Below are 223,896 nucleotides of genomic sequence, written 5' to 3' on the forward strand. Positions count from 1 at the left end.
CCCACCCCCACAGCCTGCTCTCCCTGATCCGCAGAATCGGACCGATCAGCGCGGGAAACAGCAGGTAGAACAGCAGCTCACTGCACAGCGACCAGGCCGGCTGGTTGACGCTCAGGTGGATCTGCGGGTCCGGGAACCACGAGTGCACCAGCAGTAGGTTCGGCAGCCAGGACGAGACCGGGGTGACCGTCCCCGCGAACAGGACCATGGCCAGCGCCCACGTCACGACGTGATTGGGGAAGATCTTCAACAACCGCCGCCGCCAGAACCCCGTGACCGTGTCACCGGGCTTCGCCGACCACGTCATCACAAAGCCGCTGAGGACGAAGAAGAACGTCACCCCCATCCAGCCGGCCTTGCTGAAGAGCCACCGGAACCCTTCCGCCACATCCTCGTCCGCGAAGGGGCTCAGCGGGATGAAGGTCAGGGAGGCGTGGAAGAAGAAGACGAGCCCGGCGGCGATGAACCGCACACCCGTCAGCGACGGCAACTTGGGTCTGCCACTCGGCGGCGCACCGGCCGCGGCGGAGGTCTGTGAGGACGGCATGACTGGCTCTCTCTGTCAGGGCTGCGCGACGCCGGTCGGACTGGGGCTCGATTGCTGCGGGGCCGGGGCCTCGGCCCCGGTGCCGCGTCGGCTCCGGGCGGCGAAGACGGTCTGGGTGATGAGGAGGGCGCCCAGGCCGGTGAGCACGGCAGCCCCAAGGGTCACCGAACGGGTGCCGAGGCCGAGGTCGATGATCTGGCCGCCGAGCCACGAGCCGAGCGCGGCACCGAGGCCGAAGGCCGACATGTTCGCGGTGAGGGAGAGGGTGGGTGCGTCCGCCGCGGCGGAGAGCACCTTGGTCTGCAGGCCGGGGATGAGGGCGAAGGTGGCCAGCGAGAACAGGAAGAGCGAGACGGCGCCGCCCGCGGCGAAGGGGGCGGCGGCCCAGAACAGGACGCACACCGCGGCCAGGACCCAGGACAGCCACAGCACGGCCGAGTCGATGGACCGGTTGGCGAACCTGCCGCCGATCAGGTTGCCGAGGATGGAGCCGACGCCGTAGGCGACCAGGACGACGGGGACCCAGCTCGCGGGGAAGCCGCCGACGTTCGTGAGCAGCGGCACCATGAAGGTGATGAGGGTGAACATGCCGCCGGAGCACAGCACCGTGGCAAGCACCGTGCCGAGCACGGACCACTTCTTGAACACCCGCAGCTCGTGGGCGGCGGCGGAGCCCGAGCTCTCGCCGTCGTCGGGGATGACGGCGAGGATGAGCAGCGCGGCGAGCACGGCGAGTCCCGCGACGATGCCGAAGGTGACCCGCCAGTTGTAGTGCTGGGCGATGAGGGTGCCCAGCGGTACGCCGAGCACGGTGGCGAGGTTGATGCCCAGCTGCATGCCGGCGACGGCCGACCCGGCCTTCTCCTTGGCGACCATGCCGCCCGCGGTGACCACACACACGGCCAGGAAGGTGCCGTGGATCACCGCGGTCACCATGCGCCCGGCCACCAGCACACCGAAGTTGCCGGCGAAGGTGGAGATGACGTTGCCGGCGACGAAGAGCGCGAGCAGCCCGACGAGCAGGTACTTGCGTCGTACGCGGGTGGTGAGCGCGGTGATCAGCGGCCCGCCGACGACCATGGTCAACGCGTAGACCGTGACGAGGAGACCCGCCGTCGGGATGCTGACGGACAGGTCCTCGGACAGGTCTCCCAGCATGCCGCTGGGCACCAGTTCGGCGGTACCGACACAGAAGATGGCCAGGATGAGTACGGCCAGACGGAACGGCATGAGCGCCCTTTCAGGCAGGTAGGGGTCGGGGCACGGCGTGGCGGGAGCCGGTGCGGTGCCGGCTCAGGAGAACGCGATCAGCACTTTGGGGCGCGGCCTGCCGCGGTCGGCGAGCCGCTCGAAGGCCCGGACGGCCTCGTCGAACGGGACGACCGTGTCGATCAGCGGGGCCAGGCGCACCGCGCCGGAGCCGACGGCCGCGAGCAGGTCCTGCCAGTGGCCGACGCCGGACAGCACGGCGTGCAGGGTCACGTTGCCCAGCACCAGCGAGGAGACGGGCACCTGGTCCACCGGACCGTGCGGGGTGCCCAGTTGGGCCAGCCGCGCGCCGGACGCGCACAGCAGGGGTGCCAGGCGCACCGCGCTCGCGGCCCCGGATGCCTCGATCACGGCGTCGAAGCGGCCGTGCGGGGCGTCGTCGGGACTGCCGACCGAGGTGATGCCCAGCTCCCCGGCCAGTGCGCGCGCCCCGTGGTTCGGGTCGTAGACGCTGACGGCGGCTCCGCGGGCGCGGGCGATCTGGGCCGCGGCGATACCGAGTGTGCCCGCGCCCAGGACGGCGACCTCGTCCCCCCGGGCGACGCGCAGCCGGTCGACGGCGTGCATCGCGGCGGTGCAGGGCTCCAGCAGGGCGGCGTCACGCTCGCTCACCGAGTCCGGCAGCGTGACCACCGTGTCGGCGGGCACCGCCAAGTACTGGGCGGCGGCGCCCTGTTCGGCGCCGATCACGCCCATCTCGCTGCGCCCGGGGCAGTAGAGGATGTGGCCGCGCGCACAGCTCTCGCAGGTGCCGCAGGGCCGGAAGTTGTGCCCGGCCACCCGGTCGCCGACGGCGAATCCGGTGACGGACTCCCCCACCTCGACGACGCGTCCGCTCCATTCGTGGCCGAACACGAACGGATAGCTCTTGTCACCGTCGTGCAGGTAGTTGCTGCTGCCGTCCCAGAACCCCAGGTCGGTGCCGCACAGCCCGACGTACCGGACGGCCACCAGCAGTTGGCCGGCTGCCGCCCTGGGTACCGGGAGTTCGGCGTGTACCAGGCGCCCCGGCCCTTCGAGGACGAGGGCGGTCATGGTGGCCGCGGGCGCCGCGGCCCGGTTCTCCGTCGTGGCGGTCATCGGGCGGCAGCCTCCTCGCGGGGTGCGGACGCCCGGTGCCCGGCCGCCGCGAGCATCGCCCGCAGCCCTGCCGGTACGGACCGCGCCCGCCAGTCGGGTACGCCGGTGACGGCGCCGAAGTCGTCACAGCGCAGGGACGAGTAGCGCGGCCGGGTGGCCCATTCACTGTCCGCCCTCCGGCACGCCGTGACCAGGCCCTCGTCCGCCCCGGCCAGGCGGTAGGCGGCGCGTGCGAAGTCGTGGCGGCTGAGTTCGGCCGGCCCGGACAGGTGGGCCGGGCGCCCCGGCGCGGTGTCGCCGTCCCGCGTGGACTGAGCCGCCAGGACGTCGGCCACGTCGTCGATGTGCACGGGAGTGAACCACTGGTCCTCGGGGACCGAGAGCGGGCGGCCCGCGAGGGCCGCGTCCAGGCAGCGTTCCGCGAAGGTCACCCGCTGCCGGCCCGTGGACCACTGGCCGTAGACCAGACTGACCCGCGTGACGGCTCCGCCGGCCGCGAGCACCGCCCGCTCGGCGGCCAGCTTCACCTCGCCGTACACGTTGGCGGGGTCCGCCGGGTCGTCGGGCGTGCGCAGCCCCGCCGTACCGGAGAAGACGTTGTCGGTGGAGACGAGCAGGACACCGCGGCCGTGCCGGGCGGCGACGGCCTCGGCCACCTCGGTGTGCGCGGCCGCCGCCTCGGCGGGGTGGTCCGCCATCCACGTCACGTCGCTGGGGCCGTGCGTCAGTACGACGCGGTCCGGGTTCCAGCGCCGCAGCGCGGCCAGCAGCCCGGCCCGGCCTTCGGGGGTGCCGAGGTCGCACGGCGCGTGCTCCGGGGTGCTGCTGCCGCTGCGCGCGACGGTGTACACCTCCGCGTCCGCCAGGCGCAGCGTGCGGGCCAGGGCGGTTCCGATGAGTCCGCGGCCCACGACGGCCACGCGACGCGCCGCGGGGCTCACCGCTGCTCCCCGGCCGCGACGATACGGGCGGTACCGGAGCCGGGGCCGCGCTCCACGGTGAGGTCGGCGAGCGTGCCGACGAACAGGGAGAGCGTGGGTTCCGAGCCCGACAGCGTGCCTCCCGCGACCCCGATCACGGCGGCGCCCGCGGCGTGTCCCGCCCGTGCCCCGGGTTCGGCGTCCTCGACGACGACGCAGCCGTCCGCGTCGACGCCCAGCCGCCGTGCCGCGGTGAGGTATCCCTCGGGGTCCGGCTTGCCCTTGCCGAGCGTCTCCGCCGTGACGAAGACCTCCGGCTCCGGCAGCCCCACCGCGGCCAGCCGCGCGGACGCCAGCGGCCGGGTGCCGGAGGTGACGATGGCCCACGGCACCGGGGCGGCTTCGCCGGCACCGTCGAGTGCGGCGATCAGCTCCGCCGCGCCCTTGCCCGCCGCCAGGCCCTCCATGTCCCGCGCCTGCTCGCTTTCGAGCGCGGCGGCCTCCTCCTCGGCGTCGAGGTGCGGCGCCACGAGCGCGATGGTCTCCACGGACCGGCGCCCGTGGCACGTCGCGAGGACCGTCCCGGCGTCCAGGCCGTGGCGGTGCGCCCAGCGGGACCACGACCGTTCCACGGCCGCCCCGGAGTGCACCAGCACGCCGTCCAGATCGAACAGCACGGCGCGGGCTAAGACTTTCGTCATGGACAGCCTTTCTTCGTACCGAGCGCGGATCAGCGCGCGGGAAGCGCGGAACAGGGAATCGACAGCAGAGGAGTCGGGGCCGCATCCCGGGAGGCGTGAATTCCGCTCGGGTGAAATCCCGGCCCGCTCAACCCGCTCGGCCCTTCCGGCTCGAATATAGGAACCGGACGGCACCGCCCACAACATGGCGCCGCTCACTACGGTTGTGTCAGTTTGCAAAAGGCTCCCGGCGTTACGCTCCTGGGCGCTGGAACCAATTCCGGCAGTCCAGCGGCGGATCGTCGCATTCATCTGGAGCTGTCTGCATGCGGTTGCCCGTACTCGCGCTCATGCTGTGCGTCTTCTGCCTGGGCACGGCCGAGATCGCCGTCATCGGGCTCCTCCCGGACGTGGCGTCCGGCCTGGGGGTCTCCGTCCCGTCCGCGGGGCTGCTCGTCACCACGTACGCGGTGGGCGTGGCCGTGGGCGGGCCGGTGGTCACGCTGCTGACCCTGCGGGTGCCGCGCAAGCCGCTGCTGGTGGGGCTGATGGCGGTGTTCGTCGCCGGCAACGCCGGCAGCTTCCTCGCCGGCGACTACCTGCTGCTGGTGGCGGCCAGGCTGTGCGCCTCGCTCGCCCACGGAACCTTCGTGGCCATGGCGGGACTGGTGGCCGCCGGCATGTCCGCACCGGACCGGCGGGCCTCCGCCATCGCCCAGGTGTCCCTGGGGTTCAACCTCGCGAACATCCTCGGCTCACCGCTGGGCACCGCCATCGGCCAGCAGTGGGGCTGGCGCGCCACGTTCGCCGCCATCGCCGTCGCGTCCCTGGTCACCACCGTACTGGTGATGGTCACCGTGCCCGGCCGCCGGACGCCGGGGCCCCCTGGCTCCACCGGTACGGACCCGGGGCCCGGCGGGTCGGTGCGGGACGAGCTGCGCGTGCTGAGCAGGCCCCAGGTGCTGGCCACCACGGTCATCGTGGTGCTGGCGCAAGGAAGCGTCTTCACCGTCTCCACCTACCTGGCGCCCCTGCTGCGCGACGTCTCCGGCTTCCCCGCAGGGGCCATGGGCGCCCTGCTCATGGTGCTCGGAGCCGGCGCGGTGCTGGGCAACATCGCCGGCGGGCGGCTCGCCGACCGCGACCCGACCACCGGTGCCGTACGCAGCCTGGGCGCCCTCGCCCTCGCGACGGCCCTCTTCTGGGCGGCGGCGCCCTGGTGGCCCCTGGCACTCGTCGCCCTGTTCCTCTTCGGCGCCACGGGGTTCTCCATCATCCCGGCACTCCAGGCGCGCGCCCTGGCCCTGGCCGCGACCGCGCCCCTGCTCGCCCTCTCCGCGAACGTCTCGGCCTTCAACCTGGGCAACGGCCTCGGCGCCTGGCTCGGCGGGGAGGTCATGGACCTCGGGTGGGGCACCCGCTCGGTGGCGGCGGCCGGCACCGGGACGGCGGCCGTGGCGCTGCTCCTCATCCTGTACGCGCGGGCGCGGGAACGCCGCCGGCCACCGGCGCGCGTCCGGCCCCATCCCCTCGAAGAACCGGAGGACATCGATGCGCTGCATCGTTGCTGACGTCGGCGGCACCACGCTTCGCACCGCCGTCTGGGACGGGACCACCGGCACGCTGTCCGGCGTCCGCCGCACCCCGGTGCGCGGGACCGGCGGCGCCGACGCCGCGGACGTGCGGCAGGTGCAACGTACCGTCCTCGACCAGCTCGCCCAGGAGATCCAGGCGGTCCGGGCGGCCCCCGAGGGCCAGGGCGCGGAGGCCGTCGGCATCGCGTTCGCCGGCCCCGTCACCGCCGCAGGCGTGGTCACCGGGGCGCCGACGGTCTGGGGCGGCGGCGGGCCCGCGCTCCCCTTGGCGGAGCTGCTCGGGCAGCGGACCGGCCTGCCCGTCACCGTCGTCAACGACACCACGGCGGCCGCCTGGCGCTACGCGTCCCCCGGCGGTCCGTCCTTCTGCCTGTTCACGGTCAGCTCCGGCATCAGCAACAAGGTGTTCCACAACGGCGAGGTGCTCGTCGGTGCCGACGGCCACGGCGGCGAACTGGGGCACCTGCCGTGCGACACCTCGCCCGGCGCGCCCCGGTGCGACTGCGGCGGGCGCGGTCACCTGGGGGCTCTCGCCTCCGGCCGCGGCATCCTGGCCGGGGCCCGCAGAAGGGCGGGGGACCTCCCGTCCGCGTTCGCGGCGAGCCGGCTCGCCGCGCTGTGCGACGGCGACCCGGGCCGCCTCACCAACGAGGCCCTCGTGCAGGCCGTGCGCGCGGGCGACGGTTTCGCGACCGACGTGCTGCGGGCCGGGCTCGCGCACTTGGCGCATGCCCTGACCTCGGTCTTCCTCACGACGGGCATCCGGAGTTACGTGTTCGTCGGCGGCTTCGCGCAGGCGGTGGGCGAGCGGTTCACCGAGCTGCTCGCGGAGCAGCTGCTGCGCGTCGGCTGCTTCGGCCTGACCGAGCGGGAGACGCGGGACATGCTGCGGCTGGGCCTTCCCGACGACGACCACGGGCTGGTCGGCGCCGGCCGCATGCTCTGCCGGGCGCCCCTGGCGCACGCGGTCCCCGCATGACCCGGAATTCCGCGACGCGGAAATGCGTCGCGGAATTTCTGACACAACATTCGGCGGCTCATCACATACCGAAAACGTTGACCCGGTGAATTCACGCATGCTGCACTATCGGTGCGGGATTCACCGTCCACGCTGGACAATTCTCCAGTGAGAAAACGTTTCGTTCCTTCAGGGGGTAGCGTGACTCGCAAGTATCCGACGGACGGACTTTTCACCCACAGCAACCTGGTCGACGCCTGGCGCGTAGAGGCGACAAAGCCGGTCAGCTACGAAGTCCGCATCTGCGACGACGCCTTCGAACCGGCGAACACGGCGCTGCTCGAACCGGCTCCGCCCGCGGGCACCCGGCGGCGGCGCTTCGTCGTCGTCGACGCGGAGGTGGAGCGGCTGCACGGACAGCGGATCAGGCAGTACCTCGACCACCACGAGGTCGACTACCGGCTGTACTGCGTCGAGATCGACGAGACCGTCAAGGAGCTGACCACCGGCGAGGACATCGTCCGGGCCATCGACGAGTTCGGCATCGACCGGCGCCGGGAGCCGGTGATCGCGATCGGCGGCGGAGTCCTGATGGACATCGTCGGCCTCGTCGCGAGCCTGTACCGCCGCGGCACCCCGGTCGTCCGGGTCCCCACCACGCTCATCGGCCTGGTGGACGCGGGCGTCGGCGTGAAGACCGGCGTCAACTTCAACGGGCACAAGAACCGCCTCGGCACGTACGCCCCGGCGTCCCTGACCCTCCTGGACCGCTCGTTCCTGGCCTCGGTGGACCGCCGCCACATCGCCAACGGCATGGCGGAGATCCTCAAGATGGCGCTGATCAAGGACGCCCGGCTCTTCGAGCTGCTGGAGCACCACGGTCCGCGGCTGCTGGACGAGCACTTCCAGGGCGAGCGGTGGGCGGCCGGCCAGGTGGCGTCCGAAGTCGTCCAGCGGGCCATCCACGGAATGCTCCAGGAGCTGCAGCCGAACCTGTGGGAGACGGAGCTGGAGCGCGTCGTCGACTACGGCCACACCTTCAGCCCCACGATCGAGATGCACGCCCTCCCGGCGCTGCTGCACGGCGAGGCGGTGTGCATCGACATGGCGCTGACCACCATGATCGCCACCAGCCGCGGCATGGTCACGACCGGCGACCGGGACCGCGTCCTGGCCGTGATGGACTCCCTCGAACTCCCCAGCTGGAACGACCTGCTGGAACCGCGCCTGCTGGCCCGCGCCCTGGAGGACACCGTCCGCCACCGGGACGGGCTCCAGCGGCTCCCGCTGCCGGTGGGCATCGGCGACGCGGCGTTCGTCAACGACGTCACCTCCGAGGAGCTGGCCGCCGCGGTCGAGGACCTGCGCAGGCTCGGCACCGCGCGCCTGCACGGGGCCGCGCTGGAGGGGGCGGCGTGATCGTCGCGGACACCTCCGACGCGTCCCGGGTCTACGGCGTGCACGGGACCGAGGGACTCACCTACTGGAAATGCCTGGCCCGCAGGACCGGAACCGCCGGTTCCTGGGAGGCCGTCGAGTGCGCGTCCCTGCCCCCGGGCACCGTGAGCGGCGCGCACCGGCACACCCGCACCGAGGAGATCTACTTCGTCTTCTCGGGAGAGGGGGAACTCCACCTCGACGGCGTCGCGCACCCCGTCCGTCCCGGCAGCCTCGGCCTGACCCGTGCGGGCAGCACGCACGCCCTGCACAACACCGGGGACAGCGCGCTGGACTGGCTGGTCATCGAAATGTCCACACCGCACACCCACGCCGTGCTCACCGGAGCGCGGCGGGCCGAGCCGGAGAAGAACATGCCTCGCAGCGCCGTCCACCACCTCGACCACGACAGCACCGTCGACCCCGCCACCTCGTTCGACGGACCGTTGCGCACCATCCGCACGCTCACGCTGGACCCCGGCGAGTCCGAGTCCTTCGCCTCGGACGGGGCGGAGCACGTGCTCTTCGTACTCGACGGCGAGGGCACCGCGGCCGGCAGCGGCACGGACCTCCCCCTCGCCGCCGGCACCGCGATCACTCTCCCGCTCGGCGGCGAGGTCAAGATCAGCTCCGGCGCGGGCCCGCTGCGGCTGTTCCACACCGTCATGGACGTGGCACGCACGGCCGGGGGGACGCAGTGATCGTCTCCCGGGCCGGGGCGCACTCCGTCAACCGGCCCGCCGGCCGGCCCGCCGTGGCCCGGCGCTGCCTGGCCCGGCGCGGCATGCTGCACAGCGAGTGCGAGGCCGTGGACCACATCCGCACGGAACCGCACGGAGAGATCGAGACGAGCGGCCGCGGCGGCACCGACGAGGTGTGGCTGGTGCTGTCGGGCGCGGTCACCGTGGAGGAGACCGACAGCGCCCCCTGGACGCTGCGCCGCGACGAGCTGATGCTCAGTCCCGCCGGCGCCCGCCCCAAGCTGACCGCGCAGCGCGACGGAGCCGAACTGCTGCACCTGGCGGTGCTGCCGCACAGCGTGGTGCGGCAGCTCCCGCCGCGCGTACCGGAGCTGCCCCATGACTGACCGCGCACCCACCGCGCCGCCGGCCGCCCGCGGCATCCCCACCGCGCGCAACGTCGACCACATCGCCTTCACCGTGCCCGACCTGGAGGCCGCGGTGGCCTTCTTCACCGAGGTGCTCGGCGGTGAACTCGTCTACCGCGAAGGCCCCTTGAGCCGGGACGACGACTGGATGGCGGAACGCCTCGACGTGCACCCCCGGGCCACCGCCGTGATCGCCATGATCCGGCTCGGGCCGACCTGCAACGTCGAGCTGTTCCAGTACACCTCGCCCGGCCGGCGCACCGAGGCACCACGCAACGACGACGTGGGCGGGCACCACCTCGCCATCGCCGTCGACGACATCGAAGCGGCCACGGACTACCTCGCCCGGCAGCCCGGCGTCGAGATCCTGGGCGGTCCGGAGACCATCGAGGCGGGCCCGATCGCAGGCAACCGGTGGACCTACTTCCGTACCCCCGTCGGCATCACCATGGAGCTGCTCAGCATCCCGGACGGCACGCTGCCGTACGAGCGCGGGACGGCGGCCCGCCGGTACGCCGGCGAGTCCGGCGGCTGGGCCGCCCGCCGCTGACGCGCCGCGAACCCGCGCCGGCCACCCTGACCGGCGGGGCTCCGCGGGGAAAGACCCACCCCCGCCCGCGGAGCCCCGCCCCGCCCGCCGGCCCGCCCCGGCTCCGCCCGTCAGCCGGCCATGGCCGGCAGCTTCCACTCCGCCTCGGCGCCGCAGAGCTTGACCAGCGCGTACGCGGCCGAGGCCAGCGTCATGTGGCGGTGCCAGCCCTCGTAGGACCTCCCCTTGAAGTCCCGCAGCCCGCAGCGCGCCCCGGTGCCGGCACTGTCGCGCGCCACCTGCGCGGCGTGCATGCGCAGCCGGAAGATCTCGTCCGCCGACGTCTGCGGGTCGGTGACGAGCCAGTACGCATCCGGTTTGTAGTGGCCCTCCCGCCACTCGGCGTACAGCAGCAGGTCCTTGCCGTACCAGGGCAGGGACGACGCGCGCTGCTGCCGCATCAGCCGGACCCGCGCCGTGGCGGCCCGGGTGCCCGGGGCGATCTGCCGGACGGTGAGCCGGGACGCGTACGACGGCGACAGCAGCCGCTCGACGGCGAGCGTCTCACCGGCCCCCGCGCTCCCCGCGGCGTCCGGCAGCCGTACACCGGCCGCCCCGGACAGGCTCACCATCGCGGGCAGCCCCAGCGGTGCGAGGGTGTCGAGGACCGCCGCGGCGTCGTGCGCGCGGCCGTCCCACACGACGGGCGGTAAGCCCGCCGAGCAGGCGCGCGGGACGGGGAAGGCGACGGCGGGGCCCTCGGACGCGCCCTTCAGGTGCAGGTGCCAGTCGACCGGGGCGTTCACGCCGTTGTGCCCCACGTACCAAAGGCCGCTGGCCCGCTGCCCGTTCACCATCTGGCCCAGCTCGGGCACGAACCCGCGGTGCACGCCCACCGACTCCTTCCCCACCTTGGGGATGAGCATCGGCTGCACCACCCATGCCCGCGGGGCCGCGAGGTCCGTCAGGTACCCGGTCAGCGCCTCCCGCACGGGGCGCCAGTTCCAGGGAGCGTCACAGATGAAGTGGTGCAGCCGTTGCGCGGCACCCGGGTCGTCCAGCGAGCGGGCGACGTTGCGGATGGTCTTCCGCCCCCGGGCCGCGAGCAGTCCCCTGAGGTACTGCGCGCCCTTGGTGTGGTGGTCGGCCCGGGTGAAGGAGGCGAAGAGGCGCGCACACAGGTCGGCGAACACGGCGTCTTCGGTGCCGGACGGCACCGTGGCGGGCAGTGAAACGGCGGTGAGTGAGCAGGGCATGACGTGATCTCCGTTTGCAGGTTGCCGGGTGACCGGTTCGTACGCACTCGCCGTCGAGGGCGTACGGGATGCGAAGCCAGCGCGGCCTGCCGTCCGCGGTGTGCGCCAGGTCGCGGCCCGAAGGGCCCGCCGGCGCGGGAGCACATATCGGCAGAAACGACGTATGCGCAGGTCAGGGCTGCGCTAACAGAGCCGGGAGAGAAGGGCCGCCGACGCGTGCCGAGCAGCACCGACCGACACATCACACATGCTCGACGCCCCCCTTCCACGCGCTGTGCCGTCGCTTTCCACTCCATCGCACATGTGATCTCGTGCAAAGCGATGGCGTGGGTCAGCTTGGTCAGTCTGGTCAGTTCCCGATCGGCCACGGTGACCCGCGCGGCGCTCCGGGAGCCATGTCCCGGAGCCGGGAAGGCCGCCGGACGCGTCCGCTCGGCCGCTACACGAAAGGTGGATCCGTGACCTCACCTGGACGCGCCCGCTGGGCCATCGGCGGGCTGCTGGCGGGAGGCATCGTCGTCAACTTTCTTGACCGGACGGCGCTGTCGGTGGCCAGTTCGTCCCTGGCCGGGGAGTTCGGCCTCGGCCTCGGTCAGCTCGGCGTCGTCCTGTCCGCGTTCACCTGGTCGTACTGCCTGGTGCAGCTGCCCGCCGGCGTACTGGTCGACAGGATCGGGGTGGCCTGGCTGACCCGGATCGCCTCTCTCTTATGGGCCGCCGCCAGCCTGCTCACCGCGGTGGCCAGCGGCGTCGGCGGCATCATCGCGGCGCGGCTGCTGCTCGGCGTGTCCGAGGGGCCGTCCATGGTCGGAGCCTCCAAGGCGACCGCGGCGTGGTTTCCGCTCGGCGAACGCGGCAGGGCGACCGCGCTGTTCGACGGGGCCACCAAACTTGCCAACATGGTCGCGTTTCCCGTCCTCGCCTTCGTGATGAGCACCTGGGGCTGGCGGGCCGGATTCCTGTTCACCACGCTGGCCAGCGTGGTGTTCACCGCGGTGTGGTGGTGGGGCTACCGGGACCCGTCCGCCCACCCCCTGCTCAGCGCCTCCGAGAAGGCGTTCATCCTCGACGGCGGGGCGCGCGACACGGACCGGTGGCGGGCCGGTCAGCTCCGCGCGGTGCTGCGTTCCCGTACGAGCTGGCTGATGGCGCTCGGCTTCGCCTGCTACGGCTACACGATCAACGTGGTCCTCACCTGGATGCCCGAGTTCTTCCAGCGGGAGTTCCACCTGCGGCTGCTCAGCTCCGGCGCCTACTCGATGATCCCGTGGGGCGTGGCGACGGCCGCCGAACTCCTCGTCGGCGGCTGGGTGGTCGACAAGCTGGTCCGCATGGGGCGCGACCCGATGTCGGTACGCAGGTCCGTACTCGTCTGCGGCATGGCGCTCGGCGCGACGGTCGGCGCCGCCGGCACGGTGCGCTCACCCGCCCTCGCGGTGTGCTGGATGTCCGTCTCCCTGGCGGGCCTGGCCATCGCCGCGCCGGTCGCCTGGAGCCTGCCCGGTCTGCTCGCGCCGGCCGGAACGGTGGGGGCGGCCAGCGGCCTGATGAACTTCGCCAACACGGCGGTCACGGCGGGCGGCGTGGCGCTGACCGGCTGGCTGGCCGAGGTGAGCGGCACGTTCCATGTGCCGTTCCTCGTCGCGGCGCTGGTCCTGGCCGTGGGCGTACTGCTGTACTGGCGGGTTCTGCGTCCGCGCCAGGACGGCGCCCCGCCGCGCACGCCCGGCACCCCCACCGCCGTCACCCCACTGGCCGCGCCCAGCGCCGTCGGCGCACCCGCACACCGTGTACACCCCACGTGTCAACCATCACAGCATCGACAGGCCGAAAACGGGAATGCCCACTGGCGGAGCCTGCGTTGGCGGGGGCGTCGGCGAGAACGGGGGAGGGACAAGCGTTGACGGACAACACCGGGCGCTCAGGGGGCAGTTCCACTCACTGCCGGGCACATCAGCCAGCTGTCCGCAGCCGGCACCCGAGCCTCCCGGAAGCGTTCCCACCCGCTCAACCGCAGGCACCGACACCGCCTGCCGAAGAGATCGCGACCGACCCTTGCTGAACGAGACGTCGCTACTGACCTCTTGTCTGGCGCGGTTGGAGTGGTCGCCGGAGCGGCTGGCCCGTGAGATCAACAAACACTGCGGCAGCGGAACCATCAGCAGCAAAGCCCCCTACAACTGGCTGAAAGGCGCACGGCCACGGCGCCAGCTCCCCTACCTCGTCGCGCAGATCGTCTCCGAACGGCTCGGCGAGGCCGTCACGGTCGAGGCGCTGTGGCCCCAGCACTTCTCCAGCACCCCGCACCCGGCGCTGGCCGCCGCCACCCCCGCCGAAGCGGAAGCGCCCGGCACCCCGGCGGCCGACCCCGACCCGGTCGCCGCCGCGTTGGACTGGATGCTGGCCGACGAGCAGGAACCGCCCTCCCAGCAGCGCGGCGAAGAGGTCAACCCCGCCGCGGTGGAGATGCTGTTCGCCCGCGTCCGGCAGCTGCGCGAGCTGGACGACAGCTCGGGGACCCCCCTGGCCATGGACTGGGCGAGCCAGGACCTGCGGTGGGTACGCAAACTGGTCACCAAGCACTCCTACGACGCGCCCACCGGCGCCCAACTGCACCGCGTCATCGCCGAACTGTGCCAGTTCATCGGCTGGCTGGCCGCCGACATGGGCATGGTCAGGCCCAGCCGGTCCTGCTTCGTGGAAGGGCTGCGGGCCGCGCGGTTGGCCAACGACCGCTCCCTGGCCGCGTACATCATCTCCTGCATGAGCTACCGGGCCGCCTGGGACGGCCGGGGAATGGAAGCCCTGCGCCTGATCGGCATCGCCCGCAGGGGCGCCGGCCACGAGACCGGCATCGTCGAGGCGCTCCTGGCCACCCGGCAGGCCAGGGCGCACGCCTGCCTGCGCGACGAGGCGGCCTGCCACCGGGCCCTGGACGAGGCGGCCGACCTCAGCGAATCGGACCCGTCGTCGCTCGACAGCCCCTGGGCGTACTGGCTGACCCCCGCCGTCATGGTGGCCGACGCCGGACGGGCGTGGCTGGAGCTGGGCCGCCCCAAGCGCGCCGAGCGGGAACTCGCCCGCGGCATCGACCTGCTCGGCACCTCCCAGCCGCGCAACACGCTGCTGCACTTCACCTCACTGGCCGAGGCCCGCCTCAAGCTCCGCGACCTCGACGGCGCGACCGCCGCGGCCACCCACGCGCTGTCCCTGGCCGAGGAAGTCACCTCGCTACGCGCCCAGGTACGGCTCTCGACGCTGCGCCGGCTGTTCGCACGCTACGACAGCGCGGAGATACGCCAGGTCCTACAGCGCGCCGACGACCTCCTGGGCTGCTGCTCCGTCCCCTGACGCATGCCCGGCGTCAGCCCGGCACCACAACGCGCCCGGCTCTGTTCGAAAGGGAACCAGAAACACACATGCGCGTCACGCACACTGCCCCGCTCGCCCCACTGACGACACTGGGCCTCGGAGGCGCGGCAGCCGCCGTCGCAGAACTGCACGACCTGGAGGACTTCCCCGAATTCGTCGCCTTCGCCGAGGCGTACCCCGGCGCCCCGGTCCCCCTCGGCGCCGGCAGCAACGTACTGGCCGACGACTCCGGCTGCTCCTCCGCCGTACTGCGCATGGCCACCCAGGGCATCAGGATCGCGGGAGAGACCGCCGACGGCCGGATACGCGTGGAGGTCCAAGCCGGGCACTCCCTCGCCGACCTGGTCGACACCACCATCGCCGCCGGCCTGACCGGGATGGAAATGCTGGCGGGCATCCCCGGCACCACCGGCGCCACCCCCGTCCAGAACGTCGGCGCCTACGGCCAGGAAATCTCCGACACCCTCGTCGAAGTCACCGTCTGGGACTGGAAGCTGCGCCGCCGCACCGTCATGGACGCCGCCGCGTGCGGCCTGGGCCACCGCACCAGCGTCTTCAAACGGACCCGGCGCTGGACCGTCCTCACCCTGGTCTTCGCCCTCCACCGGGCCGAACTGAGCGCCCCGGTCACCTACCGTACGGTCGCCGACGAACTCGGCGTCCCCGTCGGCACCAGGGTCCCGGCAGCCGAGGCGGCCCAGGCGGTCCGCGCCGTACGGCACACGAAGGGCATGGTGCTGGACACCAGCGGAATCGACCACCGGTCCGTCGGCAGCGTCTTCCTCAGCCCGGAGATCACCCCCACCCAAGCGGCCGACCTGCGCGCCCACAACGCCCCGGTACACCGCTTCCCCGACGGCTCCACCAGAGTGAGCGCAAGCTGGCTGATAAAACGCTCCGGCTTCGCCCTCCGCTCCCCCGTCACCACCGGCGTACGCATCTCCTCACAGCACTACACCCTGGTCGCCGACGAGGGCACCGACGCCACCGCCACCACCTTCGCCAAGGCGATCGACGTCGTACTCCAACAGGTCCAGACCCACACAGGCGTCACGCTGACCCCCGAAATAGACCGCATAGGCGACCCCACCCCTCACAACGCCCACGCCCACCACTCTTCTCTTTTCTGACGATCACAACCGACCCGAGCCCCCACCACACCCCCACCACCCCACCCCGATCCGCTACCCTGTCTGAGACCGCCGCCAGCGGCGGTCCCCACCTTGCCCGAAACGTGCACGAACCCTCACCGAGAGTGTTCCCCACGTCTCACCCAAGGCCCCGCCTCCGTAGCTCAGGGGATAGAGCACCGCTCTCCTAAAGCGGGTGTCGCAGGTTCGAATCCTGCCGGGGGCACCAGCGCGAAGACCCCGGACCGATCTTGGTCCGGGGTCTCTGGGTTTCGCGCGGCGTGTCCTCTACCGGGTGTCAGGACCGGTGCCGGCGGGGGACGGCCAACCAAGACTTCGGGATGTCGTCGTTCCAGCCGCTGTCCGGGTCGAACGTAGCCGCCCGACAGCCACGGCTGCGATCGGAGCTGTGCACCCAGCGCTCCCTGTCACTGGAGTCGGTCTCGACGGGCTGCCCGCACTTGGCGCAGACGTCTCGATCAGGCTCGCTGTCCGCCCTCGCCTGGGTCGCGCGCCGCTGGCTCTCACTGGCCAGTCCCTCAAGCAGAACGAGGACCTCGCGGCCCGAGATTCCGGGATCGGCCTCAACAGCCTGCCGTACAGCGCGGACCATGGTGTCGGCTTGTAACGACTTCATGGTTTCCATCAGCGCGGAAATGCGCTCGTCCATCGCGGGCCCCCTCAGACGTGCTGGCAGGGCAGCAAAATACAACAGCGACCTGCGACGCGATGAGGAGGGGGAAGTGGCATGCCGTCCGCCGCTATCGCCGTCCCCGCCATACCAGTGCCTGGGCGATGACGATGGTTTTGCCGTTGTGGGTGATGGCGGGGCCTTCGTGGAGTTCGTAGCCGAGTTCGAGCGCTTCGCTCACGCGTTGGCAGAATGCGGCGTCGTCCGGGCCGGTCATGACTCGGTAGACGGGCAAGCCCTCTGGTGGTGTGCTCATGAGGGGCAGGATCTCAGGCCGGTGGTACGGGAGCGGCGGTTCCCCGGGGCCGGGGAACCACCGCAGTCGGCTGTGTGGACGGTCAGGGCTTGCGAAACAGGAGCATCGTCGAGGAGCCGAAGGCCTCGGTGTTGGTGTACGTGCTGTCGACCAGGCGGAAGCCGTGCCGGCTGATCTCTTCGACCAGGGCGTCACCGGACCGCTCCGAGTAGGGGAGCACCTCCAGGCCGATGCTCTTCTCGCCGTCCTCGGCCCGGATCCTCCTGGAGATCACGCGGCCGGGGACGAAGTCGTCGGCGACCTCCGCGTAGTCCGGGACGGAGAAGAAGCCCTTGCCCCACTCGCTCGCGCAGTGGTCCACGACGAAGTGACCGCCGGGGCGGAGGATGTCGAAGACGCGGGAGATGTGGCGGCCTCGCTGGTCCTCGTCGACGAGCATGTGGAGGCAGCCCATGTTCATGGCGAGGTCGAAGCTGCTCTCGTCGAAGCCGCGGAGGTAGATGATGTCCCGCTCCATGAACCCCGAGGCATCCAGGTTCGCGGCGGCGGCGCGCTCGCGGGCGCGGTCCAGGGCCGAGTGCGACACGTCGACCGAGACGACGTCGTGCCCCTGGGACAGCAGGTACAGGGAGTCGCGGCCTTCGCCGCAGCCCAGGTCGATGATCCGGCCGGAGAAGACGTCCGGGTGCTCCCGGGTCATCTGGAGGAGCGAGGCGTTCGGCTCCGCCGACTCCCACAGGTGGGCGCCGTTCTCGTACACGGTCCGGTAGCGGTCCTCGTAGCCGAAGTAGTAGTCGTCGATCGAACCGACGATGCTCCGGACGTCGTCGCTGGTCGGCGAGAACTCCACGGGCGAGACGGTGACGTCCGTGTCCGCGCCCAGAACCATGAGCTCGGTGTCGTCGAGAAGCCCGATCGCCAGAACGTACTGCGACTCGTCGCACTCGGCCACTTCGCCCACCCCGAAGGGCGCGCAACACTCTTTTAGCGCGTCCAGCGTCAGCGCGGCGGCCTTTTCGCATACGAAGATCGCCGCTCGTCCCCGGGTCACCTTTGCGGCGAAGCCGGCCGAACCGTCCAGCTGCCATACGGTGGTGCGGTCCGCGAGTTCGATCGTGGTCAGTCGCAGCCCCTCGGGAGCGGCTTCGTCGAGAATTGCTTGGTAGAGACTCACTTCGGTAACCCCTATGCGTGGATTTCGGATGTGCGCAGAGCCGCCAGACGGTTCTTGTACTCCTGGAGTACGGGGCTCTGATGACGGAAGACTCTGCCGGTCTCGCGAATGCGCTGGACGAGTTCGTAGTTCTGGGCGCGAATGGCGGCCTCGATCCCGGTGAGTTCCACGACGTCGCGCTGCGCGTTGCTGCCGCCCATCGAGAACGAGTGGTGGAAGGACCGGGCCAGCCGGGTCGCGGCATCCGCGTAGTCACCGGTCGTGAAGGACCGGAAGCCGAGGAAGATGTCGACCATTTCCTCGGGTACTTCCTGGCCGCGCGCCAGGACCGCTTTCAGAAGGGCGTCGGCGCGGCCGTACTCCCCGACCTGGCAGTAGGTGATGTACGCGTGGAAGTCGTTGAAGAGGTACCAGTTCTCCTCCAGGTAGGGCTCCCAGTCCTGGAAGAGCGACCGCCAGTAGGCGTCGAGGTCGAGCGACGGCTTGATGAGGGCGAGACGCCAGAGCATCGTGACGGCGTCCAGGTCCTCGGTCGACCGCGGTGACGTCTTCCGGCGAATGCCGATGCGGTAACACGCCAGCACTTCCCGGATGTTGTCCGCGTAGAGCTCGAACAGCGCGTAGTGCCACCAGATGTGGATGCGCATGGGAGTCGAGCCGTCCCTGCTGCGCATGTACTCCCGGATGTAGCGGGCGCCCTCTTCGTGACGGCCTGTCTCGTAGAGGCAGTGCACCATCGCGTGCATCGCGTAGATGTCGTCGGGGTTCAGGTCCAGTGCGGCCCGGCAGCGTTCCATTGCCGCGTCGATCAGGCCGTTCTCTTCGAGCGAGAACGCGTGCAGGCCGTACAGATAGCCGATGACCTGGTCGTCGGCCGCGAAGAACTCGATGGCCCGGGCTATCGACGCCAGCATGTGCGGCCGGTCGCCGATGTAGAAGTCCAACATGTGCACGACGAAGACCGACACGGCATCCCCTGGATACGTGTCGACGATGCCCTGGAAGCCGTTACGGGCGGCGGCCAGGTCCCCGGCCGTCCAGAATTCGATGGCGGAGAGCATCGCCCTGGTCCGCGCCTCGGTCGGCTCGGTCTTCGTGATGGCGGCGCAGATCTCCGCGGCCTCCATGATCGCCGGGCGTTCCATGGAACACAGCAGGTCCAGGGCGAGCATGAGCTTGAGCGCCACGGGCGGAGCGGGCTGAGCGGACGGGCGACATCGTTCGTGGTCCAGTTTCATGGCGACCAATTGGACGATGGCGCTTTCGACGCCCGCCATGTCCGACGGTCGTCCGACCAGATGCGGAACGCCTCGGGAATCTGTGAGTACTGTCATCAGGACACCTCGGTGAGTATGAGTCGACTGCTCTGGGCCTTGCGTATTCTGTGGAACGCGAGAACGAGCAGCAGTGTCAGTACGAACGGGGCCACCCAGATGTGGGCGGAGAAGAACCTCCCGCCGGCCAGGGCCGCGGCCAGCAGTACGAGTGAGAAGGCGTTCGCGTTCGCCACGATCGCGCCGACCTGTCGCGGCGAGAAATCCGTTGCCGCTTCCGCGCGAAGGATCACCCGCAGGGAGCCGAATGCGCATCCGAGGGCGAAGATGGCGACCATCTGCGGCACTCCGAATACCGGAATGAAGAGCCAGATCGCTATCGCCGCGCCGACGGCGGCCGCGGCCCCCGTCAGCACCCAACGCACTTCCAGGCTGCTCGTGAGTCGGTGCAGGAAGATTCCCGCGACAGCCATCCCGATGCCGAGCAGCATGTCCAGGATTCCGACCGTGAGCATGCTTCCGTCGTGGGCGAGGGCCTGCAACGGCAGCATGAAGTTGAACGTCCCCAGGACGGGCCAGACGAGCATGAAGGCGAGGACGTACGGGACGCTGAGGCCGCCCGCGCTCTTCGGGCCGTCCTCCGTCTGTGCCTCCTCCTTGGAAACCGCCGTGCGGTGCGACCCCAGACTCATGACCGCGACGATGGCGAACAACGCGGCGCAGGCGACCAGCACCCACTCGGCCGGGATCACGCGCGTGAACAGTGGTGCGAACAGCGGGCCCACCATGAGCGCGACCTGGTTGACGGTCATGGTCAGCGAACTGTGCCTGCGCAGGGTGACGCTGTCGACCCCGGACGCCTCGTCGTTGAACCACGCTTCCCAGGTCGATTCTAGGAAGAAAAAGAAGAGCCACAGCACGAAGTTCAGGCCGACCACCACCGGCACGTGGTCGTAACCGGCCGCGATCAGCACCAGGGTGAGGGAAACCCCGGCGAGTCCCGCGGCGGTCATCCTGGCCCCGCCGGTGATCGGACTGAAGCGGACCAGCAGGGGCACGAAAATGGCGGGTACGAAGGACAGCGTGGTCGAGATGGCGAGTGCGTCGTAGCCTCCTCCTTGCGCGGAGGCGATATGCCAGTTCAGGAGCAGCAGCACTACTCCGTTGAAGAATCGGTAGAGAGCGGAGTAGAGCGTGTACCGCTTCACTCTTCGACCGTCTCGCCAGTCACGAAGATCTGGTCGGACAGTTCCTTCGCCATGGTCACCGGCAACCAGGTCTTCTCGCTGAACAGCTCGTCCCATTCGAGTTCGATGAGACCCTCCCTGGCGCTCCAGTTCTTGGCGGCCTGGGAGACGTCACCGCGTTTGGCGCTGATGTTGATGCTGCGCACCTCGGGCGGCAGCGGCTTACCGTCGATGACGTCCTGGATGCGTCCGGGCGCGGCCTTGAGGAACGCGATGGCCGAGGTTTTGGCGGGCACCGCGCCGGCGACGACGTCGAGGAGGTCGGACCCGAGGTACGAACCGATGTGCAGCCGGTAGGGGTTGAGCGAGTAGGCCCGCTCGACCTGGTCCATGATTCCGTCGCCGCCCGGCCGGGCCGCCACCTCGATCACCCACGCGGTGCCGTCCGCGGCGAACTTGATCTCCACATGGGCGAGGCCCCGGTCGATGCCCAGCGCGGCACAGGCCCGTACGGCGAGGTCGGCCACCGCCGGGTCGCCGGTGCGGTGGCTCGGCACCAGGTGCGCGACCTCGGCGAACCAGGGGCGCGGGGAGAGGTACTTCTCGGTCACGGCCAGGACTTCGGCGCGGCCGGCGCCGCAGAGGACCTCGACGGAGATCTCGTCCTCGGAGTCGACGAACTGCTCGACAAGGTACTTGTCGCCGAGGATGTTGAACGCTGATTCGTACTGCTCGACGACGGCCTTCGACTCCGCGAGGCCCGCGACGGCCTCCTCGCGCGTGGTGGCCAGGACGACTCCGCCGCTGCCGCCGAAGTCGTACGGCTTGATGATCACGGGCAGTCCGATGGCCTCGACGGCGGCGTGCAACTCCTCCTCGGATTGCACCAGGTGGGACCGGGGAGTCTGTACGCCGGCGGCCAGAAAGGCCTGCTTCATGGCGTGTTTGTTCCGGGCCTTGGTCACCGTCGCGGCGTCCAATCCGCCCAGTCCCAGGACGCGGTTCACGGTGTTCGCCGAATCCACCGTCCAGTCGTTGAGCGGAACGACGATTCTGGGATGCCAGCCCCGGGCGGAATAGGCCCGGATGGCATTCAGCAGGGATTCCGGATCCTTGGGGTCGGCCGACAGCATGTTGTCGAACGTGCGGTTCAGTTTGCGTACGGCATCTTCCGTGGCTGCCCAGACGGGGAGATCGGTAGCCTGTTTCGCTCCCGAGAAGACCCGTTCGCGAAGATACTGGTCAGCCCCGAGCAGGAGTAAGTATTCTTTTGGCTGCATGGACGCACTCCATCTTCCGAGGATCCCCGTCATGAGATACCCGGCCTCGGCGCTGCCGCCGAGAGCCAGGCGAGAATAAGTGAATCAACCAACGGCCGAGAGGGATCACTGCAACCTGGATGCAGCGATTCTCGTTTAACCTCGATCGACACGCTGAAGAAATTCCCCCCGCTTCTGCCGCGGTATCGTAACGGTGCGCCAGAGAGACACGCAAGCACCATTCGGTGACGAGGTGGACACGTTGATCGGCCAACGGTTTTGCGTAATGCCCTCTTCCGGCGAAGGGCACGCCGCCGCAGAAGCCGCAGGTGCGGTGGGGTCCACGGGCCCGGAGGCCGCGGCGAGAGCGACCACCGGGAGCCCGGTGCCGCCCCGGGGGCGGAGGACGCCCGTCGCGATGATCGGGTAGTGGCCGGTCCGGGCGAGGATCTTGCACGGAAGGGGCGGGCCTGGTCAGCACCATGGTCAGCACACACTCGTGACGCTTCACCGTGTTCGCGTCCGCGCTGCCCGGCTGAGCAGCAACGTCCACACGTACCGGCTCATCCGCCACCGCACTTTGGCATCTTCCACACCGCCACGCCGCCCGGCCGGGCTGGCAGGCGGCGCAGGACCGTTGGCACCATCAGTAGCGGATCACCGCTCCGGCAACATCCGTACGGGGGCTCACGTGGATCCCAGACACACCACACGTCGCTATGGTTCGCCACCCCAATGGGCCGTAATGCCCGGTTTGCTCGTACCACTCCGCGCTGGCGACGAGGCGTTCGCCACTGCGAAGCGGCTCATGGCGTGGCAGCGCACCGCCGGAGCACATGGAAACTACGGAGAAGCATTACGTCACGGACCCGAATTACGCGGAGCAGCGGCACGTCCGACGGACCGAATTAGCGACCCTGCCTGGATTCGAGGATCTTTCGCTCACCCTGCGGCCGCTTCGCGTACTTCCATGGCACCGACGCGAGCACGAGAGACGTGTAGCCGATGATCACGAGTACGGCCCTGGCGGCAAGGCCACTACCGGTGGCCTCGCCGACGAATCCGGCAACCATTCCGCAGCACCCTGGAAGCAAGGAACGCCGACCGAAAAGCATTTTCCGAACCGACCGGGCACGCCTGTCGGCGGATTCAACTGCATTCCCTCGCCCGCCATTCTCCGACCGTACCTCCTGAAACCCTACTCACCCCAATAACCCTGCCCCCTCTCCTTTCATGTCAGGCGGGGTTGGGAGTGGTGAGTTGTTCTATGCGTTCGGCGAAGTTGCTCGGCGGAAGGGGGAGATCCAGATCGGCGTCGTCGGTGAATTGGATGGCGTTGGAGACGTAGCCCAGTACGGCGGCTGCGGTGGTGGCCGCGGGAGTGCCGGGTTCCCGGGCCGTCTCCAGGTCGATGGCCCAGGAGGTGAACAGGTCGTAGGCGTCGGCGGAGGGGCGGGCGGGGCGGTCCGGGTCGGCGTGGGAGTGCCACCAGTGGGCCTCGCCGACCTCGGCCAGGGAGAGGTGGTGGAGGTAGAGGCAGTAGGCGGCGGAGGTGTCGCCTGCGCCGGCGGCGTACTGCCACCAGAAGCGCGCCGAATCGTCGCGCCCCACCAGCTGGAGTACGCAGGCCAGGACGCGGGCGCCGACGGGTTCGAGGACGCGGCCGCCGATGAAGACGGACATCTGATGGAGGGCGTCGGGCTCACCGACCACGAGGGCGCACAAGCGCTGGAGGTCTTGGGCGGCGTCGTCCATCTGACGTAGTTCGGTGGGCTCGCCTCGTTCGCTGGTGGTGCGGTCGCGGCCGATGGCGGCTTCCACGCGGGCCTGGATGGCCGCGTCGAAGCTCAGGGCCCCGTGGAGCATTCGGCCGGTGACGCGGGCCGTCAAGCGCTGCTCTGCGGCGTCCAGTTCGCGCTGGGTGTACGGGGGCGTGGCAAGGCGCGCCTTGGCCAGGATCCGGTCGAGGTCAGTCCGTGAGGCGGGCATCGTCTTCCCCTTCCTCCAGGCCGAACGCCTGGCGCAGTCGGCGGCGTGCGTGGCGGGTGGTCGAGCGGACCCCGGCCTCGGTGATGCCCATGAGGCGCGCCGTCTCCTTGGTCTCGTACCCGAGTGCGTAGCGCAGCAGCATGACGTCGCGCTGGCGGTCGGGCAGCTCGCCGAAGGCCTGGTAGAGGGTGAGGGAGTCCTCCAACTCGCCTATGGGGTCGATCGAGTGGCGCAGTGAGTGAGTCTCGAAGGCGGCTACGTCGACGACGACCGGCCGCCGGCCACGGGCCCTGGCGTGGTCGATGGTGCGGTTCTTCACCACGCGCCAGGCGTACGCCTCGGGAACCGGCTGCCGTAGAACGGTCTGCCAGCAGAGCATGAGCTGCTCGAAGGCGAGGTCAACGGCTTCTTCGGCGTCCGCACGCGACTTCAGGTGGAGTTCGGCGTACCGGATGTAGCCGGCGCGGTAGAGCTGGTGGAAGGCGCGGAAGTCGACGGGCAGGCCGAAGGGGGAAGCGGCCGGTGCGGTGACGGGGGTGGCTTGCGTCGGCTTGTGCTCGGGCATCAGCGCTCGCCCTCCTGAGTGTCGAGGTCGCGCTGCGAGCCGTGGGCGGAGCCGTAGTCGCGCGCGGGGTGGGGGCAGGCGCGGGTGCGGGCAGCGGCGCCGTTACGCGTGAGTTCGGAGACGCCGGCCAGCACCTGGGCGGCGGCGAGGCGGCGCAGCAGCATCCGTATGTCGGCGCTGAATACACGGGCCGCGACGGCGGCCACGGCCCAGTCACGTACGAGATCAAGGTTCACGGAACCCTCGGTCCTCCGGTCGGGATGGACGGTGCCTGCTCGTCGTCCGGCACCGGAGAGCCGGTACGGGCTCTCTGACCGCAATAGCGTTCAAGACTGCTCAGTCGTGCAATGAAAGAAGGCAAAAACTTACGGAGTGCTACCAGCCAGTCACACCTGTTCGAGGAGATGGGCGGCCACGGGTCACGAAGAGCGGGTGCGACCTCGGCGAGGACGGTGCGAGCGCGGGGTCGAACAGCGCGGGCACCAGTAGCCGTCGCCCTGGTAGTACGTCCAGCCCATGTCGGCAATGTGTGGAGCAGCCGTGTTGGCGCTGTGGAGGAGGTGACCGAAGAGGTCCTTCCCGATGTCCGGCGGCGGATCGGGGACGACCATGTCGAGGACGGCACGCGCGCCGCAGCCCTGGCGGTCGCACAGCAGGAAGAAGCGCACGGGCCCCGGCGGCTCGCCGGCGGTGGTGAGACTCATGCGCTCACTTTGGTGGATGCCGGCGGCGGGGGCGGGTACTTCGCCGTAACCCGCCCCCGTTCAGAGCCACTTCGGGGCCGGGGGCGGGTGCCGGGCCAAGAGGTCAGGCGGGGGTGGGGCGCCACCATGACGTGGTCGGTGACCACACGCGGAGGCCGGTGGGCGGGGCGCCCAGGGCGGCGGCGTCGAAGCGGTGGCCGTGGTGGGAGGGGTCGGCGGCGACGGTGACGTAGCCGACGGTGCGGGCGGCGGGAGCGGGGCGGCCGGTGACGGTACGCACGGTCGCGTACGCGGTGGCTCCCGGGGCCAGGCGGTAGGGGGCGCTCTCGGTGGGCGGATCGGGCTGCGCGGCGCCGTCCAGGTCGCCGAAGGTCACGGTGGGGACGCGGTCGATGAAGCAGGGGGTGGAGGTGTGGTTGGTGGTGGAGAGGCGGAGTACGTCGGGGCGGGAGGGGGCGAGTACGGACGCCTTGGTCGTCAGAGCGGACTCGGCGCAGCGAGGGGTGGCGGGAGCCGTCGCCGAGGCCGTGGGGACGGCGGTCATGAGGGCGGCGGCGGTGAGGACCAAGCTCGCGGTGATGGGGCGCATGGGTGGGTCTCCGTCCCTTGAAGGGTCTCGGCGGAGCGGTACGTGACGCGATGCGTGACGAGGTTCACGGAGGCGTTTTCCGGTGTTCTCCGCCGCCTGATGAGACCGCTGGGGAGGCGTTTTCGTTGTATGGGGGTAGCAGAGAAGGCCGGCCCGGCGCGGGGTTATCCACAGGCTTGAGCGCGGTGCCGGTGATAGCTCGTACGCTGCTGGTATGAGCGAGGTGGAGATGGGTTCCGGGGCCGGGGAAACAGCGGACGACGCCAGTGGCGCGCTGGGCGTGCTGCGGCGGGTATTCGGGTACGACGCGTTCCGCGGGGAACAGCAGGCGATCATCGACCACGTCATAACGGGCGGCGACGCGGTCGTACTGATGCCGACCGGCGGCGGAAAGTCCCTCTGCTACCAGATCCCGGCCCTGGTGCGGCCCGGGGTCGGCGTGGTGGTCTCGCCGCTGATCGCGTTGATGCAGGATCAGGTCGACGCGCTGCGGGCGCTGGGGGTCCGGGCCGGGTTCCTCAACTCCACCCAGGACATGGAGGAGCGGCGGCTGGTGGAGGCCGAGTTCCTCTCGGGAGAGCTGGACCTGCTCTACCTGGCACCGGAGCGGCTGCGGGTCGACCAGACGCTGAGCCTGCTGGACCGGGGCAAGGTCTCGCTCTTCGCGATCGACGAGGCGCACTGCGTCGCGCAGTGGGGACACGACTTCCGGCCCGACTACCTCGCCCTGTCCATGCTGCGGGAGCGGTGGCCCGAGGTGCCCCGGATGGCCCTGACGGCGACGGCCACGGAAACCACGCACCGCGAGATCACCACGCGGCTGGGCATGGAGGAGGCCCGGCATTTCGTGGCCAGCTTCGACCGGCCCAACATTCAGTACCGGATCGCCGGGAAGAGCGACCCGAAGAAGCAACTGCTGCAATTGCTGCGCGACGAGCACGCCGGTGACGCGGGAATCGTCTACTGCCTTTCGCGGGCGTCGGTGGAGAAGACCGCCGAGTTCCTGGCACAGAACGGAATCACGGCCCTCCCCTACCACGCCGGGCTGGACGCGCGGACGCGCGCGGACCACCAGGCGCGCTTCCTGCGGGAGGACGGGGTGGTGGTCGTCGCCACCATCGCGTTCGGCATGGGCATCGACAAGCCGGACGTACGGTTCGTGGCCCACCTCGACCTGCCGAAGTCGGTGGAGGGGTACTACCAGGAAACCGGCCGCGCCGGGCGGGACGGCCAGCCGTCCACGGCATGGCTGGCCTACGGGCTGCAGGACGTCGTCCAGCAGCGCAAGATGATCGACGGCTCGGAAGGGGACGACGCCCACCGGCGGCGCCTGTCGGCGCACCTCGACGCGATGCTCGCGCTGTGCGAGACGGTGGAGTGCCGGCGGGTGCGGCTGCTCGCCTACTTCGGGCAGCAGAGCGGCCCGTGCGGCAACTGCGACACGTGCCTGGCACCGCCGCAGACGTGGGACGGCACGGTCGCCGCGCAGAAACTGCTCTCCACGGTGGTGCGGTTGCAGCGGGAGCGCGGGCAGAAGTTCGGCGCGGGCCAGATCATCGACATCCTGATGGGCCGCAAGACCGCGAAGGTCATCCAGTTCGACCACGACGGGCTGAGCGTCTTCGGGATCGGCGAGGACCTGCGGGAGGCCGAGTGGCGGGGCGTCGTAAGGCAGTTGCTCGCGCAAGGACTGCTGGCAGTGGAGGGCGACTACGGCACGCTGGTGCTCACCGAGGAGAGCGGCGAGGTGCTGCGGGGGCAGCGCGAGGTCCTGATGCGCCGCGAGCCGGAGAAGACGAAGGCGGCCAAGGCCGCGGGTGCGGGCGGCGCGAAGGGGCGTCGGGCGGCGCCGGTGGACCTGCCGGAGGAGGCCCTGCCGGTCTTCGAGGAACTGCGGGCCTGGCGGGGACGCACGGCCAAGGAACAGGGGGTGCCGGCGTACGTGGTCTTCCACGACGCGACGTTGCGCGAAATCGCGACGGTACGGCCGACGAGCGTGACGGAACTGGGCGCGGTGAGCGGCGTAGGCGAGAACAAGCTGGTCAAGTACGGGGAGCAGATACTGGAGGTATTGGCGGGGGTAGGCAACGCGGAGCCTGCTTCGCAGGCGTAGTTCCGTGCGCGCGGTGCGCGCTGGCGCGCGTTTTGCGCGTTTGGGCCGGTGGGGGGCGGGGCCGGGGCCCCGCAGGGGGCACCCTCCCCCAGCCTCCGGCCGGGGGGACCCCCCTGCGCGGCCCCGACCCGAAACGAAACCAGCGCACCCCCGCGCGACAGCGCGCACCGCACCCAGACCCCCAGGGAGCCCCATGAACATCACGATCACGCTGGACGACGCGGACAGCGACCGCGAGACGCGGTCGCTGGGTGAGTGGCTGGCGGACACCCCCACCGTGAGGGCGGACGTCTCTTTGCGCGCCGCGGCACCCCGCCCCGGCCGCATGGGGCTCGCGTTCGACGCCGTGCAGCTCATCGTCGACAGCGCGTTCCAGCTGAGCAGCCTCGCCATCGCCATCGACGGCTGGCGCAGGGCGTACGCGGCGCGGCCCAAGATGACCGTCGAGCGTGGTGGGGTGCGCGTCACGTTCGCCACGGCGGATACGGACGGTGCCCGGAGCATCCTTCGCGCGTTGGAGGAGTTGGAGCGGGCGGCTGGGCCCGGCGACGCGGAGGGTGACGCCGGACAAGGCGACGGGAGCTGACACGTATGGGTGAAGCCGGGGGTGTGCCGGGGGCCGCGTTCGACCCCGCGGAGTCCGCTTGCGTGATCGTCGGGGTCGATACGTACGCCAGTCTGACGCCGCTGCCCGCGGTGCGGAACAACCTCAAGGCGCTCAAGGCGGCGCTGACCGACCGGACCATCGGCGGGATGCCGAAGCGGAACTGCCGGGTCGTGCTCAATCCTCGCACCATCACGGCGGCGCTGCGCCCCGTCGAGCAGGCGGTGCAGGCCGCGCGGGACACGTTGATCGTGTACTACGCGGGGCACGGGTTTCTCGATTCGCGGCAGGAGGGCCTGTATCTCACGCTGCCCGGCACCGAGGCCGGGAAGGTACACAGCGGCATCCCGTACACCTGGCTGCGCAGTGTGCTGGGCACCCGTACGCCGCCGAGGCGCCGGATCGTGATCCTGGACTGCTGCTACAGCGGCAGCGTGATCAAGGGCATGTCCGCCGGGTCCATGGCCGGCGCCATGTCCACCGCGTCGGCCACCCAGCAGGCGTCCAGCCGGCTGGGCGAGGCCCTGTTCGCGGGCATGGACGGCATGGAGGGCGTCTCGTACCTCCTGACCTCTACACCGTGGAACGTCGAGGCGCTGGCTCCCGAGGGCGAGGAGTACACCGCGTTCACCGGGGAGTTCCTACGGGTGCTTCGGGAGGGGATCCCGGCTCCGCGGCCGGTCCCCGCGGAGGGGGCGGCCGATGCCGGGCCCTCCGCGGGGGCCGCGTCGCCGCCGAGCGGCGACCCGGCCGCGCATCTCAGTCTGGAGGCGATCTACCGAGAGGTGCGCCGGTCGCTGTGGGAGAAGAACCGGCCGCTGCCCCAGCAACAGAGCCAGAACGGCATCGAGAAGCTGCCGTTCGTACGGAACCGGGCGGTGCGGCCCGTGCGGCCCGCTCCCCAAGCGCCCCAAGGGCCCCAGGGCGAGCACGGAGCGGGCGGCGCGCCGCCGGAGGCCGACGACGGAGCCACGGAGGAGCAGACGGCGGCGCGAGCGCAGGCCGTGCGGAAAGGCCGGCGCCGGGCGCTGGTCTCCGCGCTGTGTGTGGCGGCGGTGGCGATCCCGTCCGCATGGTGGTGGCAGTCGCGCGGCGATGAGCCGTCCTCCGGGCCCTGTTCGGACGACGTGGCGCTGATCGGGCACAGTGACGCGCTCAACGGCGTGGAGTACGAAGCGGCCGTACCGGTCGACGGGCTGTCCGGCCTGGCGGTGGCCGGGGCCTCGCGGGCCTGGGCGCTGGCCGACAACCCGCCGGGGCGGATCTTCGACCTCGATCTCGGCACCTCGGGCGCGGCCGCGCCGGCCGCCCGCGCCGTCGACATGCGGACGCTGCACCCCACGGGCGGTGGGCGCTTCGACGGCGAAGGGCTGGTGCTGGAGAAGGGCGGCCGTACCGTACTGGTCGCCTCGGAGGCGGGGCCTTCGATCCGCAGGTTCCGGGTGTCGGACGGTGTGGAGACGGGGCGTGTGGAGCTGCCGCGCAATCTGGTCGAGTGGTCGGGGCCGGAGAATCTGGAGGCGCTGGGCGCGTCGCCGGACGGCCGGTATCTGTACGCGGGCCTGGAGGCGCCGCTCTTCCGCGACGGCAAGGCGCGCGGCCGCGGCCTGCTGCGTATCCAGCGCTTCACGGGGACGCCCGGCGGCGCGTACGTCGCGGACAAGCAGTACGCGTACCAGTCGGCGGCCGGGCTGCGGGTGTCGGAGCTGGTGGCGCTGGGCGGCGACCGGCTGCTCGTGCTGGAGACCAACCACGCGGAGGGCCAGGGCAACGCGGTGCGGGTCTTCGGCGCGGACCTGAGCCGCGCGAAGGACGTCTCGGGGGTCGCGTCGTTGCAGAGCGAGCCGGTGGACGCGTTCGCGAAGAAGTGGGAGCCCGTCGATCTCGTGACGTGTCCGAGGGGTGGTGCGGCCGCCGCGCAGCCGCAGTTGAACCCGTTGCTGGAGAACGCCGAGGGGATGGCGCTGGGGGCGGCGCCGCTGTCCACCGGCCCGTACAAGGGCCGTATGCCGCTGTTCCTCGTCTCGGACAACAACAACAGCCCGCATCAGATCACCCGGGTGTACGCCCTTGCCGTACGGCTGGATCGGGGGGCGGATTGAGGCGCAAGACGGCTCTGGCGCCGCCGTCCGGGGCGTTGGTGAAGGCCAGGTCGGTGCCCAGGACGGCTGCCTGGCCGACGGCGATGGTCAGGCCGAGGCCGTGCCCCTTGCCGCGGCCGGGCGCGTCGGTACGGAAGCGCTGGGGGCCGTGCCGCAGCAACTCGTCCGGGAATCCCGGGCCGTGGTCGCGTACTTCCACGACGGGGACGGGCGCTGCGGCGCGGCTCCCGTTCGGTTCCTCGCGTCTGCCGTCCGGCGCGCCGCCGGGGGCGGGGCGGCCGCCGTCCGGTACGTCGACGGTCACCACGACCGGGGGCCGCCCGTGCCGGTGCGCGTTGAGCACCAGGTTGCACAGGATCCGGTCCAGCCGGCGCCGGTCCGTGCGGACGACCGCGTCCCGGACGACCCGTACCTCGGTGTCGTGTCCCAGGGCCCGCACGGATCGCCGGACCAGCGGGCCCAGTTCGTAGGAGGCCAGGTCGGCGCGTTCGGCGCCCGAGTCGATCCGGGAGATCTCCAGCAGGTCCTCGGTGAGCCGGTGCAGGGCCCGCAGCCGGTCGTTGATCATCTCTTTGGGGCGGCCCTCGGGGAGCAGCTCGGCCGAGGCGAGGATGCCGGTCAGCGGGGTGCGGAGTTCGTGGGCGACGTCGGCGGTGAAACGCTGTTCGGCCTGGAGGCGGCCCTGGAGGGAGCCCGCCACCGAGTCCAGCGCCTCGGCCACCGCCGCCACCTCGTCCTTCGCGCCCGGCCCGGCCCGGCGCTCCCCCTCGGTGCCGACGCGCGCGTCCAGGTCCCCGGCGGTGATGCGGCGGGCGACGGCGGCCGTGGTGCCGAGCCGGCGGCTGATGCGGTGGGCGAGGAACAGTCCGGCGAGGGCGACGGCGGTGGCGGCGAGGACGGCTGAGCCGAAGATGGCCGTGTCCAGGTTCTCCAGGGAGCGGCGGGTGTTCTCGTACGGGGACCAGACCGCCATGACCTGGTCGCCGGCCGGCGCCGCCGTCCACATGACGCGCTGCCCGTGGTACGTGCCGACCATGCTGCCGCGCCGGTCGTGGCGCACCAAGGCGCGGAGCTGCGCCGGGAGTTCGGCGGGGTCGAGGACGGAGTTGAGGCCCTCGCGGGAGGTGCCGTACTCGTACAGGTCCAGTGCTTCGTCGAGGTCGGCGAGGGTCTCCTTCCGTACCTGGCCGACGGTTTGGCGGGCGACGGCGTTGTGCACGAGTACGCCCAGTACGGCGGCGACCGCGCAGCACACCGCCGTGACGGTGAGCGCGATCTTCCAGCGGAGGGAGAGCGCCGGGCGGGTCATGCGGGAGCCCCCGGGGACGGTGGGCTCGACGCCGCCGTGGGCAGCGGGTTCTGCGGTGTCCGGTAGTCGTCCAGGGTGAGGTCCCACAGGCCCATCCGGCTGCCGTCCCACACGTAGTCGGTGACGCTGACGTAGCGCGGGTCCTTGGTGGGCTCGCGTACGGAAAGGTGCCCGGCGGCGAGTTCGACGCCCGCGAGCACCGCGCGCAACCCCAGCACGCGGGTGACGACGTTTCTCCTGACGCTGTAGACGCGCAGTTCGCTGGTGCGCTTGTCGAGGTCGACGGCGCTGATCAGGTCGGGTTTGCCGTCGTCGGTGAGGTCGTGGAACACCGGACTGCGCACGGACCGCGGGTCGGGCGGCCGTCCGTCACCGGCCACGATGTCCGCGCTGACGACGGCCGCCGGATCGGTGTCCTTCATGTCGCCCGAGGGCACCTCGGGGACGCCCGGTACGGCCCGCTGGTCGCCGGGGTCCTCGTCGCGGACGCGGGGCGCGGGCGTACGGTCCGCCCACAGGGCGAGCGGCGCCTGCACGTCCCGCGCCCGGCCGTCGTCGTGCAGGCCCGCGACGCCCGCGCAGCCGGCCAGCAGGGCGAGCGGCGCCACCGTGAGGAGCACCTGGTGCCGCATGGCCCACCACCTTCCCGGCACGGACGCAGGGGTACGTCACACGCGTACGTAACGAGACAAAGTTACCCATAGTGGTGGCGCAAAGACGGTTGGTCGCGCGCATGCCGTGACATCACTGCCCGCAGAGCGGGTCCAGGCTGTTACACAACCTACGGATCGCCGTGAAACGCACCTCGTACATTCTTCTCTGCCAGTACGACGCATCAGCAGACTTACGGCGGTCGGGACCGCCACGACGAGGAGAAGTTCCATGCGGGCAAAGCGCCGCTCCCTGATCCGTACCGCCGCCGTCGCGACCGGCGCCGCCGCTGCTCTCCTCCTCCCGGCGGGCGGCGCCTTCGCCGCCGACGCCCCGGACACCACCACCTCGGGCGCCACCATCTCGCACGCCATGGGCCGCAAGTCCGCCGTCCTGCCGGAGGACGGTCTCGCCGGTGTCGCCGAGAAGATCGGCCACCTTCCCACGGGCGGACTCGCGGGCGCGGCCGCCGTGCTGGGCGCCGGCCTGGGCGTCTCGCTGCACCGGCGCCGCGAGTCGCAGCAGGGCTGAGGCCCGCTACCCCTCCTGACGCGCCGCCAGTCGCTGGATCTCCCCGTAACCGGGCACGGCGGCGCCGTCTTCCGGAGCGCCCTCGCGGATGGCTCCGGCGAGTGTGACGGCGGTGTGCAGCGCCGAACGGAACAGCAGTGAACCCGTACTGACGCGCCGTACGCCCAGCTCCGCCAACCGGGCAAGGCTCAGCCGGCCCGGCGCGTACAGGACGTTCAGCGGCGCCGGGACGGCCCCGACGAGGGTGGCGACGGCTTCTTCGCCGGCGACTCCCGGCACGAAGATGCCGTCCGCCCCGGCCGCCAGATACGTTTCGGCGCGGGCGAGCGTCTCGTCGAGCGGCCGCGCGGCGGGGTCGTCCACGAGCCAGTGGGTGTCGATACGGGCGTTGAGGAAGAGGCCCGGCGCGTACTCCTTCACGGCGCGGATCAGCTCCGCCTGCCGGCCGGCGGGCGCCAGGGGCTCGTCGCCCGTCCGGCCCGGCAGCCCGTCCTCCAGATTGACGCCGGAGGCCCCCGCGTCCGCCAACTCCCGCGCCAAACGGCCCACTTCTTCCGGACCGCCACCGAACCCGCCCTCGATGTCCACCGTGTACGGGCAGGTCAGGCGGCTGCCCAGCCGCCGCGCCAGGGCGACCGTCGCCTCGCGTACGAGGGCTGACCCCTGGCCGTCGGGCTCGCCGAGCGCGGCCGCGATGCCCAGGCTCGTGGTGCCGACCGCGGCGTGGCCGGCCGCGGCGAGCGCGGTGGCGGAGGCCGCGTCCCAGGCGTTGGGGAGCAGCAGCGGCTCGTCGCCGTGATGCAGGGCGTGGAAGGCTCGGTTCCGGTCCGTGCTCATGCGCACATCACCTCCAGCGAGTCCAGGACCCGCAGGTTCGCGGACGGTACGTACACGAGGTCCGGCCGGGTCGGCCGGCAGCCGCGGGCGCGCAGCGCGTCCAGCACCCCGGCCGCGAGGGCCCGTGCGTGCTCGCGCCCCGGGCAGGCGTGTGCCCCGGCTCCGAAGGACAGCGCGCCGTCGGCGGTGACCAGGCTGGTCCGGACGGGAGCGCCACCGCCCGCCGGGGCCCGGAGCGTGCCCCGCACCGGCGGATCGACGCGCAGCGCACGGTCCAGGAGGCCCGCGACCGGGTCGCCCTCAGGGGCCGTGGCAGTGTGCGCCGGCATCAGGCGCGCCGCGTTGCCGATGAGCCCCGCCGTCGCGTCGTACGCCTGCACCAGGAGGCCGATCCGGGCCGCCGTGTCCTCGTCCCAGGCACCGCCGCAGGCCGCGACGAGCCGGGCGAGCGCTGCGTCGGCGGCCGGTACGGTCTCGCCGTGCGCATGGTAGGCGCGGGCCACCTCGCCCACCAGCCCGGCCGTCTCCACCGTCACCGGCAGCAACTCCAGGACCGCTGCCAGCACTTCGACGGGAACGACGCGCGCCACCTGCGCCATCACCTCCACCGGGCCGGGGCCGCGCAGCAGCGCCTCGGTCCGCGTGCGCGCTGCGTCGCGCAGCGCACCGGCCGCCTCCGGCCCGCCGAGCCGGGCGGCCGCCGCGGCCCGGCGCCGCGCATGTGCGTCCCCGCTGCTGAAACGGGCGACGTGCGCCCGCAGCCAGGCCATCGAGCCTGCCGGTACGTCCTGGGGCACCGGCGGCACCACCCAGGCCGGGTCCGTGAGGACGCCCGGACCCACGTCCGCCGATGTGCCGTTGCCCGTGCCGTCTCGCGTCTCGTCTCGCGTGTTGTCTCGCGTGTCGTCCCTGGTCCGCATGGCAGGACCGTACGGCCGGGACACTTCGGGGCAGGCCGAAACGTGGGTGCGCACAATGGACCCATGACCACACGCGCGGCGGAACCGGTACCGGGCCACGGCGAGGGGCTCGCACGGCTGGCGGGGCTGCTCGCGGACCGCACCAGGGCCGCGTTCTGCCTGGCCCTGCTGGACGGGCGGGCCTGGACCGCGGGCGAGCTTGCGGCGTACGCGGGGGTCGCGCCGTCCAGTGCCAGCGAGCACCTCACCCGGCTGACCGAGGGCGGGCTGCTCGTGGAGCGGCGGCAGGGCCGCCACCGGTATGTGCAGCTCGCGAGCCCGCGGGTCGCGGAACTCCTCGAAGGGCTCACCGCGCACCTCGACCCGCCCGCCGAGCGGCCGCGCGGGCTGCGGGCCGTCAACGCGTCGGCGGCACTGGCCCGCGGACGTACCTGCTACGACCATCTGGCCGGGCGCCTCGGGGTGGCCGTCACCGACGCGATGACGGAGCGCGGACTGATCGACCAGGCCGGCGGCTTCGCGCTCACCGCCGCGGGCGCGGGCTGGTTCGCCGAGGCCCTCGGCGTCGACGCCGCCGGGCTCGGCACGGGCCGCCGGCCGACGGCCCGCGGCTGCCTGGACTGGACCGAGCGGCGGCAGCACCTGGCGGGCACGGCCGGCGCCCGGCTGTGCGCGGGGCTGCTGGAGCGCGCGTGGGTACGGCGCGTCGGCAGCGGCCGGGCGGTACGGCTGACGACAGCGGGCGCGGGAGCGCTGCGCGAGCTGCTCGGGCTCGACGCGGAGGAGGCCGGGCTCGTCTGAAGCGGGCGTCAGCAGTGACCGGGACGGGCGTACAGCGTGACCCGCGCGCCCCTGATGTCCAAGGACTTGCAGACCTGGAACGAAGCGCTCAGGGTCGCCCGCTTGGCGATCTCCTGATCGGTCTGGTCGGCCGGCTGCCCCTCCGGGTCGCCGACCGCGACGATGCGGCGCGCCGCCAGCATCCGGGCGTGGATCCGGTCGCCGGACAGCTCCGTGCCGTACAGGGTGTGCGAGGCGACGGGACTCCGGTCCAGCGCCAGGTCGCTCAGGCGGTGGAACTCGTGCGGCACGGCCGCCGCCCACACCCGCCGCCGGGCCGGCTGGAACAGCAGCCCGTCGCCCGGCGACGACAGCTCCTTGACGGCCCCGGTCACCGCGATGGCGTCGTCGGTACGGCTCTGCGGGCTGCGCAGGAAGACGTTGACGGGTACGAGCAGCACGACGGCCAGGGCGAGCGCCGTCGACCTGTACAGCAGCCGGCGCCGGGTCTGGCCGCGGTGCCCGGCCGGCCGCAGCACCCAGTCGAGCGCGGCGCCCGCCAGGAGGGCGAACCCGGTGACGTAATACAGGACGTAGCGGTCCACGTAGATCGGCTTGAGCTGCGAGAGCAGCACCAGCAGTGCCGTGGGCAGGATCAGCAGCGGCAGCGCGACCGGCCGCAGCCGCAGCCGCCGCAGGCCCGCCCGGCCGACCGGGACGCGGGAACACAGCAGGCCGCCCAGCACCAGGACGGTGAAGGTGACCAGCTGGACCGGGTTCGGCCACTGCAACCAGCTGAGCTGCTCGCTCTGCCCCATGCTGAACAGGGCCAGCGGGACCAGCCCCATGATCACCGCGCCGGCCACCAGGCACCAGGCACGCCGGACCGGGCGCGGCAGGCCGGACAGGACGACCGCGGCGCCGTGCGCGGGCAGTACCAGCACGGCGAACTCGTGCATCAGGCAGGCGGCGAGGGACAGCGCCGCATAGCCCGCCCACAGCCGCCTGGACGGCCGGGCGGCGACCCGCACCAACAAGTAGGTGGACCACACCACCAGGGCGCAGACCAGCGCGTAACTACGCCCTTCCTGCGCGTACTGCTGCACCATCGGCAGCAGGACGAAGACGAACCCCGCGAAGAGACCCGCGCGCCGCCCCGCCAGCTCCCTGCCCAGCAGCGCAACGCCGGCGGCGGCCACCGCCATAGCGCACACGGACGGCAGCCGCAGGGCCACCACACCACCATCGAAGACGAGGAACCAGCCGCGCATGAGCACGTAGTAGAGGCCGTGCACCGCGTCGACGGTCTGGAGCGTCGGCCACAGCTCGGACAAGGTGCGGTGCGCCATGTCGTACGTGACCGCCTCGTCCCGCCACATGCTGCCCTGGCGGCGAATGCCCCACAGTCCCAGCAGCAGCATCAAGATGACGGGGTACAACGCGACGGCCCCCCGCAACGCCCAGATTCCTCTGGCGCGCGCGGGGGACGCGTACGCGGTCTGCGCTACGTCGATGACGGTCTCCGCCTCAGCCGACCCGGGTCAGCTTCGCGCCGAACGTCGGCTCGGCGAGGTCCTCCTGAAGGGCCACCGGCACCTTCGCCGCGCTGGAGCCGGTGCCGACGGTCAGCTCGCCGACCACCGTGCCGGCCTTCGCCTCGTGCGGGACGGACGTGCCGGCGGCGGCACCGATCTTGAAGTCGATCTTCTGTCCGGGGACGCCGATCGCCTTCAGGTCCTTCGTCGCCACGACGGGCGTCTGCCCACCCACACCGTCGTCCACATAGCCGACGACCTGGCCCTTCTTCACCGTGGTGGCGGAGGTGAGGGCGTTGCGGATGGCTTCGATCATGGGCTTGGTGCGGTCCTGGACCAGCGCGAGGCTGGCCGTGCCGTTGGTGTCCGGACCCTTGGCGTGCTGTGCCATCGTCGCGCCGAGGATCAGCTGGTCCTTGCCGTCCACACCCTTGTAGGACGCCCACACCAGCGCCCCGCCGGCCGCCGTGCTGGAGCCGGTCTTGATGCCCTTGACGCTCAGCTCGGGGTTCCGCGCGATCAGGCCGTTGGCGTTGAAGATCCGCTCGGGCAGCCCGTCCTTGGCGTCGGGCAGCGCGACGATCGGCCGGAAGGCGTCCAGCTTCATGACCTCCTCGGCCAGCTTGAGCTGGTCGACGGCGGTGCTGACGGTGGTCTTGGTCAGGCCGCTGGGGTCGGTGTACGTGGTGTTCTTCATGCCGAGGTCCTTGGCCGCGGCGTTCATCTTCTTGGCGAACTCCTGCTCCGAACCGGCGTCCCAGCGGGCCAGCGCACGGGCGATGTTGTTGGCCGAGTGGATCATCAGCATCTGGAGCATCTTCGCCTCGCTGTACTGCTGACCCTCCTTGAGCCCCGGGATCGTCGACTCGCCCGGCGCGTTCCCCTCCTGGACCGCCTTCGCGTCGATCGTGATCTTCGGGCCCTCTTCCTTGGCCTTCAGAGGGTGGTTCTTCAGCACGACGTACGCGGTCATGATCTTGGCGACGCTCGCCGTGGGCACCGGCTTCTCATCGCCGTACGTGCCCAGGCTGCCCGCACCCACGACCTTCGCCGCGGCCTGGCCCTCCTTCGGCCACGGCATCTGGAACGAGCCGCCCTCGAACGTGAACGAGGTCTTCCCGCTCAGCGCCAGCGACGGTCCCGGCAGCGGCCGCACCTGCTGCACGACCACGAAGACGACCAGCAGCAGCAGTACCAGCGGGGTCCAGATCTTGAACCGGCGGGCGACCGTACGCATCGGCGTCTCGGGCGGCGGCGGGGTGTTGGTCAGCTGCGCCAGCAGGTCCAGCGGCGGCAGCGGCTGCTGCTTGGTCCGCTCGGAGTCGGGCAGCGCGGTGGCGCCGGTGGACGCCGCGGCGGCGGGCGCCTCGGGCGCGGTGGCCTTCGCCTCGGTCTGGGCGGCGGCCTTCGCGCCCCACTTCGTGCCCGGCGCGACGTCCGGCTCGGCAGCGGGCTGCGCGCCCGCCTTCGTACCCGCCTTGGCGTCGGTCCCGGCGCCGGGCTTGCCCTCGGTCTTCGCAGTGTCCTTGGCCGGGGACTTGCCGGCCTTGCCCGGCTTGTCGCCCGTGACGGGCCGCGGCGGCTTGATCGGCTGCGGGTCGGTGGACTTCAGGGCCACGAACTGGCTGGTCCGCTCGCCGTCCGACTCCGCGGCGCCGGGCGGCCGTACGGCCTTGATCGCCGTGGTCGGCTGGTCGGCCGCAGGCTTGCCCGCCGGCTTGCCGCCGGGCTTTTCGGCCTTGGGTTCGGCCTTGGCACCGGTTTTGGGCTCGGGCTTGGACTCAGGCTTGGGCTCGGCCTTCGCGTCGGCCTTCGCGTCGGGCCCGGCGTCCTCGGCTTCGGACTTTCCGGCCTTGCCGGGCTTGCCGGCGTCCTTGGCGGACTTCGCCGGTCCGTCGACGTCCGAACCCTTCTGCTTTGCGATCGAGAACGCCCGGGTCGCGTCGTCGGCGGGCTCTTCCGCACTCGGCACCTTGAAGATGGCCGTCGGCTGGTCCACCGCCTTCGGCTTGTCCTCGGCCGCCGCACCGGAGGTGCTCTTCGTGGCGGCTTCAGTGGCCTTGGAAGCACCCTTGGACGCGCCCTTGGACGCGCCCTTGGGCTCGGCCTCGGACTCACCCTCGTCCGAGCCCTCAGCAGCCTTCGAGGTGCCCTTGGGGGCGTCCTTGGGGGCGCGCTTGGCAGCCTCCTCGGGGGCGTCCCCGGCCTTCTCCTCGGCGTCGCCCTTCGACGCCTTCGTCACCGGAGCCTCGTCCGCCTCAGCCTTCGCACGCGTTTCCGCTCCGGCCTTGGCGTCGTCCCCGGAAGCGCCGTCTTCGGTGGCGTCCTCGTCGGGCGCGTCCTCGTCGTCCGTGGTCGCCACCCAGGCGGCGACCGCCTCTCGCAGCCGCTCGTCACGGCCCTCGCCGCCGGGCGCCGCCGGCTCCGCGGCGGGCTTCTCCGCCTTGTCGCCCTTGCCGCCCTTGCCGCCCTTATCGCCCTTGACGGGCTCGTCGGCCTTCTTCTTCGTCTTGTCCGTGCCGTCCGCAGCCTCGGCATCGGCGTCGTCCGCCGTGCCGTTCTTCGGTTCCGGCCCGGCCTGCCCGGCCTTCGGTTCACGGAAGACCGCAAGTCGCGGATCGCGTTCGCTCCCCGCCGTCTCCCCCGACGACTGCTTCTGCTCCGGCTTGCCGGGGGACTCGCCCGCCACCTATGTCTCCTTCACACGTCGCGATACGTCGCGCTCTGTCTGGCCCAGTGTTCCCAAGTGTCCTGTGTCCGCGGGGCGCGCCCTCACCGCCACGCGAAACGATGGGCGCCCCGCCCCACAGAAGGCGTCGCCAAGGTGATAGACGAGAACGACATACCTACAGGTTCCCTGCCTAACCCACCACGCACTCTCGACAGATGAATGTGAGAGGGGTCACCCTGTCATTCATCCACGCGGGGAGGCATGGATGGGCAGGAGCCGCAGAACAATTCCGGAGGAGCTTCTGCTGCTCGCTTTGGACCCGGCAACGGGAACCACAGCGCAGCCGCAGTCGCTCGACCTCGGTCTGGCCGGGGCCCAGCTAGTAGAGCTGGCTCTGGCCGGACGGATAGCCCCTGACGGGGATCGTATCGCCGTGGTGCTGCCACGGCCGACCGGAGATCCGACTTTGGACTCCGCGCTTGAGTTGCTGCGACGCCGCGGCAGCCCGGTGCGCGCCGTCCACTGGATCGGCGGGCCCCGGCTGGGGCTGCGCCAGACGTATCTCACGCATCTGGAGCGGTGCGGCATGGTGCATGCCGTGGCGGGTCAGATGTGCGGGGTGCTGCCGACGACTCGCTACCAGGCGACGGACACGGCGATCAGCCGGGAGATCAAGAACCGGCTGGACAACGCGATCCGCACCGGCGTACCGCCGGACCCGCGGACCGCGGCGCTCGCCGCGCTGGCCCACGCGGTCGGACTCGGCAAGCACCTGTATCCCGGCAACGAGGGGCGCTCCTCGCGCTCCCGCCTCCGGGACCTGATCCGGCACGACCCGATGGGCGGGCTGGTCGCACATGCCGTCATGGATGTGCAGAACGGCGTCGCGGCGCAGCCGAGGCGCGCACCGGTGGCGGCGTCCGGGCCGGGCCCGGGAGCGGGCCGGCAGCCCGCGACCCGCGTCGCGGCGGAACCGTCGGGCGTACCGGTCCAGCCACGGCACGGGTCCATGGCCCGCGTCGGTGCCCGCTGACGTCCCGCGTCAGCGAGCGTCGCCGGGCGCCCCGGCACAGCACAGGCAGTGCACTGGCACCAGTAGTGCGCTGGCACCAGCAGATCACGTGGCGCAGATGGATCACGTGGCGCGGATAGATCGCGCGAAGCAGGCACACCACGCACCACCGTCCCCACCGTCCCGTTCCGGGAGCCGCAGCAAGCGCGGGGTGGCGGGCCGGCCGTTCCGGACGGCGGCCGGGCCGCCACCCCGTGCGCACGTCCGCTCGCCTTGTGTGTCCATTCCACTGCGCTGCGCGGACCTGGGATGGCAATCTGCTGAGCAGGAGAAAACAGCAGTACGGAGCCGGAGGTGCACGTCCCGTGGCGTCCAATATCAATCCCACCGTCAGGCGACGCCGGTTGGGCCAGGAGCTGCGCCGGCTCCGCGAGCTCAAAGGCATGACGGCGGAAGAGGTAGCCGAGCGCCTGCTCGTGTCGCAGTCGAAGATCAGCCGCTTGGAGAACGGCCGCCGCAGCATCAGCCAGCGGGACGTCCGTGACCTGTGCGGGGTCTACGAGGTCGAGGACCACCGCGTCGTCGATTCGCTGATGCAGATGGCCAAGGACTCCCGCCAGCAGGGCTGGTGGCACGCGTTCGGCGACATCCCGTACAGCGTCTACATCGGCCTGGAGACCGAGGCGGCCTCGCTGCGGGTGTACGAGTCGCTGCTCGTGCCGGGCCTGCTCCAGACGCCCGGGTACGCCGAGGCCGTCATTCCCGGCACGGTTCCCGAGCTGACCCAGGAGCAGCTCGACAAGCGCATCCAGGTGCGGATGCGGCGCCAGGAGCGGGTCAACCACCCCGACAGCCCGCTGCGGCTGTGGGTCGTACTGGACGAGAGCGCGCTGCGCCGGGTCGTGGGCAGCCACCTGATCATGCGCGAGCAGCTGGACCACCTCGTGGAGGTGAGCAATCTGCCGCATGTGACGGTGCAGGTGCTGCCGTACGACACGGGCGCGCACGCGGGCATGTCGGGGACGTTCTCGATCCTGGAGTTCGACGACGCGGCCGATTCGAGCGTGGTCTACATCGAGGGCGTCACCAGTGACCTGTACCTGGAGAAGACCAACGACGTGCACAAGTACACGATCATGTACGAGCATCTGCGGGCCCAGGCGCTGAGCGCGGACCAGAGCCGGGAGTTCATCGCCTCGGCGGCGAAGAAACACGCGGACAGCATGACCTGATTCCGGCCTGCCATCCGGCTGAATCCGAGATTCCGCCAAGCGGTTCGGCACCGTACACCGGGACCCAGGCGCTTGAAAAGGGATCAAGAAATATGCCATTCGAATGAGTGAACTGCTCCTGCCCTCCGTGATGTTGGCGCGTAGCGTCGGTACTACCGAATCCGCGGCAACGCGGTGCAACTCAGAGCGAGTCGGAGTGAACATGGCCAGCAAGCCCAATTCCGCATTCTCCTGGACGAAGTCCTCGTACTCCGGTGGCAATGGTGCCTGCGTCGAGATCGCCGTACCGGCGCCCGCCGCCATCGCGGTCCGTGACTCCAAGGACCCCGACGGCCCCCGCCTCACGTTCGGCACCTCCGCGTGGAACACCTTCGTGGCGGGTGTGGGCAAAGGCGCGTACGACCTGACCTGATCCGGTCGGCCGCATGGCACGAACCGCTCGTGCCACACCGCATGACGAGCACCACCCAGAGCCCTCTCGACTGGATCGCCGTCCCGGCCGAGGGGGTTCGGCCTCGGTCAGGGGCCGGACGGATCCGCCCGGCCCCTGACCTCCCCGCCCCCTCCTCCCCGCCTCAGCGCAGTTCGTCCACGTACCGGTCGGTCCCCGGCACGGTGGGCAGGAACGGCGCGACCAGCTCCACCCGCCCCAGGCCCGCCGCCGCGACCTCCCCGTCGAGCCCCGTGAACCACGGCGCCCAGCACGCGCGCGGGTCCTCCTGGAGCAACCACAACAGCGTCAGCCGGGTGCCGACGCCCTCCACCTGCCGTACGTACGGCATCCGGTCGCCGGGCAGCGGCACGGGCGTGAAGACCGTCACCATGGCCGCGGGCGAGCCCGCCAGGCGGCGCGGCAGCCGTTCGCCGCGCAGCCACTCCAGGAGCGCGGCCAGGCCCCCGGGGTCCGGCGCGTCGACCACTTCGAGGACCAGCCCGGCGTACGGGTGGTCCAGCGCGTGGAAGTCGCGCGGGCCGCGCGCCCCGTCCCGGTAGACCGTGGTGGCGTGGTCCTGGAAGGCCGTGAAGACGTGCGTACGGTCGTGGTGGACCCGGCCGTCGCGGTTCAGCCGCTGGTTGACGGCGACGGTCCAGCGCATGTGGTCGCCGTGGCGGCCTTCGGTGATCCAGTAGGTGGCGAGATAGCAGCCCGCCGTGACCGGGCGGGCGACGGCGGACCGTGCCGGGTAGCGCAGGCGCCGCAGGTCGCGGGTGGCGACCCAGCGGCGGCCCGCGAAGATCCACGGCATCGCCATCGCGCCGGCGATGTAGTGGTCGTCCTCGTACCAGCGGTTGTAGGCGCGCTCGTGGCCGGGGTGCGGCTCGACCATGGTGATCAGCGCGTGCCCGGGGTGCACGCCGTACGGGCCGACGGCGGCCAGTTCGGCGTGGGTCTCGCTCCGGGTGTCCGTACGCCCGTCCTTGCCGGGGTCATGGGTCATGACCCCCAGGTGTAGCTGACGCCGCATCAGTTGAGGAGGGGAGCGGAGACGGCCTAACCTGATGGGCCGTCACTTTAGGCGGCTGGGACCCGGCCGGGGAGGCGCGCGTGCTGCTGCGGGACAAGACCGTCGTGGTGTCGGGCGTCGGCGCCGGGCTCGGCCGCCAGGTGGCGCTGGCGTGCGCGCGGGACGGCGCTTCGGTGGCGCTCGGCGCCCGTACGGAGTCCCGCCTCACCGAGACGGCGGCGCTGGCCGATCCGTCGGGTGAACGCGTCGCCTGGCGGGTGACGGACATCGCGGACGAGGAGCAGTGCGCGGCGCTGGCCGCGCTCGCGGCCGAGCGCTTCGGCGGCATCGACGCCGTCGTCCACGTGGCCGCGCTGGACTCGCTCTTCGGCGGGCTGGCGGACGCCGACTTCGCGGCCTGGCGCCGGGTCGTGGACGTCAACCTCTTCGGCACCCTGCGCATGACGCGCGCCTGCCTGCCGTCGATGACGGAGCGCGGCGGCGGGTCGGTGGTGTTCGTCGGAACGCAGTCCTCGGTCGCCGCGCCGTCCGAGGTGCGGCAGGCCGCCTACGCGGCCTCCAAGGGCGCGCTGGTCTCGGCGATGTACTCGCTCGCGCGCGAGCTGGGGCCGCGCCGGATCCGGGTGAACACCGTGCAGCCGGGCTGGATGTGGGGCCCGCCGGTCGAGGCGTACGTCCGGTACGCGGCGGACGCCGAGGACGTACCGGAGTCGGAGGTGCTGGGCCGGCTCACCGCGCGGATGGCGCTCCCCGAGATGGCGACGGACGCCGATGTCGCGCAGAGCGCGGTCTTCCTGGCCTCCGACCGGGCGCGGGCGATCACCGGCCAGTCACTGCTGGTGAACGCCGGTGAGGTCATGCGCTAGCAGCCGTTCCAGCCCTGCCGCCGTCATCCGCGTATGTTCGCCGCACTGATAGCAGTTCACATCCTTGACCACACGCGCCCTTGACCGCCCCTCTTCACGAGCGGTTCAATCCCCGAAGTCCCCGCTCACGCAGGGGATACCGCCCCGCGGACCGTACGCCGACGTGTCTCCCCGTTCACAAGGCGGACCCCTGGAGGGGACATGGGCAGTCTCGACTGGGCCGTGCTCGTCGGCTACTTCGGCGTGATGGTCGCGATCGGCGTGTGGTCCCACAAGCGCGTGGACGACGTCTCCGACTTCTTCACCGCGGGCGGCCGGATGCCCTGGTGGCTGTCCGGCATCTCGCACCACATGTCGGGCTACAGCGCCGTGATGTTCACCGGTTACGCGGGCATCGCCTACCAGTACGGCGTCACGTCCTACGTCACGTGGTCCTTCCCCATCGCGGTCGGCATCGCCATCGGCGCCCGGCTCTTCGCCGGACGCCTGAACCGGCTGCGCTCGCGCCTGCACGTCGCCTCGCCGCTGGAGTACCTCAAGAGCCGCTACAACCTGCCCACGCAGCAGGCGCTGGCCTGGTCCGGCGTGCTGCTGAAGATCGTGGACGTGGGCGCGAAGTGGGCGGCGATCGCCACCCTGCTGTCCGTCTTCACCGGCCTCACCCTCAACCAGGGCATCCTGATCACCGGAGTCGTCACCGGCGTCTACTGCACGGTCGGCGGCCTGTGGGCGGACGCGCTCACCGAACTGGGGCAGTTCGTCATCCAGCTGCTGGCGGGCGCCGCGATGCTGGTCACCGTGCTGGCCGAGCTGGGTGGCGTCAGCGCGCTGTGGACGGTGTGGGACCGGCTGCCGGACAGCCACACACAGCCGACGGCCGGCCCGTACACGCTGACGTTCCTGCTCGCGTACCTCTTCATCAAGACGTTCGAGTACAGCGGCGGGATGTGGAACCAGGCGCAGCGCTACATGGCCACCCGCAGCGCCCGCGAGGCGCGGCGCTCGGCGCGGCTGTCCGCTGCCCTGTGGTTCGTGTGGCCGGCGGTGCTCTTCTTCCCCATGTGGGTGGCGCCGCTGCTGGTGAAGGCGCAGAAGCCGGACGCGTCGGACTCGTACGCGCTGCTCACCGAGCGTCTCCTGCCGCACGGCCTGCTGGGCCTGGTGGTCGTCGGCTTCTTCTCGCACACGATGGCCATGTGCTCCTCCGACGCCAACGCGATCTCCGCCGTCTTCACCCGGGACATCGCGCCCGCGCTGCCGAAGCTGGGCGCGAAGGCGGCCGCCTGGTCGCACCGGGCGGGGCTGCTGGCCGCGCGCCTGTCGACCGTCGCCTTCCTCGCCCTGTCGATGGCCGTCGCCACCCAGGTCGACTCGCCCGCGTTCAAGGACATCATCACCGTCGTCATCAAGTGGGTGGCCGGGCTGGTGGGGCCGATCGCGATCCCGTTCCTGCTGGGCATGGTGCCGCGGTTCCGGCGGTCGGGGCCGACCGCGGCGCTGGTGTCCTGGGCGGCGGGTCTGTTCGCCTTCTGGCTCACCACCTACGGCCTGTCCGGTGTCCGCCTCCAGGCCCAGATCGCCGCGCCGGTGGCGACCTCGCTGGTCCTGTACGTCCTCGTCGGCTTCCTCAAGCCGGAGGACACGCCGGAGCGGGACGCGGTGCTGGCCCGCATCAACTCCGGCGGGGACGGCGACGAGGACGGCGCCGCCGGTGGCGCGGGCGCCGCCCGCACGGCGGCCGGGCCGGTCGGCGGGCCCGGCCACCGTGCGGCACGGAAGTGAGTTACTTCGTGTAGCCGATGTGCTCGTAGGTGATGTCCGCCATGCCCTGCGCACCGAGGTTGGCCAGGTTCTTCTTGGCCGCGGTGATCTCGGGGAGCTGGTAGGTGGGCAGCACGCCCGCCAGCCGCCACGCCTCCGCGTCCGCCTCGTTCACGGCCTCCAGGGCCGCGGCCGGATCGGTGCTGCTGCCGGCCTTCTCCAGCAGCCCGTCCAGCTTCGCGCTGCCGACCTTGGAGTTGTTGCTGCCGCCGTCACTGGCGTAGATGTTGCTGGACCCGGTCGCGGAGAACGGCGTGCGGGAGAAGCTGTAGGGCGCCACGTCGTAGTCACCCGGGGTCACGTACTTGTCGAAGAACTCGTTGACGGGCACCGTCCTGACGTCCAGCTGGACACCGACCCGGGCCCACATCTGGGTCAGGATGGTGGCCTCGTTCTTCGACGCGGGCTGACCGGTGGGGATGACGAAGCGCAGCTTCAGCTCCTCGCCGCCCTTCTTGCGGACCTTCCCGTCGAGTTTCCACCCCGCCTCGTCCAGCATCCGGCCCGCGGCCTCGGGGTCGTACGCGGCGAGGTCCCCCGCGTTGTCCTGGTAGCCCTTCTGGTTGGGCACGAGGAAGTGGTTGTCCAGCGGCTTGGCCTCCCAGTTCAGGCCCTTGACACCGGACTTCACGAGCGTGTCGCGGTCGGTGGCCTTGAACAGCGCCTTGCGCACGTGGGGATCGCTGAGCCTGGGGCTCTTGCCGTTGAAGGTCAGGTGCCGGTAGTTGGGGCCGCCGGCCTCGCGGATCTCGCCGGACGTGACCCCCGAGGCCTGCTTGTAGGCGGCGACGCCGGCGTTCAGGTCGAAGTAGTCGATCTCGCCGTTGGCGTAGGCGGCGGGCATCGACTCGGTCGTCATCGCATGAAAGACGATTTTGTCCAGCTTGGGCTTGTCGCCCCACCACGCGGGGTCGGGGACCACGGTGACGGTCTGCGCGGTCTTGTCGATGCCCGCGAGCTTGTACGCGTTGGCGGTGACCGGGACCTGGTTGAGGTAGCCGGTGGTGAAGCCCTTGGCGTCGGCCATGTACTTCGCCGGGTAGAGCGGGGTGTTGTTGGGCGCGGCGAACAGGGCGCGCCAGTCCGCGTACGGCTTGTCGAAGGTCAGGACGGCCTCGTGGTCGTCCTTGCCCTTGCGCACGGACGACACGTCCTCGTACCCGGCCGGGGAGCCGACCTTGAACGCCGCGTCCTTGCTGCTCATGGCCCGTACGTTGGCCTCCAGGTCCCGGTAGGTGATCGGAGTGCCGTCGGACCACTTCGCCTTGGGGTTCAGGTGGTACGTCACGATCTGCTGGCCGCCCTCCGTACGGGCGGCGGCGTCCAGCAGGAACGCCTTGTTGGGCACCTGCTCACCGTTGGGTGCCGAGTGCCACAGCGACGGCATCAGGGCCTCGATGACGACGTTGGTGGCGGCCTGGTTGCCGTCCGCCTCGATCTCGTTGAACTGCACGGGGAACTGGTCGATCGCCCAGTTCAGCGTGCCGCCCTGCGTGAGCCGCGCCGGGTCGGTCTTGTTGATGTCCAGCGCGGTGGTCTGCGGCGCTTTCGTCGGCTTGCCGCCGTCGCCCTTGTCGTCCGGGCTGCCGCAGGCGGTCAGCGCCAATGACGACACCGCGACGGCGGCGACGAGGGCGAGCGGAACTCTGTTGGGCTTCATTGCGGAGACATTCCCTTTCTCGGCTGGACTGACGGGAGCACAGGGACGCGCGGCACAGGAGGGGTTCTTCAGCCTCCTCCCGGCGGCGACGCGTAGTGGCAGGCCGCCTCGTGGCCGGCCGCCACGGGCCGCGGCGGCGGGTCCTGCTCCCGGCAGCGCCGCCGCTCCGGCGCGCCGAGCGCCGCGTACAGCGGGCAGCGGCCCCGGAAGCGGCAGCCGGACGGCACGTCGGCCGGGCTCGGCAGGTCCCCGCCCAGCAGGACGCGGGTACGGGCCCGCTCCTTGCGCGGGTCGGGCAGCGGCACGGCGGACAGCAGTGCCTGCGTGTACGGGTGCGACGGCGCCGCGAAGACCGCCGCGCTGTCCCCCGACTCCACGATGCGGCCCAGGTACATCACCGCGACCCGGTCGGCGGTGTGCCGGACGACGGACAGGTCGTGGGCGACGAGGAGGTAGCTCAAGCCCAGCCGGGCCCGCAGGGTGTCCAGGAGATTGAGGACACCGGCCTGTACGGAGACGTCGAGGGCGGAGACCGGCTCGTCGAGGACGAGCAGCCGGGGCTCCAGGGCGAGGGCACGGGCGATGGCGATGCGCTGGCGCTGGCCGCCGGAGAACTCCCGCGGGTAGCGGTCGGCGTGCCCGGCGTCGAGGCCGACCGTCTCCAGGAGTTCGGGGACGCGGGCGGCGATCCGGTCCTTGGGCCAGCGGTGGGTGCGCAGCGGCTCGGCGAGGATGTCGCCGGCGGGCATCCGGGGGTCGAGGGCGGCCGTCGGGTCCTGGAAGACGATCTGGAGGTCGCGGCGCAGGCGCCTGCGGCCGGCGCGGTCCAGGTCCCGTACGTCCCGGCCGAAGAGCCGGACGGTGCCCGCCTGCCCGGCCGCCAGGTCCATGATCTCCATCAGGGTGGTGGTCTTGCCGCACCCGGACTCGCCGACCAGGGCGAGCGCCTCCCCCTCCCGCACGGCGAAGCTGATGCCGTCGACGGCCCGCACGGTACCGGTGGTCCGCTTGACGAACGTGCCGCGGGTCAGCGGGAAGTGCTTGACGAGCCCGTCGACTTCCAGCACGACGGGGCGCCGGTCGCGTGGTGCCCGTACGGCGTCGGAGGGCGCGGGCGGGGTGGCTGGTTCGGGCGGGGAGGGGGGTGGGGGTGGGGGTGGGGCGGTTGTCCGCGGGTGCGCCTGGGTAATCCCCCGGTGGGGGGACGGGTTCGTTCGATTCGCCCCCGTAGGCGCGCGCCCGGCGAAGATGCCCGACCGCGGCAGCGTCCCCGCGGCGATCTCCTCGCTCCGGTGGCAGGCGACGGTGTGCCCGCCGCCCACGGCGGGCGCCGGTGCGGGCTCGGTCTCCCGGCAGCGGTCCACGGCGACGGGGCAGCGCGGCGCGAAGGGGCAGCCGGGCGGCAGGGCGGACAGCGGCGGCGGCGTGCCGGGGACCGGCACCAGCGGCTCGTCCACGGGGCCGTCCAGGCGCGGCGTGGCGCCCAGCAGTCCGATCGTGTACGGCATGCGGGGCCGGTAGTAGATCTCGTCCACGGTCCCGGACTCCACCGGCCGCCCCGCGTACACGACCTGCACCCGGTCCGCGAACCCGGCGACCACCCCCAGGTCGTGGGTGATCAGGACGATCGCGGCGCCGGTCGCCTCCCGGGCCGTCCTGAGCACGTCCAGGATCTGCGCCTGGACGGTGACGTCCAGGGCCGTGGTCGGCTCGTCCGCGACGATGACCCGCGGTTCGTTGGCGATGGCCATGGCGATGACGGCGCGCTGCCGCATCCCGCCGGAGAACTCGTGCGGGAAGGCGTCGGCGCGGCGGTGCGGGTCGGGGATGCCGACGAGGTCCAGGAGTTCGACGGCGCGCGCACGGGCGGCCTTGCGGCTCAGGTCCTGGTGGACGCGGAGCGCCTCGACCAGCTGGCTGCCGACGCTGTAGACGGGCGTGAGGGCGGACAGCGGGTCCTGGAAGACCATGCCGATGCCGTTGCCGCGGATTTCGGACAGCGCGGCGTCGCCGAGGCCGAGCAGTTCCCGGCCGTCCAGCTCGACGGAGCCCCGTACCCCGGCGCCGTCCGGCAGCAGCCCGAGGACGGCCTGCGCGGTGGCGGACTTGCCCGCGCCGGACTCACCGACGATGCCGAGGACCTCGCCGGGCCGTACGGCGAAGTCCAGGCCGCGTACGGCGTGCACCGGGCCGCTCTCGCCGGGGAAGGTGACGTGCAGGTCGGTGACCCGGAGGGCGGCGCGTGCGGCCGTGGCGGCGGGGCCGGTGTGCTGTTCGGTCACCGGCGGCCTTCCGTGGGCGCGCCACCGGCCGTACGGGGCACGCGCCGCGTACGCCGCTTGGCGCGGGCCTGCGCGCCCGCCGCGTCGGGGTCCAGCGCGTCGCGCAGCCCGTCACCGATGAAGGCGAGGGAGACGCCGATGAGCACCAGGCATCCGGCGGGGAAGAAGAACAGCCACGGGTAGCTCGCGGCCATGTTGGTGTTGTCGGCGATGACCGTGCCCAGGGACACGTCGGGCGGCTGCACACCGAACCCGAAGTACGACAGGCCGCTCTCCCCGATGACCGCGGCCCCGGCCTGGATGACCGCCTCGACGATCAGCAGCGAGGACAGGTTGGGGAGGATGTGCCGGAAGATGACGACCGGCGCGGGTACGCCCATGTACCTGGCGGCCTTGACGTACTCGCGTTCCTTGAGGGTGAGCGTCACGCTGCGCACCACCCGGCCGGTGATCATCCAGCTGAAGGCGGCCAGCAGGACGACGAAGACCGGCCAGCCGGAGCCGCGTACGAGCGGCGACAGGACGGCGACGACCAGGAACGCGGGCATCACGAGCAGCAGGTCGACGGCCCCGGTCAGGACGCGGTCGGTCCAGCCGCCGAAGTAGCCGGCGAAGGCCCCGGCGACGGCCGACAAGAAGGTGGACAGGAGGCCGACGAGAATGCCGATGACCAGGGACTTCTGAAGGCCGCGCAGGGTGAGCGCGTACAGGTCGAGGCCGCTTTGCGTGGTGCCCCACCAGTGTTCGGCGGACGGCCCGGACAGGAAGTTGAGGAAGTCGTGGGTGCGGTGGTCCCAGGGGCTCAGCAGCGGGCCCGCGTACGCGGCGAGGAAGAGCAGGACGAGCAGCGCGAGGCCGCACAGGGCGAGCCGGTTGCGCGCGAAGCGGCGGGCGGTGAGGCGGGCCCGCGACGTGCGGCGGGTGCCGGCGGCGCGGGTCACCGGACGCGTACCCGGGGGTCGAGCGCCGCGTACAGGAGGTCCGAGAACAGCCCCGCGACCAGCACCAGGGCCGCGGTGAACAGGCCGACGGCGGCGACCGAGTTGACGTCCTGCCGCGTGACCGAGTCGACGAGCAGTTCGCCCATGCCGTGCCAGCCGAAGGTCTTCTCGACGAAGGTGGCGCCGGCGAACAGCAGCACGATGTTGTAGACGAGCAGCGGTACGACCGGCAGGACCGCGGTGCGCAGCCCGTGCCGGACCAGGGCCGTGCGGCGGCGCAGGCCCTTGGCGCGCGCGGTGCGCAGGAAGTCGGCGCCGAGCACGTCCAGCATGGTGCTGCGCTGGTAGCGGCTGTAGAGGGCGACCTGCACGACGATCAGGGTGAGTGCGGGCAGGAGCAGGTGCTGGGCGCGGTTGAGGAGGGCTGCGGGGTCCCAGCGGCCGGCGTACTGCGCGTCGTACTCGCCCAGCACTTTGATCGTCTGTGTGCCGTCGTTGAGCGCCGTGGCACCGATCTTGAGCGCCACGCCGATGACGAAGACCGGCATGGCCAGGACGAAGAACGAGGCGAGGGTGGAGAACCGGTCGGAGAAACGGTACTGGCGGATCGCGCCGTACGCGCCGACGGCCACGCCGAGGGCCGAGCCGACGAGGGTGGCCAGGAACAGCAGCCGGGTGCTGACGCCGACCCGGCGGCCGAAGTCGTCGTTGACCGAGTCGCCGTCGAGGGTCCGGCCGAGGTCGCCGTGTACGACGTCGCCCGCCCAGTGCGCGAAGCGGGCCACCACCGGCGTGTCCGGGTTCATGTTGTAGTCGTCGAGGGTCCTGGTGACGGCGGCTTCGGGCAGCGGCGGGTTGCGGCCGTCGAACTTGGCCCGCGGGTTCAGGGCGAGCGCCGCCAGGAAGTACGTCAGGGACGCCGCCACGACCACCAGGACCAGGTACCCGGCCAGCCTGCGCAGCAGGTAGCGGCCCATGGTCTGTCTCCCCCTCGTACGCCTCGGTACGGGCCGCCCCCCGCGGCCCCCACGCTGTTCTCGCATGCGCGGGGCGGGTTTGTCGACCAAGACGCTCCCAAAGCGGGGCATTGGGAGCGGTGTTGGGAACTCGGCGCCTCCCCGTTCGCGGCTGCGCCGCGCGCGTCCTTCACGCGCGGGGGTAGCGCTCCAGCCAGCCCGGTGCCGAGTTCCCCGGGCCGTGCAGGGCCGGGCCCTGCGTCATCTCCATGGCGAAGTCGTCGGCGAGCTGGAGGATCGTCGCCCGGCCCTCCAGTTCGGCCAGCCAGGCCGGCGGCAGCGCCGTCTCGCCGTGCAGCGTGCCCAGCAGGTTGCCGCAGATCGCGCCGGTCGAGTCGCTGTCGCCGCCGTGGTTGACCGCCAGCAGCAGCCCGTGCCGGACGTCCTCGGCGACCAGCGCGCAGTACACGCCGATCGCCAACGCCTCTTCGGCCGTCCAGCCCTCGCCCAGCGACTCCACGCGGGCGGGCGTCGGCATGCCCTGCCGTACGGCGCCCAGCGCCTCCTTGAGCGCCTCGCCGGTCTCCTCGTGGCCCGGCCGGGTCGCCAGGTGGGCGAGCGCCTTCTGCACGGCACCGTCCAGGTCGTCGCCGCGGGCCAGCGAGTGGGTGATCACCGCCATGGCGCCGGCCGCGAGGTAGCCGGTCGGGTGCCCGTGCGTCTGGGCGGCGCACTCGACGGCGAGCTGGAAGACCAGCTGGGGTTCCCAGCCGACCAGCAGCCCGAACGGCGCCGACCGCATCACCGCGCCGCAGCCCTTGGACTGGGGGTTCTTGGGCTGCTCCAGGGTGCCCATCACGTCGTCGCCGAGCCCGGACAGGCAGGCCCGCCCGGGGGCCCGCTGCGCGTACAGCCACTCCTCGCGCGCCAGCCAGCCGTCGTCCTTCCTGCGCTCGTCGGGGCCCCAGTCGCGCTGGGTGGCGGCCCAGCGCAGGTACGCGCGGTGCACGTCGGTGGGCGGGTGCCAGGCGCCGGTGTCGCGCCGCACCTGGGCCCGGATGAGCCCGTCCACGGTGAACAGGGTCATCTGGGTGTCGTCGGTGACGGTGCCGCGCCGCCCGAAGGCCGGTACGTAGTCCGTCACGCCCTCCTGGCCGTGGGCCTCGCGGATCGCGTCCAGCGAGTCGAACTCGATGCCCGCGCCGAGCGCGTCGCCGATCGCCCCGCCCAGCAGGCAGCCCCGCACCCGGCTGCGGAAGTCCTGCTGTTCGGCCCGGCCCCAGATGGCGGCGCCGCCTGCCGCTGTGCTCACTTCGTCCCCTCCCGCGCACCGCAACTTTCCTTACGGGACCCTTACTCTCCCCCGCCGCAGCACTGTAATCGACCAAGAAGGGTCAACTTTGAGCACGGAACGCTATGTGATCAGTCACCCCGGCGGAGGCTTTTGATCACACCGGTGCTGATCAGCACACTCGTGCCCCCTGCGTACCGAGGTCATGCGGCCGGTGCTCCCTGGGCATGCTCCCCCCATGCCCGAGTACGAGTGGGACCGCACCGCCATGGCCGTCGTCGCCTGCGCCCTGGCCGGCGACAGCGAGGGTGCCGTGGAGCTCCTCCGGCCGCTCTCCCAGCGCGACGTGTGCCAGGTCACCGTCCGGTTGGCCGCGATGGCCGCCGACGCGCTCATCTCCGCGGCCGAGGACACCGGCGGCGACCGCGCCGAAGCGCTGGCGCAGTGGCAGCAGTGCATCCTCCAGCACGAGGCGGAGGCGGAGTTCGGGGACGGGTGAAGCGGCGCGGCGCGCTCAGTGCGTGCCGGGGCCCGCCGCCGCCATCCTCTGCACCAGTACGCTGCGGAGCGCCTCCAGGCGTCCGGCGTCCGGCGTGCCCGGTTCCGGCCACAGCGCCATCAGCTCGCGCACTCCGAACTCCGCCATCGCTATGGGCTCCCACGCCGCGTTGCCGCCCAGCAGCCCGGCGAACGAAGCGTGCGCTGCCTCCCAGTCGCCGAGCGCACACCGGCTGACGACCGCGACCATGGCGTTTCCCGTGGAGTCGGTGCCGCGCGGCGGCCGGATCTCGGTGGCCCGCAGCGCCTCCCACGCCGGTGCCGCGTCCCGTAGTCCCCGTACGGCGCCGGTGAGCAGCGCGTCCTCGTACCGGACCGGCAACTCGCCGGGAGCCAGGGACAACGCCGCGTCGACGGCCTCGCGCGCCGCGCCCGGCCGGTGCGTGCGGCGCAGGCACCCGGCCTTCTTGGCGAGGAGTACGGCCCGGAGCGCGTCCGACGCCGCATTGCGATCGTCTACGGCAAGGGCCCGGTCGCAGTCGGCGAGCGCGGCTTCCTCCGCTCCGCGCAGGATGTGGGCCTCGGCGCGCCGGACGAGGGTCCAGGGGGTCGCCGCCCCGTGCCGGACGGCCTGGTCGAGGTCCGCCAGCGCGGCGTCGAGGCGGCCGGTCAGGAGGCAGAGGCTTCCCCGCGCCCCGTAGGCCCACGCGTACGCCGGGTTGACGGCCAGCGCCCGGTCGAACTGGGCCTGTGCCTGCGCGTACCGGCCCATCGCCCAATACGTCATGCCCAGCTCGGCCATGGCCCAGGCGTATTCGGGCCGCAGCTCGACGGCACGCTCCAGGCCCGCCAACGCCTCTTCGCAGCGCTCCAGGCGGCGCAGGCACACGGCGCGGCTGCCGTGGGCCGGTGCGTGCGCCGGGTCCAGCTCCAGTGCCCGGTCGAACACGGCCACCGCCCGCTCGAACCGGCCCATGAGGCGGTTGGCTTCGCCGAGTTGGAAGGCGGCGGATACGGACGTCGGGTCGAGGTCCAAGGCGCGGGTGAAGTCCTCGGCGGCGCGTTCGAAGTCCCGCAGGTAGCGGTGGGTCAGCCCGCGGCCGACCAGCGCCCGCGCACTGCCCGGCTCCAGCTCCAGGCTCCGGCCGAAGTCGGCGAACGCCTGCTCCCAGGCTTCCGCCTTGCGGTGCTCGCGGCCGCGTACGTGGTGGACGAGTGCCTGCTCCCCGGCGTCCAGCCCGGGGTGGGCGAGCAGCGCGGTGAGGGCGCTCACCAGCCCGTCCGGCCCGTCGAGGGCGGCCGTCAGCCGCTCGCCCCAGGCGCGTACCTCCGGCACGGCCCCGTCCTCGCCCGCCTGCCTGAGGGTCTCCGCGACCGGGCGTACGGCGGACGGTTCGTGCTCAGCGGTGGCCGTCACCTCGGACAGTGCCTCGGGCAGAAACCCCAGCGGATCGGCACTCAGTCCGTGATAGACCTCCCGCAACCGCAGCTCCCGCCACCGTTCGTCCCGGCGGCACGCGCCCGCGTCCCGGCCCCCCGCGCACTCCTCCCGTCCTCTTCGCGCCGCCTGCGCCAGCCGCCCGTGCCGCTCGGCCCAGGCGCGCGGTGAGCGGCGGCGCTGGACGCGCAGCATCGCCGTACGGACCACCTCGTGGTACTGCCACCGGCCACCGCGGCCGGTCACGAACGGCAGCCCGCACAGCCAGCCGAAGTCGCCGGCGGCCTCCGCGTCCACCGTTTCCCGGTACACGTCTTCGTCCAGGCTGCGCGGCAGGGCGGCGGCCAGCGCCGCTTCCCTGCGCACCGGGTCGGTCTCCCACTTCAGGAAGCGCTCGACGGCGGTATCGCTCGGGTCGTCCACGCCGTCGGCCGCGCGCGGACGGGTCCCGGCGAGCGTCGAGACCAGCACCGGCAGGCCGCCGGAGAGCCGCAGGATGGCGTCGACGGTGCCGGGGTCGGTGATGTCCTTGGCCGACAGGAACTGCCGCGCCTCCGCCTCCGTGAACGCGTCCAGCGGCGCGTCCGCGACATGTTCGAGATGGTCGGCCCAGCAGTTCCGGTCCAACGGATCCCGCCCGGCCAGGACGACCACGACGTTCTGCGCCAGCGGCCCGTAGCGGTCACTGAAGAGGACATCGCGCAGCCAGGTGTCGAGCAGCGGCCCGGTCACCTCGTACGTGTCGAAGAAGAGCGCCAGTACGGGTACGGCATCGGCGGCGGTGCCCAGTTCCCGTACGAAGACCGGGGTCAGCGCTTCGACCGGGGACAGCACCAGTTGTACGTCGTCGTGGCTGCGCAGCCGGGCGCCGAGCCGGCCGCGCAGCCGTTCGGCACCGCGGGCGACGTGGGTGGTGTCCAGCGCGCCGGCGAAAGGCCCGACGCCCGGGATCAGGCCCAGGCCCGCCACGCCCGCCCTGGCGACGATCATGCTGCCGGGTGAGGGCGGCGCCGTGCCGTCGCCCGGTTCGTCCGGTCCCGCGAGCGCCGCCTCCGCCTCGTGGCGCCGCTCCCGGTAGGTGGCCAGCAGCTTGTCGAAGGCCTTCAGCGGGCTGCCCTGGCGGCCGAGCCGGGCGCTGATCTCGGCCATCGCCTCCGGGACGCTGTGCACCGACTCGTCGACGTACACGGTCAGCGCGCCCCGCTCGCGTGCCATCTGCTCGAAGCGCCGGACCAGGGAGGTCTTTCCGACGCCGCCCTGGCCGTGCAGATGGTGCAGGAACCGGAAATCGGGGGCGGCCGGGTCCCGGGCGAGGTTGGCGCGGAACGCGGCCAGTTCACCGTCGCGGCCGACGAAGCCGTCCTGGTGCCGGGCCCGGATCAGCTCCTGGCGCGAGAGCCGCCTGCGGTCCACCGCTCACCTCCCGGGGCCGCGCTCCCCCGGCGGGCTCCGGGCGCAACCGTAGCGGAGGCGCCCGCGCCCGGGGACCCGCCGCTATTCCACGACCGGCAGCAGCTCCGGCAGGTGCCCGTCCGAGGCGTGCGCCGCCGCCTCGCGCTCGGCGGGGACCGGTCCGTACGTCGTCGTGCGGGCGCGCGACGGGCGGCCCGCGGCGTCGGCGATGGCGACCAGGTCCTGGATGGAGCGGTACGACCCGTAACCGGAGCCCGCCATCCGGGAGATGGTCTCCTCCATCAGCGTGCCGCCGAGGTCGTTGGCGCCGGAGCGGAGCATCTCGGCGGCGCCTTCCGTGCCGAGCTTCACCCAGCTCGTCTGGATGTTGGGGATGTGCGGGTGGAGCAGGACGCGGGCCATGGCCGTCACGGCGCGGTTGTCGCGGGTGGTGGGGCCGGGGCGGGCGATGCCGGCCAGGTAGACGGGCGCGTTGGTGTGGATGAACGGCAGCGTCACGAACTCCGTGAACCCGCCGGTCTCCTGCTGGATCCCGGCGAGCAGCCGCAGGTGGCCGAGCCAGTGCCGGGGCTGGTCGACATGGCCGTACATCATCGTCGAGGACGAGCGGATGCCCAGCTCGTGTGCGGTCTTGACGACCTCGACCCAGGTGGCGGTGGGCAGCTTGCCCTTGGTGAGCACCCAGCGGACCTCGTCGTCGAGGATCTCGGCGGCGGTGCCGGGGATGGTGTCCAGCCCGGCGGCCTTGGCCTCGCTCAGCCACTCGCGGATGGACAGGCCGGTGCGCGTCGCGCCGTTGACGACCTCCATCGGCGAGAAGGCGTGGACGTGCATCCCGGGGACGCGTTCCTTGACGGCGCGCGCGATGTCGAAGTACGCGGTGCCGGGCAGGTCGGGGTGGATGCCGCCCTGCATGCAGACCTCCACCGCGCCGACGTCCCACGCCTGCTGGGCGCGGTCGGCGACCTGGGAGAGGGAGAGGGTGTAGGCGTCGGCGTCCGTACGGCGCTGGGCGAAGGCGCAGAAGCGGCAGCCGGTGTAGCAGACGTTGGTGAAGTTGATGTTGCGGGTGACGATGTACGTGACGTCGTCGCCGACCGTGGCGCGGCGCAGGTCGTCCGCGATGCCGCACAGCGCGTCCAGCGCCGGGCCGTCGGCGTGCAGGAGGGCCAGCGCCTGGTCGTCGGTGAGCCGGGTCGGGTCGTCGGCGGCCTGCGCCAGGGCGGCGCGGACGTCCGTGTCGATGCGCTCGGGCGCCATGCCGGGGGCGGCGGCCTCGCGCAGCGCGTCCCAGTCGCCGTACACCTCGTCGAAGTCGTTGCGCCGGTCGGTGGTGCGGCCGTCCGTGTCGATGGTGCGGTGCAGGTCCGTACGGCCCGTGGAGCTCATCGAGAAGCCCTCGTCGGGCTCCTGCCAGGGGCGGCCCTCGACCACGGCGTCCTCGCGGGCGAGGCCGGTCTCCGGGTCGGCCAGCGCGCGCACGTGCGGCAGCAGGCGCGGGTCCAGCCACGGCTCGCCGCGCTCGACGTACTCCGGGTAGACGGCCAGCCGCTCGCGCAGCACGAAGCCGGCGGCGGCGGACTTCTCGGCCAGCTCCTCGATCTGCGGCCAGGGGCGCTCGGGGTTGACGTGGTCGATCGTCACCGGGGAGACGCCGCCCCAGTCGTCGATGCCCGCGTCGATGAGCAGTGTGTACTCGGAGTCGACGAGGTTGGGGGGCGCCTGGAGGCAGCCGGACGGGCCGAGGATGTGCCGGGCGACGGCGACGGTGGCGGCAAGGTCCGCCAGCTCGGCGTCCGGCATGCCGCCCATGGCCGTGCCCGGCTTGGCGCGGAAGTTCTGCACGATGACTTCCTGGATGCCGTGGTAGGCGCGCTGCACCTTGCGGAGCGCGAACAGCGACTCGGCGCGCTCCTCGTAGGTCTCGCCGATGCCGATGAGCAGCCCGCTGGTGAACGGCACGTTGGAGCGCCCGGCGTCCTCCAGGACGCGCAGCCGCACGGCCGGCTCCTTGTCGGGCGAGCCGTAGTGCGGGCCGCCGGGCTCGCTCCACAGGCGCTCGGCGGTGGTCTCCAGCATCATGCCCATGGACGGGGCGACCGGCTTGAGCGTCTGGAAGTCCGTCCACGACAGCACGCCCGGGTTGAGGTGGGGCAGCAGGCCCGTCTCCTCCAGGATGCGGATGGCGATCGACCGTACGTACGCGATGGTGGAGTCGTACCCCTCGGCCTCCAGCCACTCGCGCGCCTCGGGCCAGCGCTCCTCCGGCTTGTCGCCGAGCGTGATCAGCGCTTCCTTGCAGCCCAGTTCGGCGCCGCGGCGGGCGATGTCCAGCACCTCGTCGGGGGACATGAACATGCCGTGCCCGGCGCGGCGCAGCTTGCCGGGGACGGTCACGAACGTGCAGTAGTGGCACTTGTCGCGACACAGGCGCGTCAACGGGATGAACACGCTTTTGGAGTACGTGATGACACCCGGGCGCCCGGCGGCCTCCAGGCCGGCGTCGCGCACCCGGGCGGCGGACGCGCACAGGTCGCGCAGGTCGTCGCCGCGCGCCTGGAGCAGCACCGCCGCCTCCCCGACGTCGAGCGCGACGCCGTCGCGGGCGCGCTTGAGGGCGCGGCGCATGGCGTTGGCGGTGGGGGCGGTGGCGGAAGAGGGGGTGCCGGTGGGGACCGCCACCCGGTCCGTCCCCTGCCCGGGTACCTGTGCGCTGCTAGTCATCCAACGAGCATACGAGCGACCACCGGCAGTGCCGCAGACCGATTGCCCCGGGGCGGTGTGCCACTGATCACGTCAGACGGAGGTTCCCTCCGGAGGCGGCGCGGGCAGGCGGTGCGGGACGGGTACGCCCCGCCCGGCGCCCCGTCACAGGTACTGCGCGTACTCGTCCAGCGTCCGCAGCACCTCCGCCTCCCCCGCCGACGGCACACCCGCCACCACCTCCGACACCCCCAAGTCCCGCAACCGGGCCAACTTTCCGGCCGAAGGCTGCACCGCGTACGGCACCACGACCGGCTCGCCGTCCCGCCCCGCCGCCGCCCACGCCCGCCGCAGCGCCTCCAGCGACTCGGCCAGCCCCGACCCGCCGATCGGCAGCCAGCCGTCCGCGAACTCCGCGACACTCGCGAAGAGCCGGGCCCCGGCCGCGCCGCCGAGCAGCGTACGCGGCGCGCCCTTGACCGGCTTCGGGTGCGCCAGACTGGCTCGTACGGAGGCGAACCGCCCCTCGTACGCGGTCGGCTCCTCCGCCCACAGCGCGTGCATCACCCGCAGCCGGTCCCGGACCAGCTTGCGCCGCGTGGACCACTCGACCCCGTGGTCCGCGGCCTCCTCCACGTTCCAGCCGTAGCCGATGCCCAGGGTGAAGCGACCGCCGGAGAGGAAGTCCAGCGTGGCCACCTGCTTGGCCAGCGCGATCGGGTCGTGCTGCGCGAGGAGGGCGACGCCGGTGGCGACCGTCAGCCGCTCGGTCACGACGGCGGCCTGGCCCAGCGCCACGAACGGGTCCAGGGTGCGCCCGTACTCCCGCGGCAGCGGCCCGCCCATCGGCGCGGGCGTGTCCCGGCTGACCGGGATATGGGTGTGCTCCGGGAGATACAGCCCGGCGAAGCCGCGCTGCTCCAGTTCCCGCGCCAGCCGGTCCGGCCGGATCGTCTCGTCGGTCAGAAGGATGGTGATCGAGATCCGCATGCTGGGCGTACCTCCGCGTCGGCAGTGCCCCCTTCCTACCCCCGGGGGCGGGCAGCGTCCACGAGGCGCCGGGGGGACGGCCGGAACACTCCACACGAGAGCGTCTCCGCCCCGCCGCCTTCCCTTGTCCGCCCGTTCACGCCTCAATACGAGGGTGCCACCACGCAGGCCCCTCCCCGCCGACCCCGGAAGCGGTGCCCCATGTGCGACGACGACAGCACCAACGGCCCTCTCGGACGCCGCGCGCTCCTGGTGACGGGAGCCGCCGCCGCGCTTACGTTGAACGGTGTGAGCTTCGCGGCGGCCGACGCAGGCGGCGGGACGGGCCGGAACGGCGGCCGGGACGGCGAGGGCCACCGCACGGAGACCCGCAAGGTCACCGGACGGCTGCCCCTCGGCGCGCCCGACTACATCTACCTCCCCGTCGAAGTGCCCCGCGGCGTACGCGAGATCGCCGTCACCTACGCCTACGACCGCCCCGCCACCCCACCCGGCACCCCGGGCAACGCCTGCGACATCGGCATCTTCGACGAACGCGGTACGGACCTCGGCGGGCGCGGCTTCCGCGGCTGGTCGGGCGGCGCGCGCACGGAGTTCTTCCTGCGCGCCGACGACGCCACACCCGGCTACCTGCCCGGTCCGGTCAACCCCGGCACCTGGCACATCGCCCTCGGCCCGTACACCGTCGCCCCCCAGGGCCTCGCCTACGAAGTCGCCATCACTCTCCACTTCGGCCCCGGGGCCGAACCCCACACCCCTGCCTACCCGCCCCACCGCGCCAAGGGCCGCGGCCGAGCCTGGTACCGGGGCGACAACCACCTCCACTCCGTCTACTCCGACGGCAAGCGCACCCCCGCCCGGATCGCCGCCCTCGCCCGCGCCGCCGGCCTGGACTTCATCACCACAACCGAACACAACACCACCGCCTCGCACCGGGCCTGGGAAGGACTCTGGGGCGACGACCTCCTCATCCTCACCGGCGAGGAGGTCACCACCCGCAACGGCCACGTGGTGGCGATGGGCACCGACCCGGGCGTCTTCATCGACTGGCGCTACCGGGCCCGCGACGACGTCTTCACCCGCTTCGCCCGCCGCGTCCGCCGTGCGGGCGGCCTCGTCATCCCCGCCCACCCGCACGCCACCTGCATCGGCTGCAACTGGAAGTTCGGCTACGAGGAGGCGGACGCGGTCGAGGTCTGGAACGGCCCCTTCACCCTCGACGACGAAGTCGCCATCGCCGACTGGGACAACACCCTGGTAGCCCACACCCACGGCCGGAACCCCTTCCTCCCCGCCGTCGGCCACAGCGACGCCCACCGCGACCCGGACGTCATCGGCCTCCCCCAGACCGTCGTCCTGGCCGACGACCTGACCCGCGACGCGATCCTCGACGGCATCCGCGCGGGCCGCGCCTACCTCGCCGAATCCTCCGCCCTCTCCCTCACCTTCACCGCCACCGGCCCCAAGGGCGAACACGCCACCATCGGCGGACGTCTCCCGGTACACGACTCCGCCCAGATCGCCGTCCGCCTCACCGTCACCGGCGCCCCCGCCGACAGCACAGCCCGCATCCTGACCGACCAGGGCCAGCGCTTCACGGCCCCCCTCCCCGCCTCCGGCACGGTCACCTGGCACACCACCCCGGCCAACGCCGCTTACGTACGCGCCGAGATCCGCCACCCGGCCACCACCCCCGGCGTCCCCGGCCCGATGGCCGCCATGACCAACCCGATGTTCCTGGGCCGACCCACATAAGGCCACCGCGTAACGCCGGCCCCCGACGCCCCTGGCCGAGCGCAGCCCGACCCACCTGCGCACCCTCTTCATGGAGCGGGCGGGGCTCTCGTGGAGACGCGTGCCCCTCGGCGGGCTCCCTCGCGCCCGTGTCAGTCACACTCCGCCTCCGGAATCCGGTCCGGGAAGTACCCCAGCAGGTGATCGGCGACATGGGCGACGTAGCCGAGGTACGTGAGGCTGCCCGTATGCGTCCACGACAGGGCCGTCCGTGCACGCGCGACCGTGTCAGAGCCCCGCCCCCACTCCAATGAAGTGCACGGCAACCCCCGAACATACGCGTCGACGAGCGGGATCAGCCCCGACAGGATCGCGCGCGCCTCGCTCATCAGGTGCTCCGTGTCCTCCTTGGCCGAACAGACCCTGACCTGTTCCTTGATCACGCTCACCGTCCGGCGCGCCGCTTCGAAGTCGACACCCGGCGGCGCCGGACTCCCGTGCTCCTGCGCATCCATGCCCTCACCACTGCTCTCTCGTTACCCGAGTACCGCGCCACCTGATCGTGGTGGCCCGTCCGCCCACAGAGGTAACCCTGTGTGGCGACCGCGCGGGTACCGTGAAAGGCGGGCGTGAAGATGAAAGCCATGAACACTGCCGGGAGTTGACCATGGCGACCAGTCGGCGCACACCGAACACGAACCTCGCCCGCCTGCTCCGGCAGGCCGCGTGGACCGAGCAGCAGTTCGCCAACGCGGTGAACCACGCCGGGACGGAGGCGGGTCTCACCCTCCGCTACGGGCAGTCGGCCGTCGCCCACTGGCTCTCCGGCACCCTGCCGAAGCCCCAGGTGCGGCCCGTCGTCCTGGAAACACTGGCGCGGCGCCTGAAGCGCCCGGTCACCCACACCGAAGCCGGATTCCCCGGACTGCCGAGCGGGTCGACGGCCGGCAGCGGCACATCCATCGAGGAACTCCTCGACCTGAGCCGGGACGACATGGACCCGTCCCGCAGGGGTGTCCTCCAAGCGGGCCTCTACTCGGCCGTATTGGCCGTACCGCTCTTCGCCGACCTCGCAGGGCAGGACGACGCGGTGGCGGCCTGCCCGAAGAAGTCCGGCCGCGTGGGCCCGGCCCAGGTCGAAACAGTCCGGGCGGTGACCGACCGGGTCGCCGGCATCCTCGACGAGTTCGGGGGCGGCCACGCGCGGCCGATGGCGGCGGCGTTCCTGGTGAACTCGGTCGGCCCCTGGCTGACGGCGCCCGCGACGGAGCGGGTACGCCAAGACCTGCTCGCGGCAGCCGCGGACCTGACCTACCTCACCGGCTGGATGGCGATGTACGAGCGGGCGCACGGTCTCGGGCAGCGCTACTACGTCAAGGCCCTGCACCTGGCCGGTGAGGCGAAGGACCACCTCACGTACTGCCGCACGCTGCGCGGCATGTCCTTGCAGGCGTCCAGCCTCGGCTACGGCGCGAAAGCCCTGGAACTGGCCGACTCGGCGGCGACCGCCGCCCCCGCGGCCGGGCCGCGCCTGGTGGCGTTCCTCCGCGGCCAGCAGGCACACGCCGCTTCGATGACCGGCGACCGTCACACGGCCATCACTCGGCTGCGGGAGGCGGAGACGGCACTCTCCAAGGCGGACTCCAGGCGCGAGTCGATCGGTGGTTACGACGCGTCGGCGTACCTCTTCCACGTCTCGCACGTGCTGTACGAGTTCAAGGACCTGCCCGGTTCGATCAAGGCCCTGCACAGTTCGCTGAAGGCCCAGCCGCACCAGGAACGCCAGGGCCGGGCCCACTCCCACGCCCTGCTCGCACAGCGCCAGTTCGAACTGGGCCACCTCGACGCGGCGTGCGCGGCGTGGCACCGCTTCCTGGACGACTACACGGAAATCTCCTCCGCCAGGGGCGACGCCCACTTCGCCACCCTGCGCGGCCGTATCCGCCCGCACCACCGCGCCAGGGCGGTACGCGCCCTCAGCGAACGGGCACGGGACGTAGCAGCGATGAAGGCCTGAACGCCGCGCTCCCCCACCGCATCGCCGCCGAGCCTCCCGACGAGATTACGAGCGGCGACCTGGCGCGCGGTGCCAAGTTGCCCGGCGGGGAAGGGCTGCGGGAGGCGGCACGGCGGTGCTGCGCCGGCATGTGCTGCGCCAAGCCACGGCACTGCCTTTGCCGTCTCGGCAATGATGTTTGCCAGTGAGGCCACGCCGGGCGCACTCTCCTCCCCATACCGAGGAGGTAGTGCCCATGACTGTGGAAGAGATCCGGAGCGCCCAGGCCGTCCGCGGGTCGGAGGAGCCGTCCTACGACGTCGTCGTGATCGGCGGTGGGGCCGCGGGGCTGGCCGGGGCGCTGGCGTTGGGGCGGGCGCGGCGGTCCGTGTTGGTGGTTGATGCCGGGCGGCCCCGGAACGCGCCGGCTGCGGCTTCGCACAACTACCTGACCCGGGACGGCGCGTCGCCCGCCGAGTTGCTGGCCGCCGGGCGGGCCGAGGTGGCCCGGTACGGCGGTGAGGTGGTGCGGGGGGAAGCGGTCGCGGCCGTACCGGTGGCGGGAGGGGGGTTTCGGGTCTCGCTGGGTGACGGGGCGGCGGTGCGCGCTCGGCGGCTGCTGGTGACCACCGGGCTCGTGGACGAGTTGCCCGACGTGCCGGGGCTCGCCGAGCGGTGGGGGCGGGATGTGCTGCACTGCCCGTACTGCCACGGGTACGAGGTACGCGATCAGGCGATCGGGGTGCTGTCCACCGGGCCGATGGCCGTGCGGCAGGCGCTGCTGTGGCGGCAGTGGAGCGCGGATGTGCGGCTGTTCCTGCACTCCGGGGCCGAGCCCTCGGACGAGCAGTACGAGCAGCTCGCCGCGCGGGGCATCGCCGTGGTGGACGGTGAGGTGACCGGGTTTTCGGTCGCCGGTGACGACCGGTTGGCCGGGGTGGTGCTGGACGGCGGGAAGGTGGTTCCCTGCGAGGCTCTGGTGGTCGCGCCGCGTTTCGGCGTACGGGCCGAGGTGATCGACAGCTTGGGGCTGGAGGTGGCGGACAGGATCGCGGAGGACGGGTCGGTGCTGGGCGGTCACGTGGTCGCCCGGTCCGGTGGCGCGACCGGCGTGCCCGGTGTGTGGGCCGCGGGCAACGTCGCCGACCCGATGGCCAAGGTCGCCGGCGCCGCTGCCATGGGCGTACAGGCGGGGGTGGAGATCAACTTTGATCTGGTCGAGGAGGAGACCCGGCGCGCGGTCCGGGAGAGGGAAAGGAAGGGGGAGAGGGAGAGGGAGGTTGCTTGAGGGGGAGCCCGGCCGCGCCCCGGGCTCGGCCGTGTCCGGCGCGGCCGGAAGGTCACTCGACGAGGTACGGGAGGACGCGATGGCCACGAATGACGCCCCCCACGGCACCGTCGCCGACGGGTTCGAGTCGGTACGGGACGAGTTCGCCGCGGTCGCGGCCGAGGAAGGCGGCGCAGAACCCGGAGCTGTGGGAGCTGCCGAACTTCCGGACGGTGCGGTCCCGCGGGCCGGCCTCGTTCGGGGGTGTGGCCTCGGCGCGCGGTATGGCCCGGATGTACGCGGCCGCGATCGGCCCGCTGGGCGGCAGGGGGCCGCTGCTGAAGCCGGACACCGCCGCGGACTTCGCGCAGATCCACTCCTTCGGACAGGATCTGGTCGCCCGCGAGCAGGAGGCGTTCGCGGTCGGTTTCCACGCCACTTCCGAGGTGTACCCGGTGCTGGGGCAGGGCGCGTTCGGGCACAGCGGCGCGGGTGGCCAGCAGGCGTTCGCCGATCCTCGTAACGGGCTGGCTTACGGCTACAGCCGCCGGCGGTTTCCGTTCCCCGGTGGCCCTGCCCCGGAGAACGAGCGTCTGATCCGCGCGCTGTATGCCGCGGCCGATCGGCTCCGATAGCACCACCGGGCCCACCATCGCGGTGGGCGGCTGGGCGCTGCTGCCCGGCCGTCCCCGCTACTCCTCCACCACCAGCGCCGGAGTGGACCGCGTGAGGATCTCGCCCCGGAAGAAGGCCGGGCTGCGCCGCTGCATGACGAGCATGATGACGAACCCGGTCAGCAGGAGGCCGACGCCGATGACGAAGACCGAGCCGACGCCGAAGACGGAGCTGCCGGAGCCGTAGGCCGGGTTCCACATGTCGATGAGGGTTTTGGTGAAGACGGCGGTGAGGAGCACACCGCCGAAGACCGGGAAGACGCCCTTGAAGAGCAGGTCGCGGGCCGAGTCGCGCAGCTGGCGGCGGAAGTACCAGGCGCAGGCGAAGGCCGTGATCGCGTAGTAGAAGCAGATCATGAGGCCGAGGGCGTAGATGGTGTCGATGAGGACGTTCTGGGAGAGGAACGTCATTCCGGCGTAGAAGACGCCGGTGGCGACGCCTGCCGCGATGGTGGCGCGGCCCGGGGACCGGAAGCGCGGGTGGACGCGGGCGAAGGACGGCGGCAGCGCCTCGTACGCACTCATCGCCAGGACCGTGCGGGCCACCGGGATGAAGGTGGTCTGGAGGCTGGCGGCGGCGGAGGCGAGCACCGCGACGAAGAGGAGTACGCCGAGGGCCGGGCCCATCACCGGGGTGGCGAGGGCCGCGAAGACGTTGTCGGCGGTGTCCGGGTTGCCCAGCCCGTGCCCCTTCGTGCCGACGCCGGAGAACATCTGGGCGGCGACGGCGGTCAGCAGGTACGAGCCGATGAGGACGACCATGGCGAGGAGCGCGGCCCGGCCGGGGGTCCGGTCGCTGCCGGCGGTCTCCTCGTTGACGGTGAGGCAGGCGTCCCAGCCCCAGAACATGAAGATCGACAGGGACAGGCCCGCGGTGAAGGCGGAGAAGGACTGGACGGCGAAGGGGTTCAGCCAGGTGAGGGAGAAGTGGAGGGAGCCGGGTAGGCCGTCGGAGCCGGCTTGGGTGAGGGCCATGGCCACGAAGGCGGCGAGCACGGCCAGTTGGAGGCCGACCAGGGCGTACTGGACGCCTTTGGTGGCGGTCATGCCGCGGTAGCTGACGGCCGTGGCCAGGGCGATGAAGGCCAGGCACGTCAGGACGTGGGCGGCCTTGTCGCCGTCCAGGTTGGCGATGGCGTCGCTGCCGGTGAGTTCGCCGAGCAGGAGCCAGAAGAAGGACGTGGCGACGCCCGCCAGGTTGGAGAGGACGATGATCGTGGCGATCACCAGCCCCCAGCCGCACATCCAGCCGATACGCGGGCCGAAGGCCTTCACGGACCAGGTGAAGGACGTACCGCAGTCGGGAACGGCCCTGTTCAGCTCGCGGTAGGCGAAGGCGACGAGCAGCATCGGCAGGAAGCCCGCGAGGAAGACGGCGGGCATCTGGAGGCCGACCTCGCCGACGGTGGGGCCGAGCGTCGAGGTGAGGCAGTAGACGGGGGCGACGGTGGAGACACCGATGACGGCGCTGCCGAGCAGGCCGACGGAGTTGCCGCTCAGGCCCTTGTCGCGGGTCTTCCCGGTGCCGCCACCGGCCGTGCCGCCGGCGCTCGTTACCGTGTCTCCGGCCTGGGGCCGGGGGGCTACCTGAACCATGAACAGGACGTTAAGGGCTGCTGTTTCCGCATCGGAGGGCCGAAGATCCACCCCCGGAGGCCGGCGAAGTCTTCACTTCTCGGGGTGATGAGCGGCAATTGGGCGCGGTTTGCAAGGCAGGTTTCGCATTACGGCAGGTAACTTGAAGGCCGCACAGTCGAGTTCCGGACTGCGGGAACCGCAGCCCTGTCCGGTTCGTCCTGATTCAAAATTTTCCCGTACGGACGCGCGGGGCCACCCGCCGGCCTCACCCCGGCCACACCACCGCCTGCGTCTCGCTGTACGCGTGCAGCGCGTACGAGCCGACGTCGCGCCCCACCCCGCTGCCCTTGAACCCGCCGAACGGCGCCTCCATGTTGCGGCCGACCGTGTTGACCCCGACGCCGCCCGCCCGCAGCCTCCCCGCCACCCGGAACGCGCGCGCCACGTCCCCTGACCAGACGTAGTCCAGCAGGCCGTAATCGGTGTCGTTGGCAAGGGCGACGGCCTCCTCCTCGTCGTCGAAGGGGAGGACGACGACCACCGGGCCGAAGATCTCCTCCCGTACGACGCGCATGGAGGGGGCGCAGTCGGTGAAGAGGGCGGGGGCCACGTAGAAACCGCGCGGGAGGGGTGGACGCACGCCGCCCGTGACCAGGTGGGCGCCTTCCTTCCCGCCCAGTTCGATGTACGACTCGACGCGGTCGCGGTGGGCAGCGGAGATCACCGGGCCGACGACGGTGTCCGCCGATGCCGGGTCACCCACCGTCAACCGGTCGGCGTACGCGGCCAGCCGCTCCACCAGCCGGTCGTGGATGCCCCGCTGGGCGAGGACGCGCGTCGGCGCCGTACAGATCTGCCCGCTGTAGAAGGAGAACGTGGTGCCGATGCCGGCGACGGCGGCGTCCAGGTCGGCGTCGTCGAAGACCAGGGCCGCGCCCTTCCCGCCCAGCTCCATGAGCTGGCGTTTCATGCCGCGCCCGCACACTTCGGCGATGCGCCGCCCGACGGCCGTGGAGCCGGTGAAGCTGACCATGTCCACGTCCGGCGCGTCCACCGCGGCCGCCCCGACCGCCGGGTCCGCGCCGGTCACGAGGTTGACGACGCCCGGCGGTGCCCCGGCCTCGCGCAGGGCTTCCTGGAGCGCCTCGGCCAGGCGGTGGACGGAGAGCGGGTCCTGCGGTGCGGGCTTGATCACGACGGTGTTGCCCATGGCCAGGGCGGGGGCGATCTTGCCGGCCGGGTTGGCCCACGGGTTGTTGTACGAGGTGATGCAGGTGACGACGCCGACGGGGCGGCGCACCGCGAGCGCGCCGAGGACGGCGGCCTTCCCGAACGGACCCGCCTCGTTGATCTGGGGCGGGAGGGGGGTTTCCACGGGCTCCAGCGCTCCGCGCGCGTACCGCTTGAGGCGGGCGATGGCGACGCCCACTTGCATCGCGCGGGCCGTGCCGGTCGTCGCTCCCGTCTCCGCCCGCGCGAGCCGGGTGTACGGGCCGAGGTTGCGCGCCAGGATCTCGGCGGCGCGGTCCAGCACCCGCGCGCGGGTCTCGGGCGCGGTACGCGACCAGGGACCGAACGCCTCGCGCGCCGCGCGGGCCGCCGCGTACGCCTGGTCGCGGCTCGCCTCCGCCGCCAGCCCGACGGGCTCCTCGGTAGCCGGGTCGGTCACCTCGTAGTGGCCGCGGTCGGGCGTGGTCCACGCGCCGCCGATCAGCAGTCGCTCGGGCCGGAAGGCGGGGCCGGCGTTCACCGCGTACGCACCGTCTCGGTGTCCCGCCCCGACCGCAGCACCTTCCCCGGCACCGCGCCGGTCACCGTGCCGTCCCGGACCGTCTCGACGCCGTTGACCCGTACGCTCACGATCCCGGCCGCCCGTGAGTCCAGCCGCGGGCTGTTCCCCGGCAGGTCGTGCACCAGCCGCGCCGGGCCGGCGTCGATCCGCTCCGGGTCGAAGAGGACGAGGTCGGCGTGGTGGCCGACGGCGATGCGGCCGCGGTCGCGCAGGCCGAACAGCCGGGCCGGTTCGTCGGTCAGCATCCGTACGGCCTCCTCCAGCCCCACCAGTTTCCGGCCGCGCAGGCAGTCCCCGAGGAAGCGCGTCGTGTACGGGGCGCCGCACATCCGGTCCAGGTGGGCGCCCGCGTCGGAGCCGCCCAGCATGACGTCCTCGTGCTGCCAGGTGCGCTGCCGCAGTTCCCAGCTGGCCGGGTCGTTGTCGGTCGGCATCGGCCACAGGACGGTGCGCAGCCCGTCCTCGGCGCAGATGTCCACCAGGGTGTGGAAGGGGTCCTGGCCGCGTTCGGCGGCGATGTCGCCGACCACCCGGCCGGAGAGTCCCGCGTTGGCGGCGGAGTAGGTGTCGCCGACGACGTACCGGGCGAAGTCGGTCAGCCGCCGGAAGACGCCCGCCTCCTTGCTCGCCGCGCGCCGCAGCATCTCCTCCCGCACGGCCGGGTCGCGCAGCCGGGCGATGCGCTCCGGTACGGGCAGGGCGAGGATGTCGCCCCAGCCGGGGATGAGGTTGAGGGCGCAGAAGGTGCCCAGCGACATGTTCATGGGGGTGAGGATCGGCATGGTGAGGGCGACGATCCGGCCGCCCGCCTTACGGGCCCGCTCGCTCGCCTCCAGTTGGCGGGGCACCCGTTCCGGTACGGCGCTGTCGATGGTCAGCACGTTCCAGTTCAGGGGGCGCCCGGCGGCGGCCGACATCTCGACGAGCAGGTCGATCTCCTCGTCCGCGAACTGGTCGAGGCAGCCGGCGACGATCGCTTCCAGCTGGGTGCCCTCGTGGTCGGCGACGGCGCGGGACAGGGCGAGCAGTTCGGCGGGGCGGGCGTGCCGGGAGGCGACCGGCTCGCCGTCGCCGTCGGCGTGGGTCGAGGACTGGGTGGTGGACAGGCCCCAGGCGCCCGCGTCCATCGCGTCGTGGCACAGCCGCAGCATGGCGTCCAGCTGGGCTTCGGTGGGCTGTCCGCCGATGGCGTCGGGGCCCATGACGTGGCGGCGCAGCGCGCAGTGGCCGACCATGAAGCCCGCGTTGACGGCGGTCCTGCTTTCGAGGGCGTCCAGGTACTCGCCGAAGGTGGACCAGTTCCACGGCGCGCCCCGCTCCAGCGCCGTCAGCGACATGCCTTCGACGCGGCTCATCATGCGGCGGGTGTAGTCGGCGTCGCCTGGGCGGTCCGGGTTGAGCGGGGCCAGGGTGAAGCCGCAGTTGCCGCCCGCGACGGTGGTGACGCCGTGGTGCATGGAAGGGGTGGCGTAGGGGTCCCAGAAGAGCTGGGCGTCGTAGTGGGTGTGCGGGTCCACGAAGCCGGGCGCGAGGACGAGGCCGTGGGCGTCCTCGGTGGTCCTGGCGGGGTCGCCGATGCTGCCGATGGCGGTGATACGGCCGTGCTGGACGGCCAGGTCGGCCTCGTACGCGGGGGCGCCGGTGCCGTCGGCGATCGTGGCGCCCTTGATGAGGTGGTCGAGCATCCCCGGTAGTCCCTTTCGCTCAGGCGTCAGGTCCGGCGGCGGCCTGCCGGAAGCGGGTGGTCCGGTGGACCGGGTCCGTGTCGATCTTCGGGATCACGTGCTCGCCGATGAGGCGGATGGTGGTGAGGGTGTCCTCGGGCGAGACGCCGATCGGCAGGCCGAAGGAGAGCTGGTCGGCGCCGGCCTGTTCCCAGCGCTTGCACTGGCGGAAGACCTCGTCCGGGTCGCCGCAGATCATCAGCTCCTCGGCGATCAGCAGCTCGATGATCTCCTCGGTGTACTCGGGCAGCAGCTCGGGCCACTCGGGAATGCCCTCGGGGCGCGGGAAGGTGTCGTGGTAGCGGAACAGCAGCGACTGGAGGTAGTTCAGGCCGCCGCCCACCGCGATCTCGACGGCCTTGTGGTGCGTCTCGGCGCAGATGGCGGTGGAGGTGACCATGACGTTGTCGTTGACGTAGCCGCCGACCGGCTCGGCCTGCTCGACGGCCGTCTTGTACGACTCGACGACCCACTCCATGTCGGCGACCTTCTGCACGCTGAAGCCCAGCACGCCCAGGCCCTTGCGCCCGGCCATCGCGTACGAGGAGGGCGAGCCGGCCGCGTACCACATCGCCGGGTGCGACGCCCCGTACGGCTTGGGCAGGACCTTGCGCGGCGGCAGCTGCCAGTGCTTGCCCTGGAAGCCCTGGTACTCGTCCTGGAGCCACATCTTGGGGAACTCGGCGATGGTCTCTTCCCACAGCTCCTTGGTGTGGTTCATGTCGGTCACGCCCGGCATGAACCCGAGGATCTCGTGGCTGCCCGCGCCGCGCCCGGTGCCGAACTCGAAGCGGCCCTCGGAGAGGTGGTCGAGCATGGCGGCCTTCTCGGCGACCTTGACCGGGTGGTTGACCGGGGCGAGCGGGTTGAAGATGCCGGACCCGAGGTGGATGCGTTCGGTGGCGTGGGCGAGGTAGCCCAGGTAGACGTCGTTGGCGGACAGGTGCGAGTACTCCTCCAGGAAGTGGTGCTCGGAGGCCCAGGCGTACTTGAACCCCGACCGGTCGGCCTGGATGACGTACTCGGTCTCCTCCATCAGCGCGTGGTGCTCCGCCTCGGGGTCGACCTTCGCCCGCGCGGCGGGCACATATCCCTGTACGAACAGTCCGAACTCCACGGTGGTTCACCGTCCCTCGTCCGCTCCGGCCGCCTGACCTGACGGGCCGTCAGGTCGCGCGCTCGACTGTCGCACCGGGCTCCCGGCCGGGTCAATAGCTGACGCCCCATCAGGAACCGACGGCCAGGTGCGGTGCCACCTCGCCGGCGAAGGCCGCCATCTGGTCGGTCAGCTCCGTACGGCTCCGGCTGCGGAACCGGACCTGAATCTGCCGTACGCCCATCGCCCCGTACTCGCGCAGCGACTCCGCCAGCCGGTCGGGCGGCCCGGTGAGGGTGCGCCCGCCGACCTCCCAGGCAGGCTCGCCGACGTACAGCGGCTCGGTGATGGCGCCGGTCTCGGCGGGTGTCTCGATGCCGGCCTCCGCGCGCAGCCGCCGCAGCCTCGCCAGCCGCGCCGGGAGCTCGTCCCTGCTGCCGCCCTGCGGCAGCCAGCCGTCGCCGCGGACCGCGGCCCTGCGGACGGCCGCGGGCGAGGAGCCGCCCACCCAGACCGGCGGGCGCGGCACCTGCGCGGGGCGCGGCGCCTGGCCCAGCCCGTCGAAGGCGGTCCGCTCCCCCTGGAAGGAAGGGAACTCCTGCGGCCCGAGGGCCGCCTTCAGGGCGTCGATCGCCTCGTCCAGCAGGGCGCCGCGCCGCGTGAAGTCCACGCCGAGGGCGTCGAACTCCTCCCGTACGTGTCCGGCGCCGACCCCGAGGATCAGCCGCCCGCCCGAGAGGTGGTCGAGGGTCGCGTACTGCTTCGCGGTGATCAGCGGGTGCTTGAGGGCGGCCACCGCGACGTGGCTCAGCAGACGTACGCGCACGGTGGCCGCCGCCAGGTAGGAGAGGGTGGCGACCGGGTCGTACCAGACCGTGCCCATCGCCGCGGCCAGCCGGCGCGGGATCGCGACGTGCTCACAGCAGGCGATGTAGGCGAAGCCATGGCGGTCGGCGGTGCTGGCGATCTCGACGAGGTCGGCGGGTCCGGCGCCGGCCTCCCAGGGTTCCGCGTAGAGGGTGCTCTGCGACTGCACCGGGAGTTGCATGCCGTAGGCGGTCCGCCCTTCGGGCAGCACCCGCACCCCGTCACCGGTGGCGCCGTCCCGTGTGCCGCTTCCCGTCCCGCTGTCCATGCGCACGCCCCACCCCGACCTGACGGACCGTCACCGGCATTTGCCGGTCATGGTGTTGGCTGACGGGCCGGCAGGCAAGGGGTGCGGGCGTCAGGGCCTGAGGTGAGCGGGCAGCGAGCAGGCCGCGGTGCCGCCGGGCATACGGTGCCGGTTGTCGGCGACCAGGCGGTAGACGGCGTGGGCGAGCTGCCGGAGCGGCGGCAGGGTCAGCAGCGCCCCGGGCACGGACCAGACCCCGCGCGCGCTCATCAGCAGCTTGGCGACCGCCTGCGCCCCGCCGTACACGGTGCCCGCCGGGGTGATCCACAGCACCTCGTGCTCGGCCCGCTCCTGGGTGACGCCGAGCGCCTCCAGGTCGGTGAACTGCCAGGCCGTGACGGTGCAGCGGGGGCGGATGCGGCGTTCGGCGAACCTCACGGAGGTGGTGCAGAAGCCGCAGTCTCCGTCGTAGACGAGTACGGGTCGTGTCCTCATGCCCCCATCATGCCGGGGCGCCGGCAGGCCCCCTCAGCCGGCCGCGCCGATCCGCTCCCCCTCCCCCGCCGCGGCCCGGAGCAGCAGGTCGGTCAGGTCGCCGGGGCGGGACAGCATGGGCCAGTGCCCGGTGTCCAGGTCGAAGAAGCCGAACCGGGGGTCGGCGAGCGGGGCGAAGCGCGGATCGCCCGTCGCCACCAGGGCGCGGACCGCCGCGGTACTGGTGACGTTCCTGGTGCAGAAGACGGCGGTCGCGGGCAGCCCGGCCGCCGCGCCGGACAGCCGGACCGGCTGGGTGAGGGTGGCCAGCGGCTGGGGCGCGGCCAGGCGGGCCAGCCGGTCCAGGCCCTCCTTGGAGATGCCGTCCAGGCTGCCCCAGATGTCGGTCTCCTCGAACGCGGGCGGCGGCAGCCGCCAGCCGTCGCCGTGCTCCTGGGCGCGCCGCAGCAGCCGCTCGCGCGACGCCGGGTCGGGCAGCGAGTCCAGTACGGCGGCCCCGTCGCTCGGCAGGCCCGAGTCCACGAAGACGAGGCGGGCGATGCGCCCGGGGTCGCGGTCGGCGGCGGCCATGGCCGGGTAGCTGCCGTAGCAGTGCGCGACGAGCACCGTCTCCTCGGCCTCGCCCGGTTCGCCCGCGCCCTCGTGGTCCAGTACCTGCACCACGTCCTCGATGTGGGTGTTCAGGTCGGTGCCGGGGCCTGACAGGTGGCGGCGGTCCCCCATCCCGGTCAGTGTCACCGGATGCGCCCGGTGTCCCGCCGCGCGCAGGTGGTCCGCCACCTCCTGCCAGATCCATCCTCCGGTGTACCCGCCCGACACCAGCACGAACGTCGTCATGTGCGCCACCTCCAGGCCCCCGCGGGGCACGGCCCGTGCGGGCGGCCGGCCGCCGCCCGTCCCATCGTGACCGCACCACCGCTCCGGCGGGGAGATCCCGGGCGTACGAATCCGGCGTGCCGCCGGGGCGCCCGGGGCCGCTGCCCCGCGCGGGCGTACGGGTGTCTAGGCGCCCGCCCACAGCCCGTCCGGGGTCAGCCCCAGGAGGTCGATGGCGTTGCCCCGTACGATGCGCTCGACCACGTCGGGCGCCAGGTGCCCCATCTGGGTCTCGCCGACCTCCTTCGACCGGGGCCAGGTGGAGTCCGAGTGCGGGTAGTCGGTCTCGTACAGGACGTTGCCGACGCCGATCGCGTCCAGGTTGCGCAGTCCGAAGGCGTCGTCGAAGAAGCAGCCGTACACATGCCCGGCGAACAGCTCGGAGGGCGGCCGCAGGACCTTGTCGGCGACGCCGCCCCAGGCGCGGTTTTCCTCCCAGACCACGTCCGCGCGTTCCAGGATGTACGGGATCCAGCCGATCTGTCCCTCCGCGTACATGATCCGCAGGCCGGGGAAGCGGTCGAAGGCGCCGCTCATCAGCCAGTCGACCATCGAGAAGCAGCAGTTGGCGAAGGTGATGGTGGAGCCGACGGCGGGCGGCGCGTCGGCGGAGGTGGACGGCATCCTGCTGGAGGAGCCGATGTGCATGGCGATGACGGTGCCGGTCTCGTCACAGGCCCGCAGGAAGGGGTCCCAGTCGCCGGTGTGGATGCTGGGGAGTCCCAGATGTGGCGGGATTTCGCTGAAGCAGACCGCCCGTACGCCCCGTTCCGCGTTCCGGCGCACCTCGCGCGCGGCCAGTTCCGCGTCCCACAACGGGACGAGGGTGAGCGGTATGAGGCGTCCGCCCGCGGCCGGCCCGCACCACTCCTCCACCATCCAGTCGTTGTAGGCGCGCACGCCCAGCAGCCCCAGTTCGCGGTCCTTGGCCTCGGTGAAGGTCTGGCCGCAGAAGCGCGGGAACGTGGGGAAGCACAGCGCGGACTGGACGTGGTTGACGTCCATGTCGGCCAGCCGCTCCGGCACGCTGTAGGAGCCGGGGCGCATCTGCTCGTAGGTGATCCCTTCCAGTTTGATGTCGTCGCGCGCGTAGCCGACGGCCGTGTCCAACCGGGTGAGCGGGCGGTGCAGGTCCTCGTAGACCCACCAGTCGGCGACCGGACCGGCGTCTCCCGGGCGGCCCATCTTCGGCGCGAACCTGCCGCCGACGAAGGTCATTTCCTTCAGTGGGGCCCGCACGATTCGCGGGCCGATGTCGCGATATTTCGCGGGGAGCCGGTCCTGCCAGACGGTGGGGGGCTCCACTGTGTGATCGTCCACCGAGATTATCTTCGGAAAACTCTCCATCTTTTTACGGTAGCGCTGAGCTGACGACCCGTCAGCAAAAACGTGACGCGGCAGAGTACATGCAGGTGACACGGGTTTGCGCCGGAACCGGCCGGGACACGGATGCTCAGGCGGCTGAGCAGCGACGCTCGGCGCCGCGCCACCGCGCGGACCGCGCACGGGCAGGTGCACGCGCATCCGCACGGGAATCCGCACCGGCACCCACCCCGGAGCCACAGCCGCCGCCAAGCCGAACACCAGCCCGAACGCCGGGCGTGGAGAGACGGTGCCGACACCCGACCCCTACTGACGTAAGGGGCTGCGACAAGGCAGACTGGCCGATGCGAACGAAGTGCACAGGGCAGGGGGACACCATGGACGACGGTCCGGGGCAGAGCCAGGAGCGGCTCCGCTTCACCGTGCTCGGTCCCGTACGGGCCTGGCGCGGCGAGACGCCACTGGCGGCCGGCTCCCCACAGCAGCGCGCACTGCTGGCCGCCCTTCTGCTGCGGGGCGGACGCACCGCCACCGCGTCCGAACTCGTCGACGCGCTGTGGGGCGACGAACCGCCGCACGCCGCCCTCGCGGCGCTGCGCACATACGCCTCCCGCATCCGCAAAGCCCTCGGCGCGGACGCGGACACCCTGGTCAGCGAGTCCGGCGGCTACGCGATCCGGGCGGTGGACAGCCACCCGCTGGACCTGGACCTGGACCACGCCGAGCAGTACGCGGCCGAGGCCGAGAAGGCCAAGGCGTCCGGCGACCGCTGCCGCGCCCGCGACCTCCTGGACGCCGCGCTGGCCCTGTGGGACGGCGAACCGCTGGCCAACCTCGCCGGCCCGTACGCGGAGAACCAGCGCACCCGCCTGGAGGAGTGGCGGCTCTCCCTCCTGGAGACCCGCCTGGAGCTCGAACTCGAACTGGGCTGCCACGCCGAGGCCGTCTCGGAGCTGACCGCGCTGACCGCCACCCACCCCATGCGCGAGCGCCTGCGAGAACTCCTCATGCTGGCGCTGTACCGCAGCGGCCGCCAGGCCGAGGCACTCGCCGTATACGCCGATACGCGCCGTCTGCTCGCGGACGAACTGGGAGTCGACCCCTGCGCGTCCCTCTCCGACCTCCAGCAGCGCATCCTGCGCGCGGACACGGAGCTGGACGCGCCCACGCCACCGCCCGAGGCCCAGGACCCGGCCGAGCCGGTCTTCCGCCGGCCACAGCAACTTCCGGCCACCGTAGCCGACTTCACCGGCCGGGCCGCCTTCGTCACCGAGCTGAGCGAACAGCTCGCCACCGCCGAGGGCCGGGTGATGGCCGTCTCGGCGGTCACCGGCATCGGCGGCGTCGGCAAGACCACCCTCGCCGTGCACGTCGCGCACGCCGCCCACACCCACTTCCCGGACGGCCAGCTCTACGTCGACCTCCAGGGCGCCGGGCACTCCCCTTCCGACCCGGAAGCGGTGCTGGGCGCCTTCCTGCGCGCGCTGGGGACCCCCGACGCCTCCATCCCGAACGGCGTCGAGGAACGGGCCGCCCTCTACCGCTCGGCCCTCGCGGGCCGCCGGGTGCTCGCCCTCCTGGACAACGCCCGCGACGCCGCCCAGGTCCGCCCGCTGCTGCCCGGTACGGAAGGCTGCGCGGCCCTGATCACCAGCCGGGTCCGGCTGATAGACCTGGCCGGCGCGCACCTGGTCGACCTCGACGTGATGAGCCCCGACGAGGCCTTCACCCTCTTCACCCTCATCGTCGGCGAGGAGCGCGTCAACGCAGAGCGCGAGGCCTCCATGGACGTGGTCGGCGCCTGCGGGTTCCTGCCGCTGGCCATCCGTATCGCCGCCTCCCGGCTGGCGGCCCGCCGTACCTGGACCGTCTCCGTCCTCGCGCGCAAACTGGCCGACGAGCGCCGCAGGCTCGACGAGCTGCGCGCCGGCGACCTCGCCGTGAACTCCACCTTCGAGCTCGGCTACAAGCAGCTGGAGCCCCGGCAGGCACGGGCGTTCCGGCTGCTGGGGCTGGCCGACGGGCCCGACATCTCGCTCGCCGCCGCGGCCGCGCTGCTCGACATGGACGCCGACTCCGCCGAGGTGCTCCTCGAATCGCTCGTCGACACCTCGCTGCTGGAGTCCGCGGCACCCGGCCGCTACCGCTTCCACGACCTCGTACGCCTCTACGCCCGCTCCTGCGCCGAGCGCGACGAACAGCCGCCGGCGGAACGCGAGGCGGCGCTGTCCCGGCTGCTGGACTTCTACCTGGCAACCGCCGCCCACATGTACTCACTGGAGCGCCCCGGCGACCGCCTGGCCGACCACACGGAGACCCCGCACTACCCCGGCCTGGTCTTCACCGACCGCGCCGAGGCGCTGAGCTGGCTGTTCAGCGAGACCCGGTGCCTGATCGCCTGCGCGCTCCAGCACACCGGCGAGGGGGCCCTGCGGCGCGCCGTGGACCTGCTGCTGCTCTCCCGGGACATGGCCGAGTCCGGTGCCAACAACCACCAGTACGAGCAGGCGAACCTCACGCTGCTGGCCGCCGCGCGCCGGGCCGGCGACCAGCACGCGGAGGGGCGCGCCCATTGGGCGCTGTCCCCCATCTACACCCAGTCCGGCCGCCTCAACGAGGCCGACGAGCACGCGAAGCTGGCCACCTTGCTGGGGCTGGCGGCCGGCGACTCCTACGTAGCCGCCAACGGCCCGAACGACCGCGGCATCATCGCCAGCATCCAGCACAACCACGAAGCGGCCGAAGGGTACCTGAACCAGGCCCTGTTCGCCTTCCGTGAGAACAACAACAAGCAGTCCGAGGCGAGCGCGCTGTGCAACCTCTCACGCCTGCATCTCGACACCGGACGCGTCGAAAGTGCCATCCGGCTCGCCGAACAAGGCACCGCCTGCTACCGGGAGGCGGGCGCCACACGCCGGCTCGGCAATGGCATGTACGCGCTCGGCATGGCCCTGACGCTCGCCAACAGACTCGACGAGGCCACCCAGCAGCTGACCGACGCGCTCGCCATCTTCCGCGACAGCCGGCAGCGGTTCTGGGAGGGCATGACGTACCTCAGGCTCGCCGAGGTCGACCTCGCGGCGCACCGCCCGGCCAGCGCGGCCAACTACGCCGAGCAGGCACTCTCCGCGCTACGGGGGATCGGCGGCGGACGCTGGCGGGCCCACGCCCTGACGACACTGGGGCATGCCCTCAACCAGATAGGGCACACTGGCCGCGCGAAGGTCTGCTGGCAGGAAGTGATGTCCATCCACGAGCAGATGGGCCTGCCCGTCGACAGTGAGGTACACAATCTCATCGCCCCTGTCGCAGTGGCGTAAAGGCCGCTCCGACCACGGGCTTCGGGCGTTTATCGATCGTTCATCGCGAGGGGCCACTCTCTAATTACCGACCCGCCGCCTCGGGGGGCAAGCGGCTCGGTGACCAAGGCCCCACCGCAAGGTGTCCGGCCGTGGTCCACCCGTCCGGCGACCCACGGGGGAGTTGCCGGCCGGGTGGACCGATTGCGCCCAACCAACGGAGTTGATCACCTTGAGCTCTCAGAAGCAGGCTCGCAAAGGCGACGACAAGGACATCGTCAAACCTCTGGACAGCAATCGCCCCATTCAGCCGATGGACAGCAACCGGCCAATCCAGCCGATGGACAGCAACCGGCCAATCCAGCCGATGGACAGCAATCGTCCGATCCAGCCCGCGGACAGCAACCGGCCTATCCAGCCCATGGACAGCAACCGGCCCATCCAGCCGCTGGACAGCAATCGCCCCATCACCGAGGGCCCGGCTGTCGCCGACGACAGCACCAGGCCCGTACCAGGTGAAGGCGGCGTGGTCGTGATGGACAGCACCAGGCCCATCGCCGACCCGAAGTAACGAGCCACCGCGCACAGACCCGGTCGGGCGGGCCACGGGGGAATCGACGGCCCGCCCGACCGGGGGGAAAAACAAAGACCCACTGCGGGTCCGGCAATCCGGGGGATCGGGGGATCCGGGGGGATTGCCGAATCCGGGGATCGGGGGATCCGGGGGGATCCGGGGGATCGCAGGGGCCGGTTTCGATGGCATCGAGGGGGGAGCCATCGAAGCCGGTCCCCGCGGCATACCCATAGACACGCGCGAACTCCCCTTTTTTACGGCGTTTTCCAGCCGGGGGGATCGAACACACGCCTCACCAGAAGCTAGCGTCACAGAACACGGGATTCCCCCACAGAGGAGTTGGACATGAGCCGTATCAAGCGCACCCTCGTCACGCTCGCCTTCACCGCAGCCGTCGCGGGCGCCGCGGCGGTGCCGGCGGCAGCGGGCGACGGCCACACCCCCAGCGGCCCCGCCGGCATCGGCGCGCTGGACACCAACCGCCCGATATCCGCCGCGGTGACCCCGGACACCAACCGCCCGGTCCCCGGTGACAGCGCCGTGGTCCTGGACACCAACCGTCCGGACAGCGGAGGCGTAGCCGTGCCTCTGGACACCAACCGCCCATAGCCCGCCGGCCCCGTCCGGGCCGCACCACGTACGCCGGGGGGCCGGGACAGGTGAGGCCGGCCCCCTTCCGCGCAGGGCGGACTACCCGACCACCCCCATGTCCGCCGACAACCACCGCTTCGGCCGGAGCCGGATCGTCACCGACGGCCCCAGCGTCGGATGGATGTCCTTCATGTACGCGGCCGCCGCCTCCGGGGCGAGATAGCGCTCGGCCATGTCCTTCAGCTCCGTGTCCGTCGACGGCTCGACCGATACGACCTCGCCCTCGACCGACACGTAGCGGACCGTCGGCGCGACCCGGTCCACCATGACCGAGAACCGGCCGGCCGCCGCGATCAGCTGCGCCTTGCGCGAATCACGCTCGGTCGTGATCCACAACTCTCCGCCCGGCTCGTACCCGTACCAGATCGGCACGGTGACCGGCGCCCGGTCCTCCTCGCCCGACGCCACGGACAACGCGCCGATGTGCGGCTCGGCCAGGAAGCTCTCGCGCTCTTCGATACTCAAGGGCATGACGACTCCAAGCGTGTGGGTGCGATGCGTCGTACCCAACGTCCCATGCGCGCCGGGTGTTCCGCGCCGCCGACGTACTGACGGCCCGTCAGCTACTTGCTACGCTCACCGGCACTGCGCCCTCTCCCCTCCCCTCCAGGAGGTGCGACGTGTTCGAGTCCCACCGTGTGCGCTCGCTCTGGGAACTGGTCGAGTACCGGGCGGACGCCTCACGGGACGCGCCGATGTTCTTCGACGAGACGACCGTGGCCGCGGGCGCGGTCGCGGTCGCGGGCGGGAACGGGCACGGCGACGCCGGGCAGTCCCTCACCCTCACCTTCGGCGAGGTACGGAACCGCGCCCTCCGTCTCGCCGCCGGACTCCACGGCCTGGGTATCCGCCCCGGCACCCGCGTCCTGTGGCAGCTGCCCACCTGGCCCGCGACGGTCGTCACCTCACTCGCGCTCGCCCGGCTCGGAGCCGTACAGATCCCGGTACTGCACCTCCACCGGGAGCGCGAGGTCGGCTTCGCGCTACGGCAGTCGGCGGCGGAGTACGCCATCGTGCCGGGCGAGTGGCGCGGTCACGACTACGCGGCCACGGCCCGGAAGGCGGCCCCCGCCACCACGCGCGTACTCTCCCTGGCCGACGGCCTCCCCCAAGCCCGTACGGACGTACTACCGCCCTTCACGCCGCCGGGCCCCACCCCCACCTGGATCTACTACACCTCCGGCACGACCGCCGACCCCAAGGGCGTCGAACACACCGACCGCGCACTCCTCGCCGGCGGCGTCGGACTGGCCACCGCACTGGGCATGACCAGCGCGGACGTCGGTTCCATCGCCTTCCCGTACGCGCACATCGCGGGCCCCGACTACGTCATCGCGATGCTGCTCAGCGGCTTTCCCGCGGTCGTACTCGACGTGTTCGACCCCGCGTCCGCGGTTGCGGCGTACCGCCGCCACGGGGTCACGATGGCCGGCGGCAGCACGGCCTTCTACCAGGCGTTCCTGGACGAGTCGCGACACCGGGAGGCACCGGCGGGGCCCTTGGTCCCCACTCTGCGCCTGCTGTCGGGAGGCGGCGCCCCGCTGCCACCGGACCTGTACCACGCGGCGGGCCGCGAACTGGAATGCGCGGTGGTGCACGGGTACGGGATGACCGAATGCCCGATGATCGCGATGGGCACGCCGTACGACAGCGACGAACAACTCGCCCACACCGTCGGCAAGCCGGTGACCGGCGCCCGCATCCGCATCACCCGCCCCGACGGCACCGAGGCGGGGCCAGGCGAGCCGGGTGAGGTCACGGTGTCCGGCCCCATGGTCTGCCACGGCTACACGGACCCGGCACTGACGGCCGGGGCATTCGACGCCGACGGCTACTTCCGCACCGGCGACCTGGGCCTGCTGCGGGACGACGGCCACCTGGTCCTGACCGGGCGGCTCAAGGACATCATCATCCGCAAGGGCGAAAACGTCTCCGCCCAGGAGATCGAAGATCTGCTGCGCGCGCATCCGGCGGTGGGGGACGTGGCCGTGATCGGCCTGCCGGACCGCCTGCGCGGCGAGCGTGTGTGCGCGGTGGTCACCCCGGCGGAGGGCGGCCTCGGCCCCCCGACGCTCGCCGTGTTGACCGCGTACCTGCGCGGGGCGGGCCTGATGCCACAGAAACTGCCGGAGCAGGTGGAGATTGTGGGGGCGCTGCCGCGGGGTGGGCCGCTGAACAAGGTTCGTAAGTCCGTGTTGCGGGGGTGGTTCGCGTAGCGGCGTCGCCGCGCAGGGGGTGACTCCCCACCCGCCGGACCAAACGCGCGCCGGCGCGCGCCGCGTCACCGGCGCAGTTTCCCCTTCACCACCTTCCCGCTCGCATTACGTGGCAAGGTTCGTACGAACTCGATCTCGCGTGGCACCTTGTAGTTGGCCATTTCGCGGCGCGCCCAGGTGATCAGTTCGGCCGGTGTGAGGGTGGAGTGCGGGCGGCGGACCGCGTACGCCTTGCCTACTTCGCCGAGCCGGGGGTCGGGGATCCCGATGACGGCGGCCTCGGTCACGTCGGGGTGGCGGGTCAGGAGTTGTTCGATTTCGGCGGGGTAGGCGTTGAAGCCGCCGACGATGAACATGTCTTTCAGGCGGTCGGTGATGCGCAGGTTGCCGTTCTCGTCCAGGGTGCCGACGTCGCCGGTGTGCAGCCACCCGTCGGGCGTCAGTACGGCCGCGGTCGCCTGGGGGTCTTCGTAGTAGCCGGGCATGACGTGGTAGCCGCGGACCAGTACTTCGCCCGGTGTGCCGGCGGGCACGTCGTGGCCGGTGGCGTCCGTGACGCGGATCTCCGTGCCGGGTATCGCGCGACCGGACGTGGCGGCGACGGTTTCGGGCGGGTCGTCGCGCCGGCACATCGTGACGATGCCGGAGCTTTCCGAGAGGCCGTAGGCGGTGAGGACGGTGGCGACGCCCAGGTCGGCGCGGAGTCGTTCGACCAGGCGCAGGGGGACGACGGCGGCACCGGTGACGACCAGGCGCAGGGTGCCGAGGTCGTAGCGGGTTCTTTCGGGGTGGTCCAGGAGTTGCTGGTGGAGGGTGGGCGGGCCGGGGAGCACGGTGACGCGTTCGGCGGTGATGTTGGCCAGTGTCGTGGGGACGCTGAAGACCGGCTGCGGGATCATCGTCGCGCCGCGCAGCAGGCAGGCGATGATCCCGGCTTTGTAGCCGAAGGTGTGGAAGAACGGGTTGACGATCAGGTAGCGGTCGTCTGCCGTCAGCCCGGCGAGTTCGCTCCAGACGGCGTAGGCGCGGAGCGTCTGGGCGTGGGTGATCACGGCGCCCTTGGGGAGCCCGGTGGTGCCGGAGGTGAAAACGATGTCGGATGGGGCATCGGGGCGGACCGCGTCCGCCCGCGCGCGGACCGTTGCCGTGGGCACCGTTTCGCCTGCCGACAGGAAGTTCTTCCAGGTGAGGAACGCCTCGGGGGCGTCGTCGGAGAGGACGACGGCCTGTTCCAGGTGGGGCAGGCCGGGGAGCGGGCCGCGGCCGGTGCCTTCGCCGGCCGCGCGGCGCAGGGAGGCCACGTAGGACGTGCCGAGGAAGGTGCCGGTGACGAAGAGCAGGCGGGCACGGGTGCGGCGCAGTACGTGGGCGGTTTCGGCGCCTTTGAAGCGGGTGTTGACGGGGACCAGGACGGCGCCCGCCGTCACCGCGCCGAGCGCGGCGGTGATCCAGGTGGTGGTGTTGGGGGCCCAGATGGCTACTCGGTCGCCGGGCCGGGTTCCGGCGGCGATGCACGCGGCGGCGGCCTTTTCGACCCGCTCGCCCAACTGGGTGTAGGTGAGGCGGGTGCTTCCTTCGGCGACCGCCTCGGCCGGGCCGTACCGGGCGGCCGCGGCGCGCACCAGGCGCGGGATGCTGCCGTGTGCCAGGTCGGCGCGTGGGTCGGTGTCGTCGGGGGCGTTCGGGTCACCGCGCATCGCACAACCTCCCGCGCAAGAGCTGACTGGGCGTCAGGTTAGCGGTAGCCTCCTCGGCTGTCAGTACGGATGCCCGTAGGGACGGCCGACCACGGAGGTGGCGATGGGGGCGACCCTCAAGGACGCCGCGGCGATAGCGGGGATAGGCCAGACCGCTTTCGCCAAGCGGCTCGCCGAGTCGGAACGCACGCTGGCCTGCCGGGCGATCGTCGCGGCGCTGGACGATGCGGGGGTCGCTCCGTCCGAGGTGGACGCGTTCGCCTCGTACACGATGGAGGAGACCGACGAGGTGGAGGTGGCGAAGGCGATCGGGGCCGGTGACGTCACGTTCTTCGCCAAGGTGGGGTACGGCGGGGGTGGTTCGTGTGCGACCGTCGCCCACCTGGCCGCCGCCATCGCCACCGGGCAGGCGAGCGTCGGTGTCGCCTGGCGGTCGCGCAAGCGCGGTTCCGGGCCCCGCCCGTGGCGCAACACCACCGCCCAACTGCCCACTCCCGCCCAGTGGACCCGCCCCTTCGGTCTGCTGCGGCCCGCCGACGAGATCGGCATGCTCGCCCGGCGCTACATGCACGAGTACGGTGCCACCCGCGACCACTTCTTCAACGTCGCCCTGGCCTGCCGCAACCGGGCCAACCAGAACCCGGCCGCGGTCATGTACGAGCGCCCCCTGACCCGCGAGATGTACATGACCGCGCGCTGGATCAGCGAGCCGCTCTGTCTCTTCGACAACTGCCTGGAGACCGACGGCGCGCTCGCCTGTGTGGTCGTCGCCGCCGAACGCGCCCGCGACCTCCGCCACCGACCGGTGTACGTCCACTCCGTCGCGCAGGGCCTGCCCGCCCAGCACCACGGCATGGTCAACTACTGGACCGACGACCCGCTCACCGGACCGGCCTGGACCGCCGCCCGGCAGTTGTGGAAGCAGGCTGATTTTGGTCCTGGTGACGTTGATGTCGCGCAGATCTACGACGCGTTCACCCCGCTGATCCCGCTCTCCTTGGAAGGTTACGGCTTCTGCGGGCGCGGCGAGGGCGCGGCCTTCACCGAGGGCGGCGCCCTGGAGATCGGCGGCCGGCTTCCGCTCAACACCGCGGGCGGCGGGCTGAGCGAGGCGTACGTCCACGGCTTCAACCTCATCACCGAAGGGGTGCGGCAGCTGCGCGGCGCCGGCACCGCGCAGGTGCCGGACGCCGCCACCTGCCTGGTCACGGCCGGTGAAGGCGTCCCCACATCGGCCCTGTTGCTGAGGAGTTGAGTGCTCATGCCCACCAGCATGACGGGGACCACTGACAACGGGCCCGACGAAGGGTTCCTGCTTCCGGTCGTCGACGAGGACGGGGCTCCCTTCTGGGAGTACGCGGCTCGTGGGGAACTGCGCGTCCAGGGCTGTGCCGCGTGCGGCGCGCTGCGCTTCCCGCCCCGGCCTTGCTGTCCGCGCTGCCAGTCTTTCGAGCACCGGTGGCGCAGGATGACCGGCCGGGGACGCATCTGGTCGTACGTCCTGCCGCACCCGCCGCTGCTGCCCGCCTACGCGGCCCAGGCCCCGTACAACGCCATCGTGGTGGAGCTGGCCGACGCCCCGGACATCCGCCTGGTCGGCAACCTGGTGGCCGCCCCGGACGCCCCGCTGGACTCCGTCGGTCCGGCCCGGCTGCGGATCGGCGCCCCGGTGAAGGTGGCGTTTCACGAGCAGGCGCCGGGCGTCGTCGTACCCCGCTGGCTGCTGGAGCGGCCGTGACGCCGCGGCCGGTGCGCGTCGAGACGGCGGCGGACGGCGTCGCCCTGGTGACGCTCGACCGGCCCGAGCGGCACAACGCCGTCGACCTGGAGACCGCCGGGCGGCTCACCGCGGTGTGGCGCCGGTTCCGGTTCGACGACGACGTACGCGCCATCGTGCTGACAGGAGCGGGGAGCGCGGCGTTCTGCACCGGCATCGACCGCTCCGCGGACGTCCCGCAGCCGTCGTCGCCCTACTCGGCCGACGACCCGCTGCTGCGCATCGGGCCGAAGGCGAACGACCTGTGGAAGCCGGTCGTCGCGGCGGTCGAGGGCATGGCCTGCGGCGGGGCGTTCTATCTGCTCGGCGAGTGCGAGTTCCTGGTCGCCTCCGAGGAGGCGACGTTCTTCGATCCGCACACGGCCTACGGGATGGTCAGCGCGTACGAGTCGGTGTTCATGGCGCAGCGGATGCCGTACGGCGAGGCCGCGCGGCTGGCCCTGATGGGCACGGCGGAGCGGCTCGGTGCCCGCCGCGCCCACGAGACCGGTCTCGTGTCGGAGCTGGCGCCTCCGGGCGGTGCCGTGGCCGCGGCCCTGCGTGCCGCCGCCGTGCTCGCCGCCCAGCCCACCGAGGCGGTGCAGGGCACCGTACGGGCCCTGTGGGCGTCGAAGGAGGCCGTACGGGCGCAGGCGCTGGCCCACGCGCCGCAGCTGATCGCGCTCGGCAACCTGCCACCGGAGCGGCAGGCCGGCCTCTTCGCCTCCCGGGCGCGGGATTTCAGGGTCCGCTGACCGGGGAGGCGAAGGGCGCGGCGCCTCAGAGCTTCGTCTTGCGTGCCCTGCGGATCTCACACGTGAACCACAGCTGACGCCCCGTGGTGTTGGTGAGGCTGTAGGAGGCCGTGTACGTCTCGGTCTGCCCCGGCCGCACGATGATGCTGCGCTGGTGCAGTCCGTACGCGGTGCCGTCGGCGGGCCGCGCCTTCATCCAGTTGACCGCCATCTCGTACGAGGCGGTGCTGGTCAGTGAAGGGTTGGTCACCGAGACCGTGTACTCCAGGCGCCCGGTGGACGTGTTGTAGCGGCAGCTGTTGCCGTGCGCGTCGGAGCGCCCGTCCGGGTCGAAGGTCTCCTCCGGCGTCGGCGAGGGCGAGTACGTGGGCTCGTACGACGGCGTTCCCAGCGGGCCGGGAGACGGCGGGTAGCTGTAGCCGCTGGGCGGTGGCGGAGTCATCCGGCGGGCGTGGGCGCCCGGGAACATGCTCGCGCAGCCGGCCGCCCCGAGACCCGTGGCGGCCACCAGCCCCGCCGCCACGGCGGCCCGGCCGAGCCGCCGTCCCCTGGCGGCCATCAGGACAGCGGGGTGCGCTGGACGCCGGTGACCGAGCAGCGGTAGGTGCCACTGATGGCGTCCGCCGACGGCACGTACTGGGTCACGTCGAGGGACTCGGTACGGCCCGGCTGCACGTAGGGGATGCTCGGGTGGCGGGTGCCGAGGTCCTTGCCGCCGGGCGCGGTGAACTTCATCGTCAGCAGGTAGGTGTACTTGGTGCCCGACGAGCTGTTGGTGGCCGTGACCGTGGTCTTCAGGCTCCCGGCGCCGTTGTACTTGCACCCGTTGATCTTGATGTCGTTCATGGCGCTGCGGCTGCTGCCACTGCCGCCGGTGGTGAAGCCGGACGTGCTGCTGCCGCTGGTGGAGCTGCCGCTGCTGCTCGTACCACCGTCGTAGCCGCCGCTGGTGGAGCTGCCGCTGGTGCTGTAGCCGCTGCTGCCCGTGCTGGCCTCGTAGCCGCCGCTGGTGCTGCCGCCGCTGCTGCTGGAACCGCCGTCGCTGCCGTGGCTGCTGCTACTGCTGCCGCAGCCGCCGCCGTGCGAGTGACGGGCACCGGTCAGCGCGACCAGCACCACCCCGGCCGCGGCGACCGTGCGGACATGACGGAACTTCATGATGTTGTGCCCCCGTTGACCCCGTTGAAGTACCGCGCCGCACACGCGGCGCCCACTCGTCCTTATGTGTTCTTGACGAGTGCACGGCAGACTAGCAACCTCCACGCATTACCCAAAATCTCTTCCTGACCAGGTAAAACGCGCAGCTCTGGCGCGCGCGTGCAGTCGGGCGTAGCGTCGTTTACAGAGGGAAACGGGACGAATCAGCGACCGGAAAGGCGACGCCTGTGGTGCGCAACGTACTCGGATCCGTACTGGCCCTCATCGGAGCGGCGGCCGCCGTCTGGAGCCCCTTCCGTGCCTGGTACGACGGCCGTCACGGACGTGAGATCCGTATCGAGGACCTGTTCAACGGCATCACCGCGACCAGGGCCGAACTGCTGGGTTCGGTCTTTCTGCCGATGGCGTTCGCGGCGCTGGTGACCCTGGTCGGCATCGTGCTGCGGTCCCGCCTGCTCGTCGCCGTGGCGGGGCTGGTGGTGCTCGGCTTCACGGTTTTGTGGATGGTGCGTCAGGGACAGGCGGCGGGCAGCCTGACGGTGGGCGACAACCCGGACCGGAACCTGGGCATCGGGGTGGCGAGCGCGCTCGGCGGCGGCGCCGTGCTGTGGCTGGCGGCGCTGGTGATGAGCGGGCGCCGCGGGGTGCGCTCCCGGCGCCGCGGCGCGCGCTTCGACGACGAGGGCCGCGACGGCCGGCACGACGGACCGGACACGTTCGTGAACACGGGCCCCGAGTGGGAGCCCGGCCCGATCCGGGGTGGTGACACACCGCCGCAGGGCGTGCCCGCGTACGGTGCGGCGCCGCGCCCCACGCCCCACCATCAGCCGCCGGTGCGGTGGCCGGGCACCGGGCACCCGCCGCCGGGGTCCGCGCAGCAGCCGCCCCCGGACGACCAGCCGACCCGGCCGGTCCGGACTCCGCCCGCTCCCGAGGACCCGGATCAGCCACCGCCCGGGCCCGACGACGCGACGCGGCCGATCAGGACGACACCACCGCCCGAGCAGGGGCAGGGGCAGGAGCAGCCGCCGGGCCGCCCACGCTGGGACAAGGAGCGGTAGCCGCCGGCCGCGCTCAGTTGCGCCGCGCCAGCCCGGTCCCCTTGGCCGCGTCCAGCGCGTACACGCAGCGGTCCTTGCTGCACGCGTAGACGACGCCGCCGACGGCCACCGGGGTGCCGGTGATCTCGCCGCCCGTGGCCAGCTTCCAGCGCAGCTGGCCGCCCGTCGCGTCCAGCGTGTACAGGCAGTGGTCGGCGGAGCCGAAGTGCACGCGGCCGTCCGCGACGACGGGTGCGCCTATCACCTCGCCGCCCGCCTGGAAACGCCAGCGCGGCGTGCCCGTGACGGCGTCCAGCGTGTAGAGCGCCTTGCCGCTGCCCAGGTGCACCGCGCCGTCCGCGACGAGCACCGGCTCGGTGGACTGCCGGGCCTCGGTCGCGATGCGCCAGCGGTCCCGGCCGTCGGCCGCGTCCAGGGCGTAGACCGTGCCCAGGTAGTCGGCGAGGTAGAGGCCGCCGCCGGTGACCGCGGGCCCCGGCGCGTACGCGGCGCGGCTGAGGAAGGCCGCGGGCGCTTCGAAGTGCCAGCGCACCTCGCCGCGCGCGATGTCGATCGCCAGTACCCGCGTCCCGGCGGTGACGTACACCGCGCCGTCGGGCGCCGGCAGCAGCCGCATCGGTACGCCGCCGCAGGACGCCGTGTCGCCGACCGGATAGGACCAGCGCTCGGCGCCCGTACGCGCCTCCAGCGCCTTGAGGCGGCCCTCGGCCCAGACGAAGACCGTGCCGTCGTGCACGACGGGGCCCAGGTCGGCGGTCTCGAAGTCGGTCTGGACGCCGCCGGTCTCCCACAGCCGCTCGCCGGTGGCGGCCTCCCACGCCTGGACGCCGCCGCCCCGGGTGCCGGTGACGACGGTGCCGCGGTCGGCCTGGAGGGCGTAGACCCAGCCGTCGCTGGCCAGGCGCCAGCGCTCGGTGCCGTCGGCCGCGCCCAGCGCGTACAGGCTCGGGCCGTCGGATGCGTGGATGCGGCCGTCCGCGACGGCCATGGTCCAGGCCACGTCGCGGGTCTTGAACTGCCGCCGCCCGCTGGCCACATCCAGGGCGTGCACCTCGAAGGAGGTGACGTAGAGCAGGTCGCCGGCGACCGTGGGCGTGCCCCACACGTCGTTGGACATACGAAAGCGCCAGGGGCGCCAACGGGCCGGAGCGGCACCGCCGGACGCGCTGCCGGAGCCGGTGGGGCCGCTGCCCGTCGGTGGGGCGTGGCCGGGGCCGTGTCCCGCGCTCTGCTGCGGGAGCGCCGCGGCCGGCTCGCCCTCGTGGGCACCGGTGGTCCCCGGCGCCCCGGCGGGCGGTCGCACCCAGTCCGTTGCGGGCGCCTGGGCGCGCGGCTGCGGCTGGCCGCTCTCGCCCGCGCGGGGGCCCGGCCCTATCGGCGCGGAGGTGCCGGCGAGCCGTACGGAACCGTCCGGCCCCTCTCCCTCGGGCCGCCGGGGCGGCACGGGCGGGGCCTGGGGCGCGGGCGGCGCGGCGGCCACCGGGCCGGCGGGCGCGGCCTGCGGCACCTGCGCGGCGCCGCGCGGATCGGCACGGCGGGCTCCGGGGCCGACGCCGCCGGCCCAGCCGGAGTCGGGTGCGGGTGCGGGTGCGGGTGCGGGCGGGGCCATCGCGCCACCGGCCTGCGCGGCGGCGGCCGCCGGGGCGTTCCGCGGCAGCGGCGGTGGCTGGGCGGGCGGCGGCGACTGCGGTACGGGCTGCCGCGCGGCGGCCCGCGCCGGTCCGGAGGGAGCGCGCCCGGTGGCGTTCGGCGTACCCGTACGGCCGCCGCGCCGCCCCTCGATGAGGCCGACCGCGCTGGCCGGGAGCCAGGCCGAGGCCGTGCCGCTGTCGTCGCTGCCGGAGCCGAAGAGATGCGGGGCGAGCTGGGACTGCAGGTCGGCGGGGGTGGGGCGGCCCTGCGCCTCCATCTGCATGCAGGACTCGATCAGCGGCCGCAGCTCGTCGGGCAGCCCGGCCAGGTCGGGGCCCTCGCGCAGCAGCATGAAGACCGTCTCGACCGGGTTGGCGCCGTGGAAGGGCGCGTGTCCGGTGGCGGCGAAGACCAGGGTGGAGCCCAGCGAGAAGACGTCGCTGGCGCCGGTGACGCTGCGGGAGTCGCGGGCCTGCTCGGGCGACATGTACGCGGGCGTGCCGACGGCGACGTTGGTCATGGTCAGGCGGGTGTTGGAGACGCCGCTCGCGATGCCGAAGTCGATGACCCGGGGGCCGTCCTCGACGACCAGCACGTTGGACGGCTTCAGGTCCCGGTGGACCAGGCCCGCGCCGTGGATGGACTGCAGCGCCTCGGCGATGCCGGCGGCGAGCCAGCGCACCGCCTGGGCCGGGAGCGGCCCGCACTCATTGACTATTTCCTCCAGGGAGGGCGCGGGCACATACGCGGTGGCGAGCCACGGCACGGCGGCGCGGGGGTCGGCGTCCACGACGGCGGCGGTGTAGAAGCCGCTGACCGCGCGGGCCGCCTCCACCTCGCGGGTGAAGCGGACCCGGAACAGCTGGTCCTCGGCGAGTTCCGTACGCACCGTCTTGATCGCGACGCGCCGGCCGGACGCCGAGCGCGCGAGGTAGACCAGCCCCATGCCGCCGGCCCCGAGACGGCCGAGCACCTCGAACGGGCCGATCCGCCGGGGATCGTGCTGCGTCAGCTGTGTCAGCTGTTCCACCACTTGCCTGCCACCTCCCCGTGGGGCGTAAAAGAGACTCTCAATAGCCAGTGGCCGCCGAGAGCCACTGCCCCGTGCAGCGTCTCACCGCCTGGCCGTTTCGGCCGTACGCGTGCTGATTCTTCCTGGCCGGGCCCACGGTTGCGAACCCGGGGCCGTTCCCGTCGTGTCCCGGTGGCCCTCTGCGGTCCGCGCCGGAGCCGTCACGGGTCGTGACGGAGTCCTGCGTACGGACGCGCCGGGACGCCACCGCGAGCCGTCGAACAGCCGTCCGCAGGGTGCCGTGGGCGCCTCGCGGGTACCCGGCGCCGGGCCGTCACACCGCCGGTATGCCCTGCGCCGTGTGCCGCCGTGCGGTCAGCGGGAGTCGTCCGCCGCGCCTGCCGTCCGTACCGGTCATGTCTTCCGTCCCCGTGTCCGTCCCCGCGCGCGGGACCCGCCGTGCCCGTGCCGTCGCGCGGCCGCGCACCGGCGCGGCCGTACCCACTGTGCCGTACTCGCGGCCGTCGCGCCGCCCCGCCCGCTCGCCTGTGGACAACTCGCCTGTGGACAACCTGGCAGCGGGCCCGCTCGCAGGCCCGCTGCCGGGCCGCGCCGTCCGCGGCCCGACAGCGGGAGTCGTCACCGGCCCAATTGTGCTGCGCTTCCCCCTATTTCGGGGCCATGACGCCGAAGACGGCGCCTTGGTTGTCGACGAGCACCGCGAACGGGCCGCCCGGGGTGCCGGCCGGCTCCACGGCGACCTTGCCGCCCAGCCGGGTGGTGATCTGCACGGCGTCGGACATGTCGGCGGCCAGGAAGCAGACGGTGAAGTGCGGGGGCATCTCGGCGGGCGCGTCCTTGTCGATGACGACCCGGCCGCCGATCTCGCGCCCCTGCCCGGCGAGCCGCCAGGGCAGGAAGCGCTCGTCCGCCGCCGGGCTGCCGGTCACGCCTTCGAAGCCGAAGACCTGCTCGTAGAAGGGGTCGGCCCGCTCGGGGTCGCGGGTGTGCAGGCTCGTCCACACATACGCGCCGGGCTCGCCCAGCGCCCCGAAGCCCTGGTGGGTGCCGGCCTGCCAGACGCCGAAGACGGCGCCTGCGGGGTCGGCCGCGACCAACATGGTGCCCAAGTCGCCGACGGGCATGGCCTCGGAGACGATCCGGCCGCCTGCCCTGAGGATCTCCGCGCTGGTCCTGGCGGCGTCGGGGGTCGCGAAGTACACGTTCCAGGCGGTGGGCATCCGGCCGTCCTGCTTGGGCATCAGGCCCGCGGCCGCCTTGCCGTCCTTGAACGCCTGCGTGTAGCCGCCGTGCTCGGGCGAACCTTCGGAGAAGGTCCAGCCGAACAGCTCTCCGTAGAACCGCTTGCCCGCTTCCAGATCGGGCAGCATCACATCTGCCCAGCAGGGGGCACCCGCCGCGAATGCAGTCATGGGGACAAACTATCCCTGGATCAAGCATTCCGCCGGGACATCATTCGAACATTTAGTCAATTCTCTGCGATCACCTCCATCCTGACCGGCGCAATCCGGCCCGCCGGAATCCCGCCCGGCAGAATCCCGCCCGGCGGGATCCCGGCCACCGCTTACCGAAAAGTTGTCCACAGCCTGTTGATAAGATGATTCACCGGTTCGGGCCAAACCCGCCTCTCCCGCCTCCTGAGCCGCCTGTGCCCCCTCGGACACGGGATCGGCCGAGTACCGCACGGCCGAACTCCCGCATCCCCATTTGCAGGCAGCCAAATCGCGCTCCGATCACCCCTCGGTAAGCTGACGGCATGACAGGACAAGTTCGAACCGTCGACGGCAGAGTCGCCGGGCGCCGTGGACAGGCGACCCGGCAGAAGCTGCTCGACTGCCTCAGCGACATGCTCAGTTCGTCCCCGTACAGAGACGTCAAGGTCATTGATGTGGCCCGCAAAGCGGGCACTTCACCCGCGACGTTCTACCAGTACTTTCCCGACGTGGAGGGCGCGGTACTGGAAATCGCGGAGGAGATGGCCAAGGAGGGCGCGAACCTGACCGACCTGGTGGCCGGACGCTCCTGGGTGGGCAAGTCCGGCTGGCAGGCGGCCGAGGAACTCGTCGAGGGCTTCCTCTCCTTCTGGCGCAGGAACGACGCGATCCTGCGCGTCGTCGACCTCGGTGCCGCCGAGGGCGACAAGCGCTTCTACAAGATCCGCATGAAGATCCTCAATGCCGTCACCAACTCCCTTACGGACTCCGTCAAGCAGCTCCAGGGCAAGGGAAAGGTCGACAAGGACGTCAGCGCGGCCGCGATGGCCGGCTCGATCGTCGCCATGCTGGCCGCGGTCGCCGCTCATCAGAAGGGTTTCCAGAGCTGGGGCGTCAAGCAGCAGGAACTGAAGCCGAATCTGGCTCTCCTGGTGCACCTGGGAATCACCGGGAAAAAGCCCACGAAATAACCTGCGTTCGCCGCTCGTCCTGCCATAGCCGTACGTCGCAGCGGGTGTTGTCCGCCCTTACGGGCGGGCGGCACCCGCTGCGCGCGTCCGGGGGCGGCCCGTTCAGCGCGGCTCCAGGCGGAAGACCCGGATCTCGCGGGTGACGCGCGCCTGGTACGCGGCGTACGGCGGCCAGAACCGGAGCACCGCCGTCCACGCCTCGGCCCGCTCCGCGCCCGTCAGGAGCCGGGCCCGGACCGGAAGGTCGCGGCCGCGCCAACTGATCTCGGCCACCGGGTTCTTCAGCAGGTTGGCCGTCCAGGCCGGGTGACCGGCGCGCCCGAAATTGCTGCCGACCAGCAGCCAGGTCCCGGCGTCCTCCGGTACGCACGCCAGCGGCGTCCGCCGCCGCTGCCCGGTCCTGGCCCCCGTCGCCGTCAGGATCACCCCCGGCAGCATCCGCGCGCTCGGCAGCACCTTGCCCTTGGTGAGCCGGTGCACCGTACGGTCCAGCGCGGGCACGACGTGCGGCGCCACCCGCGCGAACGCGCGCGACGCGGACACCCTCTGCACCAACCGCCGGCCGGCCGCCGTCACGCGGGAACCTCCGCCCGGCCGGGCGCTCCGAAGAGTCCCAAGGGGTCCGCCGTCCGCGCGGCGTGCGCGCGCAGCCGGTGCACGGGCCCCAGCAGCAGTTCGTCGCAGGTCGCCCGCTTGAAGTACAGGTGGGCGTCGTGCTCCCAGGTGAAGCCGATACCGCCGTGCAGCTGGATGGCGTCGCCGGCCACCGCGCGCAGCGCCTCAAGGGCCTGCGCGAGCGCCAGCCCGGGGGCGCCGGGCTCGCCGCTCCCGTCCGCCGCGCCCACCGCCCACGCCGCGTAGTAGGCCGCCGACCTGGCGGCCTGTACCTGCACGTACAGGTCCGCGAGCCGGTGCTGTACGGCCTGGAAGGAACCGATGGGCCGTCCGAACTGCTCACGCGTCCGGACGTACTCGACGGTACGCACGAGCGCCGCGTCGGCCGCGCCCACCGCCTCGGCGGCCAGCGCCGCGGCGGCCCCGGCCCCCGCCCGCGCCAGCTCCCGCGCCACCCGGGCCCCGCCGTCCGCTGCCCCTTCCTCCCCCAGCAAGGCGGCGCTCACCTCGCGCAGTTGCACCCGCCCCAGCGGCCGCGTCTCGTCCATGGCCGTCTGCCGGACCCGTACGACCCCGGGCGCGTCCCCACGTACGACGAAGAGCAGCGTCCGGCTGCGCGCGTAACCGCCCGCGTGCGCGGCCGCCAGGAGCAGCCCGGCGCTGTGGCCGTCCAGCACCTGCGCGGCCTCCCCGTACAGCCGCCACTCGCCCTCTCCCCCGCCCCGCCGCGCCTGGATGCCGCCGGCCCGGCCGCCGCCCGCCCAGCCGCCGTCGTTGGGCGTGGTAAGCGCGAGGGCGGTGGCCAGTTGCCCGCCCGGTACGGCGAGCGCGCCGGTCAGCTCGCCGGCGGCGAGGGCGGGCAGCAGTTCCGCGCGCTGCCGATCCGTGCCCAGAGCGAGGACCAGCGGCGCGACGAGGGCTGCGGTGGGCAGCAGCGGCGACGGAAGCAGTACCCGCCCGGTCTCCTCGCAGGCGAGCGCCAGCTCGGTGGGGCCGCAGCCGACGCCGCCGTACGGGGCGGGCAGGGCCAGGCCCGGCAGGCCGAGCTGCTGCGCGAGCTGCCGCCACAGTGCGGGGTCGTACCCCTCCGGGGTGCGGACAGCGGCCCTGACCGCGTCCGGGCCGCAGCGCTTGTGGAGCAGTTCGCGGAGCGTGCGGCGGATCTCTTCCTGCTCCTCGGTGAACGCGGCATCCATCGGCGGGCTCCTCCCGACCGTTCGGCAACCTTGCCCCGGCGCAGCCCACGGGACAAGACTCCCTGAGCTGACGGCCCGTCATACTAGGTACGACCCCGGCGATTTCCCAGCCTCACGCGCCGCCCCGTGAACAGCCGAGCTGATGTACCGTCAGTTTTATGCCGTCAGGGAGCACGTCCCGCCGCAAGGTCGCCATAGCCGGTGTCGCCCTCTCCGACTGCGGACGGGTGGACAAGGCCACGCCGTACGCCCTCCACGCCCAGGCCGCCCGCCGCGCGCTCGCCGACTCCGGCCTGGACAGGTCGCTGGTCGACGGCTTCGCCTCGGCCGGACTGGGCACCCTCGCGCCCGTCGAGGTCGCCGAGTACCTGGGCCTGCGCCCCACCTGGGTCGACTCCACCTCCGTGGGCGGCGCCACCTGGGAGGTGATGGCAGCGCATGCCGCCGACGCCATCGCGGCCGGGCAGGCGCGCGCGGTCCTGCTGGTGTACGGGTCCACAGCGCGCGCCGATCTCAAGGCCGGTCGCCGTACCGCCAACCTCTCCTTCGGCGCCCGCGGCCCGCTCCAGTACGAGGTTCCGTACGGCCACACGCTCGTCGCCAAGTACGCGATGTCCGCGCGCCGCCACATGCACCAGTACGGCACCACCCTGGACCAGCTCGCCGAGGTCGCCGTACAAGCCCGCGCCAACGCGGCCACGAACCCGGACGCCATGTACCGCACCCCGGTCACCGTCGCCGAGGTCCTGTCAGGCCCCGTGATCGCCGAACCCTTCACCAAGCTGCACTGCTGCATCCGCTCCGACGGCGGCTGCGCGGTCCTCCTCGTCGCCGAGGAGTACGTCCGCGACCTCGCCGTGCGGCCCGTCTGGGTGCTGGGCGCCGGCACCGCCGTCTCGCACTCCGCGATGTCCGAGTGGGACGACTTCACCGTCTCCCCCGCCGCCGTCTCCGGCCGCCTCGCCTTCGAGCAAGCCGGGGTACGCCCCGCCGAGATCGACGTGGCCGAGATCTACGACGCCTTCACCTATATGACCCTCGTGACGCTGGAGGACCTGGGCTTCTGCGCGAAGGGCGAGGGCGGCGCGTACGTGGAGAAGGGCCGGCTGCTGCGGGACGGCGAGCTGCCGGTCAACACCGACGGTGGCGGCCTGGCCGCCTGCCACCCGGGCATGCGGGGACTGTTCCTGCTGGTCGAGGCGGTACGGCAGCTACGCGGCGAGGCAAGCGAGGGCCGCCAGGTACGCCGTACGGGCAACCGGCTCCCCGAACTGGCGGTGGCTTCGGGCACGGGCGGCTGGTTCTGCTCGTCGGGCACGCTGGTGCTGGGACGGGGGTAGGCCGCCCCCGCACGTGCCGGTGCCGCACCTGGCCGACGCCGCATCAGGAACCCCTAAGCTAGCGGCCCCCACTGACAATCCCGGGCGGCCGGGGTCCGCTCACCCGAGCGTGCCGAGGAAGTCCCGTACGGCCTTGGCCAGTCCTTCCGGGTCCTCGGTCGGGATGAAGTGGCCGGCGTCCAGTTCGGCCCGGCGGGTGTGCGGGCGGCGCTCGGCCATCTCCCGGGCCAGTTCCGTGCTCACCAGGAAGCTCGTACGGCCGTGCACGAGCAGCGCCGGGCAGTCGCTGCCCAGCCAGACCGGCCAGTGGTCACCGCGTACGCCCAGGTCGGACGCCACGACGTCGGCCGGCACAAACGGCAGCCGCCAGCTCCCGTCCGGCTCTTCGCGCAGCCGGTCGGCGACCATCGGGGCCGCGTCGCCGAGCCCGGCGAGCAGGGCCTCGCGGGTGGGCGCCCGCTGCGGCCAGTCCAGGCAGAAGGCGATGCCGCTGGGGCCGGTGTCCGAGACCACGACCGGGTCGTCGATGTTCACGAGCGCGCTCACCCGGTCCGGGTGCCGGGCGGCCAGGTGGTACGCGTTCTTGGCGCCCATGGAGTGCCCGAGTACCACGGCGGAGGGCACGCCGAGGTGGTCGAGCAGGGCGACCGCGTCGGCCACGTACCCCTCGCGGGAGTAGTCGGCAGCGCGGTCGGACTCGCCGTTGCCCCGCTGGTCGGGCGCGATCACCCGCCACTCGGGGCCGAGTTCGGCCGCCAGCGCGGCGAACCCGAGCCCTTCGGAGAAGTGGCCGTGCAGCGCGAGCAGCGGCCTGCCGGTGGCGGGCCCGAAGTCGAGATAGGACAGGCGGCGGCCCGCCAGAAAGAGTTCGGCACGGCGAACTGGCGCAGCGTCCATGCCGGTCACGCTAGCCGCGGGAGTTTCGCCACGACACCGAATTTCACACCGACGGCCGCGCGCCGATCACGATCTCCGTACCGAACGGGTCCGTCACCCGCGCCTGCCGCACGTACACCGTGTCCTCCGGCTCGGACGCCGTCCCCCCGGCCGCCACCGCCCGCGCCACCGCCGCATCCGTGTCCGCGACCTCGAACAGCGTCGCCCACCCCGCGTCCGCGGCGGACGGATCGCCCACGATGCCGCCGATCTCGTGCCCGTCCGGGCGGCGCAGGAAGGTGAAGTCGACGTCCGGCATGTCCGGGTTGCCGTCCAGCGTGTAGCCGAACACCGCCGCGTAGAACGCGCGGGCCGGGGCGGCGTCCGGCGTCACCAGGTCGTTGCGTACGAGAGTGTCGGGCTCGTTGACGACCTCGCAGCCGACGCGGTCGCGGCCCTGCCAGAGCCCGAACCGCGCCCCCACGGTGTCCTCGGCGACCGCGGCCCGCCCGTAGTCCCGGATGTCCACCGGTCCCCACAGCACCCGGCCGCCCGCGTCGGCGACCCGCTTGGCCGTGCCGTCACAGTCGTCGGTCGCCATGTACATCGTCCACGCGCCGCCCGCCGCGTCCGGCACCTCCCTGAGCCCCGCGGCACGCCGCCCGCCCACCAGCCCGACCGCGTACCGCGCCCCCGCGTCCGTCGTCTCCGTCTCGTACGCCCACCCGAACAGCGCCCCGTAGAACTCCATGGCACGGTCGAGGTCGGGAACGGCCAGCTCGATCCAGGTGGGGGTGCCCTCAGGCTGGTTGGCGGTGACACGACTCATGACGTGCTCCTCGCGGTTCGGGGCGGCCGGATGGCCGCGCTGGCCCGTACCTCAGACGCTAGGCGTCATGGAGGACAGGATGTGTCCTAGAGGGCCACGGCACCGCGATACCGCGGCTCCGCGATTCCGCGACACCACCGAATTGCTTCGGCAAAAGTCAGCCAACATCATGTGCCGTGTGGTCCCCGCCCGCCGCCGCCCTCCAGGCCCGACCGGAAATGACGTACCGATGCTCCGTTCCCTACGGGTCGTGGCGCTCGCCTTGGCCGCCGCGTGCACGTTGCTGAGCGGGTGCGGCGTCACAGGTGAGGCGAAGAGTGCCGGGAGCACACCGGCCGTCAGCGCTCCCGAGCGGGTGTGGACCGGGAAGACGCCGCCGGAGCCCCTCGGGCCGCCGAACTCCGCCGGCAGACCGACCCCGCTGCGGTCGATGCCGCGCGTGCCGTCCGGCGACATCCACGAGATCGCGCCGCTCACCATCGCCCGGGCGGCGGCGGAGCCCATGAGCGGTGACGACGAGACGGCAAAGAGCATCAAGGCGTGCCGGGCCCTCGGCCAGAAAGCGTGCGCCGTACAGGCACCGCACTACCGGGACCTGAACGGCGACGGCAAGGACGAGCTGCTGCTCGCCATCGAGACGAGCGGCAGTTGGATCTCCCTATGGGCTTTCACCGTCAAGGACGGAGTGATCACCCAGATCCTGGGGGTCTCGGAGCGCTCGCGGTCGGTCGAGTTGGCGGGCCGCGACGTGATCGTATGGGAGCCGGTCGACACGGGCGGCTACGACCTGCGCCGGGTCTTCTCGTGGGACGAGCGGCTACAGGCTCTGAACGAACGGGTCACCGAGTACGTGGAATCCGGGTCCGCCCCTAAGAAATGAGCCGCAGGAAGTCCGCCCACACGGCCGCGGGCACGGCGAGGGCGGGGCCGGTTGCGTTCTTTGAGTCGCGTATGTGGATGGTGGTGGGGGTTGTGGCGACTTCGACGCAGGTGCCGCCTTCATTGACGCTGTAGCTGCTCTTGATCCACGTCAGTTCGACGCTCATAGCTCACCTGCCACTTTCTCGATCAGTTCCAGTGACTTTCCCGGCGACAGGGCCTCCCCGCGAAGCGCCCCGTACCGGTCCCTGTGCTGGACGGCTTCGGCTGGCCTGGTCAGCAACCTACTCCGGTCCTGCCCCTCCAAGAAGATGCTGTCCCGCCCATCAGGCGAGAACAGGATCTCCAGCGAACCGCTCAGCCCAGCATGCGTCTCAGTGACGGTGGGCATTACCTGGAGGGTCACGTGCGCCAACTCGCGAGCGGTGGTCGCGGCGTGCAGCAGCACCGCCTTGAGCACCGCGTTCCCGCCGAGGGGCCGGTGAAGCGCAGCTTCCTCGATGACGAAACTCACGGTCGGCGCGTCCTCCCGGACCAGTACCGCCTGTCGCTCCAGCCGTTCCTGCGTCAACTCGTCGATTTCTTCGCTGCGCAGCGCCGGAACCCGCGACCGGTGCAGCTCGCGGATGTAGTCCGGCGTCTGCAGAAGCCCAGGGACCACCATGGTGACGTACGCGCCAAGACTCAGCGCTTCGGCCTCCAACAGTCGCCACTCCTGGAACTGCGCGCGGCTCGGCTCCTGCTCCATCAGCTCTACACACGACGCGAGCGTGCCCTCAGCCGCCGTGAGCCGATCCGCGTCGATCAGGAAGCCCGCGCTCGGGATCCGCACCCCCCGCTCGTACGCGCCTTCCAGCGATTCCGAGACGTGCGTTTCGTGGGCCAGCCACTTTTGCGTCATCCCAGCGCGCTGGCGGCAGTGCCTGATGAGCCCGCCAACGTGCACGCGCGCAGGCGACGGCTCCACAGTCTCCACGACCATGATCATTCCTCCCCACAACTCGATGTGTGAGCCTCTTACTCCTGGTGACGCTACGCACACGTGCCGACCATTGTTGGCATGACGACCGAAAAGCACCCCCAAGAGCCTCGCCTCCTCCCCTGGGCCAGTCAGGACGGCAAGCCCTGCTACCTCATCGGGGAAGGCCGCGGGCCCGTGTCCGACCTCGCCGACGGGTTGGAAGAGTTGCAACTGTCCATGGCCGTACAGCTTTTGGACCACTCCCGTGCGGCCCTGAACCGGCCCGAGTCGCCCACCCCCACCGAACTCCTCTTCATCACCAACCGGCTCACCGAGTCGCTCAGCGACGCCGTACGCGTGGCCGACAGCCGGGGCCGCAGGCTGGACCAAGCCCTTCACGCACCGTGAGCGCGAGGAACCGCACGAATGTACACGCGCGTCATAGACGCGCGTATAAGACACCCGTATAGTCACGGGCATGACTTCGACGACGCCCCGCACCCACGCCCTCGTCTCCGGCGCCGGCATCGGCGGCCCGGCCCTCGCGTACTGGCTGCACCGCTACGGCTACGCCGTCACCGTGGTCGAGCGGGCCCCCGCCCTGCGGACCGGTGGCTACAAGGTGGACATCCGGGGCGTCGCGGTCGAGGTCGCGGAGCGGATGGGCGTACTGGCGGACATCCGGCGCGCCAGTACGGACATGCGTACCGGCGCTTACGTCAACGGCGACGGGCGGCGTGTCGCCACGCTGCCCGCCGACATCTTCGGCGCCCGGGTGGACGGGGACGACGAGATCATGCGCGGCGATCTGGCCCGCATTCTGTACGAGCGCAAGCGCACGTGCGGCGACGTGGAGTACGTCTTCGGCGACTCGATCAGCTCGCTCGCGGACGACGGCACGGGGGTCGACGTCACCTTCGAACGCGGGGCACCGCGCCGTTTCGACCTCGTCGTCGGCGCGGACGGCCTGCACTCCACCGTCCGCCGCCTCGCCTTCGGCGACGAGTCCCGCTACCTGCGCCACATCGGCGCGTACATATCGTCGTTCAGCGTGCCGGGCGAACTGGCCGAGAAGCGCGCCGAGTTGTACCACATGGCGCCCGGCAGGCTCATCTGCGCCTACAGGGCGGCCGGCGACTCCGGCGCCAAAGCGTGGCTCAGCTTCCGTTCGCCCCGGCTGGACTTCGACCACCGCGACGCGGCCGCACAGCGGAGGCTGCTGGCGGAGGCGTTCGAGGGGGTCGGCTGGCAGGTGCCCCGGCTCCTCGACGCGTCCCGCACCGCCGACGACTTCTACTTCGACGGGCTGCACCTGATCGAGATGGACCGCTGGTCGCACGGGCGCGTGGTGCTGCTGGGCGACGCCGCGCACTGCGCGTCGCCCGCGTCCGGGCAGGGTACGGGGATGGCGCTGGTGGGCGCGTACGTACTCGCCGGGGAACTGGCGGCGGCGGGCGGCGACCCGCGTACGGCCTTCGCGCGCTATGAGGCCGAGATGCGTCCGTACGTCACGGTGAACCAACGGATGGCGGAGAAGTTCGTCCCGCAGATGACGCCCGGCGGTTGGGGGGCGATCCGCTTCCGGCACGCGATGATGCGTCTGCTGCCGCACATGCCGTGGAAGAACTACGTTGTGAAGAAGCTCGCCGAGGACGTGCAGCGCTGCGCCAAGGCGATCACGATCAAGCCGTACGCCGTCCCGTCCCGTATCCCCGCCTGATCTACCTGCCGGCCTGACCTGCCTCGCGGCCTGACCTGCCTTCCGCCGCGGCCCCCGCGGATTAGGCTGCCAGGCATGGTCGATCACCCAGTGGACCCGGCAGACACCTCCGGCGAACGCTTCCGCGCCCTCCTCCGCTCCCTCCGCGTCTGGGACTGCGAGCTGCCCGCCATCGACCCCGACCCCTCACACGCCCCGGCCCACCCGCTGCCGCTCTTCCGGCAGTGGCTGCGGGAGGCCGCGGAGGCGGGCGTCCCCGAGCCGCACACCATGTCGCTCGCCACGGCGGACGCGGACGGCGACCCGAACGTACGCACCGTGATGCTCCACGACGCCGACGAACGCGGCTGGCACTTCGCCACCCACCGCGGCAGCCGCAAGGGCCGCGACCTGGCCGCCCGCCCGCGCGCCGCCCTCGGCTTCTACTGGCCCGCCCTCGGCCGGCAGGTCCGCGTGCGCGGCCGGGTCGCCGAGGCCGGGCCCGAGGAGAGCGCGGCCGACCTCCACCGCCGCTCGCCCGGCGCACTGGCCGCCGCCCTGGTTGGCCACCAGAGCGAGGTACTCGACTCGTACGCGGACCTGGAACGCGCCTCGGCCGCGGCCTGGGACCGCGCCCGGCGCGAGCCGGACGCCCCGGTCCCCAGTTGGACCTTGTACGTCCTGGCCCCCGACGAGGTCGAGTTCTTCCAGGGCGACGCCCGGCGCCGCCACGTACGCATCAACTACCGCTACCGCGGCCGCGACAACGACGGCGACGGCGTTTGGGCGCGCGAACTCCTCTGGCCGTAAGCCCCTGGCCGGCCGTAATCCGTCGCCTGTGTCCTCCTCGCCTTCTTCACAACCACCGCTCGGCCGCCTCCACACTGTCGCCGACCCCGGAGTTGAACGCGATCGCAGCCCTCGGCGCGTGCTGCCGGACCAGGTTCACGACCTGCTCGAAGAACGTCAGCAGCGCCTCGGGCTTACGTATCCCGCCGCCGATGACCACCACGTCCCAGTCGCGCTCGGCCAGCGCGGCGACGATCTTTCCCTCCGCCGACGCGTCCAACGCCAGCAGCGCCATGGAAGCCTCGATGCCGTGCTCGGCGAAACGGGCCATCTCCGCGTCGAGAGCCGCGCTGATGAAGTCCCCGTCCAGCTGGGGAAGAGTGTGCGGGTCGACGCCGAGAACAAGTGCAGTAGCCATGACCGGTGAACGTAACGGCAGATCACTTTTGTTCCCGTACCGCATGGAACCGGATCTGCGGCCTGCCGGCCGGGGCACCCTCGTAGTGGTTCAGTCCAGGACCGCGGTGGCTTCGACCTCGACCAGGTGGTGGGGGACGGCCAGCGCCGCGACGCCCAGCAGCGAGGCGGGCGGTGTCGGGGTGCTTCCCAGCTTCGCGGCCGCCCGGGAGATCCCCTCCAGGAGCGCGGGCATCTTGTCGGTGGTCCAGTCGACGACGTAGACGGTCAGCTTCGCCACGTCGTCGAAGGAACCCCCGGCCTCGGCCAGGGCGGTGGCGACGTTCAGGTAACACTGCTCGACCTGGGCGGTGAGGTCGCCTTCGCCGACCGTGCCACCCTCGGCGTCGGTGGCGACCTGCCCGGCGACGAAGACCAGCCTCGACCCGGATGCGATCGACACCTGGTGGTAGACGCCGACCTTCGGCAGTCCCTCGGGGTTCACCAAAGTGATGGCCATGCTGCCCGCCTTCCACGGCGCGTGTTGCTGCGCCTTCGGTCTCTTGTGGTTACTCGGGAACCGTAGGAGAGTGGCCGCTGACGTGGAAGAACGCACTTTTCAGTGACTGAGGAACCTTATGGTGACCGAGCAGATCGAGGGATCGTCCGAGGCGACGGACCTGACGCGTGCGGACTCCCTGACACGTGCGGACTCCCTGACGCGGGAGATCTTCTCGGACATCGCCAACAAGTGGGCACTCATGATCGTCGAGGCCCTGGGCGACCGCACGCTGCGCTTCGGCGAGTTGCGGAACGCCATCGAAGGCATCAGCCACAAGATGCTCACTCAGAACCTGCGCATGCTGGAACGCAACGGCCTGGTCGTGCGCACCGTGCACCCCACCGTGCCGCCGCGGGTCGAGTACACCCTCACCGAACCGGCCCAAGCCCTACGGGAGACGGTCCACGGCATGTGCGAATGGACCCGCCGGCACCTCGGCCACATCGAGGCCTCCCGCCGGGACTTCGACGCCTGAGACGCCGCCACGGCGTGGGCCTGATGGGCTCGTATCAGGCCCTCGTCAGGCCCTCGACGGGCTCCCGTCAGGCGGGGCGGAAGACCGGCACGGTGAACCCGGGCGCTTCCCGCTCCCGCCCGTCCCCTTGCCCCCATTGCCCTCCTCGCCCCCCTTGCCTACGGAAGCGGACCCGTAACGCCATCCCGATACGCAGGTCCCCCTCCGCGCAATCGATGACCTCCGTCATCATGCGCGGCCCCTCGGCCAGGTCCACGACCGCGGCGACGTACGGTACGCGCTCGCCGAACGGCGGCAGGTCGTTGCGGTGCACCACCGACCACGTGTAGAGCACGGCCCGGCCGCTCGCCTGCTCCCACACCACGTCTTCGCTCCAGCAACGCGGGCAGAACTCGCGCGGGTAGTGGTGCGCCACACCACAGCCGTCGGCACGGCAGCGGCGCACCAGCAGGTACCCCCGCGCCGCCGCGTCCCAGTAGGCGCGGCTGAACGCGTCGGCCTCGGGCACGTCGAACCCGGCCCCGGCGTACGGCGCGCTCGCGGCTCCCCGCTCCGACCCCATACCGAACCACCCCTCCCCATTGTCAACGCCTTCGCTGACGGTCAGTCAGTTCAGCCGAACTTGGCCGGGATACGCAAGAGCCGAGCACGTAACGAGCCGCCTACCGGCGACAGGCGCCGACACCGCGGCTACCCTCACCGGCATGCCGGACGTCGCAGCGCACGCCAGCTCCTCCGCATCCAGCACACCGCCGGCCGCCGTCCCGCCCGTCCACGTCGTCGGGGGCGGTCCGGGCGGACTCGCCATCGCCGCCGCACTGGGCGCGTACGGCGTACGCGCCGTCGTCCTCGAAAAGGCCGACGCGGTGGGCGCCTCCTGGCGCGGCCACTACGACCGTCTGCGACTGCACACCACGCGCCGCCTCTCCGCCCTGCCGGGCCTCGCGATCCCGCGCGCGTACGGGCGGTGGGTCGCGCGCGACGACGTGGTGCGCTACCTGGAGGAGTACGCCGAACACCACCACCTCGAAGTCGCCACGGGCGTAGAGGTGCGGCGCGTCGACCGCACGGCGGACGGCGGCTGGGTCCTGCACGCCAACGGCGGACGCGAACTCGCCGCCCGTACGGTCGTGATCGCCACCGGCTACAACCACACCCCGCACCTGCCCGCCTGGCCGGGCCGCGACAGCTACCCCGGCCGACTCCTGCACGCCGGCGACTACCGCAACCCCGGCCCGTACGCGGGCAAGGACGTCCTGGTCGTCGGAACCGGCAACACGGGGGCCGAGATCGCCGTCGACCTGGCGGAGGGCGGCGCGGCGCGGGTACGGCTGGCGGTCCGCACCGCGCCGCACATCGTGCGCCGATCGACGGCGGGCTGGCCGGCCCAGGCCACCGGAATCCTCGTCCGCCGCCTGCCGCCACGCGCGGTGGACCGGGCGGCGCACGTACTGCGCCGCCTGTCCGTACCGGACCTGTCGGCGCACGGCCTTCCCATGCCGGACACCGGGCTGTACAGCCGGGTGCTGGAGGGGGCGATCCCCGTCCAGGACGTGGGGCTGATCGACGCCGTACGGCGCGGGGCGGTCCGGCCGGTCGCGGCGGTGGCGTCCTTCGACGGCGGCATCGTGCGCCTCGCGGACGGCGACGCGATCGAACCGGACGTCGTCATCGCCGCCACGGGCTACCGGCGCGGCCTGGACGCCCTCGTCGGACACCTCGACCTGCTCGACACCCGCGGCCGCCCACGCGTCCACGGCCCCCGTACCGCCCCCTACGCGCCCGGCCTGCACTTCACCGGCTACACCAACCCGATCAGCGGCATGTTCCGCGAACTCGCCCGCGACGCACGCCGCATAGCCCGCACGATCGCCGCCACGCACACCGAGCACGCCATGGTGCCGGGGTGACAGCACGGCGCCGTGGGGGTGGCACGGCCGCCGGCGCGGGGCTTTCTCTCCCTCCCCCCCCCCCGCGCCCACCCACCTCCTCCTCCGCCTCGCCCCCTCCTCCGCCTCCGGGAACTCGCTTCAGCCGGTCGGCGAGGTTTCGACGGCCGACCCGTTCCTGACTGGGCGTCAGTTCGCCTAATCTGACATGGCGTCAGTTACATCCGCCGTCACACGGGAGCGGGCGTCAGCGATGCTTGGATCGACTCACGGCACCCTTACCACTCACTCCAGCCCGGCGCGCGCGGTGGCCTGCGGGGAGACTCCGCCGCTGACCGTCCACGGCACGGCCGCCGACCTCGACGTCAGCGGGCGCCCGCTGTACGCCCCCGTCCCCGACCTGGACCGGTTCTTCCGGCCCGGGGCGGTCGCGGTCGTCGGCGCGTCCGACCGTGCGGGCCGCCCCAACACCGGCATCACCCGGCAGCTCATGGCATGGGCCCAGCGCGTCGGCGCCCGCCTGTACCCGGTCAACCCGGGCCGCACCAGCGTCTGCGGCCTGCCCTGTCACACCTCCGTCTCCGACCTGCCCGAGCAGGTCGATCTCGCCGTACTGCTGGTCGCCGATCCGCTGCCGGTCATCGAGGAGCTCGGTGACGCCAAGGTCAGGTTCGCGGTCGCCTTCGCCTCCGGCTTCGCCGAGACCGGGGCGGCCGGCGCCGCCGCCCAGGACCGGCTCGCCGAGGCCGTGGCCCGTACCGGTGTCCGGCTGCTCGGCCCGAACACCAACCTCAACGCCTTCGAGTCGTTCCGCGAGGACCTCGAAGGACCCGCGATCGCCCTGATCACTCAGTCAGGCCACCAGGGCCGCCCCGTCTTCGCCCTCCAGGAGCTGGGTATCCGCCTTTCCCACTGGGCACCGACCGGCAACGAGGCCGATCTGGAGACCGCCGACTTCCTCTCCTACTTCGCCTCCCGTCCCGAGGTCGGTGCCATCGCCGCGTATGTGGAAGGGCTCAAGGACGGCCGCAGCTTCCTGCTCGCCGCCGACCGCGCGGCCCGCAACAAGGTTCCGGTCGTCGCCGTCAAGGTCGGCCGCACCGAGGCCGGCGCCCGTACCGCCGCCTCGCACACCGGCAAGCTCACCGGCGCCGACGCGGTGGTGGACGCGGCCATGCGGCAGTTCGGCGTGATCCGGGTGGACGGACTGGACGAGCTGCAGGACACCGCGGCCCTGCTCGCCCGCGCCCGCACCCCCACCGCCGACGGCGTCGCCGTCTATTCGATATCCGGGGGCACCGGCGCCCACTTCGCGGACCTGGCGACGGCCGCCGGGCTTCGGCTGCCCACGCTCGGCCGGGCCAAGCAGGACGAGCTGCACCAGTGGATCCCGGACTACCTGCACGTCGCCAACCCCGTCGACAACGGCGGCCACCCGGTCGGCGACCAGCGCGGCCGGAAGATCATCGACGCGATCCTCGCCGACCCCTCCGTCGGCGTACTGATCTGCCCGATCACCGGCCCCTTCCCGCCGATGAGCGACAAGCTGGCCCAAGACCTCGTGGACGCGGCGGAGCAGACGGACAAGCTGGTGTGCGTGGTGTGGGGATCGCCGGTCGGCACCGAGGACGCCTACCGGCGCACCCTCCTGGGATCCGCGCGCGTGGCGACCTTCCGCACCTTCGCCAACTGCGTCACGGCCGTCCGCGCCTACCTCGGCCACCACCGCTTCACCGCCGCCTACCGCTCGCCCTTCGACGACGCCCCACGCGCCCTGTCCCCCTCCGCGCGCAAGGCGCAGGAGCTGATGCACCCTGGCCGGCAGCTCAGCGAACACGCGGCGAAGCAGCTGCTGCGCGCGTACGGGATACGGGTGCCGCGCGAGCAGCTGGTGACCAGCGCGGCGGCGGCCGTGCGCGCCGCGAGCCTGGTCGGCTACCCCGTCGTCATGAAGGCGTCCGCGCCACAGCTCGCGCACAAGACGGAACTCGGCCTCGTCAAGATCGGGCTGACCTCCGCGAGCCAGGTCAGGGACGCCTACCGCGAGCTGGCCGACATCGCCCGCTATGAGGGCATCGAACCGGACGGTGTGCTCGTCTGCCAGCTGGTCGAGCGGGGCGTGGAGATGGTCGTGGGCATCACGCCGGACCGCGTCTTCGGACCGACCGTGACGGTCGGGCTGGGCGGGGTGCTCGTCGAGGTCCTGCGGGACGCCGCCGTCGGCGTACCGCCCTTCGGCGAGGACCGGGCGCGCGCGATGCTCGGCGAGCTGCGCGGGCACGCCCTGCTGGACGGCGTACGCGGCGCGCCGCCGGCCGATGTGGACGCGCTGGTCGAGGTCGTCCTGCGCGTCCAGCGCATGGCGCTCGAACTGGGCGGCGAACTGGCCGAGTTGGACATCAACCCGTTGCTGGTGCTGCCGCGCGGGCAGGGCGCGGTCGCTCTCGACGCGCTGGCCGTCTGCCACTGACCGTACGACCGCCCGTGCGGCCGACCGCACGACCGACCACACAGCTTGGAGCCGCTTCGTCATGACGTCCACCCCCGTTCCCCCCGGTGCCGAAGCCGAAGCCCCGTCCGCTGATTCATTGATACTCCACACCACTGACAACGCCGTGCTGTGGATCACTCTCAACCGCCCCGCCTCACTCAATGCCCTCACCTGGGACCAGCGCGAACGCCTCATCACCCGGCTCGACGACGCCTCCGGCGACCGGGACGTACGGGCCGTTGTGATCACGGCGACGGGCCGGGGTTTCTGCGCGGGGGCCGATCTGCGCGGCGGGGCCGCGGCACAGCCGGCCGAGCGCGTCGCGGGCGACGTCGCCCGGATGATCCGGCGCGGCGCCCAGCGCCTCGTCTCGGCCGTCCTGGACTGCGAGAAACCGGTGCTCGCCGCCGTCAACGGCACCGCCGCCGGTCTCGGCGCACACCTCGCCCTCGCCTGCGACCTGGTGCTGGCGGCGGAGTCCGCCACCTTCACGGAGGTGTTCGCGCGCCGCGGGCTCGTGCCGGACGGCGGCGGCGCGTACCTGCTGCCCCGGCTCGTCGGCCCGCAGCGCGCCAAGGAGCTGCTGTTCTTCGGCGATGCCGTACCGGCGGCCGACGCCGAACGGATGGGCCTGGTCAACCGGGTCGTACCGGACGCCGACCTGGAGAAGACCGCACGGGCCTGGGCGCAGCGGCTGGCCGCCGGGCCGACCCGGGCCCTCGCCCTCACCAAACAGCTCGTCAACGCCTCCCTGGACGCCGACCGCGGCACGGCCTTCGCCGCCGAGGCCACGGCGCAGGAGATCAACATGACGACGGCGGACGCGCGGGAGGGCGTCGCGTCGTTCGTGGAGCGCCGACGGCCGGTGTACCGGGGCCGGTGAGCCCCGGCACGGCGGGGGCGGCGGGCTGCCGTAAGCCGGGGCGGCGGACTACAGGGGGCCGTTCGGGACTTCCCATCTGACGGCCCGTCAGCTTCAATGGAAGGCATGATGGGACACGCCGGCATGGCGGCCGCCGCGGTTCGCTATCTCCGATCGGTCGGCGCGCCGACCACCGCCGCGCCGCCACGCCCCGCCCTCAGGGCCGTGCGGGAGAACGAGCGGGCGCCGCTCGACCCGGCAGCCTTCCGTGCCGTGCTCGGCCACTTCGCCAGCGGCGTCACCGTCGTCACCGCGCCCGCACAGGACCCGGCGGACTCCCCCGCGGGCTTCGCCTGCCAATCCTTCGCTTCGCTCTCCCTGGACCCGCCGCTGGTGACGTTCATGGTGGCCCGTACGTCGACGACCTGGCCGCGGATCGCCCGTGCCGGCGTCTTCTGCGTCAACGTCCTCGGCGCCGAGCAGGAAGAGCTGTGCCGCGCCTTCGCGGTCAGCGGGGCCGACAAGTTCGCGGGCGTCATGCACACGCCCGCCCCGGTCACCGGCTCGCCGCGGCTGGCGGGCGTACCCGCCTGGATCGACTGCGCGGTCCAGGCCGTGCACACCGGCGGCGACCACCTCATCGTCGTGGGCAGGGTCGCCGCCCTGGGTACGGACCCCGGCGCCGCCGAAGCCGGCCCCCTGCTCTTCCACCGTGGCGCCTTCGGCCGCTTCAGCGCATAGCCGCCACGGCCCGCCGCCGGTCCGCCTGCACGAAGACGCCGGCGGGAACCAGTGGCTTTTCGGCATTTTTGCCGCTGTTGAGCCGGCGGCGCTGTTCATAGGGTCCTGGCATCAACCGCCGGAGAAAGGGCCGACTCGTATGTCCGACAAGGGAAATGCCGTGAGTGCGTGTGCCGGGCCCATGCCGACGGTGGTGGCCGGAATTCGCATTCCTGATACTGAGGTGGCCCGGAAAGCAGCGGAGTTGGCGCGAAAGGTATCCGGCGTCACGCTCTTCAACCACGTCGTGCGGACGTATCTGTACGGCGCCCTGCTGTTCGACCGGCGGGGCGTCCGCTACGACCGCGAACTCGCCTTCGTGGCCGCGCTCCTCCACGACCTCGGGCTGGTCGCCGCCTACCAGACCCCGGACGAACGCTTCGAAGTCGACGGTGCCGACGCCGCTCGGCGGTTCCTGCGGGAACAGCGCATGCCCGCCGAACGAGTGGAGGTCGTCTGGGACGCGATCGCCCTGCACACGAGCGTCGGCATCGCGACCAGGAAAAGGCCGGAGGTCGCCATGGTCTTCGTCGGCTCCGGAATGGACTTCACGGGCAGCGACCTCCAGCAGATCCCGGCCGACGCTCTCGCGGACATACTGACCGCGTTTCCCCGGGAGGGGTTCAAGCAGGGCGCCCTCGACAACATACTGGCGCTGTGCCGCGACAAGCCCATGTCGGTACTCATGCACCCGTTCGCCGAGGTCGGCCGTCGGCATCTCACGGACTTCCCGGTACCCACCGTGGAGAATCTGCTGCTCGCCGCGCCTTTCGACGAATGACCGCGAATCTCGCTTCCGGCGCTCTGCCAGCGGCTAGAAAGTCAGCACTCCCCTGGCCACCCGCCCCCGCCGCGCGTCCTCCACCGCCTTCGGGAACTCCTCCACCGGGTACGTCCGGGTCACCAACTCGTCGAGCAGCAAGCGCCCTTCCCGGTAGAGCCTGGCGTACAGCGCGATGTCCCGCTGGGGGCGGGAGGAGCCGTAACGGCAGCCCAGGATCGCCTTGTCCAGGTACATCGACGCGACCAGGAACGACGCCTCCGCGGTGGCCGGCGGTACGCCCAGCAGCACCGCCTGCCCGTGCCGGTCGAGCAGGTCCACCGCCTGCCGGATCAGCTTCGTGTCACCCACGCACTCGAAGGTGTGGTCGGCGCCGGTCGGCAGGACGGACCGTACGGCGGCGACGGCGTCCGGCACCGCCGACGCGTCGACGAAGTGCGTCGCCCCGAACCGGCGGGCCACCGCCTCCTTCGCCGGATTGACGTCCACGGCGACCCGCGCCGAAGCACCGGCCAGCCGGGCGCCCTGGAGCACGTTCAGCCCGACGCCGCCCGTACCGAGCACCACCACCGTCTCGCCCTGGCCCACCTTCGCCCGGTTCAGGACGGCGCCCACCCCGGTCAGCACGCCGCACCCGATCAGCGCCGCCGACGTCAGCGGGACCTCCCGGTCGATCCGCACCGCCTGCACGGCCTTGACGACCGTGCGCTCGGCGAAGGCCGAGTTCGACGCGAAGGTGAACAGCTCCCGGCCGCCGTGCCGAAACGGCTTGCGGGGCATGCCGATGGCCTTGCGGCACATCGTCGGCCTGCCCCGGTCGCACTCCGCGCACGTACCGCAGTTGGCCAGCGTGGACAGCGCGACATGATCTCCCACCGCTACATGGGCGACCCCCTCCCCCACCTCCTCGACCACGCCCGCGCCCTCGTGCCCCAGCACCACGGGCACCGGATAAGGAATGGTCCCATCGACCACTGACACATCGCTGTGGCACAGCCCGGCCGCCCGGACACCGACCAGCACCTCCCCCGGCCCCGGACCGCGAACCTCCAGGTCGTCCACCACCCGGGGCTGCCCGCCGTCGAAAATGACGCCTCGCATCACCGCTCCCGCCCTCCGCCGAGGCCGAGCACCCGCCCGGCAATGATGGTGCGCTGGATCTCGTCCGAACCGCCGTAGATCGTCTCGGCGCGGCCGAACAGAAACCGCCGCTGTGCCGCGTCGAGCTCGTACGGGGCGTCCGCCGCCCACTCCCCCGGCCCGGCCGCCGCTTCCGCGCCCCGTACCCGCATCGCCAGTTCCCCCAGCCGCTGGTGCCAGCCGGCCCACAGCAGCTTCGCCACGCTGGCCGCGCCCGGATCACCGGCGGCGGGCCCGAGCGTGCGCAGCGCGTTCCACCGCATCACCCTCAGCTCGGCCCACAGCCGTACGAGCCGCTCCCGCAGCACCGGGTCCCGTGCCGCGCCCGTGGCCACCGCGGTGTCGGCCACGTTCCGTAACTCGGCCGCGAAAGCGACCTGCTGGGTGAGGGTCGAGACTCCCCGTTCCCGTTCCAGCAGCCCCATGGCCACCCGCCATCCCGCCCCGGGGCCGCCGACCACGTGCTCGGCCCGTGCCACCGCGCCGTCGAAGAACACCTCGTTGAACTCGGCCGTCCCGGACATCTGCCGGATCGGCCGCACCTCGACCCGCCCCGGCTGGCCCATCGGCACCAGCAGGAAGGACAGCCCCCGGTGCCGCCGCTCGCCCGCATCGGTCCTGGCCAGCACGAAGCACCAGTCGGCTGCCCGCGCGAGCGAGGTCCAGATCTTCTGCCCGCTGACCCGGTACGTGTCCCCGTCGCGCACGGCCACCGTACGGACCGCCGCCAGGTCCGAACCCGCACCTGGCTCGCTGTACCCCTGGCACCACAGCTCCTCACCGCGCGCGACAGGCGGCAGGAACCGGTCCCGCTGCGCCGCGTCCCCGTACGCGATCAGCGTCGGTGCCAGCAGGTTCTCGCCGATGTGCCCCACCCGCTCCGGCGCACGCGCCCTGGCGTACTCCTCGCCCCACACCACTTGCTGCGTCAGCGACGCCGCACGGTTCCCGTACGAGCCGTACGCACGGTCCCAGCCGATCCCGACCCACCCAGCACGCCCCAACTCCCGCTCCCAGGCCCGCCGAACGGCAGCGTCGTCCCGCCCGGCCACCCACTCGTCCCCCAGATGCTCCGCCAGCCAGCAACGGACTTCCTCCCGGAACGGCCCGTCCTCGGCACCCGCCGAAAAATCCACTGCCACCCTCCCCCTCACACCAGCCGAGACCCACCTCTGCTCCCGCCCGTCCCCGCGCCTGACAGCCCCGCGCAGCACTACGCGTTGGGCCGCCGGCCCCCGGCCGCGTCAGCGGCCATCCCCTCCACCCGTTCCAGCAACGGCATCGGATCCACCCCCACCGTCCCCGGCAGGAAGTCGGCGATCTTCTCCGGAGTCCAGCCGCCCTCCGCGTACCCGGAGCGCAGCTCCCTCGGCTGGGCCCAGACCGCGATCTTCGGGCCGGCGACCGTGTAGACCTGCCCGGTGATCCGTTCCTGCCGGGCACGGTCGCTGAGCAGGTAGACGACGAGGGCCGCCACGTCCTCCGGCTCCCCGATCTCCGTCAGCTCCGTCGGCACGTTGGCGGACATCCGGGTACGGGCCACCGGCGCCACCGCGTTGGCGGTCACGCCGTACCGGCTCAGGCCGAGCGCGGCGCTGCGCACCAGCGAGATGACGCCGCCCTTCGCCGCCGCGTAATTGGCCTGGGAGACGCTGCCCTGGTGGTTTCCGCTGGTGAAGCCGACGAGAGTGCCGGACCGCTGCCGGCGCATGACCGCCGAGGCCGCGCGGAAGACGGTGAACGTGCCCTTCAGGTGGGTGGCGACGACCGGGTCCCACTCCTCCTCGGTCATGTTGAAGAGCATCCGTTCGCGCAGGATGCCGGCCACGCACACCACGCCGTCGACGCGCCCGTACCGGGTGAGCGCGGTGTCCACGACACGCTGGCCGCCCGCCATCGTGGAGATGTCGTCGGCGATGGCGACCGCCTCGCCGCCCGCCTGTTCGATCTCCTTGGCCACCGCCTCGGCGACCTCGCTGCCCGGCTCGGCGCCCGCGACCGACACGCCGTAGTCGTTGACGACCACCCGGGCGCCCTGCTGGGCGCAGGCGAGGGCCACCGCGCGTCCGATGCCGCGGCCGGCGCCCGTGACGGCGACGACCTTGCCGGTCAAGAAGTTCCCCATGCCGCGCCCCTTCCCGCAGTTTCTGACGGCCCGTTAGATTTTTGGGCAGACCCGGACCGAGCACAAGACCCGGCGCAGCCCCGAGCGCGTTCCCGTACCGACCCGAGGAGGGCCCATGCCGCTGCCCGCCGAGTTCCACGCCCTGGCCAAGCGGGTGAACAACTGGGGCCGCTGGGGCACGGACGACGAGATCGGCACGCTGAACCTGCTGACGCCCGAGGTCGTACGGGAGGCCGCCGCCACCGTGCGCACCGGCCGCCGGGTGCCGCTCGCCCTGCCGCTGCGGCAGGACGGCGTGCAGACCGGCCTGATCCCCGGCCGGGTCAATCCGCTGCACACCCTGACCGCCATCAACCAGGAGGTCTTCGGCCCGGACACGGTCGCCACCTCCGACAGCACCGTCACCATGGGACTCCAGGCGGCCACCCACTGGGACGGCCTCGCCCACGTCTCGCACTCGGGGCGGCTGTACAACAACCGCCCCGCCGGCTCCGTCACCGCGCACGGCGGCGCCACCGCCCTGGGCGTCGAGAAAGCGCCCCCGATCGTGTCGCGCGGCGTCCTACTCGACGTGGCACGGGCCCGCAGCGACGATCCCGCCGCCCCCGCCCGGCTGCCCGCCGGTCACGCCGTGACGCCCGAAGACCTGGACGCGGCAGAGGAGTTGGCCGGTACGACAGTACGTTCCGGTGACATCGTGCTCGTCCGAACGGGGCAGCTGCGGCACTACCTGGCGGGCGACCGGGACGCATACGCCTTCCCCTCGCCGGGACTGTCGGTCCGTACGCCCGAGTGGTTCCACGCGCGCGATGTCGCGGCCGTCGCCAACGACACCCTCACCTTCGAGATCTTCCCGCCGGAGATCGACGGCCTGTGGATGCCCGTCCACGCGCTGCACCTGGTGGAGATGGGCATGATCCAGGGCCAGAACTGGAATCTGGAGGAGCTGGCGGCGGCCTGCGCGGAGGAGGGCCGCTACGCGTTCCTCCTCGCCGCGACGGCCGAACCGTTCGTCGGCGGCACCGGCACTCCCGTCGCTCCGGTGGCGGTGCTCTGAGCCGTGCCGCAGGACTGCTCGGCCCCAGCCGGGTGGCGGCGCGCCCGTGCGCACCCCGAGCGTGGCACCGCGGACCGCCACCCGGCTACGGGACGCGACCCGCACTCGCCGAGGCCCGGTGCCCCGGCACCCTCGGCGTCCCCTCGCGGCGAATCGCTCCACCCCAGCGTGATCAAATGAACACGCCACGTCAACACCTGGTCTGGACTTTTCTCCCGGTCAGCCGCGGTTCGTGACGGCGCAGGGCGCTTCGTACGCGCCCAGCTCCGCGCCCGCGGCCAGCAGCATCGACTGGCCGCGGTCCACCTCGCACCAGATGCTCTTGCCGGCCCCCTCCGGCCGCCAGCCCCAGCGGTCCGCGAGCCCGTCGACCAGCTCCAGGCCGCGGCCGTTGGTGTCGTCACCCTCGGCGTGCCGCTGGCGCGGCGCGCGGGCGCTGCGGTCCGCGACCTCGACCCGCACGGTGGCCACCGCCGCCCCGGCGCCCGAGAAGCACATCCGCAGCTCGGCGGGGGTCCCGGTATGCACGACCGCGTTGGTGACCAGCTCGGAGATCAGCAGGATCAGCGTCTCCGCCAGGGGCTCGTCGGCCCCTATACCCGACCCGATCAGTCGCGACCTGGCCCACCTCCGGGCCCGCCCCACCTCCGCGGGGTCGGGCCGCACTTCCAACTGCACCTGAAGCACCTGCACCGCTCACACCATCCGAACCGGCGGACACATCGCCTCGCGCCTCCTCGGTGTCACACTCCGTGACCCCGGTGAAGCACAGCATGGTTGACGTTCAGTCACCCCAACAAGCGCTTCGGGCATATTCCAGCGCAAGGGAGTATGCATGCTGCATACTGTGCGACGCGCTTTGCCGGGAGTCGAACAAGAGGGCATCCCCACCCTCCTTCGGGGGCGAGCGGAGCGCATTCGGTATCCCGGCGTCGTCACTACGACCCCAGCGGGACAGTCGCGCCTCAGAACCACTCGCACCCAACGGAGCGTACCCGAGCGCGGCGCCGACTCCACCCTGTGACGAGTTACGCCCAGGACACAACCCGATATCAACCCTCCGTGACCGCTTGTGTGTGCGGAATCCGACATTCCGCACAAGTTGCGCTACAGGGTGACATCGTCACCCAGGAGGCCCGCGGCGAGCGCTTCCTCCGCCTTTGCTCCGTTTTGCCACTGTTCGGCCCTCAACCACGCTCGTTTGAGATGCAGATGCACATCGGCCTCCCAGGTGAACCCCGTACCGCCGTGCACCTGGAGGCAGTCCCGGGCGTTGCGCACGGCGGCCTCGTCGGCGAGCAATTTCGCGCCAATTACTGCGAGTGACTGTTCGGCGAGGGAAGCGGCATATACGGCACTTCGCGCTATCTCCACTCGTATCAGCATCTCGGCGCACAGATGCTTCACCGCCTGGAACGATCCGATCCGCGCGCCGAACTGCACCCGCCGCCCGGCGTGTTCCACGGCCATCTCGACCGTACGGGCCGCGCTGCCCAGCTGGAGCGCGGCGGTGAGCAGGGCGGCCTCGCGGCGCAGCCTCGGCACGTCGAGGGGGCGCGGCACCCGGCGCGGGTAGCAGGTCACGCGCGCGAGCGGCGTCAGCGGGTCGACCGAGCGGACGGGTTCCAGGGCGGGCCAGTCCGGGGCGTTCCAGTACGCGCCGGGCCGCCCGGCGGGCCGCACCCCGTCCCCCGCCGCCTCTGCCGCCTCTGCCACCTCTGCCACCTCTGCCACCTCGCCAACCAAGATCAACTCGTCGCAGTCCGCCGGGTGTTCCCACAGGCACCCGCTCCCCGCCGCCACATCGCACAGCCCCGCCACCCGCTCCCCGGTGGCCGCGCCCGGCACCGTATCCGCGAGCAGGTGGCCCGCCACCAGCGGTCCCGGCAACAACGCCCGCCCCGCCTCCTCGAAAACCAGCACCGCGTCGGGCAGCCCGAGCCCCACCCCGCCCGCCGCCTCCGGCAGCCGCAGCGCGAAGAACCCGGCCGCGCCCAGCTCGCGCCAGAGCGCGCGGTCGAGCGCGGGGTCCGCCACCGCCGCCCGCAGCCGGTCGCGGTCGAAGCGCCGTGCCAGCAGTTCGCGCGTTCCCGCCCGCAAGGCCCGTTGGTCGTCGGTCGGTCGCAGGTCCACGGCGTCCGCTCACCGTCCCTTCGGGAGGCCGAGGATCCGCTCGGCGATGATGTCGCGCTGGATCTGCGACGTGCCGGCCGCGATCGTGTACGAGAGGGACGCCAGCCGGTCCGCCGTCCACTCCCGGTCCGCGTCCAGCGCGCCCGCGGGGCCCAGCACGCCGGCGGCCGCTTCGTACAGTTCCTGGCGGGCCTGCGAGTAGCGCAGCTTGAACACCGAGCCGCCCGCGCCGGGCGCCCCGCCCGCCTTCCCGGCGGCGCCGGTGTTCCACTGGACGAGCCGCCACAGCGCGGTGAACTCGGCGTTCAGCCGGCCCAGCCGGCGGCGCAGCACCGCGTCGTCCCAGCGCCCGTTCGCCCGTGCGGCACGCGCCAGCGCGCCGAGCGTACGGCGGCAGGCGACGACCTCGCCGGCGAAGGCGGTGCCGCGTTCGAAGGAGAGCGTGACCATGGTGACGCGCCAGCCGTCGTGCTCCGCGCCGACCCGGTTGGCGGCCGGCACCCGCACCTCGTCGAGGAAGACCGAGGCGAACTCGTCCGAGCCGGCGAGGGTGCGCAGCGGCCGCACGGTGATCCCCTGGGCGTCCATCGGCATCGCGAGCCATGTGATCCCGCGATGCCTGGGCGCCTCCGGATCCGTACGCACCAGCAACTCGCACCAGTCGGCGACCTCCGCGTGCGAGGTCCAGATCTTCTGTCCGGTGACCACATAGTCGTCGCCGTCGCGTACCGCGCGCGTCCGCAGGGAGGCGAGGTCGGAGCCCGCTTCCGGCTCGCTGAAGCCCTGGCACCAGACCTCGTCGCCGCGCAGGATGGGCGGCAGCCAGCGCTCGCGCTGCGCGGCCGTGCCCTCGGCGGCGATGGTCGGCCCGGCGTGCAGCAGCCCGACGAAGTTGGCGCCCACGTAGGGCGCCCCGGCCCGTTCGGTCTCCTCCAGGAAGATCAGCCGCAGGGTCGGCGAGGCGTCCCAGTGCAGGGCGCCGTACCCGGCGTCGTACAGCCGCCGCTGCCAGCCGAGGTCGTACGCGCGCCGGCCGGGCCAGTCCAGCGGGTCGGGCCGCGGCGGCAGTCCCGGGAGCGCCTTGGCGAGCCACTCCCGCAGCCGCGCCCGGAACTCCTCCTCCTCGGGCGTGTACGCCAGGTCCATCAGCCGGCGCCCATCAGTCGAGGTCCAGGCCCAGCATGCGGATCGCGTTGCCGCGCATCAGCTTGTGGACGGTCTCGGCGTCCAGCCCCGCGACATGATCGAGGGCGACCTGCTTGGTGTGCGGGAAGGTCGAGTCCACGTGCGGGTAGTCGGTCTCGAAGGTGGCGTTGTCGCGGCCGACCACGTCGAGTGAGGCGATACCATGCTTGTCGCGGAAGAAGCAGCAGAAAATCTGCCGGTAGTAGTACGTGGAGGGCGGCTCGGGGATCAGGTCGCGCACCCCGCCCCAGGCGCGGTGCTCCTCCCACACGTCGTCCGCCCGCTCCAGCGCGTACGGAATCCACCCCATCTGGCCCTCGCTGTAGGCGAGTTTGAGGCGCGGGAACTTCACCAGGACGCCGCTGAACAGGAAGTCCATCATCGACGCCATGGCGTTGTTGAAGCTCAGCGACGCCTGGACGGCGGGCGGCGCGTCGGGGGAAGCGGCGGGCATCTGCGAGCTGGACCCGATGTGCATGTTGACCACCGTCCCGGTCTCCTCGCACACCGCGAAGAACGGGTCCCAGTAGCCGGAGTGGATCGACGGCAGGCCCAGGTGGGTCGGTATCTCGCTGAACGTCACGGCCCGCACGCCGCGCCCCGCGTTCCGCCGCACCTCGGCGACGGCCAGGCCGACGTCCCACAGCGGGACGATGCACAGCGGGACCAGCCGCCCGCCGCTGTCACCGCACCACTCCTCCACCATCCAGTCGTTGTACGCGCGCACGCAGGCGAGGGCGACCTCCTTGTCCCGCGCCTCGGCGAAGGTCTGGCCGCAGAACCGGGGGAAGGTCGGGAAGCACAGCGACGCCTCGACGTGGTTGAGGTCCATGTCCTTGAGGCGCTCGGCCGGGTCCCAGCAGCCGGGGCGCATCTCGGCGCGGGTGATGCCCTCCAGCGTCATGTCGTCACGGTCGAAGCCGACGGCCGCGATGTTGCGCTTGTACGGGAACTTCAGGTCCTCGTAGATCCACCAGTCGGTGGCCGGGCCCTCCGGGTCCATGGTGATGACGTACTTGCCGCCGGTGTACGCCAGCTCGCCGATGCCGGCGGTCAGCGGCTGCGGGCCGCGGTCCCGGTACTTGGCCGGCAGCCAGGTCTCGAAGAGGTGCGCGGGCTCGATGACGTGGTCGTCGACGCTGACGATGCGCGGTAGCTCCATCTGGATCCCCTCACCCGTTCCCGGTGACCGGTGCCGCGTTTCTGATGGCCCGTCAGAAAGGAGGCTAGCCGCGCGTCACGAGGGCGACAAGGCGCGCGGTGCCCCCGTCGCGTAGAGGACCGATACGGGCCTATATCCCCCGTACTCTCGGCCCATGGCCCCCTCCCCGCGCCCCCGCACCGACGCCGCCCAGCGCCGCGCCCGCCTCGGACACCGGCACCTCCTCGCGGCCACCGCCAAGGCCCGCACGGCGGAGGAGACGGCGGACGCCCTGGTGGCCCTGCACGCCACGGACGCCGCGACGGTCCACCTCTCGGCCCGCGCCCGGCTGGCCACGCCCGACCCGGCCGAGCTGGACCGGGCCCTCTACGAGGACCGCACCCTGGTCCGGATGCTGTGCATGCGCCGCACGCTCTTCGCCGTCAGCACCACGCTGGCCCCGGTGGTGGCCGCGGCGGCGGCCGGGCCGGTCGCCGCCAAGGAGCGGCGCGACACGGCCAAGTGGATCACCGAGGGGCTGCCGGACTGGGACGAACGACGCCTGGCCGAGGCCGAGGCCGAGACCCTGGCCGCACTCGAAGCACGCGGCGAGGCCACCGCGGCCGACCTCGCCGCCGACGTCCCCGACCTGCGCGCGACGATCGTGGTCTCCCCCGGCAAGCCGTACGAGGCCACCGTCGCGGTCTCCAGCCGCATCCTGCGCACCCTCGCCGCCGAGGGCCGCATCCGGCGCGGCCGGCCGCGCGGCGGCTGGACCAGCAGTTCCTTCCGCTGGACGCCGGGCACCGCCTGGGCCGACCTGCCCGCGCCCGACCCCGCCGAGGCGCGCGCCCGGCTCGCCCGCCGCTGGCTGGCTTCCTACGGCCCCGCGACGGCCGAGGACCTCAAGTGGTGGACCGGCTGGACCCTCACCGACACCCGGCGCGCCCTCGCCGCCACCGGCGCGGTCGGCATCGAGCTGCCCGAGGGGCCCGGCGTGGCCCTCCCCGACGACCTGGACCCCGTCCCCGAGCCCGCGCCCTGGGCAGCCCTGCTGCCCGCGCTCGACCCCACCGCCATGGGCTGGAAACGCCGCGACTGGTACCTGGACCCGGACCACGTCCCGCACCTCTTCGACCGCAGCGGCAACATCGGCCCCACGGTCTGGTGGAACGGCCGCGTCATCGGCGGCTGGGCCCAGCGCCGCGACGGCGAGATCGCCTGGCGCCTGCTGGCCGACGCCGGCCGCGACGCCACCGAAGCCGTACGCGCCGAGGCGGCACGGCTGGCCGCGTGGGCCGGGGACGTACGGGTCACTCCGCGCTTCCGCACACCGTTGGAGAAGGAGTTGAGCGCTTAGAGCACTTCTGCCGGATCCCCGCGGCATTGCCGGAGTACGGGAGGAAGAAGCCAATGGTGGAGCGCCTCCGGAACCGGCAGGCGGGCCAACCGAAACGGTTCGCTGGCTAGTTCGGGCGGTAGGTGCCGGTGGCCTGGTCGTAGAGGCGGTCGACCTCGCGGCGGTCGTTGTCCGGGCCGATGACCTGGACGACGTGGTAGCGACCGTTGTGGATCATCGCGAGGTTGCGTACGTAGACCTGGCGGCCGCTGCTGTCCTGCCAGGTGAAGGTGCCCTCCGCCATCGCGGACCTGCCGACGTCGACGCGGCGCAGCCCGGAGGCGCCGGACCAGCTGGACTCGCGGTACGGGGCCAGCTCCGCCTCCTTGTCCTGCATGTACGCCATCGGGTCGCCGCCGAACCTGGACGTGGCGTCCCGGCCCGGCACGATCAGCAGCTCGAAGTCGTCGCCCAGGTAGCGCACCTGGCCGCGCTCGTTCTCGCCCCGGCGCTCCCACCCTTTGCGTACGGCGACCTGGAAGCCCTTCGGGTCCTTGCGCACCGCGAAGCCCTCGGCGAGGCCGGCGGGTTCGGTGGTCTGCGGCTGCCGCGCGCTCGGCCCCTGGCTGCCGGGCCGGTCACCGGACGTGCCGTCGGGCGCCGGGCTCTGGGCGCCCACCGCGCCCGTACGCTCCCGGACGCTGCTCGCGTCGCCCCCGCCCGAGCCCGACTTCGGCAGGAACAGGGCCGCGTACAGGATCGCGGCCACCAGCAGCAGGAAGACCAGGCCCACCAGCAGGCGGCCGAGGTGGCGCGGGCCGCGTCCGCCGGGGGGCGTGGCGCCCTGGAGGCGGCGGATCTGCTTGGCGGGGCGGGGCTGCCTGGACGCGCGGCCGGGTTTCGGCGGGCGGGCGGGGGTGTGGGCCGGGGGCGGCGGGGCGGTGTGGTGCAGGGGGGGTTGCCTGTGGTCGGTGGGGTCCGGGGTGGGTATGGGTTGCGTCTCTCTGAAACGCCGAGGTCTCTTGGGCTCCCCAAGCTGCTCGGGCCGGAAGGGCGCGGGAGCCTCCGCCAGGCCGGGGTGGCCGTGCACGGCGGCCTCCCCGTGGGCCACGGTCCGGCGCTTGCCCTTCGGCTGCCGCGGCGGCTTGGCGGGGCGCGCCGGCCGGGACTGGCGGGCCTTCTTGTGGCGGCCCTTGCGTACGAGTTCGCCCCGGCGCCGCAGGATCGGCAGCCGCCGCGAGTCGGCAGGCCCCTCGATCGACGGGACGGTCACGACCCGGCTGCCCGCCTCCGGCTCCGGCGCGGTGCGGATCAGCGACCGCAGCCAGCCGCGCAGTTCCTCGAAGTCCGGGCGGTCGGCCGGGTCCTGCCGCATCAGCGACTCGACGACGGGCCGCAGCGCGCCGCAGTCCTCGGCGTACGACGGCGGCTCCGAGCACACCAGCTGCACCAGCTCGGCGGCGCTGTCCTCGGGGTACGCGGGGTGGCCCTGCACGATGCGGAACAGCAGCGCGCCGACCGCCCACAGGTCGGTCGCGGGCCCGACCGGCGGCGCGAGCTGCCAGTTCGCGTGCACCGGTCCCGCCTGTTCGGGCGCCCAGCGCTCGGTGACCGGGCCGATCACGCTGATCCGCAGCTGCCGCGCCCGTTCCGCCGCGAGGGCCGCACCCGGGCGGGCGGGCGGAACGGAGGGGGCGGGCGGAGCGGCGGGGGCGGGGTGCTCGGGCGCGGAGCCGGTGCCCTGCCCTGCCGTGCGGGTGTCCTCGGCGGACGTGCGGGCGGCCGCCGCCCGGGTGCCCGCCTGGTAGGCGGCGATGGCGCCCGCGCGCGCCCGGCGGGCGTCCGGCTCAGGGGCCTGGTCCGTGGCGGGTGCCGGGGGCGGCGCGGGGTCCGCGGTCCGGGTCTGGGCCGGCACCGCCGCCCGCCGGTCCCCCGTCTCCCCCGGTACGGGGTCGTAGCCGCACAGCGCCTCCTGGGCCGCGCCCGCCGCCAGGCCGGTCAGGATCGCGCGGCCGTCGTCGCAGATCAGGACCGTGCGGACGGTGATGTTGCGGTGGGTCCAGCCGTGCGCGTGCAGGGCGCGCAGGGCGGTGAGGACGTCGGCGGCGACCTCGGCGGCCCGGTGCGGCGACAGGGGGCGTTCGGCGAGCAGCGCCGCCAGCGGCCGGGCCGCGACGCGCTCGCTGACGATCCACAGGCTGCCGTCCTGCGCGAAGACGTCGAAGACCTGGTCCAGTTGCGGGTGGTCGGGCAGTCGGGCCGCCGCGGTCGCGGCCTCCAGGGCGCGCCGTACCGCGGGGTCGTGCGGTGTACGGTCGGCGCCGGGCACGCCGGGCACGCGTCCGTCCGGCGCGGGCCGCCCGGCCTGGCGGCCGTCCAGCAGCTCCGCTTCCACGACCTCGGGCAGCGGCACCTGGCGTACGAGGACCTCCTGGCCGCTGTACGTGTCGAAGGCGCGGGTCTCGGCGAACTCGTACTCGTCCGACGGCGGCACCGGCAGTCGGTAGCGCTCGGCGAGCACTCTTCCCGCGTACTCGTCCACGACGCCTCCCCAGCGCGCGATTCACGCCGCCTGCACGTCTTTGTCCGGAAGCGTCCGGCCCCACCGGTTACCCCCAGTGGTCAGAACCGGTCGCATTCCCTCCGATTGCGGCTGCGTACGGTCTTCGGGGTCTCACGATACGTTGCGGGGGCGCGGGTTGAGGAGCGCTCAGGCCAACCGCGCCCCAGGACTTCGCCCGCGCCCTGCGGCTGCCACCGCGCATGCCTCGTCGGCCCGCGTACCTCTTCGGTACGCGCGCCGCAGGACGTCAGTCCTTCATCTGGAACGTCGCGAAGGCGGTGTCCCGCAGCCGGCGGCACTCCGCCGCGTCCCAGGCGTCCGCCTTGCAGGTAATCATGATGGCGTAGCCGTGCTGGTCGTCGGCCTTGAAGCCGCGGTTGAGCACGCGCACGTCCTGGCCGCTCTGCTTGCGCGTGAACGCCCAGTCGGCGACCGTCGGGTAGCCGCGCCACTCGATCGGCTTGATATCGATGCGGTGGTAGTTCTGGACGCTGCCGCTGACGGCGGGCTCCAGGCCGCGCCAGGCGGCCGCCGCGTCGTTGCCCGGCTTGGCGTTGTAGTCGATCTGGACGCGCGGGAAGCCGCCCCCCGCGCTGTAGATGGCGCCGGAGTTCTGGCCCGCCGTGCTCGTCTGCTTCCAGCCGGACGGCAGCGCCACGGAGAAGTGGAACCCGGCGTTCGACACCGTGCCGTAGCCCTGCGGTACGCCCTTGTCCTTGCCGTCGGCGCCGGGCTGGCCGGCGCCCTGCTCGCCGTCCGACGGACGGCTGGAGGCGTCCTCGGCGGTGGCCGGGGGCGAGCCGGCCCGGCCGGTGGCGGCCGTACCGGCGCCCGCCGCCTTGCCGCCCTTCTCGTCGTCCCCGCCGAGCGCGAAGGCGAGCACCGTACCCAGCACGGCGAGCACCACGACCACGGCGATGACGACGAGCGTGCGGCGCGGCACCACGTCGGTGACCGACGCGCGCGGCGGCCCCGACGGACGCGTCCCGTCGTCCGGCTTGGGCTCCGGGCGGGCGGCCGCGGCCGCGGCGACAGCCACCTTGCGCACCGACTGGAGCGCGTTGCGCAGCTTCTCCTTGGTGCTCTCCGAGTCGAAGCCCGTCCGGCCGGCCGAACCGACCGCTGTCGGCCAGTTCTTCGGCCCGTTGGTCGAGCCGGTCGCGGAACCGGTCGAGGAGCCGGCCGTGGCACCGGCCTTCGCCGGCTGCCCGGCCGTGCCCCGCACCGCCGTCCTGGAGGGCGCGCTCGTGCCCGTACGGGCGCCCGGCTCCGTGCGCGTGCCGGCGGCCGACGCCGCGCGCACGCCCTGTGCCGGAGGTGCCGCCGTACCCGGGCGCGACGTGCCGCCGCCTTCCGGCGTGCGTCTCCCGTCGTCCTTCGGGCGCGGCTTCGGCTTCCACTGCGGACGCGGCGCCGACGGCTTGGACCGCGCCTGCTCCCGCTCGCGGTCCTTCTCCTTGCCGCGCTCCTTGGCCTTCGTGCCGCGCTCCTCCGCCGGCCGCTCCTCGGGGACGACCGGTAGGGCCATCGCCCGCGTCGCGTCCACGACGGGCGGCTCGGGGCCGGTGTCCTCCGGGGCGCTGGCCGCGTCCAGCAGCAGCGCGCGCGCCGCCCGGTCGTCCAGCCGCGCCGCCGGGTCCTTCACCAGCAGCCCGTAGATGACCTCTTCCAGTACGCCGGCGCTCTTCGGCGGCTCCACCGGCTCGGTCATCACGGCGGTCAGCGTGGCGATCGCCGACCCCTTGTCATACGGGGGCACGCCCTCGACGCAGGCGTACAGCAGCCCGCCCAGCGACCACAGGTCGGCCGGCGGGCCCGGCTTCTGACCGCGCGCACGCTCGGGCGAGATGTAGGACGGCGCGCCGACCAACATGCCGGTGGAGGTCACGGAGGGGTCGCCCTCGACCTGGGCGATGCCGAAGTCGGTGAGCACGACCCGGCCGTCGTCGGACATCAGCACGTTCGAAGGCTTCACGTCGCGGTGCAGGATGCCCTCGCGGTGGGCGGCGCGCAGCACGTCGAGCACGGCGAGGCCGACATCGGCGGCGCGACGCGGCGTCAGCGGACCGTCGTCACGTATCAGCTCGGCGAGCGAGCGGCCCTCGACCAGCTCCATGACGATCCACGGGCGGTCGTCCTCGTCGACCACGTCGTAGACCGTCACCGCGCTGTTGTTGCGGATCCGGGCGATCGCCTTGGCCTCCCGCAGCGTGCGGGTGATCAGGCGGCGCTTCTCGTCCTCCTCGACCCCGCCAGGGAAGCGCAGTTCCTTGACCGCGACCGTACGGCCGAGCACTTCGTCCCGTGCGCGCCAGACCGTACCCATTCCGCCCCGGCCGAGGACTTCGGCGAGCCGGTACCGGCCGGCGAGCAGCCTGCCCTCCTTGCCGTCCATCTCGACCTCGTCGCCCACTGAATCCCCTTCGCAATCCAGCCGAGTTGGCATCTCGAACACTTGTCGATCACCAAACTGGCCCAACTCGGACAACCCACCCTGGCGGAGCCCTCATTCTCTCTCATCCGCGGCCGTGGGGAAGGCCAGGGTCCACGACTCGGCGCCTGTCGCGCACCCGCCATGATGGCCCGGACTGGCGTGATCCCTGCTCATGAGGGCATCGTCGGCGCGGTGACGGCGGGCTCCGGGCCGGAAACGACGACAGGAACGAGGACGGAAACCACGATGCGCTCCCCTCTTCCCGCCGCGTACGGGCGCGCCTGTGCCCGCCTCCTCGTCGTCGCCCTCACCCTGGCCGCCCTCGCCGCCCTCACCGCCACGGCCTCCACCGGCGACCGGGCGCCGCACCGCGGGGGCCCGCCGCCGGCCCCGGCCGCCCTCCCGCCGGACCGGACCGCGCCGGCGCTCCGCAGGCTGGTGGACGACGGGGCGCCCGGCGCCGCGTCCCTCAGCACCGTCGGCACGCGCTCGCAGGCGTCCCGGTTCGTCACCGCCGGCGTCGCCGACCTGCGCAGCGGCCGCCGCATGCGGCGCGCCGACCACTTCCGCGCGGGCAGCCTGACCAAGCCCTTCGTGGCGGCCGTGATCCTCCAGCTGGCCGCCGAGCACCGGCTCGGCCTGTACGACCCGGTGCCGAGCCGGCTGCCCGGCAGCCTCCGCGCCACCACGAGGGGCGCCGCCGCACTGTCGCGCGTAACGGTCCGCCAACTCCTGGACCACACGAGTGGCTTGTACAACTACACCCGGGACCCACGGCTGGCCCGGCAGCTGTCCGGCAGCGGTTTCCGCGCCCACCGCTACGACCACCACTCCCCCGCCGAGCTGCTGCGCACCGCGCTGAGCCACCCGCCGACCGCGCCCCCCGGCGCCCGTTACGCGTACTCCAACACCAATTACCTGCTTCTGGGCATGGTCATCGAACACGTCACCGGTCGCCCGTACGCCGATGAGGTGACGCGCCGCATCATCCGGCCCGCCCGGCTCTCCGGTACGTCCTTCCCCGGCTCCGACCCCGCCCTGCCCGAGCCGTACGGGCGCGGCTACACCGTCGTCGGCGGCCGCCGGGTGGACGCCACCGGCATCGACCCCAGCCGCGCCGGCGCCGCGGGCGAGATGGTCACCACCCTCGGCGACCTCAACCGGTTCTTCGCCGCCCTCCTCGGCGGCAAGCTGCTGCCGCCGCGCGAGACGCGGGAACTGCGCACCACGAAGCGGACGGGCGGCGCGTACGGCCTGGGCCTGTACGCCGTCGAACTGCCCTGCGGCACCACCGTCTGGGGCCACAACGGGGACATCAACGGCTCCTACTCCCAAACCGCCACAACCACCGACGGCCGCCACACCCTGAGCTTCCACGTCAACACGGACAGCCCGGACATGGCGGCGCTCGCCCCGTCCGTCCTCGCGGCGGAGTTCTGCGGGACCGGCCCGCCGGGCGGCGCCTCCCGGTAGCGGCCGGCAGGCGCGAGCGCCTACAGAGGCACGATGTCCGGCGCGCCCAACCTGGCCGCGTCCGCCGTCAGATCGTCCGGCTGCCGCTGCGACTCCCGCTCCGCCTCCACCCGCTTCTCGTAGTGCTGCACCTCGCGGTCGACCTGGTCCGCGTCCCAGCCCAGCACCGGCGCCATCAGCTCGGCGCACTCCCGCGCGCTGCGCGTGCCGCGGTCGAAGGTCTCGATGGAGATGCGGGTGCGCCGGGTGAGGACGTCGTCGAGGTGGCGCGCCCCTTCGTGGGTGGCCGCGTACACGACTTCGGCCCGCAGGTAGTCGTCGGCGGCGGCCAGCGGTTCGCCGAGCGCCGGGTCGGCGACGACCAGTTCGAAGAGTTCCTCCGCCATCGAGCCGTAACGGTTCAGCAGGTGCTCCACGCGGACCACGTGCAGCCCGGTGCGCGCCGCCGTGTGCGCGCGGGCGTTCCACATCGCCTTGTAGCCCTCGGCACCGACCAGCGGCACGTCCTCCGTGACGCAGTCCGCGACCCGCTGGTCGAGCCCGTGCACGGCCTCGTCGACCGCGTCCTTGGCCATCACCCGGTACGTCGTGTACTTGCCGCCCGCGACCACGACCAGCCCCGGCACGGGGTGCGCGACCGTGTGCTCGCGCGAGAGCTTGCTGGTGGCGTCCGACTCCCCGGCCAGCAGGGGCCGCAGGCCCGCGTACACACCCTGGACATCGTCGCGCGTGAGCGGCACCGCGAGCACCGTGTTCACGTGCTCCAGCAGGTAGTCGATGTCGGCGCTGGACGCCGCCGGGTGCGCCTTGTCCAGGTCCCAGTCCGTGTCCGTCGTGCCGACGATCCAGTGCCGGCCCCACGGAATCACGAACAGCACGCTCTTCTCGGTGCGCAGGATCAGCCCGGTCGTGGAGTGGATGCGGTCCTTGGGCACGACGAGGTGGATGCCCTTGGACGCGCGTACGTGGAACTGGCCGCGCTCGTTGATCAGGCCCTGGGTGTCGTCGGTCCACACCCCGGTGGCGTTCACCACCTGGCGCGCCCGTACCTCGTACTCACCGCCCGCCTCCACGTCCTGCACCCGGGCACCGACAACGCGTTCGCCCTCGCGCAGGAAGCCGACCACCCGGGCCCGGTTGGCGACCTCCGCCCCGTATCCGGCGGCGGTCCGCACCAGGGTCGTCACGAAGCGGGCGTCGTCCACCTGGGCGTCGTAGTACTGCAACGCGCCGACCAGGGCGTCCTTCTTCAGGCAGGGCGCGACCCTGAGGGCCTTCTTGTGCGAGAGGTGCCGGTGCACGGGCAGGCCGCGGCCGTGTCCCGAGGAGATCGACATGCCGTCGTAGAGCGCGACGCCGGAGCCCGCGTACCAGCGCTCCCAGCCCTTGTGGGTCAGCGGATAGAGGAACGGCACCGGTTTGACCAGGTGCGGAGCCAGCCGCTCCAGGAGCAGCCCGCGTTCCTTGAGCGCTTCGCGTACGAGGGCGAAGTCCAGCATCTCCAGGTAGCGCAGCCCGCCGTGGATGAGCTTGCTCGACCGGCTCGACGTGCCCGACGACCAGTCGCGGGCCTCGACGAGCCCGGTGTCCAGGCCGCGGGTCGCCGCGTCCAGTGCCGTGCCGGCGCCGACGACTCCGCCGCCGACCACCAAAATGTCCAGCTCCCGCTCCGCCATCCGTGCGAGTGCCTCGGCACGCTGGGCCGGTCCGAGTGTCGCTGTCCTCACCGCTGCCTCCCGCTGTGGTCGGGGCCACACTCCCCGTCCGTCGATTTTGGCCGCGCCACCGGCCCGTAGCCACCCTCGGGCGGACGCGGCAACACCCCGCCGCCCCGATCCACCAATCCCTATTCTGGGCCAAATGTCCGCTTAGTCTATTTATGCTCTTATGCTTCAACGCCTCATCCGGAACCGCTCGGGAAGGACGGCAGCCAGCCATGCCCGCAGACCTCGCCGTCATCGGACTAGGCCATATCGGTCTCCCCCTCGCCCAGGCCGCCACCGCCGCCGGCGTCGGCACCATCGGCTACGACCCCGAACCACCACCCCCGGCCACCGCCGCACCCCCCGAAGGACGCCCCGCCGCCCACGGCTCGCTCACCCCGCCGGAACGCCGCCGGCTGGTGTCCGCCGGCTTCCGCACCACCGACGACCCGGCCGTCCTCGGCCGGGTCCGCACCGCCGTCATCTGCGCCCCCACCCCACTCGGCGAGGACGGCGCCCTCGACCTGACCGCGGTCGCCGACGCCGCCCGCGTACTGGCGGCGCGACTGCGCCCGCACACCACGGTCGTGCTCGAATCCACCGTCTACCCGGGCACCACCGAGGAATTCCTGCGCCCCCTCCTGGAAGAGGGCTCGGGACTGACCGCCGGACGCGACTTCCACCTCGCCTACTCCCCCGCGCGCCACGACCCCGGCAACCGCGCGCACCGCTACAACAACACCCCGAAGGTCATCGGTGGCCTCACGCCCGCCTGCACCGAGGCGGCCGCGGCGTTCTACAACCGGCTCACCGACCGGGTGGTGCGCGCCCGCGGCCCGCGCGAGGCGGAGACCGCCAAGCTGCTGGAGACCAACTACCGCCACATCAACATCGCGCTGATGAACGAGATGGCGGTGCTGTGCCACGACATCGGCGTGGACCTGTGGGACGTGATCCGCTGCGCCGAGACCAAACCCTTCGGCTTCCAGGCGTTCCGGCCGGGCCCCGGCGTCGGCGGCCACGCGGCCCCCGTCGACCCCAACTACTACTCCTACAAGGGGCGTTCACTGGGCTATCCGCTGCGCATGGTGGAACTGGCGCAAGAGGTCAACACCCGGATGCCGCGCTACGTCGTACAGCGCTGCGCCACCCTGCTCAACGAGCACGGCAAGTCCGCGCGCGGCGCCCGCGTCCTGCTCCTCGGCGTCACGTACAAGCCGGACATCGGCGACGAGGAAGGCTCCCCCGCCCGCGAAGTCGCCTCCCGGCTCATGGAGTTGGGCGCGCACATCACCTACCACGACCCGTACGTCCACCAGTGGCAGGTCCTGGACCGGCCCGTCCCGCGCGCCGACGCCCTCTACGAGGCGGCCGCCGGGGCCGACCTCACCCTGCTCCTCCAGCACCACCGCACGTACGACCTCCAGGGCCTGTCGGTGAAGGCCCAGCTGCTCCTGGACACCCGGGGGGCAACGCCGACCGGCGCCGCGCACCGGCTCTGAGCTGGGAGTTTCAGGCTCTTCTGGCCCCTCGCGGACACAATTCCACAGTGGACATGTCAGGCCCGTCTGTTAATTTGGGTCCGCGCGCCGAACCGCTGCGCGCCCATCTCACCGACCGGCCCCGTGCGCGCCGCACGCCGCCCGTCTTCACTCCCGGGGGAACACCTTGAGTCAGTCCTGGCCGCCCGCGCCTCAGCAGCCACAGCAGCCCTACCAGCCGCCGCAGGCACCGTACGGCGCTCCCGCACCGGGCGGTTTCCCGCCGCCGACGGCCCCGCCGGCCGCCAACCGGGGCAACGCCGGGCTGGCCGTCGTCCTCGGCGTACTCGCCATGCTCGTCGCGGCCGGGATCTACGGCGCGGTGCTCAAGGCCGTCAACGGCGCCTCGATCGGCTACGCGGCGCTCGCCGTCGGCGCGCTCATCGGCGCCGTCCTCGGCAAGGCCGGCGGCCGCAACGCCGCCCTGCCGGTCGTCGGCGCGGTACTGGGCCTGCTCGGCCTCTACCTCGGCCAGGTCTTCGGCATCACGCTCATCTCGTCCGACATCCTCGGCATCCCGCTCACCGAGGTCGTTTTCAACCACTTCGACCTGGTCCACGCCGCGTGGAAGGACTACCTCGGCGCGATCGACCTGGTCTTCTACCTGCTGGCCGCCGCCGGCGGTTTCCAGGTCGCCAAGAAGCTCGGCTCCTGACACCGGCACGCACGACGCGAAGGGCCCGGACCGCACGGAAAGTGCGGTCCGGGCCCTTCGGCGTCCGAGGATGCCTCAGCGGTTGTCGTGCTGCGACGGCGCGACCGTCACCTCGACCCGCTGGAACTCCTTCAGCTCGGAGTAGCCGGTGGTCGCCATCGCCCGGCGCAGCGCGCCGAAGAAGTTCATCGAACCGTCCGGCCTGTTCGAGGGACCGCACAGGATCTCCTCGGTGGTGCCGACCGCACCAAGGTCCATCCGCTTGCCGCGCGGCACGTCCTCGTGCACGGCCTCCATGCCCCAGTGGTGGCCGCGGCCCGGCGCGTCCGTGGCGCGCGCCAGCGGCGAGCCCATCATCACCGCGTCCGCGCCGCAGGCGATGGCCTTGGGCAGGTCGCCGGACCAGCCCACGCCGCCGTCGGCGATCACGTGCACGTACCGGCCGCCGGACTCGTCCATGTAGTCCCGGCGGGCGGCGGCCACGTCGGCCACCGCGGTCGCCATCGGCACCTGGATGCCGAGCACGTTACGGGTGGTGTGGGCGGCGCCACCGCCGAAGCCGACGAGCACGCCCGCCGCGCCGGTGCGCATCAGGTGCAGGGCCGCGGTGTACGTGGCGCAGCCGCCGACGATCACCGGGACGTCCAGCTCGTAGATGAACTGCTTCAGGTTCAGCGGCTCGGCGGCCGAGGAGACGTGCTCCGCGGAGACGGTGGTGCCGCGGATGACGAAGATGTCCACGCCCGCGTCCACGACGGCCTTGGAGAACTCGGCCGTCCGCTGCGGGGAGAGCGCGGCGGCGGTGACCACACCGGAGTCGCGCACCTCCTTGATGCGCTGCCCGATCAGCTCTTCCTTGATCGGCGCGGCGTAGATCTCCTGGAGCCGCTTGGTGGCGGCGTCGCCGTCCAGCTCCGCGATCTCCGCGAGCAGCGGCTCCGGGTCCTCGTAGCGCGTCCAGAGCCCTTCCAGGTTCAGTACGCCCAGGCCGCCCAGCTCGCCGATGCGGATCGCGGTCTGCGGCGAGACGACCGAGTCCATCGGGGCCGCCAGGAACGGCAGCTCGAAACGGTAGGCATCGATCTGCCAGGCGATCGAGACCTCCTTCGGGTCGCGGGTGCGCCGACTCGGTACGACGGCGATGTCGTCGAAGGCGTATGCCCGGCGGCCGCGCTTGCCGCGCCCGATCTCGATCTCAGTCACGTGTGTGGCCTTTCCCTCTACGTATGCCGTTCCAGTATCCCCGACACGCGAAAGCCCGCGGCCTGACGGTCGCGGGCTTCCTCGTGCGCGCTACAGGTACGGGTCAGCGCCGCGCGTAGTTCGGCGCCTCGGTCACCATCTGGACGTCGTGCGGGTGGCTCTCCTTGAGGCCCGCGGCCGTGATGCGGACGAAGCGGCCCTTGTCCTTCAGCTCCTCGATGCTCGCGGAGCCGACGTAGCCCATGGAGGCGCGCAGGCCGCCGACGAGCTGGTGGGCCACCGAGCCGAGCGGGCCGCGGTAGGGGACCTGGCCCTCGATGCCCTCGGGAACCAGCTTGTCCTCGGAGAGGACGTTGTCCTGGAAGTAGCGGTCCTTGGAGAAGGAGCGCGCCTGGCCGCGGGACTGCATGGCGCCCAGCGAGCCCATGCCGCGGTACGACTTGAACTGCTTGCCGTTGATGAAGACCATCTCGCCCGGCGACTCCTCGCAGCCGGCCAGCAGCGAGCCCAGCATGACCGTGTCGGCACCGGCCGCGATGGCCTTGGCGATGTCGCCGGAGAACTGCAGGCCGCCGTCGCCGATCAGCGGCACGCCCGCCGCGTTCGCGGCCTGCGCGGCCTCGTAGATCGCGGTGACCTGCGGCACGCCGACGCCGGCGACGACGCGGGTCGTGCAGATGGAGCCGGGGCCCACGCCGACCTTGATGCCGTCCGCGCCGGCGTCGATCAGCGCCTGGGCGCCGTCGCGGGTGGCGACGTTGCCGCCGACCACGTCGACACGGGTGTTGGACTTCACCTTGGCGATCATGTCGAGGATGCCGCGGCTGTGGCCGTGCGCGCTGTCCACGACCAGGAAGTCCGCACCGGCCTCGACGAGCGCCTGGGCCCGGTCGAACGCCTCGTCGCCGACGCCCACCGCGGCACCGACGACCAGGCGGCCCTCGGCGTCCTTGGCCGCGTTCGGGTACTTCTCGGCCTTCACGAAGTCCTTGACCGTGATCAGGCCCTTGAGGACGCCCGCGTCGTCGACCAGCGGCAGCTTCTCGATCTTGTGGCGGCGCAGCAGCTCGATGGCGTCCTCGCCGGAGATGCCGACTTTGCCGGTGACCAGCGGCATCGGGGTCATGACCTCGCGCACCTGGCGGCTGCGGTCCAGCTCGAAGGCCATGTCGCGGTTGGTGACGATGCCCAGCAGCTTGCCCGCCGGGTCCGTCACCGGCACGCCGCTGATGCGGAACTTCGCGCACAGCGCGTCCGCCTCGGCGAGCGTGGCGTCCGGGCGGACCGTGATCGGGTCGGTGACCATGCCGGACTCGGAGCGCTTGACCAGGTCGACCTGGTTGGCCTGGTCCTCGATGGACAGGTTGCGGTGCAGCACGCCGGCGCCGCCCTGCCGCGCCATGGCGATCGCCATCCGCGCCTCGGTGACCTTGTCCATGGCGGCGGAGAGCAGCGGAATGTTGACCGTGACGTTCCGCGAGACCCGGGACGCCGTGTCCACCGCGTTCGGCAGCACCTCGGAGGCGCCGGGCAGCAGCAGCACGTCGTCATATGTCAGACCGAGCATCGCGAATTTGGCGGGCATTCCGTCGACGTTGTCAGTCATGACACCTTCCCAAATGGTCTTGCCTCAGCGCGGACACCCATGCTAACGGCCACCACAGGCGTCTCATTCCACGGTCGATGACGACCGCGTCACTTGGAGGTTCCTACGGAAGCGGACCACCTCGGCGGTGCGTTCCTACGGCCGCACGTTCCCTCGACTGTACGTTCCCCCGGCGCACCCGTGTGCGGCGCGCCGGACTCCGGCCCGTACGGTCACTGCTCGGCCAGGGCCCGCAGCCGGCTCAGCGCCCGGTGCTGCGCGACCCGCACCGCGCCCGGCGACATCCCCAGCATCTGCCCGGTCTCCTCGGCCGTCAGCCCGACCGCGACCCGCAGCAGCACCAGCTCGCGCTGGTTCTCCGGCAGGTTGGCCAGCAGCTTCTTGGCCCACTCGGCGTCGCTGCTGAGCAGCGCGCGCTCCTCGGGGCCCAGCGAGTCGTCGGGCTGCTCGGGCATCTCGTCGGACGGCACGGCCGTGCTGCCGGGGCCCCGCATCGCGGCCCGCTGGAGGTCGGCGACCTTGTGGGCGGCGATGGCGAAGACGAACGCCTCGAAGGGCTTTCCGGTGTCCCGGTAGCGCGGCAGCGCGCACAGGACCGCGACGCAGACCTCCTGCGCCAGGTCCTCGACGAAGTGGCGCGCGTCACCCGGCAGCCGGGACAGCCGGGTACGGCAGTAGCGCAGCGCGAGCGGATGCACGTGGGCCAGCAGGTCGTGCGTGGCCCGGCGGTCGCCCTCCACTGCGCGTGCGACGAGATCGCCGATCTCCTGAATCCCGTCATCGCGCATCGGTCCATGGTGCCTTGGCGCGGCGCGATCCGCGGCATCAGGTCCGTACTTGTGCACCGAAGCGTTATGAGCGGCAGGTGCGCCGGCTGTCATCTCCCGCGCCCTCCCCTCGCACCGGATCGGCCCGTCCCCGAGGAACTCCATACCTCAAGGATGCGGCACCGCCCGCGGAACCGGGATGCCGCTCGGTGACCGGCGCCCGCGAGGCCGCCCGCCGCCCCGCCCGCCACAGGGCGGGCGGGGACCCTCACACCCCCGCAACACTGCACGTCACGGCGTCCTAGCGGACCAGACCCCAGCGGAAACCGAGCGCCACCGCGTGGGCCCGGTCGGAGGCGCCGAGCTTCTTGAACAGCCGCCGGGCGTGCGTTTTGACCGTGTCCTCGGAGAGGAACAGCTCACGGCCGATCTCCGCGTTGGAGCGGCCGTGGCTCATGCCCTCCAGCACCTGGATCTCACGCGCGGTGAGCGTCGGCGCGGCACCCATCTCGGCGGACCGCAGCCGGCGCGGGGCGAGCCGCCAGGTGGGGTCGGCGAGGGCCTGGGTGACCGTCGCGCGCAGCTCGGCGCGCGAGGCGTCCTTGTGCAGATAGCCGCGGGCGCCGGCGGCGACCGCCAGCGCGACCCCGTCGAGATCCTCGGCGACCGTGAGCATGATGATGCGGGCGCCCGGGTCGGCGGAGAGCAGCCGGCGCACCGTCTCGACTCCGCCCAGCCCGGGCATCCTCACGTCCATCAAGATCAGGTCGGAGCGATCGGCGCCCCAGCGGCGGAGGACTTCCTCGCCGTTGGCCGCCGTCGTCACACGCTCTACACCGGGCACGGTCGCGACCGCGCGGCGGAGCGCCTCTCGGGCAAGCGGGGAGTCGTCACAGACGAGGACGGATGTCATGACCGCCCTCCGCAGCTGATGCGCGTCACCTTGAGCCTCCAGGCTGGTACGTATCGTCACCTGAGCGATCGACTGCCTCGGACACCTGCCCGAGGACTACCTCCATCAACCGCTTCCGCCCTCTCAACGATGGTCACTCGAAAGAGTTACGGGTTGGGCAGCCGCCTTCGACACTCTACGTGAGGGCCCGGACACGCAGAAGATGGAACGCCAACCAACACCCCCCTTCATACCTCTATGCCCTATTTGGTGGCTTTTCTTCCATTTTCACAGTGTCTGTGGCTAGATTCGCAATGAGTCATATTTACATCTACTTAGACAGTAGATGTACGGTCGTGAGGGCCGAGTCCGAACCGGTACCGCTTCGAGGGGACTAGCAATGGCAGATTTCTCCCGCCTCCCGGGCCCGAACGCAGACCTCTGGGACTGGCAGTTGCTCGCCGCGTGCCGTGGCGTCGACAGTTCGCTTTTCTTCCATCCCGAGGGCGAGCGCGGCGCCGCCCGCAGCGCGCGTGAGACCTCGGCGAAAGAGGTGTGCATGCGCTGCCCGGTACGCGCGCAGTGCGCGGCGCACGCCCTGGCGGTACGCGAGCCCTACGGGGTCTGGGGCGGGCTGACGGAGGACGAGCGCGAGGAGCTGATGGGCCGGGCGCGGCACCGGCTGGTACCGGCGGCGGTCGCGGTCGGGCACCCGGGCGCCAACACCGCCTGAAGAAACGTTTCCTCTGGAATTTCCCCCGATCGGCCCACCCCGCAGGCCGCACCGCGGCAAAGCTCGGCGGCGGACCGCGCCGCTGAAGAGGTTCAGCGACCGACCGCACCGCCGGAGGGGCTCAGCGGCCGACCGCGCCCGCGAGCTGGTCGAGCATCGCCTCCACCGCCGGGACCCGCGCCAGGTCCGGCAGCGTGAGCGCCACGATCTCGCGCTGCACGCACGGCTCCATCGTGACCGTACGGGCCCCCTTGGGCCGTACCGAGGCCAGCGCCAGCTCCGGCAGCACGGCGACCCCCAGGCCAGCGCCCACCAGGCCGATCACGGCCGGGTAGTCGTCCGTCGCGAAGTCGATGCGCGGCGTGAAGCCCGCCCCCTCGCACACCTCGACGAGATGCCGGCGGCAACGCGGGCAGCCCGCGATCCACGGCTCGCCCGCCAGGTCGGCGAAGCGCGCCGTACCGGCACCGGCCAGCCGGTGGGAGTCCGGGACCAGCCCGACCAGGCGGTCGACCAGCACCGGCCGCACGACCAGGTCGTCCCACTCCGCCTCGGCCGCGGGGTCGGCGCCGCGCACCTCCGGGTAGCGGAAGGCCAGCGCGATCTCGCAGTCGCCGTTGCGCAGCATCTCGATCGAGCGCGGCGGCTCGGCCTCGACCAGGGAGACCCGGGTGCCGGGGTGGGCGGCGCGCATGGCGGCCAGCGCGGTGGGCACCAGGGTCGAGCTGCCGGAGGGGAAGGAGACCAGCCGTACCCGGCCGGCCCGCAGGCCCGCGATGGCGGCCACTTCCTCCTCGGCGGCGGTGAGCCCGGCCAGGATGCCGGTGGCGTGCCGCACCAGCGCCCCGCCCGCCTGGGTCAGCCGCATCTCGCGGCCCGTACGGATCAGCAGCGGTGTGCCCGCCGACTGTTCCAGTGCCTTCATCTGCTGGCTGACGGCGGGCTGGGTGCAGCCCAGCTCGCGGGCGGCGGCGGAGAAGGAGCCGGTCCGGGCGACGGCGCGCAGCACACGGAGATGACGGGCCTCGATCATGTTTAGAGCATAAGCGAGCCTTGGAGCAGGCGGGAAATAATCGGTAGCGGCTTTGGCCAGTTGCCCGTAGCGTGCCCGCATGGAGCTTCTGTCTGTGAACGTGGGGCGGCCGCGGCCCATGGAGTACCGCGGCGCCACGGGCAGTACGGGCATCGGCAAGCAGCCCGTCGACGGGCCGGTGGCGGTGTCCGCCCCCGGTCCCAAGGGCGTTGCCGGCAGCGGGCTGGCCGGGGACGCGGTGGTCAACCTCCAGCACCACGGCGGCGACGACCAGGCCGTGTACGCGTACGCCCGCGAGGACCTGGACGCCTGGGAGAGGGAGTTGGGCCGCGAGCTGCCCGCCGGGACGTTCGGCGAGAACCTCACCACCAGCGGCCTGGACGTGACCCACGCGCGGATCGGCGAACGCTGGCGCGTGGGCCCCCGACTGCTGCTGGAGGTGACCTCCGCGCGCATCCCGTGCATGACCTTCCAGGGGCGGCTGGGCGAGCCGGGCTGGATCAAGCGCTTCACGCAGGCCGGCGTGCCGGGCGCGTATCTGCGGGTCGTCGAGCCGGGCGAGATCCGGGCCGGGGACACGATCACCGTTGAGCACCGCCCCGGCCACGACGTGACGATCGCGCTCGCGTTCCGTGGCATGACCACGCAGCGTGAGGTGCTGCCGCGGCTCCTGGAGGCGGGCGAGGCGCTGCACCCGGAGCTGCGCGAGTGGGCACACAAGTACATCCGCACCCAAGGGGCTTGAACCCGGGCGAACAGGGGACACGGCTGCCCGTCCTGGTGTACCGGCCGGGGCGGATGGCGTGCCCGTATGCGGATAGCGTGCCCGTATGACGACTGCATTGATTACGGGAGCGACGGCGGGCATCGGCGCCGCGTTCGCCCGCCGGCTGGCGGGTGACGGCCACAACCTGGTGCTCGTGGCACGCAACGAGAAGCGGCTGCGCGAGCAGGCCACCGAACTGCACGACCGGCACGGCGTCGAGGCGTCCGTCCTGGTCGCCGACCTGGCGACGGACGACGGTATCGCCGCGGTCGAGGAGCGGCTCGCCGACCGCACCCATCCGGTGGACCTGCTGGTCAACAACGCGGGCTTCGGCAACAAGGGTGAATTCCTGGACGTGCCGATGGCCGACGAGCTCACGATGCTCAAGGTGCACTGCGAGGCGGTGCTGCGGCTGACGTCGGCGGCGCTCAAGGGGATGCGCGAGCGGCGCCGCGGCGGGGTCGTCAACGTCGCCTCGGTGGCCGCGTTCGTGCCGCGCGGCACGTACGGGGCGAGCAAGGCGTGGGTCGTGCAGTTCACGCAGGGCGCCGCCCGCGACCTGGCGGGCAGCAACGTACGGCTGATGGCGCTGTGCCCCGGCTTCGTGCGGACCGAGTTCCACGAGCGGGCCGGGATGGGGACGGACAGCATCCCCGACTGGATGTGGCTGGACGCCGACAAGCTGGTGGCCGCGGCGATGAAGGACCTGGCGCGCGGCAAGTCGCTGTCGATCCCGGACCCGCGCTACAAGGCGCTGATGGGCGTGGCGAAGCTGGCGCCGCGCAATCTCCTCGGCGGCATCACGTCGAAGACGGGACGCAAGTACGGTCCCCAGTGACACGCCGGAGTACGGGCCGTGGGTGCGGTACGGGCCGTGGGCCAGGCACGCGCGGCGCGCGGCCCGGCGTCACGGCCCGTAAACCACCGGCACGAACGGGCACTTACGGCGCGGTGGCGGTGTCCGCGGTGAGGGACAGGGCGTTGGTGGTGCCGTCCTCCCAGGTCACGTGGATGTCGTAGGGCCCGGTGAGCCGGACTTCGGCCAGCTTGTCCACGGGCGCGGGTGCGGGCTCGGCGGTGAGCGAGGCGAGCGAGATGAAGAGGGCGCCTTCGGGAGCGTCCGGCACCGTGCCGTCGAGGCAGGCGGTGCGGGAGTGCTCCCCGAACGGCGTACTGCCGGTCGGCACGGTCCGGGCCTGCCCGGAATTCCTGGCGAAGCCGTACACGGCGTGGAGCTGGGCGGCCGGCCCGTCGTCCGTGACGGCCCAGCCGGTCTGCCGTACGGCCGTGCCGGGGGCGGCGCCGGTGACGAGGTGGACGCGCACCTCGGCGCGGCCGTGCGCCAGGGTCGCGGACAGCACCCGTACGCCGGCGAGTTCGGTGCCGTCCGCGCGGTGCGGGGTGTGCGCCGAGGCGGCCCACCCGGGGCCGCTGCCGCGCGGTTCGACCGGTCCGCGGCCGGTGGGCGCGCCGTCCACGAGCAGCGCGAAGTGGTTGTCCGGGGTCTCGGCGGGGGTGGTGTCCGAGCCGGGGTTGGCGGACGTGTCCGCGGTGGTCCCTGCGCTCTCCGCGGCCGAGGGGCCCGTACGCGTCGAGTAGGCGAACCGCGCGTAGTGCGGGTCGTTCGGGCCGAAGACCGAACTGCTGCCGTGATTGTGCAGCCTGACCAGCCCGTCGGCCTTGGTGGACTGGACGAGCAGGCCCGGCGCGCGCAGCGCCGTGACGGCGTCCGCGGTCTCGGCGGGCAGCGGTTCCTCGCGCTCGGTCCACACCGGGTGGTCGGCGGGGAGCAGCAGGCCGAGGAGGCCCTTGGACGCCCAGTAGGGGGAGGCCGGTCCGGAGTAGCCCTGGAGGAAGGGCGCGTACGGGCCGTACCAGCCGAGTGGCAGCAGCCCGTCGGATGTGACGGCGCCGCGCTCCAGGAAGTGCCGGAGCGTGCCGGAGGCCAGGCGGCGGGTGGCGCCGGGGCCGAGCGGGGTGTGGCCGGTGAGCGCGCCGGCCCAGGGGGCGGCGAGGGCGGCGAAGCGGTACGTGAGCGAGCGGCCGAACGGTATCGGCGCGCCGTTGGCGTCGAACATGCGGCGGAATCCGTCGAGGTGCGCGCACAGCCGCTCGCCGTAGGTGTCCAGCAGTGCGCGGTCGCCGGAGAGGTGGGCGTGCAGGACGGGGTAGAAGTGCAGCGCCCAGCCGTTGTAGTGGTCGAACGCCTGGTTGTCGCCGTCGCTGTACCAGCCCTCGCCCCGGTACCAGCCCTCGATCCGGTCCAGCGCGCGGTCGACGGACGCCTGCGCGCGTTCCGTCTCGATGCCCGCGTCGAGGAGGAAGCCGCCGACGGTGAGGCCGAACAGCCACCAGTTGTTGTCGATGGGCGGCGGGTCGAGGGCGGGCAGCAGCCAGTCCACGGCCCGTGCGCGGACCTTGTCGTCCAGCGTGTCCCACAGCCAGGGGCGGGTCAGCCGCAGCCCGAGGGCGACGGAGGCGGATTCGACGATGGCCTGGTGGGTGTCGGGCACGACCGGCCACGCGTCGGGGTGGCGGCCGCCGAGGCCCGGCTCGGTCACCGGGTGCTCGGTGCCCGCGGCGAGACCTTCGGCGTACCGGGCGAGGTGGCCGTGCGGGTCCCGGCCGCCGTCGCCGGCCACCCGGAACGCCGCCGCCAGGAAGGTGCGGGCGTACCCTTCGAGGCCGTCGGAGCGCGGCCCGGCCCAACTGGGGCGCGCCCCCGGCAGGTTGATCAGGCCATTGCGGGGCGAGGCGTACGGGACGACCGCTCCCAGGAGGCTGTCGGCCGCGGTTTCCCAGTGTGCGCGGGTCCAGCCGGTGTACGGGCTGCGCTCACGGTCCTCGGGAAGGCGGGCGGCCGCGAGGCCGGCGGGGAGCGGTAATGACGGCACGGACATGGTGTTTTCCTTACGGACGGCGTCGCGAAAATCCTGAACTCGGCACGTTCGATCGTCAATAGGGCAAGATCGAACGATCGATCGATGGGCCGTTCGATCACCCTCGGCTAGGGTGCGTCTTCGTCTTGGGGACCGGCCCGGTGACGGCCGCCGCCCCGGCCGTCACCGGGCCACCACACCGCGAGGGGGCTGCCGCCGTGCGCGAGCGTGCTGTGCAACGTCAGGACCGTCTGCTGTCCCTGGTACGGCGGCGGGGCTCGGCCCGCGTCACCGACCTGGCCGACCAGCTCGGCGTCTCGCCCGTGACCGTACGGCGCGACGTCGAGGCGCTGACCGGCAGGGGCCTGCTCGACCGGGTGCACGGTTCGGTGTCCTGGCCGCGGCGGCGCGACCGGCCGGGCGGCGGGCGCGGCCCGGACGCCGAGGACCTGGTGCTGGGCCTGCTGGCCCCCTCGGCCACGTACTACTTCGCCGACGTGATCCGCGGCGCCCACGAGGCCGCGGCGCCGGCCGGGGCCAGGCTGGTCCTGCGGATCTGCGACTACCGCCCGGCGGAGGACCCGGCGCGCGCCGCGGGCCTGCTGGCGGCCGGGGCCGAGGGACTGCTCGTCGCGCCGGGCTGGCGCGGCCCCGGGGACCAGGCCGCCTACAGCGACTGGATCGCCGAACTCCCCGTACCGGTCGTCCTGTTGGAGCGGAGCGTGCCACCGGGCGGCCCGCTGGCCGGACTGGACCGGGTGTGCTCCGACCACACCCACGGGGTGTTGCTGGCGCTGCGCCACCTGACCGGGCAGGGGCACGCGGCGCCGCTGCTGGTGGCCCGCGCCGACAGCCCGACGGCGCTGGCGGTGCGCGAGGGGTACGCGGCGGCGCTGCGGGCCCTCGGAGTGCGGGGGCCGCGGCCGGTGATCGGCTCGGTGCCGGCCGACCGGGACCCGGAGGGGTTCGAGCGGGCCGTGCAGGAGCTGCGGTCGGCGGTGTCCTCGGGGGCGGCGACGGCGGCGCTGGTGCACAACGACGTGGACGCGATCCGGATGGTGCAGCGGCTCGCGGAGCTGGGCGTACGGGTACCGCGCGACCTGGCGCTGGTCGCTTACGACGACGAGGTGGCGGCGCTCGCCGACACGCCGCTGACGGCGGTGGCGCCGCCGAAGCGCGAAGTGGGCCGGCAGGCCGCGCGCTTGCTGCTGGAACGGCTGAGGGAGCGGGCGGAAGGGGCCGGAGGCGGGGGGACGGACAGGGGTATGGGTGGGGGTGCGGGCGTGGTTCCGGCCGCCGGCGCCGGTTCGGTGCCGGACGCGGACCCCGCCGCCGAACCGGCGCCGCGCCGCCACGTCACCCTGCTGCCGACGCTGCGCGTACGGGCCTCGTGCGGCGCGGGGGCCGGCACCGGTGGCGGCGCCACCGGCTGATGCCCCCGGTCCGCCGTCCGCCTCCCCCGATCCTGTTCTTTTTTCGATCAATCAATCTTTCGCTCTTGACTTCGCTCAGAGCCCACCCAAGGATCGCGGATCGCGGCCACCCCCTTCGCGCCGCCCCCTTCACCCGCTCAGGAGCCTCGTCATGAGCCTCAGTCGGAGCAGAACGTCCCGCGCGCTCGCCGGCGGCCTCACCGCCCTCGCCCTGCTGACGGCCTGCGGCGGCAGCAGCGGCGCCGCAGGGAGCGAAGGCCCCGTGACCCTCACGTACTGGGGCTGGACCAAGGGCACCAAGCAGGCCGTGGACGCGTACAACGCCACCCACCACGGCATCACCGTGAAGTTCGAGGAGATCCCCTCCGGCACCGCGGGCGGCTACGCCAAGATCTCCAACGCGGTCAAGGCGGGCAACGCGCCCGACCTGGTCAGCATCGAATACCCGACGCTCCCCGAGTTCGTCAGCCAGGGCGCGATCCAGGACATCAGCCGGTACGTGACGCCCGGCCTGAAGAAGCAGCTGCTGCCGCAGGCCGTCCGGCTGACCACCCTCGGCGGCATGAGCTGGGCCGTGCCCTTCGACGCCGCGCCGCAGGTCTACTACTACCGCAAGGACTTCTTCACCCAGCACAAGATCAAGGTGCCGCGGACCTGGGACGGCTTCCGCACCGCCGCGACCGCGGCGAAGAAGGCCGACCCGAAGGCCCGCCTCGGCACGTTCTTCCCCGACGACCCGACCACCTTCGAGGCGATGGCCTGGCAGGCCGGCGCCCACTGGTTCGCCACCGAGGGCGACTCCTGGAAGCTGACCACCACCGACCCGGCGACCAGGAAGGTCACCGACTACTGGCAGGGCCTCCTCAAGGACGACCTCGTGCACACCCACGTCTCGTTCAGCCCCGAGTGGACCAACTCGCTCAAGTCCGGCGGCACCGTCGGCTACCTCGGCGCCTCCTGGGGCGCGGGCGTGCTGAAGGGAACGCTGCCGGACCAGAGCGGCAAGTGGGCCGCCGCCCCCGTACCGAGCTGGGACGGCAAGCCCGCCAGCGGCATGCTCGGCGGCTCCACGACGGCCGTGACCAGGAACAGCCGCCACACCGAGGCCGCGGTGAAGTTCGCGGCCTGGATGTCCACCTCGCCCAAGGCCGTCGAGGCCCGGCTCTCCTCCGGCCAGTCCAGCCCGTACCCGGCCGCCACGGCCCTGCGCCCGGTCGCCAGGAAGGCCTTCGACACCCGCTACTACGGCGGCCAGGACGTCTACGCCCTCTTCGACGACGCGGCGGCCTCGGTCAACGGGAACTGGGGCTGGGGCCCGGCGACCAGCACCACGAACACCACGCTCAAGGACGAGTTCGGCAAGGTGGCGGGCGGCGGTGGCGGCTCGCTCGCCGCCGCCGTACGGGCGGGCAGCGACGCGACGGTGCGCGAGCTGAAGAAGCGCGGCCTGAAGGTCACGGGCCGGTGAGCGCCACAGCGCGCGCCGCGGCCGTCCTGCTCGCCCCCTTCTTCCTCCTGTTCACGGTGGTCATGGTCGTCCCGATCGGCTACGCGGTCTGGCTCAGCCTCTTCACCGAGAAGCAGTCCGGGCTCGGCTTCGGCGGTACGCACACGGTCTTCAGCGGACTCGGCAACTACGCGGCGGCGCTCGGCGACCACGCCTTCCGCGACGGCTTCCTCGTCCTCCTCGGCTACTGCGCCCTCTACATCCCCCTCCTGCTCGCCGGCGCGCTGGCGCTGGCCCTGCTGCTGGACTCCGCGCTGGCCCGCGCCCGGCGCTTCTTCCAGCTGGCACTGTTCCTGCCGCACGCCGTGCCGGGCATCATCGCCGCACTGATCTGGGTGTATCTCTACACCCCCAGGCTCAGCCCGGTCGTGAACGCGATGGAGTCCGGCGGCCTCGGCTTCGACTTCCTCTCCCCGTCCGGCGCCCTGCCCGCCGTCGTCAACATCGCGCTGTGGGAGTGGCTCGGCTACAACATGGTCATCTTCTACGCCGCCCTCCAGGCCATCGACCGCTCGGTGATCGAGGCCGCGACGGTGGACGGCGCGGGCGCCTGGCGCGTCGCGACCGGTATCAAGGTCCCCCTCATCCGTTCCTCCCTCGTCATGGTCGCGCTCTTCACCGTCATCGGCTCGCTCCAGCTCTTCACCGAGCCGCTGATCCTCAACCAGGGCTCCGGCTCCGCCGTCACCTCCTCCTGGACGCCGAACATGTACGCGTACACCGCCGCCTTCGCCCGCAACGACTACGGCCTCGCCGCCGCCTCGTCCGTCCTGCTCGCCCTCGCCGCCGCGCTGCTGTCCTTCTTCGTCACCCGCCTCTCCCGCCGGTCCCCCCGGCCCGGCCGCCACCCCCTGGCTTCGCCCCGTCCCCCGCTCGCCCACCCGAAGAGCAGGCCCTGATGGCGCCCCCGCCCCGCACCGCCGTCGCCGGACCGGCGGCCCCGGTACCCGTACGCCCGGCCCGCACTCCGTCCGTACGCGCCGCCGCCCGCCGCTCCCGCAGCCGCTGGCTCTCCCCCGCCGCCGTCAACGCGGCACTCGTCCTCGCCGTCCTCTACACGCTCTTCCCCCTCGTCTGGCTGGTCACCGCCGCCACCAAGGACGCGGGCGGCCTGCTGGCCGGCGACGCCCTGTCCTTCGAGGGCTTCGACCTGGCCGGCAACCTCTCCCGCCTCGCGGCGGAGGGCGACGGCATCTATTTCCGGTGGTACGCCAACAGCCTGCTGTACGCGGGCGCCGGTGCCGCGCTGTGCGCCCTGCTCTGCGTGGCCGCCGGCTACGCCTTCGACAAGTACACGTTCCCCGGCAAGGAGCGGCTGTTCGGCGTCGTCCTGCTCGGCGTCCTGGTCCCCACCACGGCGCTGGCGCTCCCCCTCTACCTGCTGGCCGGCAGGACCGGCGTCGTCAACACCTACTGGTCGGTGCTGGTGCCCGTACTCGTCAACCCGTTCGGCGTCTACCTCGCGCGGGTCTTCAGTGCCGGCCATATCCCGGAGGAGGCGCTCGAAGCCGCCCGTATCGACGGTGCGGGCGAGCTGCGCGTCTTCTGGTCCATCGGCCTGCGGATGGTGATGCCGGGCCTGACGACCGTCTTCCTCTTCCAGTTCACCGCGATCTGGAACAACTTCTTCCTCCCCCTGGTGATGCTCTCCGACCAGCGGCTCTTCCCCGTGAGCCTCGGCCTCTACGCCTGGCACGGCAACGCCCACGGCGAGCCGTCCTTCTACCCCCTCGTCGTCACCGGCTCCCTCCTCGCCGTCCTCCCCCTGATCGTCGCCTTCGTGACCCTCCAGCGGCACTGGAAGGCCGGACTCGCCGCCGGAAGCGTCAAATGACACCCCCGGACCAGGAGCACGCTTCCACCATGCACCACACCACTGACAACCCCGCCGACCAGGCACGATCCCGCCCCGCCCTGCTCCTCGCCATGGAACCGGGCCTCGCCGGGCGGCTGTTCGCCGAGCATCACCGCGCCCGCCTGACGGCCCTGGCCCGTACCGACCCACGCCTGGTCGCCCACGACTTGGCCGACCCGTCCCCGGCCGTGGCCGCCGCGCTGGCCGACGCCGAAGTCCTGCTGACGTCGTGGGGAACCGCCCCGCTGACCGCGGCCGTCCTCGACCGGGCTCCGCGCCTGCGCGCCGTCGTCCACGCCGGCGGAAGCGTCAAACCCCATGTCACCAGCGCCTGTTGGGACCGCGGCATCGCCGTTTCCTCAGCCGCGGCAGCCAACGCGCTGCCCGTCGCCGAATACACCCTCGCCGCGATCCTCTTCGCCAACAAGCGCGTCCTGCACACCGCGCACCGCTACCGCGCGCTGCGCGCCCCCCACAACTGGCACCGAGAGCTGGCGGGCGCCGGAAACCACCGCCGTACCGTGGGCGTCATCGGCGCCTCCCGCATCGGCCGCCGCGTCATCGCACTCCTGCGCCCCTTCGACCTGCGGGTCCTCCTCCACGACCCGTACGTGGACGAGGCCGAAGCCGGCCGCCTCGGCGTCACCCTCGCCCCCCTGGACGACCTCTGCGCCACCTCCGACGTGGTCACCGTGCACGCGCCCGAACTGCCCGCCACCCACCACCTGCTCGGCGCACGCCAGCTGGGCTTCATGCCCGACGGCGCCACTCTGGTCAACACCGCCCGAGGTGCGCTGGTGGACGAGGCGGCGCTGCTGCCCGAACTCGTCTCCGGCCGCCTCAACGCCGTACTGGACGTGACCGACCCGCCGGTCCCGGCCGCCGCTTCTCCCCTGTACGACCTCCCGAACGTCCTGCTCACCCCGCACATCGCCGGTTCCCTCGGCGGCGAGCTCCACCGCATGGCCGACCACGCCCTGGACGAGATCGAGCGCTACGCCGGAGGGCTGCCGTTCGCCGACCCGGTACACCCCGCGGATCTCGGCCACTCGGCGTGAGAACGGGACGAGGCCCGGCCCCCTCGGAAGGGGACCGGGCCTCGAACGGCTGTGAGCTGCCTCAGTGGGCGTGGCCGTGGCCGTGACCGGCCTCGGGCTCCTCCTCGGCCGGCTTCTCGACGACCAGGGTCTCGGTCGTGAGCAGCAGCGAGGCGATCGACGCGGCGTTCTCCAGCGCGGAACGGGTGACCTTGACCGGGTCGATGACGCCGGCCTTCACCAGGTCGCCGTACTCGCCGGTCGCGGCGTTGAAGCCCTGGTTCTTGTCCAGCTCCGCCACCTTCGAGGTGATGACGTAGCCCTCAAGACCGGCGTTCTCCGCGATCCAGCGCAGCGGCTCGACGGCGGCACGGCGGACGACGGCGACACCGGTGGCCTCGTCACCCTCCTTGCCGAGCGAACCCTCCAGCACCTTGGCGGCGTGCACCAGAGCGGAGCCACCACCGGAGACGATGCCCTCCTCGACCGCGGCGCGGGTCGCGGAGATGGCGTCCTCCAGACGGTGCTTCTTCTCCTTGAGCTCGACCTCGGTGGCCGCACCCACGCGGATCACGCAGACGCCGCCGGCCAGCTTCGCCAGGCGCTCCTGGAGCTTCTCGCGGTCCCAGTCCGAGTCGGTGGACTCGATCTCGGCCTTGATCTGGTTGACGCGGCCCTCGACGTCCTCGGACTTGCCGCCACCGTCGACGATGGTGGTGTCGTCCTTGGTGACGGTCACGCGGCGGGCGGTGCCCAGCACGTCCAGACCGGCCTGGTCCAGCTTGAGGCCGACCTCTTCGGCGATGACGGTCGCGCCGGTCAGCGCGGCCATGTCGCCCAGCATCGCCTTGCGGCGGTCACCGAAGCCGGGCGCCTTGACGGCGACGGCGTTGAAGGTGCCGCGGATCTTGTTGACGACCAGCGTCGACAGGGCCTCGCCCTCGACGTCCTCGGCGATGATCAGCAGCGGCTTGGAGGAGCCGGCCTGGATGACCTTCTCCAGCAGCGGCAGCAGGTCCTGGATCGAACCGATCTTGCCCTGGTGGATGAGGATGTACGGGTCCTCCAGGACCGCTTCCATGCGCTCCTGGTCGGTGACCATGTACGGCGACAGGTAGCCCTTGTCGAAGGCCATGCCCTCGGTGAAGTCCAGCTCCAGGCCGAAGGTGTTGGACTCCTCGACGGTGATGACACCGTCCTTGCCGACCTTGTCCATCGCCTCGGCGATCAGCTCGCCGACCTGCTTGTCCTGGGCGGACAGACCGGCGACGGCGGCGATGTCGGACTTCTCGTCGATCGGGCGGGCGGTCGCGAGGAGGTCCTCGGACACGGCCTTGACCGCGGCGTCGATGCCCTTCTTCAGGGCGGCCGGGGAAGCACCGGCGGCGACGTTGCGCAGACCCTCGCGCACCAGCGCCTGGGCCAGCACGGTGGCGGTGGTGGTGCCGTCACCAGCGATGTCGTTGGTCTTGGTCGCCACCTCCTTCACCAGCTGCGCGCCGAGGTTCTCGTACGGGTCGTCGACCTCGACCTCGCGGGCGATGGTGACACCGTCGTTGGTGATGGTCGGGGCGCCGAACTTCTTGTCGATGACGACGTTGCGGCCCTTGGGGCCGATCGTCACCTTCACGGTGTCGGCAAGCTTGTTGACGCCGCGCTCAAGGGCGCGACGGGCGTCCTCGTCGAACTTCAGGATCTTCGCCATGAGTTACGTGTCCTTAGTCGTTCTCTCCAACGAACTGCGCCCCGGGCGACCGGTTGTTTAGACGCGGGAACCAGGGGCGCAGATCAAGGCAATCTTCGGTGAATTACTTCTCGACGATCGCGAGCACGTCGCGAGCCGAGAGAACGAGGTACTCCTCGCCGTTGTACTTCACCTCGGTGCCGCCGTACTTGCTGTAGAGCACGACGTCGCCGACGGTCACGTCGAGCGGAAGACGGTTGCCGTCCTCGAAGCGGCCCGGGCCCACGGCCAGGACGACGCCCTCCTGGGGCTTCTCCTTGGCAGTGTCCGGAATGACCAGGCCCGAAGCCGTGGTCTGCTCGGCGTCGAGCGGCTGGACCACGATGCGGTCCTCAAGCGGCTTGATGGCAACCTTGGAGCTGGCGGTCGTCACGATCCGACCTCCCCCTTCGGAGATCTCACGGGGTTAACTGTCTGAGGTGGCGACCAGGTGGATCCGTCGTCGCGGGTGCCGGACCTGCCCGTCGCTGTGTTTGGCACTCCCCGGTGGAGAGTGCCAGAGCCGAGACTATGACGCGGTTAGCACTCGGTCAAGCGGAGTGCCAATGCGCCTTGCGGCGCGTGTTGCGTGGGGGGTGCGGCCCGTGACGTCCTGCCCAGGTGTCTGGGGGCGCAACCCTCGCGTGCGGGGCGGTGTCGCGCTGGGCGCGGGCTTTGCGCTCTGCGCGGGGGTGCGCTGGTTTCGTTGGAGGTCGGGGCCGCGCAGGGGACGGGGAAGAAAAAGATCATCAGCCGCGCACCAACCCGGTTGCATGGCCCCGTCATCGGCGTACAAACCTCCACAATGGGACCATGCGGATACTGGTCGTCGAGGATGAAGCGGGGCTGGCCGACTCGTTGCGGCGGGGGCTGGCTGCCGAGGGGCACTGGGTGGATGTTGCCCACGACGGTCACCGTGGGCTGGAGCTGGCGCTCAGCGGGGCGTACGACGCGATCGTGCTGGACGTCATGCTTCCCGGTCCCAGCGGGTTCGAGATCTGTGGGCGGCTGCGGCGGCAGGACGACTGGACGCCCGTACTGATGCTGACCGCCAAGGACGGCGAGTACGACGTGGCCGAGGGCCTGGACGCGGGCGCCGACGACTACCTCACCAAGCCGTTCTCCTTCGTCGTGCTGCTCGCCAGGTTGCGCGCCCTCACCCGGCGCGGCCGGGCCGCCGAGCGCCCCCGTACGCTCCAGTGCGGCGACCTCACCCTGGACGCCGACGCCCGGCGCTGCCGGCGCGGCGACGCCGAGATCGAGCTGACCGCCCGCGAACTGGCCGTGCTGCGCTGTCTCATGGCGGGCGACGGCCAGGCGGTCGCCAAGCGGGACATCCTCGACGAGGTCTGGGACTCGCCGGCCGACATCGATCCCAACATCGTCGAGGTGTACGTCTCCTCCCTGCGGCGGAAGATCGACACGCCGTTCGGCCGCCATTCGATCCGTACCGTGCACGGCAGGGGGTACCGGATGGCGCCCGGTGACGACTGACCCCCGGGTGCCGGGGCTCCGCTCCATGCGGGGGCGCGCCGCCGCGGCCGCCGCCTTGGCGATGGCCTGCGTGCTGGCCGCCGGCGGCGGCTGGCTCTATGTGATGCTGCGCGCCAACCTCCTGGACAACACCACCAGCCGCACCGAGGTCGCCGCCCGCAAGGTCGCGGCGCAGGCGGACACGGGCGCTCTCCCCGAGGTGCTGTCCTCGCCGGCGGACGGTGTCGACCTGGTGCTGGTCCTCGACGCGGCGGGCCGGGTCGTCGCCACGAGTCTGCGTTCCGCCGATCCTCTCGCCGCCGAGCTGACGGGCTTCCGGCCGCCGTACGGGCAGGACTCCGCCGACCGCGTCGTCAGCGGCGCCCCGGCCGCCGCCGCGGGCGGCTCGCGCGCGGACGTGGTGGTGGTGCGCGCCGCGCCGCCCGGCGGCAGCGGGCAGGAGCGGTACGTGTACGCCGTGACGGTCCTTTCGGACGTGGACGACGCCACGCACGCCATCGGCGTCGCCCTGCTCGCCAGTGCCCCGCCGCTGATCGCGCTGGCCGCCGCGATCGCCTGGGCGGTCACCGGGCTCGCGCTGCGCCCGGTCACCGCCATCAGGAGGGAGCTGGCCGCCGTCAGTGAGAGTGAGCTGGACCGGCGGGTGCCGGACCCGGCGGGCGCCGACGAGATCGCGCTGCTGGCCCGTACGGTCAACGCCACCCTGGACCGGCTGGAGCAGGCCGTCACCCGGCAGCGCCAGTTCGTCGCCGACGCTTCGCACGAGCTGCGCAACCCGATCGCGGCGGTGCGCTCCCGCTTGGAGGTGGCTCTCGCGGCCGCCGGGCCGTCCGCGTCCGTACGCGCCGCGCTGCGCGACACCGAACGCCTTCAGCGGATCGCCGCGGACCTGCTGCTGCTCGCCCGGCTCGACGCGCATGCCCCGCGGGCGGCGGAACCGGTGGACCTGGCGCTGCTCGCCGCCGAGGAGGCCGCGCGGCGGCCGGGGGCGCACGGGCCGCGGCTGGTGGTCGTGGCGGGCGAGCCGGTGCCTGTACGGGGTGATCCGGCGCAGTTGGAGCGTCTGCTGACCAATCTGGTCGACAACGCGCTGCGCTATGCGGCGTCGGAGGTGCGGGTCGTGGCGTGGGCCGGTGGCCGGTCGGGGTTCTTGGCGGTCGAGGACGACGGGCCCGGTGTTCCCGAGGGGAGCCGGGAGCAGGTCTTCGAGCGCTTCGCCCGCCTCGACGCCGCGCGCGACCGGGAGAGCGGCGGCACCGGGCTGGGCCTGGCGATCGCGCGCGAGATCGCCCGCGCGCACGGCGGGGACCTGACCGTGCGGGGCCGGGCGGGCGGCCGGTCCGGTGCTCGTTTCGTGGCCGCCCTTCCCGTGCCCGCGCGGTCCTGAACGCGCCTTCAGGACCTTCAGGCTTCCTTCAGCGCCGTCCGGCCAGTCTGTCCGGATGAAGCACCGTCGCAGGCTCACCACCCCGGACGTACTGCGCCCGCAGGGGCGCCGGCGCAGACCGCGGCGCCGTGTCCTGCGCGGGGCGGCGCTCTGGGGCTGTGTGCTCCTGCTGTGCACTGCCGGTGCGGGTTGGTACTTCTACCAGGACCTGGCCGGGCGGATCGGCTCGTCGCGGGCGCTCGGCGACGGGGCGCCGCGGTCGTCCGGCGGGGCGGTCAACATCCTGTTGATGGGACTGGACAGCCGCAGGGACCGGAACGGCGGCGATCTGCCGAAGGACGTGCTGGAGAAGCTGCACGCGGGCGCCTCGTCCGATATCGGCGGGTACAACACCAACACCCTGATATTGCTGCATGTGCCTGGGGGTGGCGGGCGGGCCACCGCGTTCTCCATACCGCGCGACGATCTCGTGGACATTCCGGGACACGGCAAGGACAAGATCAAGAAGGCGTACGGGCTGGCCAAGGCCGCGGCGGAGGGCCGGCTCGCGCGGCAGGGCGTCACCGACCGCGACCGGCTGGAGCGCGAGGGGCGGGAGGCGGGCCGCCGGGCGGAGATCGAGACGGTACGGAACTTCCTCGGCGTGCCGGTCGATCACTTCGCCGAGGTCAGCTTGGTGGGTTTCCTGCACCTCGCGGACGCGCTCGACGGTGTGCCGGTGTGCCTGAAGCACGCGGTCGAGGACCGGTACTCGGGTGCCGACTTCCCGGCCGGGCGGCAGACGCTCGACGGGCCGCAGTCGCTGGCCTTCGTACGGCAGCGGCACGGCCTGGCCGCGGGCGACCTGGACCGTACGCGCCGCCAGCAGGCGTTCCTGGCCTCCGCCACGCACAAGCTGAACTCGGCCGGCACCTTCACCGACCCGCTGCGGCTGGTCAGACTGATGGATGCGGCCAAGCAGGACCTGGTGATCGACGAGGGCTGGGACCTGCTGTCGTTCGTCAAACAGGCGAAGAACCTTTCGGGCGGGAACGTACGATTCAGCACGCTGCCCGTGGAGGGGTTCGCCAAGCACCAGGGGGAGGACGTGAACCGGGTGGATCCGGACAAGATACGGCGGCTGGTCGCCCGGCAGATCGGGCCCGCCGCCGGCGCCGCCGCCTCGCCCGAAGCCTCTTCCGGTCCGGGTGCCGGACCCGTCACACCTCGCTCACCTGCGGGAACCCTGTCACCGGCCCCCTCGTCTTCCTCCTCGACGGCCGAGTCCGGTTCCGGGGCGCAAGGTTCCGGGCAGACGGCTCCCATGATCGATGGCGGAGGCATCCCGTGCGTGGACTGACGAGCTCGCTGCGGCCCCCCGAGGGGCCGGAGAGCGACGCCGAGCGCACGATGACGTTCGCCGCCCTGGCCCAGGCCCCCGACCGGCGGCGCACGGAGATGTGGCTGCTCGGCCTCGCGGTCCTGATCACGGTCTTCGGGTACGCGTACACCGGCCTGTCGATGAACGGCCGGCTGCCGGCCGGGCTGCCCCGCTTCGCCGCCGCCATGTTCTTCATGGCGCTCGTCCCGCACCTGGTCATCCGCCGCTTCGCGCAGCGCGCCGACCCGCTGATCCTGCCGCTCGCCACCCTGCTCACCGGCATCGGCCTGGTGCTGCTGCACCGCCTCGACTACACGTACGCGGCCAAGCCCAGCCTGCACATGGCCCCGGCCGCCGGCGGCCAGCTGGTGTGGACGGTGATCGGGGTGGCGGTCTGCATAGCCGTGCTGATGCTGCTGCGCGACCACCGCTTCCTCCAGCGCTACATCTACCTGACGATGGCGGTCGCGCTGGTGCTGCTGATGGCCCCGGCGTTCTTTCCCGGCGACACGTACGGCGCCAAGCGGTGGATCTTCGTCGGGCCGCTGTCACTCCAGCCCGGCGAGTTCGTGAAGATCATGATCGCGGTGTTCTTCGCCGGATACCTGACCGCGAACCGCGACGCGCTCGCGCTCACCGGACGCCGCGTCCTGGGCGTCCAGCTGCCGCCCGGACGCCAGCTCGGGCCGATCTTCACCATCTGGATCATCAGCCTCCTGGTGCTGGTCTTCGAACGCGACCTCGGCACCTCGCTGATCTTCTTCGGCCTCTTCGTGATCACGCTCTACATGGCCACCGAACGCACCAGCTGGGTGCTGTGCGGCCTGGCGATGGCCGTGGTCGGCGCCGCCGTCGTCGGCACGACCGAACCGCACGTCAAAGGCCGTGTCATGGCCTGGCTGCACCCCATGGACATCTTCCTGCCCAAGAGCGAGCGGCCCCCGGGCCTACAGTCCGACCAGGCCGCGCAGGCGCTGTTCAGCTTCGGCAGCGGCGGCATCGGCGGCACCGGCCTGGGCCAGGGCCACCCCGAACTGATCGGCTTCGCCGGCAACAGCGACTTCATCCTCACCACCGTCGGCGAGGAACTGGGCCTGGCCGGAGTGATGGCCGTACTGCTCCTGTACGTCCTGCTCGCGCAGCGCGGCCTGCGCGTCGGCCTCACCGCCCGCGACCCCTTCGGCAAGCTGCTGGCCGTGGGCCTGGCCGGCGCGCTGCTCCTCCAGGTCTTCGTCGTCTCCGGCGGCGTCACCGGCCTGATACCGCTGACCGGCAAGGCGCTGCCGTTCCTGGCCAAGGGCGGGTCGTCGCTCGTCGCGAACTGGGTGATGGTGGCGCTGCTCATCCGTATCAGCGACAGCGCGCAGCGGCGGCGCGAGCCGGTAGCGGCGCTGCCGGGCGGGCGGGACGGCGCGCGTCGCCGACGCGCGCGGGTGGCCGACCCGGACGCGACACAGGCCACGCCGCGTGTGGAGGCGGCGCTGCCGGGGCACGCCGACCGGGGAGGCGCCGGCCACGGACGCCGCGCCCGCCGCACGCGCGGCTAGGGCGCTTCCCGGACCGCCCCGCCGCACTCCCCTCCCCCTGGCCCACAATGGGCCGGGTGAACCAGGCGAACGACCTCGACTCCTTCTCCGCGCTGCACACGCCCGAAGGGCAGGCGCTGCTGGCCGGACTGCGCGACCACGACCCGGCCGACGAGCTGGCGACCGCGACCCGGCTGCGGCGCGACCACCCCGCGCAGCTGGTCTCCGCCGCGCTGGGCCAGGCGCGGCTGCGGCAGCGCGCCGCGGCGAAGTTCGGCGCGGACGCCGCACGCATGTACTTCACGCCCAACGGCGTCGAGCAGTCCACCCGCAGCACGGTCGCCCGCCACCGGGCCGCCCGCCTCGCCGCCCTCGGCGTCCGCTCCCTCGCCGACCTGTGCTCCGGCATCGGCGGCGACGCGATCGCGCTCGCCCGCGCCGGAATCCATGTCCTGGCCGTCGACCGCGACCCCCTGACCTGCGCCGCGGCCCGCGCCAACGCCGAAGCGCTGGGGCTCGCCGACCGGATCGAGGTGCGCTGCGCCGATGTCACCGAGGTGGACACCGCCGGGTACGACGCGGTGTTCGTCGACCCGGCGCGGCGCGGTGGCCGGGGCGGGCGCGGCGGCCGGATCTTCGACCCCGAGGCATACTCGCCGCCGCTGTCCTGGGCCGTACAGGCCGCCCGTACGGCCCCGCACGCGGCCCTCAAGATCGCGCCGGGCATTCCGCACGAGATCATCCCGGACGAGGCCGAGGCGGAGTGGATCTCCGACGGCGGCGACGTGAAGGAAGCCGTCCTGTGGTTCGGCACCACCCCGGGCGCGCGCGCCGCCACCCTGCTCCCCGCCGGACACACCCTGCTCGGCACCGGCCTGCCCGACCCCGAACCCGGCCCGGTCGGCCGCTGGCTGTACGAACCGGACGGCGCCGTCATCCGCGCCCACCTCGTCACCGAGGTCGCCCATCAGGTGGACGGCCGCCTGATCGACCCCACCATCGCCTACGTCACCGCGGACGAGCACCGGCCGACCCCGTACGCCACCGCCTACGAGATCACCGACACGCTGCCCTTCAACGTCAAGAAGCTCAAGGCGCTGCTGCGCGAACGCGGCATCGGCGTCGCCGTCATCAAGAAGCGCGGCTCGGCCGTCGAACCCGACGACCTGCGCAAGAAACTGAAACTCTCCGGCCCGCACTCCTGCGTCATCTTCCTGACGCGGGTGGCGGGCGCCCCCACGATGCTCCTGGGCCGGGCGGCCCCCACCGCCTGACGCGGCTACGCGCGGTCCGTCAGCTCCTCCGCGAACACCTGCGACAGGGGCTGCGGGCCGACGTACTGCTGGCAGGTGCACTGCCCCGGCTCGTACCTGACCGGCTTCTTCTCCGCGTCCCAAGCCGTCGGAACCTGCGTCACCTCATGGCACTTGCCCTGCTTGTCGTGCTTGGCCAGATGATGCGTACACCCGCACACCGGCTCCGGCGGCCGCTGCGCCGCCTCCAGCTCCAGCCGCTCCCGCCGCACGCTCTCCAGCCGCTCCATCTTCCGCGCGTGCCGCGTACCCATCGCCTTCCGCCCCACATCGACGACCTTGGCGAAACCCCCCGCCATGAAAAACGCGAACACCCACCAGACCCAGTTCACAGCCTGCCCCCCCCGTCACCACTTTTGTCACTTGCGGCCAGGGTATGACCTGACGTCAGGGGGAGGGAGGGGAGGGCTTCCTCAGCAGTTCGACGAGCTGGGAGCCGGGGTCGTACTCCCAGCCCCAGTTCTCCCTCAAGACGCTTCCTGCGCCACGGCGGCGTGGGCGGCGTCCAGGATGCGGCCGAGTTCGGCCGCAGCGCTACGGGCCTCGTCAGCGTTGTCGGCGGCCGCGGCCAGATCCTCCAGCTCCCGGAACCTGGCTGCGATCTTGGGGTGACGCTGGATGTGGACGTAGACGGCCCACTGGGTCGTGAAGCGCCGCAACGGCAGCAGATCGGCCCCCTGCCGGGCCTGATCGGCGGCCCGAGAGAGCTCCCGGGCGAACGCGGGCAGGGCCGCAGGGGCGATCTGCGCCACAGCATCGCGGAGCAGCGTGATCGACGCCGGCGGCTGCGGGATGAGGGGGTGTTCGGAGGCACTGGCGGTCATCGGTTCTCCCATGGGCGGGATTCTGGGCCGTGGGCCCAGAGTAGCCAGCGGGATCCGGGGCGCTTCGTGCGAACGAGTGGCGCGGCATGTGCCGGAAAACCTGCCGCAGCGTCCTTCCCCCTACGAGTACAGGTTGTCCTTGCTCAGCTCGTGGAAGTGGTCGTGGTCGTGACCATGGCCGTGGTCGTGCGTGTGGTCGGCGTGGACCGGGCCCGGTACGTGCGGTTCCGTTACCGGGAGGGAGGAGTCCGCCGGGAGGTCCCAGGCGGAGGCGGGGCGGTTGCGGGCGACCATCTCGGCGCCGAGGGCCGCGACCATGGCGCCGTTGTCGGTGCAGAGCTTGGGGCGGGGGACGCGCAGGGTGATGCCCGCCTTCTCGCATCGGTGCTGGGCCAGCGCGCGCAGGCGGGAGTTGGCCGCGACGCCACCGCCGATCATCAGGTGGTCGACGCCGTTGTCCTTGCAGGCGCGTACCGCCTTGCGGGTCAGGACGTCGACGACCGCCTCCTGGAAGGACGCCGCGACGTCCGCGACCGGGACCTCCTCGCCCGCCGCGCGCTTGGCCTCGATCCAGCGGGCGACGGCGGTCTTGAGGCCGGAGAAGGAGAAGTCGTAGACCGGGTCGCGCGAGCCCGTCAGGCCGCGCGGGAAGCGGATCGCGTCCGGGTCGCCCTCGCGTGCGTAGCGGTCGATGACCGGGCCGCCCGGGAAGCCCAGGTTCAGGACGCGGGCGACCTTGTCGAACGCCTCGCCCGCCGCGTCGTCGATGGTCGAGCCGAGGGGGCGTACGTCCGAGGTGATGTCGGGGGCGAGCAGGAGGGAGGAGTGGCCGCCGGAGACCAGCAGGGCCATGGTCGGCTCGGGCAGCGCGCCGTGTTCGAGCTGGTCGACGCAGATGTGGGAGGCGAGGTGGTTGACGCCGTAGAGCGGCTTGCCGAGGGCGTAGGCGTACGCCTTGGCGGCCGAGACGCCGACGAGCAGGGCGCCCGCCAGGCCGGGGCCCGCGGTGACCGCGATGCCGTCGAGGTCGGACGCCGCGACGCCGGCCTCCTTCAGGGCGCGCTGGATGGTGGGGACCATCGCCTCCAGGTGCGCGCGCGAGGCCACTTCCGGGACGACGCCGCCGAAGCGCGCGTGCTCGTCGACGCTGGAGGCGACGGCGTCCGCGAGGAGCGTGTGGCCGCGCACGATGCCGACCCCGGTCTCGTCGCAGGAGGTCTCGATGCCGAGAACGAGGGGTTCGTCAGCCATGGGTCCGGGTTCCTTGTGCGGGGGGTGCGGAAGGGGTGTCGTCGGCCGCTTCGAGGGAGGAATCGGCCGGGGATTCGGAGGGGGACTCGGTGGTGCGGCGCATGACGAGGGCGTCGACGTTGCCCGGTTGGTAGTAGCCGCGCCGGAATCCGATCGGTTCGAAGCCGAACCGTTCGTACAGGCGCTGCGCCCGCGTGTTGTCGACGCGTACTTCGAGCAGCACCTCGGCGCATTCGAAGGCGGTCGCGGCGGACAGCAGCTCGGTCAGCAGCCGCGCGCCGAGGCCGGAGCCCCACTGGTCGCGGGCGGTGGCGATGGTCTGGATGTCGCCGGTGCCGTCGACGGCGGCGAGGCCGCCGTAGCCGACCAGGCGGCCGTCCAGTTCGGCGACGAGGTAGCGGCGGTTGGCGGCGGGCCCGCGCGCGTGCGCCAGCTCGGACCAGAACATCCCCGCCGACCAGGCGTCCTCGGGGAACAGCTCGCGCTCCAGGTCCAGGACCGGCGCGATGTCCCACCAGCGCATCTCGCGGAGTACGGCGCCGTCCCGTGTGCCCTCCGCGGCAGCCACCCGTGCCGTCACTTCGGGGTGACCACCTTGTAGTTGGCGGGCACCTGCGCGTCCGGGCGGCGCAGGTACAGCGGCTGCGGCGCCAGCAGTTCCTCGCCGCGCGCGAGCTTCTCGGCGGCCAGCGCGGCGAGCGCGCCGGCGGACTGGTGCTCGGGGCCGCCGTCCCGTACGCCGGTGAAGGTGTCCGCGTACAGCAGCGCGCCCGCGCCCACCGACGGCAGCGCGCCGGCCTCGTCGGCGATGTCCGCCGGGCGGTCGACGGCGGGTTCGGTGAGCCGCGTGCGGGCGTCGGCGTAGCGCGCCCAGTAGACCTCCTTGCGGCGGGCGTCCGTGGCCACCAGGAACGGCTCGTCGAGGCCGGAGGCGTACGCGATGCCGTCCAGCGTGCACAGGCCGTGCACCGGCAGGTCGAGCGCGGCCCCGAACGTCGCGGCGGTGACGAGCCCGACCCGCAGGCCCGTGTACGGGCCGGGGCCGACCCCGACGACGATGTCGCTGACCGCGTCGAGTTTCACGCCGGCCTCGGCGAGCACCCGGTCGACGGCGGGCAGCAGCAGTTCGCCGTGCCGGCGGGCGTCCACCTGGCGCTCCTCGGCGAGGACGCGGGAGCCGTCGTGGACGGCGACGGTGACGGCGGGGGTTGCGGTGTCCAGAGCAAGCAGCAGCACGCCTCCAAGACTACGGCGCGGCCGTGGATGCCTTGCCGGGTGCTACCGTCACCCGTAGTCACGCGCGTACGAAAGGTGGCACGGCGGTGTCCGCAAAGAGCAGCTCGATCGTCACCGCTCTGACCACGGTTGCGCTCGCCGCCGTGGGCTTCCTCGCCTACCAGGCGTCCGCCTCGGCCCCCGACCACGCCACCGCCGGCAAGCACCCGTCGTCCTCCGCGAGCCCGGAGCCGGGCAAGGGCGGGGACGGCGCGCGCAAGCCGAAGCCCGAGGCCGCGCTGCCCGCCGATTCGGGCCAGGGCGAGCGGGTCGTCTACGCGCTCGGCGCGAAGCGGGTGTGGCTGGTCACGGGGGACGGCAAGGTGAAGCGGACCTACGAGGTCACGCCGAGCAGCGTGTCCCCCGCGCCGGGGACGTACAAGGTCAACGGGCGGACGCTGAAGGTCAAGGGCTCGGACGGCATCCCCATCGAGCACGTGGTGCGTTTCACGGTCGCCGACGGCGTGGTGATCGGCTTCAGCGCGGCGGTGGACGGCTCGATGCCCGACCCGAACGCGAAGAAGAAGACCGGCGGCATCCGGGAGACCCGTGAGGACGGCGCCGCGATGTGGGACTTCGCGCTGGGTGAGACGAAGGTCGTCGTCGTTCCCTGAGGGACCACCCCGCCGACCTGGGCTTTTACGCGGCGTCGCGCGCGCCGTCGTCCGTGCGCGCGCCATCGTCCTTCGGCGCGCCGTCCTCCGTGTCTTCTTCCGCCGCTTCCGCACGGGCGGGCGGCTCGGGGGGCGTGGACACCGCGCTGGCCGCGGCGCACGCCGCCAGCAGCTGGTTCATGGTCGGCGACGGCTCGGACGCACCACGTCCGTCGCGCCGTACCGCTGCGGTGGCGGGCTGGTGGGCCGACATGGATGCCTCCCGTGGCTCCTGGGCTACCGGGCGTAGTTAGGCAGACCTAACCGGCTCTCTCTTCACCCATGTGACCACGTTCGGCGCCGCGCGCGCAACATCTTCCCGACGGCTTGTCGGAAACTACGGGGCAACCGGCGGGGAGCTAGGACGCCGCCAGCGCCGTCAGGTCCGCGGCCGCCCAGCGCGCGCCGACGCCGCGGACCGCGACCTCGCGTACGTCGTCCACGTCCGCCGCCTCGTCGCCGGCGGCCAGGCCCGGGGCGTCCGCGCCCACGGCGCGCTCGATGACGACGTGCAGCCGGTCCTCGGACAGCTCCTCGACCTTGCCGTCGCCCCACTCCACGACCACCACCGACTCGGGCAGCGACACGTCGAGGTCCAGGTCCTCCATCTCGTCGAGCCCGCCGCCGAGCCGGTACGCGTCCACGTGCACCAGCGCCGGGCCGCCGGTCAGCGGCGGGTGCACCCGCGCGATCACGAACGTCGGCGAGGTCACCGCGCCGCGCACGCCGAGGCCCTCGCCCAGCCCGCGGGTGAGCGTCGTCTTGCCCGCTCCCAGCTCCCCGGTCAGCAGCACCAGGTCCCCCGGCCGCAGCAGCCCGGCCAGCCTGCGGCCCAACTCCTGCATCTGCGCGGGCGACTTGACGGTTACGTGCACGGATGTCTCGGTGGCGCTCATGCGCCGATGGTACGGCGCACCCCGTCGGCATTCCGAACCCGCCCGCGAGCCGCGGGAGCCGCCCGCTACGCCCGCGCCGAGCGTGCCCCGGCCGCCGTCGCCGCGGCCCGTTCGATCAGCGCCTCCAGGTGGCCGGTGACCACCTCGGGGCGCTCCAGCATCACCAGGTGGCCCGCGCCCGCCTCGCACCGCGACTCGGCGGCCGGCAGCAGCCCGGCGATGGTGTCGCTGTGGTCGGACGGGGTGATCAGGTCCCGGTCGCCGGCCAGCACCAGCGCCGGCACGGTGTCGAAGGCGGCCAGCGCCTCGGTCTTGTCGTGCACGGCGAAGGCCGGGAAGAACTCGGCGACCACGTCGATCGGCGTCGCCTCGATCATCCGTTCCGCGAACCGCGCCACCCCCGGGTCCACCTCTTTCGGCGTACCGAACGAGTAGCGCTTGACCAGCCCGGCGAAGAGGTCGGCGGTCGCCCGCCGGCCCTTCTCGACCAGCTCGCTCTGCGCGCCCAGTGCCTTGAGCACGCCCGGCGCCAGGCGGTGGAACGCCTTGACGCCCAGGGACGGCAGACCGAAGGCGACCTCGCTCAGCCGTCCTGCCGAGGTGCCGATCAGCGCGACGCCGACGACCCGCTCCGCCACGTACTCGGGGAACTGGTCGGCCAGCGCCATCACCGTCATGCCGCCCATGGAGTGCCCGACCAGCACGATCGGCCCTTCGGGCACGGTGGCGTCCAGCACCGCCTTCAGATCCCGGCCCAGCAGGTCGATGGTGACCCGCTCGGAGCCGTCGCGCTGGGCCCTGCCGCGCTCCGAGCGGCCGTGGCTGCGCTGGTCCCAGTGGACGCTGCGCACCGCGCCGCGCAGGGCCGCGCGCTGGAAGTGCCAGGAGTCCTGGTTGAGGCAGTAGCCGTGGCTGAAGACGACCGTGGGCGCTTCGGAGCGGCGCCCCGGCATTCCCAGCAGCCGCTTACGGCGCGCACCGCCGCCCTTGCCGCCCCCCGGCTCGTCGATCTCGTAGTACAGCTCGGTGCCGTCCTCGGCCGGCGTCGTGCCCGGCGTGCCGCGCAGCGTCCCGTAGGGGCCCGCCGAGTCCAGCGCGAGCCGCGCCCTGCGCCGCATGCCCCGGCCGACCGTGAGCCGTTCTATGGCCACGCCCGCCGCGGCACCCGCCGCCACCACTCCGATGGCGGCGCCCGCGATGCCCGCGTGCCGTCCCGCCCGTGTCCAGCTGCCGACCGCCGTGGCCGCTTCCGCGGCCGCGTCCACCGCGTCGATCGCGGTGTCGGCGGCCGCCCCCGTCCTGTCGCTCATGTACCGCTCCCCGTGTCCGCGCGCTCGTCAACATAGACGCGTGGCACCCGGGTACCGATCCGCGTGACGATTTCGTACCCGATGGTTCCCGTCGCACGCGCCCAGTCCTCGGCGGTCGGCTCGCCCCGGTCGCCCGGGCCGAACAGCACAGCCACGTCTCCCACCTGGGCCGGGTCCCCGCCAAGATCGACCACAAACTGATCCATCGCGATTCTTCCGGCGACCGTCCGCCATTTGCCCGCAACCAGTACCGGTCCGCTGCCCGACGCATGCCGGGGGATGCCGTCGGCGTAGCCGAGCGGGACGAGGGCGAGCGTGGTGTCGCCGGACGTCGTGTAGTGGTGCCCGTACGAGACGCCGTGGCCGCCCGGCACCCGTTTGACCGACGCGAGCGACGCCTCCAGCGTCATCACCGGCCGCAGCCCGTAGTCCTCCGGCACGCCCATTTCGGGGCTGGGCGAGACGCCGTAGACGCCGATCCCGGCGCGGACCAGGTCGAAGTGCGCCTGGGGGAGGCTGAGCAGCGCCGGGGTGTTGGCGTGGTGGTACACCTCGGGGTCCAGACCCGCGCGCTCGGCCACCGCACGCGCCTCGGCGAAGACCGCGAGCTGGGCGTCGATGGAGGGGTGGCCCGGCTCGTCGGCGCAGGCGAAGTGCGACCAGACGCCGGTGACCCGGACCGCGCCCTCGGCCTCCGCCGCGCGCGCCGCGGCGACCAGCTCGGGCCAGTCGGCGGGCTGGCAGCCGCTGCGGCCCAGGCCCGTGTCCACCTTGAGCTGGACACGGGCGGTACGGCCGCACGCCCGCGCCGCGTCCGCGACCTCGCGCAGCGCCCACATGGCGCTGACCGACACGTCGACGTCCTCCTCGACCGCCTGCCGCCAGGGCCCGCCCGGCGTCCACAGCCAGCACATCAGCCGGCCGGTGTCGCCCGCGGCGCGCAGCGCGAACGCCTCCTCGGGAAGGGCGGTGCCCAGCCATGACGCCCCGGCCTCCCGCGCGGCGCGGCCGCACCGCACCGCGCCGTGGCCGTAGCCGTCGGACTTCACCACGGCCATCAGCTCGGCCCGGGGCGCGCGGGCCCGCAGCGCGCGCACGTTGGAGCGCACCGCGGCGAGGTCGATGGCCGCGCGGGCGCGCATGGCTGTCTGGTTCATCCGCCCAGTGTCTCAGGACGGATGATCGGGCCGGCGGGGTATGTGCGCCGGGTGTTACCGGTGGGGCGGCGAGGTGCCGGGCGTCGCCCGGTGGCGGGGGCTTCTCCTCTCAGTACCGGCCCACTTCCCGCCACGCCTCCCCCAGCGCCCCCGCCACGTCCGTCGCCAGGATCGGCGCGCCGTCCGGGGTGGCCGCCAGCCGGGCGGCGAGGCCGTGCAGGTACGCGCCGACGGCGGCCGCGTCGCGCGCGGGCAGGCCGGTGGCCAGGAGCGAGCCGGTGAGGCCGGACAGCACGTCGCCGCTGCCTGCCGTGGCCAGCCAGCCCGTGCCGGTGGGGTTGGCGCGTACCGGGCCGCCCGCCGCGTCGGCGACGAGGGTCGCGGAGCCCTTCAGGAGCGCCGTGGCGCCGTACCGCCCGGCCAGCTCCCGTACGGAGCGCAGGCGGGCCGCCTCGACCTCCGTACGGTCGGCGCCGAGCAGCGCGGCGGCCTCCCCCGCGTGCGGCGTCAGCAGGGTGGGCGCGTCCCGGTCCCGTACCCGCGCGGGGTCCAGGAAGCGCAGCCCGTCGGCGTCCACCAGGACCGGCACGGCGGAGTCGAGGACGTCCGCCATGGCGCCGGAGTCGTCGCCGATGCCGGGGCCGATCACCCACGCCTGGACCCGGCCCGCCTTCGACGGCGGCCCCGCGTGCACCAGCGTCTCCGGGAACTCGGCGAGGACCGCGTCGGCGGCCGGGCCGACGTACCGTACGGCCCCGGCGCCGCCCCGCAGCGCCCCCGCGACCGCGAGCACCGCGGCGCCCGGATAGCGCGCGGAGCCCGCCACCACGCCCACCACGCCGCGCCGGTACTTGTCGCTCTCCGCCGAGGGGCGCGGCAGCAGGTCCGCCACGTCGGCGTACTGCAACGCCTCGGCCTCAGGGGCGGCGGGCAGCTCCAGGCCGATGTCCACCAGCCGCAGCGCGCCCGCGTACTCGCGCGCCGGGTCGACGAACAGCCCCGGCTTGTACGCGCCGAAGGTCACCGTCGCGTCGGCGCGCACCGCCTCGCCCGGCACCTCGCCGGTGTCCGCGTCCACCCCGCTCGGCAGGTCGACGGAGACCACCACGGCCTGCCGCGCGGCCTCGGCCAGCCGGGCCGCCTCCGGGCGCAGCCCGCCCTTGCCGCCGATGCCGACGATGCCGTCCACGACGAGGTCGGCGCGCGCGATGTCGGCCAGGGCGTCGCCGGACACCCGGCCGCCGGCCGCCCGCAGCGCCGCCAGGCCGCCCGCGTGGGCCCGGTCGGGCGACAGCAGGACGGCGCGTACGCCCGCGCCGCGCCGCGCCAGCCTGGCGCCCGCGTACAGCGCGTCGCCGCCGTTGTCGCCGCTGCCCACGAGCAGCACGACCCGGGACCCGTACACCCGTCCCAGCAGGTCCGCGCAGGCCACCGCCAGTCCGGCCGCGGCCCGCTGCATCAGGGCCCCCTCGGGAAGCCGCGCCATCAGGTCCCGCTCGGCCGCCCGCACGACGTCCACGCTGAATGCAGTCCTCATGACCCCAGTCTCACCCCGGGCGGCAACAACATTCCTCCGGCTCGCCCGGCGCAGTCACGGGCGCCGCTCAGCCCTCCGCGACCACCACCGCCGAGGCCACCCCCGCGTCGTGACTGAGCGACACGTGCCACGAGCGGACGCCGAGTCGTGCCGCCCGCGCCGCGACCGTCCCGCTGATCTTGAGTATCGGCTGCCCGGTCTCCAGCACCGCCACCTCCGCGTCCGTCCACCGCAGCCCGCCGGGCGCGCCCAGCGCCTTGGCCACCGCCTCCTTGGCCGCGAACCGCGCCGCGAGCGACGCGACACCCCGCCGCTCGCCGCTCGGCAGCGTCAGCTCCGCCTCGACGAACAGCCGGCCCGCCATCTCCGGCGTCCGTTCCAGCGCCGCCGCGAAGCGGTCGATCTCGGCGACGTCGATCCCCACCCCGATGATCATTCGACCGTCACCGACTTGGCGAGGTTGCGCGGCTGGTCGACCTCGTTGCCGCGCGCGGTGGCCAGTTCGCAGGCGAAGACCTGGAGCGGCACCGTGGAGACCAGCGGCTGGAGCAGGGTGGGCGTGCGCGGGATGCGCACGATGTGGTCCGCGTACGGGACGACCGTCTCGTCGCCCTCCTCCGCGATCACGATCGTGCGCGCGCCCCTGGCCCGGATCTCCTGGATGTTCGAGACGATCTTGTCGTGCAGGACGGACCGCCCGCGCGGCGACGGCACCACCACGACGACCGGCACGCCCTCCTCGATCAAGGCGATCGGACCGTGCTTCAGCTCGCCCGCCGCGAAGCCCTCCGCGTGCATGTACGCGAGTTCCTTGAGCTTCAGCGCGCCCTCCAGGGCGACCGGGTAGCCCACGTGCCGCCCCAGGAACAGCACCGTGTTCTGGTCCGAGAGGCCGCGCGCCAGCTCCCGCACCGGCTCCATCGTGCCCAGGACCTGGTCGACCTGGGTGCCGATCTCGGCCAGCTCGCGCACCACGGCCCGGATCTCGTCGCCCCACTTGGTGCCCCGCACCTGGCCCAGGTACAGCGCGAGCAGATAGCAGGCCACCAGCTGCGTCAGGAACGCCTTGGTCGAGGCGACCGCCACCTCGGGGCCCGCGTGGGTGTACAGCACGGCGTCCGACTCGCGCGGGATCGTCGAGCCGTTGGTGTTGCAGACCGCGAGCACCTTCGCGCCCTGCTCGCGGGCGTGCCGCACCGCCATCAGCGTGTCCATCGTCTCGCCGGACTGCGAGATGGCGACGACCAGCGTGCGCGGGTCCAGGATCGGGTCCCGGTAGCGGAACTCGCTCGCCAGCTCCACTTCGCAGGGGATGCGCGTCCAGTGCTCGATGGCGTACTTGGCGATCATCCCGGCGTGGAAGGCCGTGCCGCAGGCCACTATCACCACCTTCGTGGCCTCGCGCAGCACCGATACGGGGATGCGCACCTCGTCCAGCGAGAGCACCCCGGAGGCGTCCACCCGGCCCAGCAGTGTGTCGGCGACGGCCTTCGGCTGCTCGGCGATCTCCTTGAGCATGAAGTAGTCGTAGCCGCCCTTCTCGGCGGCCGACGCGTCCCAGTCCACGTGGTAGTGCCGCACCTCCCCCGGCGCGCCGTCGAAGCCGGTGACCGTCACCCCGTCCCTGCGCACCTCCACCACCTGGTCCTGCCCCAGTTCGACGGCCTCGCGGGTGTACGCGATGAACGCCGCCACGTCCGAGGCCAGGAACGCCTCGTCCTCGCCCACGCCCACCACCAGCGGGGAGTTGCGGCGGGCGCCCACCACCACGTCCGGCGCGTCCGCGTGCACCGCCACCAGCGTGAACGCGCCCTCCAGCCGGCGGCACACCTGGCGCATCGCCTCGGCCAGGTCCCCGCAGGAGGAGAAGTCCTCCGCGAGCAGGTGCCCGACGACCTCCGTGTCCGTCTCGGAGGCCAACGTGTGACCGCGCTCGGCCAGTTCGGCGCGCAGGGCCGCGAAGTTCTCGATGATGCCGTTGTGGACGACGGCGACCCGCCCGGCGTTGTCCAGGTGCGGATGGGCGTTGGCGTCGGTCGGCCCGCCGTGCGTGGCCCACCGGGTGTGCCCGACACCGGTCGCGCCGGCCGGCAGCGGACGGTCGGCCAGTTCCTTCTCCAGGTTGGCGAGTTTGCCCGCCTTCTTGGCCGCCGCCAGCCCCCCGTCGGCCAGCACGGCCACCCCGGCCGAGTCGTAGCCGCGGTACTCCAGCCGCTTCAACCCGGCGAGAACGACGTCCAGGGCGGACCGGCCGCCCACGTAACCCACGATTCCGCACATGGGGGCAGCCTACGGGCCCGGCCGATCAATGCCCCTGCGCCATCCGGTCAACGGCGCCGCCGTGCCGGGCCCGCGCGGCGGCGCGACACGCGGCCCCGGCGGCCACAACCCCACCCCGGGGTGAGCCGGCCGCCGTGCCTGCGGACAATGGGCGCGTGCCCCTCACGACAGAGCCGACCGAGTCGCAGCACCGCCGCCGCGCCGAGCGCACGCCGTACGTCGACCTGACGCGCGCCGAGTGGAGCGCCCTGCGGGAGAAGACTCCGCTGCCGCTGACCGCCGAGGAGGTCGAGCGGCTGCGCGGCCTGGGCGACGTCATCGACCTGGACGAGGTCCGCGACGTCTACCTTCCGCTGTCCCGCCTGCTCAACCTGTACGTGGGCGCTTCCAGCAACCTGCGCGGCGCCCTGAACACCTTCCTCGGCGACGCGGGCGGCGGCCACGGCGCGCAGCCCGGCACCCCGTTCGTCATAGGGGTCGCGGGCAGCGTGGCGGTCGGCAAGTCCACCACGGCGCGGCTCCTCCAGGCGCTGCTGGCCCGCTGGCCCGAGCACCCGCGCGTCGAGCTGGTCACCACCGACGGCTTCCTGTTCCCCAACGCCGAGCTGCACCGCCGCGGCCTGATGTCGCGCAAGGGCTTCCCCGAGTCGTACGACCGCCGGGCGCTGACCCGCTTCGTGGCCGATGTGAAGTCGGGGAAGTCCGAGGTCAGCGCCCCGGTCTACTCCCACCTGATCTACGACATCGTGCCGGGCGAACGGCTGACCGTGCACCGGCCCGACATCCTGATCGTCGAGGGCCTGAACGTCCTGCAGCCCGCCCTGCCGGGCAAGGACGGCCGCACCCGGCTCGGCCTCGCCGACTTCTTCGACTTCTCGGTGTACGTGGACGCCCGCACCGAGGACATCGAGCGCTGGTACCTGGGACGCTTCCGCAAGCTGCGCGAGACCGCGTTCCAGAATCCGTTCTCGTACTTCCGCAAGTACACGCAGGTTTCCGAGGAAGAGGCCCTGGACTACGCCAGGATGATCTGGCGCACCGTCAACAAGCCCAACCTCGAACAGAACGTCGCGCCGACCCGCGGCCGCGCGAACCTGGTGCTGCGCAAGGGCCCCGACCACAAGGTGCAGCGGCTCTCGCTGCGCAAGCTCTGACGGAAGCGGGCACCATCACCGCCGCCGCCTGCCGCCCGCTAGGAGTACGCCGTGCTGCACCTGCGCCTGATCGTCCCCGCCGACCGTACGGACGCCGTGCTGCACCTGGTGGAGAACACCGTCGGCACCACCCACCTGGCCGTGCTGAGCGGCGCCGCGCGCGACCCGCGGGGCGACGTGATCCTGTGCGACGTGGCCCGCGAGGCAGGTGACGGCCTGCTGAACGAGCTGCGGGCGCTCGGCATCGACCGGGACGGCGCCATCGCCGTCGAGAACATCGACCTGTCCCTGTCCGCCCGCGCGGACCGGGCGGAGCGGGACGCGCCCGGCGAGGGCGCGGACGCCGTGCTGTGGGAGTCGCTGACCGACGCCACCCACGAGGAGTCCACGCTCTCCTTCACCTATCTGGCGTTCCTCACGCTCGCCACGATGATCGCGGCCTGCGGCGTGGTGCTGGACAACGCGATCCTGATCGTCGGCGCGATGGCCGTCGGCCCGGAGTTCGGCCCGCTGGCCGGCGTCTGCACGGCCCTGGTGCGCCGCGCGCCCCGGCTGGCCTGGCGCTCCCTGCTGGCCCTGGTCGTGGGCTTCGCGGTGGCGATGGTGGTGACCGCGGGGTTCAGCCTCGTCATGGACGCGGCGGGGCTCTTCAAGGAGAGCCAGGTCGAGGGGGCACGCCCCAACACGTCGTTCATCTGGCAGCCGGACCCGATGTCCTTCGTCGTGGCCCTGCTCGCCGGAGCCGCCGGGACGCTGTCCCTGACCTCGGCGAAGTCCGGTGCCCTGGTCGGCGTGGCGATCTCGGTCACCACCGTCCCGGCCGCCGCGAACGCCGCCGTCGCCTTCGGCTACGGCTCGTACCGGCAGGCGTGGGGCTCCACGGAACAGCTTCTGCTGAACCTCGTCGGCATCGTCGTCGCCGGCACGCTGACGCTGCTGGCCCAGAAGGCGTTCTGGGCCGGCAGGAAGCGCGTACGCGGCTGACGCGTCGGCCGCCGGGAAGAGCGGCCCGAACCGGCCGTCAGCGGTTGAAGGCCGGCAGGCCGAAGCGCTGTACGAGCGCGAAGCCGTCCTCGCGGGCGCTCTTGCTGTTCACCGAGTACACCAGGGTGCGGGACAGGTCGCGGGTGGCGGCGAGCACCGTGTGGTAGCCGGGCCGGGAGCCCGTCTTGCCCCAGATCTCCTTGCCGCCGACGACGAACCGCTGGAGCCCCGCACCGTACGTCGCCCCCTTGATGCCCGGGACGGTGAACATCTCCTTGAGCTGCGGATCGGGCACCACGCGCCCGGAGAACAGGGCGACGAGGAAGCGCTCCAGGTCGGCGGTGGTGGAGATCATGTCGCCGGCCGCCCACCGGTCGGACATGTTCCATTCGGTGACATCGGCGGTCCGGCCGCCGACGACGGCGTAGCCGCGGTTGTGCGGGCCGTGGACGCGCGGGTCGGCCCCCGCGGGAAAGCCGGTGTGCCGCATACCGAGCGGCCGGAAGATCCGCGCCTGGGCCTGGTGCGCGTACGCGTCGCCCGTCACCTTCTCGATCAGCAGACCGAGGACGGTGTAGTCGATGTTCTGGTAGACCTGCCGCGTTCCCGGGGTGAAGGCCGGTCCCTTGGCGACGGCGGTGGCGACCACCCGTTCCGGGGACAGCGTCCGGAACCGGTTCGCGTACATCTCCTCCGTGGTATTGCCCAGGTTGGCCCCCGGCCGCAGACCACTGGTGTAGGTCAGCAGGTGCCGTACGGTGGGCGGCTCGGTGAACGAGGCGGGGAGCAGGCCGGGCAGGTACCGGGAGACCGGCGCGTCCAGGTCCACCGTGCCCTCGGCGGCGAGCTGGAGGACGATCGCGGCGGTCACCACCTTGGTGGTCGAGCCCGCGCGAAAGCGCGCGTGCTCCAGGGCCGGGGCACCGGTCCGCAGGTCCCGCACTCCCGCGGTCCCGGTCCAGCTGCCCTTCCCGCCGACCCGTATCAGCGCCGCCGAGGTGTCCGCGTCCGGCACGCCCGCGAGGACCTTGCGAAGAGCCTCGGTGTCGGGGCCGGTGGCGGGCCGGTGCACCGGTGCCGGGGCGGCGGCGGGTGCGGCGGCGAAGGCCGGGGCGGCGAGCGCTACGGGACCGAGCCCGGCGAGCAGGGCGGCGACGGCGATACGCAGACGGGGCTTCACGGGTGCGGCTCCTTGGGCGGAGGTGGCGTCGGGCCTCTCCCGACCTGCCTCATCCTGGCGATCACACCGCTCCGGCGGATCCTCACAGCCGACGAGACACGCCCCGGGGCCGGGGCGGGGATCACCCCTAAGGGGGCCCCGGGGCGCCCCGCACTCCGGGCGCCCCTTGGACTTCCGGCTAGCCCAGCGCCGACTTCACGACATCCGCCAGGCGGCCGGCCACGGCCCCCGCCTGCTCGATGTCGGCGGCCTCGACCATGACCCGGACCAGCGGCTCGGTGCCCGAGGGACGCAGCAGCACCCGCCCGGTGGCGCCCAGCTCGCGCTCCGCCTCCGCCACGGCCGAGGTGACCTCGGGCGACGTAGCGACCCGGGTCTTGTCCACGTCCGGCACGTTGACCAGCACCTGCGGCAGGCGGTCCATGACGCGGACCAGCTCGCCCAGCGGGCGGCCCGTCGCCGCGACGCGCGCGGCCAGCATGAGGCCGGTGAGCGTGCCGTCGCCGGTCGTCGCGTGGTCCAGCGCGATCACGTGCCCGGACTGCTCGCCGCCGAGCGCGTAGCCCCCGGCCTTCATCTCCTCCAGGACGTACCGGTCGCCGACCGCCGTCTGGACGAAGGTCAGGCCCTCGCGCTCCATGGCCAGCTTGAAGCCCAGGTTGGACATGACGGTCGCCACGACGGTGTTCTTGCGCAGCGTGCCGGCCTCGCGCATGCCCAGGGCCAGGACGGCGAGGATCTGGTCGCCGTCGATCTCGTTGCCCTCGCGGTCCACCGCCAGGCAGCGGTCCGCGTCGCCGTCGTGCGCGACACCCAGGTCGGCGCCGTGCTCGACGACGGCGGCGCGCAGGTTGCCGATGTGCGTGGAGCCGCAGTCGTCGTTGATGTTCAGGCCGTCGGGGTCGGTGCCGATGGTGACGACCTCGGCGCCGGCCCGGGCGAACGCCTCGGGGGAGACGCGGGACGCCGCGCCGTGCGCGCCGTCGATGACGACCTTCAGGCCGTCGAGTCGGTTGGGGAGGACTCCCACCAGGTGGGCGACGTAATTGTCGAAGCCCTGGTCGTAGTCCTTGACGCGGCCCACGCCGGCGCCGGTCGGCCGCTCCCACGGCTCGCCGGAGCTGTGCGACCGGTAGGTGCGCTCGATGCGGTCCTCCAGCTCGTCGGCGAGCTTGTGGCCGCCGCGGGCGAAGAACTTGATGCCGTTGTCGGGCATCGGGTTGTGGCTGGCGGAGAGCATCACGCCCAGGTCGGCGCCGAGGGACCCGGTCAGGTACGCCACGGCCGGGGTGGGCAGCACACCGACCCGCAGGACGTCCACGCCCGCACTGGCCAGGCCCGCGACGACGGCGGCCTCCAGGAACTCCCCCGACGCTCTCGGATCGCGCCCGACCACGGCCACCGGCCGGTGGCCCTCAAACGTGCCTGCCTCCGCAAGCACGTGCGCCGCCGCGACCGACAGACCGAGCGCCAGCTCCGCCGTGAGATCCGCGTTGGCGACACCGCGCACACCGTCCGTGCCGAAGAGTCGTCCCACTGGTGTCCTCCGAGTTGATGTACTTGGACCAGAACATTGCGTCCAGGTATACGCCGCTGGTCCCGGATAGCCGAACGCCCCGGCAGCACGGATGGTGCCACCGGGGCGTTCGCCAAGAGCTGCGCGAGCAGCCAAGCGGCAATTAGCGCTTGCTGTACTGCGGCGCCTTGCGGGCCTTCTTCAGACCGGCCTTCTTGCGCTCGACCGCACGGTCGTCGCGCTTGAGGAAGCCGGCCTTCTTCAGCGGGCCGCGGTTGTTGTCCTCGTCCGCCTCGTTCAGCGCACGGGCCACGCCCAGGCGCAGCGCGCCGGCCTGGCCGGAGATGCCGCCGCCGGAGATGCGGGCCACCACGTCGTAGCGGTTGTCGAGTTCGAGCACCTTGAAGGGCTCGTTGACTTCCTGCTGGTGCACCTTGTTCGGGAAGTAACCCTCAAGAGTACGACCGTTGATCTTCCACTGGCCGGAGCCGGGGATGATCCGCACGCGGGCGATGGCGTTCTTGCGACGGCCCAGGCCGGCGGCCGGCTGCGGGTCGCCGAAGCGCGAGGCGAGCGACTCGGAGGTGTACTCACCCTCCAGCGGAACCTCGGTCTCGGTGGTGTACTCCTCGACCTCGTCCAGCGGGGTCTCGGGGGTGGTCTCAGCCACGATTCTCCTCAGATTCTCTTCGTCTTAGGGGGTGGCCGGACTTACTGCGCGACCTGGGTGATCTCGAACGGGACCGGCTGCTGGGCAGCGTGCGGGTGCTCGGCACCCGCGTAGACCTTCAGCTTCGAGAGCATCTGACGGCCCAGGGTGTTCTTGGGAAGCATGCCCTTGATGGCCTTCTCGACGGCCTTCTCGGGGTTCTTGTCGAGGAGCTCGTCGTAGCGCACCGAGCGCAGACCGCCCGGGAAGCCGGAGTGGCGGTAGGCCATCTTCTGGCTGCGCTTGTTGCCGGACAGGTGCACCTTGTCGGCGTTGACGATGATGACGAAGTCACCGGTGTCGACGTGCGGCGCGTACACCGGCTTGTGCTTGCCCCTCAGGAGGGACGCGGCCTGGGAGGCCAGACGGCCCAGGACAACGTCCTGCGCGTCAATGATGTGCCACTGGCGCTGGACATCGCCGGGCTTGGGGCTGAACGTACGCACGGTTAGCCTTCGCTTCTTCAGTGAATAGGGTCCTGTACTGGTCACCTCGGTCGATCTCCAGCACTGGCGGCACCACGGGTGACGCAACCCGGGTTCCTGCCGCTGGTCATCGGCCCGGTGGACCGGCGTAAGGGCCCCTCACGTGAGATAGAGCAAGCCAATACGCATAACGAACTGGCAGAATACCGGGCCGCCCCCAGCCGGGTCAAAACACGTCCCGAACCGGCGTGCGATCCGCGCTCCCGGGCCCCGCGGGCATGATAGCCACCACCTCCGGCACACGCGGCCGTACACACGTCCACGCCAGCACCACCGCCACGGTGCACAGCATCACCGTGTCCTTGAAGGCCCGCCGGTGCAGCCCCTCCAGATGCGGCCAGGGCAGCCCGCCGACCTGCGGCACCAGGGCGACCCAGAACCACACCGCGCGGGGCACCGAACCCGGCAGGACAACGGAGGCCGCCAGCGGCGGCAACACCACCAGCAGGTAGTGGTCGAAGGACGGCCGGGACACCAGGAAGGCCGCGAGCATCAGCATCGCGGCGGTCTCGACCAGCCGCAGCGCCCCCTCGTCGCCGCGCCGCCACCGCAGCCACGCGCACCCGGTCCCGGCCACCGCCGCCACCGCCGCCACTCCGTACGCAGCGGTCTCCGGTACGCCCAGCCGGGTCAGGATCATGCCGGGCGAGGCGTCGAAGGGGCGCGCGAAGCCGTCCTGCCCGTGCAGCAGGAACGGCAGCGTACGGGTGAAGAACATGCCCGGCCGCGGCATCACCAGCGCCGCCAGCACGGACGCCCCGGCCGGGACCGCCACCGCCACCGCCAGGGCCCGCCACCGCCGCGCGAGCACCAGCAGCAGGAGCAGCGGCGCCAGCAGCGGCTTGAGGGCCAGCGCGAGGCCGAGGACCGCGCCCGCGGCGACCCACCGGGAGCGCAGCGCCAGCAGCAGCACCAGGGGCAGCGCCACCACGGAGGCCAGCGTCCAGTTCCCGATGTTCACGACGTTGCGGAACGGCTCGAAGAACGCCAGGGCCGCCACGCCGAGCACCGCCAGCCGGCTCCGTACGGGAATCCGGAAGATCCGCAGCGAGACGAGCCAGCCCAATAGCACCAGCCCCACGCCCGCCACCGGCACCAGCAGCCGCAGCGCCCCGGCCGGCAGCAGCGCCTCGGGCACCGCGGCCAGCACCGCGCTCGGCAGGTACAGGAACCGCTTGTCGGCGTACGGGGCCTCGCCGTCCAGCAGCGCCCGCGCCGCCTTCACGACGAAGTCGTTGTCCATGCCGACGGTGGGGCTGCGCCGGTGGACGTGGAAGACCACCGCCACCATCAGCGCGGAGGCGGCCGCCCACAGGGGCCACGGCGCCCGCCCGAGCAGCCATCCGGCGGCCGGGGAACCCTCCGCGTCCGCGGTCCCTTCCTCGCCCGTCGCGCCCGCTTTGTCCGCGTTCATGGCTCAATCTAAGAGCCGCCACCCCACGGCCCACCACCGGACGTGCCCCGCCTGGCGGACCAGGCGGGACGGAGAGGGGGCGGGAGGGGCGGGAGTAGAACTACCGCTTCCGCTCCACCCGGCGCTCGTCCCACACCGGCTCCGCCGTCTCCCGCACCCGCCCGTCCGAGCCGAAGACCAGGAACCGGTCGAAGGACCGCGCGAACCACCGGTCGTGCGTCACCGCCAGCACCGTCCCCTCGTACGCCTCCAGCCCCTCCTGCAACGCCTCGGCGCTCTCCAGGTCGAGGTTGTCGGTGGGCTCGTCCAGCAGCAGGGCGGTGGTCCCCGCCAGCTCCAGCAGCAGGATCTGGAAGCGCGCCTGCTGGCCGCCCGACAGCCGGTCGAAGCGCTGCTCGGCCTGGCGCTCCAGCTCGTACCTGCGCAGGGCGCTCATCGCCTTGCCCCGGTCTTTCGCGTGTTCCGTCCACAGGATGTCCAGCAGCGTGCGGCCCTCCAGCTCCGGGTGAGCATGCGTTTGCGCGAAGTGGCCGGGTACGACGCGGGCGCCCAGCTTCCAGGCCCCCGTGTGCGCCACGTCCTCCCCCGCGAGCAACCGCAGGAAGTGCGACTTGCCGGAGCCGTTCGACCCCAGCACCGCGACCCGCTCCCCGTAGAAAACCTCCAGGTCGAAGGGCTTCATCAGGCCGGTCAGCTCAAGGTTCTCGCAGGTCACCGCCCGTACGCCGGTACGGCCGCCCTTGAGCCGCATGGTGATCTCCTGCTCGCGCGGCGGCTCCGGCGGCGGCCCCGCCTCCTCGAACTTGCGCAGCCGGGTCTGCGCGGCGTGGTACCGGGTGGCCAGCTCATGGCTGATCTCCGCGGCCTGCCGCAGGCTGCGCACCAGCTTCTTCAGCTGCTCGTGCTTCTCGTCCCAGCGCCGCCGCAGCTCCTCGAAGCGGGCGAAGCGCTCCTTGCGCGCCTCGTGGTACGTGGCGAAGCCGCCGCCGTGCACCCACACGTCCGAGCCGGCGGGCCCCGGCTCGACACTGACGATCTTCTCGGCGGAGCGGGCCAGCAGCTCCCGGTCGTGGCTGACGAACAGCACCGTCTTCTTCGTCTCGCGCAGCCGCTCCTCCAGCCAGCGCTTGCCCGGCACGTCCAGGTAGTTGTCCGGCTCGTCGAGCAGCAGCACCTCGTCGGTGCCGCGCAGCAGCGACTCCAGGACCAGCCGCTTCTGCTCGCCGCCGCTGAGTGTGCGCACCTGGCGCCACTGCGCCTGCTCGTACGGGACGCCCAGCGCGGCCATCGTGCACATGTCCCAGACCGTCTCGGCCTCGTACCCGCGCGCCTCGGCCCAGTCGCTGAGCGCCTGCGCGTACTGCATCTGCGCGGCCTCGTCGTCCACCGTCATCACGGCATGCTCGGCCGCGTCCACGGCCGCCGCCGCTTCCCTGATCCGCGGCTGCGCCACCGAGACCAGCAGGTCCCGCACGGTCCGCTCATCTCTCACCGAGCCCACGAACTGCGGCATCACCCCCAGCCCGCCACTGACCTTCACCGCGCCGCCGTGCGGCCGCAGCTCCCCCGAGATCAGCCGCAGCAGCGTCGTCTTGCCCGCCCCGTTGGCGCCGACCAGGGCCACCGCGGCGCCCTCGCCGACCCTGAAGGACACATCGCCCAACAGCACCCGCCCGTCCGGCAGGTAGTACTCCAGATGTCCGGCCTCCACGTGTCCCATAGCCCCGGATTGTCGCCGCCCGCACCGCGTTCCACCAACCGGTTTAGGATGCGCGGCATGAGCTTTGGGCAAGGTGGGCCGTACGGCCCCGGGGGACCGGACTCCTCGACTCCTGACTGGGACGCGCTCGCAGACGAGAGCGAGGCACGCAGCAGACGCCGCCGCTGGCTGTACATCGGCGGCGGCGCGCTGGCGACCCTCGCGGTGGCGGGCATCGTCGCCACCGCCGTGATCACCAGCAACAAGGGCGGCGACCTTCCGCACCCCGTGACACTGCCGACCGAGTCCGCAGCCCCCAAGCCGTCGTTCTCCGAGGTCTCCGTACCACCGCCGCCGAACCCGCGCGACTACATCACCGACCCCAAGAAGGACACCGCGCCCCTCACCCCCGAGAACCTCTTCCCGGACCAGGCCATGGTCGTCGGCAAGCGCTCCTACCCCCGTACGAGCACCGCCGCCACCGGCGACTGCACCGCCGGCACCCAGGGCGCCCTCGGCTCCGTGCTCAAGCACAACGGCTGCAAGCAGCTGCTGCGCGCCACGTACTCCAAGGACGGCGTCGCGGTCACCGTCGGCGTCGCGGTCTTCGACTCCAAGGCCGCCGCCTTCAAGGTCAAGGACGCCAACAAGGCCAACCTCGCCCCGCTGGCCGGCGGCGGCGTCGGGTCCTTCTGCCAGGGCGCGCCCTGCACCATGTACACCAACGCCACCGGCCGCTACGCCTACTTCACGATCGCCGGCAACCTCGACGGGTCGGCCGTCACCAAGGCGTCCACCAAGGCCCTGCAGATCGCGCGCGACGGCGGCCAGTACGCGTACGGGCGCATCTGGCAGCGCGGCACGGACCAGGCGGCGAAGGCCGCCCAGGCCCAGTCCTGACACCCGCGCCCCGCCACGGGGCGGCTCAGCAGCAGCCGCCCCCCGGCAGGGTCCGCTTGTTGCGCGCCTCCTTGTTGCGGGCCATGAGCAGGTCGTCCGCCGGGTAGCCGACCTCTTCCAGCGTCAGCCCGTGCGGCCGCACCACGTGCACCGCCGAGTCCCGCACCCCGGCCGCCAGCACCTTCCCCGGCCACTCCACCGGCCGGTGCCCGTCCCCCACGAACAGCAGCGCACCGACCAGCGAGCGCACCATGTTGTGGCAGAAGGCGTCCGCCTTGACGGTCGCGGTGATGATCCCGTCCCCGTCCCGCACCCAGCTCAGCTCCTGCAACGTGCGGATCGTCGTCGCCCCCTCGCGCCGCTTGCAGTACGCCGCGAAGTCGTGCTCCCCCAGCAACGCCTGCGACGCCGCGTTCATCGCGTCCACGTCCAGGTCCCAGTCGTGCCACAGCACATGGCCGCGCAGCAGCGGGTCCACACCGCCCGGGTGGTCGGTCACCCGGTAGGCGTACCGCCGCCAGACCGCCGAGAACCGCGCGTTGAACCCGTACGGCGCCTCGGCCACCCGCCACACCCGTACGTCCTTCGGCAGCCGCCCCGCCAGCCGCCGCAGCAGCTTGTCCGCGTGCTCCGCCCACAGCTCGGCGGGCAGGTCCACGTGCGCCACCTGCCCGCGCGCGTGCACACCGGCGTCCGTCCGCCCCGCCACGGTCAGCTCGTACGTCTCCGCCGACCGCGTCACCGTCCGCAGCGCGGTCTCCAGCTCCTCCTGGACCGTGCGCCGCGACCGCTGCTTCGCCCAACCCGAGAAGTCCTTCCCGTCGTAGGAAAGGTCCAGCCGCGCCCGTACGAACCCGGGCTCCACTTCATCGCTCACGCGAGCATCCTCTCAAGCGGAACGGGCCCGCCCCCCTGAGGGGAGCGGGCCCGTTCTAGGTCCTGTCGTCACATTCCCGTTGTCCGCCCGAAGGGCGGGCCGCGCGGCGTCTGGTGCGTGCGATCGCAAGGCGCCGGGGCGCCCTCGTAGCGGAGCTACGCGGGCGTTTCGGCAACGCAGCGAGCGTGCGTGCCAGGCGTCGCGCGGCAGGCGGGAATGTGACGACAGGGCCTACGGCCTGTGTGCAGGCTCAGGCGTCCTTCGACTCCTCGGCCGGGGCCTCGGCGGCCTCGCCCTTGGTGTCCTCGGCCTTGGCGGCCTCGTCGGACTCCTTCACCGCGCGCTTCGTCGCGGCCTCGGCCTCGGCGACGGTCGCCTTCTTGGCGATCTCGCCCTCGACCAGCTCGATGACGGCCATCGGGGCGTTGTCGCCACGACGGTTGCCGATCTTGGTGATGCGGGTGTAGCCACCCGGACGCTCCGCGAAGCGCGGCGCGATCTCCGTGAAGAGCGTGTGCACGACGCCCTTGTCGGTCACCAGCTGCATGACCTGACGGCGGTTGTGAAGGTCACCCTTCTTCGCCTTGGTCACCAGACGCTCGGCGTACGGACGCAGACGACGGGCCTTGGCCTCGGTCGTCGTGATGCGGCCGTGCTCGAACAGCGCGGTGGCCAGGTTGCGCAGCATGAGACGCTCGTGCGCTGCGCTGCCGCCCAGACGGGCACCCTTGGCGGGCTTCGGCATGGTATTTCTCCTTCATTGCTGCACCGGCCGTATCAGGTACCGGTGTCAGTTCCCACGAGGCGGGTGCCACGCGGAAGATTTTGCATTTCGAGCCCGTCCTGGGGGCGCCTCCCAGCGGTAGCTGGGGGAGTTTGAGGACGAGGCCGCAGGCCGATCAAGCCTGCACCCGAGTACGGCGGGCCGCCGTTTCCGGCCGACCCGCCGCAGGCGGGCTCAGTACTGCTCGGTCTCCACGAAACCGGCGTCCGCGTCGTCGTCGGCGCCGAACGCGTCGGCGGCGGCGGTCGGGTCGAAGCCGGGGGGCGAGTCCTTCAGGGCCAGGCCCATGCCGGCCAGCTTCGCCTTGACCTCGTCGATCGACTTCGCACCGAAGTTGCGGATGTCGAGCAGGTCCGCCTCGGAGCGGGCGACGAGCTCACCCACGGAGTGGATGCCCTCGCGCTTGAGGCAGTTGTACGACCGAACGGTGAGCTCCAGCTCCTCGATCGGCAGCGCCAGGTCGGCGGCCAGGGCGGCGTCCGTCGGGGACGGGCCCATGTCGATGCCCTCGGCGTCGATGTTGAGCTCGCGCGCCAGACCGAACAGCTCGACCAGGGTCTTACCGGCCGACGCCATGGCGTCACGCGGACGCATGGCCTGCTTGGTCTCGACGTCGACGATCAGCTTGTCGAAGTCGGTGCGCTGCTCGACACGGGTCGCCTCGACCTTGTACGTGACCTTGAGCACCGGGGAGTAGATGGAGTCGACCGGGATACGGCCGATCTCCTGGCCCACCTGCTTGTTCTGCACGGCGGAGACGTAGCCGCGACCGCGCTCGACGGTCAGCTCCATCTCCAGCTTGCCCTTGCCGTTGAGCGTGGCCAGGACCAGGTCCGGGTTGTGGACCTCGACGCCGGCCGGCGGGGCGATGTCGGCAGCGGTGACCAGGCCGGGGCCCTGCTTGCGCAGGTACATCACGACCGGCTCGTCGTGCTCCGAGGAGACGACCAGCTGCTTGATGTTGAGGATGAGGTCGGTGACGTCCTCCTTGACGCCCGGCACGGTGGTGAACTCGTGCAGGACACCGTCGATGCGGATGGACGTGACCGCCGCACCCGGGATCGAGGAGAGGAGCGTACGACGCAGGGAGTTGCCGAGGGTGTAGCCGAAGCCCGGCTCCAGCGGCTCGATCACGAACCGGGAGCGGTATTCGTCGACGACCTCTTCGGTCAGCGAGGGGCGCTGAGCGATCAGCATGAGGTGTTTCGCCTTCCAGTCTTGGCACCCGCTATTTGATGCCAGCTGCGCCGGACGGTGGCCCGGCGGTTTCTACAAGGGTACGGGCGGCACGGCGCGGCTCCCAGGAGTCGCGGCGTACCGCCCGAAAAAGTGCCCGGTGACGGGCCCCGGCGTCAGACGCGACGACGCTTGGGGGGACGGCAGCCGTTGTGCGGCGTGGGGGTGACGTCCTGGATCGAGCCGACCTCGAGGCCGGTGGCCTGGAGGGAGCGGATCGCGGTCTCACGGCCGGAGCCGGGACCCTTGACGAAGACGTCGACCTTGCGCATGCCGTGCTCCTGCGCGCGGCGGGCGGCCGACTCGGCGGCCATCTGCGCGGCGAACGGCGTGGACTTGCGCGAGCCCTTGAAGCCCACGTGGCCCGCCGAGGCCCAGGAGATCACGTTGCCCGTGGGGTCGGTGATCGAAACGATGGTGTTGTTGAACGTGCTCTTGATGTGAGCGTGCCCGTGGGCGACGTTCTTCTTCTCCTTGCGGCGCACCTTCTTGGCGCCGGCCGTACGGCCCTTCGGAGGCATGTATTACTCCCGGTGGAGGTGGTCGGTCCTACAGCGAAGACCGCTGATGAGCGTCCGCTGAGGACTACTTCTTGCCCGGCTTCTTCTTGCCGGCGATCGCGCGACGCGGACCCTTGCGGGTACGGGCGTTCGTGCTGGTGCGCTGTCCGTGCACCGGCAGGCCGCGGCGGTGACGCAGACCCTGGTAGCAGCCGATCTCGACCTTGCGGCGGATGTCGGCCTGGATCTCGCGACGGAGGTCACCCTCGGTCTTGAGGTTGTTGTCCACGTACTCGCGGATCTTGACCAGGTCTTCCTCGGCCAGGTCGCGAACGCGGGTGTCCGGGTTCACGCCGGTGGCGGCGAGGGTCTGCTGCGACAGGGTGCGCCCGATGCCGAAGACGTAGGTGAGGGCGACCTCGACGCGCTTTTCGCGCGGGAGATCAACGCCTGCGAGGCGTGCCATCTATTGGCTCCTGATGTATTCGGAGGTCTTCCGCAGCACCGTTCCCGTAAGACTCTTGAGCATTACGAGCCGGGTCCCCGGCCTCCGAGCCGGGGGTGTCGTTCCACGTGAGTGATCACGTGGAGTCGGGTGTCTGCGTATGTACGTATTGCGTGCGTATGCGTCGCGCGAAGATACTGCGAAATGCAGAGAGGTCGGCGTGCGTCAGCCCTGGCGCTGCTTGTGGCGCAGGTTGTCGCAGATCACCATGACCCGGCCGTGACGGCGGATCACCTTGCACTTGTCGCAGATCTTCTTGACGCTCGGCTTGACCTTCATGGGATGTGAGGTTCTCCGGGTCAGTGCCGCCACCCCGCGAGAGGGGGCGCCGACAAGATCTACTTGTAGCGGTAGACGATCCGGCCACGCGTCAGGTCGTAGGGAGACAGCTCCACGACGACCCGGTCATCCGGGAGGATGCGGATGTAGTGCATCCGCATCTTGCCGCTGATGTGCGCGAGGACCTTGTGACCGTTCTGGAGCTCCACCTTGAACATCGCGTTCGGCAGGGACTCGATCACGGTGCCCTCGATCTCGATGGCACCTTGCTTCTTGGCCACGCTTCGCCCTTCGAATCGGCTACCTTGATCGACTTCGTACGGCCGTTTACCCGACAAACAGGCACACGGATGCACGACAGCCGACGCGTCAGTCTACGTCAGCGTTCCCGAAAAGACGAATCCACGATTATTGCCCACCGACAGTGATCGTTACGCCTTGGGGCGGGGACGCGCCGAAGGCCGTACCGAGCCGTCAGGCCAGCGGATCGGGCGCCGCCTCGATGCCCAGCTCGGCCAGCTTGGCCTTGCCGCCGTCGGGAGCGGTCAGCACCAGCGGGCCCTCCTCGGTCAGCGCGACCGAGTGCTCCCAGTGCGAGGACCAGCTGCCGTCGTTCGACTTGACCGTCCAGTCGTCTTCCAGGACGTGGGTCTTGGCCGTGCCCAGGTTCACCATGGGCTCGATGGCGATGCAGAAGCCGGGGACCAGCTTCGGGCCGCGGCCGCGCTTGCGGTCGACGTAGTTCAGCAGGTGCGGGTCCATGTGCATCTGCGAGCCGATGCCGTGGCCGCCGTAGTCCTCGACGATGCCGTACTTGCCGTTCGCCGGGCGCGGCTGCCGGCGGATGTAGCCCTCGATCGCCTTGGAGATGTCGACCAGGCGGTTGCCCTTGCGTACGGCCGCGATGCCGGCCCACATGGACTCCTCGGTCACCCGGCTCAGCTCGACCAGCTCCGGAGAGTGACCGGAGCCCACGAAGGCGGTGTAGGCCGCGTCGCCGTGCCAGCCGTCGATGATCGCGCCGCAGTCGATGGAGATGATGTCGCCGTCGGCGAGGACCGTCTCGGTGTCGGGGATGCCGTGGACGACGACGTCGTTGACCGACGTGCAGATCGTCGCGGGGAAGCCGCCGTACCCGAGGAAGTTCGACTTGGCGCCGTGCTCGGCCAGCACCTTGCGCGCGGCGTCGTCCAGGTCCTTGGTGGTGGCGCCGGGCACCGCCACCTCGCGCGTCGCCGCGTGGATGGCGGCGACCACCAGCCCCGCCTCGCGCATCTTCGCGATCTGCTCGGGGGTCTTGATCTCCACCATTGCGGCTTACGCCTTCCTGAACCGACTACTACGACGCTGCTGCGGCGGCAGGTGCCGCCTCTCTACACGATACGGCCGCGGCGCCCATGCCCGGGCACCGCGGCCGTATCGCGGATCTTCGTGCCTACTCGCCCTTGCCCAGTGCGGTCATCGACCGCTGGGTGACCTCTTCGACCTTGCCGAGGGCCGGGATCGTGACGACCAGGTCCTGCGCCTTGTAGTGGTCGATGATCGGCTCGGTCTCCGTGTGGTAGACCTCCAGCCGCTTGCGGACGGTCTCCTCGCGGTCGTCGTCCCGCTGGTACAGGTCGCCGCCGCAGATGTCGCAGACGCCCTCCGCCTTCGGGGGCTGGTACGCGACGTGGAAGACGTGGCTGCTGTCGTTGCGGCAGATCCGGCGGCCCGCGATCCGCTTGACGACCTCGTCCTCGGGGACCTCCAGGTCCAGGACGGCGTCCAGCTTCACGCCCTTGCCCTTGAGGTACTCGTCCAGCGCTTCGGCCTGCCCCAGGTTGCGCGGGAAGCCGTCCAGCAGGAAGCCGTGCCCGGCGTCCTCCTGGTCCAGTCGGTCCTCGGCCATCGCGATCGTCACCGAGTCCGGCACCAGGTTGCCCGCGTCCATGTAGGACTTCGCCTCTTTGCCGAGGTCGGTGCCCTGGCTGATGTTGGCGCGGAAGAGGTCGCCCGTGGAGATGTGCGGGATCGCGAGGTTCTTGGCAAGGTACGCAGCCTGCGTACCCTTGCCGGCCCCAGGAGGCCCGACGAGGACGATTCGCATCAGCGGAGGAACCCTTCGTAGTTGCGCTGCTGGAGCTGGCTCTCGATCTGCTTCACGGTCTCCAGACCCACACCCACGATGATCAGGATGCTCGTCCCGCCGAACGGGAAGTTCTGGTTGGCCTTGAACAGCACCAACGCCACTGTTGGCACCAGCGCGATCAGACCCAGGTACAGCGAGCCCGGCCACGTGATCCGGTTGAGCACGTAGCTGAGGTACTCGGCCGTGGGGCGACCAGCCCGGATGCCCGGGATGAACCCACCATACTTCTTCATGTTGTCGGCAACTTCCTCGGGGTTGAAGGAAATAGCGACGTAGAAGAACGCGAAGAAGACGATCAGCAGGAAGTACGTGACGATGTAGACGGGGTGGTTGCCCTTGGTGAAGTTGGCTTCGATCCAGACCACCCAGTCGGCCTTCGACCCGCTGAACTGTGCCACCAGGGCCGGGATGTAGAGCAGCGACGAAGCGAAGATGACGGGGATTACACCCGCCTGGTTCACCTTGAGCGGGATGTAGGTGGAGGTACCACCGTACGAACGACGTCCGATCATCCGCTTGGCGTACTGCACCGGGATGCGGCGCTGGGCCTGCTCGACGAAGACCACGAGGGCGACCATCGCCAGGCCCACGACGATGACGGCGAAGAACTCGATCCAGCCGTCGGCCAGCTTGCCGGACATCTTGATCTGCCACAGCGAGCCGGGGAAGCCGGCCGCGATGCCGACGAACATCAGGATCGACATGCCGTTGCCGATGCCGCGGTCGGTCACCAGCTCACCGAGCCACATGACCATGGCCGTACCGGCGGTCATCGTGATGACCATCGTGATCGTGGTGAAGATCGAGTCGCTCGGCACGATCTCGCTGGCCACCGGGCAGCCCTGGAAGAGCGCGCCGCTCTTGGCGGTGGCGACCAGGCCGGTGCCCTGGAGGATCGCCAGCGCGACGGTCAGGTACCGGGTGTACTGGGTGATCTTCGCCTGTCCGGACTGGCCCTCTTTCTTGAGTGCCTCCAGACGGGGGATCACCACGGTCAGCAGCTGGAGGATGATGCTTGCCGTGATGTACGGCATGATCCCCAGCGCGAAGATCGTGATCTGGAGCAGCGCACCACCGCTGAACATGTTCACCAGGCCGAAGAGACCGCCGTTGGCACCGGCCTGCTTCATGCAGGTGTCGACATTGGAGTAGTTCACCCCGGGCACCGGAACGTGCGCTCCGAGCCGGTAGACGAGCACGATGCCCAATGTGAACAGCAGTTTCTTGCGCAGGTCGGGCGTCTTGAACGCTCGGGCGAACGCGGTGAGCACGGTGCCTCCTGCGCCTCCCGCCTCTGGAGCGAGAGGTGACGGTCTTGAGGATCGACGAATACAAAGCGGCCAAAACCGCGCAGACATTAGCCCACGCGGCGGGGGCCCAGGGGAAGAACCCCCGGAAAATACAGCAACAGTGCACGCCACCTTACCGGCGACCATGCCCCCCTTGGAACGACCAACCGGGGATGCCCCAATACGTGGGCATCCCCGGTCAGTTGATTCACAGAGCTCAGATGAGCTCGGTGACGCTGCCGCCGGCAGCAACAATCTTCTCCTTGGCGGAGCCGGAGACGGAGTCCACCGTCACCGTCAGCGCCACGGAGATCTCGCCCTGGCCCAGGACCTTGACGAGCTCGTTCTTGCGCACCGCGCCCTTGGCGACCAGGTCGGTCACCGTGACCTCGCCACCCTGCGGGTAGAGCGCGGCCAGCTTGTCCAGGTTCACGACCTGGAACTGCTTGTGGGCGGGGTTCTTGAAGCCCTTCAGCTTCGGGAGGCGCATGTGGAGGGGCATCTGCCCACCCTCGAAGCGCTCCGGAACCTGGTAGCGGGCCTTCGTGCCCTTGGTACCACGACCAGCGGTCTTACCCTTGGACGCCTCACCACGACCCACACGGGTCTTGGCGGTCTTGGCGCCCGGGGCGGGCCGGAGGTTGTGGACCTTCAGCGGGTTCTGCTCCGCCATGTCAGTCGACCTCCTCAACCGTCACGAGGTGGCGGACGGTGTGCACCATGCCGCGGAACTCGGGGCGGTCCTCCTTGACGACCTGCGTGTTGATGCCCTTGAGACCAAGGGAGCGCAGGGTGTCACGGTGGTTCTGCTTGCTGCCGATGATGGACTTCGTCTGCGTGATCTTGAGCGACGCCATTACGCGTTCACCCCTGCACGCGCCCGCAGCAGAGCGGCGGGAGCAACGTCCTCCAGCGGCAGGCCACGTCGGGCAGCGATCTCCTCGGGCCGCTGAAGGCCCTGGAGCGCGGCGCGCGTGGCGTGCACGATGTTGATCGGGTTCGACGAACCGAGCGACTTGCTCAGCACGTCGTGGATGCCCGCGCACTCCAGCACGGCACGCACCGGGCCACCGGCGATCACACCGGTACCGGGGGAAGCCGGCTTGAGCAGGACGACGCCCGCGGCCTCTTCGCCCTGGATCGGGTGCGGGATGGTGCCGCCGATACGGGGGACCTTGAAGAAGTGCTTCTTGGCCTCCTCAACGCCCTTGGCGATGGCGGCCGGCACCTCCTTGGCCTTGCCGTAACCGACACCTACGGTGCCGTCACCGTCGCCCACCACGACCAGCGCGGTGAAGCTGAAGCGACGACCACCCTTCACAACCTTGGCGACGCGGTTGATGGCGACAACACGCTCGACGTAGGCGGTCTTCTCGGCAGCTGCGCCGCCGTCCCGCCGGTCCTTACGGTCCCGCCGCTCGCCGCCACCGGCACCGCTCCCGCGGCGCTGGGGTCCAGCCATTGGAATTACCTCTCTCTGTTACGTCCGCTAGCTACGGAACCGGGGCTTAGAACTTCAGCCCGGCTTCGCGGGCGGCGTCGGCCAGAGCGGCAATCCGCCCGGCGTACTGCTTGCCACCACGGTCGAACACGACGGCCTCGACGCCGGCGGCCTTGGCGCGCTCGGCGACCAGGGAACCGACCTGCTTGGCCAGGTCCGTCTTGTTGCCCTCGCCACCACGGATCGACGCGTCCAGGGTCGAAGCCGACGCCAGGGTGTGACCCTTGATGTCGTCGATGACCTGGGCGGTGATACCACGGTTGGACCGCGTCACGACCAGACGCGGACGCTCCGGCGTACCCGAAATCCGCTTACGGATGCGGATGTGGCGACGCTTTGCGGCGGCGCGCTTGTAGGCGTCGCCCTTCGCGACCTTCACACCGTATGCCATGGCTTACTTACCAGCCTTTCCGACCTTGCGGCGGATGACCTCGCCGGCGTACTTGACGCCCTTGGCCTTGTACGGGTCGGGCTTGCGCAGCTTGCGGATGTTCGCGGCGACCTCGCCGACCTTCTGCTTGTCGATGCCCTCGACGCTCAGCTTGGTCGGGGACTCGACCTTGAACGAGATGCCCTCGGGCGCCTCGACCAGGATCGGGTGGCTGTAACCGAGCGAGAACTCCAGGTTGGAGCCCTTCGCCTGGACGCGGTAACCGACACCGCTGATCTCGAGCGCCTTGCTGAATCCCTGGGTCACGCCGGTGATCATGTTCGCCACCAGCGTGCGGGACAGGCCGTGCAGGGCCTTGTTCTGACGCTCGTCGTTCGGGCGGGTGACGGCGATGAAGCCGTCCTCACCCTTGGCGACCTCGATCGGCGCGGCGACGGTGTGCGAAAGGGAACCCTTGGGGCCCTTCACCGACACCGTGCGGCCGTCGATGGTGACGTCCACACCAGCGGGAACCTGGATGGGCAGCTTGCCAATACGCGACATTAGCTATTCCTCCGTTCCCGAATTACCAGACGTAGGCGAGAACTTCTCCGCCTACGCCCTTCTTGCTGGCCTGCTGACCGGTGAGGAGACCGTGCGACGTGGAGATGATCGCCACGCCCAGGCCGCCGAGCACCTTCGGCAGGTTGGTGGACTTTGCGTAGACCCGCAGGCCCGGCTTCGAGATGCGCTTGATGCCGGCGATCGAGCGCTCGCGGTTCGGGCCGAACTTCAGCTCCAGGACGAGGTTCTTGCCGACCTCGGCGTCCTCGACCTTCCAGCCGGTGATGTAGCCCTCCTGCTGGAGGATCTCCGCGATGTGCGACTTGATCTTGCTGTGCGGCATCACGACGGTGTCGTGGTACGCCGAGTTCGCGTTCCGCAGACGCGTGAGCATGTCTGCGATGGGGTCAGTCATGGTCATGAATTGGCCTTCGGCCTCTCTCGCCGGGGTTTCCTGTATGCGCCATCCCTCTCCCCGAGCTGGGTCGGGACGGGTGCGGCGCGGGGACCTTCGGCGTAGTAAGTCGTTCCTGGGCGGCGGGCGCCCAACCCTTCTACCCTACGGGATCGAAGGGCGGGCCCCCGCCGAACAGATGCTTACCGAGAGACTCCGGATCCCACCAAGTAGGTGGTTACCAGGAGCTCTTGGTCACGCCCGGCAGCTCGCCACGGTGAGCCATCTCACGGAGGCACACGCGGCACAGGCCGAACTTGCGGTAGACGGAGTGCGGCCGGCCGCAGCGCTGGCAACGCGTGTACGCGCGCACAGCGAACTTCGGCTTGCGGGCCGCCTTAGCGATCAGAGCCTTCTTCGCCACGGTCAGTTCTCCTTGAACGGGAAGCCGAGGTGACGAAGCAGGGCGCGGCCCTCATCGTCGTTGGACGCCGTGGTGACCACGGTGATGTCCATGCCCCGCTGCCGGTCGATCTTGTCCTGGTCGATCTCGTGGAACATGACCTGCTCCGTGAGACCGAAGGTGTAGTTGCCCCGACCGTCGAACTGCTTCGGGGACAGACCACGGAAGTCGCGGATGCGCGGCAGCGCGAGCGACAGCAGGCGGTCCAGGAACTCCCACATGCGGTCACCGCGGAGGGTGACGTGGGCACCGATCGGCTGGCCCTCGCGCAGCTTGAACTGCGCGATGGACTTACGGGCCTTGGTGACGGCCGGCTTCTGGCCGGTGATCGTGGTGAGGTCCTTGATGGCACCCTCGATCAGCTTGGAGTCGCGGGCGGCGTCGCCCACACCCATGTTGACCACGATCTTGGTCAGACCGGGGATCTGCATGACGTTCTCGCAGGAGAACTCGTCCTTCAGCTTCCCGGCGATCTCTTCGCGGTAGCGCTGCTTGAGGCGCGGCGCGTTGGTGGTGGCAGTCATCAGATGTCCTCACCGGTCCGCTTGGCAACGCGGATCTTGTTGCCTTCGTCGTCGAAGCGGTACCCGACGCGGGTGACGACCTTGTTGCCGTCCTTCTCCACAACGAGCTGCACGTTGCTCACGTGGATCGGGGCCTCGGTCGTCACGATGCCGCCGGTCTTGGAGCCGCGAGCGGTCTGACCGGCCTTGGTGTGCTTCTTGACCCGGTTGACACCCTCGACCAGGACACGGTCCTCGCGGGGGAAGGCCGCGATGACCTTGCCCTGCTTGCCCTTGTCCTTGCCGGTGATGATCTGGACCAGGTCGCCCTTCTTGATCTTCATCGGTTACAGCACCTCCGGCGCGAGCGAGATGATCTTCATGAACTTCTTCTCGCGCAGCTCCCGGCCCACGGGGCCGAAGATGCGGGTGCCGCGGGGGTCGCCATCGTTCTTGAGGATGACGGCCGCGTTCTCGTCGAAGCGGATGTACGAGCCGTCCGGACGGCGGCGCTCCTTGACGGTGCGAACGATGACGGCCTTGACGACGTCACCCTTCTTCACGTTGCCACCGGGGATCGCATCCTTGACGGTGGCGACGATGACGTCACCGATGCCCGCGTAGCGGCGGCCCGAACCACCGAGAACACGGATGGTGAGAATTTCCTTCGCACCCGTGTTGTCGGCGACCCGAAGCCGCGACTCCTGCTGGATCACGTCTATCTCCTGATCGTCTGCCGGTTCCCGGCGGGGGCCTCATTGCTGAGGCCCACCGCCGAGCCTGGCGGAACTGACCTGGGGGAAACCCCCCAGGCGGTATCTATGAAAATTCCCGAACGGGAATTTCCTTACTTGGCCTTCTCGAGGATCTCGACGATGCGCCAGCGCTTGCTCGCCGACAGCGGGCGCGTCTCCATCAGGAGGACGCGGTCGCCGACACCGGCAGCGTTCTGCTCGTCGTGCGCCTTGAGCTTGTTCGTACGGCGGATGACCTTGCCGTACAGCGCGTGCTTGACACGGTCCTCGACAGCGACGACGACGGTCTTGTCCATCTTGTCGCTGACGACGAGACCCTCGCGGGTCTTGCGGAAGCCGCGCTGCTCGTTCGTCTCAGTCACATTCTTCTCGCTCATCAGGCGCTCTCCACCGTCTCGATGCCGAGCTCGCGCTCGCGCATCAGGGTGTAGATCCGGGCGATGTCCTTGCGGACGGCCTTCAGCCGGCCGTGGTTCTCCAGCTGTCCGGTCGCCGCCTGGAAGCGGAGGTTGAACAGCTCCTCCTTGGCCTCACGAAGCTTCTTGACGAGGTCCTCGCCATTCAGCTCGCGCAGCTCGGTCGCCTTGGTACCGGCCGCCATCACGACTCACCTGCCTCGCGCCGCACGATGCGGCACTTCATCGGAAGCTTGTGGGCGGCGCGGGTCAGCGCCTCCTTCGCAACCTTTTCGTTCGGGAAGGACAGCTCGAACATCACCCGACCGGGCTTGACGTTCGCGACCCACCACTCCGGAGAACCCTTACCGGAACCCATGCGGGTCTCGGCCGGCTTCTTCGTCAGCGGGCGGTCCGGGTAAATGTTGATCCAGACCTTGCCGCCACGCTTGATGTGACGGGTCATGGCGATACGAGCGGACTCGATCTGCCGGTTCGTCACGTAGGCGGGGGTCACGGCCTGAATGCCGTACTCACCGAAGGCAAGCTCGGTGCCACCCTTGGCCATACCGTTGCGCTTCGGGTGGTGCTGCTTGCGGTGCTTGACCCTGCGAGGGATCAGCATGTCGGTCAGCCCTCCGTTCCGGTGCTCTCAGCAGCCGGAGCAGCGGCAGCGGCCTCGGCCTTGGGGGCCTCGGCAGCGGCGTTCTGCTGCGGCTTGCGGCCGCCACGGCCGCCACGCTCGCCACCGCGGCGGGGGCGGTCGTTGCCGCCACCACGGGCCGGGCGGTTGCCCGCACGGGCGGCGGCGTTCTCGGCGCGGACCTCGGCGATGTTCTTGACGTCGCCCTTGTAGATCCAGACCTTCACGCCGATGCGGCCGAAGGTGGTCTTGGCCTCGAAGAAGCCGTAGTCGACGTTCGCGCGGAGCGTGTGCAGGGGCACGCGGCCCTCGCGGTAGAACTCCGAGCGGGACATCTCGGCGCCGCCGAGACGGCCACCACACTGGATCTTGATGCCCTTGGCGCCGGCCTTCATCGTCGACTGCATGCTCTTGCGCATGGCGCGACGGAAGGAGACGCGGGAGGACAGCTGCTCGGCGACGGCCTGGGCCACGAGCTGAGCATCGGTCTCGGGGTTCTTGACCTCGAGGATGTTCAGCTGGACCTGCTTGCCGGTCAGCTTCTCCAGTTCGCCGCGGATGCGGTCGGCCTCGGCGCCACGGCGGCCGATGACGATGCCCGGACGAGCGGTGTGGATGTCAACGCGGACGCGCTCACGGGTGCGCTCGATCTCAACCTTCGAGATACCGGCGCGCTCCATGCCCTTCGTCATCATGCGACGAATGGCGACGTCTTCCTTGACGTAGTCCTTGTACAGCTTGTCGGCGTACCAACGCGACTTGAAGTCGGTGGTGATGCCGAGCCGGAACCCGTGCGGGTTTACCTTCTGGCCCATTACCGGGTTCCTTCCTTGCTGCTGACGACCACGGTGATGTGGCTGGTCCGCTTGCGGATCCGGTAGGCACGGCCCTGGGCACGCGGCCGGAACCGCTTCAGGGTCGGACCCTCGTCGACGTACGCCTCGGAAATGAAGAGGCTGCCGGCGTCGGTGTGGTCGTAGTTGTGCGCCGCGTTGGCAATGGCGCTGTCCAGCACCTTGCCGACGGGCACGCTCGCGGCCTGCGGGGCGAAACGCAGGACCGCCTGAGCCTCCGTGGCATCCATGCCACGGATAAGGTCCACCACGCGGCGGGCCTTCATGGGCGTGACGCGGATGTACCGCGCCTGGGCCCTGGCTTCCATGGTTGTCCCTTCGGTGTCAGTCATAGTCTTCGCACTCCGGTCGATCAGCGACGACGCGACTTGCGGTCGTCCTTCTCGTGGCCGCGGAAGGTGCGGGTCGGCGCAAACTCGCCGAGCTTGTGGCCGACCATCGACTCGGTGACGAACACCGGGACGTGCTTACGGCCGTCGTGCACCGCGATCGTGTGGCCGAGCATGGCCGGGACGATCATGGAGCGGCGGGACCAGGTCTTGATGACGTTCTTGGTGCCGGCTTCGTTCTGAACATCCACCTTCTTGGAAAGGTGGTCGTCGACGAAGGGCCCCTTCTTGAGACTACGCGGCATCTAAACCCGCTCCTAGCGCTTCTTGTTCGTCTTGCGGCGGCGGACGATGTACTTGTTCGAAGCCTTCTTCGGCGAACGAGTACGACCCTCCTTCTGGCCCCACGGCGAGACCGGGTGGCGACCACCGGAGGTCTTGCCCTCACCACCACCGTGCGGGTGGTCGACCGGGTTCATCACGACACCACGCACGGTCGGGCGGACGCCCTTCCAGCGCATACGGCCGGCCTTGCCCCAGTTGATGTTCGACTGCTCGGCGTTGCCGACCTCGCCGACGGTGGCGCGGCAGCGCACGTCGACCAGGCGGATCTCACCGGACGGCATACGAAGGTGGGCCATCGTGCCCTCCTTCGCCAGCAGCTGCACGGAGGCACCCGCGGAGCGGGCGAACTTCGCGCCGCCGCCGGGCCGCAGCTCGATGGCGTGGATCGTCGTACCGACCGGGATGTGGCGCAGCGGCAGGTTGTTGCCCGGCTTGATGTCGGCGCCAGGGCCGTTCTCAATCCGAGCACCCTGCACCAGGCCACGCGGCGCGATGATGTAACGCTTCTCGCCGTCTGCGTAGTGCAGCAGCGCGATGCGCGCGGTGCGGTTGGGGTCGTACTCGATGTGCGCGACCTTGGCCGGCACGCCGTCCTTGTCGTGACGACGGAAGTCGATCACGCGGTAGGCGCGCTTGTGGCCACCGCCCTGGTGGCGAACGGTCACACGACCGGCGTTGTTACGGCCGCCCTTGCTGTGCAGCGGGCGGACCAGCGACTTCTCCGGCGTGGACCGCGTGATCTCGACAAAGTCGGCGACGCTGGAGCCACGACGGCCCGGGGTCGTCGGCTTGTACTTGCGGATACCCATTTCTCAGTCCTCGTCCGATTCCGGACGACTCGGACTCCGTTAGGAGACCGGGCCGCCGAAGATGTCGATACGGTCGCCCTCGGCAAGGGTCACGATGGCGCGCTTGGTGTTGGCGCGCTTTCCGAAACCGGTGCGGGTGCGCTTGCGCTTGCCCTGGCGGTTGATCGTGTTGACCCCGGTGACCTTGACCGAGAAGACCGCCTCGACGGCCTGCTTGATCTGGGTCTTGTTCGCACGCGGGTCGACGATGAACGTGTACTTGTTCTCGTCCAGCAGCGCGTAGCTCTTCTCGGAGACGACCGGCTTGACCAGGAGGTCGCGCGGGTCCGAGAAGGACTTGCTGGTAACGGTCGCCTCAGTCATCAGGCGGCGCTCCCTTCGAGCTCAGCGGCCTTGGGACCAGCCACGAAGGACTCGAAGGCGGCCTTGGTGAAGACCACGTCGTCGGAGACGAGCACGTCGTACGTGTTCAGCTGGCCCGGCTCCAGGATGTGGACCTGGGGCAGGTTGCGGGCGGACAGCCACGCGGCCTCGTCGGCGCGCTCGGCGACCAGCAGCACGTGCTTGCGCTCGCTGATCTTGCCGAGGAGAGCCTTGGCGGCCTTGGTGGAGACCTCGCCCTCGACCACGCCGGAGACGACGTGGATGCGGCTGTTGCGGGCCCGGTCGGTGAGGGCACCGCGCAGGGCGGCGGCCTTCATCTTCTTCGGGGTCCGCTGCGAGTAGTCACGCGGCACGGGGCCGTGCACGACGCCACCGCCGGCGAACTGCGGCGCGCGGGTCGAGCCCTGGCGCGCGCGGCCGGTGCCCTTCTGGCGGTACGGCTTCTTGCCACCGCCGCGGACCTCGCCGCGAGTCTTGGTCTTGTGCGTGCCCTGACGGGCCGCGGCCAGCTGTGCGACGACGACCTGGTGGATCAGCGGAATGCTGACCTTCGCGTCGAAGATCTCCGTGGGGAGCTCGACGGTCCCGGCCTTGTCGCCTGCCGGCGAAAGGATGTCAATGGTGCTCATCGGTTACCTCAGGCCCCCTTGGCCGCGGTACGGACCAGGACGAGGCCGCCGTTCGGACCAGGAACTGCGCCCTTGATGAGCAGCAGGCCCTTCTCCGCGTCAACGGCATGGACGGTCAGGTTCTGGGTGGTGACCCGCTCGTTGCCCATACGGCCGGCCATCCGCATGCCCTTGAACACGCGGCCCGGGGTGGCGCAGCCACCGATGGAGCCCGGCTTGCGGTGCACGCGGTGGGCACCGTGCGAAGCCTTGCCGCCGTGGAAGCCGTGACGCTTCATGACACCGGCGAAGCCCTTGCCCTTGCTCTTGCCGGTCACGTCCACCTTGACGCCGGACTCGAAGGTCTCGGCGGTCAGCTCCTGGCCGAGGGTGTACTCGCTGGCGTCAGCGGTACGGACCTCGACGAGGTGCCGGCGGGGGGTGACGTCGGCCTTCGCGAAGTGGCCCTTGAGGGGCTTGTTCACCTTGCGCGGGTCGATCTCGCCGAAGGCGATCTGGACGGAGTCGTAGCCGTCCTGGTCATTGGTGCGCACCTGGGTAACGACGCAGGGGCCGGCCTTGACCACAGTGACCGGGACGACACGGTTGTTCTCGTCCCAGACCTGGGTCATGCCGAGCTTCTCGCCCAGGATGCCCTTGATCTGCTTAGCCATCTCTACTGCGCCTCTCAGAGCTTGATCTCGATGTCAACGCCGGCCGGAAGGTCCAGGCGCATCAGCGAGTCAACGGTCTTGGGCGTCGGGTCGAGGATGTCGATCAGGCGCTTGTGCGTGCGCATCTCGAAGTGCTCGCGCGAGTCCTTGTACTTGTGCGGCGACTTGATGACGCAGTACACGTTCTTCTCGGTGGGGAGCGGCACCGGGCCCGCGACCGACGCACCAGTACGGGTCACCGTCTCGACGATCTTCTTCGCCGACGTGTCGATGACCTCGTGGTCGTAGGCCTTGAGCCGGATGCGGATCTTCTGTCCCGCCATGGCTACTTCGTAGTCCTGTCTCTCGTAACGCTCTGGGACCCGGTGCGTTGCCGTTCATCCACCGACCCACGCGGTCGGGCGTGTCGCGCTCCTTCCCGCAGATCCCCGCAAGGGCGATCCTTCGAGAAGGAAAACGTGGGGGATGAACACCCACCGGGCGCCTGGCCGAGGCACCCCGCTGACGCTTCCCGGAAGATTCCCGTACTTCCGCCCCTGATAAGGAGCGACGAATACCTAGGACTCGCTTCCAGTCCTCCCGGCGGGAGGCGCGCAGCATCGGCACTCAACCGAGCAACCTGGACAGTGTGCCACATGACCGGCGGGCGCCGCCAATCAAGCGGGAGATCGTACACCGCATCACGCCCGCCCGTCTGCACGACCCCCTCCACGACGCGCCGCAGCTGTTCGGCACGTGCGCGACATCACACCGCCGCACCACCCGCCGGGGCGCCCCCCGCAGCCCGGTCAGCCGGCCACGGCCCCCGGGCCGCGTACCGCGTCGCCTCCCGGGACCGGCTCCGACGGGTCCGTGCCGAGCGCGACGATGCGGTTTTCCGCGTCCACGTGGACGACGCGCGGCCGCAGCGTCCTGGCCTCGGCGTCGTCCACCTGGGCGTAGCTGATGAGGATCACCAGGTCCCCGGGGTGCACGAGGTGCGCCGCGGCGCCGTTGATGCCGAGGACGCCCGAGCCGCGCTCGCCTTCGATGATGTACGTCTCCAGGCGCGCGCCGTTGGTGATGTCGACGATGTGGACGAGTTCGCCGGGGAGCAGGTCGGCGGCGTCCAGGAGGTCGGCGTCGACCGTCACCGAGCCGACGTAGTGCAGGTCCGCCTGGGTCACGGTGGCACGGTGGATCTTGGACTTGAACATGGTGCGCAGCATGGCGTCACTCCTGGTGAAAAGGGTCGCGTCCCCAGGAGGGGTACGCGCCGGCCCACCCATGCTAGGCAACCGGGCCCCCGGAGCAGAAGGCCCCGCGGGGCCGAGGAGGCCCTCAGCGGCCGCCCGGGCGTCCCGGGAGACGCGAGAAGCCCCGTCCACCCAGAAGGTGGACGGGGCTTCTCTGAGCGCTCAGAAGAGCTGCCGGGTCTCCCCGACCGTCACATCACTTGACGATCTTGGTGACCTGGCCGGCGCCGACGGTCCGGCCACCCTCACGGATGGCGAACTTCAGGCCCTCCTCCATGGCGACCGGCTGGATCAGCTGGACCGACATCTCGGTGTTGTCGCCCGGCATGACCATCTCGGTGCCCTCGGGGAGGGTCACGACGCCGGTCACGTCCGTGGTACGGAAGTAGAACTGCGGGCGGTAGTTGTTGAAGAACGGGGTGTGACGGCCACCCTCGTCCTTCGACAGGATGTACGCCTGCGCCTCGAACTCCGTGTGCGGGGTGACCGAGCCCGGCTTGATGATGACCTGGCCGCGCTCGACGTCCTCGCGCTTGATGCCGCGGAGCAGCAGACCGACGTTCTCACCGGCCTGGCCCTCGTCGAGCAGCTTCCGGAACATCTCGATGCCGGTGACCGTGGTGGTGGTCTTCTCGGTCTTGATGCCGATGATGTCGACGGTCTCGTTGACCTTGAGGACACCACGCTCGATACGACCGGTGACAACGGTGCCACGGCCGGTGATCGTGAAGACGTCCTCGATCGGCATCAGGAACGGCTTGTCGACGTCACGCTCGGGCTGCGGGATCGACTCGTCGACGGCGGCCATGAGCTTGAGGACGGAGTCGCCCCACTCCTTGTCGCCCTCGAGCGCCTTGAGCGCCGAGACCTTGACGACCGGAACCTCGTCGCCCGGGAACTCGTACTCCGAGAGGAGCTCGCGGACCTCGAGCTCGACGAGCTCCAGGATCTCCTCGTCGTCCACCATGTCGGCCTTGTTCAGGGCGACGACGATGTAGGGCACGCCGACCTGGCGGGCCAGGAGCACGTGCTCCTTGGTCTGCGGCATCGGACCGTCGGTCGCGGCGACCACGAGGATCGCGCCGTCCATCTGGGCGGCACCGGTGATCATGTTCTTGATGTAGTCCGCGTGACCGGGGCAGTCAACGTGGGCGTAGTGACGGTTCTCCGTCTGGTACTCGACGTGCGCGATCGAGATGGTGATACCGCGCTGGCGCTCTTCGGGAGCCTTGTCGATCTGGTCGAAGGCCGAGGCCTCGTTCAGGTCCGGGTACGCGTCATGCAGCACCTTGGTAATGGCGGCCGTGAGGGTCGTCTTACCGTGGTCGATGTGACCGATGGTGCCGATGTTGACGTGCGGCTTAGTCCGCTCGAACTTCGCCTTCGCCACTGGGGTCCTCCTGTGGAGTGGTTCTGTACGCCTTACTCATCGGCGCCAGGTGATCTTTGCTGGGGTGCCGGCTGACGGGGCCCACCTCGCGGGTGGCGGGGACGGACCCCGGCAGACGGTGTCAAGCCTAAAGCGTGTTCCGACTCGTGGGAGCCGGAGCTACTCGCCCTTGGCCTTCGCGATGATCTCCTCGGCGACGTTCCGCGGAACCTCGGCGTAGGAGTCGAACTGCATCGAGTAGCTTGCGCGACCCGAGGTCTTGCTGCGGAGGTCTCCGACGTAGCCGAACATCTCCGAGAGCGGAACCAGGCCCGTGACGAGCTTGGCGCCGTGGCGGTCCTCCATGGACTGGATCTGACCGCGACGCGAGTTGATGTCGCCGATGACGTCACCCATGTAGTCCTCGGGCGTCGTCACCTCGACCTTCATCATCGGCTCCAGCAGGGCCGGGCTGGCCTTGCGGGCGGCCTCCTTGAAGGCCATCGAACCGGCGATCTTGAAGGCCATCTCCGAGGAGTCGACCTCGTGGAACGCACCGTCGAGGAGCACGACCTTGACGCCGGTCAGCGGGTAGCCGGCGAGCACGCCGAACTCCATGGCCTCCTGGCAGCCCGCGTCCACGGACGGGATGTACTCCCGCGGGATACGGCCACCGGTGACCTTGTTCTCGAACTCGTACCCGTCGCCCTCAAGCGGCTCAAGCGCGATCTGCACCTTCGCGAACTGGCCGGAACCACCAGTCTGCTTCTTGTGCGTGTAGTCCAGGCGCTCGACGGCCTTGCGCAGCGTCTCGCGGTACGCGACCTGCGGCTTGCCGACGTTCGCCTCGACCCGGAACTCGCGCTTCATACGGTCGACCAGCACGTCGAGGTGCAGCTCGCCCATACCCGCGATGATGGTCTGACCGGTCTCCTCGTCCGTGTGGACCTGGAAGGACGGGTCCTCCTCGGCGAGACGCTGGATGGCGACACCCAGCTTCTCCTGGTCGCCCTTGGACTTGGGCTCGATCGCGACCTGGATGACCGGGGCCGGGAACTCCATCGACTCCAGGATGACCTGGTTCGACGGGTCGCAGAGGGTCTCACCGGTGGTGGTCTGCTTCAGACCCATGACGGCGACGATGTCGCCGGCACCCACCGACTCGATCTCCTCACGCTTGTTCGCGTGCATCCGGTAGATCTTGCCGATGCGCTCCTTCTTGCCCTTCACCGAGTTGGTGACCTGCGAGCCGGCCTCAAGGCGGCCCGAGTACACCCGGATGAAGGTGAGCTTGCCCAGGTGGGGGTCGCTCGCGATCTTGAAGGCCAGCGCGGCCAGCGGCTCGTCCTCGGAGGGACGGCGCTTGATGACCTCGTCCGCGTCGTTGACGGCGTGGCCCTCGATGGCCTCGACGTCCAGCGGCGACGGGAGGTAGCGCACGACCGCGTCGAGCAGGGGCTGCACGCCCTTGTTCTTGAACGCGGTACCGCAGAACACGGGGGTGACGGTGGTGTCGCCGCCCTTGCCCGAGTTGATGGTGATGCGACGGATCGCCGCGTGCAGCTGGTCCACGGTGGGCTCCTGGCCCTCCAGGTACAGCTCCATCATCTCTTCGTCGTTCTCGGCGACGGCCTCAAGCAGCTTGCCGCGCCACTCGTCGGCGGCCTCGGCGTGCGTGGCCGGGATGTCGACGGTGTCGTACATCTCGCCCTTGGCGGCCTCGGCGGACCAGACCAGCGCCTTCATGGAGACGAGGTCGATGACGCCCTTGAAGTCCGCCTCGGTGCCGATCGGCAGCTGCATCACGATCGGGGTCGCGCCGAGGCGGTCCACGATCATGTCGACGCAGCGGTGGAACTCCGCACCGGTGCGGTCGAGCTTGTTGACGAAGCAGATACGCGGCACGCCGTAGCGGTCCGCCTGACGCCAAACGGTCTCGGACTGCGGCTCAACACCGGCGACGCCGTCGAACACCGTCACGGCACCGTCGAGCACGCGCAGCGAACGCTCCACCTCGACGGTGAAGTCGACGTGGCCCGGGGTGTCGATGATGTTGATCGTGTGGTCGACGTCGTTCAGCGGCCAGTGGCAGGTCGTCGCGGCAGACGTGATCGTGATGCCGCGCTCCTGCTCCTGCTCCATCCAGTCCATCGTGGCAGCGCCGTCGTGGACCTCACCGATCTTGTAGGAGACACCGGTGTAGAACAGGATCCGCTCGGTGGTGGTCGTCTTGCCCGCGTCGATGTGGGCCATGATCCCGATGTTGCGGACCTTGGCCAGGTCAAGCGAAGTGGTAGCCATATCGGCTCAATCTTCTCTCGGTCTCGATGTGGGTAGCGACTACCAGCGGTAGTGCGCGAAGGCCTTGTTGGACTCGGCCATCTTGTGCGTGTCCTCGCGCTTCTTGACCGAAGCGCCGAGGCCGTTCGAGGCGTCCAGCAGCTCGTTCATGAGGCGCTCGGTCATGGTCTTCTCGCGGCGGGCGCGGGAGTAGCCCACGAGCCAGCGCAGCGAGAGCGTGGCGGCGCGGCCGGGCTTGACCTCGACCGGGACCTGGTAGGTCGCGCCACCGACACGGCGGGACTTGACCTCAAGGGTCGGCTTGATGTTCTCCAGCGCGCGCTTCAGCGTGATGACCGGGTCGTTGCCGGTCTTCTCACGCAGACCCTCCATGGCGCCGTAAACGATGCGCTCGGCGGTGGAGCGCTTGCCGTTCAGCAGAACCTTGTTGATGAGGGAGGTCACCAGAGGAGAGCTGTAGACCGGGTCAATGATGACCGGGCGCTTCGGGGCGGGGCCCTTACGAGGCATTCTTACTTCTCCTTCTTGGCGCCGTAGCGGCTGCGAGCCTGCTTGCGGTTCTTGACGCCCTGCGTGTCGAGGGAGCCGCGGATGATCTTGTACCGAACACCCGGCAGGTCCTTCACACGGCCGCCACGCACGAGCACGATCGAGTGCTCCTGCAGGTTGTGGCCCTCACCCGGAATGTAAGCGGTGACCTCGATGCCGCTGGTCAGACGCACACGCGCGACCTTACGCAGGGCCGAGTTCGGCTTCTTCGGGGTGGTCGTGAAAACACGCGTGCAGACGCCACGGCGCTGGGGGGAACCCTCCAGTGCGGGCGTCTTGTTCTTCTCGACCTTGTCCTGCCGGCCCTTGCGGACCAGCTGCTGGATCGTAGGCACCGTTTCTCCGGTTTCTGTGTGCCAGTCTCGGTAAAGCTAACCTGGAACAGTCCCCGACCCACGCGGTCGGGTGTGTCGAATACTGCAGACCCCTCGCTGGAACGAGGAAGGCGGCAGATTGCGGTGTCGAGACCCGGCTTCCGTGCGGACAAGTGCACGCACGACAGCCCGAGGACACCCCAGGCACAAGGTCAGAGCGTACCTACCGCATGGGCTGCGGTCAAAACAAATGCACACGCGAAGGACACGCCGGACTCCCCCGGCGCTGCGGCCACCGTAGTGCGATCAGGGGCCGTACGGAAGAAGGCTCCACCGCCGCGGCGCAAGCCGGGCGCCGCCATACGGGTGCTTCCGCAAGGCCGCCCGCCCGTCCTGCGAGATGTCCGTCACACCCTAGGCGCGGGAGATCATCGCCAGGGCGAGGAAGCACAGGAACACGGCCCAGAAGCCGATCCCCAGCCACCCCAGGATCAGCCCGGCGACCGCCTGGCCGTCCCCGCGCTCCCCGCTGCGGCGGACCTCGGCCCGCGCCTTGTGTCCCAGGACCACCGCGGGAATCGCCGTCAGGCCCCAGGTCACCGGGGTGAGGATGCCGCACACCAGCGAGCCGGTCGCCGCGCCGTTGGTCCGCGCCGGGGGCGGCATCTGCATCGGCATGAACGTCGCCGGCAGCGGCTGCCGGGGGGCGAACTGTGCTTGCGGTACCGGGCCCTGCGGCAGGTCCGCCACCAGCATCTGCAGCTCGGCGTGGGTCTGGGCCTGGTACGCGCGGCCGATCCGCTGCTCGTACTCCTGCTGCGCGAGCCGGCCCTCGGCGAACCCGGCCTTCAACACGTCGACCGCGCGCTCCCGGTCGGCGTGCGAAGCCCGCATCGCCGGAGCCTGGCCCGACGCCTGAGCCGGCTGCCCGCCCTGCCACTGCGCAGGCTGCCACGACTGGTACGCCACTTGAGCACCTCCCCCACGTTAGGCAGTACACCCATCATTCAGTACGCGCCAGGAGATCGCACGGTTCCCCGGAGGCCGAATTCCGACCGCCGCCCCGGACCGTTCGCGCGCGTTGTCTCCCGGAAACCGGCGGGCCGCACTACCGGAAACGCCGCAGGGCGGCCACCCCGGATGGGGTGACCGCCCTGCGTACAGCGCGTTACCAGGATTACTGGTTGTACGGACCGTAGTCGTAGTCCTCCAGCGGGACCGCCTGGCCGGAGCCGGTGCCGAAGGGCGAGTAGTCGATGTCGTCGTAACCGACGGCCGAGTACATCGCGGCCTTGGCCTCCTCGGTGGGCTCCACCCGGATGTTGCGGTAGCGGGACAGGCCCGTACCGGCCGGGATGAGCTTACCGATGATGACGTTCTCCTTGAGGCCGATCAGGGAGTCCGACTTGGCGTTGATCGCCGCGTCGGTGAGCACCCGGGTCGTCTCCTGGAAGGACGCCGCCGACAGCCAGGACTCGGTGGCCAGCGAAGCCTTGGTGATACCCATCAGCTGCGGACGACCGGAGGCGGGGTGACCGCCCTCCTGGACCACGCGACGGTTCTCGCCCTCGAACTTCGTGCGCTCCACCAGCTCGCCCGGCAGCAGCTCCGCGTCGCCGGACTCGATGATCGTCACACGGCGCAGCATCTGCCGGATGATGATCTCGATGTGCTTGTCGTGGATCGCCACGCCCTGGTTGTTGTAGACCTTCTGGACCTCGCCGACCAGGTGGACCTGGACGGCCCGCTGGCCCAGGATGCGCAGCACGTCGTGCGGGTTGACGGCACCCACGGTCAGCGCCTGGCCGACCTCGACGTGGTCACCCTCGCCCACCAGCAGACGGGCACGCTTGGAGACGCCGTAAGCCGTCTCGTCGCTGCCGTCGTCCGGCGTGACGATGACCTTCTTGGTCTTCTCGGTCTCCTCGATCCGCACGCGGCCGGCGGCCTCGGAGATCGGGGCGACACCCTTGGGCGTACGGGCCTCGAACAGCTCGACGACACGCGGCAGACCCAGGGTGATGTCGTCACCGGCCACACCACCGGTGTGGAAGGTACGCATCGTCAGCTGGGTGCCGGGCTCACCGATGGACTGGGCGGCGATGATGCCGACCGCCTCACCGATGTCGACCAGCTTGCCGGTGGCCAGCGAGCGGCCGTAGCAGTAGGCGCAGGTGCCGACCGCGGACTCACAGGTCAGGACCGAGCGGGTCTTGACCTCCTCGACGCCGTGCGCGACCAGCTGGTCGATGAGCACGTCGCCGAGGTCCACGTTCGCCGACGCGATGACCTTGCCGTCCACCACGACGTCCTCGGCCAGCATGCGTGCGTACACGCTGGACTCGACGTCGTCCGCCTTGCGCAGGACACCGTCGGCGCCCTTGCCGGCGATCCGCAGCTTCAGACCGCGCTCGGTGCCGCAGTCCTCCTCGCGGATGATGACGTCCTGGGAGACGTCGACCAGACGACGGGTGAGGTAACCCGAGTCGGCGGTACGCAGGGCGGTGTCCGCGAGACCCTTACGGGCACCGTGGGTGGAGATGAAGTACTCCAGCACGGACAGACCCTCGCGGAACGAGGCCTTGATCGGACGCGGGATGGTCTCGTTCTTCGCGTTCGACACCAGACCACGCATACCGGCGATCTGCCGCATCTGCATCATGTTTCCTCGGGCACCCGAGTCAACCATCATGAAGATGGGGTTCGTCTTGGGGAAGTTGTCGTTCATCGCCTCGGCGACCTCGTTGGTCGCCTTGGTCCAGATGTTGATCAGTTCCTGAGTGCGCTCGTCCTTGGTGATCAGACCGCGCTCGTACTGCTTCTGGACCTTCTCGTCCTGGGCCTCGTAGCCCGCGACGATGGCCTTCTTGGCCTCCGGCACGACGATGTCCGAGACCGCGACGGTGACACCGGAACGGGTCGCCCAGTGGAAACCGGCCGCCTTCAGGTTGTCGAGCGTCGCCGCCACGATGACCTTCGGGTAGCGCTCGGCCAGGTCGTTGACGATCGCGGAGAGCTGCTTCTTGCCCACCGAGTAGTCGACGAACGGGTAGTCCTCGGGCAGCAGCTCGTTGAAGAGCGCGCGGCCCAGGGTCGTACGCAGCCGGAAGCTGTCACCCTGCTGCCACTCGGGCTCGCCCTCTTCCTGCGCCGGCGGGGTCCAGCCACGGGGCGGGACGGTGCCGATCGGGAAGCGGATGTCGACCTTCGCCTGGAGCGAGAGCTCCCGGTTGTCGAAGGCCATGATCGCCTCGGCGACCGAGCCGAAGGAGCGGCCCTCGCCGATGACCTTGCGCTCCGCCTCGTCGGTGGTGAGGAAGAACAGGCCCAGCACCATGTCCTGGGTCGGCATGGTGACCGGACGGCCGTCGGCCGGCTTGAGGATGTTGTTCGAGGACAGCATCAGGATGCGGGCCTCGGCCTGCGCCTCCGCGGACAGCGGCAGGTGCACGGCCATCTGGTCACCGTCGAAGTCCGCGTTGAACGCGGTGCACACGAGCGGGTGAATCTGAATGGCCTTGCCCTCGACCAGCTGCGGCTCGAAGGCCTGGATGCCGAGGCGGTGCAGGGTGGGCGCACGGTTCAGCAGGACCGGGTGCTCGGCGATGACCTCTTCGAGGACGTCGTAGACGACCGTACGGCCGCGCTCGACCATCCGCTTGGCGCTCTTGATGTTCTGCGCGTGGTTCAGGTCGACCAGGCGCTTCATCACGAACGGCTTGAAGAGCTCCAGCGCCATGGCCTTCGGCAGACCACACTGGTGCAGCTTCAGCTGCGGACCGACGACGATCACGGAACGCGCGGAGTAGTCCACACGCTTACCGAGCAGGTTCTGACGGAAACGGCCCTGCTTGCCCTTGAGCATGTCGCTCAGGGACTTCAGCGGGCGGTTGCCGGGACCGGTCACCGGGCGGCCGCGCCGGCCGTTGTCGAACAGCGCGTCGACGGCCTCCTGGAGCATCCGCTTCTCGTTGTTCACGATGATCTCGGGCGCGCCGAGGTCGAGAAGCCGCTTCAGGCGGTTGTTGCGGTTGATCACACGGCGGTACAGGTCGTTCAGGTCGGAGGTCGCGAAGCGGCCACCGTCCAGCTGCACCATCGGACGCAGGTCCGGCGGGATGACCGGGATGCAGTCCAGCACCATGCCGTTGGGGCTGTTGCGGGTCTGCAGGAACGCGGAGACGACCTTCAGGCGCTTGAGCGCACGGGTCTTCTTCTGGCCCTTGCCGGTGCGGATGATCTCGCGGAGCTTCTCGGCCTCTTCGTCGAGGTCGAAGGACTCCAGGCGCTTCTGGAGCGCGGCCGCGCCCATGCCGCCCATGAAGTACGTGCCGAAGCGGTCACGCAGCTCGCGGTAGAGCAGCTCGTCGCCCTCCAGGTCCTGGACCTTGAGGTTCTTGAAGCGGTTCCACACCTCGTCGAGGCGGTCGATCTCGCGCTGCGCGCGGTCGCGCAGCTGCTTCATCTCACGCTCGGCGCCCTCGCGCACCTTGCGGCGCACGTCCGCCTTGGCGCCCTCGGCCTCCAGCTCGGCCAGGTCGGTCTCGAGCTTCTTGGCGCGGGCCTCCAGGTCGGCGTCGCGGCGCTGCTCGATCTGCTGGCGCTCGACGGAGACGTGGGCCTCCAGCGAGGGCAGGTCGCGCGTACGGCGCTCCTCGTCCACCCACGTGATCATGTAGGCGGCGAAGTAGATGACCTTTTCCAGGTCCTTCGGGGCGAGGTCGAGCAGGTAGCCCAGCCGCGACGGAACGCCCTTGAAGTACCAGATGTGCGTGACGGGGGCGGCCAGCTCGATGTGGCCCATCCGCTCACGGCGCACCTTGGCGCGAGTGACCTCGACGCCACAGCGCTCGCAGATGATGCCCTTGAACCGGACACGCTTGTACTTGCCGCAGTAGCACTCCCAGTCCCGGGTCGGACCGAAGATCTTCTCGCAGAAGAGCCCGTCCTTTTCCGGCTTGAGGGTGCGGTAGTTGATGGTCTCCGGCTTCTTGACCTCACCGTGAGACCACTGTCGGATGTCGTCCGCGGTCGCCAGGCCGATCCGCAGCTCGTCGAAGAAGTTGACGTCGAGCACTGTCGTCAATCCCTCTTTCAGGGTCGTGCCCTTCGCGTAAGCGAAAAAATGGGCTCTACATCATGGTCTGTACGGGTCCGGGGCGACCGGGGCTCCTCGGGAAAAGGAGCCCCGGCCAGGCCCGTCAGACCTCTTCGACGCTGCTCGGCTCGCGCCGGGACAGGTCGATACCGAGCTCCTCCGCGGCGCGGAAGACATCCTCGTCCGTGTCGCGCATCTCGATGGACATGCCGTCCGAGGACAGCACCTCCACGTTCAGGCAGAGCGACTGCATTTCCTTGATGAGCACCTTGAAGGACTCGGGAATGCCGGGCTCGGGGATGTTCTCGCCCTTGACGATGGCCTCGTAGACCTTCACGCGGCCGGTCACGTCGTCGGACTTGATCGTCAGCAGCTCCTGGAGGGCGTACGCGGCGCCGTAAGCCTCCAGCGCCCACACCTCCATCTCACCGAAGCGCTGGCCACCGAACTGGGCCTTACCACCCAGCGGCTGCTGGGTGATCATCGAGTACGGACCGGTCGAGCGGGCGTGCAGCTTGTCGTCGACCAGGTGGTGGAGCTTCAGGATGTACATGTACCCGACCGAGATCGGGTCCGGGAACGGCTCACCGGAACGGCCGTCGAACATCCGGGCCTTGCCGGTGTCCTTGACCATCCGCTCGCCGTCGCGGTTCGGCAGCGTGGAGTCGAACAGACCAGCGAGCTCGTCCTCGCGCGCACCGTCGAAGACCGGGGTCGCGACGTTGGTGCGGGGCGCGACCTCGTCGGCGCCGATCGCCTGGAGACGCTTCTGCCAGTCCTCGTCGCCCTCGACCTTCCAGCCCTGGCTGGCGAGCCAGCCGAGGTGGATCTCCAGGACCTGTCCCGGGTTCATTCGGGACGGGACACCCAGCGGGTTGAGGATGATGTCGACCGGGGTGCCGTCCTCCAGGAACGGCATGTCCTCGACCGGCAGGATCTTGGAGATGACGCCCTTGTTGCCGTGGCGGCCCGCGAGCTTGTCACCGTCGGTGATCTTGCGCTTCTGCGCCACGTAGACGCGGACCAGCTGGTTCACGCCCGGGGGCAGCTCGTCGCCCTCTTCGCGGTCGAAGACGCGGACGCCGATGACCTTGCCGATCTCGCCGTGCGGGACCTTCAGCGAGGTGTCACGGACCTCACGGGCCTTCTCGCCGAAGATGGCGCGCAGCAGGCGCTCCTCGGGGGTCAGCTCGGTCTCGCCCTTGGGCGTGACCTTGCCGACGAGGATGTCGCCGGCGACGACCTCGGCACCGATCCGGATGATGCCGCGCTCGTCGAGGTCCGAGAGGACCTCCTCGGAGACGTTCGGGATGTCCCGGGTGATCTCCTCGGGGCCCAGCTTGGTGTCCCGGGCGTCGACCTCGTGCTCCTCGATGTGGATCGAGGACAGGACGTCGTCCTGCACGAGGCGCTGCGACAGGATGATCGCGTCCTCGTAGTTGTGGCCCTCCCAGGGCATGAAGGCGACGAGCAGGTTCTTGCCCAGCGCCATCTCGCCCTCGTCGGTGGAGGGACCGTCGGCGAGCACCTGGCCCACGACGACGCGCGCGCCCTCGTCCACGACGACCTTCTGGTTGAAGGAGGTGCCCTGGTTGGAGCGGGTGAACTTGGCGACGCGGTACGTGGTGTACGTGCCGTCGTCGTTGGCGACGGTGATGTAGTCCGCGGAGACCTCCTGGACCACACCGTCCTTCTCGGCCTTGATGACGTCGCCGGCGTCGACCGCGCAGCGGTACTCCATGCCGGTGCCGACCAGCGGGGCCTCCGCCTTGATCAGCGGCACGGCCTGGCGCATCATGTTCGATCCCATGAGCGCGCGGTTGGCGTCGTCGTGCTCCAGGAAGGGGATCATGGCGGTCGCGGCCGACACCATCTGGCGCGGCGAGACGTCCATGTAGTCCACGTCCTCGCGGGCGGCGAGGTCGACCTCACCACCGCGGCGGCGGCACATCACGCGGCCCTCGGCGAACTGCATGTCCTCGGTGAGCGGCGCGTTGGCCTGCGCGATGAGGAAGCGGTCCTCCTCGTCGGCGGTCAGGTAGTCGACCTGCTCGGTGACCCGGCCGTCGACGACCTTGCGGTACGGCGTCTCGATGAAGCCGAAGACGTTGACGCGGCCGTACGAGGCGAGCGAACCGATCAGACCGATGTTCGGGCCTTCGGGCGTCTCGATCGGGCACATGCGGCCGTAGTGCGAGGGGTGCACGTCACGGACGTCCAGGCCGGCCCGCTCACGGGACAGACCACCGGGGCCCAGCGCGGACAGACGGCGCTTGTGGGTCAGACCCGACAGCGGGTTGGTCTGGTCCATGAACTGGGACAGCTGGCTGGTGCCGAAGAACTCCTTGATGGAGGCGACGACCGGCCGGATGTTGATCAGGGTCTGCGGCGTGATCGCCTCGACGTCCTGGGTGGTCATGCGCTCGCGCACGACACGCTCCATACGGGCGAGACCCGTACGGACCTGGTTCTGGATCAGCTCGCCGACGTTGCGCAGGCGGCGGTTGCCGAAGTGGTCGATGTCGTCGGTCTCGACGACGATCTCCGTGCCGTTCTCGCCGATCGTCTCGGTCTCGCCCGCGTGGAGCTTGACCAGGTACTTGATCGTGGCGATGACGTCGTCGGTGGTCAGCACGCCGGCGTCCAGCGGCTCGTCGCCGCCGAGCTTCTTGTTGACCTTGTAGCGGCCGACCTTCGCGAGGTCGTAGCGCTTCGGGTTGAAGTAGAGGTTCTCCAGCAGCGTCTGCGCGGCCTCGCGCGTCGGCGGCTCGCCCGGACGCAGCTTGCGGTAGATGTCGAGCAGCGCGTCGTCCTGGCCCTGGGTGTGGTCCTTCTCCAGGGTGGCGCGCATCGACTCGTACTCGCCGAACTCTTCGAGGATCTGCTCGGTCGTCCAGCCGAGGGCCTTGAGGAGGACGGTCACGGACTGCTTGCGCTTGCGGTCGATGCGCACGCCGACCATGTCGCGCTTGTCGATCTCCATCTCCAGCCAGGCACCCCGGGACGGGATGATCTTGGCCGTGAAGATGTCCTTGTCGGACGTCTTGTCGATCTGGCTGTCGAAGTAGACGCCCGGCGAGCGGACCAGCTGCGAGACGACGACACGCTCGGTGCCGTTGATGCAGAAGGTGCCCTTGTTGGTCATGAGCGGGAAGTCGCCCATGAAGACCGTCTGGGACTTGATCTCGCCGGTCTCGTTGTTGGTGAACTCAGCCGTGACGAAGAGCGGGGCCGCGTACGTGAAGTCGCGCTCCTTGCACTCGTCGATGGAGTTCTTCGGGGGCTCGAATCGGTGGTCGCGGAACGTCAGCGACATCGACCCGGAGAAGTCCTCGATCGGGGAGATCTCTTCGAAGATCTCCTCCAGACCGGACTTGGTGGGGACGTCCTGACCACTTTCCAGCGCAGCCTCGACGCGACCCTTCCATGCGGCATTGCCGAGCAGCCAGTCGAAGCTTTCGGTCTGCAGCGCAAGGAGGTTCGGAACCCCGAGGGGCTCCTTGATCTTCGCAAAAGAGATGCGCAGCGGGGCGGTGCTGTCGCCGTTGTTCGTATTGGCAGTCGAGGCGTTGCGCGAGGCGGCCAAGAGGGGGTCCTTCCGAGGGCTCGGACTCACTACGCGCGTACCGGTCCCTAACCGAACACACCGGAGGAAAGGCCCAGGTCAGGGCGGATCAGTCGGCATTGCTCGGGCTCGGGTATGCCCCTGGTGACGGGCAGGGAGCAGCTAACAGGCAGCGCAAAGGGTCAGTGTAGCCACTCGGCACACTGATGTCCAGAGCGAGTTTCCGGAGACCGGCCCAGCACCGTGATACCGATCTTCTCCCTCCGGGAGGTGGCACCCTCCGTGACGGAGGAACCCCTCGTTGTTCTTCTCAACGCCCAACGCCGTATGCCTGCCGCAAGCCGTGCGCCAACAGGCGCACACCGATGCTTCCCTCTTCGACGACGATCCATGCCTCGAACCCGGATCGCTTCTGACGTCGCGTCCTGAGAATTGCGCGCTGCGTGCGGTTCGTCAAGGCCCCCCACCCGCTGGAAGATCGTCACGGGGTGCACGGGGCCGGGCAACGAAGATCACCATACTCGCACGGAAGGGCGGGACGGCGCAGCCGCGGCCCGAACGCCCGAAGGCGACCACCCGCATGGGTGATCGCCTTCAGGTTTGCGAAGAGTCAGCAGACTCGTCGGGTCACTTGACCTCGACGGAGGCGCCGGCGCCCTTGAGGGCCTCGGCGGCCTTGTCCGCGGCGTCCTTGGCGACCTTCTCGAGGACCGGCTTCGGGGTGCCGTCGACGAGGTCCTTGGCCTCCTTCAGACCCAGCGAGGTCAGCTCACGCACGACCTTGATGACCTGGATCTTCTTGTCGCCGGCGCCGGTGAGGATGACGTCGAACTCGTCCTGCTCCTCGGCGGCCTCGGCGGCCGGGGCGCCCGGGGCACCGGCGGCGGCAACGGCGACGGGGGCGGCAGCCTCGACGTCGAACTTCTCCTCGAACTTCTTCACGAAGTCGGAGAGCTCGATGAGGGTCATCTCCTCGAACTGGGCCAGCAGTTCGTCCTGGGTGAGCTTCGCCATGGTGGCGGTCCTTCCACTAATTCGGCTGGTGCCGGATGTACATTGCGGCGGGCGTGCTGAGCAGACGTGCCCGCTGGACTGGGGAGTGGTTACTCCGCAGCCGCGGCGGGAGCCGGCTCACCGGCACCGCCCTGCTCGACCTTGCTGCGAAGAGCTTCCGCGGTGCGGACCATCTTCGTGAGCGGGGCCTGGAAGGTCGCCGCGGCCTTGGCCATGGACGCCTTCATGCCACCCGCCAGCTTGGCGAGCAGAACCTCGCGGGACTCAAGGTCCGCAAGCTTCTTGATCTCGTCGGCGGACAGCGCCTTGCCTTCAAGGACACCGCCCTTGATGACGAGAGAGGGGTTCTCCTTGGCGAAGTCACGAAGACCCTTCGCCGCCTCGACCGGGTCACCGGTCACGAAGGCGACTGCCGTCGAGCCCTTGAGGTGCTCGTCCAGCGTGATCCCGGCCTCAGTGGCCGCAATCTTGGTCAGCGTGTTCTTCACCACACGGTACTGAGCGTTGTCACCGAGCGAACGGCGCAGCTGCTTGAGCTGAGCGACGGACAGTCCGGTGTACGCGGTCACAACAGCGGCGTTGGAGTTACGGAGCTTCTCCGTGATCTCCTCGACGGCTGCGACCTTGTCGGGCCTCGCCATGAGCCTCGGCCTCCTTCCGGGTGATGAGGACCGCGCAGAAGGGGCTGGGCAAAGCAAACGCCCCGGCGCAAGCGCACGGGGCATGGCTCAACCGGGCGAAACGGAGTTCTTCCGGGAGTTCTTCCTCGTCCACCTGCGCAGGCCGTCCGCAGCTAGCGGATCCTTCGGCCACCGCGCGCCCGTAAAGGCACGCAGAGACAACCAGCGGTCTTTGGCTTCTCCGCTACGGTACGCGAACGGCCCACGCCAGGCAAATCCGGTCACCGGCCGGTGCGAGCGGCCTCAGCCCGCCAGGCCACCGGCCGCGGCACCCGCGCCGGCGCCGGCCTTGCCGCCGTCCGTGGTCTGCGAGGCCGGCGGCTCCTGGACCGTGACCTTGGTGCCGTAGTCGGAGTAGAAGACCGTGTTCTCCGAGCCGCCCAGGTTGCTCTGGGCCTTCTCGGTCTTCTTGACGAGCAGGTTGTCCGGGCCGACCCAAAGGTCGATCGTCTGGCTCGTCGTGCCGTTCTGCTTGAGCGTCTCCTCCAGCGCCTTCATGTCCTTCTGGCTGAAGTCCTCGGACGCCTGCATGCGAGCCAGCTCGCTCACCTCGAAGGTGGCGGTGTAGTGGGTCGCCCGGACGCCGCGCACGTCCTCCGTACCGGCCTTCTCGGCCTTGCCCGAGGCGATGACCAGCGCCATGGCGCGCGTCGGGTTGTTGTTCTGCGCCTGGTCCTTCATCAGCGCGCCGAGCGCGGACTGCTTGGCCATCGCGTTGTAGTCGTACTTCATCCAGGGCTTGTCGCGGAGCCCGAGATTGACGTACACCGCCTCGGGAGTCGTCACGGTCTTGATGGGCTTGCCGCCGCCCAGCCCCGCCGCGTCTCCCTGCGGGGACATCTCGGCCTGCGCCCGGACGCCCTTGGACCAGTCCATCGCGCCCTTGACGGACATCGTCATCTTGCCCAGCCTGTTCGTCCCGTCGATCTTGGCCGAGCTCTTGGCGCCGGTCTTCTCGGAGGCCGTCCGCAGGGCCGCGACGGCGGCCTGGACCGGCGAGCCGCCGCCCGCGGCCTTGTCGCCGCCCGCCGTGCCGCCACCGTCCTGGTCACCGCAGGCGGTGAGGCCGGCCATCATGACGACCCCGGCCACGACCGCGGTGATGCGCGCAGTACGCACGTGCTGCTCCCCGTTGTAGATCACCTTCACGACTGCAAGCGAGAGTAGTGCAGGGGGGTGACAGCGCCCTGGCAGGGCTGCGCACACCGCCGGGACCGGCCTCCCCGGCGCATGCGAAGGGCCCCGCACCTCGATGAGGTGCGGGGCCCGGCATACGCGTACGCGCGTGCCTGCCGTCAGACTCAGACGGCGAGCACGTCCTCCTCGACGAGGAGGTTGCGGGTGCGGTTGGAGTCGACCGGAACGCCGGGGCCCATCGTGGTGGTGATGGTGGCCTTCTTGATGTAGCGGCCCTTGGCGGCGGACGGCTTGAGGCGGTTGATCTCCTCCAGCGCCGCGGCGTAGTTCTCCACCAGCTTGGCGTCGTCGAAGGACACCTTGCCGATGATGAAGTGGAGGTTCGCGTGCTTGTCCACGCGGAACTCGATCTTGCCGCCCTTGATGTCGGTGACAGCCTTGGCGACGTCCGGGGTGACGGTGCCGGTCTTCGGGTTCGGCATCAGACCACGGGGACCGAGCACGCGGCCGAGGCGGCCGACCTTGCCCATGAGGTCCGGCGTGGCGACGACGGCGTCGAAGTCCAGGCGGCCCTTGGCGACCTCGTCGATCAGTTCGTCGGAGCCGACGATGTCGGCGCCCGCGGCTTCCGCGGCCGCAGCACGGTCGCCGGTCGCGAAGACCAGGACCCGGGCGGTCTTACCGGTGCCGTGCGGAAGGTTCACGGTGCCACGGACCATCTGGTCGGCCTTGCGCGGGTCGACGCCCAGACGCATGGCGACCTCGACGGTCGCGTCGAACTTGGCCAGGGAGGTCTCCTTGGCCAGACGGACGGCTTCGAGCGGGGCGTACTGACGCTCCCGGTCGATCTTCGCGTCCGCGTTGCGAAGATTCTTGCTGCGCTTCACTGCTGCTCCTGAGTGGTGGCGATGGAGTCGTGGTACGGGCCAGCGCCTGGCCCTGCCACGTGCCCCTGTCGGAATGCGGCGGGTGCCGCGGGGCTACTGCGGGGTGGCTGTCAGCCCTCGACCGTGATGCCCATGGAACGGGCGGTGCCGGCGATGATCTTCGACGCGGCGTCCAGGTCGTTGGCGTTCAGGTCGGGCATCTTGGTGGTGGCGATCTCGCGGACCTGGTCGGCCGAAATCTTGGCGACCTTGGTCTTGTGCGGCTCGCCGGAGCCCTTCTCCACGCCCGCGGCCTTCAGGATCATCTTCGAGGCCGGCGGGGTCTTGGTGATGAAGGTGAAGGAACGGTCTTCGTAGACCGTGATCTCCACCGGGATGACCCAGCCGCGCTGCGACTCGGTCGCGGCGTTGTAGGCCTTGCAGAACTCCATGATGTTGACGCCGTGCTGGCCCAGCGCGGGGCCGACCGGCGGGGCCGGGTTCGCGGCACCGGCCTGGATCTGGAGCTTGATGAGCCCCGTGACCTTCTTCTTCTTGGGAGGCATGCTCTCTCCGGGTCCTAGTGAGAGGTTTTCGCCAGACCATCCGGTCATCCGGATGGAGGCATACCGCACAACGATAACGGGTATAGAGGTGCGGCCAAAAACCGAGCAGGTCAGACGGTCCCCGAGGGGCTCGTCTGACCTGTTCGGAAGCGTTGTCCCAGAAGTGTCAGTTCTTCTGGATCTGGTCGAAGCTCAGCTCGACCGGGGTCTCGCGGCCGAAGATCTCGACGAGGCCCTTGACCTTCTTCGAGTCGGCGTTGATCTCGTTGATCGTGGCCTGCAGCGTGGCGAACGGGCCGTCGGTGACGGTGACCGAGTCGCCCACCTCGAAGTCCAGCACCTGGACCTCGACCTTGCGGGACGGAGCGGGCTTGCCCTCGGCCTCGGCGGCCTCCTTGGCGGCCTTCTCCTCGGCCTCCGGGGCGAGCATCTTGACGATCTCGTCCAGGGTCAGCGGGTACGGGTCGTAGGCGTTGCCCACGAACCCGGTGACGCCGGGCGTGTTGCGCACGACGCCCCAGGACTCGTTGGTCAGGTCCATGCGCACGAGCACGTAGCCCGGGAGCTTGTTCTGGCGGACGTTCTTGCGCTCGCCGTTCTTGATCTGGACGATCTCTTCCTCGGGGACCTCGGCCTGGTAGATGAAGTCCTCGACGTTGAGCGAGACGGCGCGCTGTTCCAGGTTGGCCTTCACGCGCTTCTCGTAGCCCGCGTAGGTGTGGATCACGTACCACTCGCCCGGCAGGGTGCGCAGCTCCTCGCGGAGTGCGGCGATCGGGTCGACCGGCTCCTCGTCGGCGTCCTGCGCCGCCGCGTCCTCGGCGTCCTCGGCGCTCTCGGCCACGTCGGCGGCCTCGTCCTCGTCCTCGACGGTCACCGCGGCCTCTTCGGCGGGCTCGCCCGCCTCGGCGTCCTCGGTGTCGAGCTCGTCGGCCGCGTCGGCGCCCTCGACGATCTCGCGAGCGCCCTCTTCGTCGGCAATCGCCGCAGCGTCGCCCTCGACCTCGGCCGAGGCAGCCGCCGCGTCAACGTCGGCCGCTGCCGTCTCGACGGAGTCGGCGGCGTCGTTCAGGTTCGGGTCAGACACGGTGGCTGCTTCTTCCTGGCTTCAAGGGGTTGAACATGCAAAGGGGCGCCCGCTCAGGCGCCCTTCGCGGGATCAGCCGAAGACGTACTTGACGGCCTCGTTGAATCCCAAGTCAATCACGGTTACGAGACCGATGACGATGACGACGAAGACGATCACCACGGTGGTGTACGTGGACAGCTGGCCCCGGGTGGGCCAGACGACCTTGCGGAGCTCGGCGATGATCTGCCGGTAGAAGAGAGCGAGGCGCGCGAACGGGCCCTTCTTGCCGCGCTTGCCGCCGCGGCGGGGCTTCTTCGAGTCCGTGGCCTCGTCTTCGGAACGACCGCGCTCAGGCATGTCGATGGAGCCCAGGGCGTCCGTCACTCGTCCTCACCTGAATCCGGGTCGTTGGCCGTGCCGCGCCCGGTAGAGCCGCACGGCGGTGCATTTCAGTACGTACGCGTGCACGCGCCTCGGTGAAGAGTGCGTGTAGCAGGGCCGGAGGGACTTGAACCCCCAACCGCTGGTTTTGGAGACCAGTGCTCTACCAATTGAGCTACGACCCTTTGTGGTTCCCCCAACCTACCGCATACCGACCGGTGCACCAGGTGCGTGGCCGCTTGCGCCCTGTTGGGAGCCAACGGTCAGCGAGTGTACGTGCTTCGCGTCCCGGCGTCGAACAGAAAGCCCCGAGGTGGTGCCTTCAAACCCGTGTGCCCGCCCCGTGGCGGGTCTGGGACCATGCAGTACATGAGCGCTGCTACTCCTCCCGCACAGTCCCCCGCCGACCGTCGGGTGTCGGCCCGCGTCGGGGCGATCTCCGAGTCCGCGACCCTCGCCGTGGACGCCAAGGCCAAGGCCCTCAAGGCCGCCGGGCGCCCGGTGATCGGCTTCGGCGCCGGCGAGCCCGACTTCCCCACGCCCGGCTACATCGTCGAGGCGGCCGTCGAGGCGTGCCGCAACCCGAAGTACCACCGCTACACCCCGGCCGGCGGCCTGCCCGAGCTGAAGGCCGCCATCGCCGAGAAGACGCTGCGCGACTCGGGATACGCGGTCGAGGCGGCGAACGTGCTGGTCACCAACGGTGGCAAGCAGGCGATCTACGAGGCGTTCGCGGCAATCCTGGACCCGGGCGACGAGGTCATCGTGCCGGCCCCCTACTGGACCACCTACCCGGAGTCGATCCGGCTGGCGGGCGGCGTGCCGGTGGAGGTGGTGGCCGACGAGACCACCGGCTACCGGGTGAGCGTGGAGCAGCTGGAGGCGGCCCGTACGGACCGCACGAAGGTGCTGCTGTTCGTGTCGCCGTCGAACCCGACCGGCGCGGTCTACACCCGCGAGCAGGTCGAGGCGGTGGGCCGCTGGGCCGCCGAACACGGCCTGTGGGTCCTCACGGACGAGATCTACGAGCACCTGGTCTACGGCGACGCGGAGTTCTCCTCGCTGCCGGTGGTCGTCCCGGAGCTGCGCGAGAAGTGCATCATCGTCAACGGCGTGGCCAAGACGTACGCGATGACCGGCTGGCGGGTGGGCTGGGCCATCGGCCCCAAGGACGTGATCAAGGCCGCGGCGAACCTCCAGTCGCACGCCACCTCCAACGTCTCGAACGTGGCGCAGGCGGCGGCCATCGCCGCGGTCTCCGGTGACCTGGACGCCGTCGAGGAGATGAAGGTCGCCTTCGACCGGCGCCGCAAGACGATGGTGCGGATGCTCAACGAGATCGAGGGCGTCCTGTGCCCCGAGCCGGAGGGCGCGTTCTACGCGTACCCGTCGGTCAAGGGCCTGCTCGGCAAGGAGATCCGGGGCAAGCGCCCGCAGACCAGCGTGGAGCTGGCCGAGCTGATCCTGGAGGAGGCCGAGGTCGCGGTGGTGCCGGGCGAGGCGTTCGGCACGCCGGGCTACCTGCGCCTGTCGTACGCGCTCGGTGACGAGGACCTGGTCGAGGGCATCACCCGCGTCCAGAACCTGCTGGCCGAGGCGAAGTAGCACGCAGCGGCACGTAGAGCGGGCCCCGGGGCTTCCCCGGGGCCCGCATCTGCTTTCGGACGGGCGCCCGTTCGGGAAAGGGCCTACCGGCGCGTCGGCCCCGTACGGCAAGATCCTGGGATGGAACGTGTACGCGATGTCCGAGAGCTGCCGAAGGCCCATCTGCACCTGCACTTCACGGGGTCGATGCGGCCCGCGACCCTGCTGGAGCTCGCCGACAAGTACGGCGTGCACCTGCCGGAGGCCCTGAAGGGCGGCGAGCCGCCGAAGCTGCGGGCCACGGACGAGCGCGGCTGGTTCCGCTTCCAGCGGCTGTACGACATCGCGCGCTCCTGCCTGCGCTCCCCCGAGGACATCCGGCGGCTGGTCCGCGAGGCCGCCGAGGAGGACGTCAGGGACGGCTCGGGGTGGCTGGAGATCCAGGTCGACCCGACGTCGTACGCGCCGCGGCTGGGCGGGCTGATCCCCGCGCTGGAGATCATCCTGGACGCGGTGGAGGCCGCCTCGCGCGAGACCGGCCTCGGCATCCGCGTCCTGGTGGCCGCGAACCGCATGAAGCACCCTCTGGACGCCCGTACGCTGGCCCGGCTCGCGGTCCGGTACGCCGACCGCGGGGTGATCGGTTTCGGGCTCTCCAACGACGAACGGCGGGGTTTCGCCCGCGACTTCGACCGGGCCTTCGCCATCGCGCGCGACGGCGGTCTGCTGGCGGCGCCGCACGGCGGCGAGCTGTCGGGCCCTTCGAGCGTGCGGGACTGCCTGGACGACCTGCACGCGGCGCGCATCGGCCACGGCGTGCGGGCGGCGGAGGACCCGGCGCTGCTGCGGCGGCTGGCCGACCGCGGGGTGACCTGCGAGGTCTGCCCGGCGTCGAACGTGGCGCTGGGCGTCTACGAGAAGCCGGAGGACGTACCGCTGCGGAAGCTGTACGACGCCGGCGTGCCGATGGCGCTGGGCGCCGACGACCCGCTGCTGTTCGGCTCCCGGCTGGCGGCCCAGTACGAGATCGCCCGCACCGCGCACGGTTTCTCGGACGCCGAACTGGCGGAGGTGGCCCGCCAGTCGGTACGCGGCTCGCGGGCGCCGGAGGACGTCCGCCGGAAGCTGCTGGCGGGCGTGGACGCGTGGCTGGGGGCGGTCTGACGCGTCCTAAAGGGTGACGCCGACCGTCACCGGCTCGTTGACCAGCGTGACGCCGAAGGCCGCGTGGACGCCGTCGCGGACCTCGCGGGCCAGCGCGAGCAGGTCCTCGGTGGTGGCCGTGCCGCGGTTGGTGAGGGCGAGGGTGTGCTTGGTGGAGATCCGGGCCGGGCCGCCGCCGTAGCCCTTGGTGAAGCCCGCGCGGTCGATGAGCCAGGCGGCCGAGGTCTTCACGCGGCCCTCCCCCGCCGGGAAGGCGGGCGGCGCGGCGTCCGCGCCGAGGCGCTCGTGGACGCGCGCGACGAAGGCGGCGTGCTCGGCCTCGGTGAGAACCGGGTTGGTGAAGAAGGAGCCCGCCGACCAGGTGTCGTGGTCCTCCGGGTCCAGGACCATGCCCTTGCCGGCCCGCAGCTTGAGCACGGTCTCGCGGGCGTCGGCGGCCGGCACCCGGTCCCCCGCCTCGACGCCGAGCGTGCGTGCGGTCTCCGCGTACTTGATCGGCGCGGACAGCCCGCCGGCGTCCTCCAGGGCGAAGCGCACGCGCAGCACCACGAACCGCCCGGGGTGCTCCTTGAAGCGGCTGTGGCGGTACGAGAACGCGCACTCGGCGTTTGAAAGGGTCACGGTTTCGCCCGCGGTCCGGTCGTACGCGACCACTTCGGTGATCGTCGTAGACACTTCCTGACCGTAGGCGCCCACGTTCTGAATGGGCGTCGCGCCCGCCGAGCCGGGGATGCCGGCCAGGCACTCGATGCCCGCGAGCCCGGCCTCGACCGTGCGGGCCACCGCGTCGGACCAGTTCTCGCCCGCGGCCAGCGTCAGGTCCGTGCCGTCCAGGGCGAAGCCGCTGGTGGCGATGCGCAGCGCGGTGCCCTCGAAGCCCTTGTCGCCGATGACCAGGTTGCTGCCGCCGCCGATGACGAGCAGCGGCGTGTCCGTCGCGTCGGCCTCGCGGACGGCCGCGATCACCTCGTCGTCCGTGGTCGCGGTGAGCAGCCGGGTGGCCGGGCCGCCGAGCCGGAAGGTGGTCAGCGGGGCGAGGGGGGCATCGTGGAGTTCCTGCACGGGCTCAAGGGTACGGGGGCGGTCCCGCCGCCCGGCCGGTCCGCCCCCGTGATGTAACGATCATGCTGGTCAGGCGAGCCGGACCACCGCGCGCGACATCCCCAGCACCTTCTGCCCCGCGCTGGTCGCGGTCAGGTCGACGCGGACCGTACGCGCCTGGTCGTCCAGCTTCGCCGCGACCTTGGCGCTGACCTCGACGACCGCGCCCTCCTCGTCGTTGGGCACCACGACGGGCTTGGTGAAGCGCACGCCGTACTCGACGACGGCGCCCGGGTCGCCGGTCCAGTCGGTGACCACGCGGACCGCCTCGGCCATGGTGAACATGCCGTGCGCGATCACGTCGGGGAGGCCGACCTCCTTGGCGAACTTCTCGTTCCAGTGGATCGGGTTGAAGTCGCCGGAGGCGCCCGCGTACCGGACGAGCGTGGCACGGGTCACAGGAAAGGTCTGCGCCGGGAGCTCGGTGCCGACCTCGACGTCGTCGTAAGAGATCTTCGCCGCCATCGCCTCAGCCCTCCTGCCCGGCGGCGCGCGCCACCAGCTTTGTGAAAGCGGTCACCACATGTTCGCCCGCTTCGTCGTGCACCTCACCGCGGATATCGAGAATGTCGTTTCCCGCGAGGGATTTGATCGCCTCGATGGTCGAGGTGACGGTCAGCCGGTCACCGGCCCGCACCGGCCGGGTGTAGGCGAATTTCTGGTCGCCGTGCACCACCCGGCTGTAATCGAGACCGAGCTGCGGATCTTCGACGACCTGGCCCGCGGCGCGGAAAGTGATGGAGAACACAAAGGTCGGCGGGGCGATCACATCGGGATGCCCGAGCGCCCTGGCGGCTTCGGCGTCGGTGTACGCCGGGGCGGGGTCGCCGATCGCCTCGGCGAATTCGCGGATCTTCTCCCGGCCGACCTCATAAGGAGCGGTGGCCGGGTAGCTCCGCCCGACAAAGGACTGGTCGAGCGCCATGGGCTCGCAACCTCCCTGAACTGGTCCCTGCAAGGGTCCCTGACCTGACATACCGGGGCGCCGGAGGACGGGGCCGCACGCCACGCCGCGTACCGCCGGTTGCGCCACAACGCCGCGAGGCCGCCCCCAGCGAGTGGGGACGGCCTCGCGAACGAGCCTGTTGTTATCGCGTCTCGCGGTGCGCAGTGTGCGAGTTGCAACGGGGGCAGTGCTTCTTCATCTCAAGACGGTCCGGGTCGTTACGCCGGTTCTTCTTGGTGATGTAGTTCCGCTCCTTGCACTCCACGCAGGCCAGCGTGATCTTCGGGCGGACGTCGGTGGCAGCCACGTGAGTGCTCCTTGACGGACGGATGGACGGGTGAACGCATAGAAGAGTAGCCGATCGGAGGACCGACCCCACAATCGGCTACTGTCAGTAGCGGTGACCGGACTTGAACCGGTGACACAGCGATTATGAGCCGCTTGCTCTACCGACTGAGCTACACCGCTGTGATGCGAGTGGACCCCGCCCGAAGGCGGGATACCTCACACATCAGAGCCCCAATACGGAATCGAACCGTAGACCTTCTCCTTACCATGGAGACGCTCTGCCGACTGAGCTATTGGGGCGAGCGATGAAGACATTACACGGCCTGCCGCCAAAGGTGAAATCCGTATCCGGAGCACCGCCGCGGCCGCCCCTCGCACCACACCGGTACGACTATTTCGCGCCTCCGTGAAGCTCCCCGGAGCGCCCCCTAGGCTCGGACCACGCTGCGTGATCTTGCACGCCCGGTCCTTCTAGGAGCGCGATGTCCGACAGCAGTCAGCCGCAACCGGGGCCGGAGAAGGCCGCGGGCAGCGGCGGCACCGGCGCCGCTGCGGGCACCCTGGTGCTCTGCGACGCCCGGCTCGCCGACGGCCGGGTCGTGGACGTACGGCTCAGCGGCGGGCGCATCGAAGCGGTCGGCACGGCCGGCAGCCTCGCCCCCCAGGGCACCCGCGTGGACCTCGGCGGCTACCTGCTCCTCCCGGCCCCCGCCGAGCCGCACGCGCACTGCGACACCGCGCTGACCGCGGACGCCGGCGGGCCCGCGGGCGAGACGCTCGAAGACGTGCAGCGGCGCACCACGGAGGCGGTCCTCCTGCAACTCGGGCACGGCGCGACGGCGCTGCGCACCCACGTACGGATCGGCGACGTCCAGGGGCTGCGATCGCTGGAGGCGGTCCTCCAGGCGGGCCGGTCGCTGCGCGGGCTGGCCGAGCTGACCGCGGTCGCGGTGCCGCGGCTGCTCACCGGGGCGGCCGGCGCGGACGGGCTGGCGATGCTGCGGGACGCCGTCAAGATGGGCGCCTCGGTCATCGGCGGCTGCCCGGACCTGGACCCCGACCCGGCCGGGTACGCCGAGGCCGTCCTGGAGCTGGCGGGCGAGCACGGCTGCGCGGTGGACCTCCACACGGACGGCGACGACCCCGCGCGGCTGGCGCGGTTCGCGGCGATGGCGGGCGGGCTGCGGCCCGGCGTGGCCATCGGGCCGTGCGCGGGGCTGTCGGCGCTGCCGCGGGAGATGGCGGCGCGCACCGCCGAGCAGCTGGCGGCGGCCGGGGTGACGGTCGTCTGCCTGCCACAGGGCGACTGCGCGGCCCTGGAGCGGCGCGGCACCGGACTGCCCGGCCGTGCCGGACCGGTGGGCCGGGTGGCCCGCCCGGCGCCCGTACGGCTGCTGCGCGCGGCCGGGGTACGGGTCGCCGCGGGCAGCGGCGCCCTGCGCGACGCGGCGAACCCGGTGGGGCGCGGCGACCCCCTGGAAGCCGCCTACCTGCTCGCCTCTCTCGGCGAGGCCTCCCCCGAGGCCGCGTACGAAGCGGTCGGCTCGGCCGCCCGCGCCACGCTGGGCCTGCCGGAGGTCCGCGTCGAAGCGGGCTTCCCGGCCGAACTCCTGGCCGTACGCGGCGAGAGCCTCGCCGGGGTGCTGTCCCTGGCGTACAGCCGCATCGTGGTGCACCGGGGGCGCGTGGTGGCCAGGACGAGCGCGGTGCGCGAGTACTGCGACTCGGCGGCGGTGGTGGCACTGGAGCTGCCGCGGCAGTCGCACCGGTAGGGCGGGGCCGGTAGGGCGGGACCGGTCCGGTCGGGGCGCGTCTGCGACGGCGCACGCCGGGGTATCGCGCTCCGGCGGGGCAACAGGCGTACGGTCGGGATCATGCGCATTGTCATCGCGGGTGGACATGGTCAGATCGCGCTGCGGCTGGAGCGGCTGCTCCACGGGCGCGGGGACGAGGTGGCAGGCATCGTCCGCCGGCCCGAACAGGCCGGGGACCTGCTGGCCGCCGGGGCCGAACCGGTCGTCTGCGACCTGGAGTCGGCCTCGGTCGGCGACGTCGCGCGGCACCTGGAAGGAGCGGACGCGGCGGTCTTCGCGGCGGGCGCGGGGCCGGGCAGCGGCATCGAACGCAAGGAGACGGTGGACCGGGCCGCGGCCGCCCTCTTCGCGGACGCGGCGGAGGCGGCCGGCGTGCGGCGCTTCGTCGTCGTGTCGGCGATGGGCGCCGACACGGAGCCCCCGGAGGGCACCGACCCGGTGTTCGCGGCGTACCTGCGGGCGAAGGGCGCCGCCGACGCCGACGTACGCGCCCGGGCGGGCCTCGACTGGACGATCCTGCGCCCCGGCCGCCTGACGGACGAGCCGGGCACCGGCCTGGTCTCCCTCGCCGGGTCGACCGGACGCGGCGAGGTCACCCGCGACGACGTGGCCGCCGTGCTCGCCGCCCTCCTGGAGGCGCCCGGCACGGCCGGCCGCACGCTGGAACTGATCGGCGGCGGTACACCGGTCGGCGAAGCGGTGGCGGCGGCCGCCGGCTGACCGGCACGGACGTGTGACGTCCGCGACAGCCCCGCCCCGGGGCTTCAGCGGGCGGCGCCCGCCGGGCCACACGAACGGGTACATGCGAAAAGGCCCCGATCGCGTTACGCGAATCGGGGCCTTTTCAGACCTGTGGCGGCGCCAGGATTCGAACCTGGGAAGGCGAAGCCGGCAGATTTACAGTCTGCTCCCTTTGGCCGCTCGGGCACACCGCCAGGGTTTGCTGCCGGGAGATCCGCCGGTGTGGCGTCGCTCCGTGGCAACGACGTAAACCATACCCGATGGCCGGGGGTGGTCCGCCACCTGGTTCTTCCCCGGTCGATCATGCGCGGGGTGACTAGGCTTGCGGGGCGGCCCGAACGGGGCCGCAGCCCTGACGGATCTACGTACGAGGAGCCAACTCAAGATGGCCGACTCCAGTTTCGACATCGTCTCGAAGGTCGAGCGGCAGGAGGTCGACAACGCCCTCAACCAGGCCGCCAAGGAGATCTCGCAGCGCTACGACTTCAAGGGCGTGGGCGCGTCGATCGAGTGGTCGGGCGAGAAGATCGAGATGCGTGCCAACGCCGAGGAGCGGGTGAAGGCAGTCCTCGACATCTTCCAGTCCAAGCTGGTCAAGCGCGGGATCTCGCTGAAGGCGCTGGACGCGGGCGAGCCGCAGGCCTCCGGCAAGGAGTACAAGATCTTCGCCTCCATCGAGGAGGGGATCTCGCAGGAGAACGCGAAGAAGGTCGCCAAGATCATCCGCGATGAGGGCCCGAAGGGCGTCAAGGCGCAGGTGCAGGGCGACGAGCTGCGCGTCAGCTCGAAGAGCCGCGACGACCTCCAGGCCGTGCAGCAGCTGCTGAAGGGCAAGGACCTGGACTTCGCGCTGCAGTTCGTGAACTACCGGTAAGAACGGTTTCCGGGCTACGGGCAGGGCCGTTCGGTGGGGCAGTACGCGGGTGCGTACCGCCCCACCGGTGCGTCGGGGGCCGGTGCGGACCGACGGATCCGGAGCGGGGGCTTGACCTCAAGTTTGGTTCAGGTCCGAGGCTGTAGCCATGACTTCGGAAACGGAAAACACTCAGGCCACGGCACGGTTCCTGACGGACGCGCTGCCCGACGTACGGCGGGCCGGCGTCGGCACCGTACTGATCGGCGAATGGGACGCGGGTAGCGCCGAACGGCAGCAGGCCATGATCGACGGCGCCGCGCGGA

At 71.5% G+C, this 223,896-nt stretch carries 214 protein-coding genes and 5 tRNA genes (1 of these 219 only partly in view); 72 read left to right on the forward strand and 147 right to left on the reverse strand.

Features of this window, described 5'->3' with window-relative positions; all coding sequences use genetic code 11:
* The 5 genes from ACH4K4_RS19535 to ACH4K4_RS19555 form a co-directional block, all read right to left on the reverse strand.
* The coding region (locus ACH4K4_RS19535; RefSeq protein WP_398168721.1) for an acyltransferase family protein at window positions 1-547 on the reverse strand (547 nt) is incomplete at its 3' end.
* Window positions 548-562: 15 nt separating this feature from the next.
* The gene (locus tag ACH4K4_RS19540; protein WP_398168723.1) at window positions 563-1,777 is read right to left on the reverse strand and encodes an MFS transporter; all 1,215 of its coding nucleotides are present in this window, start codon (window positions 1,775-1,777) and stop codon (window positions 563-565) included.
* Window positions 1,778-1,840: 63 nt separating this feature from the next.
* On the reverse strand, window positions 1,841-2,896 hold the full coding sequence (locus ACH4K4_RS19545; RefSeq protein WP_398168725.1) for a zinc-binding dehydrogenase: 1,056 nt from the start codon (window positions 2,894-2,896) through the stop codon (window positions 1,841-1,843).
* Window positions 2,893-3,837 carry an SDR family oxidoreductase gene (locus ACH4K4_RS19550; protein ID WP_398168727.1) on the reverse strand — a complete coding sequence of 315 codons (945 nt, stop codon included), beginning with the start codon at window positions 3,835-3,837 and terminating at the stop codon, window positions 2,893-2,895. Before ACH4K4_RS19550 ends, ACH4K4_RS19545 begins: the two co-directional genes overlap by 4 nt.
* Entirely contained in the window at window positions 3,834-4,517 is a 684-nt protein-coding gene (locus tag ACH4K4_RS19555) for an HAD-IA family hydrolase (RefSeq protein WP_398168729.1), read from the reverse strand. Before ACH4K4_RS19555 ends, ACH4K4_RS19550 begins: the two co-directional genes overlap by 4 nt.
* Window positions 4,518-4,822: 305 nt before the next feature.
* Here ACH4K4_RS19555 and ACH4K4_RS19560 point away from each other — a divergent pair, with 305 nt between their 5' ends.
* The 6 genes from ACH4K4_RS19560 (at window position 4,823) to ACH4K4_RS19585 (ending at window position 10,144) form a co-directional block, all read left to right on the forward strand.
* Window positions 4,823-6,067 carry an MFS transporter gene (locus tag ACH4K4_RS19560; RefSeq protein ID WP_398168731.1) on the forward strand — a complete coding sequence of 415 codons (1,245 nt, stop codon included), beginning with the start codon at window positions 4,823-4,825 and terminating at the stop codon, window positions 6,065-6,067.
* Complete coding sequence (locus ACH4K4_RS19565; protein WP_398168733.1) at window positions 6,048-7,070, forward strand: ROK family protein; 1,023 nt, start codon at window positions 6,048-6,050, stop codon at window positions 7,068-7,070. Before ACH4K4_RS19560 ends, ACH4K4_RS19565 begins: the two co-directional genes overlap by 20 nt.
* A gap of 180 nt (window positions 7,071-7,250) precedes the next feature.
* A complete protein-coding gene (locus ACH4K4_RS19570) occupies window positions 7,251-8,468 on the forward strand; it encodes a sedoheptulose 7-phosphate cyclase (protein ID WP_398168735.1) in 1,218 nt (405 codons plus the stop codon).
* Entirely contained in the window at window positions 8,465-9,187 is a 723-nt protein-coding gene (locus ACH4K4_RS19575; protein WP_398168737.1) for a cupin domain-containing protein, read from the forward strand. The genes ACH4K4_RS19570 and ACH4K4_RS19575 overlap by 4 nt, the downstream gene beginning before the upstream one ends.
* Window positions 9,184-9,573 (forward strand): hypothetical protein, encoded by a 390-nt coding sequence (locus tag ACH4K4_RS19580; RefSeq protein WP_398168738.1) that lies wholly within the window; start codon window positions 9,184-9,186, stop codon window positions 9,571-9,573. Before ACH4K4_RS19575 ends, ACH4K4_RS19580 begins: the two co-directional genes overlap by 4 nt.
* Window positions 9,566-10,144, forward strand: coding sequence for a VOC family protein (locus tag ACH4K4_RS19585; RefSeq protein WP_398168740.1), 579 nt, complete (start codon window positions 9,566-9,568; stop codon window positions 10,142-10,144). The genes ACH4K4_RS19580 and ACH4K4_RS19585 overlap by 8 nt, the downstream gene beginning before the upstream one ends.
* A 110-nt stretch (window positions 10,145-10,254) precedes the next feature.
* Here ACH4K4_RS19585 and ACH4K4_RS19590 read toward each other — a convergent pair whose 3' ends face one another.
* On the reverse strand, window positions 10,255-11,379 hold the full coding sequence (locus tag ACH4K4_RS19590) for an IS701 family transposase (protein WP_398168741.1): 1,125 nt from the start codon (window positions 11,377-11,379) through the stop codon (window positions 10,255-10,257).
* A gap of 458 nt (window positions 11,380-11,837) precedes the next feature.
* Here ACH4K4_RS19590 and ACH4K4_RS19595 point away from each other — a divergent pair, with 458 nt between their 5' ends.
* From ACH4K4_RS19595 to ACH4K4_RS19610, 4 genes are all read left to right on the forward strand, one after another.
* Entirely contained in the window at window positions 11,838-13,283 is a 1,446-nt protein-coding gene (locus ACH4K4_RS19595; RefSeq protein WP_398168743.1) for an MFS transporter, read from the forward strand.
* A gap of 151 nt (window positions 13,284-13,434) precedes the next feature.
* Window positions 13,435-14,730 carry a hypothetical protein gene (locus tag ACH4K4_RS19600; RefSeq protein WP_398168745.1) on the forward strand — a complete coding sequence of 432 codons (1,296 nt, stop codon included), beginning with the start codon at window positions 13,435-13,437 and terminating at the stop codon, window positions 14,728-14,730.
* Window positions 14,731-14,798: 68 nt separating this feature from the next.
* Window positions 14,799-15,881: a UDP-N-acetylmuramate dehydrogenase gene (locus ACH4K4_RS19605; protein WP_398168747.1), complete on the forward strand. Its 1,083-nt coding sequence runs from the start codon at window positions 14,799-14,801 to the stop codon at window positions 15,879-15,881.
* Window positions 15,882-16,034: 153 nt separating this feature from the next.
* Window positions 16,035-16,110 (forward strand) — tRNA-Arg (locus tag ACH4K4_RS19610).
* Window positions 16,111-16,179: 69 nt separating this feature from the next.
* On the opposite strand, the gene ACH4K4_RS19615 is transcribed toward ACH4K4_RS19610, so the two are convergent.
* From ACH4K4_RS19615 to ACH4K4_RS19665, 11 genes are all read right to left on the reverse strand, one after another.
* Window positions 16,180-16,551: a hypothetical protein gene (locus tag ACH4K4_RS19615; protein WP_398168749.1), complete on the reverse strand. Its 372-nt coding sequence runs from the start codon at window positions 16,549-16,551 to the stop codon at window positions 16,180-16,182.
* 91 nt (window positions 16,552-16,642) lie between these two features.
* The gene (locus ACH4K4_RS19620; protein WP_398168751.1) at window positions 16,643-16,828 is read right to left on the reverse strand and encodes a DUF1737 domain-containing protein; all 186 of its coding nucleotides are present in this window, start codon (window positions 16,826-16,828) and stop codon (window positions 16,643-16,645) included.
* An 82-nt stretch (window positions 16,829-16,910) separates the two neighbouring features.
* On the reverse strand, window positions 16,911-18,002 hold the full coding sequence (locus ACH4K4_RS19625) for a class I SAM-dependent methyltransferase (protein WP_398168753.1): 1,092 nt from the start codon (window positions 18,000-18,002) through the stop codon (window positions 16,911-16,913).
* Window positions 18,003-18,013: 11 nt separating this feature from the next.
* Window positions 18,014-19,279, reverse strand: a complete 1,266-nt coding sequence (locus ACH4K4_RS19630) for a hypothetical protein (RefSeq protein ID WP_398168755.1) — start codon at window positions 19,277-19,279, stop codon at window positions 18,014-18,016.
* Window positions 19,280-19,335: 56 nt separating this feature from the next.
* Complete coding sequence (locus tag ACH4K4_RS19635; RefSeq protein WP_398168757.1) at window positions 19,336-20,484, reverse strand: MFS transporter; 1,149 nt, start codon at window positions 20,482-20,484, stop codon at window positions 19,336-19,338.
* Complete coding sequence (locus ACH4K4_RS19640) at window positions 20,481-21,596, reverse strand: acetyl-CoA carboxylase biotin carboxylase subunit family protein (protein WP_398168759.1); 1,116 nt, start codon at window positions 21,594-21,596, stop codon at window positions 20,481-20,483. Before ACH4K4_RS19640 ends, ACH4K4_RS19635 begins: the two co-directional genes overlap by 4 nt.
* A 1,362-nt stretch (window positions 21,597-22,958) precedes the next feature.
* Window positions 22,959-23,711, reverse strand: coding sequence for a hypothetical protein (locus ACH4K4_RS19645; protein WP_398168761.1), 753 nt, complete (start codon window positions 23,709-23,711; stop codon window positions 22,959-22,961).
* Window positions 23,692-24,276, reverse strand: coding sequence for an RNA polymerase sigma factor (locus tag ACH4K4_RS19650; protein ID WP_398168762.1), 585 nt, complete (start codon window positions 24,274-24,276; stop codon window positions 23,692-23,694). The genes ACH4K4_RS19645 and ACH4K4_RS19650 overlap by 20 nt, the downstream gene beginning before the upstream one ends.
* Complete coding sequence (locus ACH4K4_RS19655; RefSeq protein WP_398168764.1) at window positions 24,276-24,512, reverse strand: hypothetical protein; 237 nt, start codon at window positions 24,510-24,512, stop codon at window positions 24,276-24,278. The genes ACH4K4_RS19650 and ACH4K4_RS19655 overlap by 1 nt, the downstream gene beginning before the upstream one ends.
* Before the next feature lie 183 nt (window positions 24,513-24,695).
* Complete coding sequence (locus ACH4K4_RS19660; protein WP_398168765.1) at window positions 24,696-24,980, reverse strand: hypothetical protein; 285 nt, start codon at window positions 24,978-24,980, stop codon at window positions 24,696-24,698.
* Window positions 24,981-25,083: 103 nt separating this feature from the next.
* Entirely contained in the window at window positions 25,084-25,569 is a 486-nt protein-coding gene (locus ACH4K4_RS19665; RefSeq protein ID WP_398168767.1) for a DUF4232 domain-containing protein, read from the reverse strand.
* 214 nt (window positions 25,570-25,783) lie between these two features.
* Between ACH4K4_RS19665 and recQ the strand changes: the two genes are divergently transcribed.
* The 3 genes from recQ to ACH4K4_RS19680 all read left to right on the forward strand — a co-directional run bounded on the left by recQ (window position 25,784) and on the right by ACH4K4_RS19680 (window position 30,388).
* The gene (gene recQ, locus ACH4K4_RS19670) at window positions 25,784-27,682 is read left to right on the forward strand and encodes a DNA helicase RecQ (RefSeq protein WP_398168768.1); all 1,899 of its coding nucleotides are present in this window, start codon (window positions 25,784-25,786) and stop codon (window positions 27,680-27,682) included.
* A 193-nt stretch (window positions 27,683-27,875) separates the two neighbouring features.
* Window positions 27,876-28,268 (forward strand): hypothetical protein, encoded by a 393-nt coding sequence (locus tag ACH4K4_RS19675; protein ID WP_398168770.1) that lies wholly within the window; start codon window positions 27,876-27,878, stop codon window positions 28,266-28,268.
* A 5-nt stretch (window positions 28,269-28,273) separates the two neighbouring features.
* The gene (locus ACH4K4_RS19680; protein ID WP_398168771.1) at window positions 28,274-30,388 is read left to right on the forward strand and encodes an esterase-like activity of phytase family protein; all 2,115 of its coding nucleotides are present in this window, start codon (window positions 28,274-28,276) and stop codon (window positions 30,386-30,388) included.
* Here ACH4K4_RS19680 and ACH4K4_RS19685 read toward each other — a convergent pair.
* Window positions 30,339-31,697, reverse strand: a complete 1,359-nt coding sequence (locus ACH4K4_RS19685; protein ID WP_398168772.1) for a histidine kinase dimerization/phospho-acceptor domain-containing protein — start codon at window positions 31,695-31,697, stop codon at window positions 30,339-30,341. The two genes, ACH4K4_RS19680 and ACH4K4_RS19685, sit on opposite strands and share 50 nt — an antisense overlap.
* Window positions 31,694-32,329 (reverse strand): hypothetical protein, encoded by a 636-nt coding sequence (locus ACH4K4_RS19690; RefSeq protein WP_398168773.1) that lies wholly within the window; start codon window positions 32,327-32,329, stop codon window positions 31,694-31,696. Before ACH4K4_RS19690 ends, ACH4K4_RS19685 begins: the two co-directional genes overlap by 4 nt.
* 250 nt (window positions 32,330-32,579) lie before the next feature.
* Between ACH4K4_RS19690 and ACH4K4_RS19695 the strand changes: the two genes are divergently transcribed.
* A complete protein-coding gene (locus tag ACH4K4_RS19695; RefSeq protein WP_398168775.1) occupies window positions 32,580-32,879 on the forward strand; it encodes a hypothetical protein in 300 nt (99 codons plus the stop codon).
* A 6-nt stretch (window positions 32,880-32,885) separates the two neighbouring features.
* On the opposite strand, the gene ACH4K4_RS19700 is transcribed toward ACH4K4_RS19695, so the two are convergent.
* Entirely contained in the window at window positions 32,886-33,716 is an 831-nt protein-coding gene (locus ACH4K4_RS19700; RefSeq protein WP_398168776.1) for an isocitrate lyase/phosphoenolpyruvate mutase family protein, read from the reverse strand.
* Window positions 33,713-34,636, reverse strand: a complete 924-nt coding sequence (locus ACH4K4_RS19705) for a hypothetical protein (protein ID WP_398168778.1) — start codon at window positions 34,634-34,636, stop codon at window positions 33,713-33,715. The genes ACH4K4_RS19700 and ACH4K4_RS19705 overlap by 4 nt, the downstream gene beginning before the upstream one ends.
* A 63-nt stretch (window positions 34,637-34,699) precedes the next feature.
* Here ACH4K4_RS19705 and ACH4K4_RS19710 point away from each other — a divergent pair, with 63 nt between their 5' ends.
* Window positions 34,700-35,437, forward strand: coding sequence for an ArsR/SmtB family transcription factor (locus ACH4K4_RS19710; RefSeq protein ID WP_398168780.1), 738 nt, complete (start codon window positions 34,700-34,702; stop codon window positions 35,435-35,437).
* An 8-nt stretch (window positions 35,438-35,445) separates the two neighbouring features.
* On the opposite strand, the gene ACH4K4_RS19715 is transcribed toward ACH4K4_RS19710, so the two are convergent.
* Together ACH4K4_RS19715 and ACH4K4_RS19720 are read right to left on the reverse strand one after the other, a co-directional pair.
* Window positions 35,446-36,837 (reverse strand): glycosyltransferase family 39 protein, encoded by a 1,392-nt coding sequence (locus ACH4K4_RS19715; RefSeq protein WP_398169198.1) that lies wholly within the window; start codon window positions 36,835-36,837, stop codon window positions 35,446-35,448.
* A 106-nt stretch (window positions 36,838-36,943) separates the two neighbouring features.
* Window positions 36,944-39,640 (reverse strand): serine hydrolase, encoded by a 2,697-nt coding sequence (locus ACH4K4_RS19720; protein WP_398168782.1) that lies wholly within the window; start codon window positions 39,638-39,640, stop codon window positions 36,944-36,946.
* Between the two features lie 247 nt (window positions 39,641-39,887).
* Here ACH4K4_RS19720 and ACH4K4_RS19725 point away from each other — a divergent pair, with 247 nt between their 5' ends.
* From ACH4K4_RS19725 to ACH4K4_RS19735, 3 genes are all read left to right on the forward strand, one after another.
* A complete protein-coding gene (locus ACH4K4_RS19725) occupies window positions 39,888-40,655 on the forward strand; it encodes a GPP34 family phosphoprotein (protein WP_398168784.1) in 768 nt (255 codons plus the stop codon).
* A 344-nt stretch (window positions 40,656-40,999) separates the two neighbouring features.
* Window positions 41,000-41,866: a helix-turn-helix domain-containing protein gene (locus ACH4K4_RS19730; protein WP_398168785.1), complete on the forward strand. Its 867-nt coding sequence runs from the start codon at window positions 41,000-41,002 to the stop codon at window positions 41,864-41,866.
* 202 nt (window positions 41,867-42,068) lie between these two features.
* Complete coding sequence (locus ACH4K4_RS19735) at window positions 42,069-42,278, forward strand: DUF397 domain-containing protein (protein ID WP_398168786.1); 210 nt, start codon at window positions 42,069-42,071, stop codon at window positions 42,276-42,278.
* A gap of 163 nt (window positions 42,279-42,441) precedes the next feature.
* Here the strand turns inward: ACH4K4_RS19735 and ACH4K4_RS19740 are convergent, their stop codons facing one another.
* A complete protein-coding gene (locus ACH4K4_RS19740) occupies window positions 42,442-43,305 on the reverse strand; it encodes a hypothetical protein (protein ID WP_398168788.1) in 864 nt (287 codons plus the stop codon).
* A 107-nt stretch (window positions 43,306-43,412) separates the two neighbouring features.
* Between ACH4K4_RS19740 and ACH4K4_RS19745 the strand changes: the two genes are divergently transcribed.
* Together ACH4K4_RS19745 and ACH4K4_RS19750 are read left to right on the forward strand one after the other, a co-directional pair.
* On the forward strand, window positions 43,413-44,198 hold the full coding sequence (locus ACH4K4_RS19745) for an SDR family oxidoreductase (RefSeq protein WP_398168790.1): 786 nt from the start codon (window positions 43,413-43,415) through the stop codon (window positions 44,196-44,198).
* Window positions 44,199-44,399: 201 nt separating this feature from the next.
* Entirely contained in the window at window positions 44,400-45,980 is a 1,581-nt protein-coding gene (locus tag ACH4K4_RS19750; RefSeq protein WP_398168792.1) for a sodium:solute symporter family protein, read from the forward strand.
* A 1-nt stretch (window position 45,981) separates the two neighbouring features.
* Here ACH4K4_RS19750 and ACH4K4_RS19755 read toward each other — a convergent pair whose 3' ends face one another.
* The 5 genes from ACH4K4_RS19755 to ACH4K4_RS19775 all read right to left on the reverse strand — a co-directional run bounded on the left by ACH4K4_RS19755 (window position 45,982) and on the right by ACH4K4_RS19775 (window position 53,170).
* A complete protein-coding gene (locus ACH4K4_RS19755; protein WP_398168793.1) occupies window positions 45,982-47,679 on the reverse strand; it encodes an ABC transporter family substrate-binding protein in 1,698 nt (565 codons plus the stop codon).
* A gap of 68 nt (window positions 47,680-47,747) precedes the next feature.
* Window positions 47,748-49,961, reverse strand: coding sequence for a dipeptide ABC transporter ATP-binding protein (locus ACH4K4_RS19760; RefSeq protein ID WP_398168795.1), 2,214 nt, complete (start codon window positions 49,959-49,961; stop codon window positions 47,748-47,750).
* On the reverse strand, window positions 49,958-50,902 hold the full coding sequence (locus ACH4K4_RS19765; RefSeq protein WP_398168796.1) for an ABC transporter permease: 945 nt from the start codon (window positions 50,900-50,902) through the stop codon (window positions 49,958-49,960). Before ACH4K4_RS19765 ends, ACH4K4_RS19760 begins: the two co-directional genes overlap by 4 nt.
* Window positions 50,899-51,879 (reverse strand): ABC transporter permease, encoded by a 981-nt coding sequence (locus tag ACH4K4_RS19770; protein WP_398168797.1) that lies wholly within the window; start codon window positions 51,877-51,879, stop codon window positions 50,899-50,901. The genes ACH4K4_RS19765 and ACH4K4_RS19770 overlap by 4 nt, the downstream gene beginning before the upstream one ends.
* Before the next feature lie 169 nt (window positions 51,880-52,048).
* Entirely contained in the window at window positions 52,049-53,170 is a 1,122-nt protein-coding gene (locus ACH4K4_RS19775; protein WP_398168799.1) for an ADP-ribosylglycohydrolase family protein, read from the reverse strand.
* Between the two features lie 217 nt (window positions 53,171-53,387).
* Between ACH4K4_RS19775 and ACH4K4_RS19780 the strand changes: the two genes are divergently transcribed.
* Window positions 53,388-53,648 carry a hypothetical protein gene (locus ACH4K4_RS19780; protein ID WP_398168800.1) on the forward strand — a complete coding sequence of 87 codons (261 nt, stop codon included), beginning with the start codon at window positions 53,388-53,390 and terminating at the stop codon, window positions 53,646-53,648.
* Window positions 53,649-53,663: 15 nt separating this feature from the next.
* Here ACH4K4_RS19780 and ACH4K4_RS19785 read toward each other — a convergent pair whose 3' ends face one another.
* The 3 genes from ACH4K4_RS19785 to ACH4K4_RS19795 all read right to left on the reverse strand — a co-directional run bounded on the left by ACH4K4_RS19785 (window position 53,664) and on the right by ACH4K4_RS19795 (window position 60,191).
* Window positions 53,664-56,498: a tetratricopeptide repeat protein gene (locus tag ACH4K4_RS19785; RefSeq protein WP_398168802.1), complete on the reverse strand. Its 2,835-nt coding sequence runs from the start codon at window positions 56,496-56,498 to the stop codon at window positions 53,664-53,666.
* Window positions 56,499-56,579: 81 nt separating this feature from the next.
* Complete coding sequence (locus ACH4K4_RS19790; RefSeq protein ID WP_398168803.1) at window positions 56,580-59,222, reverse strand: bifunctional FO biosynthesis protein CofGH; 2,643 nt, start codon at window positions 59,220-59,222, stop codon at window positions 56,580-56,582.
* A 144-nt stretch (window positions 59,223-59,366) separates the two neighbouring features.
* A complete protein-coding gene (locus ACH4K4_RS19795) occupies window positions 59,367-60,191 on the reverse strand; it encodes a TIGR03619 family F420-dependent LLM class oxidoreductase (protein WP_398168804.1) in 825 nt (274 codons plus the stop codon).
* A 201-nt stretch (window positions 60,192-60,392) separates the two neighbouring features.
* Between ACH4K4_RS19795 and ACH4K4_RS19800 the strand changes: the two genes are divergently transcribed.
* On the forward strand, window positions 60,393-61,946 hold the full coding sequence (locus ACH4K4_RS19800) for a CehA/McbA family metallohydrolase (RefSeq protein ID WP_398168805.1): 1,554 nt from the start codon (window positions 60,393-60,395) through the stop codon (window positions 61,944-61,946).
* A 131-nt stretch (window positions 61,947-62,077) separates the two neighbouring features.
* Here the strand turns inward: ACH4K4_RS19800 and ACH4K4_RS19805 are convergent, their stop codons facing one another.
* Complete coding sequence (locus tag ACH4K4_RS19805) at window positions 62,078-62,440, reverse strand: hypothetical protein (protein WP_398168807.1); 363 nt, start codon at window positions 62,438-62,440, stop codon at window positions 62,078-62,080.
* 152 nt (window positions 62,441-62,592) lie between these two features.
* Here ACH4K4_RS19805 and ACH4K4_RS19810 point away from each other — a divergent pair, with 152 nt between their 5' ends.
* The 3 genes from ACH4K4_RS19810 to ACH4K4_RS19820 all read left to right on the forward strand — a co-directional run bounded on the left by ACH4K4_RS19810 (window position 62,593) and on the right by ACH4K4_RS19820 (window position 65,823).
* The gene (locus ACH4K4_RS19810; protein ID WP_398168808.1) at window positions 62,593-63,942 is read left to right on the forward strand and encodes a hypothetical protein; all 1,350 of its coding nucleotides are present in this window, start codon (window positions 62,593-62,595) and stop codon (window positions 63,940-63,942) included.
* A gap of 235 nt (window positions 63,943-64,177) precedes the next feature.
* On the forward strand, window positions 64,178-65,209 hold the full coding sequence (locus tag ACH4K4_RS19815; protein WP_398168810.1) for an NAD(P)/FAD-dependent oxidoreductase: 1,032 nt from the start codon (window positions 64,178-64,180) through the stop codon (window positions 65,207-65,209).
* 89 nt (window positions 65,210-65,298) lie between these two features.
* Window positions 65,299-65,823, forward strand: a complete 525-nt coding sequence (locus ACH4K4_RS19820) for a serine hydrolase (protein ID WP_398168811.1) — start codon at window positions 65,299-65,301, stop codon at window positions 65,821-65,823.
* Between the two features lie 57 nt (window positions 65,824-65,880).
* Here ACH4K4_RS19820 and ACH4K4_RS19825 read toward each other — a convergent pair whose 3' ends face one another.
* From ACH4K4_RS19825 to ACH4K4_RS19860, 8 genes are all read right to left on the reverse strand, one after another.
* A complete protein-coding gene (locus tag ACH4K4_RS19825; RefSeq protein WP_398168813.1) occupies window positions 65,881-67,458 on the reverse strand; it encodes an APC family permease in 1,578 nt (525 codons plus the stop codon).
* Between the two features lie 247 nt (window positions 67,459-67,705).
* Window positions 67,706-69,190, reverse strand: a complete 1,485-nt coding sequence (locus ACH4K4_RS19830; protein ID WP_398168814.1) for an aldehyde dehydrogenase family protein — start codon at window positions 69,188-69,190, stop codon at window positions 67,706-67,708.
* Entirely contained in the window at window positions 69,187-70,917 is a 1,731-nt protein-coding gene (locus ACH4K4_RS19835) for an amidohydrolase family protein (RefSeq protein ID WP_398168815.1), read from the reverse strand. Before ACH4K4_RS19835 ends, ACH4K4_RS19830 begins: the two co-directional genes overlap by 4 nt.
* 19 nt (window positions 70,918-70,936) lie before the next feature.
* Window positions 70,937-72,073, reverse strand: coding sequence for an LLM class flavin-dependent oxidoreductase (locus ACH4K4_RS19840; protein ID WP_398168816.1), 1,137 nt, complete (start codon window positions 72,071-72,073; stop codon window positions 70,937-70,939).
* 109 nt (window positions 72,074-72,182) lie between these two features.
* On the reverse strand, window positions 72,183-73,187 hold the full coding sequence (locus ACH4K4_RS19845) for a TIGR03619 family F420-dependent LLM class oxidoreductase (protein ID WP_398168817.1): 1,005 nt from the start codon (window positions 73,185-73,187) through the stop codon (window positions 72,183-72,185).
* Window positions 73,188-73,277: 90 nt separating this feature from the next.
* Window positions 73,278-73,661, reverse strand: a complete 384-nt coding sequence (locus ACH4K4_RS19850) for a thiol-disulfide oxidoreductase DCC family protein (protein WP_398168819.1) — start codon at window positions 73,659-73,661, stop codon at window positions 73,278-73,280.
* Between the two features lie 33 nt (window positions 73,662-73,694).
* Window positions 73,695-74,498: an alpha/beta fold hydrolase gene (locus ACH4K4_RS19855; protein WP_398168821.1), complete on the reverse strand. Its 804-nt coding sequence runs from the start codon at window positions 74,496-74,498 to the stop codon at window positions 73,695-73,697.
* Window positions 74,499-74,663: 165 nt separating this feature from the next.
* Window positions 74,664-75,884 (reverse strand): amidohydrolase family protein, encoded by a 1,221-nt coding sequence (locus ACH4K4_RS19860; RefSeq protein ID WP_398168823.1) that lies wholly within the window; start codon window positions 75,882-75,884, stop codon window positions 74,664-74,666.
* 353 nt (window positions 75,885-76,237) lie between these two features.
* On the opposite strand from ACH4K4_RS19860, the gene ACH4K4_RS19865 reads away from it, so the two are divergent.
* Window positions 76,238-79,180, forward strand: a complete 2,943-nt coding sequence (locus ACH4K4_RS19865; RefSeq protein ID WP_398168824.1) for a BTAD domain-containing putative transcriptional regulator — start codon at window positions 76,238-76,240, stop codon at window positions 79,178-79,180.
* Window positions 79,181-79,465: 285 nt separating this feature from the next.
* Here ACH4K4_RS19865 and ACH4K4_RS19870 read toward each other — a convergent pair whose 3' ends face one another.
* Window positions 79,466-79,738, reverse strand: coding sequence for a hypothetical protein (locus tag ACH4K4_RS19870; protein ID WP_398168826.1), 273 nt, complete (start codon window positions 79,736-79,738; stop codon window positions 79,466-79,468).
* 340 nt (window positions 79,739-80,078) lie between these two features.
* On the opposite strand from ACH4K4_RS19870, the gene ACH4K4_RS19875 reads away from it, so the two are divergent.
* Entirely contained in the window at window positions 80,079-80,342 is a 264-nt protein-coding gene (locus ACH4K4_RS19875) for a hypothetical protein (protein WP_398168828.1), read from the forward strand.
* Between the two features lie 81 nt (window positions 80,343-80,423).
* On the opposite strand, the gene ACH4K4_RS19880 is transcribed toward ACH4K4_RS19875, so the two are convergent.
* Window positions 80,424-80,855: a pyridoxamine 5'-phosphate oxidase family protein gene (locus ACH4K4_RS19880; RefSeq protein WP_398168830.1), complete on the reverse strand. Its 432-nt coding sequence runs from the start codon at window positions 80,853-80,855 to the stop codon at window positions 80,424-80,426.
* A gap of 149 nt (window positions 80,856-81,004) precedes the next feature.
* On the opposite strand from ACH4K4_RS19880, the gene ACH4K4_RS19885 reads away from it, so the two are divergent.
* Window positions 81,005-82,600 (forward strand): class I adenylate-forming enzyme family protein, encoded by a 1,596-nt coding sequence (locus ACH4K4_RS19885; protein ID WP_398168832.1) that lies wholly within the window; start codon window positions 81,005-81,007, stop codon window positions 82,598-82,600.
* A gap of 65 nt (window positions 82,601-82,665) precedes the next feature.
* On the opposite strand, the gene ACH4K4_RS19890 is transcribed toward ACH4K4_RS19885, so the two are convergent.
* Window positions 82,666-84,297: a FadD3 family acyl-CoA ligase gene (locus ACH4K4_RS19890; protein WP_398168834.1), complete on the reverse strand. Its 1,632-nt coding sequence runs from the start codon at window positions 84,295-84,297 to the stop codon at window positions 82,666-82,668.
* A gap of 103 nt (window positions 84,298-84,400) precedes the next feature.
* Here ACH4K4_RS19890 and ACH4K4_RS19895 point away from each other — a divergent pair, with 103 nt between their 5' ends.
* From ACH4K4_RS19895 to ACH4K4_RS19905, 3 genes are read left to right on the forward strand one after another with little or no spacing between them, the layout of a single operon-like run.
* Window positions 84,401-85,552 (forward strand): lipid-transfer protein, encoded by a 1,152-nt coding sequence (locus tag ACH4K4_RS19895; protein WP_398168836.1) that lies wholly within the window; start codon window positions 84,401-84,403, stop codon window positions 85,550-85,552.
* A gap of 6 nt (window positions 85,553-85,558) precedes the next feature.
* Window positions 85,559-86,035 (forward strand): Zn-ribbon domain-containing OB-fold protein, encoded by a 477-nt coding sequence (locus ACH4K4_RS19900; RefSeq protein ID WP_398168838.1) that lies wholly within the window; start codon window positions 85,559-85,561, stop codon window positions 86,033-86,035.
* On the forward strand, window positions 86,032-86,808 hold the full coding sequence (locus tag ACH4K4_RS19905; RefSeq protein ID WP_398168840.1) for an enoyl-CoA hydratase/isomerase family protein: 777 nt from the start codon (window positions 86,032-86,034) through the stop codon (window positions 86,806-86,808). The genes ACH4K4_RS19900 and ACH4K4_RS19905 overlap by 4 nt, the downstream gene beginning before the upstream one ends.
* Window positions 86,809-86,833: 25 nt before the next feature.
* Here the strand turns inward: ACH4K4_RS19905 and ACH4K4_RS19910 are convergent, their stop codons facing one another.
* Window positions 86,834-87,367, reverse strand: coding sequence for a hypothetical protein (locus ACH4K4_RS19910; protein WP_398168842.1), 534 nt, complete (start codon window positions 87,365-87,367; stop codon window positions 86,834-86,836).
* On the reverse strand, window positions 87,367-87,966 hold the full coding sequence (locus tag ACH4K4_RS19915) for a hypothetical protein (protein ID WP_398168843.1): 600 nt from the start codon (window positions 87,964-87,966) through the stop codon (window positions 87,367-87,369). Before ACH4K4_RS19915 ends, ACH4K4_RS19910 begins: the two co-directional genes overlap by 1 nt.
* A 227-nt stretch (window positions 87,967-88,193) precedes the next feature.
* On the opposite strand from ACH4K4_RS19915, the gene ACH4K4_RS19920 reads away from it, so the two are divergent.
* Entirely contained in the window at window positions 88,194-89,027 is an 834-nt protein-coding gene (locus ACH4K4_RS19920; RefSeq protein WP_398168844.1) for a hypothetical protein, read from the forward strand.
* Between the two features lie 13 nt (window positions 89,028-89,040).
* Here the strand turns inward: ACH4K4_RS19920 and ACH4K4_RS19925 are convergent, their stop codons facing one another.
* Together ACH4K4_RS19925 and ACH4K4_RS19930 are read right to left on the reverse strand one after the other, a co-directional pair.
* Window positions 89,041-91,680, reverse strand: coding sequence for a serine/threonine-protein kinase (locus ACH4K4_RS19925; protein WP_398169200.1), 2,640 nt, complete (start codon window positions 91,678-91,680; stop codon window positions 89,041-89,043).
* 659 nt (window positions 91,681-92,339) lie between these two features.
* Window positions 92,340-93,104, reverse strand: a complete 765-nt coding sequence (locus ACH4K4_RS19930; RefSeq protein ID WP_398168845.1) for a VOC family protein — start codon at window positions 93,102-93,104, stop codon at window positions 92,340-92,342.
* Between the two features lie 344 nt (window positions 93,105-93,448).
* Here ACH4K4_RS19930 and ACH4K4_RS19935 point away from each other — a divergent pair, with 344 nt between their 5' ends.
* Window positions 93,449-94,096 carry a TetR family transcriptional regulator gene (locus ACH4K4_RS19935; protein WP_398168846.1) on the forward strand — a complete coding sequence of 216 codons (648 nt, stop codon included), beginning with the start codon at window positions 93,449-93,451 and terminating at the stop codon, window positions 94,094-94,096.
* Window positions 94,097-94,198: 102 nt separating this feature from the next.
* Here the strand turns inward: ACH4K4_RS19935 and ACH4K4_RS19940 are convergent, their stop codons facing one another.
* A complete protein-coding gene (locus tag ACH4K4_RS19940; RefSeq protein ID WP_398168847.1) occupies window positions 94,199-94,672 on the reverse strand; it encodes a nitroreductase family deazaflavin-dependent oxidoreductase in 474 nt (157 codons plus the stop codon).
* A complete protein-coding gene (locus ACH4K4_RS19945) occupies window positions 94,669-95,907 on the reverse strand; it encodes an acyl-CoA dehydrogenase family protein (protein WP_398168848.1) in 1,239 nt (412 codons plus the stop codon). The genes ACH4K4_RS19940 and ACH4K4_RS19945 overlap by 4 nt, the downstream gene beginning before the upstream one ends.
* 158 nt (window positions 95,908-96,065) lie before the next feature.
* On the opposite strand from ACH4K4_RS19945, the gene ACH4K4_RS19950 reads away from it, so the two are divergent.
* Window positions 96,066-97,247, forward strand: coding sequence for a thiolase C-terminal domain-containing protein (locus ACH4K4_RS19950; RefSeq protein WP_398168850.1), 1,182 nt, complete (start codon window positions 96,066-96,068; stop codon window positions 97,245-97,247).
* Between the two features lie 99 nt (window positions 97,248-97,346).
* On the opposite strand, the gene ACH4K4_RS19955 is transcribed toward ACH4K4_RS19950, so the two are convergent.
* Both ACH4K4_RS19955 and ACH4K4_RS19960 read right to left on the reverse strand, forming a co-directional pair.
* Window positions 97,347-98,144, reverse strand: coding sequence for an alpha/beta fold hydrolase (locus ACH4K4_RS19955; RefSeq protein ID WP_398168851.1), 798 nt, complete (start codon window positions 98,142-98,144; stop codon window positions 97,347-97,349).
* 43 nt (window positions 98,145-98,187) lie between these two features.
* Window positions 98,188-98,952 (reverse strand): VOC family protein, encoded by a 765-nt coding sequence (locus tag ACH4K4_RS19960; RefSeq protein ID WP_398168852.1) that lies wholly within the window; start codon window positions 98,950-98,952, stop codon window positions 98,188-98,190.
* 229 nt (window positions 98,953-99,181) lie between these two features.
* On the opposite strand from ACH4K4_RS19960, the gene ACH4K4_RS19965 reads away from it, so the two are divergent.
* Window positions 99,182-99,832, forward strand: a complete 651-nt coding sequence (locus ACH4K4_RS19965) for a hypothetical protein (RefSeq protein WP_398168853.1) — start codon at window positions 99,182-99,184, stop codon at window positions 99,830-99,832.
* Here the strand turns inward: ACH4K4_RS19965 and ACH4K4_RS19970 are convergent.
* Both ACH4K4_RS19970 and ACH4K4_RS19975 read right to left on the reverse strand, forming a co-directional pair.
* Window positions 99,822-99,998 (reverse strand): DUF397 domain-containing protein, encoded by a 177-nt coding sequence (locus ACH4K4_RS19970; protein ID WP_398168854.1) that lies wholly within the window; start codon window positions 99,996-99,998, stop codon window positions 99,822-99,824. The genes ACH4K4_RS19965 and ACH4K4_RS19970 overlap by 11 nt on opposite strands.
* Window positions 99,995-100,813 (reverse strand): Scr1 family TA system antitoxin-like transcriptional regulator, encoded by an 819-nt coding sequence (locus ACH4K4_RS19975; RefSeq protein ID WP_398168855.1) that lies wholly within the window; start codon window positions 100,811-100,813, stop codon window positions 99,995-99,997. Before ACH4K4_RS19975 ends, ACH4K4_RS19970 begins: the two co-directional genes overlap by 4 nt.
* A gap of 78 nt (window positions 100,814-100,891) precedes the next feature.
* On the opposite strand from ACH4K4_RS19975, the gene ACH4K4_RS19980 reads away from it, so the two are divergent.
* The 3 genes from ACH4K4_RS19980 to ACH4K4_RS19990 all read left to right on the forward strand — a co-directional run bounded on the left by ACH4K4_RS19980 (window position 100,892) and on the right by ACH4K4_RS19990 (window position 103,301).
* Window positions 100,892-101,200: a hypothetical protein gene (locus ACH4K4_RS19980; protein WP_398168856.1), complete on the forward strand. Its 309-nt coding sequence runs from the start codon at window positions 100,892-100,894 to the stop codon at window positions 101,198-101,200.
* Between the two features lie 70 nt (window positions 101,201-101,270).
* Window positions 101,271-102,512, forward strand: coding sequence for an FAD-dependent monooxygenase (locus ACH4K4_RS19985; protein ID WP_398168857.1), 1,242 nt, complete (start codon window positions 101,271-101,273; stop codon window positions 102,510-102,512).
* A gap of 75 nt (window positions 102,513-102,587) precedes the next feature.
* Entirely contained in the window at window positions 102,588-103,301 is a 714-nt protein-coding gene (locus ACH4K4_RS19990) for a pyridoxal 5'-phosphate synthase (protein WP_398168859.1), read from the forward strand.
* A 46-nt stretch (window positions 103,302-103,347) separates the two neighbouring features.
* On the opposite strand, the gene ACH4K4_RS19995 is transcribed toward ACH4K4_RS19990, so the two are convergent.
* Both ACH4K4_RS19995 and ACH4K4_RS20000 read right to left on the reverse strand, forming a co-directional pair.
* Window positions 103,348-103,698 (reverse strand): hypothetical protein, encoded by a 351-nt coding sequence (locus ACH4K4_RS19995; protein ID WP_398168860.1) that lies wholly within the window; start codon window positions 103,696-103,698, stop codon window positions 103,348-103,350.
* 90 nt (window positions 103,699-103,788) lie between these two features.
* Window positions 103,789-104,196 (reverse strand): RidA family protein, encoded by a 408-nt coding sequence (locus ACH4K4_RS20000; RefSeq protein ID WP_398168861.1) that lies wholly within the window; start codon window positions 104,194-104,196, stop codon window positions 103,789-103,791.
* A 118-nt stretch (window positions 104,197-104,314) separates the two neighbouring features.
* Between ACH4K4_RS20000 and ACH4K4_RS20005 the strand changes: the two genes are divergently transcribed.
* Window positions 104,315-104,713, forward strand: a complete 399-nt coding sequence (locus ACH4K4_RS20005; protein ID WP_398168863.1) for a winged helix-turn-helix transcriptional regulator — start codon at window positions 104,315-104,317, stop codon at window positions 104,711-104,713.
* Window positions 104,714-104,780: 67 nt separating this feature from the next.
* Here the strand turns inward: ACH4K4_RS20005 and ACH4K4_RS20010 are convergent, their stop codons facing one another.
* On the reverse strand, window positions 104,781-105,275 hold the full coding sequence (locus ACH4K4_RS20010) for a Zn-ribbon domain-containing OB-fold protein (protein ID WP_398168864.1): 495 nt from the start codon (window positions 105,273-105,275) through the stop codon (window positions 104,781-104,783).
* Window positions 105,276-105,417: 142 nt separating this feature from the next.
* Between ACH4K4_RS20010 and ACH4K4_RS20015 the strand changes: the two genes are divergently transcribed.
* The 5 genes from ACH4K4_RS20015 (at window position 105,418) to ACH4K4_RS20035 (ending at window position 111,516) form a co-directional block, all read left to right on the forward strand.
* Entirely contained in the window at window positions 105,418-106,623 is a 1,206-nt protein-coding gene (locus ACH4K4_RS20015; protein WP_398168866.1) for a flavin-containing monooxygenase, read from the forward strand.
* 232 nt (window positions 106,624-106,855) lie between these two features.
* Window positions 106,856-109,072 (forward strand): acetate--CoA ligase family protein, encoded by a 2,217-nt coding sequence (locus ACH4K4_RS20020; RefSeq protein ID WP_398168868.1) that lies wholly within the window; start codon window positions 106,856-106,858, stop codon window positions 109,070-109,072.
* 61 nt (window positions 109,073-109,133) lie between these two features.
* Window positions 109,134-109,976 carry an enoyl-CoA hydratase/isomerase family protein gene (locus tag ACH4K4_RS20025; protein ID WP_398168870.1) on the forward strand — a complete coding sequence of 281 codons (843 nt, stop codon included), beginning with the start codon at window positions 109,134-109,136 and terminating at the stop codon, window positions 109,974-109,976.
* A gap of 96 nt (window positions 109,977-110,072) precedes the next feature.
* A complete protein-coding gene (locus tag ACH4K4_RS20030) occupies window positions 110,073-110,696 on the forward strand; it encodes a flavin reductase family protein (RefSeq protein ID WP_398168871.1) in 624 nt (207 codons plus the stop codon).
* A 244-nt stretch (window positions 110,697-110,940) separates the two neighbouring features.
* A complete protein-coding gene (locus ACH4K4_RS20035; RefSeq protein WP_398168873.1) occupies window positions 110,941-111,516 on the forward strand; it encodes an HD domain-containing protein in 576 nt (191 codons plus the stop codon).
* 33 nt (window positions 111,517-111,549) lie between these two features.
* On the opposite strand, the gene ACH4K4_RS20040 is transcribed toward ACH4K4_RS20035, so the two are convergent.
* From ACH4K4_RS20040 to ACH4K4_RS20050, 3 genes are all read right to left on the reverse strand, one after another.
* The gene (locus ACH4K4_RS20040) at window positions 111,550-112,617 is read right to left on the reverse strand and encodes an alcohol dehydrogenase catalytic domain-containing protein (protein ID WP_398168874.1); all 1,068 of its coding nucleotides are present in this window, start codon (window positions 112,615-112,617) and stop codon (window positions 111,550-111,552) included.
* Window positions 112,617-113,792: an acyl-CoA dehydrogenase family protein gene (locus ACH4K4_RS20045; RefSeq protein ID WP_398168875.1), complete on the reverse strand. Its 1,176-nt coding sequence runs from the start codon at window positions 113,790-113,792 to the stop codon at window positions 112,617-112,619. The genes ACH4K4_RS20040 and ACH4K4_RS20045 overlap by 1 nt, the downstream gene beginning before the upstream one ends.
* A 77-nt stretch (window positions 113,793-113,869) precedes the next feature.
* Window positions 113,870-114,781, reverse strand: a complete 912-nt coding sequence (locus tag ACH4K4_RS20050) for an SDR family NAD(P)-dependent oxidoreductase (protein WP_398168877.1) — start codon at window positions 114,779-114,781, stop codon at window positions 113,870-113,872.
* 115 nt (window positions 114,782-114,896) lie between these two features.
* On the opposite strand from ACH4K4_RS20050, the gene ACH4K4_RS20055 reads away from it, so the two are divergent.
* A complete protein-coding gene (locus tag ACH4K4_RS20055; protein WP_398168878.1) occupies window positions 114,897-115,838 on the forward strand; it encodes a cyclase family protein in 942 nt (313 codons plus the stop codon).
* Window positions 115,839-116,057: 219 nt separating this feature from the next.
* On the opposite strand, the gene ACH4K4_RS20060 is transcribed toward ACH4K4_RS20055, so the two are convergent.
* The 4 genes from ACH4K4_RS20060 to ACH4K4_RS20075 all read right to left on the reverse strand — a co-directional run bounded on the left by ACH4K4_RS20060 (window position 116,058) and on the right by ACH4K4_RS20075 (window position 120,318).
* Window positions 116,058-116,531 (reverse strand): ATP-binding protein, encoded by a 474-nt coding sequence (locus tag ACH4K4_RS20060; protein WP_398168880.1) that lies wholly within the window; start codon window positions 116,529-116,531, stop codon window positions 116,058-116,060.
* Between the two features lie 414 nt (window positions 116,532-116,945).
* Window positions 116,946-117,971 (reverse strand): acyl-CoA dehydrogenase family protein, encoded by a 1,026-nt coding sequence (locus ACH4K4_RS20065; RefSeq protein ID WP_398168882.1) that lies wholly within the window; start codon window positions 117,969-117,971, stop codon window positions 116,946-116,948.
* A gap of 9 nt (window positions 117,972-117,980) precedes the next feature.
* Window positions 117,981-119,117 (reverse strand): acyl-CoA dehydrogenase family protein, encoded by a 1,137-nt coding sequence (locus ACH4K4_RS20070; RefSeq protein ID WP_398168884.1) that lies wholly within the window; start codon window positions 119,115-119,117, stop codon window positions 117,981-117,983.
* Between the two features lie 13 nt (window positions 119,118-119,130).
* Window positions 119,131-120,318, reverse strand: coding sequence for an amidohydrolase family protein (locus tag ACH4K4_RS20075; protein WP_398168886.1), 1,188 nt, complete (start codon window positions 120,316-120,318; stop codon window positions 119,131-119,133).
* Window positions 120,319-120,472: 154 nt separating this feature from the next.
* Here ACH4K4_RS20075 and ACH4K4_RS20080 point away from each other — a divergent pair, with 154 nt between their 5' ends.
* Window positions 120,473-121,657, forward strand: a complete 1,185-nt coding sequence (locus ACH4K4_RS20080; protein ID WP_398168888.1) for a winged helix DNA-binding domain-containing protein — start codon at window positions 120,473-120,475, stop codon at window positions 121,655-121,657.
* 106 nt (window positions 121,658-121,763) lie between these two features.
* On the opposite strand, the gene ACH4K4_RS20085 is transcribed toward ACH4K4_RS20080, so the two are convergent.
* Complete coding sequence (locus ACH4K4_RS20085; protein ID WP_398168889.1) at window positions 121,764-124,178, reverse strand: hypothetical protein; 2,415 nt, start codon at window positions 124,176-124,178, stop codon at window positions 121,764-121,766.
* Between the two features lie 268 nt (window positions 124,179-124,446).
* Window positions 124,447-126,612, reverse strand: coding sequence for a protein kinase (locus ACH4K4_RS20090; RefSeq protein ID WP_398168890.1), 2,166 nt, complete (start codon window positions 126,610-126,612; stop codon window positions 124,447-124,449).
* A 267-nt stretch (window positions 126,613-126,879) separates the two neighbouring features.
* Between ACH4K4_RS20090 and ACH4K4_RS20095 the strand changes: the two genes are divergently transcribed.
* On the forward strand, window positions 126,880-128,106 hold the full coding sequence (locus ACH4K4_RS20095; RefSeq protein ID WP_398168892.1) for a serine hydrolase domain-containing protein: 1,227 nt from the start codon (window positions 126,880-126,882) through the stop codon (window positions 128,104-128,106).
* A gap of 20 nt (window positions 128,107-128,126) precedes the next feature.
* On the opposite strand, the gene ACH4K4_RS20100 is transcribed toward ACH4K4_RS20095, so the two are convergent.
* Complete coding sequence (locus ACH4K4_RS20100) at window positions 128,127-129,833, reverse strand: glycerol-3-phosphate dehydrogenase/oxidase (protein ID WP_398168893.1); 1,707 nt, start codon at window positions 129,831-129,833, stop codon at window positions 128,127-128,129.
* 209 nt (window positions 129,834-130,042) lie between these two features.
* Here ACH4K4_RS20100 and ACH4K4_RS20105 point away from each other — a divergent pair, with 209 nt between their 5' ends.
* A complete protein-coding gene (locus ACH4K4_RS20105) occupies window positions 130,043-131,311 on the forward strand; it encodes a nucleotide sugar dehydrogenase (RefSeq protein ID WP_398168895.1) in 1,269 nt (422 codons plus the stop codon).
* 166 nt (window positions 131,312-131,477) lie between these two features.
* Complete coding sequence (locus tag ACH4K4_RS20110) at window positions 131,478-132,005, forward strand: hypothetical protein (protein ID WP_398168897.1); 528 nt, start codon at window positions 131,478-131,480, stop codon at window positions 132,003-132,005.
* Between the two features lie 75 nt (window positions 132,006-132,080).
* Here ACH4K4_RS20110 and ACH4K4_RS20115 read toward each other — a convergent pair whose 3' ends face one another.
* From ACH4K4_RS20115 to ACH4K4_RS20130, 4 genes are all read right to left on the reverse strand, one after another.
* A complete protein-coding gene (locus ACH4K4_RS20115; protein WP_398168898.1) occupies window positions 132,081-133,208 on the reverse strand; it encodes a GuaB3 family IMP dehydrogenase-related protein in 1,128 nt (375 codons plus the stop codon).
* Window positions 133,209-133,311: 103 nt separating this feature from the next.
* A complete protein-coding gene (guaB, locus tag ACH4K4_RS20120) occupies window positions 133,312-134,814 on the reverse strand; it encodes an IMP dehydrogenase (RefSeq protein WP_398168900.1) in 1,503 nt (500 codons plus the stop codon).
* Window positions 134,815-135,026: 212 nt separating this feature from the next.
* Entirely contained in the window at window positions 135,027-135,602 is a 576-nt protein-coding gene (locus tag ACH4K4_RS20125; protein ID WP_277994245.1) for a sigma-70 family RNA polymerase sigma factor, read from the reverse strand.
* A gap of 280 nt (window positions 135,603-135,882) precedes the next feature.
* A complete protein-coding gene (locus ACH4K4_RS20130; protein WP_003948568.1) occupies window positions 135,883-136,494 on the reverse strand; it encodes a response regulator transcription factor in 612 nt (203 codons plus the stop codon).
* Window positions 136,495-136,873: 379 nt separating this feature from the next.
* On the opposite strand from ACH4K4_RS20130, the gene ACH4K4_RS20135 reads away from it, so the two are divergent.
* Window positions 136,874-137,206 (forward strand): WhiB family transcriptional regulator, encoded by a 333-nt coding sequence (locus ACH4K4_RS20135; protein ID WP_360124383.1) that lies wholly within the window; start codon window positions 136,874-136,876, stop codon window positions 137,204-137,206.
* 121 nt (window positions 137,207-137,327) lie between these two features.
* Here ACH4K4_RS20135 and ACH4K4_RS20140 read toward each other — a convergent pair whose 3' ends face one another.
* Window positions 137,328-138,239, reverse strand: coding sequence for a LysR family transcriptional regulator (locus tag ACH4K4_RS20140; RefSeq protein WP_398168901.1), 912 nt, complete (start codon window positions 138,237-138,239; stop codon window positions 137,328-137,330).
* A 79-nt stretch (window positions 138,240-138,318) separates the two neighbouring features.
* On the opposite strand from ACH4K4_RS20140, the gene ACH4K4_RS20145 reads away from it, so the two are divergent.
* Both ACH4K4_RS20145 and ACH4K4_RS20150 read left to right on the forward strand, forming a co-directional pair.
* Window positions 138,319-138,984: an MOSC domain-containing protein gene (locus tag ACH4K4_RS20145; RefSeq protein WP_398168903.1), complete on the forward strand. Its 666-nt coding sequence runs from the start codon at window positions 138,319-138,321 to the stop codon at window positions 138,982-138,984.
* An 85-nt stretch (window positions 138,985-139,069) separates the two neighbouring features.
* Window positions 139,070-139,843, forward strand: a complete 774-nt coding sequence (locus ACH4K4_RS20150; RefSeq protein WP_398168904.1) for an SDR family NAD(P)-dependent oxidoreductase — start codon at window positions 139,070-139,072, stop codon at window positions 139,841-139,843.
* A gap of 103 nt (window positions 139,844-139,946) precedes the next feature.
* Here ACH4K4_RS20150 and ACH4K4_RS20155 read toward each other — a convergent pair whose 3' ends face one another.
* On the reverse strand, window positions 139,947-141,905 hold the full coding sequence (locus ACH4K4_RS20155) for a DUF2264 domain-containing protein (RefSeq protein WP_398168905.1): 1,959 nt from the start codon (window positions 141,903-141,905) through the stop codon (window positions 139,947-139,949).
* Window positions 141,906-142,102: 197 nt separating this feature from the next.
* On the opposite strand from ACH4K4_RS20155, the gene ACH4K4_RS20160 reads away from it, so the two are divergent.
* From ACH4K4_RS20160 to ACH4K4_RS20180, 5 genes are all read left to right on the forward strand, one after another.
* Complete coding sequence (locus ACH4K4_RS20160; RefSeq protein WP_398168907.1) at window positions 142,103-143,317, forward strand: substrate-binding domain-containing protein; 1,215 nt, start codon at window positions 142,103-142,105, stop codon at window positions 143,315-143,317.
* A 151-nt stretch (window positions 143,318-143,468) separates the two neighbouring features.
* A complete protein-coding gene (locus ACH4K4_RS20165; RefSeq protein WP_398168908.1) occupies window positions 143,469-144,785 on the forward strand; it encodes an ABC transporter substrate-binding protein in 1,317 nt (438 codons plus the stop codon).
* Entirely contained in the window at window positions 144,782-145,723 is a 942-nt protein-coding gene (locus ACH4K4_RS20170) for a carbohydrate ABC transporter permease (protein WP_398168910.1), read from the forward strand. Before ACH4K4_RS20165 ends, ACH4K4_RS20170 begins: the two co-directional genes overlap by 4 nt.
* Window positions 145,723-146,658: a carbohydrate ABC transporter permease gene (locus ACH4K4_RS20175; protein WP_398168911.1), complete on the forward strand. Its 936-nt coding sequence runs from the start codon at window positions 145,723-145,725 to the stop codon at window positions 146,656-146,658. The genes ACH4K4_RS20170 and ACH4K4_RS20175 overlap by 1 nt, the downstream gene beginning before the upstream one ends.
* A 29-nt stretch (window positions 146,659-146,687) precedes the next feature.
* Window positions 146,688-147,737, forward strand: coding sequence for a hydroxyacid dehydrogenase (locus ACH4K4_RS20180; RefSeq protein WP_398168912.1), 1,050 nt, complete (start codon window positions 146,688-146,690; stop codon window positions 147,735-147,737).
* Between the two features lie 61 nt (window positions 147,738-147,798).
* Here the strand turns inward: ACH4K4_RS20180 and groL are convergent, their stop codons facing one another.
* Both groL and groES read right to left on the reverse strand, forming a co-directional pair.
* Window positions 147,799-149,421 carry a chaperonin GroEL gene (groL, locus tag ACH4K4_RS20185; protein WP_360124412.1) on the reverse strand — a complete coding sequence of 541 codons (1,623 nt, stop codon included), beginning with the start codon at window positions 149,419-149,421 and terminating at the stop codon, window positions 147,799-147,801.
* Window positions 149,422-149,524: 103 nt separating this feature from the next.
* Window positions 149,525-149,833 carry a co-chaperone GroES gene (gene groES, locus ACH4K4_RS20190; protein ID WP_010986397.1) on the reverse strand — a complete coding sequence of 103 codons (309 nt, stop codon included), beginning with the start codon at window positions 149,831-149,833 and terminating at the stop codon, window positions 149,525-149,527.
* 419 nt (window positions 149,834-150,252) lie between these two features.
* On the opposite strand from groES, the gene ACH4K4_RS20195 reads away from it, so the two are divergent.
* Genes ACH4K4_RS20195 through ACH4K4_RS20215 form a run of 5 tightly spaced genes read left to right on the forward strand, consistent with a single transcriptional unit; the run spans window position 150,253 to window position 156,480 of the window.
* Window positions 150,253-150,933 carry a response regulator transcription factor gene (locus ACH4K4_RS20195; RefSeq protein WP_398168914.1) on the forward strand — a complete coding sequence of 227 codons (681 nt, stop codon included), beginning with the start codon at window positions 150,253-150,255 and terminating at the stop codon, window positions 150,931-150,933.
* Window positions 150,923-152,320: a sensor histidine kinase gene (locus tag ACH4K4_RS20200; protein WP_398168915.1), complete on the forward strand. Its 1,398-nt coding sequence runs from the start codon at window positions 150,923-150,925 to the stop codon at window positions 152,318-152,320. The genes ACH4K4_RS20195 and ACH4K4_RS20200 overlap by 11 nt, the downstream gene beginning before the upstream one ends.
* 55 nt (window positions 152,321-152,375) lie before the next feature.
* Window positions 152,376-153,659 carry an LCP family protein gene (locus ACH4K4_RS20205; RefSeq protein ID WP_398168916.1) on the forward strand — a complete coding sequence of 428 codons (1,284 nt, stop codon included), beginning with the start codon at window positions 152,376-152,378 and terminating at the stop codon, window positions 153,657-153,659.
* Between the two features lie 50 nt (window positions 153,660-153,709).
* Window positions 153,710-155,227 carry an FtsW/RodA/SpoVE family cell cycle protein gene (locus tag ACH4K4_RS20210; RefSeq protein ID WP_398169201.1) on the forward strand — a complete coding sequence of 506 codons (1,518 nt, stop codon included), beginning with the start codon at window positions 153,710-153,712 and terminating at the stop codon, window positions 155,225-155,227.
* Window positions 155,228-155,274: 47 nt separating this feature from the next.
* Window positions 155,275-156,480 carry a methyltransferase domain-containing protein gene (locus ACH4K4_RS20215; protein ID WP_398168917.1) on the forward strand — a complete coding sequence of 402 codons (1,206 nt, stop codon included), beginning with the start codon at window positions 155,275-155,277 and terminating at the stop codon, window positions 156,478-156,480.
* Window positions 156,481-156,485: 5 nt separating this feature from the next.
* Here ACH4K4_RS20215 and ACH4K4_RS20220 read toward each other — a convergent pair whose 3' ends face one another.
* From ACH4K4_RS20220 to tsaB, 5 genes are all read right to left on the reverse strand, one after another.
* Window positions 156,486-156,851, reverse strand: coding sequence for a hypothetical protein (locus ACH4K4_RS20220; RefSeq protein ID WP_398168918.1), 366 nt, complete (start codon window positions 156,849-156,851; stop codon window positions 156,486-156,488).
* 135 nt (window positions 156,852-156,986) lie between these two features.
* Window positions 156,987-157,343: a hypothetical protein gene (locus ACH4K4_RS20225; protein ID WP_398169202.1), complete on the reverse strand. Its 357-nt coding sequence runs from the start codon at window positions 157,341-157,343 to the stop codon at window positions 156,987-156,989.
* 120 nt (window positions 157,344-157,463) lie between these two features.
* Window positions 157,464-158,594 carry a tRNA (adenosine(37)-N6)-threonylcarbamoyltransferase complex transferase subunit TsaD gene (gene tsaD, locus ACH4K4_RS20230; protein WP_398168919.1) on the reverse strand — a complete coding sequence of 377 codons (1,131 nt, stop codon included), beginning with the start codon at window positions 158,592-158,594 and terminating at the stop codon, window positions 157,464-157,466.
* Entirely contained in the window at window positions 158,587-159,117 is a 531-nt protein-coding gene (gene rimI / locus ACH4K4_RS20235; RefSeq protein WP_398169203.1) for a ribosomal protein S18-alanine N-acetyltransferase, read from the reverse strand. Before rimI ends, tsaD begins: the two co-directional genes overlap by 8 nt.
* Window positions 159,118-159,170: 53 nt before the next feature.
* On the reverse strand, window positions 159,171-159,830 hold the full coding sequence (tsaB, locus tag ACH4K4_RS20240; protein WP_398168921.1) for a tRNA (adenosine(37)-N6)-threonylcarbamoyltransferase complex dimerization subunit type 1 TsaB: 660 nt from the start codon (window positions 159,828-159,830) through the stop codon (window positions 159,171-159,173).
* 86 nt (window positions 159,831-159,916) lie between these two features.
* Between tsaB and ACH4K4_RS20245 the strand changes: the two genes are divergently transcribed.
* A complete protein-coding gene (locus ACH4K4_RS20245) occupies window positions 159,917-160,483 on the forward strand; it encodes a hypothetical protein (protein ID WP_398168923.1) in 567 nt (188 codons plus the stop codon).
* A 25-nt stretch (window positions 160,484-160,508) separates the two neighbouring features.
* Here the strand turns inward: ACH4K4_RS20245 and ACH4K4_RS20250 are convergent, their stop codons facing one another.
* The 7 genes from ACH4K4_RS20250 to glmS form a co-directional block, all read right to left on the reverse strand.
* Window positions 160,509-160,736, reverse strand: a complete 228-nt coding sequence (locus tag ACH4K4_RS20250) for a hypothetical protein (RefSeq protein WP_398168925.1) — start codon at window positions 160,734-160,736, stop codon at window positions 160,509-160,511.
* A 145-nt stretch (window positions 160,737-160,881) separates the two neighbouring features.
* Window positions 160,882-161,418 carry a tRNA (adenosine(37)-N6)-threonylcarbamoyltransferase complex ATPase subunit type 1 TsaE gene (gene tsaE / locus ACH4K4_RS20255; RefSeq protein WP_398168927.1) on the reverse strand — a complete coding sequence of 179 codons (537 nt, stop codon included), beginning with the start codon at window positions 161,416-161,418 and terminating at the stop codon, window positions 160,882-160,884.
* Between the two features lie 65 nt (window positions 161,419-161,483).
* Entirely contained in the window at window positions 161,484-162,728 is a 1,245-nt protein-coding gene (locus tag ACH4K4_RS20260) for an alpha/beta fold hydrolase (protein WP_398168929.1), read from the reverse strand.
* Entirely contained in the window at window positions 162,725-163,885 is a 1,161-nt protein-coding gene (gene alr, locus ACH4K4_RS20265) for an alanine racemase (RefSeq protein WP_398168930.1), read from the reverse strand. The genes ACH4K4_RS20260 and alr overlap by 4 nt, the downstream gene beginning before the upstream one ends.
* 109 nt (window positions 163,886-163,994) lie before the next feature.
* A complete protein-coding gene (locus ACH4K4_RS20270) occupies window positions 163,995-165,422 on the reverse strand; it encodes an NAD(P)H-hydrate dehydratase (protein ID WP_398168932.1) in 1,428 nt (475 codons plus the stop codon).
* A 67-nt stretch (window positions 165,423-165,489) separates the two neighbouring features.
* A complete protein-coding gene (locus ACH4K4_RS20275) occupies window positions 165,490-165,858 on the reverse strand; it encodes a holo-ACP synthase (RefSeq protein WP_398168933.1) in 369 nt (122 codons plus the stop codon).
* Window positions 165,855-167,702 (reverse strand): glutamine--fructose-6-phosphate transaminase (isomerizing), encoded by a 1,848-nt coding sequence (gene glmS / locus ACH4K4_RS20280; RefSeq protein WP_398168935.1) that lies wholly within the window; start codon window positions 167,700-167,702, stop codon window positions 165,855-165,857. Before glmS ends, ACH4K4_RS20275 begins: the two co-directional genes overlap by 4 nt.
* A 155-nt stretch (window positions 167,703-167,857) precedes the next feature.
* Between glmS and coaA the strand changes: the two genes are divergently transcribed.
* Window positions 167,858-168,856, forward strand: coding sequence for a type I pantothenate kinase (gene coaA, locus ACH4K4_RS20285; protein WP_398168936.1), 999 nt, complete (start codon window positions 167,858-167,860; stop codon window positions 168,854-168,856).
* A gap of 51 nt (window positions 168,857-168,907) precedes the next feature.
* The gene (locus ACH4K4_RS20290) at window positions 168,908-169,840 is read left to right on the forward strand and encodes a DUF389 domain-containing protein (RefSeq protein ID WP_398168938.1); all 933 of its coding nucleotides are present in this window, start codon (window positions 168,908-168,910) and stop codon (window positions 169,838-169,840) included.
* Between the two features lie 37 nt (window positions 169,841-169,877).
* Here the strand turns inward: ACH4K4_RS20290 and ACH4K4_RS20295 are convergent, their stop codons facing one another.
* The 6 genes from ACH4K4_RS20295 to ACH4K4_RS20320 all read right to left on the reverse strand — a co-directional run bounded on the left by ACH4K4_RS20295 (window position 169,878) and on the right by ACH4K4_RS20320 (window position 176,864).
* Window positions 169,878-171,020 (reverse strand): serine hydrolase domain-containing protein, encoded by a 1,143-nt coding sequence (locus ACH4K4_RS20295; RefSeq protein ID WP_398168940.1) that lies wholly within the window; start codon window positions 171,018-171,020, stop codon window positions 169,878-169,880.
* Window positions 171,021-171,198: 178 nt separating this feature from the next.
* Window positions 171,199-172,557, reverse strand: a complete 1,359-nt coding sequence (gene glmM, locus ACH4K4_RS20300; protein ID WP_398168941.1) for a phosphoglucosamine mutase — start codon at window positions 172,555-172,557, stop codon at window positions 171,199-171,201.
* Between the two features lie 142 nt (window positions 172,558-172,699).
* Window positions 172,700-173,206 (reverse strand): 30S ribosomal protein S9, encoded by a 507-nt coding sequence (gene rpsI / locus ACH4K4_RS20305; RefSeq protein WP_030016969.1) that lies wholly within the window; start codon window positions 173,204-173,206, stop codon window positions 172,700-172,702.
* A 41-nt stretch (window positions 173,207-173,247) separates the two neighbouring features.
* A complete protein-coding gene (gene rplM, locus ACH4K4_RS20310; RefSeq protein ID WP_073768941.1) occupies window positions 173,248-173,691 on the reverse strand; it encodes a 50S ribosomal protein L13 in 444 nt (147 codons plus the stop codon).
* A 205-nt stretch (window positions 173,692-173,896) separates the two neighbouring features.
* A complete protein-coding gene (locus ACH4K4_RS20315) occupies window positions 173,897-175,144 on the reverse strand; it encodes a glycosyltransferase family 87 protein (RefSeq protein WP_398168942.1) in 1,248 nt (415 codons plus the stop codon).
* Window positions 175,145-175,244: 100 nt separating this feature from the next.
* Window positions 175,245-176,864 carry an ABC-F family ATP-binding cassette domain-containing protein gene (locus ACH4K4_RS20320; protein ID WP_398168944.1) on the reverse strand — a complete coding sequence of 540 codons (1,620 nt, stop codon included), beginning with the start codon at window positions 176,862-176,864 and terminating at the stop codon, window positions 175,245-175,247.
* 57 nt (window positions 176,865-176,921) lie between these two features.
* Here ACH4K4_RS20320 and ACH4K4_RS20325 point away from each other — a divergent pair, with 57 nt between their 5' ends.
* A complete protein-coding gene (locus ACH4K4_RS20325; RefSeq protein ID WP_398168945.1) occupies window positions 176,922-177,743 on the forward strand; it encodes a hypothetical protein in 822 nt (273 codons plus the stop codon).
* A 25-nt stretch (window positions 177,744-177,768) separates the two neighbouring features.
* Here ACH4K4_RS20325 and truA read toward each other — a convergent pair whose 3' ends face one another.
* The 47 genes from truA to ACH4K4_RS20560 all read right to left on the reverse strand — a co-directional run bounded on the left by truA (window position 177,769) and on the right by ACH4K4_RS20560 (window position 215,264).
* The gene (gene truA / locus ACH4K4_RS20330) at window positions 177,769-178,620 is read right to left on the reverse strand and encodes a tRNA pseudouridine(38-40) synthase TruA (protein WP_398168946.1); all 852 of its coding nucleotides are present in this window, start codon (window positions 178,618-178,620) and stop codon (window positions 177,769-177,771) included.
* A gap of 250 nt (window positions 178,621-178,870) precedes the next feature.
* Window positions 178,871-179,365, reverse strand: coding sequence for a 50S ribosomal protein L17 (gene rplQ / locus ACH4K4_RS20335; protein WP_398168948.1), 495 nt, complete (start codon window positions 179,363-179,365; stop codon window positions 178,871-178,873).
* A gap of 213 nt (window positions 179,366-179,578) precedes the next feature.
* Complete coding sequence (locus ACH4K4_RS20340; RefSeq protein WP_003956430.1) at window positions 179,579-180,601, reverse strand: DNA-directed RNA polymerase subunit alpha; 1,023 nt, start codon at window positions 180,599-180,601, stop codon at window positions 179,579-179,581.
* A 155-nt stretch (window positions 180,602-180,756) separates the two neighbouring features.
* Complete coding sequence (rpsK, locus tag ACH4K4_RS20345) at window positions 180,757-181,161, reverse strand: 30S ribosomal protein S11 (RefSeq protein ID WP_004571845.1); 405 nt, start codon at window positions 181,159-181,161, stop codon at window positions 180,757-180,759.
* A 64-nt stretch (window positions 181,162-181,225) separates the two neighbouring features.
* Entirely contained in the window at window positions 181,226-181,606 is a 381-nt protein-coding gene (rpsM, locus tag ACH4K4_RS20350; protein WP_006604894.1) for a 30S ribosomal protein S13, read from the reverse strand.
* A gap of 204 nt (window positions 181,607-181,810) precedes the next feature.
* Window positions 181,811-181,924: a 50S ribosomal protein L36 gene (gene rpmJ, locus ACH4K4_RS20355; protein ID WP_003956441.1), complete on the reverse strand. Its 114-nt coding sequence runs from the start codon at window positions 181,922-181,924 to the stop codon at window positions 181,811-181,813.
* 59 nt (window positions 181,925-181,983) lie between these two features.
* Complete coding sequence (gene infA, locus ACH4K4_RS20360) at window positions 181,984-182,205, reverse strand: translation initiation factor IF-1 (RefSeq protein ID WP_003956442.1); 222 nt, start codon at window positions 182,203-182,205, stop codon at window positions 181,984-181,986.
* A 193-nt stretch (window positions 182,206-182,398) separates the two neighbouring features.
* On the reverse strand, window positions 182,399-183,235 hold the full coding sequence (gene map, locus ACH4K4_RS20365; RefSeq protein WP_398168949.1) for a type I methionyl aminopeptidase: 837 nt from the start codon (window positions 183,233-183,235) through the stop codon (window positions 182,399-182,401).
* 124 nt (window positions 183,236-183,359) lie between these two features.
* A complete protein-coding gene (locus ACH4K4_RS20370) occupies window positions 183,360-184,013 on the reverse strand; it encodes an adenylate kinase (protein ID WP_398168951.1) in 654 nt (217 codons plus the stop codon).
* Complete coding sequence (secY, locus tag ACH4K4_RS20375; protein ID WP_398168953.1) at window positions 184,013-185,326, reverse strand: preprotein translocase subunit SecY; 1,314 nt, start codon at window positions 185,324-185,326, stop codon at window positions 184,013-184,015. The genes ACH4K4_RS20370 and secY overlap by 1 nt, the downstream gene beginning before the upstream one ends.
* Window positions 185,327-185,561: 235 nt before the next feature.
* Window positions 185,562-186,017 carry a 50S ribosomal protein L15 gene (gene rplO / locus ACH4K4_RS20380; RefSeq protein ID WP_360124497.1) on the reverse strand — a complete coding sequence of 152 codons (456 nt, stop codon included), beginning with the start codon at window positions 186,015-186,017 and terminating at the stop codon, window positions 185,562-185,564.
* A 1-nt stretch (window position 186,018) separates the two neighbouring features.
* Window positions 186,019-186,201 (reverse strand): 50S ribosomal protein L30, encoded by a 183-nt coding sequence (gene rpmD / locus ACH4K4_RS20385; protein ID WP_360124500.1) that lies wholly within the window; start codon window positions 186,199-186,201, stop codon window positions 186,019-186,021.
* Window positions 186,201-186,806 carry a 30S ribosomal protein S5 gene (gene rpsE, locus ACH4K4_RS20390; protein WP_030016981.1) on the reverse strand — a complete coding sequence of 202 codons (606 nt, stop codon included), beginning with the start codon at window positions 186,804-186,806 and terminating at the stop codon, window positions 186,201-186,203. The genes rpmD and rpsE overlap by 1 nt, the downstream gene beginning before the upstream one ends.
* Window positions 186,807-186,852: 46 nt before the next feature.
* Window positions 186,853-187,236: a 50S ribosomal protein L18 gene (gene rplR, locus ACH4K4_RS20395; protein WP_030375637.1), complete on the reverse strand. Its 384-nt coding sequence runs from the start codon at window positions 187,234-187,236 to the stop codon at window positions 186,853-186,855.
* Between the two features lie 3 nt (window positions 187,237-187,239).
* Window positions 187,240-187,779, reverse strand: a complete 540-nt coding sequence (gene rplF, locus ACH4K4_RS20400) for a 50S ribosomal protein L6 (protein WP_398168955.1) — start codon at window positions 187,777-187,779, stop codon at window positions 187,240-187,242.
* Between the two features lie 22 nt (window positions 187,780-187,801).
* Window positions 187,802-188,200, reverse strand: a complete 399-nt coding sequence (gene rpsH, locus ACH4K4_RS20405) for a 30S ribosomal protein S8 (protein ID WP_260639342.1) — start codon at window positions 188,198-188,200, stop codon at window positions 187,802-187,804.
* A 211-nt stretch (window positions 188,201-188,411) separates the two neighbouring features.
* Window positions 188,412-188,597, reverse strand: coding sequence for a type Z 30S ribosomal protein S14 (locus ACH4K4_RS20410; RefSeq protein WP_004571834.1), 186 nt, complete (start codon window positions 188,595-188,597; stop codon window positions 188,412-188,414).
* A 2-nt stretch (window positions 188,598-188,599) separates the two neighbouring features.
* Complete coding sequence (gene rplE / locus ACH4K4_RS20415) at window positions 188,600-189,160, reverse strand: 50S ribosomal protein L5 (protein ID WP_398168956.1); 561 nt, start codon at window positions 189,158-189,160, stop codon at window positions 188,600-188,602.
* Window positions 189,160-189,483: a 50S ribosomal protein L24 gene (rplX, locus tag ACH4K4_RS20420; protein ID WP_360124509.1), complete on the reverse strand. Its 324-nt coding sequence runs from the start codon at window positions 189,481-189,483 to the stop codon at window positions 189,160-189,162. The genes rplE and rplX overlap by 1 nt, the downstream gene beginning before the upstream one ends.
* Window positions 189,484-189,486: 3 nt before the next feature.
* Window positions 189,487-189,855 (reverse strand): 50S ribosomal protein L14, encoded by a 369-nt coding sequence (gene rplN / locus ACH4K4_RS20425; RefSeq protein WP_003974257.1) that lies wholly within the window; start codon window positions 189,853-189,855, stop codon window positions 189,487-189,489.
* A gap of 131 nt (window positions 189,856-189,986) precedes the next feature.
* On the reverse strand, window positions 189,987-190,271 hold the full coding sequence (gene rpsQ / locus ACH4K4_RS20430; RefSeq protein ID WP_004571831.1) for a 30S ribosomal protein S17: 285 nt from the start codon (window positions 190,269-190,271) through the stop codon (window positions 189,987-189,989).
* Window positions 190,271-190,495, reverse strand: coding sequence for a 50S ribosomal protein L29 (rpmC, locus tag ACH4K4_RS20435; protein ID WP_030016986.1), 225 nt, complete (start codon window positions 190,493-190,495; stop codon window positions 190,271-190,273). The genes rpsQ and rpmC overlap by 1 nt, the downstream gene beginning before the upstream one ends.
* Window positions 190,495-190,914 carry a 50S ribosomal protein L16 gene (gene rplP, locus ACH4K4_RS20440; RefSeq protein WP_004571829.1) on the reverse strand — a complete coding sequence of 140 codons (420 nt, stop codon included), beginning with the start codon at window positions 190,912-190,914 and terminating at the stop codon, window positions 190,495-190,497. Before rplP ends, rpmC begins: the two co-directional genes overlap by 1 nt.
* A gap of 5 nt (window positions 190,915-190,919) precedes the next feature.
* Entirely contained in the window at window positions 190,920-191,747 is an 828-nt protein-coding gene (rpsC, locus tag ACH4K4_RS20445; RefSeq protein ID WP_004571828.1) for a 30S ribosomal protein S3, read from the reverse strand.
* Window positions 191,747-192,094 (reverse strand): 50S ribosomal protein L22, encoded by a 348-nt coding sequence (gene rplV, locus ACH4K4_RS20450; RefSeq protein ID WP_032926743.1) that lies wholly within the window; start codon window positions 192,092-192,094, stop codon window positions 191,747-191,749. The genes rpsC and rplV overlap by 1 nt, the downstream gene beginning before the upstream one ends.
* A 44-nt stretch (window positions 192,095-192,138) precedes the next feature.
* Window positions 192,139-192,420, reverse strand: a complete 282-nt coding sequence (gene rpsS, locus ACH4K4_RS20455) for a 30S ribosomal protein S19 (protein ID WP_014054167.1) — start codon at window positions 192,418-192,420, stop codon at window positions 192,139-192,141.
* A gap of 12 nt (window positions 192,421-192,432) precedes the next feature.
* The gene (gene rplB / locus ACH4K4_RS20460; RefSeq protein WP_360124517.1) at window positions 192,433-193,269 is read right to left on the reverse strand and encodes a 50S ribosomal protein L2; all 837 of its coding nucleotides are present in this window, start codon (window positions 193,267-193,269) and stop codon (window positions 192,433-192,435) included.
* A 39-nt stretch (window positions 193,270-193,308) separates the two neighbouring features.
* Window positions 193,309-193,632, reverse strand: a complete 324-nt coding sequence (gene rplW, locus ACH4K4_RS20465) for a 50S ribosomal protein L23 (RefSeq protein WP_030016990.1) — start codon at window positions 193,630-193,632, stop codon at window positions 193,309-193,311.
* Window positions 193,632-194,282 carry a 50S ribosomal protein L4 gene (rplD, locus tag ACH4K4_RS20470; RefSeq protein ID WP_030648847.1) on the reverse strand — a complete coding sequence of 217 codons (651 nt, stop codon included), beginning with the start codon at window positions 194,280-194,282 and terminating at the stop codon, window positions 193,632-193,634. Before rplD ends, rplW begins: the two co-directional genes overlap by 1 nt.
* Before the next feature lie 8 nt (window positions 194,283-194,290).
* Entirely contained in the window at window positions 194,291-194,935 is a 645-nt protein-coding gene (rplC, locus tag ACH4K4_RS20475; RefSeq protein WP_031003040.1) for a 50S ribosomal protein L3, read from the reverse strand.
* A 14-nt stretch (window positions 194,936-194,949) separates the two neighbouring features.
* Window positions 194,950-195,258: a 30S ribosomal protein S10 gene (gene rpsJ / locus ACH4K4_RS20480; RefSeq protein WP_004571821.1), complete on the reverse strand. Its 309-nt coding sequence runs from the start codon at window positions 195,256-195,258 to the stop codon at window positions 194,950-194,952.
* Window positions 195,259-195,723: 465 nt separating this feature from the next.
* The gene (panD, locus tag ACH4K4_RS20485) at window positions 195,724-196,143 is read right to left on the reverse strand and encodes an aspartate 1-decarboxylase (protein ID WP_398168958.1); all 420 of its coding nucleotides are present in this window, start codon (window positions 196,141-196,143) and stop codon (window positions 195,724-195,726) included.
* Between the two features lie 223 nt (window positions 196,144-196,366).
* On the reverse strand, window positions 196,367-197,560 hold the full coding sequence (gene tuf, locus ACH4K4_RS20490; RefSeq protein WP_398168959.1) for an elongation factor Tu: 1,194 nt from the start codon (window positions 197,558-197,560) through the stop codon (window positions 196,367-196,369).
* A gap of 159 nt (window positions 197,561-197,719) precedes the next feature.
* A complete protein-coding gene (fusA, locus tag ACH4K4_RS20495) occupies window positions 197,720-199,840 on the reverse strand; it encodes an elongation factor G (RefSeq protein ID WP_398168961.1) in 2,121 nt (706 codons plus the stop codon).
* 39 nt (window positions 199,841-199,879) lie between these two features.
* Window positions 199,880-200,350: a 30S ribosomal protein S7 gene (rpsG, locus tag ACH4K4_RS20500; RefSeq protein WP_030017001.1), complete on the reverse strand. Its 471-nt coding sequence runs from the start codon at window positions 200,348-200,350 to the stop codon at window positions 199,880-199,882.
* Between the two features lie 2 nt (window positions 200,351-200,352).
* Entirely contained in the window at window positions 200,353-200,724 is a 372-nt protein-coding gene (rpsL, locus tag ACH4K4_RS20505) for a 30S ribosomal protein S12 (RefSeq protein ID WP_003948652.1), read from the reverse strand.
* Between the two features lie 393 nt (window positions 200,725-201,117).
* Window positions 201,118-201,597, reverse strand: coding sequence for a DUF1707 and DUF4190 domain-containing protein (locus tag ACH4K4_RS20510; protein WP_398169204.1), 480 nt, complete (start codon window positions 201,595-201,597; stop codon window positions 201,118-201,120).
* A 283-nt stretch (window positions 201,598-201,880) separates the two neighbouring features.
* Window positions 201,881-205,780: a DNA-directed RNA polymerase subunit beta' gene (locus ACH4K4_RS20515; protein ID WP_398169206.1), complete on the reverse strand. Its 3,900-nt coding sequence runs from the start codon at window positions 205,778-205,780 to the stop codon at window positions 201,881-201,883.
* Between the two features lie 124 nt (window positions 205,781-205,904).
* Window positions 205,905-209,387 carry a DNA-directed RNA polymerase subunit beta gene (rpoB, locus tag ACH4K4_RS20520; RefSeq protein WP_398168962.1) on the reverse strand — a complete coding sequence of 1,161 codons (3,483 nt, stop codon included), beginning with the start codon at window positions 209,385-209,387 and terminating at the stop codon, window positions 205,905-205,907.
* 606 nt (window positions 209,388-209,993) lie between these two features.
* Complete coding sequence (gene rplL / locus ACH4K4_RS20525) at window positions 209,994-210,380, reverse strand: 50S ribosomal protein L7/L12 (protein ID WP_398168963.1); 387 nt, start codon at window positions 210,378-210,380, stop codon at window positions 209,994-209,996.
* An 89-nt stretch (window positions 210,381-210,469) separates the two neighbouring features.
* The gene (rplJ, locus tag ACH4K4_RS20530) at window positions 210,470-211,021 is read right to left on the reverse strand and encodes a 50S ribosomal protein L10 (RefSeq protein WP_398168964.1); all 552 of its coding nucleotides are present in this window, start codon (window positions 211,019-211,021) and stop codon (window positions 210,470-210,472) included.
* Between the two features lie 282 nt (window positions 211,022-211,303).
* Complete coding sequence (locus ACH4K4_RS20535) at window positions 211,304-212,179, reverse strand: hypothetical protein (protein ID WP_398168965.1); 876 nt, start codon at window positions 212,177-212,179, stop codon at window positions 211,304-211,306.
* 182 nt (window positions 212,180-212,361) lie between these two features.
* Entirely contained in the window at window positions 212,362-213,084 is a 723-nt protein-coding gene (gene rplA / locus ACH4K4_RS20540) for a 50S ribosomal protein L1 (RefSeq protein ID WP_398168966.1), read from the reverse strand.
* Window positions 213,085-213,194: 110 nt separating this feature from the next.
* Window positions 213,195-213,629 carry a 50S ribosomal protein L11 gene (gene rplK / locus ACH4K4_RS20545; RefSeq protein ID WP_398168968.1) on the reverse strand — a complete coding sequence of 145 codons (435 nt, stop codon included), beginning with the start codon at window positions 213,627-213,629 and terminating at the stop codon, window positions 213,195-213,197.
* Between the two features lie 166 nt (window positions 213,630-213,795).
* The gene (gene nusG, locus ACH4K4_RS20550; RefSeq protein WP_398168969.1) at window positions 213,796-214,716 is read right to left on the reverse strand and encodes a transcription termination/antitermination protein NusG; all 921 of its coding nucleotides are present in this window, start codon (window positions 214,714-214,716) and stop codon (window positions 213,796-213,798) included.
* A gap of 72 nt (window positions 214,717-214,788) precedes the next feature.
* The gene (gene secE, locus ACH4K4_RS20555; protein ID WP_360124553.1) at window positions 214,789-215,082 is read right to left on the reverse strand and encodes a preprotein translocase subunit SecE; all 294 of its coding nucleotides are present in this window, start codon (window positions 215,080-215,082) and stop codon (window positions 214,789-214,791) included.
* Window positions 215,083-215,191: 109 nt separating this feature from the next.
* Window positions 215,192-215,264 (reverse strand) — tRNA-Trp (locus tag ACH4K4_RS20560).
* Between the two features lie 184 nt (window positions 215,265-215,448).
* Here ACH4K4_RS20560 and ACH4K4_RS20565 point away from each other — a divergent pair.
* Window positions 215,449-216,684 carry a pyridoxal phosphate-dependent aminotransferase gene (locus ACH4K4_RS20565; RefSeq protein ID WP_398168970.1) on the forward strand — a complete coding sequence of 412 codons (1,236 nt, stop codon included), beginning with the start codon at window positions 215,449-215,451 and terminating at the stop codon, window positions 216,682-216,684.
* Window positions 216,685-216,804: 120 nt separating this feature from the next.
* Window positions 216,805-217,827, forward strand: a complete 1,023-nt coding sequence (locus ACH4K4_RS20570) for an adenosine deaminase (protein WP_398168972.1) — start codon at window positions 216,805-216,807, stop codon at window positions 217,825-217,827.
* Between the two features lie 6 nt (window positions 217,828-217,833).
* Here the strand turns inward: ACH4K4_RS20570 and ACH4K4_RS20575 are convergent, their stop codons facing one another.
* From ACH4K4_RS20575 to ACH4K4_RS20600, 6 genes are all read right to left on the reverse strand, one after another.
* On the reverse strand, window positions 217,834-218,889 hold the full coding sequence (locus ACH4K4_RS20575) for a UDP-N-acetylmuramate dehydrogenase (RefSeq protein ID WP_398168973.1): 1,056 nt from the start codon (window positions 218,887-218,889) through the stop codon (window positions 217,834-217,836).
* A gap of 69 nt (window positions 218,890-218,958) precedes the next feature.
* The gene (locus ACH4K4_RS20580) at window positions 218,959-219,393 is read right to left on the reverse strand and encodes a MaoC family dehydratase (RefSeq protein WP_398168975.1); all 435 of its coding nucleotides are present in this window, start codon (window positions 219,391-219,393) and stop codon (window positions 218,959-218,961) included.
* 4 nt (window positions 219,394-219,397) lie between these two features.
* A complete protein-coding gene (locus tag ACH4K4_RS20585) occupies window positions 219,398-219,853 on the reverse strand; it encodes a MaoC family dehydratase N-terminal domain-containing protein (protein ID WP_360124568.1) in 456 nt (151 codons plus the stop codon).
* A gap of 163 nt (window positions 219,854-220,016) precedes the next feature.
* Window positions 220,017-220,181 carry a 50S ribosomal protein L33 gene (gene rpmG, locus ACH4K4_RS20590; RefSeq protein ID WP_006604855.1) on the reverse strand — a complete coding sequence of 55 codons (165 nt, stop codon included), beginning with the start codon at window positions 220,179-220,181 and terminating at the stop codon, window positions 220,017-220,019.
* An 88-nt stretch (window positions 220,182-220,269) separates the two neighbouring features.
* Window positions 220,270-220,342, reverse strand: a tRNA-Met gene (locus tag ACH4K4_RS20595).
* Between the two features lie 47 nt (window positions 220,343-220,389).
* Window positions 220,390-220,462, reverse strand: a tRNA-Thr gene (locus tag ACH4K4_RS20600).
* A gap of 182 nt (window positions 220,463-220,644) precedes the next feature.
* Between ACH4K4_RS20600 and ACH4K4_RS20605 the strand changes: the two genes are divergently transcribed.
* Both ACH4K4_RS20605 and ACH4K4_RS20610 read left to right on the forward strand, forming a co-directional pair.
* The gene (locus tag ACH4K4_RS20605; protein ID WP_398168977.1) at window positions 220,645-221,934 is read left to right on the forward strand and encodes an amidohydrolase family protein; all 1,290 of its coding nucleotides are present in this window, start codon (window positions 220,645-220,647) and stop codon (window positions 221,932-221,934) included.
* 102 nt (window positions 221,935-222,036) lie between these two features.
* Window positions 222,037-222,696: an NAD(P)H-binding protein gene (locus ACH4K4_RS20610; protein ID WP_398168978.1), complete on the forward strand. Its 660-nt coding sequence runs from the start codon at window positions 222,037-222,039 to the stop codon at window positions 222,694-222,696.
* A gap of 133 nt (window positions 222,697-222,829) precedes the next feature.
* Here the strand turns inward: ACH4K4_RS20610 and ACH4K4_RS20615 are convergent.
* Window positions 222,830-222,911 (reverse strand) — tRNA-Tyr (locus ACH4K4_RS20615).
* 191 nt (window positions 222,912-223,102) lie between these two features.
* On the opposite strand from ACH4K4_RS20615, the gene ACH4K4_RS20620 reads away from it, so the two are divergent.
* Both ACH4K4_RS20620 and ACH4K4_RS20625 read left to right on the forward strand, forming a co-directional pair.
* Window positions 223,103-223,591, forward strand: a complete 489-nt coding sequence (locus tag ACH4K4_RS20620) for a YajQ family cyclic di-GMP-binding protein (protein WP_030262720.1) — start codon at window positions 223,103-223,105, stop codon at window positions 223,589-223,591.
* Window positions 223,592-223,739: 148 nt separating this feature from the next.
* Window positions 223,740-223,896 carry the start of a hypothetical protein gene (locus ACH4K4_RS20625; protein ID WP_398168979.1) on the forward strand. The gene runs 533 nt beyond the window's last position, so only the first 157 of its 690 coding nucleotides appear in the window; it begins with the start codon at window positions 223,740-223,742; the stop codon falls past the right edge of the window.

The organism is Streptomyces sp. NPDC017529, assembly GCF_044329785.1.
GTDB lineage: Bacteria > Actinomycetota > Actinomycetes > Streptomycetales > Streptomycetaceae > Streptomyces.

What these genes read in the sequence shown, in the direction of transcription:
- ACH4K4_RS19540 (WP_398168723.1), bottom strand. Translation starts at nt 1,777, where the DNA reads ATGCCGTTCCGTCTGGCCGTACTCATCCTGGCCATCTTCTGTGTCGGT.
- ACH4K4_RS19545 (WP_398168725.1), bottom strand. Translation starts at nt 2,896, where the DNA reads ATGACCGCCACGACGGAGAACCGGGCCGCGGCGCCCGCGGCCACCATG.
- ACH4K4_RS19555 (WP_398168729.1), bottom strand. Translation starts at nt 4,517, where the DNA reads ATGACGAAAGTCTTAGCCCGCGCCGTGCTGTTCGATCTGGACGGCGTG.
- ACH4K4_RS19560 (WP_398168731.1), top strand. Translation starts at nt 4,823, where the DNA reads ATGCGGTTGCCCGTACTCGCGCTCATGCTGTGCGTCTTCTGCCTGGGC.
- ACH4K4_RS19565 (WP_398168733.1), top strand. Translation starts at nt 6,048, where the DNA reads ATGCGCTGCATCGTTGCTGACGTCGGCGGCACCACGCTTCGCACCGCC.
- ACH4K4_RS19585 (WP_398168740.1), top strand. Translation starts at nt 9,566, where the DNA reads ATGACTGACCGCGCACCCACCGCGCCGCCGGCCGCCCGCGGCATCCCC.
- ACH4K4_RS19590 (WP_398168741.1), bottom strand. Translation starts at nt 11,379, where the DNA reads ATGCCCTGCTCACTCACCGCCGTTTCACTGCCCGCCACGGTGCCGTCC.
- ACH4K4_RS19605 (WP_398168747.1), top strand. Translation starts at nt 14,799, where the DNA reads ATGCGCGTCACGCACACTGCCCCGCTCGCCCCACTGACGACACTGGGC.
- ACH4K4_RS19615 (WP_398168749.1), bottom strand. Translation starts at nt 16,551, where the DNA reads ATGGACGAGCGCATTTCCGCGCTGATGGAAACCATGAAGTCGTTACAA.
- ACH4K4_RS19620 (WP_398168751.1), bottom strand. Translation starts at nt 16,828, where the DNA reads ATGAGCACACCACCAGAGGGCTTGCCCGTCTACCGAGTCATGACCGGC.
- ACH4K4_RS19630 (WP_398168755.1), bottom strand. Translation starts at nt 19,279, where the DNA reads ATGGCGGGCGTCGAAAGCGCCATCGTCCAATTGGTCGCCATGAAACTG.
- ACH4K4_RS19640 (WP_398168759.1), bottom strand. Translation starts at nt 21,596, where the DNA reads ATGCTGTCGGCCGACCCCAAGGATCCGGAATCCCTGCTGAATGCCATC.
- ACH4K4_RS19645 (WP_398168761.1), bottom strand. Translation starts at nt 23,711, where the DNA reads ATGCCCGCCTCACGGACTGACCTCGACCGGATCCTGGCCAAGGCGCGC.
- ACH4K4_RS19650 (WP_398168762.1), bottom strand. Translation starts at nt 24,276, where the DNA reads ATGCCCGAGCACAAGCCGACGCAAGCCACCCCCGTCACCGCACCGGCC.
- ACH4K4_RS19660 (WP_398168765.1), bottom strand. Translation starts at nt 24,980, where the DNA reads ATGAGTCTCACCACCGCCGGCGAGCCGCCGGGGCCCGTGCGCTTCTTC.
- ACH4K4_RS19665 (WP_398168767.1), bottom strand. Translation starts at nt 25,569, where the DNA reads ATGCGCCCCATCACCGCGAGCTTGGTCCTCACCGCCGCCGCCCTCATG.
- recQ (WP_398168768.1), top strand. Translation starts at nt 25,784, where the DNA reads ATGAGCGAGGTGGAGATGGGTTCCGGGGCCGGGGAAACAGCGGACGAC.
- ACH4K4_RS19675 (WP_398168770.1), top strand. Translation starts at nt 27,876, where the DNA reads ATGAACATCACGATCACGCTGGACGACGCGGACAGCGACCGCGAGACG.
- ACH4K4_RS19680 (WP_398168771.1), top strand. Translation starts at nt 28,274, where the DNA reads ATGGGTGAAGCCGGGGGTGTGCCGGGGGCCGCGTTCGACCCCGCGGAG.
- ACH4K4_RS19685 (WP_398168772.1), bottom strand. Translation starts at nt 31,697, where the DNA reads ATGACCCGCCCGGCGCTCTCCCTCCGCTGGAAGATCGCGCTCACCGTC.
- ACH4K4_RS19690 (WP_398168773.1), bottom strand. Translation starts at nt 32,329, where the DNA reads ATGCGGCACCAGGTGCTCCTCACGGTGGCGCCGCTCGCCCTGCTGGCC.
- ACH4K4_RS19695 (WP_398168775.1), top strand. Translation starts at nt 32,580, where the DNA reads ATGCGGGCAAAGCGCCGCTCCCTGATCCGTACCGCCGCCGTCGCGACC.
- ACH4K4_RS19700 (WP_398168776.1), bottom strand. Translation starts at nt 33,716, where the DNA reads ATGAGCACGGACCGGAACCGAGCCTTCCACGCCCTGCATCACGGCGAC.
- ACH4K4_RS19705 (WP_398168778.1), bottom strand. Translation starts at nt 34,636, where the DNA reads ATGCGGACCAGGGACGACACGCGAGACAACACGCGAGACGAGACGCGA.
- ACH4K4_RS19710 (WP_398168780.1), top strand. Translation starts at nt 34,700, where the DNA reads ATGACCACACGCGCGGCGGAACCGGTACCGGGCCACGGCGAGGGGCTC.
- ACH4K4_RS19715 (WP_398169198.1), bottom strand. Translation starts at nt 36,837, where the DNA reads ATGCTGCTGCTGGGACTGTGGGGCATTCGCCGCCAGGGCAGCATGTGG.
- ACH4K4_RS19725 (WP_398168784.1), top strand. Translation starts at nt 39,888, where the DNA reads ATGGGCAGGAGCCGCAGAACAATTCCGGAGGAGCTTCTGCTGCTCGCT.
- ACH4K4_RS19735 (WP_398168786.1), top strand. Translation starts at nt 42,069, where the DNA reads ATGGCCAGCAAGCCCAATTCCGCATTCTCCTGGACGAAGTCCTCGTAC.
- ACH4K4_RS19740 (WP_398168788.1), bottom strand. Translation starts at nt 43,305, where the DNA reads ATGACCCATGACCCCGGCAAGGACGGGCGTACGGACACCCGGAGCGAG.
- ACH4K4_RS19750 (WP_398168792.1), top strand. Translation starts at nt 44,400, where the DNA reads ATGGGCAGTCTCGACTGGGCCGTGCTCGTCGGCTACTTCGGCGTGATG.
- ACH4K4_RS19755 (WP_398168793.1), bottom strand. Translation starts at nt 47,679, where the DNA reads ATGAAGCCCAACAGAGTTCCGCTCGCCCTCGTCGCCGCCGTCGCGGTG.
- ACH4K4_RS19770 (WP_398168797.1), bottom strand. Translation starts at nt 51,879, where the DNA reads ATGGGCCGCTACCTGCTGCGCAGGCTGGCCGGGTACCTGGTCCTGGTG.
- ACH4K4_RS19780 (WP_398168800.1), top strand. Translation starts at nt 53,388, where the DNA reads ATGCCCGAGTACGAGTGGGACCGCACCGCCATGGCCGTCGTCGCCTGC.
- ACH4K4_RS19790 (WP_398168803.1), bottom strand. Translation starts at nt 59,222, where the DNA reads ATGACTAGCAGCGCACAGGTACCCGGGCAGGGGACGGACCGGGTGGCG.
- ACH4K4_RS19795 (WP_398168804.1), bottom strand. Translation starts at nt 60,191, where the DNA reads ATGCGGATCTCGATCACCATCCTTCTGACCGACGAGACGATCCGGCCG.
- ACH4K4_RS19800 (WP_398168805.1), top strand. Translation starts at nt 60,393, where the DNA reads ATGTGCGACGACGACAGCACCAACGGCCCTCTCGGACGCCGCGCGCTC.
- ACH4K4_RS19805 (WP_398168807.1), bottom strand. Translation starts at nt 62,440, where the DNA reads ATGGATGCGCAGGAGCACGGGAGTCCGGCGCCGCCGGGTGTCGACTTC.
- ACH4K4_RS19810 (WP_398168808.1), top strand. Translation starts at nt 62,593, where the DNA reads ATGGCGACCAGTCGGCGCACACCGAACACGAACCTCGCCCGCCTGCTC.
- ACH4K4_RS19815 (WP_398168810.1), top strand. Translation starts at nt 64,178, where the DNA reads ATGACTGTGGAAGAGATCCGGAGCGCCCAGGCCGTCCGCGGGTCGGAG.
- ACH4K4_RS19820 (WP_398168811.1), top strand. Translation starts at nt 65,299, where the DNA reads ATGACGCCCCCCACGGCACCGTCGCCGACGGGTTCGAGTCGGTACGGG.
- ACH4K4_RS19825 (WP_398168813.1), bottom strand. Translation starts at nt 67,458, where the DNA reads ATGGTTCAGGTAGCCCCCCGGCCCCAGGCCGGAGACACGGTAACGAGC.
- ACH4K4_RS19835 (WP_398168815.1), bottom strand. Translation starts at nt 70,917, where the DNA reads ATGCTCGACCACCTCATCAAGGGCGCCACGATCGCCGACGGCACCGGC.
- ACH4K4_RS19845 (WP_398168817.1), bottom strand. Translation starts at nt 73,187, where the DNA reads ATGGACAGCGGGACGGGAAGCGGCACACGGGACGGCGCCACCGGTGAC.
- ACH4K4_RS19850 (WP_398168819.1), bottom strand. Translation starts at nt 73,661, where the DNA reads ATGAGGACACGACCCGTACTCGTCTACGACGGAGACTGCGGCTTCTGC.
- ACH4K4_RS19855 (WP_398168821.1), bottom strand. Translation starts at nt 74,498, where the DNA reads ATGACGACGTTCGTGCTGGTGTCGGGCGGGTACACCGGAGGATGGATC.
- ACH4K4_RS19860 (WP_398168823.1), bottom strand. Translation starts at nt 75,884, where the DNA reads ATGGAGAGTTTTCCGAAGATAATCTCGGTGGACGATCACACAGTGGAG.
- ACH4K4_RS19865 (WP_398168824.1), top strand. Translation starts at nt 76,238, where the DNA reads ATGGACGACGGTCCGGGGCAGAGCCAGGAGCGGCTCCGCTTCACCGTG.
- ACH4K4_RS19875 (WP_398168828.1), top strand. Translation starts at nt 80,079, where the DNA reads ATGAGCCGTATCAAGCGCACCCTCGTCACGCTCGCCTTCACCGCAGCC.
- ACH4K4_RS19880 (WP_398168830.1), bottom strand. Translation starts at nt 80,855, where the DNA reads ATGCCCTTGAGTATCGAAGAGCGCGAGAGCTTCCTGGCCGAGCCGCAC.
- ACH4K4_RS19890 (WP_398168834.1), bottom strand. Translation starts at nt 84,297, where the DNA reads ATGCGCGGTGACCCGAACGCCCCCGACGACACCGACCCACGCGCCGAC.
- ACH4K4_RS19895 (WP_398168836.1), top strand. Translation starts at nt 84,401, where the DNA reads ATGGGGGCGACCCTCAAGGACGCCGCGGCGATAGCGGGGATAGGCCAG.
- ACH4K4_RS19900 (WP_398168838.1), top strand. Translation starts at nt 85,559, where the DNA reads ATGCCCACCAGCATGACGGGGACCACTGACAACGGGCCCGACGAAGGG.
- ACH4K4_RS19910 (WP_398168842.1), bottom strand. Translation starts at nt 87,367, where the DNA reads ATGGCCGCCAGGGGACGGCGGCTCGGCCGGGCCGCCGTGGCGGCGGGG.
- ACH4K4_RS19915 (WP_398168843.1), bottom strand. Translation starts at nt 87,966, where the DNA reads ATGAAGTTCCGTCATGTCCGCACGGTCGCCGCGGCCGGGGTGGTGCTG.
- ACH4K4_RS19930 (WP_398168845.1), bottom strand. Translation starts at nt 93,104, where the DNA reads ATGACTGCATTCGCGGCGGGTGCCCCCTGCTGGGCAGATGTGATGCTG.
- ACH4K4_RS19935 (WP_398168846.1), top strand. Translation starts at nt 93,449, where the DNA reads ATGACAGGACAAGTTCGAACCGTCGACGGCAGAGTCGCCGGGCGCCGT.
- ACH4K4_RS19945 (WP_398168848.1), bottom strand. Translation starts at nt 95,907, where the DNA reads ATGGATGCCGCGTTCACCGAGGAGCAGGAAGAGATCCGCCGCACGCTC.
- ACH4K4_RS19950 (WP_398168850.1), top strand. Translation starts at nt 96,066, where the DNA reads ATGCCGTCAGGGAGCACGTCCCGCCGCAAGGTCGCCATAGCCGGTGTC.
- ACH4K4_RS19955 (WP_398168851.1), bottom strand. Translation starts at nt 98,144, where the DNA reads ATGGACGCTGCGCCAGTTCGCCGTGCCGAACTCTTTCTGGCGGGCCGC.
- ACH4K4_RS19960 (WP_398168852.1), bottom strand. Translation starts at nt 98,952, where the DNA reads ATGAGTCGTGTCACCGCCAACCAGCCTGAGGGCACCCCCACCTGGATC.
- ACH4K4_RS19965 (WP_398168853.1), top strand. Translation starts at nt 99,182, where the DNA reads ATGCTCCGTTCCCTACGGGTCGTGGCGCTCGCCTTGGCCGCCGCGTGC.
- ACH4K4_RS19970 (WP_398168854.1), bottom strand. Translation starts at nt 99,998, where the DNA reads ATGAGCGTCGAACTGACGTGGATCAAGAGCAGCTACAGCGTCAATGAA.
- ACH4K4_RS19975 (WP_398168855.1), bottom strand. Translation starts at nt 100,813, where the DNA reads ATGGTCGTGGAGACTGTGGAGCCGTCGCCTGCGCGCGTGCACGTTGGC.
- ACH4K4_RS19980 (WP_398168856.1), top strand. Translation starts at nt 100,892, where the DNA reads ATGACGACCGAAAAGCACCCCCAAGAGCCTCGCCTCCTCCCCTGGGCC.
- ACH4K4_RS19985 (WP_398168857.1), top strand. Translation starts at nt 101,271, where the DNA reads ATGACTTCGACGACGCCCCGCACCCACGCCCTCGTCTCCGGCGCCGGC.
- ACH4K4_RS19990 (WP_398168859.1), top strand. Translation starts at nt 102,588, where the DNA reads ATGGTCGATCACCCAGTGGACCCGGCAGACACCTCCGGCGAACGCTTC.
- ACH4K4_RS19995 (WP_398168860.1), bottom strand. Translation starts at nt 103,698, where the DNA reads ATGGCTACTGCACTTGTTCTCGGCGTCGACCCGCACACTCTTCCCCAG.
- ACH4K4_RS20000 (WP_398168861.1), bottom strand. Translation starts at nt 104,196, where the DNA reads ATGGCCATCACTTTGGTGAACCCCGAGGGACTGCCGAAGGTCGGCGTC.
- ACH4K4_RS20005 (WP_398168863.1), top strand. Translation starts at nt 104,315, where the DNA reads ATGGTGACCGAGCAGATCGAGGGATCGTCCGAGGCGACGGACCTGACG.
- ACH4K4_RS20010 (WP_398168864.1), bottom strand. Translation starts at nt 105,275, where the DNA reads ATGGGGTCGGAGCGGGGAGCCGCGAGCGCGCCGTACGCCGGGGCCGGG.
- ACH4K4_RS20015 (WP_398168866.1), top strand. Translation starts at nt 105,418, where the DNA reads ATGCCGGACGTCGCAGCGCACGCCAGCTCCTCCGCATCCAGCACACCG.
- ACH4K4_RS20020 (WP_398168868.1), top strand. Translation starts at nt 106,856, where the DNA reads ATGCTTGGATCGACTCACGGCACCCTTACCACTCACTCCAGCCCGGCG.
- ACH4K4_RS20025 (WP_398168870.1), top strand. Translation starts at nt 109,134, where the DNA reads ATGACGTCCACCCCCGTTCCCCCCGGTGCCGAAGCCGAAGCCCCGTCC.
- ACH4K4_RS20030 (WP_398168871.1), top strand. Translation starts at nt 110,073, where the DNA reads ATGGAAGGCATGATGGGACACGCCGGCATGGCGGCCGCCGCGGTTCGC.
- ACH4K4_RS20040 (WP_398168874.1), bottom strand. Translation starts at nt 112,617, where the DNA reads ATGCGAGGCGTCATTTTCGACGGCGGGCAGCCCCGGGTGGTGGACGAC.
- ACH4K4_RS20050 (WP_398168877.1), bottom strand. Translation starts at nt 114,781, where the DNA reads ATGGGGAACTTCTTGACCGGCAAGGTCGTCGCCGTCACGGGCGCCGGC.
- ACH4K4_RS20055 (WP_398168878.1), top strand. Translation starts at nt 114,897, where the DNA reads ATGCCGCTGCCCGCCGAGTTCCACGCCCTGGCCAAGCGGGTGAACAAC.
- ACH4K4_RS20070 (WP_398168884.1), bottom strand. Translation starts at nt 119,117, where the DNA reads ATGGACCTGGCGTACACGCCCGAGGAGGAGGAGTTCCGGGCGCGGCTG.
- ACH4K4_RS20075 (WP_398168886.1), bottom strand. Translation starts at nt 120,318, where the DNA reads ATGGAGCTACCGCGCATCGTCAGCGTCGACGACCACGTCATCGAGCCC.
- ACH4K4_RS20080 (WP_398168888.1), top strand. Translation starts at nt 120,473, where the DNA reads ATGGCCCCCTCCCCGCGCCCCCGCACCGACGCCGCCCAGCGCCGCGCC.
- ACH4K4_RS20095 (WP_398168892.1), top strand. Translation starts at nt 126,880, where the DNA reads ATGCGCTCCCCTCTTCCCGCCGCGTACGGGCGCGCCTGTGCCCGCCTC.
- ACH4K4_RS20105 (WP_398168895.1), top strand. Translation starts at nt 130,043, where the DNA reads ATGCCCGCAGACCTCGCCGTCATCGGACTAGGCCATATCGGTCTCCCC.
- guaB (WP_398168900.1), bottom strand. Translation starts at nt 134,814, where the DNA reads ATGACTGACAACGTCGACGGAATGCCCGCCAAATTCGCGATGCTCGGT.
- ACH4K4_RS20125 (WP_277994245.1), bottom strand. Translation starts at nt 135,602, where the DNA reads ATGCGCGATGACGGGATTCAGGAGATCGGCGATCTCGTCGCACGCGCA.
- ACH4K4_RS20130 (WP_003948568.1), bottom strand. Translation starts at nt 136,494, where the DNA reads ATGACATCCGTCCTCGTCTGTGACGACTCCCCGCTTGCCCGAGAGGCG.
- ACH4K4_RS20135 (WP_360124383.1), top strand. Translation starts at nt 136,874, where the DNA reads ATGGCAGATTTCTCCCGCCTCCCGGGCCCGAACGCAGACCTCTGGGAC.
- ACH4K4_RS20140 (WP_398168901.1), bottom strand. Translation starts at nt 138,239, where the DNA reads ATGATCGAGGCCCGTCATCTCCGTGTGCTGCGCGCCGTCGCCCGGACC.
- ACH4K4_RS20145 (WP_398168903.1), top strand. Translation starts at nt 138,319, where the DNA reads ATGGAGCTTCTGTCTGTGAACGTGGGGCGGCCGCGGCCCATGGAGTAC.
- ACH4K4_RS20150 (WP_398168904.1), top strand. Translation starts at nt 139,070, where the DNA reads ATGACGACTGCATTGATTACGGGAGCGACGGCGGGCATCGGCGCCGCG.
- ACH4K4_RS20155 (WP_398168905.1), bottom strand. Translation starts at nt 141,905, where the DNA reads ATGTCCGTGCCGTCATTACCGCTCCCCGCCGGCCTCGCGGCCGCCCGC.
- ACH4K4_RS20165 (WP_398168908.1), top strand. Translation starts at nt 143,469, where the DNA reads ATGAGCCTCAGTCGGAGCAGAACGTCCCGCGCGCTCGCCGGCGGCCTC.
- ACH4K4_RS20175 (WP_398168911.1), top strand. Translation starts at nt 145,723, where the DNA reads ATGGCGCCCCCGCCCCGCACCGCCGTCGCCGGACCGGCGGCCCCGGTA.
- ACH4K4_RS20180 (WP_398168912.1), top strand. Translation starts at nt 146,688, where the DNA reads ATGCACCACACCACTGACAACCCCGCCGACCAGGCACGATCCCGCCCC.
- groL (WP_360124412.1), bottom strand. Translation starts at nt 149,421, where the DNA reads ATGGCGAAGATCCTGAAGTTCGACGAGGACGCCCGTCGCGCCCTTGAG.
- ACH4K4_RS20195 (WP_398168914.1), top strand. Translation starts at nt 150,253, where the DNA reads ATGCGGATACTGGTCGTCGAGGATGAAGCGGGGCTGGCCGACTCGTTG.
- ACH4K4_RS20205 (WP_398168916.1), top strand. Translation starts at nt 152,376, where the DNA reads ATGAAGCACCGTCGCAGGCTCACCACCCCGGACGTACTGCGCCCGCAG.
- ACH4K4_RS20210 (WP_398169201.1), top strand. Translation starts at nt 153,710, where the DNA reads ATGACGTTCGCCGCCCTGGCCCAGGCCCCCGACCGGCGGCGCACGGAG.
- ACH4K4_RS20215 (WP_398168917.1), top strand. Translation starts at nt 155,275, where the DNA reads ATGGGCCGGGTGAACCAGGCGAACGACCTCGACTCCTTCTCCGCGCTG.
- ACH4K4_RS20225 (WP_398169202.1), bottom strand. Translation starts at nt 157,343, where the DNA reads ATGACCGCCAGTGCCTCCGAACACCCCCTCATCCCGCAGCCGCCGGCG.
- tsaD (WP_398168919.1), bottom strand. Translation starts at nt 158,594, where the DNA reads ATGGCTGACGAACCCCTCGTTCTCGGCATCGAGACCTCCTGCGACGAG.
- rimI (WP_398169203.1), bottom strand. Translation starts at nt 159,117, where the DNA reads ATGCGCTGGTGGGACATCGCGCCGGTCCTGGACCTGGAGCGCGAGCTG.
- ACH4K4_RS20250 (WP_398168925.1), bottom strand. Translation starts at nt 160,736, where the DNA reads ATGTCGGCCCACCAGCCCGCCACCGCAGCGGTACGGCGCGACGGACGT.
- tsaE (WP_398168927.1), bottom strand. Translation starts at nt 161,418, where the DNA reads ATGAGCGCCACCGAGACATCCGTGCACGTAACCGTCAAGTCGCCCGCG.
- ACH4K4_RS20260 (WP_398168929.1), bottom strand. Translation starts at nt 162,728, where the DNA reads ATGAGCGACAGGACGGGGGCGGCCGCCGACACCGCGATCGACGCGGTG.
- alr (WP_398168930.1), bottom strand. Translation starts at nt 163,885, where the DNA reads ATGAACCAGACAGCCATGCGCGCCCGCGCGGCCATCGACCTCGCCGCG.
- ACH4K4_RS20270 (WP_398168932.1), bottom strand. Translation starts at nt 165,422, where the DNA reads ATGAGGACTGCATTCAGCGTGGACGTCGTGCGGGCGGCCGAGCGGGAC.
- ACH4K4_RS20275 (WP_398168933.1), bottom strand. Translation starts at nt 165,858, where the DNA reads ATGATCATCGGGGTGGGGATCGACGTCGCCGAGATCGACCGCTTCGCG.
- glmS (WP_398168935.1), bottom strand. Translation starts at nt 167,702, where the DNA reads ATGTGCGGAATCGTGGGTTACGTGGGCGGCCGGTCCGCCCTGGACGTC.
- ACH4K4_RS20315 (WP_398168942.1), bottom strand. Translation starts at nt 175,144, where the DNA reads ATGAACGCGGACAAAGCGGGCGCGACGGGCGAGGAAGGGACCGCGGAC.
- ACH4K4_RS20320 (WP_398168944.1), bottom strand. Translation starts at nt 176,864, where the DNA reads ATGGGACACGTGGAGGCCGGACATCTGGAGTACTACCTGCCGGACGGG.
- ACH4K4_RS20325 (WP_398168945.1), top strand. Translation starts at nt 176,922, where the DNA reads ATGAGCTTTGGGCAAGGTGGGCCGTACGGCCCCGGGGGACCGGACTCC.
- rplQ (WP_398168948.1), bottom strand. Translation starts at nt 179,365, where the DNA reads ATGCCGAAGCCCGCCAAGGGTGCCCGTCTGGGCGGCAGCGCAGCGCAC.
- ACH4K4_RS20340 (WP_003956430.1), bottom strand. Translation starts at nt 180,601, where the DNA reads ATGCTGATCGCTCAGCGCCCCTCGCTGACCGAAGAGGTCGTCGACGAA.
- rpsK (WP_004571845.1), bottom strand. Translation starts at nt 181,161, where the DNA reads ATGCCTCCGAAGGGCCGTACGGCCGGCGCCAAGAAGGTGCGCCGCAAG.
- rpsM (WP_006604894.1), bottom strand. Translation starts at nt 181,606, where the DNA reads ATGGCACGCCTCGCAGGCGTTGATCTCCCGCGCGAAAAGCGCGTCGAG.
- rpmJ (WP_003956441.1), bottom strand. Translation starts at nt 181,924, where the DNA reads ATGAAGGTCAAGCCGAGCGTCAAGAAGATCTGCGACAAGTGCAAGGTG.
- map (WP_398168949.1), bottom strand. Translation starts at nt 183,235, where the DNA reads ATGGTGGAGATCAAGACCCCCGAGCAGATCGCGAAGATGCGCGAGGCG.
- ACH4K4_RS20370 (WP_398168951.1), bottom strand. Translation starts at nt 184,013, where the DNA reads ATGCGAATCGTCCTCGTCGGGCCTCCTGGGGCCGGCAAGGGTACGCAG.
- rplO (WP_360124497.1), bottom strand. Translation starts at nt 186,017, where the DNA reads ATGGCGGAGCAGAACCCGCTGAAGGTCCACAACCTCCGGCCCGCCCCG.
- rpmD (WP_360124500.1), bottom strand. Translation starts at nt 186,201, where the DNA reads ATGGCGTCGCTCAAGATCACGCAGACGAAGTCCATCATCGGCAGCAAG.
- rpsE (WP_030016981.1), bottom strand. Translation starts at nt 186,806, where the DNA reads ATGGCTGGACCCCAGCGCCGCGGGAGCGGTGCCGGTGGCGGCGAGCGG.
- rplR (WP_030375637.1), bottom strand. Translation starts at nt 187,236, where the DNA reads ATGGCATACGGTGTGAAGGTCGCGAAGGGCGACGCCTACAAGCGCGCC.
- rplF (WP_398168955.1), bottom strand. Translation starts at nt 187,779, where the DNA reads ATGTCGCGTATTGGCAAGCTGCCCATCCAGGTTCCCGCTGGTGTGGAC.
- rpsH (WP_260639342.1), bottom strand. Translation starts at nt 188,200, where the DNA reads ATGACCATGACTGACCCCATCGCAGACATGCTCACGCGTCTGCGGAAC.
- rplE (WP_398168956.1), bottom strand. Translation starts at nt 189,160, where the DNA reads ATGACTGCCACCACCAACGCGCCGCGCCTCAAGCAGCGCTACCGCGAA.
- rplX (WP_360124509.1), bottom strand. Translation starts at nt 189,483, where the DNA reads ATGAAGATCAAGAAGGGCGACCTGGTCCAGATCATCACCGGCAAGGAC.
- rpsQ (WP_004571831.1), bottom strand. Translation starts at nt 190,271, where the DNA reads ATGAGCGAGAAGAATGTGACTGAGACGAACGAGCAGCGCGGCTTCCGC.
- rpmC (WP_030016986.1), bottom strand. Translation starts at nt 190,495, where the DNA reads ATGGCGGCCGGTACCAAGGCGACCGAGCTGCGCGAGCTGAATGGCGAG.
- rplP (WP_004571829.1), bottom strand. Translation starts at nt 190,914, where the DNA reads ATGCTGATCCCTCGCAGGGTCAAGCACCGCAAGCAGCACCACCCGAAG.
- rpsC (WP_004571828.1), bottom strand. Translation starts at nt 191,747, where the DNA reads ATGGGCCAGAAGGTAAACCCGCACGGGTTCCGGCTCGGCATCACCACC.
- rplV (WP_032926743.1), bottom strand. Translation starts at nt 192,094, where the DNA reads ATGGAAGCCAGGGCCCAGGCGCGGTACATCCGCGTCACGCCCATGAAG.
- rpsS (WP_014054167.1), bottom strand. Translation starts at nt 192,420, where the DNA reads ATGCCGCGTAGTCTCAAGAAGGGGCCCTTCGTCGACGACCACCTTTCC.
- rplB (WP_360124517.1), bottom strand. Translation starts at nt 193,269, where the DNA reads ATGGGTATCCGCAAGTACAAGCCGACGACCCCGGGCCGTCGTGGCTCC.
- rplW (WP_030016990.1), bottom strand. Translation starts at nt 193,632, where the DNA reads ATGACTGAGGCGACCGTTACCAGCAAGTCCTTCTCGGACCCGCGCGAC.
- rplD (WP_030648847.1), bottom strand. Translation starts at nt 194,282, where the DNA reads ATGAGCACCATTGACATCCTTTCGCCGGCAGGCGACAAGGCCGGGACC.
- rplC (WP_031003040.1), bottom strand. Translation starts at nt 194,935, where the DNA reads ATGGCTAAGCAGATCAAGGGCATCCTGGGCGAGAAGCTCGGCATGACC.
- rpsJ (WP_004571821.1), bottom strand. Translation starts at nt 195,258, where the DNA reads ATGGCGGGACAGAAGATCCGCATCCGGCTCAAGGCCTACGACCACGAG.
- panD (WP_398168958.1), bottom strand. Translation starts at nt 196,143, where the DNA reads ATGCTGCGCACCATGTTCAAGTCCAAGATCCACCGTGCCACCGTGACC.
- fusA (WP_398168961.1), bottom strand. Translation starts at nt 199,840, where the DNA reads ATGGCTACCACTTCGCTTGACCTGGCCAAGGTCCGCAACATCGGGATC.
- rpsG (WP_030017001.1), bottom strand. Translation starts at nt 200,350, where the DNA reads ATGCCTCGTAAGGGCCCCGCCCCGAAGCGCCCGGTCATCATTGACCCG.
- ACH4K4_RS20510 (WP_398169204.1), bottom strand. Translation starts at nt 201,597, where the DNA reads ATGCGGGCTTCGCACGCCGACCGGGAGCGCGCGGTCGACGTGTTGAAG.
- rplL (WP_398168963.1), bottom strand. Translation starts at nt 210,380, where the DNA reads ATGGCGAAGCTCACCCAGGACGAACTGCTGGCCCAGTTCGAGGAGATG.
- rplJ (WP_398168964.1), bottom strand. Translation starts at nt 211,021, where the DNA reads ATGGCGAGGCCCGACAAGGTCGCAGCCGTCGAGGAGATCACGGAGAAG.
- rplK (WP_398168968.1), bottom strand. Translation starts at nt 213,629, where the DNA reads ATGCCTCCCAAGAAGAAGAAGGTCACGGGGCTCATCAAGCTCCAGATC.
- ACH4K4_RS20565 (WP_398168970.1), top strand. Translation starts at nt 215,449, where the DNA reads ATGAGCGCTGCTACTCCTCCCGCACAGTCCCCCGCCGACCGTCGGGTG.
- ACH4K4_RS20570 (WP_398168972.1), top strand. Translation starts at nt 216,805, where the DNA reads ATGGAACGTGTACGCGATGTCCGAGAGCTGCCGAAGGCCCATCTGCAC.
- ACH4K4_RS20580 (WP_398168975.1), bottom strand. Translation starts at nt 219,393, where the DNA reads ATGGCGGCGAAGATCTCTTACGACGACGTCGAGGTCGGCACCGAGCTC.
- ACH4K4_RS20585 (WP_360124568.1), bottom strand. Translation starts at nt 219,853, where the DNA reads ATGGCGCTCGACCAGTCCTTTGTCGGGCGGAGCTACCCGGCCACCGCT.
- ACH4K4_RS20605 (WP_398168977.1), top strand. Translation starts at nt 220,645, where the DNA reads ATGTCCGACAGCAGTCAGCCGCAACCGGGGCCGGAGAAGGCCGCGGGC.
- ACH4K4_RS20610 (WP_398168978.1), top strand. Translation starts at nt 222,037, where the DNA reads ATGCGCATTGTCATCGCGGGTGGACATGGTCAGATCGCGCTGCGGCTG.
- ACH4K4_RS20620 (WP_030262720.1), top strand. Translation starts at nt 223,103, where the DNA reads ATGGCCGACTCCAGTTTCGACATCGTCTCGAAGGTCGAGCGGCAGGAG.